Origin of the sequence: Candidatus Lernaella stagnicola, assembly GCA_030765525.1 — a bacterium.
In the GTDB taxonomy this organism is placed as follows: domain Bacteria; phylum Lernaellota; class Lernaellaia; order Lernaellales; family Lernaellaceae; genus Lernaella; species Lernaella stagnicola.
In genome coordinates this window covers 57,672-288,357 of record JAVCCK010000038.1, presented here as the reverse complement: position 1 = coordinate 288,357, position 230,686 = coordinate 57,672, and the positions used below count along the sequence as shown (strand labels likewise).

Below are 230,686 nucleotides of genomic sequence, written 5' to 3'. Positions count from 1 at the left end.
AGATTCTCGCATAAGGCTTTGCAGTTGGCCGGCTTGGTGGGCACGATCCACTCCAGGCCGTCACCGCGAATTTTATTGCACGTGCTGCCGTCGAGCATGGTGTCGAACATGAAGGGTTGCAGCGAGAAGGGGCAATCCTGCATACACGTTTCGGGTGTCGTCCATGCCTCTTCGAACAAGTTGCATTCGGCCAAGCGGTCGCAGGCGTCGCGGCAATCCTCGCGCGACGGCTCGAAAATATACACGCCGGCCAGCAGGTCGATCACGCCGTCGATATTGGCGAAGACCCGGTGATCCAGCGATAGGATGAGGCCGTACAAGCCCTCCAAGTTGTCCGGATCGCGCTCGACAACCTGATGAAAGAGATTGTAGGCCTTGGACCCGTCGTGATTCTCCAGCAGAGTCTTACCCTCGCGCAGCAACCATTCGATGGAGTGTTCATCCGCCGGCTCGCCCATGCAGGACGGAATCAGCGTAATCGCCAGCGCAAACGTGAAGGCAATGATTGTGGCCGTGGCTATTTTTTTCATGATGCCCTCCATTACTCTTTCAACCGGTATTTCTCGGGCGGTGCCAAGGGAATGAGGAAGCCCACGCCGATCTGGTAGATGTCACGGAACACCATCGCGTTGCGACCGTCGGTGACGTATTCAAACCGAATTTGCGCCAACGCCGGAATGTACAGAGGCGTTAGCGGCAACCCGGTGGACACGATGATCTTGCCGTCGTCGCCCGTTCCCACCAGGCCGATCTCGTCGATCACCTGCTTGAAACCCGGGCTGTTGGTTTCGTACTTACCCTCGAAACCCCAGCCATGGCGGTAGGAAATACCGAAAATGCCGAGGCCGATGCCCCCGCTGACGGCAATCCACGGCGGCGGCGTGTAGTAATAGTGACTATCGATATCAGACAAATTCGGGAAGAAGTCCAACTCGACGCCCTGGGATTTCATGTAGTCCCAAACGTCGCGGTTGGGTGCCAGAAACTCCGGGCTGCGCCGCTTGGATTGGAAAAACACCGCACCGTCCACCGTGAAGGTGAAGGTCACCACGTCGGCAGGCGCCGGGGGCCGGAAGTCGAATACCTTGCCCAGCCCGATGCCCCACGCCGCGTTGCCGGTGTCCAGATCCGGGCCCAGCGCGAAGATCAAGGCCTTGTCCGGCTCGGCCTGGTGAGCCGTCGGCGCGAACACGTGCAGCGTCGAGGCGGTCGAGAACCAATTCGTGCGGTACCAATTCCACGTCACGAACATGTCCAGGTCGCCCGCGTCGAAGGGATCGCTCTTATACACGTGCTTCGGCCGCGGTCGACCGAGTTTTTCCAGCAACTTGTAAAACTCATCCCGCGTCGCCACGCCCAGGCGCTCGGAGGATCCCGGCGTGAAAATGGGGTCCATCTTGATTTCGATATCGGCGAAAAAGATGCTCGCGCCGACCATAATGTTGTCGGTAACGCCGTAGGTTAGACCAGCCAAATACCCCTTCGTCGAGCCCTGCACGTTGAAGTCCAGCGAGAAGAAATCGCCGCCGACGTTGAAGGGGTCGTCGATATTGAAGATGGGGATGATGTCGGTCAACTTCCGGTGGTTGTCGAAACGTTGCGCCGCGCGCATCGTGCCGTAGCCGAATAGCGGGACGAGGAAGCCTTGCGGGACCGTCGTCGACGCGCCCCACAAGTCGAGTTCCTCCATGGCCATCCGCTCCATTTCCTTGATCCACCGGCCGTACTTGCCCGTGAATTTGAGCGGACGCCCCGTGAGGGGAACGTACTCGTCCTTCTGTTCAGCGTCTTGATCCGAGGTAGTGTCCGATTGATCCGGCGGGGGATCTTCGTCCGCCGCCGCGGAGACCGCAGCCAGTGCAAAGACACAAAGCACGGCGATCAATACGACTCGAAACAGCCTCGGGGAAGCTTGGCTTACAATCCAAGACGGGAGGAAAAACCTTGTAATCATTGATGCTCCGCAGCAATCCGGCATTCTGAATGGCCGTTCAATACAGTTCCGCCAGTAGAGCAAAATTGACATGACCGGTCAAGGCCTTAACCAACGAAAAACGATGCGATATTCAAGCGGTGCAAGCTTTTGTTATTTTGATAATAGCAGCCGGAAAAAAGGGCGCAAATACGACGCGTAAAACGTCTTCTCGGCTTGACCGCGAGGCGCGACCTGCTACGATGCGCGCCCATGTCCGACATCGCCGAACTCATACTACAAGATCTCAACCCGGCGCAGCGCGAAGCCGTGACGGCGCCCGACGGCCCGCTGTTGGTGTTTGCCGGCGCCGGCTCCGGGAAAACCCGCGTGCTCACCCGCCGTATCGCCTATTTGCTGGCGGTGCGCGACGTGCATCCCAGCGAAGTGCTTGCCGTCACTTTCACCAACAAAGCGGCCGGCGTAATGCGCGCCCGCGTTGAGCAACTCGTCGGCGGGCACGCATCGGGCATGTGGATCCACACCTTCCACGGCGCGTGCGCCCGCTTGTTGCGCAGCCACGCGGAACTCGTGGGGCGCAAGTCGAGTTTCTCCATTTTCGACGAAACCGACCAACGCTCGATTCTCAAAGACCTGCTGGAAAAAAACGATGTGGACGCCAAGCAGTGGCCGCCGCGCCAATTCGCCAATTGGTTCGACCGCGCGAAAAACGAAGCGCTGGACCCCGAGGATTACGCCTCCGAGGTGCCGCCGATTATCCGCGAGAAGTACCAGGCGATCGCCCGGCAGTATCGCGAGCGCGTGCGGGCCGCCAACGGTTTCGACTTCGGCGACCTGATCCTCGAAGCCATCCGCCTGCTGCGCGACAACCCCGAAGTGCGCGAGGGCTATCGAGGGCGTTTTCGCCACATTTTGGTCGACGAGTTCCAGGACACGAATCGCGCTCAGTTCGAACTTCTCGCCGCCTTGCTCGGGGAGCACCGCAACCTGACCGTGGTGGGCGACGACGACCAGTCGATCTATCGCTGGCGGGGCGCCCGCTTGGCGAACATTCTGGAGTTTGCCGATAGCTTTCCCGGCGCGCGCAAGATCGTGCTCGGCATCAACTACCGCAGCTCCCAACGCATCCTGCGGGCCGCCGACGCGGTGATTTCCCGCAACACGAATCGACAGCCCAAAGAGCTTTCCACGCCCAACGCGGAAGGCGCGCCGATCGTTCGCTACCAGGCCGACGACGAATACGACGAAGGCCGCTTTGTCGCGCGGGTCGCCGAGGACCTGCAAAACCGGCACGGACTTGCGGCGAACCAAATCGCCTGCTTCTACCGCATCAACGCCCAGAGCCGTATCTTGGAAGAGAAGCTGCTCGAACGCGGCATTCCCTACGTCGTGGTCGGCGGCACGCGGTTTTACGATCGCAAGGAAATTAAAGACGCGCTGGCGTATCTGCGCCTGATTGCCAACCCGGCCGACACCGTGGCCTTCGAGCGTTCCGTCAACACGCCGCCGCGGGGCATCGGGCAAAAAACGATCGAACGTGTCCGCGAGGTTGCCGCCGCCGAAGACCTCCATCCCGTGGCCGCCTGCCGGCGCGTGGGCGAAGGGGCGGGCGAGCGTGTCACCGGTGCGGCACGCAAGGCTTTGACCGGATTTGCGAACCTCATCCTGGACCAAAGCCGGGACCTGTTCGCCAACAAGCCCGCGCAAATCGCCGCGCGCGTATTGCAGGACAGCGGCTATCTCCGCGTGCTTGAAAACAGCACCAAGATCGAAGACAAGTCGCGCTTGGAGAACCTCGAGGAGCTGCTCAAGTCGATCGAAGAATTTGAGAAAGAGGCGGGCGATGAAGCCGACCTGCCGCTCTTTCTGGAAAAAGTCAGCCTACTTTCCGATCCGGACCTCTACGACGACCGCGCCGCCGCCGTCAGCTTAATGACCCTGCACGCCGCCAAGGGGCTCGAATTCCGCGCGGTGTTCATGGTGGGCATGGAAGACGGCCTGCTGCCCCACAAACGCAGTCAGGAAAGCACCGCCGAACTCGAAGAGGAACGGCGGCTGTGCTACGTCGGCTTCACCCGCGCCGAGCGCTTTTTGTACTTGACCGCCGCAGCGCGCCGCAGCGTCTTCGGCGGCATCCCGGTACCGACGGAAATCTCGCCCTATTGGCACGATGTCCCCGCCGAGTTGGCCGAGGACCAGGGCGGCCGTCCCTACGCGCCCAGCCGCATGCCGCGCGGCGATCGGTTTTCCCAGGCACCGGCCCCGACCTCGTTGCCGGGCGAACCCGTCTACGATTACTCCGACTCGCAGGATCCGGACGATCACGCCGGCGGCTTGCGACCGGGTACGCGCGTGCGGCATCCGCAATTCGGCCTCGGCACGGTGACGGCGATGCAGGGCGGGGGACGCATGATGCGCGCCACGGTGCGCTTCGACCGTCACGGCACCAAGACGTTGGTGCTGATGTACGCCCACCTACAGCCGGCTTAAAAAGAGGGATTCGCGCGTTAGATTCGCGGCTGGTCTACATGGGCGGGCGGGGCTGAAAAACCAAGCGGTCGATGCCCAGTTGCTCGAGATTTTCCGGTACGCCGTCGTTCTCCACGAAAATCGTATTACCCACCAGGTGCAGCGTCGCGGGCATGTTGTCATGCTCGAGTGTGAATTGGTGTTTTTGGCAGGCGAAGTCGGTTTGGAAAATCGCCCGCAGCGATTGCGTGCGGTTCTCGCAATGGTTGACCAAACACAGGCGCGTCGTCGACACGTACATCCACGGCGTATAGAGGCTGGCCGGCACCGCCGGTCGCCGTTCCATCCCCTGCAGGGGATTGTCCAACTCAAAGCGCTCGACGCGCATTTGGCCCGTCAGAAAATCGCGCAGGTGGGGTACATCGACATTGGAGCGCCGGTAGTGCGACAGCATGTCCGGCGGCGTCACGTCCAGAACGTTGAGGATCCGCGGGCCGCGCTTCTGCTTGGTCAGCAAACGGCCCAGCACGACCGTCAGTCGTTCATGCTCGGTCGCCACCCAATCAAGCACGCCCCAATCGTTGACGATCACCTCGTCGCCGTCGCGCAGTTCCGGCAGCAAGTCGGCCAGCGCGGCCAGGCCCTCGTCGGTCACGTAGGGGGTCATCAGCGAAAACGACCAGCCGTGTTGCGCTGCGGCTTCGCGAGCTTGGCGCAACAGTGCAGGGGACGGAATGCGAAACTGGCAAAACTCGGCCCCGAAGTACAGGCGATCGTAGTGCTCGGTTTCGGCGTTGATTTCGTTCAGTCGCGTGACGTACAGGGCTCGTTCCATCATTCCGCCTCGGGGTAGTAGCAAAGGCCTTCGCAGTCGCCGCCGTAATGCGCGCGATGCAATTCAAGAATTTCCTCGCGGGGCGGGTCGTCGTCGAATCGTTCGGTCAGATCCAACAGGGCGCGCAGGAAACGGACGTCCTTGCGTTTCTTGGACGTCGGGTGGTTGCGCCCGACGATCTTCAGCGCATCGACGCCCGCGCGCTTAAAGGCCGGGATCGCGCAGGCCGCGCAATGATCCATCGCCGAGAAGAAGTTGAAGCTTTTGCGCACGTTCTGCTCGGTGCGGTGGCGCAGCTCGTCGGTCATTTCGCGCGGCGACACGTTGGTGACCTTGTAGGGCAGAAAGCAGGCGCTAATCGATCCGAAAAGCGATAAGTCGCTGGCGGTCCGCGTCATCCATTCCGGCAGTTTGCGCATGGCCTCCAACAGGTAATGATCGGCGCCGGCGTTTTTGAACATGTCCCACAGCCGGCCGACCTGCACTTCGTTTTCGCCGTGATGGAAGGTGCAGAAGCCGTCGATGTTTTTGCAGCCGCTGTTGAGCACGAACACGTCGGTCGGCACCGGCGCCAAGTCGCGGGTTAGCGAGCAGAGTTCATCGACGGTGTTGTGGCGCGGCAGCGTGACGCGGGATGCGCCCAGCCGAATGAAAAGCTCCGCCGCGCGTCGGTTGAAAATCGTCGCCCCGGTCGAGACGTGCAGTTCCAGCTTCGTCCCGCCTTCGGCCAGATGCAGGAACATGCCCAGGTCCGCCACGATCAGCGCCTTGACGCCCGCATCCTCGGCGTGCGCGACGATCTCGTCGATCATCTCGTACTGGGCCTCGGTGTAGAGCGCGTTGAGCGCCATGAAGACCGGCACGCCGCGGTCGTCGGCCAAGCGGATGGCGCGACCGAAATCGTCGTAATCCAGAAAATTGGATGACTTCCATTCGCGGCGGTTCGGGCTGGCCATGTTCGAATAACGGTCACGCCAGCCCGGCGGCATCACCCCGGCGTAGAAGCAAGTCGCGCCGTCCTCGATCAGGGCCTCGACTTCTTCGATGCGATTCAAAGGCGACATGATGTTCAACTGCGGGCCCTCCTGTCCCTACAGGATAGGGCCGCGAGGGGCGCCATTCAAGCGTCGGCATTGCCGGGAACGAAACGCTGTCGCAGGGCCGTTCGTTGCAACTTGCCCAGCGCGTTGCGCGGCAGGGCTTCGACCAGGAAAACCTTGCGCGGCAGCTTGTAGGCCGTCAGGATCGGTGCCAGCAACCGCCGCACCTCAGTGACCGTCGGCGGTTGCCCCGCCGGGACGACGGCCAACGCGGGCACTTCCCCCAAACGCGGGTCCGGATAACCGAAGGCCGCCACCTCGGCCACGCCGGGCAGGTGTTTCGCCGCGCCCTCGATTTCCATCGGCGCCACCTTGAGGCCGCCGACGTTAATCATTTCCGCCTTGCGACCTTTCAGGTAAAGCCAGCCCGCTTCATCGAGCCAACCCAAATCGCCGGTGAACAACCGGCCGTCGCGCAGCGCCAGCGCGGTCTGCTCGGGGTTGTCCACGTACCCGTGCATGAGCTGTGCGCCGGCAATCGTCACTTCCCCGATCTTACCGTGGGGCAAAGGATGACCGTCATCGTCGACCACCCGGATGTCGCATACCGTCGGTCGCCCTACGGTAGTTTCCGGCTCGCGGTCCAGCGGTCCGAACGCCACCCAACTGCTCGCTTCGGACAGGCCGTAGTTATTGGCGATGGGGCATTGGATGCGGTCGAACCACACCGCGCGGGCTTCGGCCGAAAGCGGCGCGCTGGCGCAGAAACCGAAGCGCAGCGACGGCGGCGGCGGCGCGTCAAGGCGAAGGAAAAAGTCGGCCATCACACCCAAAATGCCGGGCACGCCGGAGAAGTGATTGACCTCGTAGCGCCGTATCAAATCCCAAAGTCGCGGCGCCAAAAAGGGGCCGAAAGCGGGCGCGACGACCGTCGTTCCCGCACAAAATTGCGGCAAAATGACGGTCATCATCAGCCCATGGAGGTGGAAATGCGGCAAAATCGACATCATTACGCAGCCGTCTTCGAGGGGAAATACGTCAAACGTCGCTGCTACGCAGGCAAACATGCCGGCGTGAGTGTGTTGCACGCCCTTGGGCCGACCGGTGGTTCCCGAGGTGAATACGATCACCGAAAAGTCCGCCGGGTCGGTGATAACCGCTTCCGGCGGACGGCCCTCGTCGCGAAACTCGAAAAAAGTTTGTTGCAAACCCAACTTCGCCACTGAGTCCGGATGACCCGCGGCTGCGACCGGTTCGGCCAGGGCCACCGCGCCGGCCAGATCGGCGGGCGCCAGGTCCGGATTGAGCAGGGCCACGTTCAACCGCGCCATCCACGCACCGTACATCGCGGCGAAAAACTCACGGCTACGGTCGGCGGGCAGGGCGAGGACCTGCCCAGGCTGCAATCCCGCTTCTTGGAAACGGGCGGCGTAGGAGCCCGCCCAGGCGGCCCATTCACCGTACGTCATGCAACCTTCACCCTCGACAAAGCGCACCGCGGCGCGATCCGGATGGTTCGCGGCGTTGGCTGCGAGTAGGTGAACAAAGGTCGATGCGTGCATAGACGACTCTTTTATGATTTACTGTATTCGCGTTTAGAATAACCCAAACGTCGTGTATCTTCACCTTAGTATTAGCCCATTGTTCCGCAAGGGAGGATGAAATGAAAACCGTACGTTGGACGGTCATTTTTCTACTTTTAGCAGTGTTTAGTTGCGCCTTGTTCGCCGTAGGCTGCGGCGACGACGACGATGACGACAACGGCGATGACGACGAGGATCAGGCCGAGCAAATCGTGGCCGAAATCACCGCCATCATGAACGAAATCATCGAAGGCGCGATGGCGCGCACCGTCGATGGTCTTGAAAACAAAGTGTTTCCGCACATGAGTGAGAACTACGATTACGCCGGTTTCGACAAGCAGGCGTATATGGATGACGAACTGGAAACGCTGGACGAAAGCGAAGATGTCAGCGTCACCGAGTACGAGGCCACCGTCGAGGTGGAACTCGGCGACGATATGGATACGGCCGTCGTGACGGTAGAGAACCTGATCGACATATTGGTTTTGGACACGAACAATATCGGCTTTGATCTCCACGGCGACGCCGAAAACCACGGCATCAGCCATTTCGTGCTGGAAAGCGACGGCCAGTGGCGCGTGATTGGCGGCGAAGCCGTGTTCAGCAGTTGGTACAGCCGCGGCGGCGACCCCGATTTGGCCGTCGGCGGCATGGATACCATCGCCGTGTCCCCACAAGAGGCCGGTCCGGGCGAGAGTGTGCGCTTCACCGGCACGCTGACCTTACCGGAGGTGACCGGCGACCAAACGCTGCGTCTGCAAGCTAATCTCAACTGGCAGGACGAGCGAGCCAACGCGCAAGTATGGTGGTGGTCGGAAGAGTGCGTGCTGGAAGAGGACTTGACCGAATTCGCAGGTCAGAGCTACGAACTGGACGTCGTGCTTCCCGCCGATGGCGAGCCGGACGGGTTGAGCATTCCGACCACGTTGCCCCTCGGAAAGGACGCCATCGAGGCGACGGTCACCCTGGCGGTCACGGATGAAACGGACGCGTACCGCTACGATGCGTATTCCGTTTCACTACCTTTCCAACCGTTGGACAATGGCGATCCGTGCCAGGAGGGGCCAACCGCGGGCCTCGACGGCTTATGGAAGGCGGAAGCCAGCACAGAGACCGAGGGTAAAGCAACCGTGTGGTTTTATCAGGCAATCGATTTTGCGTTGGTCGGCGACCAGGTGTACGGCACGTTGGTTTATTCCGTTTTTGATACCGTGACCGAAGCGTGGCTACCGATCGGCATTGAGATTACCGGCGTCTTGGACGGCGATTGGCTTCACGCCGGTTACGAGACGGAGGGCTTTAGCTACGAAATTGACGCCCGTTTCGACGGCATGCAACTGGTTGACGGGACGCTCACGATTACCGACGAAAGCAATACTGTTTTCTTCGATTTCACTGCTGAGAAAATGCATAACCGCTGCCAGGGCTTGCGCATCGAAAATCTCGACGGCGTGCAGCTTAGTGTGTCGGCCGGCGAAACGGTTCAAGTCTTCGATATTATCGACGTGGACGGCATCGAGATGAGCTTGGTTACCGACGGCTGGATGATGGACGGCTACGCCATGCGCAATATGATCATCGCCGTATCCGATATCGGTTGGATGACGCTGGCGTTCTACAACGACGCGGAAGGGTGGGTGCGCCTGTCAAATGGGGCCGACCCGGTAGAGGGCACGTTCGTCGTGCTGTAGGCGGCGCGGCGGCTACTCGCCTTTCCACTTCGGGTCGCGTTTTTCCATGCGGGCCATTACGCCCTCGCGGAAATCTTCCGTACCGAACAAGGTGGACTGAGCCAGACCCTCGATCTGTTGCGACGTGTGGATGTCCAGATCGTACGCGCGTTCAAGCACCAACTTGGACAGGCCCACCGCCAAGGGCGCGCCTTTCTCGAGTTCGGCGTGCCACTGCAGCGCCCGCGCGAGACCCTGGCCGGAATCGACCAGTTCGTTGACCAGCCCCCAAGCCAGCGCCGTGTCGGCGTCGATGTTCTTGCCGGTCATGATCAATTCTTTGGCGCGCGGCAAGCCGATGGTCCGCACCAGTCGCGTCGATCCGCCGACATCGGGAATCAACCCGACGCGCACTTCGCCGATGTGAATATCGGTTCCGACTTCCGCGATCCGAAAATCGCACGCCAACGCCATCTCCAGCGCCATGCCGAGACAATGGCCGTGCAGAACCGCCAGCACCGGCTTTTCCAGCCGCGCCAGCTTGTTGTGCAATTCCTGCAGGCGTTGCGCCAGGCGACGGAAATCGGCATGGCGGGCGTTCATTCCCGCCGCGGCCAGCGACATCAGGTCGATGCCGGCGCTGAACGAGGCTCCTTCGCCGGTAATAATGAGCGAACGGATTTCTTTGGTCGTGGCCGCGTGTTCGATGGCGGCATCCAACTCTTCGAGTAATTCCAAGCTGAGCGCGTTGCGCTTTTCCGGACGATTGAACGACAGAATGCGGGCCGAGCCTTCATCCCGCACCAGCAGCAAGCTATCCGACATTGGTTTCTCCTGAAAGGGAACTAATCGAGTACTTCCAAAGCCGATTTCGCGGCCTTTTTGATCTTCATTTTGCCGGTCATCGCCAACATTTTCAGTTGGGCGACAATGTTGCGCTTCTCGGTGTCTCCCATCGAATCGGCTTGCGCCGCCAACGCCTCGATGGCCGGGATGGCTACGGCGTTCTTTTTGGCGTCACTGAGCAACAGATGAATGTGCCAATCATCGGTGAGGCCGAATTCTTCAAGAAATGCGAGCGCCAGGTCGTCGAAGGCCGGTGACCCCTTGGCTTTGACCAATTTCTGCTCGGCCTTTTGTTGCTCGGCGCTCTTTTTTGGTTTGAACACTTCCTCGGCGGCGCGTTTTGCCATGCCGCGCGCCCAGGCCTGTTGCTTTTTCGTGCCGTGGAACTCGCTGGGTTCGTCGCGGTGATGACCGGGCTTTTCTCGTTTTTGATCGATTTCGCGCCATGAAGGACGGTCTTCGTCGTTCCAACTGCGTTCGTCGTCGGACATGTTCGACCTCCGTTTCGGGAACACTATCAGCATAACCGTTGCCGCCGGATTGGCAAGCGATCAGCGGGGAATCGTTTGGTTTTGCGCCGGCCTTGGTGTGGCCGCTGAGTCCACACCGTTTCGCTCCGGAATCAGGTCGCAGTCTCAACAGTCAAGATTAAATGAAACGCGCCGCCGTTGGAGCAAGTCGGGCCCAAAAAAAACCCCCAGGCTTTCGCCCAGGGGCTTTCTCTTACGATTCGCTTAATGAATTAGGCGAACAGGTCGGCTAGGCAGTCACCGATCGCATCGCAATCGCCAGTGCTTTCGTCGATGCAATTGAAAATATCGGAACCTTCGGCGTAGTCAGCAGCGCCTTCTTCACAAGCCGCGATGACACTGGCCAATTCGATTTCGACATCGTCTACATCGTAGAAGACGAATTCGCAGTCCACGTACAGTTCGGTGTACGCGGTGGCGCAAGCAGACGCGCCGCCGGTGTCGTCGTCGCCACCAGCCGTGTCGTCGTCGCCAGCCGTGTCGTCGTCGTCGTCGTCGTCGTCGCCGCAGGCAACTACGATGCCAAGGCTCAGCACCAAGCTAAACACGATGGCCAGCAAGAAGAGTTTATTGGTCATGATACATATCCTCCTTAACGTGTTCTCGGGAAACAATGAATTTGTGAACGAACAACCTCGCTGACTCCCACTCGGGGAGCCAATTGTTTCTGCAAATAGCACACAGCAAATCCAGCGGTCAAGTTAAAAATGAAAAACCTCGTAGTCGATGATATGCCTATTAACACTCGCCTTTTTTGGTCTCATCGGCGTAAGCTGTTGATAATAAGGCGTTTTCGGAGGGACAGGGTGGGTGGATGCGAAAAGTGTAAGGTTATCATGAAGTTAAGCGTTTTATCTTGAGAAATTTCATGAAATTTTTCGTACTTGTGAGGAAGCGGGTGATGGGCGGATTTATCAATCGTCTCAACAAGCGGAAGAGGCTCCCGCTTCGCCGAGACGAACGCTAGTTCAAATAACCTAAGGAACGAAGCCGTTCAAGCTCTTCAGCAGTTAACTCCCTGGAAATACCGAGCTTTTCTCCCAGTCCCCATTCGGATTCGATGCGTCCGAGTTGCTCGTTTAGTCGGTTGCGAAGCATCTCACGCATTTTCGGCCGGCTTTCTGCGAGGTTGTTCCGTTCGTTCGGATCGCTCGTCAGGTCATACGCCTCCTCCGCGTGGTCGACAACCAGGCCATGCCCGAAATCGAGATGCACCGGCGTAAGGAATTTGTGCTCGCCGGTCCGCAACGCGTAGCGCAAATTGCCGCTCATGGCTGTTTCGGCCAGCATCGGCACCGCGTCGACGCTGCCGGCGGCGGCGGCAAAAGTAAGATCGCGACCGCCCAGGCCGTAACGGGCGGGATCAATACCCGTCAGGCCCAACACCGTGGGGAAGATATCCAGCGTTTGCACCTGCCCTTTTACACGCACGCCGCTGGGCAGGAGATGGGGGAAGCGCATCAGCAGCGGCACCCGCAAGGCCTCGTCATAGAGGGTCAATCCGTGTCCGAACAATCCGTGCTCGAGGAATTCTTCGCCGTGGTCGGAAGTCACGACGATGATCGTGCGCATGTCCATGCCCCGTTCGACCAGATACAAAAAGAGGCGGCCGAGTTGGGTGTCGACATCGTGCACTTCGCCGTCGTACATCGCGCGGCAATATTGGTTGAAGTGCTCGGGACCGCGCACGACCTTGAGAGCAAAGCGGGCGTAATCCGTTGTGTCCAAAAGATCGCGCAACGCCGGATCCACTCGTTGCGGCCAAAGGCGTCTGGCGGTTCGATATTCCGGCTCGTAGGGCCAGTGGGCATCGTATAGGTGCAAAAACAAAAAGAATTTTTGCTGCTGCCGCTCGTCGATATAGGCAATGGCCTTATCCACGATGTCGGTGGCGGGCTGGTGATCTTCGTAGTCGAAATGCTCGAATCCCTGGCCGAAGCCGTAGACTTTATCCAGCAAGATGTAGCTGACGATCGCCCCGGTGTCGTAGCCGTGCTCACGCAGCACTTCGGCCAAGGTCAATGCTTTCGAACTGAGGCGGTCGGTGACCTTGAGCAAGCCCAGTGCGGTGGGTTGCACCCCGGCGAGCATGGCCCCGTGGCCGGGCAGGGTCCAACTTGTGTTGCTGACTGCCTCCTCAAACAACACGCCATTGGCCGCCAGCTTGTCCATCACCGGTGTGTTGTCGGGACCGCCGTAGCACCCCAATCCATCGGCGCGCACGGTATCGAGACTGACGAGAATCACGTTCGGCTGTGGCGCGCGATTGGTGGCTTTCGCCAGCAGATCGCCCATGTTGAGCGGTACGACCAGCGCCGCGACAATCGACATCGACGCCACAGCCCGCACAGGCCAGCGGGAGGCGGTGCTCTCGCTGCGTGGTTTCCGCCGCGCGAACCGTCGTCCCAATCCGGCCACGCTGCGGTCGAACCAAGTGGCGAATATCGCCGCGAGGAAAAACGACGGCCATAGCCAACCGGCTTTCTCCACGAGGTTTTGCGCCATCCACCGCAGGTCCAGCGAACTCAGGAAGCGATCCAGCAAAAAGCTTCCTAAGTCTTCATTCTGGCGGATGAACTCCGGCAACTTGTGCGTTTCCAAGTGGAAGGTCGAAACCGCGAGATCTGTCGCCAACCAGGCGATCAGCATGAATACGGGATAAAAAAGGTGAAAGCCGACCGCGGCGCGCAGCGAGGCCGCCAACGACCGCCCGCGAACGAGTTGCAGTCCGGAAAGAAGGATCATGAACACGGCCAGTGAAAACGCGCCGTACACAGCCAAATTCATCGTGTGAGTCGTCATGTGCAGCGCCGTACGCCACAAGCCGTGACCGAGGTCTCCGCTCTCCGTAACGCGCCAGATCGCGGCGATTACCCCCACCACAAAGCCCGCCACGAGCATGACGGGAATCACACCCAACAGGCGCTTGGCATTGTGCGTGAGGTTTCCGACTTCCAAGGAGTCTCCCCTGTGGTTCGCGACGCGTTAGTGTAGCGGCAAGGCGCCCCGGCGATCAATCGGCGAGCGGCAGAAGATCGCGCGCCGGACCAAACGAAAACTCGCGCAACAGGCGGTGGATTTTTCGTTCGAACCCGCGCAGTCCAAAGTAATGCTTGAAGCTTTCCATGGGACCGGCGGGGACGCGTTTTTGGTCTGGGACGATTTCCCACGGGTGAAAAAATAGGACAAAGGGCAGACCTTGACGCAAATGCCAGTCGCGGACGCCGGCGCGAATCAGGAACCACGGCGCCGCCCGAAACGGCCCACCGCCGGAGAAGGGCAACCGCTTTCCCAACACTTCCAGGCGCGCCAGGGGCAGTTCGACCAGGGACCCGGCGGGTCGTTGCAGGCGAATCGGGCGCCGGTCTACGCCTAGGAAGCCGATCGGCATCTTTTTGCGGCCGGGAAAGATACTCGAGTCGTAGGTGAAACCCTCTTCGATCAGCACATCGATTGCCCATTCCGTGGCCGCGTTGATCGTGAAGCTCGGCGCCCGGTAGCCATTCACGGCGACGCCCGCTTGATCTTCCAGCAACGCCTTGGCGCGGCGGATGTCATCCCGGAACTGCCGGGGCGACAGTGCGTGCAGGCACTCGTGGTTAAAACCGTGACAGGCCACTTCGTGACCGGCGGCGACCAGGCGCGGCACGAGGTCGGGATGATGCTGGGCCATCCAACCCAGGACGAAAAACGTGCCGGTGACTTTGTAGCGCGCGAGCGTGTCGATGATGCGCCGGACGGCATCGGGCGCGGTGGGCGACATGTTCGCCCATTGGTCGCGGGCGATCACGGCCTCGAAATTACTGACGTGGAAGTAATCCTCCACGTCGACGGTCAGGGCGTTGGGGATCGGTTTGCTCATCGGCTCAGTCGCACTCCATCGAGGTAACAGGTCACGCGGCGGTCGCTGTGTTTCAAGTAGAATAGTATACGGTCCATCGCCGAAAGGTCGAGACGCCGCCCGCCGTTTCCCCGCTCGATCCGTTCCAGGGGCACGCGCACGTGCTGCGGCTTGCCGGTCAGCGGCACGGTCAGCGTGAAGCGATCGGCGAAGCGCTCCGAATCGCCCTGATCGTCAATGCGAATGAACAACTCGCCGCCGGGCAGTTCGGGCAGGGATAGATCCACTTCGAAATAACGGTAGCCGCGCCAATCGGCCGGCACGTCGCGCAATTCCAGCGTTGGGTATTCGCCCGGCGGCATCTCGACTGCCAGCCCCTGCCCGCCGTGCGTGGCGAAGCTAGTCGTGCGTTCGATCCAGTAAGGGCAGCGCCAGGTGAGCGCGTCGAGGTCGGCGTCGGTTTCGAAGCTGTTGATCATCAGCGTATCGCCGCGGCAACCCGCGAGCAGCACCAGCAACAGCAGCGGCCACCATTTCCTCATCGCCGGCCCTCCATCACGACGACCTCCGGCGGACAGCCCAGGCGCAGCGGTAGAATACTTTCGCCGATCCCCCGCGACACAAACAGGGGCACACCGTCCACCTGGTAACGGCCGTAGGCATAGGGCATATCCCCATGGATGCCGAGTGCGGAAATCAACGCCGCCACTCCGATAATCTGTCCCCCATGGGTGTCGCCGGCGAGGATCATGTCCGGATGATACGGCGCCACAACCCGGGCGACTGCCGGATAGTGACCGAGCACCAAAGTGGGCAGGTCGGCGGCAATCGTTTCGCGGCAGATTTGCGACCAGCCGCTGTCGTCCTCGCCGTCCAAACCGACCAGCAGCACCTTGCCTTCGGCGATGGTCAGCGCTTCGTTGCGCAGGAAGGTGAGCGGCAGGTCGGTGCGTAGTTGGCGCGATTGCGGCAGGTGACAATACGCGCAATTACGCACCCGCCCCATGTAATCGCTGTCGCCCAGCACCGCGAAGGTCCCTGCCGTGGGCGGCAGTCTTTTCAGAAACGCGACGACCGGCTCGACGGGTCTCTCGTACCAAACCAGGTCGCCGCCGATCAGTAGATAGTCGGGCTTCAGCTTTTCAAGCAGGGCCAGCAATGACCGCTGTTTGCGCCAATCCTTCGTGATGTGCAGGTCCGAAATCAGCACGATGCGTTTGCCGGTGAAAGCTTCGGCCAGGCGTGGGGGCAGTTCGACGTGGGTCACGGTGAGTCGGCGCGGTTCGATCTGCCACGCGTAGAGCAGTAACGCCAACCCCAGGGCTGCCAGGATACCTAGTATCGGCGCGCGTTTTTTCACGGGACTAGTTCGGCTCCTGCCAGGCTGAGGTAGTCGCCGCCGGGCCGGATGAAAAACCCGCGCAGGCGGTTGGTGTGCACGACCACGTTATCCGCCCACCATAAGCTCACGTACACGCAGTCGGCGGCAAGCTGTTTTTGCACTCGCGAAAACTGTTCGCGGCGCTTGTCTCGATCAGGCTCGCGGCGCGTGTCCTCGAGCCATCGGTCGACTTGCGCGTTGACGTATCGGCCGCGGTTGGCGCCGCGCGGCGGCTGCATCGACGAATGAAAAATGTAATGCAGGATATCCGGGTCGGTCACGCCCACCCACGTGAGCGTGTAGGTCTGGAAATTGCCGCTTTTGATGTCTTGGAAAAACGTTCCCCACTCCAGGCTGCGCCGCTCGAAGCCGATCCCCACTTCACTCAGTTGCTGCGCCATGACCTCGGCGATGCGCATACGCAACTTGTTGGTGCTCGTCTTGTAGGACAAGGTGAAGCGCAACGCCGGGCCGTCGCCGTCGGGATCGGGAAAACCGGCTTCGTCGAGGAGCCGCTTGGCGCGGGCGGGATCGTAGGGATAAGTCGGCACGTCCGGCTCATACGCCCAGTTGCTCGGGGCGAGCAATCCGGTCGCGGGTCGGGCCATCCCGAACATCAGCGAGTCGATGATCTGATGTCGGTCGATGGCGTGCGCGACGGCCTGCCGCACCTTGATCTTGTCGACCAAACCGCGCTTGTCCTGCAGGTTGAAGCCCAGGTAGCTGTAGTTGACGCCGGTTTCGCGGATCACCCGGCGGCCCGGTAGCTCGGACAGAAATTTCACGGCAAAGGGCGGCACGGCGTTTTGCACCAGGTCGACATCGCCCTTGCGGATGCGCAGCAAGCGCGTGGTGTCGTTGCCGATCACGCGAAATTCGATTCTTGGAATGCGCGCTTTGCCTTTGCGGTAATTTTCGGAGGCTTCCAATACCACGAGTTCGCCGCGGCGAAATTCCGTCAGCTTGTAGGGCCCGGAACCCACCGGGTCGTCGGCCAACGAGTCAGGCGTGAGGCGATGGGCGGGCACCAGGGGCCGGGTCATCTTGTCCAGAAAGGGCGCGAAGACCTCGTCGAGATGCAGGATAACGGTTCGGTCGTCCGGCGTATCGATGCTCGTGATGCGGCGGAAGGTGTCCTGCACCGGGCACTTGTTTTCCGGATCGGCCAGAAACCGGAAATTGGTGGCCACGTCCCGACTGGTGATCGGTTGCCCGTCCTGCCACGCCAGACCCTCGCGCAACCGGAATCGATACGTGCGCTCGTCGAGGATTTCGTAGCTTTCGGCCAGCGCCGGCTCGACACTGCCGTCGGCCGCGGCGGCCAACAAGCCCTCGTACACGAGTGCCAGAATGCGCACGGAGTAGGCGTCGGTGGCGAAACGCGGGTCAAGATTGGTCGGGTTGCCTTCCAAAGCGATACGCAAGGTGTCGGCGGGCGGCGGGGGGCTGCCGGCGCAGGCGGAAAAAACGAATAAGAGAAGGAAAAGACAGCCCGCGAAAACGGCGGTTTTATAAGCCATGAGCCAGGTTTTGGTTTTCCAGTTCTTCGAGTTGGGCTTCCTTGGCTTCAATGCGGCGTTCGAACTTGTCGTGCAGGTCTTTCAAGTCGTCGTCGTCCGGTTCGCTTTTCCGCAACCTCCCGCAAATGATCGCGGCCTCGTCCAGAAGGCTGAGCTCCAATTCGATTTGCGCGACGAGCGCGGCCGCGGAAAGATCTTTGATGCTGCGGTCGATGATGTCCTGGCGCAACGCGCTTTTCTTTTTGCCGCGCTTTTTCTTCTTGCCTTTTTTGCGAGTTTCGGATTGCGCGTCGGCCACGAGTTGGTTGGCCGAGGCGTCGATGGCGCCTTCGATACTCTCCAGGCCGTCGAGTGCGGCGTCGGTGGCGCGCTGATGCGCCTCGCGATCGTATTCGATGTCGGATTCTTCGGAGATGATGCTTTCGATGTCGACCACTGCCTTGCGTTCGGCGAGTTCGAAGATATCGACGTCGTCGGGGTCTTCGCCGCGAGCGACGGCTTCTTCGCGCCGCGTTTCGCGCTCGAGTTCGCGCTGCAACTGCGTGCGGATATTGCGCATCTCGAAATCGAAAGGATCCTGCTTGATGATCCATTCGAGTAGTTCTTCGGTGCGCTCGCGTTCGCCGCGTCGGGCGTACAGACGCACCAGGGCTTTGCATAAGCCGAGGTTGTCGCCGATGACTTCGTGGACTTTTTCCAGTTGCTGCTTGGCTTCGTCGAGGCGGTTTTGGCGCAGGTAGATCCGCCCCAACACCTCGTTGCAGGCCAAGTACCGCGGGAAGAGCTCGAGGCCGACCAGGCAGATGTCGGTTCCATCTTCCAGCAAACCGACTTTGCGGTAGCCGTCGCCGAGCGGTGCGTACAACTTGGCATAGGGGTTTTTCTTGAGCTTTTTGGTGAACTTCAGAATGTTGCGCAATACCTGCTCGTTCATAACCCGACCTGTATCAGCGAAGGTGATCGATCTTGGCTTAGTTTAAGCTTTCGATCCGTTTCTTGAAAGCTTCAAGCAGTTTCGGCAGTTGTTGTTCCTGCAGCATCTTCACGACGCTGCCGGGCACCATCAGGCCGAATTCGATGTCGATATCGTACGTGCATTCGGTGCGGCCGTCGCCCAGGTCGCGGAGCGTCCACAGGCCGTCGTTTTTCTTGAAAAAGCCCTTCACGAGTTTCCAACTCATCGAAGCGCCGGGCGTGCCGTGCAAATCGATTGTGTATTTGATTTCCTTGACGATGCGAACGGTAAACTCAGCCCGCACGAAATCATCCCGGTGGTCCAGGATCTTCGCCCGCTGCAGTTCGGACAAAAACTCCGGATGCGATTCGCAGTCCCAAATTACGTCGTAACAGGCTTGCGGTGAAGCGTTAATCACGATGGATCGGCTTGTCTTAGGCATGCGCGCACCTCCCAGAATGCAAAACGACTCGTTACATCACAACGGTTATCGGCATGGGGATAAACGTCCCCACCAAAACCACCAAGGAAAGCAACCCCACGGCCCAGCGCCAAAGAGACAACGGCCGCCCCGGGTCGGCGATCGGCGGGTGGTCCAGCCCGAAGGCAAACACCAGCATTCCCCAGACCAGCCACATTGTGCTGGCCGAACCCGCGCCGGCGACCATCTGTACGAGCACATACAGCAGCACCGGGCCAATCAAGAGTGTTCTCGCCACTTTACGACGCATGGTCCACAAACTCAAGACGAATGCCCATACCGGCAATCCGAAGAGGAAGGGATAGGCCCACCAATCCTCGAGCAACGGGTCGCCCCATGCGCCCCAGGTGATCAGGCAGACGAACACCATGCGGGAAATCCAACGGTGCCGCCGGCCGAATAAAGCGTGCACGATGTGCCCGCCGTCGAGCTGACCGGCCATGAGCAAATTCAACGAGGTGACGAAAAGCCCCAGCCACCCCGCCAAGGCCATCGGATGCATCGTTATACCCGAGCCCTCGGGTATCGGACCGAGAATGGCCAGCCGCATCAGCCAGAAGAATAACGATTCGCCGAATTCCAGCGACCCTTCGGCGGCCGAGACGGGCTCCACCCGACTCAGCGCGATACCCACCGCCGACCAAAGCAACGCAAACACGACTCCGGCCAACGGACCCGCCGCGCCCACGTCCAACAACTTGGCGCGCTTGCGAATCGCCGAGCGGATGCGGATAAACGCCCCGAAGGTGCCGATGGCGATGGGAAAGGGCGGGGCAGGGATGAACATCGGCAACGTGGCGTCGAGGCCGTGGTGGCGGCACGCCAGGTAGTGGCCCATTTCGTGGGCAATCAACATCGAGAGCAGCGCCGCCGGGAACGTAAAGGCGTCCATGATAGTGGATACGGTGGCTTCACCGCCGTAGGTCAGGGCCAAGCCGGAGAGTAAGGTTGTGGCGAACGTGGCCACGAGCATGCCCAGATAGAACCGCGGATGGCGGTGCGGGGGATTGGCCTTTATTCGTGAAATAAGGGGTTGCGGCGGAGATTCGCCGGCTGCGGTCACAGGCGGGAAAGGATCGCGATGCTGGTCATTCAGTCGGCGTATCCTTTCTCGATTTTCTCACGTTCCTGCTTGCAACGAATACAATATTGAGCAACCGGGCGCGCTTTGAGGCGTTTGACGCTGATGTTCTCTCCGCATTCTTCACAGATGCCGAAAGTGTCTTCCTCGAATTTTAACAGCGTCCGCTCGATTTTACTCAGCAGCATTGATTCGCGGTCGCGCAGGCGCAAATTGATTGTCTGATCGGTCTCAGAACTGGCTACGTCGCCCTCGTCGTTGAGGTCGTCCATATTTGGATTCGTGATGCTCTCCATGGTGCGTTTGGCGTTGGCCAAGATACGGTCGCGATCCTGCAAGAGCTTGCGTTTGATCTCCTCAAGTTCCCGCTTTCTCATCATTCTTCCTTTCCTGCCCGTTCGGTTCGACCGGCTCGAGAAGCTCCCGGATTGCGGGAGGTAGAAACACGTCGTCGAATCGAAACGTCGATAATTCGCGCGCCAAGGCGGCGACTCGTTCCTTTATCGACAATCGGCGATCAACAATGATGGTGTCTACGCCGCGAATCCTGCAAACACCGCTTGTACTTTTTATATCGCCGGTTGCCAGCTTGTCATATCGTACTACCACGCCGACTGCTGCCGCCGCTTGCTCCAATGCGTCCAGCAAGATCTGCTCTTTGGACATTTCGCCGTTACCGGCGTTGTTTTTCAGTTTGGCAGAAGCTTGCGCCATTCAATCTGACCCTTCGATCCTTCAGAAAAGGCGTAGTTATATAAACCAGACGGAACACCATTGCAAGGGGTCTCTCGCACGAAAAAGCGTCGCTTGCGCCGACGAAGCCCGCTCTGGCATGATCCGCCCATGCAAAAGTGGAGCGTCGTTATTGCAATCGGCCTGCTGGCCGCGTGGGCTGCCGCAGCCGGACCGCCCTTCGATTTGGTTGCCGGACACGGCCTGAGCACCGATCCGCCCGCCCGTGGGGTCGGCTTCCGCGTGGTCCAGGCGGGGGAAACCAAACTCCATGTCGAGCCGTTGGACGGTTCCCGTGCCAGGCTCGTGTTTCCCGACGGCAACGAAGAAATCGTCACACTGCCCGCGGTCGGTCCGCTGCGCGAAGAACCAAGAAAACCGGTCGCGCCGCCGCCCCTGCGATTCGTGTCCGAGGATTTTACCACCTTCCTCGACGCGGTTTCCCTTCTTTTGGCGCCGGCCGCCGCCCGTCTCGAGAAACCCTGGAACTGGACCGTACGCGTGCGGGCTGCCACGGCCGTCGGGCGGGTCGGGCGCGCCCACGTTACCGGTTCGCTCGTGCATCATCATTTCCCCGATATGAAAATCGACAATCGTCTGCAGGCGTTGATCGATCACGACCCCTTCCCCCCGTTGGCCCACGGCGACGCGGTGTTCGACGTGTCCCTGTCGGTACTTCCGCGACCGTATCCCGTGTTGTCGGTTTGGATCAGCCGTCCTTACTACGAAGATGAGGGCTGCGGCGAAACGCCCCTCACCGCCGGTCGCCTGTTTCAACGGCCGCTGCAACTACCGCCACGGGTGGCTGACGCGGTCGCGGCGCGCGAGGTCGTCGATTCGTATCGCCGACAACAACTGGCTGCCCGCCGGGAACTGGTTGCCTGGCTCGACGCCGAGAATACGCCACCGCTCTACGGTCATTGGCGCGTTGACAGCGAACCCGCGTGGCAGTTGACCTGTCGCGCGCTTGCCGATGCGCCTGCGGGGCAAAGCGAAGCGCTGCTCTACCTCGGGGCGCTTACTCTGGCACACCAGCGCCGCCTCGATCAGGCCGGGCGTTGGCTTGAGCGGGCCATCGCAACCGGGGAGGACCCGCAAACCGTCGCCGCGGCGAAACTGCTGCTCGCGCAATGGCGGCACGAAGCGCTTTGGCCGAGCAACGACCCCGCCTCGACCGCCGCCGCCGACCATGACCGCGGCCGGCTGTGGCGCAAGGCGCAAATCCTGGCCGGGTCCGTCATCAACGCGCAGGGAGAACTTGACGTCGCGCTGTTGCGGGGCGAACCCTGGTCCCGCGATCCGGAAACGCCGCTGGTGCTGTTTGACGCCGCCATGCACTTGCTCAACCGCGACCGAAGTGGCGCCGCGGCCGCTTGTTTCGCCCTGCTGGTGAACGATTACGGCGATTCGCCGCTCGCTTTGGAGGCCCTGTGGGGGCAACTGAACGCCTTGCGTCGCGCCGGGCGGGACGATCACGCCGTGGCTCTTGCGATGCAATGGGCGAAAAAGCCGCTGTCACGAAGCGCGAAGCCCGTCGATTCGCCGCCGTGGCTGCGGCTGGTGGAACATCGACTTCGCGACGATTGGGGGCAGTCGCTGCGACTCTCTCGTTTCGCGCGGGATACGGCGTTGGACGCGTATCTGCGGGACGGCGGCGCGGAGCGTCTCGATCAGGCGAGGGCCAGTGCCGAGTTCGTGACCGGCCGCGACGGTGCGTTCGGCGCCAATGCCGCGGATTGGCTCGCGCTGGGCGATTTGCGGAAATTAGCCGACGACGTCGCCGGGACGCGGGCCGCCTATCGCCATGCCGCGCAGATCGCCGCGCGCGATGACTTGCGAACCCGCGCCCTGTGCCGCTTAGCCGATACCTTCGCCCCAAGCGCTCGTCGTGTTGCTTCGCGGTTGGCCGGTGATTCTAAATGGGGAGGATTATTAGCGCCGATTACCCCCGAACAATGCGAAAAAAACGAACCTTGAGTGAAAACGCCCCTTGTCAATAGTGATAGTGTGGTAAGATGAAATCGCGAGCTGGAAGGTAGCGACGCGTTCCTGCAACCTGGAATACGACAGCAGAATCCACAACACAGATACCAGGTGTCCCAACAGGTATGCGCAGCTAGGCATTGGGAGGTGCCATCGGCGTGTGCGTATCGGCGCGTCGGCTTCGGCAGCAACTAGGTCAAGTGGGACCAAGCGATTGGGGGAGGCGATCATGGAACACCTTGTTGTGGTTAAATATCTCAACGGGTACGTCGTGCGCGGGCGGACGTTGGACATCGGCAATCGGCTGGTTTTCCACGTTTTCACCACCGATAAAAAGAAGCTGGAAGTAAAAGTTTCCGACTTGAAGGCGGTGTTTTTCGTCAAATCTCCCGATGATGACGAGAAAAAGGACTACGATCTCCCCGACGGCAACCTGGCCGGAATTAAGCTCGTCGTGCAATTTTTCGACGGTGAGGAAATCGTCGGCACATCCTTCGACTACTCGCTAAAGAAAAGCCACTTTTTCCTCTTTCCTACCGACGCGGACGACAACAACCGCCGTATCCTCGTTAATCGCAAAGCGGCACGGTTCATTTCTCGGATTACGAGCGAGGACGCCGGTCGTTCCGGCGAGGACGATATCACTTTCCGGAAGCGTTTCGAGCGCGAGGTGTATCGGTACTTGTACAGTCTCGCACAGCAATTCGCGGACCTGCGCCTACCGATCGACAACACCTTGGTGATCAACAATCATCTGGCGTTCAAGAAGGAATTCGGCCATCAGGTTAAAGAGTATCGCGTCCGTTTCGGTGACGATGTCTGGCTTGAATTTCTCGCACGAAAAATGCAGGAAATCGAATTCGATATGGGTGACCGTGCGCTCATACCGTTGACGAAGATCGTCGGCTTGTCCCGCGAGCAGGCCGAGGAGTTGCTCGCCACTCCGCTGAGCCCGGCATAAACCCGCACCTTGCCCCCGCTGGGCCGCTCCGGTAAAGTTCGCACGTTCCACTCATGAACGGAGCGCTTTCAATGAGCGAACCCAAATACAAACGTATTGTCTTGAAATTGTCCGGCGAAGCCCTAATGGGCAAGGCCAAATACGGCATCGATGAAGACCATCTTCTTGATATCGCCAAGGAAATAGCCGAAGCCCACCGCACCGGCACACAGATCGGCATTGTGCTGGGCGCCGGCAATATCTTTCGCGGCGTCAAGGGCGCCAGCAAAGGCATGGACCGTGCGAGCGCCGATTATATGGGCATGCTCGCCACGGTGATGAACGCGCTGGCCATGCAGCATGCCTTGGAAAACGTCGGCTGCCCCACCCGCGTGATGAGCGCCTTGCCTATGCAGGCGATTGCCGAACCCTTCATCCGGCAGCGCGCGATCCATCACTTGGATCAACACTACGTCGTGATTTTCTCCGCCGGCACTGGACTACCCTTTTTCACCACCGACACCGCCGCCGCGTTGCGCGCCGCCGAAATCGGCGCCCAGGTTCTCATGAAAGCCACGAAAGTGGAGGGGGTTTACGACAAAGACCCCGCCGTGCACGACGACGCCAAGTTATATGAAGAATTGAGTTACGCCGATATGATGGCCAAGAATCTGCGCGTAATGGATTTGACGGCGGTCAGCCTCTGCCGCGACAATTCCATCCCGATTCTGGTATACAATATGCTGCGCCCGGGCAATATTCTCAAAGCCGTCAAGGGCGAGGCTGTGGGAACTATTATCAAGGAGTGAGCTGTGATTGACGACGTATTCGACGCCTGTCGGGAAGGCATGGAAAAAACCATCAAGAACCTCGGGCGTGAATTGGCCAAGATTCGTACCGGCCGCGCGAACCCGGCCATTATTGATGGCATCCGCGTGGACTACTACGGCACGCCGACGCCGCTGAGCCAAATGGCCACTATCAGCGTGCCGGAAAGTCGTTTGATCGTGATCGCTCCCTGGGAGCAACCCAAGTGCAACGAAATCGCCAAAGCGATTCAATCCGCCGATTTGGGACTCAACCCCCAAACCGACGGTAAGGTCGTGCGTATCGCCTTTCCACCGCTGACCGAAGACCGCCGCAAGGAGTTGGTGCGAGTCGTCAAGAAAATGGGTGAGGACCACAAAATCGCCGTCCGCAAGGAACGTCGCGATGCCAACGAAATGATCAAGGAAGCTCAAAAAGACGGCGATGTTTCTGAAGATGACGCCCATCGCGGCACTGACCGAGTGCATAAGCTCCACGAGGATTTCATCGAGAAGATCGATGAAATGGTCGCCAAGCGAGAAAAGGAAGTGATGGAGATCTAGACGAATGTCGGAGGGGTCGTCGGCGAGCGTGCTGGACCGCCTGGACTCGAGCAGCTTACCAAGGCATATCGCCGTCATCATGGACGGCAACGGGCGCTGGGCTAAGCGGCGCGGCTTCGTTCGCACCAAAGGCCACGCCCAGGGCGTCGAGACGGTGCGCATGATCATCAAAGCCTGCCGCCGCCTCGACATCCCTTATTTGACCTTGTACGCGTTTTCGCTTGAGAACTGGAACCGGCCGCGCCCGGAAGTTGAAGCTTTGATGGGCCTGCTGCGCGGCGTGCTGCGCACGGAAGTCGATAAGCTCATTAAAAACGACGTGCGGCTCAAGGCCATTGGCCGCCGGGATCAGTTGACGCCCGACCTGCGCGAAGGCATCGCCGACGCCGAGCAACGCTCCGGCTCGTGCCGCTCGTTGCAGGTAAACGTGGCGTTGTCGTATTCCGGTCGCGACGAAATCGTGCGCGCCGCCGCGGCGTTGGCCCGCCGGGTGCAAAACGGCGAACTCGACCCGGCTCAAATCGATGAAGCGTTGTTCGCGGCAAGCCTCGATACGGCCGGGATACCGGATCCGGACTTGCTGATTCGCACCAGCGGCGAGTTGCGCCTGTCGAATTACTTGTTGTGGCAACTGGCGTACGCCGAAATCTACGTGACCGACGTGATGTGGCCGGATTTCGACGAAGCGGAATTGACCCGCGCCCTGGAAACATTCGGACGCCGGCAACGACGTTTTGGCAAAACCGGCGAGCAAATCGGCGTCGGTGCCGATAAGGATAAGGCATGAAAGCGAAAAAAGTTCTCGTGGCGCTCGTTCTGCTTCCGGCCTTTGTATGGCTGATCGGTTGGGCGCCGTGGTGGGCGCTGATGGCGGTCTTGCTCGCGCTCGGAGCGGGCGTGGGCGGCTGGGAAAGCGCTCGGCTCGCGTTCGGCGAACAAGACCTCACGTTTCGCGTGTTGGCCACCGGACTTTCGGTCGGCTGCGCCTACGCGGCGGCTACCGGCAGCGACGAAATGGTTGGTATGGCCGTGGTGCTTACAACGCTGATCGCGCTGGGCGTCGCCGGCTTGGCCTCGACAAAACAGGAAAACGCCGTAAGCCGAGCCGCCAAACTCGTGTTCGTCGCCATCTATCCCGGCTTGCTGGTCGGCTACATCGCCGCGTTACGCGTTTACCAGGATATTTTCTACGGCGAGAAGCTCGTGATCATCCTATTCCTGATCCCCTGGATCAACGACGCCGGGGCCTTTTTCGTCGGCAGCGCCCTCGGCAAGCGCAAGATGGCGCCGCGCATCAGCCCCAACAAGACGTGGGAAGGCGCGATGGGCGGTTTTGCGGCCAGTTTGCTGGCGGGTTTGGGCGTGGGCATCTGGTCCTCGCACCTGAGTGTCGGCGCGGGTCTGCTGATCGGCGGGGTGCTCGGCGTGGTCGGCCCGCTGGGTGACTTAGTCGAATCGGCGATCAAGCGAGGTGCCGAGGTCAAAGACTCGGGGCAGTTTCTACCCGGCCACGGCGGCGTGCTCGACCGCATCGACAGCGTCATCGTCTGTGCGCCGGTGCTTTATTACTTCATCGTCGAATGGCACTTTTTTGAATTGATGAAAACGATTGGTCCATGAAGAAAACGATTTCCATTCTCGGAAGCACCGGCAGCATCGGCACTTCCACACTTGAGGTCGTCGCGGCGCATTCCGAGCGTTTCGACGTGGCGGCGCTGGCCGCCGGCGACAACGTGGAATTGCTCGCGCAGCAGGTCCGCCGTTTTCGACCCGAGCTGGTCAGTATGCGTACCGAGGCCGGCGCGGAAAAATTGCGCGCGCTATTGAACGAAAGCGACACCGAGATTGTCTTCGGTGAAGAGGGTATCGGTCGCGTTGCCGAACACCCGGCCGCCGAACTGGTCGTGGCCGCGGTCGTCGGTGCCGCCGGGTTGCTGCCGACGTGGCGCGCGATCCAAGCGGGCAAGGATATCGCCCTGGCCAACAAGGAAACCCTGGTGATGGCCGGCCCCTTGGTGTTGGCGGCAGTGAAGAAAAACGGCTGCCGCCTGCTGCCGGTGGATTCGGAGCACGCGGCGATTATGCAGTCGATCCTCGGGCACCGGCACGGCGATATTCGGCGGGTCGTGCTCACCGCGAGCGGCGGGCCTTTTCGGGACTGGCCCCGGCAGCGTATCGCCGCCGCGACCTCAGCCGACGCCCTGGCGCACCCGACGTGGCAAATGGGTCGCAAAATCACGATCGATTCGGCCACGCTGATGAACAAAGGGCTGGAAGTGATCGAAGCGTGCTTTTTATTCGACGTGCCGCCGGAAAAGGTGGACGTGGTCGTACATACCGAATCGATCGTGCACAGCATGGTCGAATTTCAAGACGGACAAGTCGTCGCGCAGCTCGGAGTGCCCGATATGAAAGGCCCCATCGCCTACGCGCTGAGCTACCCCGAGCGGCTCCCCGACGTCATGGAACATCTCGATTTGGTCAGCGCCGGCCCCTTGAATTTCTACGGTGTGGACCGCGAAAAGTTCCCTTGTCTGGACCTGGCGTTTCGGGCGCTGGCGCTCAGCGAATTGTCACCTGCGGCGCTCAACGCCGCCAACGAAGAGGCCGTTCACGCCTTTTTGGAGGGAAAAATCGGCTTCTATGACATCTCGCAAATTATCGCGGAAGTGCTTACACTAGTTCCAGAAGGGAAGGCGGAAAATTTGGATTGTGTTATCCGGACCGATCGCAGCGCCCGTCAGGCGGCGCGTGAAATGATCGCACGACTGGCTCAGGGGGATTAGCGCTGTGATTTCTTCCGTGTTGATTTCCGTTGGATCCTTTGTGGTCCTGCTTTCCATTGTCGTCATTTTCCACGAGTACGGACATTATAAGACCGGCCGCTTGCTCGGCATCGGTGTGGAGCGTTTCGCCATCGGTTTCGGACCGGCGTTGTTCAAGTGGACGCGCGACGGCATCGAATTCCGCGTCAACGCCATTCCGGTGGGCGGATACGTAAAATTCGTCGGCGACGAGCCCGATAAACCCGTTCCCGAGGAAATGCGCGATCGCGCTTTCAACACTGCGCCCATCTACAAGCGCATGCTGACGGTCATCGCGGGGCCGGCCATGAACCTGGTTCTCGCGTTTCTGATTTTCTGCGCGATTTTTGTCATCGGCTACCCCGCCGCCGCCTCGCTCATCGCCGACGTCGGGTTAGGCAGCGTGGCCGAGCAAGCCGGCTTGAAACCCGGCGACCACGTCACGGCCATTAACGGCGACGCGATCCGCACGTGGCAGGAATTGTCGGTGAAGATCTCCAAAAACCCCGACGTGCCGCTCACGGTGACCGTCGACCGCGAGGGCCAATCGCTCGACCTGACCGTCACCCCCGAGCGCGAAGTCGGGCCGCATCACTTGTTCCTGTTCGAGACCGAGCGCGGCGTGATCGGCATCTCCCCCTTGGGATTTCGACCCCTCGTGGGCGTTGCCGATGCCGAGTCGGCCGCGTATCAGGCGGGGCTGCGCACCGGCGATTATGTCTTGACCATCAATGGGCGCGAGGTGCGGTACCTCGTCGAGCTTAAGGAGTTGTTGGGCGGCGCCGGCAGCGGGTCGATTACTCTGGGCGTGTCGCGCGGCGAGGAAAACATCGTACAGGAAAAGCCGCCGCTAACCCACACGATCAACCTACCGGCGCCCGAAAGCGGGGCGTGGACCATGTCCAGCCTCGGCATCGATACCGGCGAGCTCTACATATATCAGGTGCAGGAAGACAGCCCCGCGGCCGCAGCCGACCTGCAAAGGGGCGACAAACTCGTGTCCGTTGACGGCGAGGCGATCGAATCCTGGGGCCAATTCACCCAGTTTGTGCGCGACAATCCCGGCCGTCCCATTCACGTCGGCGTCATGCGCGACGGCCGCGCTGTGAACGTGACCGCCACGCCTAAGCGTATCGAACAACTTGATATCCTGGGCCAGAAAGAGGTCTTCGGGCAGATCGGCGTACAGCGTCTGGTCAGCCTCACGCCCGTGGTCAAAGATGTCGAACGTTATTGGAACCCCCTGACGATCCTCAGCCGCGGCTTCGGCGAATCGTGGATCTGGACCGTGCGCATCGTGCAGGGCATCTACTACATCGTCGTGGGTAAAGTGCCCGCCACGAGCATCGGCGGCCCCATCGCCATCGCGCGCCTGGCGGGTGAATCGGCGCGCATGGGGCTGATTCAGTTTCTCTTTTTCATGGCGATCATCAGCGTCAATCTGGCGTTTATCAATCTGCTGCCGATCCCCATTTTCGACGGCGGGCACGTGCTGCTGTTCGGTATTGAGGGCATTCGCGGCAAGCCGCTGAGTGAACGGGCGATGGCTGTGGCGCTGCGCATCGGCATAGCCTTCCTGGCCGCCCTGTTTCTACTGGTGTTCTTCAATGATTTCCGGTGGCTGTTTTTCCAAATCAAGGAACACTTGATCCTATGAAAATTCTCGCCCTCGACACCAGCACTCGCGCCGGATCGGTGGCGTTGCTGGAAGGCGAACAACTCGTTTCGTCCTACGCGCTTGACGTCACCGCCACGCACTCCGAGCGTTTGCTGCCGGCCGTCGATCGCTGCCTGACCGACGCCGGCTGGCGTCTGGCCGATGTCGAACTAATCGCCTGCGCCAAGGGCCCCGGCAGCTTCACCGGCCTGCGGATCGGCCTGGCGACCGCCAAAGGTGTCGCCTTGGCCACCGGCACGCCGCTGGTGGGAGTCAACAGCCTGGAAGCCTCCGCATTGGGTTTCGCTTTCGGCACGACACCGATATGTCCGATGATCGACGCGCGCAAGCGCCAGGTGTTTGCCGCCTTGTTTGCACCCGACGGACACGGGCAGTGGAGTCGCCTCGCCGAGGATTGTTCGGTGAACGCCGCCGAGTACGCGGCGCAAATCGAGGGTCCGTGTCTGTTTGTCGGCGGGGGCGCCACGTTGTTTGAAGAATCGATTCGCGCCGCCAAACCCGATGCGGTAATTGTTCCTCCGACCTTGACCTATACCCGCGCGGCGGGCGTCGGCTGGTTGGGGGGCAAGGCGTACGCGCGCGGAGAAGAGGGCCTCGTTGCCCATTACGTGCGTCTTTCCGACGCCGAGATGAACCCGAAATTCGCCAAACAGGAGGCCTGACAACGGTATGGTGGATCTCGAAGTCAAAACAATGGCCATGAGCAATCCGGAACTGCGCCGCCAGCTGGAAGAACACGAAGAGTTGAATCGGCAGGTGGACGCCTTGAACCGGCGGCGTGTGCGCACTCCGCAAGAGGAAATGGAGCGCACGCGCTTGTCGAAACAAAAACTGGCGAGCAAAGACCGCATCGCCGGAATGGTTGCCCGACTTCGCAAGAACGTCGGGTAGCACTGCGTCAACGAAGCAACTAACGCGGAGCACAACGAAACAAATGCGCCGACAAGATCCTTATATTGTTCGCGAAGGATGGCCCTTCATCGCCGTGGCCGCCCTCATTCTTCTCGTTTTTATCGTCTTTCACCTGCCGTTATGGATCACCATTCCCTGGCTATTGGTGTTTGTGTGGGTGGTAGCATTTTTTCGGAACCCGCCCCGCACGCCGCCGGTCGAAAAGGATGCGATCATCTGTCCCGCCGACGGCGAAGTCGTGTCCGTGGCTGAAATCGACGACGAGCGCTACGACCACGGCCGCTGCCGGCGCGTTTGCATCTTCATGAGTCCGTTCAACGTGCACGTGAACCGTGCGCCGGTATCGGGTAAGGTGATCAAAAAAGAGACTCATCATGGCAAGTTTTTGATTGCGTCGGCCGAAAAGGCGTCGCTGGATAACGAGCAGTGCGCCCTGACGATCCAGATGCCCGGCGGCCGACTTGTCACCGTCGTGCAAATCGCCGGTATGGTGGCGCGACGCATCGTCACTTATCCGAACGTCGGCGACACCGTGGAACGCGCCGAACGCTTCGGACTGATTCGCTTCGGCAGTCGCGTGGACCTCTATTTGCCACTGGAGGCGGAAATCGACGTCGTGGTGGGCGACCATGTGAAGGGCGCGGCCACATGTATCGGGAGACTTAGCGATGGCGAGCAATAACGATCAGGAACAACACGGCATCCTGCCCGAGTTGGAAGTCGCCGACGATTGCGCCGAGGATGACGACGGCCAACCCTGCGACGACGATTCGGGCCGCGAAGGACCACGCCGCGGTTTCTACCTGCTGCCCAACACCATGACCGCCGCGAGCTTGATGCTCGGCTTTTACAGCATCAGCATGTCCTTCGGTGCGTTTATCTTCCCCCGGGAAGACACCAACTATTTCATCGCCGCGGCTTGGGCGATTTTCGTCGCGGGAATCTTCGACGGCCTCGATGGGCGGATTGCCCGACTCACGCGCACGACCAGCCCCTTCGGCATGCAGTTCGACTCGCTGTCCGACTTGATCAGCTTCGGCCTCGCGCCGGCGTTTCTCGTTTACAACTTCGCCCTGCGCTGGGGTTGGGGCGACCACCGCGGCACCGGCCTGGGCTGGGTGATCGCCTTTATCTACGTGGCTTGCGGTGCGATGCGCCTGGCGCGCTTCAACGTCACCACCGAAAAGCTGCCCAAGGGAGTATTCCAAGGGCTTTCGATTCCGGCCGCGGCCGGTACCTTGGCGTTTTCGGTTCTGATGTGCGTCGAAATGGAATGCACCACACTGGAAGGCAAGGCGTTGTGGTTTTTCCCCTTCATGATCCTCACCTTGGCGGTGTCGATGTTGATGGTCAGCACGTTTTATTTCCCGAATTTCAAATCGGTGGCGATCCACCGCCGACACCCCTTCGGCACCTTCTTGTTTGTCGTTGTTCTTCTGACCGTCACGTTCGCCAAGCCCGTGCAGACGCTCTTTATGGCGGCCGTCCTCTACGCGCTATCCGGCCCGTTCTTCTACTTGTTTTACTATCGCCGGCACGGTGTTTATCCTTATGCTAAGGCTCCGGACGCATCATAAGGTCGCCGATCAGAACGTGAACAAAACCCAGCGAAGGGAACATGAAAAATGAAAAAGGACCGGTATAACGTGGCAGTGGTCGGTGCGACCGGCCTGGTCGGCGGACAAATCCTCGAGATACTCGCCGAACGCAACTTTCCGGTTGGTGAAGTGCGACTGCTGGCCAGTGAGCGCAGCGCCGGTAAACGAGTGGATTTCGGCGGCGAAGAATTACCCGTCCAAATCCTCACCGAAGACAGCTTCGCCGATATCGACATCGCGCTCTTCTCCGCCGGCGCCGCCATCAGCCTGAAATTCGCTCCTGCGGCGGCGGCCGCCGGGGCGGTCGTGGTCGATAACACTTCCGCGTTCCGCTACGAGGACGACGTCCCGCTCGTCGTGCCGGAGGTTAACCCCGACGCGGTCGACGGCTATACGGCTCGGCGTATCGTCGCCAATCCGAATTGCAGCACGATTCAAATGCTCGTCGCACTCAAGCCCTTGCACGACAAAGCGAAAATCAAACGCGTGGTCGTGGCCACCTACCAGTCGGTTTCCGGCGCGGGCATGGACGCGATAGATGAACTGGCCAACCAATCGATCAGCCTATTCAATGCGAAGCCGATCACGGCGGAAGTATTCCCCCATCAAATCGCTTTCAATTGCCTGCCGCAAATCGACGTGTTCATGGAGGGCGGCTACAGCAAAGAAGAAATGAAGATGATCTGGGAGACGCACAAGATCCTCGATCCGACGATCCAGGTTTCCCCCACGGCTGTCCGCGTGCCGACCTTCGCCTGTCACGCCGAAGCGGTGAACGTTGAGTTCGAAAACCCGCTTTCGCCCGACGAGGCCCGCGCCTTGCTGGCCGATTTCCCCGGCGTCGTGGTGCTTGACGACCCGGCCAAGGGCGTCTACCCGCTCGGCAGCGAATGCGTCGGCCACGACGAAGTGTTTGTCGGCCGGATCCGCGTCGACCCGAGCCTACCCCACGGGCTGAACATGTGGATCGTTTCGGACAACCTGCGCAAAGGCGCGGCCACCAACACGGTGCAGATCGCCGAACTGTTGGTGGCGCGGCACCTGTAAGGCGGCGCGGTGAGCGGGCGCGGGCGCATGCGGCTTGGCAAGCGCCTGGCCTTTGCCTTGCTTACGATACTGCTCCTACTTCCCCTGACCGAACTTGGCCTGCGACTGTTTAACGTCACCGTCGACAGCGGCGGCCCGGTGTTCGTCGATCGAGTGCTTTATCAAAGCCTCGGCGGCAAGGACGCGGAGTGGGACGAGTACATCACGCTGGGCGCCAAGGTGTATCCGCTGACGCCGCAGAATTACAACATCGCGCGATCTCCGGGTTCGAAGCCGGCGGGTGTCACGCGCATCGTGGCGTTAGGCGATAGCTCGACGATCGGCGACCAGGTCCAGCCGCACCAGGCGTACCCGCAAGTGCTTGGACGCACGTTGCCGGGTTGTTTTCCGGACGCGAACATCGAAGTGTGGAATCTGGGTCGGCACGGCTATACCAGCTACCAAGGGCGCCTGCTGGTCGAGCAGTTGTGGGAAACCCTGCAGCCCGACGTGCTCATCTTTTACTTCGGTGCCAACGACGCCAGCCCGGCGCCGATTCGTTCGGACAAGGAGTGGTCGCAGGTACCTGCGTGGTCGCTGTCGCTCCACCGCAAACTGTACGTCAACAGCCGGCTCTATCGCTTGCTGCGCAACGTGAACGTTTCGTACATGCGCAGCCGCGTGCAGCACGTCTTCCGGGAAGGCCCGTTGCCGATGAACCCGCACTGCCGCGTGTCCGAAGCGGACTTCCGACAAAACCGCGACGCGCTGAAGGCCCGCGTCGAAGCAAGTGGCGGAAGCTTCATTCAGATATCCTCCGCCGGGCTGACCGGCGAGAAGATCGTCCCCGGCCCGTTCTTTTTGGAGTGGCAACCCGGCCCGCGCGACATCGATCTTCAAGCCTTGTTTAGCGCGGAGCGCCAAGCGGGCCGCAACCCCTTGGCGGATACCGTTCATCCCAACGCCCACGGCCACCGCTTGCTGGCCCGCGAGATCGCCGCGCGACTCGCCGCGATGTGGGGCGCCGAAAACTGCCCGGCCCGCGCGTTCATGGAAGACGGCGACGGCCGGTCCGGTTGACACGACGCTCGCGCTCCCGCTTACTATCCCGCTATGATGACCGCGCCGGAAACCACGACCAAAGCACCAGCCGCACGAGTGTGGAAAGCGTGGCACGTTTTTTTACTCGCACTCGTGTTGGTGTTGATATTCGGGCGATTTTACCGGGCGTCACGCGTGCCGGTCGACGACGCCTTCATCACCTTCCGCTTTGCCGAGAATTTCGTGAACGGCCATGGCTTGGGCTTCAACCCCGGCGAAAAGGTGGAGGGCTACACGAGCTTCGCCTGGCTGGTAGTGAACGCGCCGCTGACCTTGCTGGGCAAGGTGCCGGTACAAATCTGGGCGGTATTGCTGGGCATCTTGGCGTGGGCGGGCGTGGTGGCCCTAACGTGGCGGCAGGTGCGGCGCGTGCGCGGCGACCGGCCGCTTGGTTTTTCCGAATGGCTGCTGATTCTCTATCTGGCGCTGTGCACGCCCGGTGTGATGTGGGCCAACTCGGGTATGGAAACCGCCCCGTTCGCCTTGGCCTGGATCGCGGCGTGGACCCTGCACTTGCGCGAGCACGAACGAAACAGCCTGCCGTGGGCCTCGGCGTTGGTCACGTTCGCCGCGGGACTGCTGCACCCGGAAGGCGTGCTGATCGGCCTCGTGCTGGGCGTGAGTTGGTTGATCCCGTGGCGCAAAGACCGCGTCGTTCGCGCGTTGATGTACGGCGGTCTCGCGGGCGGATTGTTCGCGACCTATTGGCTGCTGCGCTGGTTGTATTTCGGTTACGCGATGCCCAACACGTATTACGCGAAAGTCGGCGGCGGCGGGGCGCTGATGGTTTCCGGCCTGACTTATCTCTGGCGTTCGTCGATTTCGATGCTCACGCCCCTGGCACTGGTTGGCTGCATCCTTTGGCGCGTCAAAACCTGGCGGCAATGGCCGCGCTGGCTGACGACCGCGCTGGGCCTGCTGGGCGTGCTGTTGATCTACATCGTGCGCGTCGGCGGTGATTATTTCGCATTCCAGCGCTTTCTGCTGCCGGGTTTTCCGTTCTTCGCGTTGGGTATTTGGTACTTCGCGGTCGGGCGGCGCGATCCGGAACAGCAACCGACCCCGCGCGGGCGGCCGGTACTTAAAGCCGCGGCGGTCGCGGTCGGGCTCGCCGTTTGGGCGAATATGATTCCGATGGGCCACATGCTGCAACATCGCCTCCTGCAGCAGGCGATGAGTGACTACATCGCCGCCGGTAAAGCGCTTCGCGGCAGTATCCCAGAAGATGCGACCGTGGCGACGATTCCCATAGGCGCGTTCGGATTTTACTCCGGTAAGCGGATTCTGGATCTGGTCGGGTTGACCGATGTTCACCTAGCGCACTTGGAAATTGCGACAGGTCGCCGCGTCGTCGGGCATGAAAAGTACGACTACGGCTACGTGTTCGAACAGCGCCCGGAAATCATCATGCAACTTCCGGCCTTGTTCGCGCGCGGCGAAGCCGGCGTGCGGGAGTGGCTGCGAAAGACGACGCTTAATGCGCAGCAATACACGATTTACAGCTACGTCGAGCTAAAGGAACAGTACGAACTGTGCTGGCACGCCGTACAAAAACCCGCGAAAATTCGACGCCGCGAGCAAACCGGCCGCCTCGGCGTTTACGCGTATGTGCGCAAGGATTTGTTGGGGCGAGCCGCATACCGCCACTGGAAACGATTGCCCGAGCCGCAAGCGAAGTTTCCTTTCAAGAATTGGCAGGAAACCGTGCGCGCGAACGTGGAATACTTTGGTGACCGGCGCATCGGCATGTGGAAATTCGCCCACGAACCGATCAGCGAGCCGCCGCCGGAGAAGCCCGTTCAGGTCTGGCCGCCGCCGGCCGACGCGGCCGCCACGCCGTAGAACGCCGTCGCACTCGCCTTGCATGCGCGACCGGCACTCATTAAGCTGGCTGCGGCTACATGCTCCGAAGGGGAGTTGACCGATGCACATTCCATCGTTCCATCCAAAACGCCGCGAGCGTTTGCTGCGCATTCTGCTTGCTGTTTTCCTGCTCCTAGCCGTGCTGGCCGCACCGGCCTGCGATGAGGAAGAGGAAGAGCCGACCGCCGACGAATGGGTCGAGCGCGGCAAAGAGAAACTCAGCGACGGCGACGGCGCCGGAGCCTACATCGCTTTTCAAGAAGCCTTGGACGTCGAAGAAGGCAACATGGAAGCCCGCTACGGTGTCATCCTGGCCGACGTGCTGCAGTTCGTCGACACCGTCGGCCTCCTGCAAGAGTTGATCAACACGCCGACCACCTCCGAGTTCCCGCCCGACGTCGCCGCGCAGGTATGCGAGCGCATCGACGAATGCGGATTGCTCGACGCGCTGCGCATTTCCTTCGCTGAATGCGTCGAAGGCGGCAGCGCCTTGGTCGGCGAAGATACCATCGCCTGCATTCTCGACGCTCCCGATTGCGACGTGATGACCGACCGTTGCCTCGGTCTGTTGCTGCCGCCCAGCCGGGAACAATGCTCCGCCGCGTGCGTGGAGTTCGCCTCCTGCGGTTACTACCTGGACACCACGTGGCAGGTCGCGGACTGCGTCGCCGAATGCGAGAACCTCTACCTGGGTTTGGAACTCGACTGCTTCGTCACCCTCGATGGTTGCGGCGAGGCGCGCGACACATGCTTCGCTTTCTTCGGCGAAACGCTCTCGCTGTTGGTGGAGGAGTTCTGGCTGCCGATCGGCGAGGAAATGGGCTTCAACGTTTCCGAAGTCCGTCAACATGAGGGTTTTCGCTTCGAGCACGATTCCTACACCGTGACGTTGATCGATCCCTTCCTGAAGCCGGTGTTTTCCGGCGTGCACGATGTGAGCGACGTGTATTTCTTCGCCTCGATCTACGCGGCGATGGACGGGCTTTTCTCGGCGGCGCTCGCCCTCGACCTGGACCTCAATCCGCTGATTCTCGCCGAGCTGGGTTTGGACGAACTGGGCACGCAACTCGGGCTCTTCTCGCTGGATAAGGAAGGCGATCAGGACGCCGCCGCCATCTTGGCGCAACTGGACAATCTGCTTAATCGCGTCTTGGGCGATCCGGTGTATTCACGCTTCCTGCGTCTGCGTGGGGCAGAAGGCGACGCATACATGCGGTGGGCCGGGGCCCAGCTCGGTTGGGTGTTCGGCTACCTGGCGCAGATGATCGAGTCCGTCGCCGCGGAAACCGACGATCAATCCGACGACGTCATTCGCTACGTCGACCAAAACGCCGACGGCGTGTGGAATGATCCGGAACCGTTGATTGTGCCGGGCGTGGCCGAACTGGACTACGAATTGGCCTGGATACTCCACGATCTCTTCCTGGCGCTGAAAGTTGATTTCACCGACGGTTACCCGTTCCGCTTCGAGCAACTCGTGCCCTTGTTCGACTACCTCGATTGGTCGGAACTCTCATTTATCATCAAGGTGTTGGACGCTTCCGGCGTCGACTCGATCGACCTGGGACAAGCGTTTCGCGAGCCCGACCCCGACGGCTTGCGCCCCTTGCTCGTCCAACTGCAAACCCTCCTGCAAACCTCGCAACAGGCCTTGAAGGAGAGGGAGAACATCGAACCTTGAAGCGCATCATTCTTTCGGCCGTTCTGATCGTCGTGCTCGTGGCGGCAAGCGCGTGTAGCCTGGAAAAGCCCGGCGTCGAAATGCAGGCCTACCAGCCGGTTTCCATCCCCAATACCTTTGACGTTGCCGCGGCGCAACGACTCGACGACGGTGTCACGCGCGCCGGCGTTAAGGTGGTGGACATCACGCCTTACGACCGCCGCGCCTGGATCGCCGGCTTCGAGCCAATGCGCAAAAGCCGCGGCGTGCTCGACCCGGTGACGGCCCGGATCCTCTACTTCCACGACGGCCGCAATGCCGTGGTCCTGATTTCCATCGACTGCGTCGGCATGATGAACGCCGATGTGCGCCGGTTACGCGCTTTGATCACGAAGAACTTCCCCCATCGCGTGCATGTGATCGCCACCCACAACCATGAAGGACCCGACACCATGGGGTTCTGGGGGCCGGGCCTGCTCACCCCCGTGCGGAGCGGCGTGGATACCGATTGGCTGGATAAGACGTTTCAAGATATCGCGCTGGGCGTTGACGAAGCGATTCGCGGCGCCGTACCGGTTCGCATCGCGACGGGCACGACCGAGATCGACCCTCAATGGTCCAGCAACATCTGGTTCCCGCACCCCACGGGGCCGATCGACCGCCGCATGAGCGTGTTGCGTGTGGAAAAAATCGACGGTACGCCGCTGGCCACCGTGGCCAATTTCGCCTGCCACGCCGAAACGCTGCTGTCGAACAAGAAAATAAGCGCCGATTTCCCCGGACGCTTCTACAAGTACTGCGAACAAAACGGCGGCGGCGTGGGCATTTTCTATAACGGCGCCTTGGGCGGGATGATCTCGCCGCGCATCGCCCGTTTCGACGACCGTAAAAAATTCCCTAAACCCGAACAGAAAATCGCCTGGATGGACGACATGGGCCGCGCCTTGGCTGACGCCGCGCTGCGCGCCGTGGTCGACCGCCCGCGTCACGCCGGGGTTCCGATCGACGTGCGAACCGTCGATGTCCCCCTGCGCATTCGGAACGCGCGTTTTGTCGGCATGTTCCGCTGCCGGATTATTTCTTCCGACCCCGAGCGTGTCCAAGGGCAAAACTACATCACCGAAGTGACGGCCGTGCGCATCGGCGGCGCCCATTTCGCTCTGATTCCCGGCGAACCCTTCCCGGAGCTGGGCCGCAAATTCAAAGCGGCCATGCCCTATGCGGAAGTGCCCTTTGTCGTCGGCCTGGCGAACGACGAACTCGGGTATATCATGATGCCCCATCAGTGGACGGACCCCACGTACAGCTACGAAACCACGATGAGCACCGGTCGGTATACGGGCCGGATTATCTTTGACGCGTTCACGGAGTTGCTGGAAAATTAGCGCATGACGGTTTACTCCCGGCGACAATGGTTGTGGGTACTGCTGGCCGCGTTTTTCGTGGGCGGAAGCCCGGTGCACGCCCAGGACGAACCGCCCGCGCCACCGTCGCTGAGCTACTACCAGCGCATGATGCAAACCACCGAAGCGATTGAGGATCAAGGCGACATTCTGCTTTGGGGCCGCCTCAGCGAACGCGTACCCGAGCGGGTACTGGGCTTGCGGCTCGATTACCGCAGTCGGCGGTACGACTCGGCCTACCGCGACGACAACCGCGTCGGCGACGTCATCCAATCGATGCGCCCGCAGGACCCCTTCGGCAGCGACGGGCGTTTCTTTCAGTTCATCACCGAGGTCGACGGCCGCCTGCAAATGCTCGATCTACGATTGAGCTACGGCATCTTGGACCACGTTACGTTTTACGCGCACTTCCCCCTGGTCAAGCAAGAAGCCGACCTGGACTTCCGTTTCACACCGGGAACCTCCGCGCGTATCGGCGTGCGCACCGTCGAAGACCTCTTCCGACTTTACGAGCAATACGGCCGCCCCGCGCCGGACGCCCGCTTCCGCAGTCTCGGTTGGGACCCCGGCGACCTGACGACGGGCTTCCTGTGGACCTACTACGAAGGTCGGTACTTCAGCGCCACCTCGCAGTTCTCGTTAATCGTGCCCAGCGGAATCCTGGCCGATCCCAACCAAGCGCAACGTTTCGGCATGGGGGCGCAGCTTGATGTCGGGCAGGGCAGCCTGGCGCCCGGCTTGACGCACATGATGCACGTTCGCCTTCCCGGGCGTCTCCAGTGGATCGGTTTGTGGCTCGAAGGCAGCTTCTTCTACTATCTGGAAGACGAGCGCGAGGGACCGAAATGGAGCGAACCCAACGCCGCGCTCGCCGGGCTTTCCGGTGATCTACAACTGGACGACAACCGCTTTCTGGATCTGTCGAAGGTCGACCGCAGCTACACCATCACCCCGGGCGCACAGGTCGACACGCTGGCGGCCGTCACTTTCTACCTGCGCTACTTCACGTTGGGCTTCGGGTACTTTTACGATTACCGGCAGGAGCCGATCATCAACGCCGACGCGGACCTCAAACGCTTTTTCGACGCCGGCGAATCGTATCTGGCCGGTGACGGGCACTCGCTGGCTCTGCAGGTGGGCGTGCCCTTGTCGTGGATTCGCGTGCCGGGCTTGTTCAACGTGGGTTACGCGTATCCGGTCGGCGGCCGCAACAGCCTGCGTTACGAAGATCGCTTCGACCTCCAAACCGTTTTCTTCCTGCCGTTGTTTTAGATTCGCGCCGACGTTTCCAGGGCGAGCAACCGCTCGCGCGCGCTTGTGAAGTCGTCTTCCAGCATCGCGTAATATTCGTGACTGACGAATCGATCGCCGACCCACAAATCGTCGCGCGCCGTGCCTTCGTGAACAAAGCCCAACTTGTGAATCACGGCCCGCGACGCGTGGTTGTCCAACCCGTGTCGAATGAACAAGCGGTGCAGGCCCAGCTCGTCGAAGGCGTACCGCGTGCTTCGCGCCGCTATGGCCGTGCAGATGCCGCGCCCGGTGTGGGCGGTGTGCACCCAAAAGCCGAGTTCGGCGCCGCGGTGTGGCGAGGCCAGTTGATGCAATCCCAGGGTCGCGACGGCTACGTCGCCGGCGAAGACAAGAAACACCTGCTCGCGCTCCTCGTCGCGGGCCCGCTCACTGTTCCTGATAAACGCCAACTGGCTCTCGCGGTCGGTCTGCGTGTGCGCCCAAAACATGTAGGGCAAAAGAGCGTCGCGCGAGTCGCGGAACATCGGCCACAAATCGTCCAGATGCCGTTCGCGCAGCGGTTCCATACGCAGCGAACCGGCGTGCAATACGGGCGCTTTGTCCACCATTTATGCTGTTTCCCCCGATAGCGCCGAACCTTGGCCGCCGCGTCGGCTCCATAGCCAACCGGCCATCGAGACCACCACGCCGATTAACCCCAACGGCCACAAGCCGAAATGGTCGACGCTGAAACCGATGATCGGCGCAAACACCATCGCAAACGCCGATTTCGCCTGTGCATCCACCGAAAGCACCGTCGCCTGCCGTTCGCTGGGTGTGTGCTCGTCGTAGCGCGATAACATGAGCGGACGCCAAATGTTGTGCAACAGGTGTGCGACCAGATAGACAACGATCGCCCATACGTACTGTTCGAAAACAAGCAAGACCAGCAACGCGCCGAAGGTGACGAGATTGCCCAACCACACGCGTCGCGCCCCTTGGACATCGCCGCCCGACCAGGTCTCGATGCGATGGGCGTTCCGGGCCGCGAAAAAGCCGATCAAGTAAATAAGCAAGTACGCCGCCGATACCAACACCGCCACGCGTTGCTCGCCCTCCAGCAATGCGAACAGGGGCAACGTCAGCGCCGCCTGCCGCACGATCGGCTGAATGTAATCCTTCGTCGTGGTGAACAAGCCGTCGAAGCCAAGGGACTCGGCGAACAAACCGCGCAACGGACGATGCCGTAGAATCAAGCGAATCGAACGCCACAGCTCGACGAAAAGTTTCTTTACCGACATGCCGCCGTCGGCGACCTCGCCGTCCAACTCCTTCGGATACGTGGCTAGGTTGAACATGTTCGCCACGTACGGCGCAAGGCAAAGCCACCAGATGTATCGGTAGCCGCCGGTCACGAACACGAGGACGCCGGCGATGATCACCGAAAGGGCCGATCCGGCTTTGGCCCAGGAGCGCGTCAGGCCGTATACCTTCGTGCGTTCCGAGGTGCGGCCCTCCAGGCGCAGCCACGTAAAGATCATCGCCTTGTGGGTACCGGTGCGAAACGCTTCGCCGCCGGCAAAGAAGGTGATGGCCGCGAACAACACGACCAACCCAACCGATCCGCGGGGGGCCAGCGCAAAGAGCACGAAGCTGATGATGTACGAAAACCAACCGGTTACCATCGAGCGCCGCCGGCCCCACAAATCGGCTACGACGCCGCTGGGCACTTCGAATAAATTGACCAGCACTTCACGATAGCCGATCAGCACGCCGATCATCGTAAACGACAGGCCCAAGTCGCGCAGGTACAGAATGAGGAAGGGCTCGAAGTATTGCTGATTTTTCAGAAAACCGTATAGCGAAAAACGTCGGATCACCGGTCGCTACCCTTCAATCTCATGAGTCGCATTTATAATACGAGTACACGTGAGCGACCAGGGGGGAAGAAAGAACCGGGAATGCAGCCTTTTCCTTACGCACACCGAAATGAAACGAGGGCGATCAGCCCGTCCCGCCGGTGGAACTTGTCCAGAAGTCGATTTGCACCATCGCTTGGATGCCTCGGTAACTACCGACCACGACCCCGTATCCTTCCAAATCCGGCGCGGTGAGCGTCGTTACCGCGAAACCATCCATATCAGTGGTCAACTCGGTTTCGGTCAACGTGCCCATCGTGGCGCTGAGGACAACCACCGCCGATTCCACGCCTTCACCGGCCGGATCGGTCACCGAAATCATGACCGAAATCGCGCCGCCGGTTTGGATGTTCAAATTATCCGGCGCGGCGGAAACCACCAGCGTAAAGCCGTCATCATTGGCAACGGCCGTCATGTCGGTGGTCATGAATTCCTCGCCGCCGCAGCCCAGGGCTAGAACGACAACGGCCAACATTGCCAACCAACATGCGTATCGCATCGGAATCCTCCGCTTTCTGTTTCACGCTATGGCTTCAGCAAAGGGAATGCCAATTTCGAACCACAGCGGGAGTGTGCCTATAACCCATTGATATTATTACGTAGTCGCTGTTACCGCCGCCGCCGTCCAACCTTCCGGAGGGCCGGCAAGCGGCAGATCCTGCCGGGCGGGACGGAAAAAGCGACGCCCTTAGGGCGCGTTCAATCTAATTGACAGGCGTGGACAAGCGAGTCTATGATCGATTTCCTTTTTGTCGCATCTACGGAGGAAGCATGAAGAAGCAACGGACCATCCAACCATGGATCTGGCTCGCCGGCCTTTTAGTGATTGCCGTTTTCACCATGGTTTCATGTACTTGCGGTCCCAGACAGCAAAAAAAGCAACCGGTCCGCCCAAACCCGAATGCCAAGCAGGTCGCCCGGCCTGGCGGCGGTAACGGCTTGTTGCCCAAAGATATGACGGCCGAGCAACGTGAAACATGCCGGAAAGTGTGCAAAAGCATGTGCCACCGCGGCAAAGAGTGCAAAATCAAGGGGTTCACGAAGGCCGCCCGGTGCAACAAAGGGTGTTTTCTGCTATGCGCCCACAATGTGATCGACGAATCCATCACATCCTGCATGAAGCCCGACACGGAATGTTCGGAAGTCGAAAAATGCCTCGGTGATTTGAAGCAACGCCTTCAAAAAATCCGCGACAACCGCAAAAAGACCGGCACGGGCAAAGACGGCGGCGCCTTCATCGGTAAAAAGAAACCCGCTGCGGCCGAAACCGATTAGGGTTTGGCGGGCAACCGGCTAATGACCCCGACGGCAGCCGATCCCGCGAATAAAAACATTAAAACCGTATTGCGGTGGCCGGTGGTCGGCGTGGCGCTTGTCGTCGGGCTGGTCGGCATCCTGGCTTTGGCCGGTGTTCTATTTCGTTTGGCCACCGGCGTCGTGCCTTCGGCTCAGGACGTGGACCTTCCCGACCCCCAAAACAGGCTTCGGTTGCCGCAAGATTTCGGCGACCATCCGGAATTCCTGATCGAATGGCGTCGCGTTGCCGGTTGGTTGCGGGATGAGGTCGGTCGCAAATTCGCTTTCGTTATCGATTTTTATCGCAACGATATGCCGCCGCGGGCGAGCCTGTTTCGCCGGCAGTTACATAAAGCAAATAACCGCTATTGCGCCGAACTGCTGCTCATCGACGCCCACGCCGGTCACGCGCAACACGTCACGAAATTCGGGACGCTACAAAGTGACAAACCCGACGACAGGGGCGTGATCGCGTTTCGCCTGGACGATTGGTCGATGACGGTCGGCGGTTTGCAAATGGAATTGGACGCGGCGGGCGACGGCAATTTGTTGAAACTCGGGCTGCGGCCGGAAAAGAAACCCGTTCTTCGCGGAACCGGCGGCTATCATTGGCGGGGCGAAGACGGCGTGCCGACCTATTTCCTCGGCTACTCCCGGCTGTCGGCCGAGGGCAATTTCGTCGCCGACGGCAAAGGAGGCACAGTCCGGGGCAGCGCGTTTTTGGAGCACGAGTTCACCAGCTACCGCGCGGGCCGGGAGACCTCCGGGTTCGACCGGTTGACGATCGTGCTGGACAATTTTCACGAAATGACCCTGATTCGCGTTCGCCGCGCCGACGGCGGCACGAGCCCGGATTCACCGCTGTCGCTTGTGTTGCCCGATGGGGATGTGCGGGAGTTGACGCAGGACGAATACCAACTCCAAGAACAAGGGCACTGGAAAAGTCCGGACGGCAAAGCCACGTACCCGATTGCCTGGAAGCTCGTCATACCGCAATATCAGGCGGAGTTGGAACTCGCGGCGCCGGTCGCGGAACTCGAATTCGTCCGGCGCGGCGGTGTGGAGCGCACGTGGACGGGCCCGCTGGATGTCGAAGGACATTGGGGCGACTGGCGCGTGCGCGGCGAGGCGATGGCAGAGTTGTCGGGCTACGCGAAGCCGGGCATCTTTTAATACTGGGGAGGCGATCGTTTGCGGCATTTCGACCTGGATGACATCGCGTTGATGGACCCCATGGCGGACGACCTTGGTTCGGCCATGGGCCGCGGTTTGGCCGATAGCTTGAATATCTCCGAAGCTCCGCAACCGGAGGTGACGGAACATTCCGCCCTGCAACGAGCGAAGCAGACCATCCTCCATCGCGAAATTTCCTGGTCGGTTTCGCGCGACGAATCGAGCCTGACGGTACGCGCCGATTTCTACCGCTTCATCCATCCGGTGTCCGGCACCATCAACAACACTGTCGAATTGTTTGTCCTGCCGCAAAGCGCCAAAGCCGGCGTGGCCCGCCTGCTGTTGCTTATCGGCGTTCCGGTGATCGGTGCGCTGTTCGGTTTGCTCGCCTGGCGTCTGCTGCAGTGGGACACGAACATGGCGTCCGGACCGTGGATCGTGCTGGGCGCGTTGTGCGGCGCGACATTGGGGATTTGGCTGGCGCGACGCGCGACGCAACATCTCGGCGTGCTGCTGGAACGCGGCAAATCACTCGCATCAGCCGCCCACCGCCGTAGCGCCGAAGCCGCCGCCGCCGACGTAATGGACGCCGTGATACAAACGCACCGGCAACGCACCAAGGAACTCGGCGAGTCTGCTCCCGCGGCACAAACCCCGCCGGTTGAACCCGAAGCGCTGGCCGAATTCACGCGTCACATCACGACCGATCCCGACGCCGCCGTTCGCCACTACGGCCTCTACGATGCGCGAAACCGCTCCGCCGTCGCCGAAGCTTTTCAAGCCCTCGAAAAAGACGTGGAATTGTACGGCGCGTACCAGGAAATGATGCGGCCGAGCGAAGCGGTGCCGTCCGACCCCGAATCCCCCTAATGCGTTTACTCCGCCCGTGTTTTGCGCTGTTCGGTTTGCTGGCCGTCCTGTTCGTGACGTTGTCGTCGGCTCGTCCGGCCGAGGCTCACTGGAAGCATGGACCCGAACGACACGAGGTTCGCTTGACCGTCGCCGGCGACCGTCTGGTGATCGATTACACGATAAAGGCTCTGGACGAAAACGCGCCGCCGTACAGCCACGATCCGGGCATGGCGCTCCAGCAGCGCGCCGGACAATTAATCGCCCTGCAACGAGTCAAATTCGACGGCGAACTCGTCCCCTTGGGTCTGCGCGATTTGGCGGTCCAGCGAGACCACGTCATGTACCAACTCGACACCGGGGCGGGCAGTTTGTCCGCGGGACGACACGAGTTGGTCTTCACGGCGCTCTCGGCAAACACCGCGGCGGAATTCGAATTGACCTGGCAAGCCGCCACGGAAGCCCGCTTCATCGGCGAAGCGCGCCGCAAGGGCGCAGCGAGTTGGTCGGCGACGGTGGCAGTCGGCGGATCGGCAGCGGGCGCTGCACCGGGAAGCGCCACGAAAATCGCCGGCGTGTGGACGCGCCTGACCGAGGCGTTGCGCAGCGGCGGCGGGGCCAAATTCTGGGCCCTCATCGTCGGCATCGCGTTTTTTCTCGGTATGATTCACGCCGTGACGCCCGGCCACGGCAAAAGCCTCGCCGCCGCTTATTTGATGGACCGCCGCGGCGGCGTGGGCGACGCGGCGGTGTTTGCCGGTTCGGTGACGCTCACCCATACGATCCTGGTTTTTCTCTTGGCGCTGATCGCTTATGTGGCGGGCGAATTCGTCGACCGAGCGCGATTGGCTCCATACCTGCAGGTGTTTGGCGGAAGCGTGATGGTCCTGATCGGCGTGTGGCTACTGTGGATTCGCATTCGCGGCGATGACGGCCATCACCACGATCACGATCATGATCACGATCATCCCCGTCGTGCAGAAGGGCCGTGGGGCGGGGCGTTGTTGGGCATGGCGGCGGGCGCCGCGCCTTGTCCCGAAGCGTTGGCGTTGTTATTTGTGGCGATCGGCGCCGGTCGACCGGGAGCGGCGCTGGTAATGCTCGTGTCGTTTTCGCTGGCCTTGGCGACGGTGCTTTTTCTGATCGGTTTGGCCGTAATCAACGCCGGGCCGCTGCTGGCGCGGCTTTTCAAGCGCGATCCGGCCCGCGTCGCCCGCGTGTTGTCGATCGTCTCGGCCGTGTTGATCGTCGGCATTGGCATTTTGTTTGTCGCTGCGGCCGTCACGTCGCTGTAACGCAGAAAAAAATCGGATACGGTTCCCGATGGAAGTGAATTATCAAGAAACGACGAAACGCGTTCCCCAATCTTGGGGAGAGGAATGGCTGCACGTCACGGCGATGGCCGCTAAGAGGCTATTTGGCGAACAAGAAGAACTGCGAGTATACAGATTTCCAAGTCAAAAAAGATCATTTTGGTTCTAAACGTTGAAGTTCGTGACTTGAGACGCCGCTTGAAAACTGGTATCAGTAAAAAAGGACCGGTTTTCCGACTTTAAATTTGACGTATTCGAAAGTTTGTATAAGAACGAATTCGCGGAGGGCACTATGTCTAGAAAGCCAAGAATGAATTCGCACCTAATTAACTTGACATCTCCTCATTTCAATAGGCACAGAATCGGCCTACCCGAGTGGTTGAAAAACTCAAGGGAAGCCTACTTGCGAAGGGGCGTTTCCAAAAGAAATGAGCGCGTGATCATTATTCATCATCGAGACGCAGGTACGCCAAAAGACTCCCTATTGGAGGTAATCGACTTCGCCGGAATATCTGGTATCGATATCGATGAGAAGCTCTTCGAATGGGGTAAACCCGATGCTTCTTTGGGCGGCGCGCTTTCGGAGGATTCTAGGGAAGGCGGGCAAGGAAACGGAGGTAAGTCGTACCTTCGAGAGTTGTTCGAAAAAGGGTACTTTGTGAGCATCTGTGATGGGAGACTATCTGTCGCGCGGTTCATCGACCCGAGTAAACATATTCTTGATTTTGTTCCGGATTGCGACAAAGGGAAGGATTATTCGGGAATAAATCCTGAATTGCCGACGATTCGTACGGATGCCTCTCTCTGGTGTGAGTCTTTCGATTATCCACCAGATCACAACGTAACAATTGTTAGAGGAATCTCGCCTAAGAAACCAGTAAATCTGGACAGATTATTGAACGATATTCAAGCAGAAGCGCAAGCACGCGAAACGATCAAGTCATGCCGAGTATTAGTTTTTAGAAATCATAAAATTCGGCGTGAACTGGCAATACGTCCACCAACTCTGCATCCTAGTATGCCGGAGCCAATAGAAATCGAAATTCCCGATGTTCTCGAGGATGACAACGGCGAAGATGTTGTCACATGTGTGGGCGAAAGATTCCCCAGGGGTAAACTCGTTTTATGTTTCACGCGAGAGCCGTTGAGCACAAGCGAAAGGCGTTCTTGGAACTTCATCGATTTCTACGGATCTGGTATTACGTCAATTGGAAGAAAAAGGGCACGCGATCTAGGGCTGCAATTCGGACATTTTTGTGAACACGTATACGGTGAGTGCCATTTGAGCATTCTGACGGCCCCGGATGATAACTATGAACTTCAAGCTAGAAAGGAATTGAAAGATGGCCCTCTCTCTGAGGCCCTATTTACGTTCATTGCCTCCGAGGCGGATAAACGGTTAGAGTCAATCGCAAAAATCGACTACGACAAAACGCGGAAAAAAAAGTCAAAGGGACTCGATCAACTAAACGAATATTTGGCTACTTGGTTTGAGTCAAAAATGACCACTGCTGGAGGATTGACGGAACATGGTACATTCAACGGTGGAATTGGCAAGAAACGTCGAGACTTAAAAACGGCAAGGCCGCATTCCCCGGCAGTCGAAGTGAAGATCAATAAACAATCCTTGGTCATTTGTGAGGGGGTCACACATCCGTTGCGTGCAATCGGCCGAGATGAAAACGGAATACCTGTTCCATGTGGAAAAATATTGTGGCGTTCTACAAACGCGGCTGTCGTAAAAGTTCACCCGGACAAAGGGGAGATTGAAGCAATCGCCGAGGGTTTAGCGGCGATCACGGTTGAGATTATTGACAGCGGGTTGATGAGTAAGCCGTTGAACGTACAAGTGATCATTCCAGAAAAAATCGAATTAAGGGACAAGGGTCCAATTGAAGTCGGTTCAAATCGTCGTTTTCCGCTTGACGTCAAAGTAAAAACGAAGCGCCGTGTTTTTGATTCGGTGGCGTTGAACTGGTCTGCGGAAGAACCCGGAATTGCTACGGTTGGGCCGGACGGAATCCTTGTTGGCGGGGAAGTCGGAAAGACGAAGGTATGGGCCCACGCCGGCCTTGTTGAATCCGACAGAATCGAAGTTGTGGTTGAACGCGGATCAGCTGGAAAACCGTTGGGCGGCGGCGTTGGAAAACCTAGAATCCTACTGTCAGGCCACCATTTGTGTCCCTTCACAAATAGCGACGTAATACTAAGTTCAACAAACCCCGCTGTATACCAAAGGCCAGGTTACTATGACGCACAACACAATGTTTTCTGGATCAATTTACAGCATCCTCTCGCCAAAGCGTTGCACAACCTTGGCGAGGCAAGCGTACAGTGGCGCATGTACCATTTTCAGCGCATGTTGGATGTTTACACGATAATTGAACTTCGACGAACATACGCGGATAGTGAAGAATTGGATGTGGACAAGGTCTTGGATGAGATAAATGCACAAATGGCCGTGATATTCATGATGGCGGCCAACGAAAAGATTTTCGACGTGTTAGTGCGGGAAAAGATTGACCTTAGCAAGTTATGAGGAGAAGAGGATGACGAAACCCGAACGAATACTCGTGGCGGCCATTAAACTGACGTCGGCAGCGAAGGCGGATTTTTCAATCGAAGATCTCGTGGTCAGTTGTTACATGGCTTTCCCCTCGCATTTCGGTTTGAAAGGGTACGAGTCGCAATATCCAGATTCGAACGCTGTTTACGTTAGTATGATGGGCCGAAAAGCTGTTCCCATTGTCCGCGGTTGGATCGAAAAAATCGGAACAAAAAGGTTCCGCGTGACCGCGAAGGGCTTTTCTGAAGGGGGACTGCTGATCTCCGATTCAGAAAGACAAACAACGAAAACAAACCTAAGTCGTGATTTGGATCAAGGTATTGGAAATCTTGTTACAACACATGCTTACGAGGAATTCTCTGAGCAGGGAAACCTTGAAAACGTGACGTTCTATCATTTCTGCCGGTTCGTTAGTCTAACGGCACGTGACAAATGGCAAAAGGTGCAAGGCAAGATCAGCAAAGTCGAGCATATCATCGATGAGGCCGTGGAGTTAGGCGAAAATGGCCATGAAATCCGTTTTCAGTTCAGGAAGAGAAACATAATCCTATCTCCGAATGATCTTGTGCGACTTGGAGTGTTATGGAAACAAATGCTATCTAAGTTCTCGACAGACCTAGAAAAATGGAAATCAATGCCGTAGACGATCTTTCTGTAATATTGCCCGGTCTATTGACTACGAAGTTCCCGTCGTTTGAGATGTCGTATTACGGGTTCTTGAGATCCTCCAAATTAGAGAAAAAGCGCAAGGCCGAGGTCTTAACATAAGAGACACCTGATTCGAACGAAATCCAAAAACGGTTGTTATCTTCAGCAACCCTTCCTGTAACGTTGCTACCGGCGAAAGGGTCGAGAACGATGTTTCCGGGTGTCGTAAGTAAACGAGTGAAGAACGTTGGTAAAGCAGGATGAAAACGGGCCGGGTGCGGTTTGAAGCCGAACTCTCTGCATCGTCTTAGATAATTATCGCTACTACTTGTATTCGCCGCAGCGATAATATTTGGCGAAATCGAACCGCCATTATCCGTCCCCCATTTCTTTGAGATGACGTGTTCGGAAGGCCGAGGCCCGTCATTATAACCGTTTTCGAGGAGCCTTTGCATATGTTGTCCATACGGGTACAAGACGCGTCTATTGTCCGCTTTCGGGTTCGGCTTTTTCGAAAACCACCAAACAGGCGTTACAGCATCTTTTAACCGACACCGACGAACACTTACCCACTCAACGGGAGTTGGAAGTTTAGCGGTGTTGTAAAAATAGAAGTCTTGCGCGAAACAAAAAATGTCTGCCAATTTCAACAGGAGTTCGTATTGATAAAGTGATCGAATCGGTTTTCCTCGTTGCCAAGATCCTCCAAGCTCAATTACAAGGCTTCCAGTTGGTCGGAGAACCCGCTTGAATTGCTTCGCGAAATCCAAGAACCATTCGATGTAATCTTGAGCGGATTCGTTTCCATATTGTTTCTTTCGCAGAAGTGCGAACGGGGGCGAGGTAATAATCGCATCAATCGAGCCACTTGGAATCGCTAAAATCAAATCCTTGCTGTCGCCGCAATATGCTTTTCCATATCTCGTGGAGTACGAGGGAGTCGGGAGAGATTCCGTAATCTTGCTGAAACGCTTGAATTGGTTTTGGCGCGGGGCGCGGATATTCCGTTCCGGAATCAATTTACCATCCGGCCATTGTCGGTTTTTGGGTCGGGGGGGCACACGCACCTCATGTGTTTCTAACCTATTGTTAATATTATCAAAAAATAAGGATCATGTAAAGGGGGGGGCCGTGGGAAAGAGCAAAGCAGGCATCGGATCGACGGCTTGGCCGTAATCAACGCCGGGCCGCTGCTGGCACGGCTTTTCAAGCGCGATCCGGCCCGCGTTGCCCGCGTGCTGTCGATCGTCTCGGCAGTGTTGATCGTCGGCATTGGCATTTTGTTTGTCGCGTCGGCAGTTTCAGCGCTTTAATGCAGAAAAAAGCCTGAAATAACAGACTTTGCAGCGGAAATGGTTGCGCGTCCCGCCGCGGTATCGTAACTTATGGCAGTTTAAGTCGGGCCGCTTATGTGCATCTAATGGGGTTAGGTTGATGAGTGTGAAGTGTCCCCATTGTGGAATGGTGAATTTCAAAGCGGCCAAGGTGTGTCGTCGCTGCAAAAAGCCATTCGGCGAAAAATGTCCGGAATGCGATCGACCGCTGAGCCCCGGCGCCACCTTCTGCTCGGCGTGCGGCGCGATCCTCGGCGAAAACACCGTGTCGGTCGAGGACTATAAAACCAAGAGCCTGCGCTCCCGAACCTTCGACGAGGAACGCGAATCGACCTCTGGAGGAACAGGCGCGGATAAAAGCGGAGAGGCTTTCAAGTACCAGGCGAAGGTCCATCATTTTACCCGGTGTCCTGAATGCTGGGCCAAGATCGACCGCGATGCCACGTTCTGTACCTTCTGCGGATCGCACTTCGAAAAGGGCGCCCAACCGAACCAAGATGTGTCGGAATCAGCAAAAACAGACGTCGAATCTGCGAAAACAGACGCCAAATCTGTGACCGAAAACGATAAGAAGGCTGCAAACAATGTCGCCGGAGACATAAAGACGCCGAGCGACACGGCGGCATCTCAGGCAAAATCAGCTACCGAAGCCGGCGAAGAAAAGCCGCAAGACGGGGCGGACGAGAAGCCGGCGACGGAAACCGAAGAGGCAAAACCCCCGGAACCGGAAAAGCCCAAGCGCCCCGTTATCCCGTTTATGAAAATGGGGCTGCGTTTGATGATGAAGCCGATCAAGGCCGGTCGCTATCCTTCGCCCGCCGGCGGCAACGAACTCGTCTCGGTCGGAGGCTTCAACCTGGGAGCGCGCCTGGTCACTTGCGCCGAGTACAAAGTTTTCGTCGACGCCACCGGGCACCCGGCGCCGCAGGATTGGATGGACGACCAACCGCTGATCGGCAAAGACATGCACCCGGTCGTCAATGTTTCCCTGCTCGACGCGTTGGCGTTTTGTCGATGGGCCTGCGTTCGCCTGCCGACGCCGACGGAATGGATGGTCGCGCTGCGCGGTCTCGACGGCCGGCGCTACCCCTGGGGCAACGAAGAGATCGATTTCGATACGCGTGGCACGACGTGGCCGGTCGGCCAACTTGCCGAGCGCGTGGGGCCCTTCGGTCACCACGATCTGATCGGCAACGTGCGCCAGTGGTATTTCACGGCCGACCCGAAACAGAACAACGAGGCACTCGCCGCGGCAGGTATGCCGCAGGGTGTGTTCGGCCTCGCCGGCACCAGCTTCCACGATCCCCTCTTCGTAGCCGCCGGCGACGTCGTATTCCCGATGAGTAACCCGGATATTCACGATTTTGCCATTGGTTTCCGGTACGCTGTCGACCGCTGATCCATCGACGCGGCGGTCGGAGAAACGGGGGAATTTCATGCACGAACCGATCATGTTGATGTTGGTTTTGTTCTTGGTGTGCGGATTTGCCGCCGCGGCCGGCGCGCAGGATGCCCAGGCGCGCACGGCGCTTAACGTGGAGGACATCAACAAGGCAACGCTCGCCAAGCTTTTGAAAGAGGGGCAGCTACTCAAGGTTAAGGAAGATGCGGGTGGTCGCCTGGAATTGATCACCGGCGGGATTCTCATCGATCGGCCGGTGGAAGAAGTGTTTCGGGTCGTGACGGATTTCCCTCGTTTTCCCGAGTACATGCCCAGTGTTGAGGATTGTAAGGTTTTATCCACCGAGGGCGACATCAAGGACGTTGCGTTCAAAGTAAAGTTCAAATTCGTGATTAGCTTCAACGTCGAGTACGTGTTGCGGAATCGCCTGAACCCGCCGCACGAAATGACGTGGAATTTGGTCAGCTCCAAAGGCAACAAAATAAAACGGAGCTATGGATCGTGGAAATTGATCGCCCTGGACGGGGGCAAACGTACGGCCGCTTTTTATACCGTCTTCTCCGACTTCTCCGACATCATCTGGGGGCTGGAGCGGATGTTGAAAAAAGACCCCAGCATGGAAGTGGCGATCAATACGAGCACGGTCATCCTCGTGCTCAAGGCCGTGAAAAAACGCAGTGAAAACCCATCCTGGATTCAGAAATAAGATTAGGAGAGCAAAGCATGCGTCATGAACAGGTTGTTATCGTCGGCGCCGGTCCGGCGGGTTTGACCGCCGCGATCTATACCGCGCGCTCGGGCCTCGAGACACTTGTTATCGAGAAGCTTCAGCCCGGCGGCATGATGGCTTCGACCGACATCATCGAAAACTACCCGGGCTACGAGGAAGGAATCAACGGCCCGGAGCTGTCGATGAAAATGCAGCAGCAGGCCGAGCGTTTCGGCGCCCGCTTCGAATTCGGTGAAGTGCACGGTCTGACGACCAACGGCGACAAAAAGATCCTCCAAACCGACCTGGGAGAAATCGAAGCCGACGTGGTCATCGGCGCCACCGGAACCGAACACCGCATGCTCGGCGTGCCGGGCGAACGCGAACTGTTCGGCAAAGGCGTTTCAATCTGCGGCACGTGCGACGGCCCGTTCTACAAGGGCAAGGAAGTCGCCGTCGTCGGCGGCGGAAACAGCGCCCTTCAGGAAGCCATGTTCATCGCGCGCTTTGCCGAGAAGGTGCACATCGTTCATCGTCGCGACGAACTGCGCGCCGATAAAATTTTGGCCGACCGCGCCATGAACACGCCGAACATTCGCCTCGTGTGGGACTCCATAGTGACCGAAGTCGTCGGCGAAAACGGCGTGGATGGCGTGCGCCTCAAGAACAAGAAAACCGGCGAAGAGTCACTGCTGGCGGTCGACGGATTCTTCATTTTCATCGGCTTGATTCCCAATAACGCATGGCTTGGCGGCGCCTTGCCGGTCGACGAACAGGGATTCATCGTCACCGATATTTACGGGCGCACCGACCTCCCGGGCGTGTTCATGGCCGGCGATCTGCGCAGCAAGGATATGCGGCAAATTGCCACCGCCGTCGGCGACGGCGCGATGGTTGCGCGGGTCGTGGAAGATTACTTGGACGAGTTAGCCGAAACGAAGCCGAGCGCCTAAGCGTACGCGATCATCAACCACGACCGGGAATCAGCCCCCGGTCGTTTTTTATGCCGGCTACGCGATTTCGAAAGTGTCGATGGGCGTATCAACGCGACATACGGCCGCTTCACGGAAGCCGACGGCCAACGCCTTGCGGTTGATTTCCTCCGTGCCGGGCGGCACGCGTCCCATCACGGCGCGTTCGATGGCGGCGCGCGTCACGCAGTCGGTTAACCCGGCGATGGCTCCCAGCGCGATGATGTTCGCGACGAATGATTTGCCGATTTCTTCCTGGGCTAAGACCGCGAAAGGAATCCGGAACAGTATGTATTCGCCCTTGGTCGGAACTTCGCACATGTCTTTGTCGACAATCAGCACGCCGTTTTTCTTCAGGTCGCCAAGATATTTATCGAGGCTTTTTTGGTTGAGGCTCAACAGGATATCCACCTGCTCGCACTTCGGGTAGTCGATCGCATCTTCGCTGATGATCACTTCGCTTTTCGACGCGCCGCCGCGTGCTTCGGGACCGTAGCTTTGGGTCTGCACGGCGTTCTTGGCGTCGTATAAAATCGCCGCTTCGGCCATGATGATGCCCGCGAGTATCAGGCCTTGGCCGCCGCTGCCGGCTAGGCGAATTTCCAATTGCTTGCCGTTGGCCATGCCCTCAATCCTCCATCGCCATCTCGGCGGTCTTATGCATTTCCTCGACGAATTCGTGACGTTGCGCGTCGGTAAAGATGCCGATCGGGATCTTGTCCTTGACGTCCTCGAGGCTGAGCCCGTCGACCGCGTCGATAAAGTAGCAGTTCTCTTTCCAGAACCTCATCATCGGCACCGGGCCGCGCATTTTGTTGCGGCGGCCGTACGCCGTGGGGCAATCTTCGAGCACTTCGATCACCGAAAAGCCTTCGTGTTGGATCCCCAGCTTGATCGCCTTTTCCAACAACTTCACGTGATAGGTCGTGGCGCGGGCCACGAAGGTCGCGCCGGCGCCTTCGGCGAGTTTCACGAAGTCGAAGTTGTGCGACAAGTTGCCGTAGGGGGCGGTGGACGCGAATTTGGCGTGCGGCGTCGTCGGGCTGACTTGCCCGCCGGTCATGCCGTAAATCGAATTGTTGAAAATGATGAGTGTCATATCGATGTTGCGGCGACAGGTGTGAATGAAATGGTTGCCGCCGATGGCCACCGCGTCGCCGTCGCCCGATGTGACGATGACGTTTAGGTGCGGCTTGATCACCTTGATGCCGGTGGCGAAGGGCAGGGCGCGGCCGTGGGTCGTGTGCAAGGTGTTGAAATCGGCGTACCCCGGCAACCGACTGGCGCAGCCGATGCCGGAGACGACCATGACGTCGTCTTTTTCGATTTGCAGGGAGTGAATGGCCCGCAGCATGGCTTTGAAAATGATGCCGTGTCCGCACCCGGGGCACCAAATGTGCGGCAGCTTGTCGACGCGCAGGTAATATTCGTAATCGAAAGCCATATCAACTCTCCCGCAACGCCCGCATGATCTGGCGCGGCGTAATAATTTGGGTGTCGAGCCGTTGCAGGCCCAGTACTTCGCAACGCTGGCCCGCCGCGCGCTCGACTTCGGCGACGATTTGCCCGGCGTTCATCTCCGGAACGAGCATCTTCTTCACGTGCTTGCGCTGCGCGATTTTCGCCAGTGCGCGGGTCGGGAACGGCCACAAGGTCTTGATACGAAACAATCCAACCTTATGATCGCGCTTGCGCAGCCGTTTAGCAGCCGCCAAGGCGCTGCGTGATACGCATCCGAAACAGACGATCACTTCTTCGGCGTCGTCCAAGAAAACTTCTTCCCATTTGACGATGTCGTTGTACGCGCGGTGAATTTTGCGCAACAGGCGCCTGGTTTCCGTTTCGATCACCGCGGGGTCGTTAGTGGGAAAGCCGCTGCGATCGTGGAACAGGCCGGTGACGTGGAAGCGATAGCCTTCGCCAAAAGGCGCCATGGTCGGCACGTCGGTGGCGCCGGACTGATACGCAAAGTAGCGATCGGGCATACGCCGCGGCTTGCGGCGATTGTAGACGCTGACCGTGCCCGGGCTGGGCAGGAACATCCGCTCGCGCATATGACCGATCACTTCGTCGGACATCAGCAAGACGGGCGTGCGATAACGCTCGGCGAGGTTGAAGGCGCGAATCGTCTCCCAAAACAGGTCTTCCACACCGTTGGGGTACAGGGCGATGATGGGGTGGTCGCCGTGAGTTCCCCAGCGCGCCTGCATGAGATCACCCTGCGAAGGCCCGGTGGGTACGCCGGTACTGGGGCCGCCGCGCTGCACGTTGACGACCACGCAGGGGATTTCCGCCAGGCATCCGTAGCCGATGTTTTCCTGCTTGAGAGAGAAGCCGGGGCCGGAGGTTGCGGTCATCGTTTTGGCGCCGGCCAGGCTGCCGCCCAAAATGGCGGCCATGGCGGCGATTTCGTCTTCCATTTGCAGGAAGAAGCCGCCGACCTGCGGCAAGCGGCAGGAGAGTATCTCGGCGATTTCGGTGGACGGCGTAATGGGGTAGCCGGCAAACATGCGGCAGCCGGCATACAACGCTGCTTCGGCGATGGCTTCGTTGCCGCTCATAAGGCGCAGACCGGTTTTGAATTTGGGTCCAGCCATGGTCAACTCCCTTCCGTCGGGTAGACGGCGATTGCGAAATCCGGGCAACGCAGTTCGCAAAACAAGCACCCGATGCACTTGTCGGGTTCGACGACCTTCACTTTTCCGTTTTCCATGGCCAACACTTGCGTCGGACAAAACGCGACGCAAATACCGCATCCCTTGCAAAAATCGAGTTTGACCTCGATACGCGGCGGCGTTTTCTTCTTCTTTTTGGCAGACGCTTTTCCGGCAGTCGCGGCCGTACTCATGCTTATATCCTTTGAGTTGATGGCAACTTGGGCGCCGTTGACGTAGTCGCCATGCGCGCGACAACGACGACGAGACGTGTTAACACCATGTGAACAAACCTTGTCGAAACACTTGTGGATATCGGTTTGGGCGGGCTCGAGGGGAGGAAGGGGCTCGCGTGGGACATTCGGTGCATATCGTAACCGGGATTGTCACCCGAATCATTTCCCCCTCAACATCAACGTTTGTACCGGGGCCGATTTGCGCGTCATTGTACGCGGCCGGTTTTTGAATGCAAGCCCCCAAACCTGAACGTTGACACGCTGCGCGCGCGCGGTGTAGTTTGCGCAGACTGAAAAAGGAGGCGCGGTGCGTAACTCAATCTGGTTCATTTTGGCGGCTCTCACCTTGGCGTTGGCCCTCGTGATAGTTGTCGCCTGTAGCGGCGAAGAGGAAGATGACGACGAAGAGCCCGACTGCCGGGCGGCTCTCACGGTGTGGTTTAATCAATGCGATTATTCCGTATCCATGAACGGCATCGATGAGATGGACTACGCCACCGCGCTGGAATCCTGCCGCAACTACGGCAAGGTGTGGGAATATTTCATTCGTTGCTACGAGGATCAATGGAAAGAAGGGGCCCGCACCTGCGAAGCTTTCGCCGACTGCGTACCCGATCACGGCTTCCTGGGCCCCGAAACCGACGACGACACCGACCTCGTCGACGATGACACCGACCTCGTCGACGACGACGATGATAACGACGACGATGACGACGATGATAACGACGACGATGACGACGACGATAACGATGACAACGACGACGATGACGACGATGACGACGACGATGACGATGACAACGACGACGATGACGACGATGACGACGATGACGACGACGATGACGATGACAACGACGACGATGATGATGATGACAACGACACCAAAGGTTGATCCCGTTTCCCGAACTTGCCAACGCCACCTGATCTAAGCCACACTACGGCCTACTCATGAACCAGGAAACCAACACCTCCGGCCTTGGTGCGTGGCCCCTGTCGCGGCGACTGTGGGCCGCGGCGCTTGTCGTGTGGCTGGTGGCCGCCGTGGTGTACCTGCCCAAAATCGGCAACTCGTTCGCCTTCGACGACCGCATCTTCATCCAGACGGATCCGCACCTGCGCAGCTTCTCGGGCGCCCTGGCCGAATTCGGCCGCGACCAGGCGCGTCTGTATCGCCCGCTGCGGTCGGTGGTGTTGGCCGTTTTCGTAAAGCTGTTCGGCGTGGAGCGATCCCTGCCGTATCATTTCGCCGGCATTTTCTTTCACGCCACGCTTGCGGCGCTCGTGTTTCTCATCGTTTGGTTGCTTCGCCGACGCGCGACGACGGCACTTGTGGCCGGGCTTGTGTTCGCGCTGCACCCGGTTCACGCCGACCGGGTAGCGAACATCACCGGCAGCTTCGATCTGGTGGGTTTGATGCTCGGCTATGGCGCGCTGGCCGCGGCTCTGTGGTACGACCGGCGCGGCTCGGCGGGCCGGATGTGGTTGGCGGCCGTGCTGTTCGCGCTGGCGTGTTTGGCCAGTGAGGAAGCCTTGATGGTGTGGCCGATGCTGGCCGGCGCATTTTTCGTGATCGAAGGCGAGCGTCGGCGGCGCATCGGTTTGTTGGCGGTATGGGCGGCGACGGGGTTGGCGTACCTGGGCACGCGGGCGCTGGTGCTCGGCGGCGTGGGGCGTACGGTCGAGTACGCGGCGGGCGGCCTTTTCGCGTCGATCTGCACGATGGCGGTGATCTTCTGGCGCTACGTGGGGCTGCTCTTGTGGCCGGTCGGCTTGAGCCCCGCGTACGGGCCGCACATTTACGAGGGCTTCGCTTGGCCGGTGATACTCGGCTTGGCGGGCATTGTCGGTTTGGCCGTTTTACTGATCGCGCTGCGTCGACGGCAACCCGCGGTGACCCTCGCGATCGGCTGGCTGTTTCTTGGATTGGCTCCCTTCAGCAACCTGCTGCCCGGCGACACCTTGATGGCCGAGCGTTACCTCTACGCCGCGCTGGGCGGGTTCGCGTTGTCGGTGGGGTGGCTGACCGAGCGTCTGGCGCGAAGGCCGAAGATCGTCGCGGCGGCATTGGCGGTTTTGTTTGTTGTGTACGGCGCGGCGACGGTGCAGCGTGACCGCGTGTGGGGGGATCCGTTGACTCTCTGGACGCAGGCCGCCCAGCGGGAGTCGAGTAGCTTTCTAGCCAACCTCAACGCGGGGTATCACACTCTGCGAGCAAATCACTTCGCGGAGGCCGAGCAATACGCATTGCGGGCCCACACGTTGAGGCGCGATCGCGCCGAGCCCCTGATGCAATTGGGTGAGGCGGCCATGCGGCAGGACGCGCGTTCGCGCGGCGTTGATTTTCTGCAGCGGGCGGTGGCAGCCGACGATACTTTCTGTCCCGCCTACAGCGCGTTGGCGCAGGGTTATGTCATGGTGGGCGATTTTAGTAAAGCCGGTCAGACGGCCGAGCAGGCCATAGCGTGCGATGCGGGCGAAACGCAGGCGCATTACGTGCTTGCGTATTTGTACGTCGTAGCCGGTCAATGTGAGCCGGCGCGGCCGCACTTAGAGACGATCCTCAACATTTTACCACGACCGGCCGAATATCCGGGCGCCATGCAACTTCGCGAGCGTTGCGCCGGGAATCGTTAAATGAAAAAAGGGCGGACCGAAGCCCACCCTTTCGATAACGATATTTGCTTAGCTAGGTTTTAGCAACCACAGCCACCGTCGTCATCATCATCGTCTTCGTCGTCATCGACATCAGCGGTATCATCGTCGTCAGCGGCATCGTCGTCGACTGCATCGTCGTCGCCGGTTTCACCGAAGAACCAAATACCTTCCACGACGGTTTTAGCGGCATCACCATACAATTTGTACGTGAAGCCATCCGTCGCGTCAGCATCCGTCGTAGCGTAGAACGAGAAGGTCAGCATGTCGCCTTCACCGATATCACCGGTGGTAGCGCTGCTGGTGGCACCCGTGGCCAGCCAGTACATCGTCGAGGTTTCCTCGTCGAAATTGGCTTGCCAGACGTACTCCGGCGTATTGACACCCGGAATTTCATCCAGGTATTCGCCAATCGCGTAGGCCATGCTCGGGAGCGTGATCGCGACCTCTTTGATCGCCTCATCACCGCCGCCACTGTTGAAAACATCAAAGGCGAACGAGTATTCGGTATCCGGAGCCAGGGTGGCTGGAAATTCACCGTTGGCCGTACCGGTCAGACCAAATACGTCGTCCTCCTGTGCCCACGCAAACGAAGCGCTAAGCACAAATACAAACGCAACCAAAATAAGCACCAATTTGCGACTCATTAAGTCACCTCCCTTTACCGAGTTGTTCAGGTGCGAAAACCCAATGTTTATTCCAGCGGATACACTTCGCTGGCTACACGTACATACCATGGAATATCTTAGTTGGCAATCAAAAATGAAAACCCGCAGGCAAAACGCCTGCGGGTCTAAAAAGCCAATATTTACGACAGATTAGCAGCCACACCCATCGTCATCGTCGTCGTCATCGTCATCGTCGTCGTCAATTTCACCGTCTTCGCCGCTGAAAAAGAACACGCCCGCGGACTGCGTCGCGCCGTTGTCGTCGCCGGCTAACACCCAACTGAAACCGTCGGAGCCGGATTCGTCGGTCGTGGCGTAGAAGCTGAAGGTCAGCATGTCGCCTTCAGCAATGTCGCCCATCTCCGCCGAGGATGCCGGACCGAAAGCTTCCCACATCATCGTGCCGGTATCTTCGTCGAAATCCGCTTCCCACTCAAAGCTGTCGTTGACGCCGGGGAAGGTCTCCGTGTACTCACCAATTACATAGGCCGTCGTCGGCAGCGTAATCGACACGGACTTGATTGCTACGTCGCCGCCGCCATCATTGAAGACGTCGAACGCAAATTCGTATTCCGTCTGCGGCGCCAGCGTAACCGGAAACTGCCCGTTCGCCGCGCCTTCCAAATGAAACGCATCTTGCGCCACGGCCGTGCCGGCAAACGCCAGAACCATGATCACACAAGCCATCGCAAATCGCTTAGACATCGAAACCTCCTCCAAATTCTCGAAGCGAAGATCCTTCGTATAATCCACTCATAAAAGATCCGAAGATCCAGCGCAGTGTAGGACAAATGTAAGCGGAAGAAAAGCAGGAAATGGCACCTGTTGAAAATGAGATGAGATGTCAATACGAGGCGCGTCGAAAATAGAAAAACGCCCCGCAACCACCGGCCGCGAGGCGCTTGTTTTCGACTTTCGTCGAGACTGGGAATCAGCAGCCGCAGCCGCCGTCGTCACCTTCCTCAACACCGCGGATGCCCTCATCGTCATCGTCCGTCGGGGGCAGCGGAACGTCGTCATCGTCGCCGCCCGCGGTATCGTCGTCGCCGGCCGTATCGTCGTCGCCGGCCGTATCGTCGTCGTCATTGCCGCCGCCGAAGAACCAGACGCCGGCCACGAAGGTCAAACCGTTGTCGTCACCGCCGAGCATCCAGCTAAAGCCGTCGGTCGCCTCGTTGTCGGTCACGGCGAAAAAGGAGAACGTCAGCATGTCTCCCTCGGCGATATCCCCCGTCTCCACCGAAGAGGTCGGGCCGAAGGATTGCCAGGAAATCGTCGCGGTACTCTCGTTGTATTCGGTTTCCCAGTAGAAGTTGGGGTGAACGCCTTCCATGTAATCGTTGTACCCGACCATTTCGTAATCCATGGTGGGTAGGGAGATCGCCACGCCTTTGATCGCCACGCCGCCGCCGGATTCGTTGAACACGTCGAAGGCGAATTCATATTGCGTCGAGGGCGCCAGGGCGATCGGATAATCGTCGTTGGCGGTGCCGGTCAAGTCGAAGGGGTCTGATTGCGCCCAGGCCGTTGCTGCGAGGCACACCAGCAGCAATGTCATCGCGGTAATCGTTACGTTTCGCATCTTATCCTCCCGCCGTTGATTTTCCGTTGCACGCGGTTTCTGTAAAACTACACCACACCCCAGTGGGTGAAACGAGGTGCAGAGTATAGCATTCCTTTGACGTGACGCAAAAGTGCCGTGTCAGCAGCCGCAGCCGCCGTCGGAATCGTCATCGTCACCCTCGTCATCGCCGGACGTGTCGTCGTCGTCATCGGTTGGCAGCGGCGGCATGGTGTCGGGGTCCGAGTCGTCGTCGCCGAAAGTGTCGTCGTCGTCGTCGTCGTCGATGACCCCGCCGAAGACAAAGACGCCGGCCGTTTGCGTAGCGCCGTTGTCGTCTCCCAGCAGCAGCCAGGAGAATCCGTCGGTTCCGGCTTCATCGGTGACGGCGTAGAAGGAGAACGTGAACACGTCGCCTTCCTGCAAGTCACCCATTTCGGCCGAGGAAACCGCGTTGAACGAGTGCCACGACATCGTTGCCGTGTCCGCGTCGTACCAAGCTTCCCAGTAGAAATTGTTGTGCAAGCCGCTGGTGATGTCGTTGTACGCGCCGACCTCATAGGAGGTCGTGGGCAATGTGATCATCACGTCGATGATCGACACCGAATCGCCGCTTTCGTTGAACACATCGAAGGCGAACTCGTATTCCGTGCCGGGCTGCAAAGCCACCGGAAACTGGCCGTTGGCGCTGCCGCCCACGACGTTGAAAACGTCCGCCGGCAAGGGGTTGGCAAATGCGGGAAGTACTACGACGAGCGAAGCCGCGAAAAACAGAACAAACACGGCGAGGAAAAACCGGTTGTCCATGGTCCGTCCCTCCATTGACGTTAACTAACTATTAAAACCACCAAAAACGCGAAATCCATGTTGCAGTAAGCGCTAGCTTATCACGAGTGTCGGGGTGCGGCCAAGCGAAAAAACCCCGCGGACTTTCGCCCGCGGGGTTTTTAATTTTTGGCTTGTTAGCTAGCAGTAACTAGCAGCCGCAGCCACCGGAATCGTCGTCGTCATCGTCGTCGCCGTCATCTGTGTCGTCGTCGCCCGGTTCAGGACCGGTGTCGTCGTCGTCGGCGACTTCGCCGAAGAACCAAATGCCGTTGACAACTGTGGCGCCGGCGTCATCACCGGTCAACACCCAGCTAAAGCCGTCGTTGGGCTCCGTATCGGTCGTAGCGAAGAACGAGAAGGTGAGCATGTCGCCTTCTTGGATATCGCCCATTTCAACCGAGGAAGTCGCACCGAAAGCTTCCCACGAAATCGTCGCGGTGTCTTCATCGAAGGCTGCTTGCCAGAAGTAGCCGTCGTGCACACCGTCGAACGTCTCTTCGTAGGCGCCGATAGCATAGCTGGTGGTCGGCAGCGTGATTGCCACGTTTTTAATCGCGACTTCGCCGCCGCCTTCGTTGAACACTTCAAAAGCGAATTCGTATTCAGTTTCCGAAGCCAGCACTACGGGATATTCCCCGTTGGCCGTACCGGTCAATGAAAACGGATCGCCCTCTGTAGTGTCGTCATCGCCTGCCGTGTCGTCGTCTTGCGCAAAGGCAAAACCTGACAGAGCAAAAACAAGCGCCATGGTCAGAGCCATAAAAAGGAATTTCTTGGACACGTTATCCCTCCTTTCCTCCGCACCGCTTATTCTTTCTAAACTTCCTCAGAAATAAATTGCATAAAACGGTGCGTCGAATTTTCGAATCGAGGCTAGAAACATCACCTCCCTTTTCAAATACTTCTTTCAGCCTGCGAAACTATTCACATACGACCTACGCGCATTTGGCATAAGTCGGATACCGCTTAAACGTATTAAAGCCAATTAATCTCGGAATTGCAACAGGAAATTTTATCAAGCAAAATTGAGCGGTTCTGGCCGATAAGGGCTTTTTTGAGATTGGTTATCTTGAGAGGGGCTCACTCTTCATCGGCCGTCACGTCACCCGTTTTGTCTTCCGAACCAGTCGCCGGCAGGGCAGCCAGTTCGCGTAAACGCATTTGCGCCTCGGGATGACCGGGATTGAGTTCCAGGGTCTTCTTGAACCAGTGGATCGCTTCTTCCCGCTTGCCTTCCAGCTCGTAGCTACGACCGATGGCATAGGTCGATTCCACGTGGCCGGGCACGTCCTGCAAAATCGCATGGAGAATGCCGCGTGTTTTGTCCGGGAATTTTTCCAGGTTAAGTGTGGCGAGGGTCAAGCGGGCTTGAACGTGTTTGGGATTGATCGCGAGCGCTTCTTTGATGTGCGGGCCCGCCTCGCGCAGCCGACCCATGCGCGAGAGGATCGTGCCGAGCATCGCGTGGGCGTCGGCGTCGCGGGGTTTTTTCTCCAAGTGTTGCTGCAACACATCGACGGCTTCGGCGGTTTTCTCTTGTTCGAAACGCAGCAACGCGTAGTTGACGACCGCGCGGCGATGGTTGCTTTTTTGCTGAAGCGCGTCGGCCAGGTAGTATTCGGCTTTGGGTAGATTGCGCATGCGCAGGTAATTGTAGCCGACCTGGTTAAGAAGGTTCGCGCTGTTCGGTGTCAGTTCGAGGGCCGCCAGGTACGATTTGTTGGACAGCTCCCATCGCTGTTGCTGTTGGAAACACAGGCCCATCTTAATGAAGGCGGGCCGGTTGTCGCGATGAATCACCAGGCTGCGCTGGTAGTATTCGATGGCTGTGCGGCAGTCGCCCATGGCGCGGTAGATTTCGCCGTAGTTGTAGAGCACAGCGCTATTGTGCATGCGGGTGCGGCTGGCGAATTTCATCAACTGCAGCGCTTCGTCGAAACGATGCTGCTCGGCGTAGATGCCGGCCAGGTCGTTGTAGATCCAGGTCGGCTCTTCGCGATCTCGCGGCGCAATGTATTCCAGCGCCTTGTTGAGTACCGCTTCGGCCCTGTCGTACTTTTTCGCCATCCGGTAGATGTTGCCCAACACGACGTAGAGCAACGTGGCGTTGGGCGCGTCCTCGATCATCTTCGTAAAGAGCGTCTCGTTGTCGTACCAATCCATGTTGCGCCGCACGGTCAGCGCCGTGAGCGAGGCGAGCATCATCACCACCAAAAGCGCCGCGACGAGACGATGCCGCAGCCCCACGCCCCCCCATTGCCGGTCGGCCAGCCAACCGCTCAGGCGCTGCAAAAGGCGCCCGGCGACGACGGCGATCAGCAGTAGGAAGGGTGCGCTGGGGATGTAAAGAAAGCGCTCGGCGGTCATGAATCCCATGTCTTTGGGGCCGCTAATGCGAATGAAATTAGAGAGCGGCAGCAGCGAAGCAAGATAAAAGAGAATCGAAAACGAGATGATTTTATCGCGCCGCCACGTAAAGACGGTGAGCGCTACGAGGGCCGCGACGAAAACAAAGCCCGCCAGGAACGGCCCTTCCAGCACGGATTCGACCAGCGGATTCTGGATATAGGCCGACAGGTGTACCGGTACGAAAATCTTCGCCGAATAGTAGCCGATGGTCTTGATGAAACTGAGAATGGTCGTGATCGTGTCAAAGGGATCTTTAGCTTGTTGGCTGTAACCGACCTTGATGTAGCGGTATAGGAAGTAGCCGCCCACGGCCATTGCCTGCGCGGCCAGCGCCGGAATAAACCACACCAAGCGTTTGAGGTCTTTGAGTCCCGTCACAAAGATGAGCAGAAACACCGTCGTAACGATCGGTAACGACAAAGCCATTTCTTTCGACAGAACCGCCGCCATGAACAACAAAATGGAAAGCGCGAGCATCAGCCACGGGTCGCGCTCCGCGGCGCCCGCCGTCGTGCCCGGTGGCGGGTTGAGCTTCCGCCGGGCGGCGATCCGCTCGGCGTGAATCATAAAACAGAGCAAGCCCGCAAAATAGAATAGCGCGCACACTACGTCCGTGCGTCCGGAAATCCACGTGACCGACTCGGTGTGTATCGGGTGTACCGCAAACGCCAAGCCCGCCAGCAGGGGTACCACGAAGGTGCGGCCCGCCAATCGGAAAAACACTAAGAAAACCAGCACCGTAGCGACGAAATGGAGTAGTAGGTTGGTCCAGTGATAGCCGGCCGGATTGTTCCGCCACAGCTTCCAGTCCAGCGCGTAGGTAATCGTCACCAGTGGTCGATAGTAACCATACTTGCGGTTATCGTCGGAAAAACCAAAGAAGTCGCGGGTGAAGATCCGCGACATGAAGTTCCAGCTTTTGATTTGATAGTCGAAGACGATGAGGTTGATGTCGTCCCAGATGAAATCGCCCTGCGGCGCATTCCAATAGCCGGCCAGCACGGCTCCGGCCAGCAACACAAGGATGATTACGAACGCGACACCTTTTCTCATACAGTCCTCTCAATTCCGACCCGGAAAAGATTGACCGAAGGTACAAAAGGGACTTGCCAGTGTCAATCGACCGCTAATGCGACCCGCTCTGGAAAACAATCGCCCGCCGTCTAGCCCGCGCCGCGTCGATTCGCTACCATAGCGGCGCAAGGACGGGAGAATGACACAATGCGCCTCACGATCATAGGTCTAATCAGTATGGTTCTACTGCCGGTCATGATCGGCTGCGGCGACGCCGAGCAGCCCCAAGTGGCCTCGCTGGGCGGCGGCAACCCCAACGACCCGGTCGACGGTGACGGGGACGGCAACATCGACGAAGTGCCCGACGGCGTCAACGACCTGTTTACGCCCGAACAGCTCGAGGCTTTCCGCAGTGCGGGCCTGCCGCTGTATTTCGGCGACGAGCCGCCCACGGTCGATGGCGGTTTCGGGGCCGACTCGCTGCAGATTGTCTACGACGACCTCGATCTGAGCCTGGTGATCGTGGCCTACCTTTTTGAATTCAGCGAGCAGACGGCCGCCGGGCGGATCGGCATCGCCTACCAAGGCGGGGCCGACAGCTCCAGCGACAACAACGCCTTCATCGCCGGCAGCGAAGGATGCTTCTCCGTGTACGCCGATATTTCCGGGTACTCCGCCGTCGACGATTGCGAGTACCGCCGCCCGACGATCTACTCGGCCTGTCTGGAAGGCGGCCACCTGCACCCCTTCGTCTTCGGCTTCGTGATCACCGACACCGACGGCGATTGCAGCCAGACGCTACCGGTCGGCCACAGCCGCATCATCAACGAATCCGACGGCTACGCGATGCGACAATGAGGGAGCCCGAGCCCACGATGACCGAAACCTTCACCCCATCGCCGTTGCTGCAACAGGCCCTGACCGGCGACGGTGCGGCGCGTTTTCTGGCCACGCGCGGAGCCGACGACCAGCCCTCACTCGTGCCCGCGCTATCGGCCCGGCGAGACGGCGACGAACTGCGCTTGGCCGCCGTGCTGCCCGACCGTGTCCTACACGATCTCGGCCACGATCCGCGCAGCGCCCTGCTGGTCATCGACCAGCGGATGAACTGGTGGAATCTGCAAACCGAATTCGTCGCCTTCGAAGACGGCGCGCCCGGCGATCCCATTGGCCGCTGGGGCCGCTTGCGACCGGTTGCGGTGACCGCCGCGGGCCGGATTTCCTCGCTGCGGCTCACGATTGAATACGCCGTCGTACGCATGTTCGGCATCGCCCGCGGCGACGACTACCCGCACGAACTGCCGCAAGAAGTGGCGCAGCGATTTTCGATGCTCAAGGCCGTCAAATCCGTCGCCTACCTCGACGAGGACGGAAAACCGCTCGCACTGCCCTGCTTCTCGATGGTACCGGCCGGCTCTGGGGCGCTTGTCTGCGGCACCGGGACCGTGGCGCCGCTGCGCGACATTCCGGCCGGAGCCCCGGTGGCAATTTGCCTGTTGACCTTCCAGCCCCAAGCGTACCAAATTCACGGCTGGTTCGAGGGCGTCGGCGGCGGATTGCTGCCGCATGCGGCGAGCATTAAAGTCGGCCGCTTGGTCCCCGCCCTAGCTTGAGGGAACCGGAGATGAGGATGAACACATGAGCCCTTACGCGATCGGCAAAGCCGCGGCGCTGGTGGAATGGGATCGCCTGTTGACGCTACTGGCGAAGCGGGCGACATCCGAGTTGGGCGGTGCGGCCTGCCTCGAAGTGGAACTCGCCGCTGACGTGGATGCGGCCCGCGCGATGATGAGCGACGTCTCCGAGGCGCGCGAACTGCTGCTCCGCAGTGTGGAGTTGTCGTTTGCCGACGTGCGCGACATCGGCCCCATCGGTAAGCGGGCCCGGGTCGGCAGCGCTCTGGAGGGGACGGACCTGCTGGCGGTAGCTGCGTTGCTGCGTCTTAGCCGCAAAACGCGGGCGCTGCTCGAGGAAGAAAGCGAACGCTTGCCGCGCCTGGCCCAGCGGGCCAACCTTCTGCCTGCCGAATCACTGTTGGAAAAGGAAATTTTCGCCCGCATCGAACGCGACGGGCGCGTGGCCGACAACGCCAGCCCGGAACTGCGCCAACTGCGTGACCGCTACCGCGTCGTTCACGACCAGATTCACGCCACGTTGGAGCGCATGATCGCCGGCCCGGATTACGAAGATATCCTGCAAGAACGGATATTTACGCTGCGCAACGGGCGCTTTGTCGTGCCGGTGAAAGTCGAACGCAAAGGCACGCTGGACGGCATCGTGCACGACATCAGCCAAACCGGGCAATCGGTGTACATCGAGCCGCGGCAGATCACGCATCTGAACAACCGCCTGCGTACCGCCGAGTTGGAAATCGACCGCGAGATCCATCGCATCCTGCTCGAACTGACCTACAAAGTCGCCGAAGTGATCGACGAACTCGAAGAGGCGATTGACGTCATGACAGCCCTGGACGTGATCTTCGCCAAGGCCCGCCTCGCCGACGACCTCAAGGCGCACCCGGTGGAAGCGACCAAGTCCGGGACGATTTTCCTGCCCGCGATGCGCCACCCCCTGCTGGCGCTGCAGATGGACAACGTGATCCCCAACGACGTGGTCGCCGAGGACGTGCGCACGCTGGTGCTTTCCGGACCCAACACCGGCGGCAAAACCGTGCTGCTCAAAAGCATCGGCCTGTGCGCGCTGATGCTCCGCGCCGGGCTGCATCTACCTTGCGGCCCCGACGGGCGCATGCCGGTGTTCCGCCGCGTCTTTGCGGTCATCGGCGACGAGCAGTCGATCGAAGCCAACCTGTCGAGCTTTTCCAGCCACTTGCTGAACCTCAAGTACATCGTCGACGAACTGGTGCCCAACAGCCTCGTGCTGATCGACGAAATCGGCGAGGGCACCGATCCCGCCCAGGGCGTGGCGTTGGCCAAGGCCATTCTCGAAAAATTGCACGCCGGGCGGGCGCGCACCTTTGTGACCACGCATTTTTCCGACCTGATGGCCTTTGCGCAAATCCGAGATGGATGGAGCAACGCGGCCATGGCCTTCGACGAAGAATCGATGACCCCCACCTTCCAATTGCTGCCCGGTACGCCGGGGCGGTCGAGCGCCTTTGCTATCGCCGCGCGTCTGGGCTTGTCGGCCGAGCTGGTCGAAGCGGCGCGCGATTTCGCCGGCGGCACCGATACCCAGCTCGAGGCGGTGATCGGTCGCTTGGAAGAAGAGCGGCAAAAATGGGTGTCGGCCTCGCGTAAGGCGGAAACGGCGTTGGCCGAGGCAGAGGCCGAGCGAGAGCGCCAGCAGGAAATATTGGCCGAACTGCGAGAGAAGAAGCGGTGCATCGCCGAAGCCGAGCGCGAAAGCCTCAAACAGGAACTCGATTTGGCCAAGAAAGAGATCAAAGCCGTCATTGCCGAACTGCAGGCGGCGCCGTCGTTTGAAGCGGCTGAAAAAGCGCGCACGCAGTTGCGCCGGGTGGCGGAACAAGCCGAGGCCGTGCTGCCGGCCGTGGAAAGTGAGCCCCTGCCCGAAGGCCTGCTGCCCATCGATGACTGGGATGCCGTACCCGACGGCGCGGAAATCTTCGTGCGGGCGCTGGACGAAAGCGGCATGTTGCTCGAGCGCCCCGACAATCGCGGCAACGTGCGCCTGCTCATGCGCGAGAAGAAGGTGACGGTGCCCGCCGAGGGGTGCTTCCTGCGTCGCGACGCCAAGCCCGCGCCGGCTCCGTTGCGGCCCCGGGTTGCCGTGGTCACGCACGAAAACGATGGGAACTTCACGCGGTTGGATCTACGCGGCCAAACCGGCGACGACGCCGTGATCGAAACCGAACGCTTCCTCGACCAAGCCCTTCGCATGCGCCTGGGCGAAGTGACGATCATCCACGGCCACGGCACCGGCGTACTCAAGCGGCTGGTGCGTGACTATTTGCGCAGTTGTCCGTACGCGCGCAGCTTCCGGCCTGGGCGTCGCGGCGAGGGCAGCGACGGCGTCACGGTAGTCGAACTGGATTTGTAGTCAGTCGTCCGGCATGTCGGCCAGCGCCGCCTCGAGGCTCTTGATCTTGTTCAGCACGTGCCGCCCGGCTCTTGCCAGACCGTTGTACATCGTGGCGGTTTGTTTGAGGTTCAGGCGCACCGCGTCCTGACGGGAAAGTCCTTCGTAGTCAAACGCCGTGGTCGCGACGAGAATCTCACGGCCGCCCACGGCGGTCAGCAGATCCGAAAGTTCCGAAGCCAGCTTCAGTAAGGTCTTTTCGTCGTGGTCTATTTTTGCGATCAGTTGGTTGACATGATCGACCGGCACGTCGGGGCGATCCATGAGTTTCTGCGCTTTGATCGCCCGTCCGCGCCCTTTTTCGGCCCGCCGTACGATTTCCTGCAAACCTTTTTTCGTGCTTGCTAACTCCTGCAATATCAAGGGTTTCGGCAGGGGATCGGGCTGGAACGCCTCGTCGATGGAGGACTGAATCGACACTTCGTCGCCCAGCAAACGGTCGGTCACCTCGGCGAAAGGCAGTTGTTCGGCCCCACGAATTTTCGCGCCGCCCTCGGTCGCGTTAATCACCCGCACGCCCAAAGCGGCGATCTGCGGGATGTGCTGTTCGAACCAGATGAGGTAGTTGCGCAGGTTCGTACGCGTCACGACGCTCCCGCCTTCGTAGCCATCGACAAGCACGAGGTCGTCCTGCATTTCGGCCGCGTGGTCGAGAAGCTCTTTCTTCACGCTGAAATCGCCGCCCTTTCCGATACCCTCCGCGTGGCTTTCCCCGCCGGCCGCGAAGGCTAAATCCTGGCCGATCAACACGAGCGGGTTACAGCCCATGAACGCGGCCAGCGAGAAGGCGGCGGTGGATACCGACCCGCTGAAGGACAACACCGCGTTGCGGTTGCCCAGCAGATTCAACATCCAAATGCTGTCGGAGGCGTGATTGGCGAAATAGAAAGTTCCTTTGGATTGCAGATCCCACAGTTTGGGGTGGCATTTGACCATCAGGGCCAGGTAGGCGTTGGCCAGGAGGGGTGTGTCGGTAAACTGCCCGGAGATGTCGTTGGCTTCCAGGGCGACGCACAGGTCCGGCGCCACGCCGGTCATTTGGCATTTTTGCAGCGAAGTGCCGACCGCGATGATGACCCCGCGTCCTTTCCAACGTTCGAGCAGGTGGACGTTTTTATCGAGGCTCGGGCCCGCCGAAACAATAACCGCCGGCAGTCCCTTCAACTTGTTGCGCAGCGCAACCACGGAAGGCAACCCGGCGTAGCGCGGAAAATTATCGAAGAGGTTGTCGAACCACTCCACCTGGCGGTGCAACGCGGTGAATGAGAGCACCTGCGAATCCCGCACCAGGGCCTCGATTCGTTTTTCGAAAAGCCGGACGTGTTCACCATATTGCTGCGAGACCGCCGGCAGAACGAACACGGCCACGTTCATTTCCAACCGCACGCCGAAGTTTATGCGAAAGAAAAGACGATCGATTTCGTCATATAGAAAAAGGCGGTCGTTGGAAAGAAGCTTTGTCAGGTCTCGTGCGCCGAACGCCGCGCGCCATACTTCGCGGCGCGGTTCAGCCAGGTACACCACGCCGTGCGTCCGGCGCAGCAACTCCTCGGCCACATAACCGAGCTCGAAGCCGAGCACGACCAAAACGCGTTTGGTGCTGTCGTTTTCCCCCTCGTCCCGCACCAGGCGTTCGACATCGCGCAGCGGAGCGTAGCGAGACAGCAGCGGTCGACCGTCGAGCACCATCGTGAGGTCACCGTCTTTGGCCGCTTCCACGACGATTTCCGGCCCCGGCGGCGTCTCGCGGATGCGCCGTGCGAGGCTCTCGTCGCGTTTGGCTAACAGGCTAATATTTTTTTCAAATAGCGACTGATCAAATGACGTATCACTCATGGGAGTTCCTTATTGCCGCAAGCCGACGTGCTTTCTACAATAGTAATAAGCTTCCCTAAGGTTTTCGACAATTGCCGGGTGGAACTCAAGCTCGCAGGGAGGATCGCGTGGAAAAAGATTATCGGCCCGTTGTCGGCGCCATCATTCAAGCGCGGGTGGGATCGACCCGCTTGCCGGGCAAGGTGCTGCGACCGTTGGCCGGCAAACCGATGCTCGCGCACGTGATCGAACGTCTGCGTCAGTGCCGCCGGGTGGACAAAATCGTGCTGGCCACAACGACCGACCCGGCCGACGCCGAGCTTTTGGATCTGGCCCGGCAGTTAGGTGTCGAGGCCGTGACCGGCAGCGAGCACGACGTACTCGATCGCTTTTTGCACGCGGCCGACGTGGCGGGTTTGGATATCATCGTGCGCATCTGCAGCGACTCGCCGCTGATCGACTGGGAGTACATCGACCGGATGATCGACACGCTGATCGCCGAGCGGGCCGATCACGTGATTTACGACGAGCACGCGCCGCACGCCTGCGAGGGCTTCGAAGTGGTGACCGTCGACGCCCTACGGCGCGTGGCGGAACTCAGCGACGATGCCACCGACCGCGAGCACGTCACGATTCATATTCGACAGCACCGCGAACAATTCCGTGCGCTGCAAATGCAAATACTGCCCGAGTTGCAGGGCGAATTTCGCATGAGCATCGACGTCCCCGCCGATTACGAATTCATGTCCCGTATCTACGACGCCCTTTATCAACCCGGGCGGCCGATCGATCTGCGCGAGGCGGTGGGCTGGCTGCGCGAGCACCCCGAGGTGTTGGAACTCAACCGACACGTGCGGCAGAAGGACGTCTCGGCGGCTACCCGTCGGATCCACATGATTCTCGGTCCCGAAGCCTTTGCGGGCCCGGCCGGTGAGCGGTTGTATCGATTGGCGACTGAGATGGCCGAGGAGCACCACGCCGCGTTCAGCGTCACGTTGGTCGGCGATACGCCGGCGGCTGATTGGCTGCGCGAGCGCGGCTACCCGCTGGAGGGATTGGCTCCCGACGCGCCGGACGGGCGCTTGGCAAAAGCCACCGCGTTTCATGTCGCGGAACAAAGCCGCGCCAAGTTGGTGTTGGTGGACGAAGAGGTCGTCACGCCGGCCGGTGTGGCGGAAATCGAAGAGAAGTCGAACGCCGCCGTACTGCCCTTAACCACGCGCAGCGACGTGATCGCCCAAACCCTCGAGCGCGTCTATCACATGTGAAAGCCGGTGACGGCGTAGTAGTACATAGTCACCGCCGTGCCCAGCGGGATGGTCCAGCGCTGCCACGGGCGCGGCGTGTAGAGATAGGCGACCGTCGCCACGCCGGTCGTCAGCGCGGCGCCGAAAAACGCCCACGCCCAGAGCCAGAAACGCGGCACATGCCAGGTGGGAATGCGCGCGCATTCGTGGACAGTCACCAGCAAGGCCAGGAAGGTTACCGCGGCCATTATCGCAGCGGCTTCGAAGGTCAGGCCGCGGGCGCCGCGAAAGCGAAAACGATGCTTGCCGAACAGGCGTCCGCCGACAATCGCCGCGCTTTCGCCCCAGGCGACGGCGAACACGCCGCTCATCGCGACAAATTGCAGGCCCGGTTTCCACCACAGCCACACGAGGGCGAACACCGCCCACATGTTGCCCAACGGCGGTTCGGGTTCATGCTCGTCAAGCAGCGACCGCGCGAACTTCATTTTGCGGGCCGCCACGTTGAGCAGAAGGAAAAAAATCACCACGACCCAAGACGCGAACCACGCCGTGTTGCCGTAGGCGATCCAGCGGAAGGCGATAATGACCCACCCGGCGTGAACGATGCGCAGCCCCGCGAGTACGGCCCATCGCGGCGGGTCGAAGCGGCGTTTCACCCACACGGCGACCAGCAGGGCGATCAGGCCCCACGCGCATACCAAGCCCACGCCGGCGGTATTTTTCGCGAGGCCGGTTTCCCAATACGGGCGGAGCAGTTCCCACACCCGAGTCGTATCCCACACACCGAGGGTGACAAAAAGTGAATTCATGGATCGTATGTATACCAGAAATCAGCCCGAATTCCCCCGAACGATTCGATGATCGAGGAAAACCGAAACAGGGCTGCGGCGCGGAGTCGATCAGATCGTAAAGTCACTCTCGAATCCGTACCCACCGATCTGAAATTTCAGTGTGTAATCGCCCGCCGCGAGTTCCGACCCGGCCGGGATGTTGAACCGCGCCGTGGTGAAGGAGTACCAATCGACGTCCACCTGCGTGCAGCAATCGGGGAATTCGACCGCGTCCGGCGTACCGTAAGAAGTAAGAACCAAACTTCCTTCCTGGTACACCTCGAAACGCGTGTTCAGGCTGTCGACCCCCGACCACATGGAAAACAAAGCCGGATCGAATGAGACCTCGATCGAATCGCTCGCCGCCAACGGAGGATCGAAGGCGATGTCCGGCAGCGGATTGTATTCCCCGTGAATGTTGACGTACGCGAATAGGCCGTAGTCCTCGAAGCAGATCTGATCGATCAACCACTGCAGGTAGGGGAAGGCCTCAATCAAACCGGCGCAATCGGTCGAGCCCACCGAGACGTACCCGTCGACGATCTCCAGTTCCTCATCCTCGTTTTCGCCGAGAAGGCCCGTGACGGTAAAATGATCGACTGTGATCAGAGTGTCGCGAATCTCCACGTCAAACGAGCCGGCAAAGGAGAAATATTGCCCGTTAAGTTCTCCGTCCCATTGGTAGCCGGTCGCCCCATGATTGATTTCCAGGAAGGTGTCCCCGTCGAAATCCGTCGCCTCGCCGCCGCCGGCGGAAAGCGTCGCAATCTGTGTTTCCACGTCGAGAAAAATGGGCGCGACGAGGAAGTCGAGCGTCCCGAGCATCACCCGGATGGCCTCGGTGAAGGCCGAGGGAACGAGCACCTCGTCGACGATGATTTTCCAACCGAAGGCTTCTCCCGGCGCGGCGTCGGCGTTTCCGGTGAGCGACGCGACACCCGGGTCGCTGAGAGTGGTGAAATCCGTCTGATACGAAGCGTCGTCAAGCGTAAAGTTCATAACATACGACGCGGCCGGGTCGAGCAGGCGGTCGGGAAAGTAGTAAAACGATCTTTCATCCAGGCTGAACTTTTCGGTTCCGGGAACGATGTTAACCCCGTCCGTGAAGCTGAACGCCAGCGTCGCCGGGTCCAGCGGTAGGTCGGAAGTGATACTCAGCGCCCCGATCAAAGGTACATCCGCAGCCCCGTCTTCGGGTTCGACATCGACGCCTTCGGGCAGGGGTGTGTCATCGTCGTCGTCTGCCGTGTCGTCGTCTACCGTGTCGTCGTCTACCGTGTCGTCGTCTACCGTGTCGTCGTCCGCCGTGTCGTCGTCCGCCGTGTCGTCGTCGCCGCCACCGCCGCCACCGCCGCCGTTGTCGTCATCGTCGCAGCTACCGCACCCGGAGGCGCCGACCAGCAAACCCAATGCCAGGATGAGGATGAGGAGGCGCATCGCGAATTTCCATGTGTTCATTTCGCTGCTCCCTTAACAACCTCGACGAAATCGGTAGTACCGGTTTCCACGAGCTTGTTACGTAGGTTTGCGAGATCCACGGCGTTGATGCCCCCGGCATATTCGCCATAGAAAAAAGATCGAAAAGCCTTGTCTTCCGCCGGGCGAAATGAATTGTGGAGATGACCGCCGTCAAAGCCGACCGCTGGTCTTTCACCTACCGGGTGAGACACGTTCGATGCCTTTCAGAACGTAATTGGATATCAATTATTGCATGTTAGGCGATATTCTACAAAGAAATTTCGCGCATCGCGTGGGAAAGGCGGGCTTAGAGGAAATTCCCGTGCGGTTTTTCCTCATCGGCCAAGTACTCGAACAGGTTGTTGTAGTGATCGTAACGCATGTATGAAGTGTGCCCGACGCAAATGCGCCGGCATTTTTTATCGTTGATGCGTTTGAGGATTTCCCGCCGGCGTTCGCCGTGCCAAATCTCCGCGAAGGATTGCTCGTAAACGTTGCCGAAACAGAAGGGTTTCATGCCGCGGGTCGAACAGCAGGCATACACGCCGCCGTCGGCACAGAGAATACCCACGAGGTGATGGCCCAGGCACAGGTTGTATTCGCGGCCACGTGGTCCCTGTGAGTAATTGTAGATACGAAAGCCCATGACGTGAAAGTCTGCGTCTTCGTAATGGCGCTTGGCGAACAGGTAGTTCGTGTCGATACTCATGTACATTTCGGCGTCGAAAATTTCCTCATCGGCCACGACGCGCTTGAAGCCGATGTACTGGCAGCCGCTCTCCTTGGCGCGCCGCGCCGCTACGGCCATTTCGTGAAAAGTCAGCGGGTGAATGATGTAAATCACGCCGCAATACACATCGCCCGCGAGTAAATCGATGCCCTTCCAGACGCGTTCGTAGGCGTCGGGGTTGGTCGGGCGGTGGGCCTGCCGATGGGTTTCGGCGCTGCCCGCGTCCAAGGAAATCCGCAGCCACGAGCAGGTTTTGCGCAGCACATCGGCATGGTCGACGATGCGTTCGCCGTTGGTAATCACGCCCAACTCAAAGCCGATGCCCTTGGCAAAACGCATCAACTCCGCGATGTGCGGATACACCAGGGGTTCGCCGCCGCCTTTGATCACCAGACTCAGCGCGCCCATTTCGCGAGCTTCGGCCACCGCTCGTTTGGCGACCTCAAGGGGCAGCGAGGCAGCGCCGTTCTTTTCCCGGTGCTGACGGTCGATGCACCACACGCAGGAATGATTGCACGCGTTGGTCGGATCGATTTCCAGGGTGATGGGCGGTGGAAATTCGCCGCGCAACACAGCCCGCACCCGGCCTAGATGATTGATGACTTTAAATTCAGAAAATTCGCGCACGGATGCCCCCCGCTGTTTTTTCCCTTTGTCGGCAAATCACGATCGGCCACGACTCGTTCACGTCCCCTGGTTCGATAGGGACTCTGAAGCCACTGAATTCCACGCAAGCAAGATATTTTCTGCAAAATGGCGACGCACCGCTACGGTTGCGGGGCTGCATTTGGAATTTGCATTCATCCAAATAGGCTTGAAAGTGCACAATAAATCTCGCGGCATCGTCGTCGCGTCAATCCAGCTATCAATCCCCTTGGTGTGGCATGCTTAGTCGAGCCGTTTGACGATGCGTCCGTTCTCTAATTCGTTGTCGTAGGGCGAGAAAGCCACTTCGACGCGATCCCCTAAGTAAATACGCAGCCGCGGGCGACGCAATTTGCCGGCCGTATGAACGATAGCCTCTTTATCAGGATCGTTCAGCTTCACGCGGAACATCGCGTTAGGTAACGCTTCGATGATCTCCGCTTCCAGGGTGTATGTATCGTCCGACATATTTCGGCCTCCTGCGCGCAAGCGCGCTTCATCTGCTTTTTGTGAGCCTAAGCTACCGCCGCCTTCCAGCGGGCGTCAACCGGCATATAGCAATTGAAATCAGGAAAATAACTGGAATTAACTAAGTTTGTTCGTACATCCGAATCAACGCCGTCGCACGCTCGAACATCATGAGTAAATTGTCTTCCACCGCCGCCACGGTTGCGGATCCCTCGGGGCTGCCCGAATCGCTGAGTTGCCGCAGGTCGCAAAGCATGCGCCAATTGGCGAGCAGCGCTTTCCGAAGCGATCTAAGTTCTTGAATTTCCGTCGTTACTGACGATACAAAGGCACTTTGAATGTGGTCGATAACGGCAATGACATAATGCACGCGAGTGCGCATATCGCCGCGTTGGACAAGCCACTCGCGGAATGTGTCATTTTTGCAACACTCGGGATCGTGCAACTGCGCTTGATACCAAACTTGATCCACAACATGTTGTAATTCAAGGGCTTTTTCCGCTTCCTGGGAGTCGTCGGCCAGCAGGACGTCCAGCGCACGGCCCAATGGATCGAAGTCTTGCCGGGCGGATTCCGAAACGCTGGCGGCAAAACTCAAGAGCCAATCACGCAAATAAGGCGCAACCGCCCAAAGACCGTGTTCGTGCTTCAATAATGCCGTCAGATCCAAGGCTTCCTCTCCCCCGTGTTTCGGTCACGGACGGAAGTATCACAAACCCGGCGAGGCCGCAAACGAACGGCGATCACGCCAGGTCGCCACACGCCCCCTGAACGACGGCCAACGCGGCGACGGCGGCGGTCTCCGTGCGCAGGATTCGGGTTCCAAAGCGCACGATTTGCCAACCGGCGTCACATATTTGCACTTGTTCAGTCGTCGACAGGCCACCTTCCGGTCCAATAATGAGCCAAATCGGTCGCCGAATGTGACCGGTTAGTGTCGCGTTTAGCGTCGAAGACGCCGTGGGATCCAGCGCTAAGCGGGTGGCGTCGGGCCCGGCGCGGTCCAGCACAGCGGCCAGACTGTCGAGATATTCGATCGGCGGCACCACGTTGCGACCGCACTGCGCGCACGCTCCCTGCGCCGTGATGGCGAGTCGTTCCAGCTTGCGTTCCACCTGCGCGGGCGACCAACGAACCACGCTGTGCTCGGCGGCAAAAACGACGATCGCCGCCGCGCCCAGTTCGACGACCTTCTGGCAAATCCACTCCGGCTTCTCGCCTTTGGAAAGCGCCAGGGCCATCGTCACGGCCAGCGGCGATTCGCGGTCGACGACGACGAGGTCTTCGCATTCCAACCACACTCGATCACGCTGCACTTCGCGGATCACGGCGGGCGCTTCACGACCCTGGCCGTCGAACAACACAACGCGTTGCCCCGGCCGGGCACGCAAGACGTGCGCGAGGTGGTGGGCGGCCTCACCGGTAAGCTCCATCGGCCCGGCGACCGCGTACGGGGCGTAGTGCCGGCTTAGCGGCGCGTGAGTTCCAGCAGCGTCCATTCGTCTTGTTCTTCCTCCCCGACTAGGTCGAAGCCGCGATCCAAAAAGGGTAGCAGCGCGTCGGATTTGCCGGCGGCCAAAATGCCGGTTAGGGCCAATCGCCCGCCGGGCGCGGTGAGGCGTTCGAGTTCGTCGAGCATCTCCACAATCGTGGGGGTGGTGATGTTGGCCACCACGAACGCATACGGCCCAACGATTTTTTCGATGCCCTCGCGGGCGAACGAACAGCGGTCTTCCAGCTTGTTGAGCACGGCGTTATCGCGGGCGCAGTCGATGGCAACCTGGTCGATGTCGATGCCCAGCGTCGAGTGGGCGCCGACAGTGACGGCCACTAACGAAAGCAGCCCGGTGCCGGTACCTACATCCAGCATGTCGATGCCGGGGTGCTCGCGCACGTATCGCTCGACGCTGCGGGCGGCCAGTTGGGTGGTGGCGTGGGTGCCGAAGCCGAAGGCCATCTTGGGTTCGATAATCAGGCGCCGTTTACCGGGCGGGGCGGGCAGATCTTCCCACGAAGGCTGCACGACCAGGGTGGGCGTGAGCGGCGTCTGCTTGAAATGCTTCATCCAAGCGGTGGCCCAATCGGCGTTTTGTTGTTCGTCGATGGTGATGGTTGTCGTGCGGATCGCCGGTTCGAATTCTGCCATCTCGTTTACGATGCGTTCGGTTTGCGCGGCGTAGACATCGATTTGTCGGCGTTCATCGCCGTAGACAATCAACCGCTTGCCCGTGGCGGTGTCCTGCTCTTCCAGACCGCGCAGGCCGACTTCAAACAGTTCGGCGGCCACCCAGTCGGAAAACTCCGCCGGTACGTCGATGATCAAGCGGTATAAAACGGCCTCAGTTTTTTGGTTCATGGTCGCCCCCTTTGGCGGGGGGCAGGTCGAAGCCCGGCTTGCCGACCGGGTCGCCGCCCCACCAGGCATCGCAGCGGTCGGCCATTTCGTTCATGACGGCGGTCACGTGTCGCCGCAGGTCTTCCATTTGTTGCTCGTCGGCGTCCGGCGGCACGAAAACGGGCTCCCCGTGCAGCACAACGATTTTGGTAAAGGGCACGGGAAGGAAATAGCGATCCCACGATTTGAACACGATGCGTCGCTTGGCGCCGCACATCATGGGGATGATCGGCAGGCCGGTCTCGCGGGCGATTTTGATGGTGCCCATTTTGAGTTCCCGCGCGGGGCCTTTGGATCCGTCGGCCATCATGCCGGCTTTGTGGCCTTCGCGGCGATTGAGCAGGTCGATCAATTCGCGCATGGCGGCGCTACCGTCGCGGGTGCCGCTGCCGCGCACGGAATAGAAGCCGAGCTTGAGGCCCAAGGCGTTGGCGTACTCGCCCGCTTTGCTGCGGCTGACCATCATCGTGACGTGTCGCGCGCCGAAGTCTTGAAAGAACCACCACATGCGCTGATGCCACGTGGGGTAGATGCAACCGCCGTACTGTTTCAACGCCGCGAGTTCGCGCTCTTCGTGTTCGCGATGCACAACGTGGCAACTGGCATTCCATAAGCGCAGGAGGAAAGCCACGACCGGCGGCGCGACGGTCAGCACTACCTTATCCAGCCACGTGAGCCGGTATTTGTTTTTCGGAGACATGGCAGCAGGATAGAAGTGCGCCGTAACTTGCGTCAAGCGACGCCATCAGGCACATTGATTCATCGAGATGCTCAAGGGGGGTGAACGTGGGTTTACTAAGCGGCTTTTTCGGTAGTTTGCGGCGTGCCTGGTCGGCCACGACGTGGGGATTGGCCGAGTTCACGTGGCGGCGCGCTCGTTATGACACGGTGGAAATTGAGTTGAGCGGCGCTTTTCCCGAGCGTTGGGCGGCGCAATCGCCGCTCCAATTGATGCGCCCGCGCTCCATGTCGCATCGCGATTTATTGGATTTGCTCAATCATCTCGCGGGCGACGACCGCGTTCGCCGCGTCATCCTCTCGTTCGGTCCCATGGCGACCGGCCTGGCGCGCATCCAGGAATTGGGGCGGGCTCTGGATCGCCTGCGAGCCGCGGGCAAGGAAATCGTAGCCAATATCGAAAGCATGATCGGCACACGCGAATACCTGTTGGCGGCGCGTTGTTCGCGGCGCGTGATGGCGCCCTCGGCAATGCTCGCCCTGACGGGCTTCAACATGGAACTAACCTACTTGCGCGGTTTGCTGGACAAGGCCGACGTCGAACCGGAACTCCTCGTGGCCGGCAAGTACAAGAACATGGCCGAAACCTTCATGCGCAAAAGCGCGAGCCGCGCGGCGTCGGAAATGACCGAAGGATTGCTCGACGAACTCTACGGGCAGTTGCTCGATGACCTGGGCGAAGCGCTCGGCAAGAAAAAAGCCGCGGTGGCCAAGCTCGTGGATGGCGGCCCCTATTCGGCGGAGCGGGCGCGGCAGGCGGGTTTGGTGGACGAGTTGCTCTACCGCGACGAATTGCTGGACTCGATGGATGCCGGCCACGAGAAAAAAATCGTGCAGGGCCGACGCTACGGACGTTTCGTGCAGCGCCACCAACGTCGTCGCGCCCGGATGATCGGCGCGCCGGTCGTGGCGCTCGTGCACGTGACCGGCGCCATTCGCGACGGCCGGGGAGACGCGGGGCGCGGCATGCCCGGCGCGGGCGGTTATGTGCGGCTGTTCCGCAAGATACGGCGCAACAGCGCGGTTAAAGCGGTCGTGCTGCGGGTGTCGAGTCCCGGCGGCGTGGCAGGCGGTTCGGATTTAATGCGCCGCGAATTGCAGCTTTTGGCGGCGGCCAAGCCACTGGTGGTCAGCATGGGCGACGTGGCCGCGTCCGGTGGATACATGATCGCCGTGCCGGGCAAAATGATTCTGGCCGAGCGCGGCACGCTGACCGGGTCCATCGGCGTAGTGGCGGGGAAGTTCGCGATTTCGGGGTTGCTGGCGAAGCTCGGGATCAACGTGGAGTCGCACCGTCGCGGCGACGCGGCCGGCGTGTTTTCCGGCATGAGCCGTTTTTCGGAGATTGAAAGAAAGCGCATGACCGAGATCATCAAATCCAGCTACGAATCGTTCAAGGGTACCGTGGCCGAAGGCCGGGGCATGTCCAAGCGTAAGATCAACGCCGTGGCCGAGGGCCGGGTGTGGACCGGCAGCGAAGCCTTGGCCGGCGGCCTGATCGACGATCTGGGCGGGCTGGGCGACGCGCTGCAAAAGGCAAAAGACCTGGCGGGCGGCGTCGAGGGCGAGCCGGTTCGGTTGTGGGAATTGCCGGTGGTGCCGGGACCGTGGCGTATGCTGCTTTCGATGGGCGAGGCGCGCGTGGAACTGCCGTCGCCGCTTAACCGTATCGAAATCTGGCGGGAAATGGCCGCGGGTCCGTACGCCGGTTTACCTTTCGAACTCGACCTGCGGTAACGCCGGATTAATGTATGAAGGGAAATTCCTCACCTGATCCTTTGGCATGCACGGTCGTGAACGTGTAACCTTCAGAATTGCACGAACCGAATTCGAATGTCACGTCTGGGTCGTCGAGTAACGTCGAATCGAAAACAAGTAGTGAATCGAGGCTATCGGTATATGTCGACGGCTTCGCCGAGAGGTAGTAGATCTCTTCAGCTGACTTGGCGTTGCGGCCGGCGCTTTGCGCCGAGGCGTCGTAGGCTTTGGAGCGCAGGTGTATGAAGTTCGGGATGGCGATCAACGCCAGAATGCCGACGACAAAAATTACCGCAAAGACGATCGCAACAATGATGCCGACCGTGCTCGCGGAACTGAGCCCTTGCGGCCTGGGTTGTTGGACCATGTGAGGGGGCACGCCGCCCGGGGGCGGTTGCAAACCTCCGGCCTGCGGCGGGGGTCGAAACGTGGCCGCGGGCTCCGCCGCCGCCGGTTCCAGCGGCACGGTAAAGAGCCCTTTGCAATGCGGGCATTGCACGGTCAATCCCGGCTTCAGCCCTTTCAAGTCGATATGGCCCGCGCAATGCGGGCACGAAGCCAGTTTCACGATTCGCTCCTACTCTCGTCACGCATTTGGCGCGCGGGTCGCTTCTACATAGGCTACGCCTCTTCGGCCGGGTCTTGGAAACGACGCATGGCCATCTCTGAAAAGTTGATGGCAAACATGTTGTCGTAATCGGCGATGATTTCGGCGACGGCGCCTTTGCGACTGGCGGCCAATTGTTCCAGCAATGTGGTGTTGAACTCGTCGACTCCGGCCAGCACGAGGCACTCTTCGGCTCCCGCGGCGCGCGCGGCATCGGTGTCGACTTTTTTTCCCGTTACGACCACCACCGTGGGTTCTCCGAGCTTTCCCAAATCGTCGGCCAAATCGGCGAAGTCTTCCGGTTTCACTTCGTCATCGGCCAACACAAACACCAACGGTGTGCCGTCGAAGGTCGCGGCGATCACGGCCGTTCCGGCGGGCCCTTCGATATCGATGATGTTGTGCCGGGGCACGCCCATTTTTCGCAGGAGGTCGACGAGGATGACGCGGCTGACCCAGCTTTTGCGAATGAACTCGCGTTTTTCCTTGGGTAGTATCAGCATGCGGCGCACGTTTTCCAGGTCGAGTTCGTCGCCGTTGACATCGCGGACGCCGGCGGATTTCAGCGCTTCCAAGCCGGCGCGATCCTTGGCGCGAATCAGGGGTTTGCCGGTCAGCATGCTGTAGACGATCACATCTTCGTCGAAGAAGTCGGCTTCAAAAAGCTTGTCGATGAAGTACTCGACTTCATCGGCGTCGTCGCGGTCGGCGAGCCATTCATCGAGGATGATTTCGCCTTTATCCGTTTTAAGGGCATCGAGGAAGGGCGCGATTTTCGCTTCGCGCAAAATCGCGGCCAATTCGAGGTGTGTATCTTCGATGACGGCGGGTTGACCAATTTCCCCGAGTCCTTCGGCGCCGATGCCGGGTTCAGTCCAGGCGACTTCTTCGGCGTTGAATTCGACTTCGAGAATGGTCGAGATGCTCGAGCACAAGCGCTCGAGTTCATCGGAATCCGAGCCGACGGGGGCGATCATGCCGGCTTCGAAATTCACCTCGGGGTCCAGGGCGCCGGGGTCGTCGAAGGGATCGTCGGTTTTCTTTTGGCCGGGTTGTCGCCGGCACTTGAGGTAGAGCAGTTTGTCGTCGTCTAGGAAAAACAGGTCGCCGGTGAGGCTTCCCTTTTGCGGCGCTACCGCCGACAACGGCACACCGAAGGCGGCCGCGGCTTTTTCGCGCAGGGCAGCCAACGCGCCGGCGAACCCGTCCTTGGCCAGATCTTCAGTGATTTTGTAGAATTCGAAATTCTCGATGACGATGCTGGTAGCGCGGCGATACAACTGCAGAAGCATAGCGTCCTCCCGCCTTCTTGAAATCAAAATGAGTTAACCCTTCTCGCGACTATAGTATTCTCGATTTTCCTTTGTCAACAAAACGGTGTTGCTTGACAAGAACCAGCCGCTCCAGCAATATGCCATTCGGTTACACAAAGTCGCATTAACGGTCTGGGGCGGTCACTTTCAGTGCATCTTTGCGAGGGCAGAGAAGGCTCGTCGCATCGCTTCAGCGCCCTCGTAAGTGCGTTTAGGATGTTGACGAGGCTTGGAAGCAATGCTCTACCTGATTTTCTCCATCCTTTGCTCTGCGTTAGCCGTCAGCGTCGCGCGCGTCACTTTCCAAACAAAAACAGCACCCTTGGGCACCGGAGCGGTCGCCATGGCGTTCGCCGCGGCGGCGGCGGTCGTGTTTTCGGCGGTGACGGGGCAGTTCAGCGAATTTGGCGGACTGGTTGCCGTGTTTGGAGTTATTACCGGCATCACCTTCGCGATGGCATGCTACTTTTTGTCCCGCGGCCTGGAAGAGAAAACCTTCGCACTTTCGCCGCCTCTAATACGGGTGAGCATGGCGGCGCCGATTCTGCTGGCGCTGTTTTTTATCGATGGGCTGGACTCGGTCACGCAAATGGCGGCGATCGGGATCGTTGTGGTGGGTGTAGCGGCGGCGGTGTTGGTGTGGGAGGGGCGATCACCCGATGCGGAGAAGAGCGGCGGGCTGCAAAGCCGCCCACTGAATACTATCTTCGTGCTGGCGGTTTTCGCGTTTGTCTTTCTGGGCATGCAAGCCTTCAACGCGGTGGTACTCAATCAGCACGAAAGCGGTCTGTTCCTGATTTTCATGTTTGCGTCGGCGGCGGTCGTGTTGCTGGCCTTGGGAATGGCGCGCAAGCAGAATATCAGCGGCGTACCCCAAGCAGCCGCTGTGGGCTTGCTGCTTTTCGGCGGGTATTTATTTCTGCTGTTGTCGCTGGCGCGGCTGCCGAATTGGCAAGTGTTCGGATTCGTGACCGGCGGGCATCTGGCGTTGGGTCTGGCCGTGGGCGTGCTGCTCGGGCGCGATAAGCTCAAGCCGTTGGGATACGTCGGATTGGCGGCGGCGGCGGCCGGCGCCGTGTTGATTCTGCTGAGCTAACCCGCGGCGTAAAACGCGGCGATCGCCGCGGCAACTTCCCCTTGCATGGCCCTGGTCAATTCCGGATATACCGGCAACGAGAGCACTTCGCGTGACGCCTTTTCGGCCTCCGGGAAATCACCTTCCGCGTAACCCAAATCGGCGAAGCAGGGCTGCACGTGCAGGCCATGCGGATAGTAGACGGCGCAGCCGATACCACGCTCGCGCAGGTAGGCCAGCAGGTCGTCGCGCCGCGCGGCCCGCACCGTGTACTGGTTGAAAATGTGCCGCCCGTGACCGGTTGCGGGCAAGCGAACCGCATTTGCCGGTACTCCGGCGGCCTCGAAAACCTCCACGTAACGCTCGGCGTTGGCCTGGCGGGCGGTGTGCCAGCCGTCGAGATACGGCAGCTTCACCAACAACACCGCCGCTTGCATCGCGTCCAACCGGAAATTGCCGCCGACCACGTGGTGCACGTAGGGCGGGTCCATGCCGTGGTTGCGCAGCAGAGCCACGCGGCGGGCGGTCTCGGCGTCGCGCACGGTAAGCAGGCCGCCGTCGCCGAAAGCGCCGAGGTTTTTGCTGGGGAAGAAGCTGAAGCAGCCGTAATGCCCGACACTGCCGGCGCGGCGACCGCGTGCGTCTTCACAGCCGATGGCCTGGGCGGCGTCTTCGATCAGGGCGATGCCCCGCTTTTCACACTCGGCGAGCAGGCGGTCGCACTCGCACCAGCGGCCGAAAAGATGGACGAGGACGACGGCCTTGGTTTTGTCGGTTATCGCCGCGAGCGCTTTTTCTTCGTCGAGGTTGAAACTTGCCGGGTCGATGTCGGCGAACACGGGTGTGGCGCCCACGCGCACAATCGCGCCGACGGTGGCGAAGAAGGAAAAGGGCGTGGTGACGACTTCGTCGCCCGGTCCGACACCGGCGTTCATGAGCGCCATGATGAGCGCGTCGCTGCCCGAGGAGACGCCGAGCGCCGCATCGACTCCGCAATACGCGGCGGTTTCTCGCTCGAACTGTTCCACGAGAGGGCCGAGGATGAAGCGTCCGGAGCGGCAGACTTCGAGCACGCGGGCTTCGATTTCCTCGCCGATTTGGGCGTATTGGGCTTGCAGGTCAAGTAGTGGTACTGCCATGCCGAAAACTCCTTAAAGGGCTCCGCGTCCGGTCCCCTTTCCGAAGGCGGCGGGGGGCGTTGCGGAAGCCGCTGGAAACGGCGCGCAGTGTAGCAAAGAGCTAACCGGCGTGCCACTTTATTTTCACGGAGCGTGACGTTAGACTTCCATGATGAAACAGAAACTCGCGATATTAGGCACTTTATTGTTGGCATTGAGCCTCGCAGCCTGTTCGGGCATGCGCCGGATTCCCGAAAAGACCGGTAGTGTCGGGCGCTGCAACGACGGCTACCTGGTCGGCGGCGTGCAATTGCCCTCGAGCGGCGAGATTATTGTACTTGAACCGCAATTCGCGTACGGCACGCCGACGCTGGTGCACAGCATCGAAGCCGCCGCGGCCGATATGCGGGCCAATTATCCGGACACGGTGTCGATGGTCGTCGGGCATTTATCGCGGCCCGAGGGCGGTCCCTTACGACCGCATAAAAGCCACCAAAGCGGACGCGATTTCGACGTCGCCTATTACGCCAAGGACAACCAGCTCATCCGCGGTTTCGTCGATATGCGCCGCGGCAAACTCGACGTGGCCAAGACCTGGGAATTCATCGAGTTGATGCTCGAGCACGCCGACGTCCAGTACATTTTGATGGATTGGGATGTTCAGAAAATCATGTATGAGGAACTGAGACTATTCGAGTCGGAGTGGAAGCTCCGGAAGCTGTTTCAGTATCCCCGGAAGCCCGGTAACCGCACGGGCGTCATCCGCCACGCGCCCAGCCACCACAACCACATGCACATCCGCATTCACTGTCCCGACGACGACTGGTTCTGCCTCGACTGAGCCAATTCGTCCGCGAGGCAGGCCGCGATTTTCGCGTTGCCCTGCGCCGTCCAATGAATGCCGTTCTTCTGGTAGAGGGTCGCAAATTGCGAACCGAGGCATCGTTGTGCCACGACCACGGGCACATTGAGCTGCCGGGAGCGCTTGATCATTTCGCCGCTGAGAGAATCAATGAAGGATTGCTCGATGAAGTCATGCCGGTTCATGCGCTCGGGAACGATCGCCTCGGTAACGAACACCACGGCGACGCCGCGTTCACGCAAGCGACGTGTCATGCTCTCCAGATTGGCGCCGTATTCCTCACGCGTGACGCGCATCACGGGGCGCGGAAACAGCACGTACCGGAAGGCGGCCGCCTCGCCGACGCGATAAAGATGAAACGAGCGCAACAACATCAACAGCCGCGAGGTCGGGCGGTACGTCGATTCGCGGAAGTGTACTTTGAACGAGTCGTTCAACCCGCCGTAGGCGATGACCACGGTGTCGGGATCGAGGTCGAGGGCGTCGGGGATGCCGCGCGCCAGTCCGTAGAAAGTGGACGATCCCGGCACGCCCAGGTTGTATACACGGGCGTCTTTTCTTTTCCGGCGAAGTAGCTGTTCGAGGCTCGCCGGGAAGGTTTCCTCATCGTTGACACTGCCTCCCCAGGTGGTCGAGCCGCCCAGGCAAACCACGACGGGATCGGCCGTTGGCGCGGGGGGCGGCGAGTCATCGCCGTTACCGCGAATGAAAAACGAGCCGTGGCTTTTCATCGTGCAATAGGTGCCGGGGGCATACTCGACGCGGTCTTGAACCGAGTAGACAAAGCGATAGAAGAGCATGCGATCGTACGCGGGGAACTCGGGTATCCAAGTGATGCGATACGGAACGTGATACACGCGCAGCGTAAACTCCATCGAGAACAACAACAGGCACAACACGAGCAACCAATGGTGGCGGAGGGCGCGGGTCAAGCGCGGCAGGTGTTTCAAAGCGAAGCGAAACAACGCGGTGACCATGACTCAACCCACGCGGCGTATGCCGCGAAGAAATGGGCGCGCGGGCACCCGGTTGACGTGAAGGAGCGCTGCCATCTTCACTCTGCAGGACAGGCGGGGCAAGCCCGGCGAGGCGGCGCGTGGAGAAACGCGTTCCTTGACAAGGCCGCCGGTACGCGGCGACGATGCCGCGAAACTTCCATGAGGTGTTGATGACGCGGGCGCTGCCGTGGGTGCTGCTGGTAACGTTGTTGGTGGGGATCGTGTGTCCGGCCGCGGCTGCCGAGCCCGAAGAAGACGACGTCGAACTGCCGCCCGTGACGGTCGCGGCCCGCCGGCTCAACGAATCGACCGAAGACCCGCCCGCCTTCGTGGAAGTGATCGAGATGAAAGACTACGCCGGGCGTTTCGTTTCGACCGAAGAGGTGTTGCGCCAGGCGGCAGGCGTGAACGTCAAGCAGTTCGGCGGGTTGGGGTCCACGGCGACGATTTCCATTCGCGGCGCGAACGCCAACCAGGTCGTGGTGCTGGTGGACGGCGTGCGCATGAACTCCTCGGCGGGCGGCGCGGTGGACGTGAGCACGATCTCCCCCGAGCAGATCGAGCGCATTGAGGTCATACGCGGCGGCGGCGGCGCGCTGTACGGTGAGGGCGCGGTCGGCGGCGTCGTGAACATCGTGACCAAGAAGGGTTCGGGAGCCGGTCAGTCCCAGATCGCGGCGACCTACGGTTCGTTCAACACCTTTCGCGGCGCGGCGTCCCACGCGGGGGCGAGCGATCACTGGAATTATCTCGCGGGGGCTTCCTACCTGCACAGCGACGGCAATTTTCCCTTCGACAACGACAACGGCACGACGCTGGATTCACGCGACGATTTCGAAGACACCCGCGCCAACAACGAATTGGACCAGCGCGACCTGCTGCTGCGGGTGGGCTACGCGCCCAGCGCTCAAGTCGACGTGACGCTGCAAAACGATTTCTTTTCCGCCGATTCCGGCGTGCCGGGCATCGTGACCTTTCCCTCGCGGTATGCACACCGCCGTTTGTGGCGGGACACGTCGACGCTAACCGCGGCGCTGACCGGTCTTGGCTTGCCGCAATTGGCGTTCAAGACGCGCTTGGCGCATCGCATCGAAAGCTTGGTGTTCCACGATCCGCGGGGCGAACAAACCGGCGTACCGCTTGCCTCGCGGCGTACCGAAACCGAACCCGGAGCGCAACAATCCATCAGTTACGCCTGGGGCGATCACCAATGGTGGACGCTGACCGGCGAATATCGCTATTCGCGATTGAGCGACCGTGATTTCGACGCGCCCGACCGCCATACGAGTTCGGGTTCGCTGTCGGACCAAGTGGTTTTGTGGCGGGAGATTGTCACGGTGGTCGGCGCGATTCGATACGACGATATCTCCGATACGGGCTCTCAGTGGAGCCCCAAAGGCGGGCTGGTGCTGAGGCCGTGGGAGCCGTTGGCGATCAAGGGCAACGTGGGGCGCAGTTACCGCGCGCCGAATTTTTCCGAGTTGTATTTCAGCCAGGGCTTGATGGTCGGTAATCCGGATTTGAAGCCGGAGGAAGCATTCCATTACGACGCGGGCCTGCGTCTGGACTTTTCGCCGTGGGTGTTTGTCGAAGGCGCGTTTTTCCGTAGTGAAGTGCGGCACTTGATCGAGTACCTGCTCATCAGTGGTTTTCGCTACGTGCCGTACAATTTCGGTCGCGCGACGATCACCGGCATAGAGTTGTCGTGGCGGATGCAGCCGGTGGATTGGTTTTCGCTCGCCGGGGCTTATACCTTCACCGACGCCATCGACGAAACCGATGATCCCAACCGCAAAGGGAAGCGGATTCCGGGCCGACCGCCGCACGTGGGGTTCGCCCGGGCCGAAGGGCACGCGGGGCTGGTTCGGCCTTTTGTTGAATACAACTATGTGGGCGAGAACTACATCACGCAGGCGAACACCAAGGTGTTGGCGGCGCGGGAAATTTGGAACGCGGGCGTGGTGTTCGTGGTCGCGCCGGGGCGACGCATCGGTTGGGAAGTGAAAAACCTGAGCGACCAACGCGCGGTGGACGTACGTGGTTTCCCGTTGCCGGGGCGGGCGTTCTATTTGTCGCTGGAATACGGGTTCTAAGGGACGCGAATCGCGGTCAGCAAAAAGTGCGTGAAGCGTTTGGCCTGATCCAGCACGTGAGCGCGCGTCATGCTGGGAATCATAGCCCAATCAACCCAACATTTATCGATCCAACTGTGAACGACCATGGCGACGGTCTCGCAGTCGAGATCCGAATGAAATTGATCGCGCGTGACGCCTTCACGCAGAACGCGAACGATGAGGCCTCTCAGGCGGTCGCGCATTTCGGTGTGCAGATCGGTAACCTTTGTGCCGAAAACCGGATCGCGTAGCGAAAGGCTGACAAGTTCGAAGATAATGGCATAGGCGCCGGGCGCTTCGCGAGAAGGCGGCAATAGCAGCTTGATGAATCGCCGCAGCAGTTTTTCCGGGTCGCTGATCTTCGCCGAAATGCGTTCGAGATTGTCCAGGTCACTGTCGAATTGCCGGCGGCAAACTTGATAGAAAAGGTCCTGCTTATCTTCGGCGACTTCGTACAAACTGCCCTTGCTGACGCGCGCCGTTCGCGCGACGTCTTCCAGCAACGTCCCGTTCACGCCGCGTTCGGAAAATAGGCGATGGGCGGTTTCCAGAATGGCTTCATGCCGGTCTTCGGGGCTGCGGGTTTTTGGGCTCACGCGCATTTCTCCAAAGGCAGGGGCAGGTGCGAATGCGGAGGGTCGCTATTTGCCGGCCTTTGCGCCCCCGGCGGGGCCGAACAAATTCAAGTCCAACGCGAATCTGGGGTCATGCAGCAAGACCACGGCACGTTGTATCACTTTTTCCATGTTTTTCAAATATAGGTCGGTGCGGGTGACTTGGCGGGCTAGGCGGTACTCGGCGAGAATGGCCAGAAATCGTTCGGCGTCACCTTCGGCGCGTTTGACGCGCTCGTCGGCCGTGGAACGCGATTCTTGTATGACTTTTTCCGCCTCGCCGCGGGACTGGGACATCGCCTGGTTGCGCTTGGATTGCGCCTCGTTGATGCGCTTGGCCTTCTCGCTTTTAGCGTCGGCGACCTTGCGAAAGCTCGCGGCGGCTTCCGCTGGCGGAATGATGGAAACCAGGCGCGTGGATATGACCGTAAGGCCGGCGCCGTATTTTTCGAGGGTTTGCTGCATGGCGCCGCGCAGGGCGACTTGAATGCGGCTTTTACCGGTGGTGAGGATTTCGTCGACCGGCATTTCGGCCAGTTGGTTTCCGAGCACGGCAGCGATGGACTGCGCGATGACCTTGTCCCAATCTTCGGCGCCGGTGAGATAGCGGCGAAAGTCGCTGATTTGGTACTGCACGGCGACATCGACCTCGATCAGGTTCTCGTCACCCGAGACCATCGATACCGTGCGCAGGGTTTGGCTCTTGAGCGTCATGCGACGCACTTCGGACGTGTTGACCATGGCGACGCGATGGATGGGCGCCGGGAGCCGGAGGTGAATGCCCGAGGCGATGTCGTCGCTAACCAGCTTGCCGAATCGGTACAGCGCGGCGGTTTGATTGGTGGGCACGGTGTAAATTCCCGATGCCAGGTACAACACAAGCACGACGACGGCCGCCGCGGCCAGCACGACAGCGCGGCGCGTGCGCCAGAAGCGGACGGCGTTCTGAATCAGGCGGACATCCAAGCCGGCGGGCGGTTTGTTCACGGCGCTCCCTTGTCGATCATTTTCCAGAGTTCGGAATCGCTGCGCAGAATGATCGTCGTGTCTTTGTCGATCATCTTGTCGTACGCTTCCAAGGTTCGCAGGAAGCGATAAAACTCCGGATCTTTGGTGTAGGCCTCGCCGTAAATACGAATGGCCTCGGCTTCTCCTTTGCCGCGAATACGCTGGGCGTCGCGGGCGGCTTCGGCAAGAATCTTGCGACTCTCGAGATTGGTTTCGGCCTCGATTTTCAACGCCGCTTCTTCGCCTTCGCTGCGGTATTTGGTAGCAATACGGTCGCGTTCGGCCCGCATGCGTTTGATCACGCTGGCACGGTTTTGCACCGGGAAATTGAAGGAATTGATCCGCACGTCCTCGACGGATATCCCGTAGGCGTTTTCCGTCGGCCCGCGGCAGATATCGGCGATTGCGCCATTAATTTCTTTGAGCTGCACTTTCTCGGGATCGACGTTGATGAAGCTGCCAAGCGCGTAGTTGCCGACAACCTCGTTGATGGCGGCGGTCATGATTTCCAAGAGTAAAATTTCGGCGTTCATGCGGCTGCGCACCTTGGCCAGAAAAGTGTGCTCGTCGGCGACACGCCAAACGGCAAAGGAATCAATCAGAATGTTCTTTTTGTCCTTGGTCAAAAACTCCGTGGGCACGTGGTCGAAAACCAGCAGCCGACTGTCGAATCGATAGACGGTGTCGATCGGCCACGGCGCCTTCAAATGCAGGCCGGGCTCGTACACGGCGTCCAGCGGGCCCATGAAGCGGGCGATGATGGCGGTTTCGGTCGCGTTGACCACGAAAAATATGGTGCGCAACCACCATGCGGCCAGTAAAACAAGAACCAGCAGCAACCCTTTTTTCCAACGCTTCATTAGTCAGCTCCCGTTTGCAGCAGCCCCGTCATGCCGCGGGTATCGCCGGACCATACGCGCAGCTTGGTGCGCGTGGCGGTGTCGGAGGGGATGAGGATTTTTTGACGCCGGGCCAAGCTGGTTTCCATCGCCTCGATGAACAAGCGCCACCGCGTTGCCGCCCGGTAGCGGGCGTATTGCGTGGCGCGGGCGCGAAAAGAGTCGGCGCGACCGGTGCTGTCAGCGACAACTTCGATGGCAAACGCGCTGGCGGTCGCCAAACGTTTGGCGGCGTCACCGCGGGCCTTGGGCAAGGCCTTTTCACGTGCGCCGTATGCTTGGTGGATAAGCGTTTCGCGATCTTCCATGGCGCTGGCCACGTCACGAAACGCCGCGACAGCGGCCACCGGCGGATGCAGGTCGACCGGGTACACGCCCAGCACTTCGATGCCGATGCCGTAGCGATCGAGCAGTTGCTGAATCGCCAGCGCCGCGTCGTCGGCCACGGATTTAATGCGCCCGGCCAGCACGCCGTCGATTTGCTCGGACGCGAGGCGTTCGCGCAGCACACTCTCGGCGCCCAGGGCGATCAAGTCGCGGTTTTTGGCGTAGTCGAAAAAGAACGCCGTCGGGTTGGCAATGCGGAAATGAATCGTGAACTTGGCCTCGAGGTTGTTTTCGTCGCCGATCAGATACATTCCCTCTTCCGGCTTGGCGTTCATCGTCGTGAAAAAGCTGTGCCAACCCGTATCGCTCACCACGGGCGGCGAATCACGCCAGCGGAGGATCTGCGCCGCGTCGGTGCGGAAACCCAAATCGGTTTTGCGGGTTTCGTGCACCCGGTAGATTTCCACGCGCTCGAAAGGCCAGGGTAGCCGGTAGTGAAGCCCGGCATCAATATCCGCCGCCACGAGTTTGCCCAGGCGCAGTTTGTAGCCGGCGTCGCCGGGACCGACGGTGTAAAATCCCGAGAGCCCGTAGGCGGCCACCAGCGCAACGATCACCGCCCAACGGTTGCGACGGCGACGGGGTGCGATGACGCCCGCCGGGGAGCGTATCGGCAAGAAGAGGTTGATCACTTCGATGATGCGCGTGCCCGTGCTTTTGAAGCTCACCCACTTGGTCGGCCAATCGAGGCGGTAGAAGCTCAGGCCCAGTAGCACCAGGAGCAGCAAGGCCGACAGCGCGGAAATCACCGTCCACAAACTGAAGGCGCCGGTTTCGGCCACGCGGCTGGTGATTTGCCAACCCGTCCAACTCAGCAAGGTGTTGAGCGCCATCCCGGAGAGGATGGCGACCAGGGAGATGGCCGTCAGGTAAATGCGCAGAAAGCGCCGGCCGTAGGCTTGGTTGATAATGAGCAGTGTCGCGGCGTTGGTCGCCGGCCCGGCCAGCAGAAACACGAGCGCCGCGCCCGGTGACAGCCCCTTGAGGATAAGCATCGCGGCGATGGGTGTGGACTCCACCGCGCAAACGTACATCGGCACTGAGAGAACCAGCACGAACAGCATGCTGCCCAACTGGCCGCCCGGGATGTTGGCGATCCAGGAATTGGGTACGACCGCCGCGATGACGCCGGCGAGAATAATGCCGAGCACGAACCACACGGAGATGTCGTCCATCATCTCGCGGAAGGCGTAGCGGTTGGCGTCCCTCACCAAAACCCGCAGGGGCACGGGGTCATGGTGATGGTTGTGTTCGGGGTCGAAATCGGGTGCGGCTTCGTCCACCGGCTCGACGTCCGGCCCTTCGGCGTTCGAACGTCGGTACAATCCAACGAAGGCCGCTGCCAACGATTTCCACAGGCCGCGGAAGCCAACGACGTGATAGCCCCCTTCATGCACGTGGGCGTCCTCGTCGATCTCGCAGGCCTCGGCATCGGGTAACACGACTTCGCCGTCATGATCGTCTGGGCGGTCGGTGCGCCCGGCGATGGATAGCACGGCAGCGAACATCGCGGTCAGAAGTGCCGCGATGGGGCGAACGATCGTCATCAGCGGACCGAGCAGCCCCCAGGTGATCACCAACGTGTCGACGCTGGTTTCCGGCGTGCTGATCAGGAACGACAGGTTGGCTTCGCGACTGGCCCCCTTGTCGCGGACACTCAACGAAACCGGCACCACGCCGCAGGAACAAATCGGCAGCGGCAATCCGAAGACGGCGGCGTAGAAGGCGCTGCGCAGATTGCCCCCGCCAAGGTAGCGGTGCACGCCCTTGGTGCGGATGGCGATTTTCGACCACCCGGCGAGGAACAGGCCGAGCAGCAGGAAGGGCGCCGTCTGCACGAAGACGACGTACACCATGCGCAGGGTTTCAATGATATATATCCAAGTGCCGCTCATGAAAATCTTACGCCTGACCGTAGGAGTTTGCTTTTTTTCCGCGAATTCAACCGGGCAAGTGTAATCGGTTTTGCTAGTGATGTGAAGGTTCTACGTGCGGCGTGCGCCACGTAGATTCCCTACTAAATCTATAAAAATAATAGGTAATGTTGACAGGTCGAGCATCGTACGCAGCCGCCGCCATTTACCGGGGCGGAAGTAGAAGCGCGCGTAGGAAAACAGGCGCAGCCAGGTGAGCCGCCATGCCGGATAATCTTGCAACTCGGCCGGCAGCGAATACTGCTGCTCGTAGTTTTCGTAGTCGCGATGCAGCACGCGAAGGTTGGCCTCGCCCACCGCCGCCAAATCTCCCGCCGGTGTGCCCGGGTAGGGAATGAAGGTGAAGTAGGCGACGAAATCCGGGTTCAACTCGCGGGAAAAACGCGCGGTGTCCAGCACGCTGCGGCGGTCGTCGTACGGCATGCCGAAGATGAACGAAACGTCGGACTCAATGCCCGCCTCACGGCACCAGGCGACAGCGTCGCGGGCTTGGGCAAGTGTCGTGTTTTTACGATTGGCGCGCAGCACGTGTTCGCTGCCGGATTCAGCACCGAACTGCAGCACGCGGCAGTTGGCGCGGCGCATCAGGTGGATCAATTCCCGGTCGACACAATCAAAGCGTGTGGCGGCGTTCCAGCGCAAGCGCGCGGGCAAGCCGGCGGCGATGATCGCCTCGCACAAGTCGACGATATGGCGGCGGTCGAGCGTGAAGGTCTCGTCGAAAAACTGAATGCCGTCGGCGCCCCACCGCTCCACGGCTTCGATCATTTCGGCCACGACGTCCTCGACGTTGCGGAAGCGCACGGTGCGGTAGTTGTCCTTTTTGCAAAAGAGGCAATTGAAAGGACAACCGCGTTTGGCCATGAGCGGGTAGTCCAGCGCGCCCGGCTCGTCGCGGTACATCGGCCGGGACAAATTCAGGTCGAACAGGTCCCAGGCCGGACGGGGCAAGGCGTCCAAATCCGGCGGCGTGATCGGTTCCCGCGGCGCCACCACGGCGCCGTCTTGGCGATGATACGCCCCGCCGATCCCGTGCGGATCCTCCCCACCCACCAACGCGACGATTGCCGCTTCGGCCTCCCCGTCGATGCCGAAATCGAAGACGGGGTAGTCGGCCATCGTTTGCTCAGGCGCGGCGCTCATGTGCCAGCCGCCGATGACCGTTTGCACCTCGGGATTGTTTTCCTTGGCGATGCCGGCCAGCCGCGCGGCCTGGACGATCTTGCAGGTGGGCGCCGAAAGCCCCAGCCAGTCGGGCCGCCAACGCGCCAAGTGCTCGGCAAAAGCGGCGTAGGGATCGCGGTGCAGCGAGGCGGAAAACGCTTCGACTTCGTGCCCGGCGTCGCGCAGCACGGCCGCCAAATACGCCAGCCCCAGGTTGGGGATGATGTACTTTTTGTAGCTCACCCGGTAGGGCGGATCGGCCAGCAACACGCGCACGCAAACTCCTTTGTCGAATTTACGTTAGCGGCCGACGGCGGCTTGTCAAACCGACGCGGGCTAGATGAACGAAACGTAATTCGTTGTTTTCAGGGCCGGGCTTTTCACGTGCAGGAAGTAACGGAAGCCCGCCGGCCAGGAAAGATTGAATATCGTTTTTTCGTTGCGCAGGGCCATGAGTAGCGACAACGGCGCGAGCCATCGGGCCAGGCGCGAACGAAGCAAACGCCGTATGGCGCGCTTGCCCAGCGGCAGGCGCAGCAACAGGTGCCAGAGGCGGAACAGGCGCATGGTTTGTTCGACATCGCGCCGCTTGAACAGCGATTCGGCGGGCCAGTGTGGCAGGTCGTCCACTTCGTAGATGCGCTCGTCGAAATCGGCGCACAGGTGGCCGCCGTCGATCAGCTTTTCGGTCAGGACGCTTTTGGGGAAGGGCACGAGCACCGAAACCCGGTTGTGGTCGCTTCGCATGCGCCGGTTGAGCAGCAGGGTGTCGATATCCTGCTCCACCGAACCCCACGGGACCCCCAGAATGTTGAAGGTGACCAGCTTGATGCCGGCGCGCTTGACGAGCTCGGCGGCGGCGAGGATTTGCGCGGCGGTGACCGGCTTGTTCATCACGTCGCGGCGCAGCTTGTCGTCGGCGACCTCGACACCCATGGCGATCACGCGGCAACCGGCGTCGTGAAGTTGGGCGACGGTGGTTTCGTTGATCGTCGTGGCGAAGACGTTGCACGAAAAGGGCACGCCGCAGCGAACGCGGTAGACTTCGATGAATTTCTCCAACCACCCCACGCCGCTGGAAAACAGGTCGTCGGAGAAATGCGCGATGCCCAGTCCATACTGCCAGCGCACGGCGTTGATCTCGCGGCAGATACGTTCGGGTGCCTTGCGGCGGAAGAACCCTCGGTGTCCGCCCGTCATGGCGCGGTAGGCCGGGTTGAAACAGTAGCCGCACGAGTTAAGACAGCCGCGGCCGGTGGAAAATTTCTTCCACGGGAAGCGGGCGATGAAGTCGTAGCGGTAGTAAATCTCACGGTCGGGCATCGCAAAATCGGCCAGATCGGCTACCAGCGGGCGCAGCGGGTTGACCCGGTGACCGCCCTGGGTGCGGTGGATCAAATTGGGAATGCCGCTTGGATCTTCGCGCCGCCGCACGGCCTGCAGCAGGTCGGCGACCACGCCCTCGGCTTCCCCGGCAAACGCGTAATCGACACCGTCGCGCTCGACGATGTTGGGAAAGAACGTCGGATGCGTGCCGCCCAACACGACCGGCGCGGCCACGGACTCCCCGGCCAGGCGCGCCAGGCGCAAGCCGGTATTGTGACCCAGCAGGTCGCAGGGAATCACGACCAGATCCGGCGAGAAGCGGTGCAGGTTGTCGGCGAGGTGTTTTTCCTCGGTTTCCAAAAACAGGCGCGTGGAAACGCCGAGGTTTTTCAGGTGGCCCGCCAGGTCGGTCAGGCCGAGGGATTCGTTGATAGCGTTGCCCTGCAAGAAGGCAACCCGGGCGTCGGTGAACTCACTCATTGTTGTCTCCCGCCTTGCGAAATACGAGGTAGTAACGCCATCCCCACCGCGGGTGGCGGGGTAACACGCGTTGTTCGAGCCAATTTTCCACCGGCCGCCACCACGCCATGGGTGTCTTCAACCAGAAGGCGAGGCGAGGTGAAAGCGGCGTCACGAGTTCGGTTAGTTGGAAGTAGATTTCCAGCGTCGGGTTGAGGCTGCGGGTTTCGACCAGATCGAAACCGCGACCGCGAAAGGCGTCGATCACTTCTTGGGCGCATCGCGCTTTTTCGTCCGGGCTCAGTAATCCCGACGCCCGGCCTACCGCGTTGGCGAGGCGGCGCAGCGGATGGTCGCCCACCGGATCGGAAATGAGCACGTGTCCGCCCGGACGCAGCACGCGCTCGCAGGCGGCAACGAAACCTTCCAGGTGGATGTGGTGCAACGATTGGAAGCACGCCACGGTGTCGAAGGTGAGGTCTTGAACGGCCGACCCGGTGAAGTCGCCGTAGATGATTTCGGTGTCGGCGGGCGCGGGGAAAACGGCGTCGAAGGCGTAGTTGTGACTGCGCCGCAGGCCGCGAGCCGCGAAGGCCTGGCTCAGGTCATTGCCGACGGCGTGCGCGGCGCCCAGGTGGCGGAAATACTGAGTCACCCGCGGGTTGCCGCAGCCGACTTCGAGTACACGGCGGCCGCGAATCCAGGCGGGATTCAAGAACGCAAGTTGGCGGTCCCAGGTCGCCAACGTGGCGCGAATCAACCACCGGCCGCACTCGGTCCGGTCGCGCTCAAGGAAGTGCAACAGGTAGCGCTTGTGCTCCTGGTAGTGTGCAAATTCCCGGGCGATGAGTTCGTTTGACATCGCCGCGGATAGTAGCACACGGCTTTCGGGGTGTCAGTTCAGCGCTACCCGATTTCCTCCGCGCTACGGGCTTCGACGTGCTTGAGGTAGTCCTGGCTAAAGTCGATTTGCAGTTCGATCCACATCGGAAGGTGGTCCGACATCTGCCACGTGCGCCATTTCCGCCAGTAGTAGTCACGCCGACCGGCGGCGGTGCGCTTTTTGCCCTTGTCGTCGAAGTCGCGTAATTCGGGCGTCATGAAATCGAAGTAGGCCTTGAAATCGGCGTCGTTGTTGCGGAAGACCGCGTCGTAGATCGGCAGGGCGCCGGAGCTTTTTTTCTCACCGACGAATTGAAGCTGCTCCGGTTTGACCTTGAAGCTGATCTGGTCGTAGTGGTTGGTCTGGAACATGTTGGTCGGCTTCTTTTTCAATTCCGGCGGAATGAAAAAGCCGTGGTGCTCCAAGGCCGCCATCGTCTTGTGGGTCGGATCGACAATATTGAAGTCGCCGAGGATCACGAAATTCTCGTCGGCGGCCTTGGCGCGATCGGCCAGGAACTCGGCGATGGCGTCGATTTCGTCGATGCGGCGTTTCATTTTGGCGCCGGATTTCGCGCCGTAATAAATGTGCACCGTGCAAAGGTTGTATTTGAGCCAACCTGCCTGGAACGCGACCAGGAAGGGCGTGCGGGCAAACTGAATGTCGCCGCGAATGCGCTTGGTCTTGGGCAGTACGATTTCGCCGGCGATGTTGCAGAAGCGCACCTTGCGTTTGTCGTACACGAAGGTCATGCGCTCGCCGTTGCCGCCGTGACCCGCGGTGACGTCGGTGGCGATGAAGTCCCAATCGGGCCCGAGGATTTTCATGAGGCGCTCGAAGGATTTCATGTCTTCGTTGATTTCCTGGACGGCCACGATGTCGAAGGCGGAGATCACTTCGGCGATGTAGAACAGGGATTCGGGCAAACGGTAGCCGTGGCCGTACTGGTTGTTGTCGAAATCGCGCAGATTCCACGTGGCGATCAGCAGGCGGTCCTGCAGACGCTTGGCTGCCACGTTCTTTCTAATCAAGGCGCGCAGTGCCCGCAGGCGAGCGGCCGCCCGCTTGCGGTCGACCGGATTCTTAATTTCCCAAAACAGGCGGTTGTAGAACGGCATTCCGTTTTCCTTTCGGCCTCCCGGCCACGGTGATTCTGGATGCAATCCCCACGAAGCAATTGGTTGTCAGTGGCGGACGCTTCGATGCACGAACGCCCCCGCGGCGTGCTGAATCGATCTGCGTGATGTGAAACCCCTTGATCAGAAAACAACGGGTATCCGGAGAAGTCAAGAGTGGGGAGGCGGGCAAGGCGTTTATTACGAGAACATTTCACGCCCTCCGAGGGGTGCGTTTGCAATCGCAGCGGAATCGCCTATCTTTTTGCAGTTAGGAAAAACCAGGGACGAAAGGACAATGGTGCCGCTTGTTACGCTAGTCAATCCGCCGCGCCTGCGGCAGGTCACCAAACGCCCCAGCTACACGGCCGAGCCGCACCTGGGATTGGCGTATATCGCCGCGTTTTTGCGTCGCGCCGGTTTCGACGTGCGTTTCATCGACGGCGACGTAGAAGAGTTGTCGGCGGTGGAAACGGCTACGCGGGCGCTGGTCGGCGATCCTTTGTACATCGGCTTCACCGCGCCGACGGCCTTGGTCAAGAGCGCGGCGAAGGTGGCCGAAGAGGTCAAGCGCCGCTCGCCGCACACGCCGCTGGTGTTGGGCGGGTACCACGCCACGGTGTTGCCGGAAGATTCGCTACGCGAGTTTTCGGCTTTCGACGCGGTGGCGATCGGCGAGGGTGAATTCACCGCGGTGGAACTGGCCGAGCAATTGCGCGACGGCGGCGGCCTGGCGGGCGTCGACGGGATGGCGTGGCGGGAGGACGGCGAAATCCGGCGCGGTGAGCCGCGGGCTGTCTGTATGGACTTGGATTCCTTTCCCTTGCCGGCGTGGGATTTGTTTCCGCTGCAAGCTTACCAGGCGCATTACAGCACCGATCGGTCGATTATCGAGCTGCCGGTCAACACCGGGCGGGGTTGCCCCGGTAGGTGCAAGTTCTGCGCGCGGGTTTCGGGGCGTCGTGTCCGGCGGCGGTCGGCGGCGAGCATCCTGGCGGAGGTTCACGAGAACGTCCGGCGCTACGGTGCGCGGGCGATCGTGTTCATGGACGAGTCCTTCGCGCACGAACGCCTGTTGGTGCACGAGGTGTGCCGCGGGTTGATCGACACCGGGCTGCACCGACGCATCTACTGGCTGTGCCAAACGCGCATCGATTCGGTGGACCGGGAAACCTTACGGCTGATGGCTAAGTCCGGCTGCCGGCACATTTCCTTCGGCGTGGAGTCAGGCAGCGAAGAGATTCTTACTTCGGTACACAAGGGCATCGGCAAGGACATCATTCGACGGGCGGTGAGCGAGGCGCAGGCGGCGCACATTCTGGTCGACAACTTTTTCATCATCGGCCTGCCGGGCGAAACCCGCGAGACGATTCGCGAGACCATTCGCTTCGCCGTGGAACTGAATTCCGATTTCGCGAATTTTTTCCTGCTCGTACCCTATCCCGGCACCGAGGTCTACACGATGGCCGAACGCGGCGAGGGCGGCCTGCGCTTGCTGACCAAGGACTGGGACCTCTACGGCATCCAGATGGGGCGGGCGCTGGAACTTGCCGACATACCACGCTCGAAACTGGAGCAGTTGCAGTTTTGGGCTTACCTGCGCTTCTATTTGCGGCCGAGCCGTTTGCCGAATATGTTGCGAATGGTCAACTTGAAAGTGCTGCCCGTCTACCTGTGGAACCTGTTCGGCGGTTGGCTGAGAGGATCGAAAAACAACGATGAACTCGCGCCCTGACATCCTGCTGATTCAGCCGCCGCTGCACCTGGTGCGCACCGACCTGGGCGCCAGCCAGGTCAGCCCCAACATCGGCCTGGCCTACATCGCCGCTTGCCAGCGACAACTCGGACGCCGCGTGATGGTCATCGACGCGCACGCCCTTAATTGGGGCCTCGCGCGTATCATCAGCGAAGTGCGCGTACTGCAGCCGCGGCTGATCGGTTTGTCGGCCATGACCTACCAGATACTGCAAGCGGCGGCCGTCGCCGAGGCTCTCAAGCGCGAGTTTCCCGACGTGCCGGTGCTGCTGGGCGGCGCTCACTCGACTTCGGTGCCCGAACGGACGCTGGAGGAGTTTCCGGCCTTCGACGCGGTGCTAGCCGGCGAGGGCGAGATCACCACCGGGCAGGTGTTGGAAGACAGCGAGGCGGGACGGCTGCGCGCTCGGCCCGGCGTGTACGTGCACGGTGGAGACGTGACGTTGTCTTGTCAGGAAGCGCCGCCGCTACCGCCGCTGGACGAGTTGCCGCATCCGGCGTTTGACTTGTTTCCGCTGCACGCCTATTGGCCTTTCTACTCTCGCCGCTGGATCATGGAATTGCCGCTTTCGTCCTCCCGCGGTTGTCCGTGGCATTGCACGTTTTGCACGAAGGTCATGGGCGACCGCGTGCGCTTCCGGTCGCCGGAAAGTCTGCTGGAAGAGACCGCGCGTTACATCACCGATTACGGCTTGCGGCAGGTCATTTTCACCGATGAGAACTTCACGCATAAGGAGTCGCTGGTACACGGGTATTGCGAGGGGTTGCTGCGCCGAGGCATTGCGGGGCGCGTGCGCCTGATCTGCCAAAGCCGGGTGACGCTCGCCGAGGAAACCATCGCGCTGATGGCGAGGGCCGGTTTCACGCACATCACCTTCGGCGTGGAGTCGGGCGACCAGGAGATACTCGACCGCGCGTCGAAGGGTATCAAGCTGGCGCAAAGCCGGCGGGCGGTTGAGCAGGCCAAGAAACATGGGATGATCGTCGACGGCAATTTCATCCTGGGCCTGCCGTACGAGACCGAGGCGACGGTGCGCAAGACGATCGACTTCGCGTGTTCCTTGCCCTTGGACTACGCCAGTTTCTTTTTGCTCGTGCCCTATCCGGGCAGCGAGGTGATGGCGATGGCGCGGCGGGGCGAAGGCTATCTACGGTTGATGTCGGACGACTGGAAGGATTTCGGCAAGCAAACCGGCGGCGCGCTCGAACTCACCAGCATCGGCCGCAAGCGTTTGGAAAAACTTCAGTTCATGGGGTACCTACGCTTCTATGGGCATCCGAAACGTTGGCTGCCGGTCTTTCGCAAGGTGTCGCTGGGGACGGTCCTGGCCTTCTTGGGGATGCGTGTCCGGGCTTTGGTGCGCGCCGACTAGTGGTAGGCGTAGCCGGAGTCGCTATTATGCGGCGCTTCGTGCAACCGCTCCCAAAAACGAATCAATTCCCGCTGGTCTGAAGCCAGCCATTCCAACCTACCCATAGCGCGGCGAAAGGCGTTGTAATCGTACGCGAGCCCGACGTCGTCGATGTAGTGGCGCGTGATGTTAACCGCCAGTTGGTGCCGGTAGATTTCCTGAATCGTACTGCGGCCGGCGAATACGTGGTCCCGCACGCTTTGGTCGTGACCGGTTGCCTCGGAGGCATGGCGGCAGTGGAAAGGTTTGGCGTTTTCGATCCGGCAACGGTCGTTTTCTTCCAGGAAGACGCAGTGTCCGTTGCCGCCGAGACGAAAAAGACCGGCCGTACCACGGGAGTCGTCAAGAAATTCGGCAAAGAAGTCGTCTATGCCGATCTCTAATGCTTCGGCGATTCGTTCGATGTCATCCAAGGTGAGCGTTGTTTCGGAATAGGAGTCCGCACCGTACGGGCAGGACGTGCCACCGGCGGCGGCGACATAGGCGTACGGCGGGTTTCGTCCGGCGTTGGGATCATTGCCGGCGTTGCGCTCAATGGCGGCGAGGCCTGCGACGTAGTCGCCTTGATGGAAGGTCGTACCGTGTTTGTATACATAGGTTTTGGTGATTTCCATCGCCACGCGGTGCTGCCACGCGGCTTCCGGATCGGGCAGGGAAGTCGGCGTCACAGACCACGGAACGACAAATTGCTGGTCATCTTGGCGGCAATGGAAAAAGGAGCAGGAACGGGGTTGGGCCGCGTACACGGCGCAGGTGTTGTCGCTTTGGAGGAAGATGCACCGCATATCCTCGTGCTTGCGCATCTGGAGTTGGCCGGAGGGAGGAAGAACCGCCGCATGCACGACGCGCCGCCAGGTTTCCAAAGGCGGTTTTTCGAAGTGTTCGGCAAGGACCGCTAGGTCGTGCAAGGTAAGCGGGGTCACGGAGAAACAGCATTTGCCGCACCGTTGACAAGGAATTTGGGCAGTCATGATCATCACCCTGAGTTCGCCGGACAACAAAATCGCGGTTGGAAAAATCCGTGGGCAGGTGCCCAAACAGGCGGGTCGGACGACTAATATCTATATGTTAATCATTTTGATGCGCGGTGACACGTTGACGTATTTTTTTTAACGACATATCACTAACAAAAGACAACCCGAAAAAAAGGATGCGGTCATGCGGCTTACGGCGGTACTCGGCGTTTGTTTGTTTCTAGTCTTGGGGTTCTTCGGCGCGGCGGCGGCCGATCAGGAAACGCTGCTGCTGCGATACCCCGACATCCACGACGGCAGCATCGTGTTTTCCTATGGCGGCGACTTGTGGCTGGTGCCCGAAGCGGGCGGTACCGCGCGCCGGGTTACCGGCTATACCCGCGGTATGGAACTCTACGCCAAGTTCTCGCCGGATGGTTCGCAGATCGCCTTCACCGGCGATTATGACGGCAACGGCAACGTGTATGTCGTGCCGTCCCTGGGCGGCGAGCCGGTTTGTTTGACCTTCCATCCGACCGGGGACCGCGTGGTCAATTGGTCGCCCGACGGCCGTGTGCTGTTTGCGTCCCGGCGCGGCGAACCGCTGCCGAAAATACAACGGCTGTTTACCGTACCCGTCACCGGCGGATTACCCACGCCGCTGCCGATGAACCACGGCGCGGCGGCTTCGTATTCCCCCGACGGCAAACGTATCGCCTTCAATCGCATCGACCGCGACCATCGCACCTGGAAGCAATATCGGGGCGGCACAGCGCAGGACATTTGGACCTTCGACTTCGCGGCGCAAAAGACGACCCGACTCACCGATTTCGCCGGCACCGACGCCTTTCCCATGTGGCAGGGCGACCACATCTATTTCGTTTCCGACCGCAACGGACGAGCCAACCTCTTCGCCCACGATCTGGCGACCGGGAAGGTCGAGCAACTTACCCAGCACACCGAATACGACGTGAAATGGCCCAGCGCGGGCCCCGGCCGAATCGTCTACGAACTGGGCGGCGCGCTGTGGGTGTATGACCTGAATATGAAACAATCGCGGCGCGTGAATGTCTATGTGCCTAGTGACCGCCTCGCGGCGCGAATGAAGTGGGAATCTGTCGGCAACCAAATGCGAGGCGTGTCGGTATCCCCCTCGGGCAGTCGTGTGGCGTTGGAGGCGCGGGGCGATTTGTTCACCGTGCCCAAGAAAAAGGGTCCGACCCGCAACATCACCCGCAGCCAGGGCGTGCGCGAAAACAACCCGATCTGGTCGCCGGACGGCAAGTCGATCGCCTATTTCTCGGATCGCACCGGCGAGATGGAAATCTACGTGCGGAAGCAGGACGGCGCGGGCGAGGAGCAGCAGGTCACCCGCGACGGGAAGGTGTATCGCTATGCTCTGCTGTGGTCGCCGGATTCGGAGAAGCTGATCTTCGCCGACAAAGATACCAACCTGTATTGGGTGGACGTGGACAAAGGCCGCCCGCATTTGATCGCCCATTCCGGATTTGGCGATTTTCGCGGCTTTGCCTGGTCGCCCGACTCACGGTGGATCGCCTACGAGAAGATCGGCCCCAACCGCTTCGGCTCGATGTATCTCTACTCGCTGGGGGCGGACAAGTCGTATCGCATCACCGACGAAACAACCGACGACGGCGACCCGACCTGGGATCCGGAGGGCCGCTACGTGTATTTCTTTTCCAATCGCGAGATGCAGCCCTTCCTCGGGCTGTTCGACGCCAACTACATCTTGATGCGGGCGACCAAGGCTTACGCCGTCGTGTTGCGGAAGGATATGCCGTCGCCCTTCGCGCCGGAAAGCGATGAAGAAGGAGACGAAAAGAAAAAAGAGAAGGAGAAAGACGAAGACAAAGACAAAGACAAAGATGCCAAAGCTAAGGTGAAACGGATCAAGGTGGATGTCGACGGCCTCGGCGAGCGGATCGTCGCGTTTCCCATCGCTGCGGGCAACTACAACAACCTGATCGCCGCCGGCGATAACGTGTACTTCGTCTCGCGGTCCGACCAACCCCTCGGCAGTTGGGGGAGCAAGGACTCTCGACTCGTCGCCTTCGACATGAAGAAGCGCAAAGAGCATACGGTGATTTCGCCGGTGTCGTGGTACGAGGTATCCGCCGACGGCAAACACATCCTGTACGGCGCCAAAGGCAAAATCGGCGTCATTGGCGCCGGCGACAAAAAGAAGAAAGCCGGCGAAGGCAATATCAAATTCGACGGCGTGCGCATGCATATCAATCCGAAAGCCGAATGGCGGCAGATGTTCATGCAGGCGTGGCGGCTCGAACGCGACTTCTTCTACAAACCTTCGATGGGCGACGTCGATTGGGTGAAGGTGCGCGACCAGTACGCCAAGCTGCTGCCGTATATCTCGACACGCGACGACCTCAACTACGTACTCGGCGAGATGATCGGCGAGTTGAGTACGTCACACACTTACGTGCACGGCGGCCGCCGAGAGACCGCGCCGGATGTCAACGTCGGCCAACTCGGCGCGGACCTGGCGCTCGACGAGCAATCGGGTCGTTACTACTTCAAGCGCGTGCTGTCGCCCGACCCGTGGGATCTGGAGAACTGTGCGCCGCTCAAGCAGCCGGGGCTCGACATTGCCGAAGGCGATTTCTTGCTGGCGATCAACGGCCATGAACTCCGGGCTCCCACGAATCCTTATGCGTTGCTGGAAGACACGGTATGGGAGCAAATCACCTTGCGCGTGGCGAAAAGCCCGACCGGGCGCGGCGAGCGCGTCGTGACGGTCATGCCGATCGGCAGCGAGTACATGCTGCGGTATCGAGCGTGGGTCGAAAAAAACCGCCGCCAAGTGGCCGAGGCGAGCGACGGGCGTTTGGGATACGTACACATTCCGGATATGTCGACCAACGGCCTGCGGGAATTTTCGAAAGCGTTCGCGGCGCAGATCGATAAGCAGGGGCTGGTGGTGGACATTCGTTACAACGGCGGCGGCTTCGTCTCAGAGATGATCCTCGAGCGGTTGCGGCGCGAGTTGGCCGGCATGTTCGCGTCGCGCAATTTCGGCGACGAAACCTACCCCTGGCAGGTGATCCACGGTCCCATGGTGTGCATCATCAACGAGTACGCCGGTTCCGACGGCGATATCTTCCCGTATTTCTTCCGCCAATACGGGCTGGGCAAAATCGTCGGCCGCCGCACCTGGGGCGGCGTGGTGGGCATGCGTTATCACGATTCGCTGACCGACGGCGGCAGGGTCACGGCGCCGGAGTTCGGCACCTACGGACTGGAACGGAAATGGATCATGGAGAACCACGGCGTTGATCCCGATATCGAAGTCGATTTGCTACCCGAGGACTTTCTCGCCGGGCGCGATCCGCAATTGGAGATGGCGATTCGCGTGGCGCTCGACGAATTGAAGAAGGGTGACTACACAAAACCGGCGCGGCCGGAATAAGTCGCGGCGTAACAGCCGAACATCAAGGAGCATGGAATGAAAAAACTATCGCTGTGTATGTTGATACCGGTACTCGCACTTGCCGTATTCATCCTTTTCGCGCCGGCCGCGGCCGAAAAAACGCCGGAAGCCGAACAGCCAAACGAGATGACGCAGTACCTCGACGATCTGCGCGAGCGCATTGCGGCGGCGAACGAAGGCGACACCATCCTTGTCAAAGAGGGGGTGTACGTGTGGCCGAAGACGGACGAGCCGATGCTCGTGAAAGGGAAGAAGAATCTGACGATTCGCGGCGAAGGCGACGTGTACATCTTCTGCACGAATTTGTACGTCGCGCCGCTCTATATCACAGACAGCGACAACATCACCGTGGAGAACATGAATTTCGGGCACATGGTGCGTAACCTTCCCTGCCAGGGACCGGTTGTCTATTCGCAAGACAGCACCAACGTGACGATACGCAACTGCGTTCTGCACGGCTCCGGTTTTTGGGCGTGGCACGCGCTGGAGTGCAAGAATTTGTTGCTGGAGAACACGGCGGCGTGCCGCTGCAGCCACTCCCAATTCCGTTTCGTCAAATCCGAAAACGTCACGATCCGCCGTTGTTTTTTAGCAAAGAATGACGACCTGGCTTTTCGCGGTTCTTTCAAAGACCCCCGCGGCGAGGTCGTGTTCGTCTGGGACACGAAAGACGTCGTGTTCGAGGAGAACCTGTTTTTCGCCAACGTCAACAAGTGGATACTCCTGAAAGACGCGAAATCGCCGGAATTCCGGGGCAACACCTTCGCCGAAAACAGCTTCCGCGTGCCGGCGATCTTCCTCAAGGACCGCCTCAACCTGCTGGCGCGCCTACCGGAAAAGGGCGCTGACACAACCGTAGCCGAACTGCTGTCCGCGCGGAAAATTTGGCCGAACAGTGACGTGCGTAAAGCGGCGAAGCGCTACCTGGCGTTTATGAAAGTGTTCGAAAAAACGCAACGCGAACTGGATTTGCCTGCCGAGGAAAAGCCCTAACCGTTAGTGGTCGTACCAAACCGGCTTGATCATGCCGACATATTCGGAGAGCTGCGCTTTGCGGCTGGTTGACCGCGAAGGCAGGATGCGGTCCAAAATGAAGTCGATGCCGACATTGATGCTCACCTTGAGCCACCAGATGTACATGCGCCGCCGGTAGGTGTGGCGGCAGAAGAGGCCGCGCATCACCCGGAACGGATTCATGTACTTTTTGTTCATCTCCCAGATTTTCCATTCGAGGTCGTCGCGGCTCATGTGATCAGTACCCATGACGGGTGTCATCCAGTCGTAGCGCGCGAAATCGGTGATTTCCAGCCAGCCGTTTTGCTTGGCGTCTTCCCAGGTTTTGGTGCCCGGCACCGGAGTCATCGGGTGGAAGGCCGGGTAGTCGGGGTCGAGGTCCTCGACGTAGTCCAACAGGTGGTTGAGGCTCGCCTCGCTATCGTTGCGGGTGCCGACGATGAATGTCGTCTGCAGGAACAATTCCGGGAAACGGCGTCGCAGCGCCTTGACGGTGGCCGTGTTGCGTTCCACGTGCATGTTGTGCTTTTGCATGTCGGCGAGTTCTTGGTCGTCGGCCCGCTCCATGCCCACGCAGATATGCGTCAGGCCGCTGCGAATCAGCTTGCCGAAGAGGCCGGATTCCAAATCGCGGTGCAGAAAATCGGCGCGCATGAAACCGAACCACGCCGAGTCGAGCCCGCGCCGCATCTTTTCCTCGGCGAAGGTGTCCATCCATTTCGGGTTGACGTTGAAGGTATCGTCGACAAACACGACGCAGGACTTGTTGTACTTGTAGCGCAGCAGTTCCATTTCGTCCAAGACCGGTTCCACCGAGCGCTGCCGGTAGTGCGGCTGCAGGATTTCATTGGGCAGGTCGCCCGAGCGCCGGGCCATTTGCAGCCAGCACGCGCAGTACGCGCAGCCGTCGATGCAGCCGCGGCTGTGGTGCATCGTGACGCCGCCGGGGGAAAAGAGGTAACGGGCCGTGCCGTACTTATCCATGGGCATCAGGTCGTAGGCGGGCAGGGCCAGGTCGTCGAGGTTTGCGATCAGCGGCCGATGCCCCGTGAAACGCGGCGTGCCGTCGTCGTTGGGCAGCGCCAACCCCAACACCTTTTCGATGTCGCCGCCGCCTTCCAGGGTGTCGACCAGTTCGCCGAAGGTGTCTTCGCCTTCGCCGCGCACGATGGCGTCGATGGGGTATTTCCCGAATGAGTACTGCGGCAAATGGGAAAAGTGCGTGCCGCCCGCCACGGTGAAAATACTCGGATCCACATGCTTGGCGGTTTGAAAGACGCGGCCGGTTTCGTGCTGGTAGAGCGTTTCACTGTCCCCGGCGGCGACGATCTGCGGCTTGAGGTCGCGGATGGTGCGCTCGAGGCTTTTCCAGCCCATCTTGAGTGGCATGGCGTCCAGCAGCACGACGTCGTGGCCGCGGCGCCGCAATTCGGCCCCAAGGCACACCAGGGCTTGAGGCAGCAGGAAGTTGTCCTGCTCGTTCATGTAGGGCCACAGGTATTTCGGCGGGCGGACGATCAGAACGCGCATCTTAGAGCCGGCCTCTGAAGAACTGCTTCAACAAAATGTTCGCGCCGTTCCACAACTGCCGCAGCCCGATCGAGCGAATTTGGAACAGGTGCTTCCAAATCATCTTCGGCCGCATGTAAAAGCGCCAGGTCGCCCAGCGGTGCAGTCGTTGCAGTTCGGCGCCCGTCATGCCTTCGGGAACGTAGGGCAAGGTGTCGGGCTCCGGGTTGAAGGTGGAATAGTGACGCCAATCGTCTTCGGCGATTTTCCCGCCGCCGACCAACTCGTCGTAGAGTTCGGAGCCGGGCAGGGGGATCGTGACGCCGAACTTGGCGAAGTCGATATCAAGCTCGCGGGCAAATTCAATCGTTTGGCGCGTCATGGCCGCCGTCTCGCCGGGCAAGGCGAGCATGAAGAAGGCGGAAATCTCCAGGCCGGCGGCGCGGGCTGCTCGAACGGCGGCGCGGGCATCGTCGGTAGTGAAGTTTTTCCCCACGTTTTTCAGCAGCGAATCGACGCCGCTTTCCACGCCGAAGAGAATCCGCTTGCAGCGCGCGGCCTTCATCTCGCGGCAGATTTCCTCGTCGATCACGTCCACGCGCGTTTCGGTGGTCCACCACCAATCGCCGGGGATGCGGCGGTCGGCGATGGCCCGGGCGGTGGCGATGCCGTGCTCTTTGCTCAGCGGAAAAATCGGATCGACGAAGCCGACGTGCCGAATGCCGTACACACGCACCAGCCAATCGACTTCCGCCGCGATGCTTTCCGGGGCGCGTTTGCGAACCTGATTGCCCTGGTAGCCCAGCGCGCAAAACTTGCAGTGAAAGGGACAGCCGCGCGTACCCAGAATCGACAGGCAGGGCTTGGCCACCGTGACGAAGGGCAAAAACGTGTACTCACGCCAGGGGAACAGGTCCCACGCGGGCCACGGCAGGGCATCGAGATCTTCGACGATTTCTCCCGGCGAGGTTTGCGTGACGCCCTTGCCGTTGCGGTAGCTGATGCCCGGCACCTCGTTCAAGTCGCCGCCGTCCAGCCAAGCCGCGATCAACAAGGGGAAACTCTCTTCGCCCTCGCCATGCACGACGGCGTCGCCGGCGTCGTTTTGCAGGAGGTCTTCGGAAAAGAGCGAAGCGTGCAGGTTGCCGAGCACCACGCGGGCGTCGGTGCCTTCACGGATGGCGCGTCCGAGCGCGGCGGTCGATTGGGCCGTGGGTGTGAGCATGGACAAGCCGGCGACGTCGGTCTGCCAGTCCCGGACCAGCTTGACGACTTTCTCGGGCGCGAAGTTGCAGATGAAATTATCGAGCACCCGCACTTCGTGGCCCGCGGCGCGGGCGGTGCCCGCTAGATAGGCCATGCCGATGCTCGGCATCGGTTCCATGAGCTTTTGGTACTCGCCGAAACCGGCGGCGACATCCATGCCTGGATTGATTAGAAAAATACGCGCCAACGATTATGCCTTCCTTGCCACCACGCCGGTGGTTCGCGCCAGGTTTCGCATGCGGTCATCACCCCGACAAGCGCGCTCGGCCGCTCGCACGTCGCGGCGGTACTCCGCGTCGCTCAAGCGCGCATCGTCCAACGCCTGCCACAACGGTCCTTCCCCGAAGTAGTGCGCGTCGAACGCCTCGATGACGACGAAGCCCGCCTCGGTGACCAGTTCAGTCAACCAGTCGCGATGGAAGTAGCGCACGTAGCGGTCTTCCGGGATCAAGACGGGCTGACCCGCCAAGGCCGCCGAAACCGCCTCCGGCTCCGGTAGCGGCGCGCCGAAAAGGGCGCCGGGCAGCGCTTCGACGGAAAGAAAAAGCCGCGCATTGGGCCGGGCCACTCGCGCCAGCAAACCCAACGTGCGGGCTGGATCAGCCGTGTAGCAGATCCATTCCATCGCCCATAGTACGTCAAAGGACGCAGGCGGTAAATCGGCCGGCCGGGAGGCGTCGGCCCACTGTAAGTCGACGTTATTGCGACTGCTTTCTTCGATGTGACGCTTCGCGCAAAGCACGGCGGAGCGGCACGCGTCAAAGGCTGTGACTTCGGCGAAACGTTCGGCCAACGGCAGGGTGAATCGTCCGATGCCGCACCCGGCATCCAGTACCGTCGCCGTGGCGGGCAAAGGGTCCAGGTGGGGTGCGAAGATGTCCATGTAGATCTCGGTGGCCAGTTGTTTCAAGAAGTAAAAGGACGACTCGGGGCGCAGATAATCCATCGCGACCGAATCGGCGGCGAAGGCCTTTTCATAGCCGAGGACGTTATGCAAACCAAAATCGCCCGCCAGAGCGCGGCGGCAATCATGATCACTGCCGTACAACCGGCCGATGTTCCCTTGGGCCGTCAGTTCTGTAGGATTCAATCTCAACCCATCGCCGGACAACAAAACATTACGCCTGTACCGATACCGCGGTACGGCGAAAAATCCAAACCCTGGTTATCGGTAACCTCTTTTTTTCGAAGGTTGCCGTTTACCGCGTGGGGGGATTCGGTCTGGGCTTCGGAGCAGGACGCCAATGCATGGATTTCTCCTTGTTGGTTGCAACATTTTTATTCACGATACTTGAATCGCTTCCCCAGTGTCAAGAAAGGAATGGATTTCGATTGACAGAAATCGGCGCGGCGCCTAGGGTGAATATTCAATCTTGAAGTAACTTCACAGATGCGGGGTTGGGTGCCGGAATCACTTGAATTACCGGCGTTTATCTCAAACATCGGTGACGGGAACGGCGCGGTCTCGGCGGCGTAAACCGGCACGGGAGGTTACCGTGAGAACAAACCGTTTTTTTCTGCTGACGTCAATCTTGGTTTTTGTCCTCGCCATTGTCCTTTTCGCGTGTGGCGGCGGCGATGACGACGATGATGACAACGATGATGCCGCCGCCCCGACATGGGAAAATTTCGCGCAAGGCTTTTTCGCGGATTACTGCACCCGATGCCACAGTTCGGAACTCGCAGGCGTCGACCGGGTTGGGGCGCCGCCGGGCGTCGATTTCGACACCTATGACGGCGCGGTAGCCGACGCCGCCGATGCGCGAGAGCGGGCGGGCGTGGGTGAATCCATGCCGCCGGATGCGACCAAACCGACTCAAGCGGAACGCGATCGGCTCACGGCATGGGTTGATGCCGATACGCCGGAAAATTGAACACAAAGGGAGAGCAAGCGATGAAACAACGCGTGCAATGGTGGCTGGTATGGGGGCTGGCGCTTTGCCTGGCCGTGGTCGTGCAGACCGCGTTTGCCAAGAAGAAGTGCGAAACCAATTACGACAACTTCGGCAAAGCGTTTATGGAACAGTGGTGCAGTGCCTGTCACACGTCGGCCAAAAAAGGCCCGTTGGCGCGGCAAGGCGCGCCCAAAGGGTACGACTTCGATCAGGTCGAGGTGATCAAGAAGGATAAAGGCGAGATCCTGGAATGGGTCATCGATAAAAGTAAAATGCCGCCGGGACTGACGAAACCGACCGACGAGGAGAAGGCGAAACTCAAGACCTGGCTCGATTGCGAATACTAGGCCGGATCGCCTCTGCGTCGGAACGCGGGAAACCTATCAAGCGGGAGATGCGACACGCCTCGTGACGTTCGTCGTTTACCGCGACCACCTGCAACAACCCGTGATGTGTCTGGATTTGCGGAGTTGAAGTTTCGGGCGGGGCACATCATCGCCAGGTTGGACTTAAACGAAACCCTCTCCCTTAGCGGGAGAGGGCCGAAGAGTCGTACTGTCGTCAAATTGGTTTCGTGAACGTCAGGTCCCGCAGGACGAGCCGTGCACGTCTTCGAGTGATTCGCCTCTAGCTTCTTCGAGCGACTCGCCCAGGTTTTCGTCGGTGTCGTCGTCGGTGGTCGTCGTGTCGTCGTCAGTGGTGGTGTCGTCGTCCACGTCGGCGTTGGGATCGACGCAAAGCTGCAGGCAGTTATCCATTTCGTCGCAGTCGTCGGTGTTGCCGTAGGCGCAATTGCGGTAGCAGTTGTGACGCTGGCCGCCGACGTCGCCGCATTCGGTGATGGCTTCGCTTTTGGTCAGCGGCTCATCGGCGTCGCTGCTTAGCAACTCGTCGTCGCAACCATCGTAAACTAGGTCGGCCACGAAGCCGCAGGTTTGCGAACTGTCAAAACAGCTATCGACGCACGACGCGATATCGCCGCAGTTGTTGGTGCCGGTGGTGCAACCAATCCAGCACGCGTTGAGCAACGACCCGGTCTGCTCCCGACAGAACCCAACCGCCTCGTTTTCGGTCAGTGCGTTCTCGTTGACGCGGAAGTTCAAGTTACAGCGATCGTAAAGCTGGCTGACGGCGGTGGTGCACAGATCTTTACTCGCCTCCACCGGCGCGGGGTCGGCCAACACCATCAAACTTATCGCCAGGGCTAACACGAGCGCGCACGCGGCGATTGGGGACAAACGCATATTCATTTTTTCCTCCGAAAAGCGGGAAAAATAACTTTTGTATCTTAGAGCGTGCGACGGCCCGGGGTCAAGCTGCCGACTGTCTTATCCGGAGAAGACCAACCAATACACAAGATAGCCGAAAAGGCCCAGCGCTGCGGCGACCAATAATAGCGGAACCGGGGCGCAGCCGTAGGCTTCGGGTTGCACCGGCGGCGCGCTTAGATGGAAATCGTCGGCCACCGTGTGTTCGTCGATTTGCGGCCCCCGCCATGGCTCGGATCGATCGGCTCTCGAGGATGCGGCCACTGGCGCATGGGCGATCGGCGGGCGGGCGGTCGGCAAGGTCATCCAATCAGAATCACCATGGCAAAACGCGGCGACGATACGCTCGAGCAGCGGAAAGGTCAGGCGGTCGGCCAGGGGCTGGGCCTCGTCCTTTTCGGGGGCGATGTACGCGAGGGAGTATTGGTCATCCTCCTCGTCATGGAAAATTTCCAGGTACTCGGTGTCGCGCCGGCCGATCGTGAAATAGTCGAGTTCGAGCTCGAAGGGATAACGCCGCAGGAGGGCGATCACCTCGGCGGTGGTTGAGAGCGGAATTTCGGTCTCGGGAACGTACACGATAAACATTGCCATTATTATAACGCGCGCGGGCCGGTTTTGCCCAAACTCCGACACGAATTTGCCATCACGGAGCAATCGTGGCTTAATGCGCGCCCATGCGTTGGTGGATGTTTGCGATATTGATTGTGGCGATGGCGATGGCGCTGGCGGCCTGCGACGTGTTCAGCAAGAAGCGTGAGGCGCAGCGTGATCTAATGGTGCGCGCGCAGATGGCCGTCGCCGCGCAACAGATGTTTTTCGAGCACGCTGCGGGCGGCCAACCGCGCTTCGCCAAGCGTCTGGAAAATCTCGTGGCGTTCAAACCCGCGCTGATTTCCGATTCGACGGTGACCTTCAAATTCGAACGCACGGCGTTCAATTATTACGATATCACGCTCACGCGCGCCGGCCAGGATTGGTCGATTCGCTGCCGCGCCGATGTCGACTGCGAACTCGTTGAGCACACCAAGTAACGGGACTTAATCCACCTTCGGAGCAGGCGGCAGGTTGGCGGTCAGTTCACGAGCACGCTCGGTGAGCGCCGCCACGGAGAGATCCGGCGAGTCCAGCAAATCCCGCACAAAGGCCAATTGCAAATCGCTTTCGTCGCTGAAGGGCTCGGCATCGCGCTTGACCCGCCCCTTCTTTTCATAGGCGTACCACAAGCGATCCACCGCCACCGAAACGTCCGGATCGGGCGCTTTGTCGCCGGTGATGTTTTTCAAGTGGCCGGCCAATTTCGACTCGGAGAAAAAGGCCGTCTCGGTTTCGGGCAATTCGAAGCGGACGTGCGGCGTGATCCCGTGCGCCTGAATCGACGCGCCCGACGGCGTGTAGTGCATGGCCGTCGTCAGCCGCAAACCCGTGCGGTTGGGCAATTCGAAAATCGATTGCACCGAACCCTTGCCGAAGGTTTGGTAGCCCACGACCAGGGCGCGGCCGTGATCCTTGAGCGCACCGACGACGATTTCCGAGGCGCTGGCGCTACCCGAATTCACCATGGCCACCAGCGGGATATTGGTTCGCGTGCCTTGCCGGCCGGCAAAATGCTCGCGGTCTTCCATGAAGCCGCGGCCGATCGTGTTGACGATCAATCCCGAATTCAAGAAGAGGTCGGCCACGGCTACCGATTGCTCCAACAAGCCGCCCGGATTGTTGCGGAAGTCCAGGATCAGGCAGCGCACTTTCTCAGGTTGTGATTCGAAATCACGGATAGCTTCCAACAGGTCGCGCTGGGTGCGGGCGCTGAACTGGATGACGCGAATGTGCCCGATGCCGCCGGGCAGGAGGCGGGTTTTGGTGGCCACGGCCTTGATCTTGCCGCGCACTACGGAGATATCCAACGGGGTTTTTTTGCCGGCGCGCCGCACGCTCAACACTACCGGCTCGCCGACCTTTCCGCGAATACGCTTGACCGCCCAATTCAGTGTCTGCCCATACGATTCAACCCCATCGATGGCGACGATGCGATCCTTGGCCAGCAGACCGGCGAGGTGTGCGGGGGTGCCCTCGATCGGCGCGATGACGGTCAGGATGCCGTCGCTCATGCCGATTTCGATTCCCACACCGCCGAAAGCGCCTTCGGTGTCCTGCTTGAGTTGGCTGTAGTCGGTCAGGTTTAGGAAGCCCGAATGCGGGTCGAGCTTGTTGAGCATGGCGTCCAGCGCGGTTTGCAGCAAATCGGCCGGTTCTTTTTTGGTGTCGATGTGTTGGCGTATAAATTCGACGCCGTCGAGCAGGACCTGCGCGACGTCCCGCTTGTCGGAAGTCAACTCGCGCTCAAACGCCGCCGCGCCGACGTTCATCGTGATTTTCACGGGGGAGGTTTCAATTTGGATGTCGTCAAACGGAGTCGGAATCGGCGTGGGCGATTCGTCTTCTTCTTTCCGGACCGGCGGCGTGGGGTCCTCGCCGTTTTCCCGCGCCAGCAGGTAGTCGTGGATTTCCTTGGTTCGCACTTCGGCGCGAACTTCGTATTTCAGGCGGTCGAGCAAGCCGGCCAGGGCGTCGCCGGCCATTTCCCGCCGGTCGACTTTGAAAACGTAAAAACGGTCGACCAAGTCGAAAACGTCGAGGATCAGAGTCTGCTGGGGATCGGAGTGACAACCGCCGGCCAGCCAGACGCTTGCCAGAAGAACGACGAGTCCAATGATGGTGAAGCGGCGGGTGTTTCGGACGGTCATATTCGGCGTTCCCCTTTTTCCTCGCGCTGCTCGCGCGGTTCATTTGTTTTAGGGACCCGTTTGCGGCTTGTCAACAACTGGCGCGACGGTTGACACTGAGAAGGCGGTCTTTATGCTTCGAAAATACCTTTAGGAGACGAATCTTTTGCGAATCGACACGGTGGAAAGCGGGTTTTTCAAGACCAACACCTATTTGGTGACCGACGACTTGTCCGGCGAGGCGTTGCTGGTGGATCCGGCGGGCAATTGGCGACGCATCGAGGAACTCATTCGCGCCGGCGGTTCTCGCGTGGTGGCGATCGTCAACACGCACGCCCACTACGACCACGCCAGTCGCAACGTCGAAGCCAAGCGCCTGACCGGTGCGCCGCTGATGATTCACGAGGCCGAAGCCGAGCGGCTGTCGTCCTTTTCGTGGCCGTCGTTGTTTTTTCGGGGCCGGCCCCGCCTCAGCCCGCCGGCGGACCGCCTGCTGCGCGAAGGCGACGAGGTGGAAGTCGGCGGTTTGCGTTTCGAGGTGTTGCACACGCCGGGGCATTCGCCGGGCGGCATTTGTTTGCGTTACAAGAAAACGATTTTTACCGGCGACGCGCTCTTCGCCGGGGCCATCGGCCGTACCGACTTGAAGGGCGGCGATTACGACACGCTGATTACGGCGATCAAGGACAAGCTGTTCGTGCTGTCCGACGACATCTTTTTGTATCCCGGGCACGGCCCGCGCACCACGATCGAAGTCGAGCGGAAACACAACATTTTCGTGAAACTACGGCCGGAACAAATCGACGAAATCCTCTTCGGGCCTCCGCGCAAGAAGCGGCCCGCGGCGGACGAAGCCGAAGCGCCGCAATGAGCGAATACGACGGACCGCTCCTGTTGCCGTTCGGCGAAAAAACACCGCACATTCACCCCACGGCGTTCGTGGCGCCCAACGCTACGATCACCGGCGAGGTAAGCGTCGGCGAAGATTCCAGCATCTGGTTCGGCGCCGTCGTACGCGGCGACGAGCACGAGGTGATCATCGGCAGGCGAACGAACATCCAGGACATGTGCATGTGCCACGAGACAAGTTGGATCGGCCCGCTGGTGGTCGGCGACGAGGTTACCGTCGGTCACCGCGCCATCCTGCATGGCTGCACGATCGGCGACCGCTGCTTGATCGGCATGGGCGCGATTATCCTGGACGGGGCGACGATCGGCGAGTTGTCGGTGGTGGCGGCCGGGGCCGTGGTGCGGGAGGGAATGGAAGTTCCGCCGCGCTCCCTGGTCGTTGGCGTTCCGGCGCGTGTCGTTCGGGAAGTGGACCCGGAACTGCTCGGGCGCATCACGCACGCAGCCGGGCACTACGTCGAAGTGGCGCGGCAGTACAAAAAAGCCACCGCGCTCTGAGAACGCGGCGGCTTTGATCCAACATCTACCTTATTACATTCATCCCACAACGAGTCGGGCGATCGGATCGTCTATGACTCGATTTGCTGAATGGTCTCGGCCGGGTTGGCGTCGCCGTAGACGACCTTATTGATACCCGGCAGGTATTTGTCCGTTGTGACCAAGTTGATGTACAGCAGGTCTTTGATAATCTCCTGCGTGATTTCGGCTGCGTTGATGCTGATGCCCGTCTTGCAACGCACTTCGCCGTCCTCGAAATCCATCTCGAAATTCCCGACGCGCATGCCGTAGTTCGCACGCGTAAGATATTCCGCAATCGCCTGGCGATTTGGTTCCGGAATATTGTTGGGAAGAATCGAGTAGATCAGTACGAACCCTTCTTTCTCTTTACAGCGAATCAAGCAAGTCCAACTCCCGTTGTCGCCTTGGAAGCCCATACGGATAAGCGAATTGTCATCCATGACGGTGAACTTCCAGTCATTTGCTTTCAAGAATTCTTCCACTTGCTGAATCAGTGTTCCAGAGCCACTTCCAAACAATCCCATTTGGACCCCCCTTCGTTGATGGGACACAATGCTTAATGATTAGTCGCAGGTGAACAAAAAACCGGTCGCCATGTTATCGACGCTCAGCGGCCGATGTCAATCACCCTTACCGACAAAACACGCTTTTTTTGTCGCCGAGCCGCGACTCTTCAGAAAAAAGGGGCCAAACTTCTTCAGCCCGCCCGCCGCGTGGCCAACGACGCCAACACCTGGTGACTAATCGCCTTGAGCGTTTCGATTACGCCCGCGCCTTTGACCGCGTCGGCTGCAAATTGAGCGTGCCCCTCCGGGTTGAGGACCTCCGCCAACTGTTCGACGGGCAAGGCGCCTTTGGCGTCGGCATAGTTGTACTGAATGACCAGCGGCACCGTTTCGGGATCGTAACCGTAATCCTGCAAGGCGAAGCGGAAAGACGCCAAGCTTTCGAGGTTGTCGTCCAGCCGGTCGCGCCGGGCGTCGGCGACAAACACGACGCCGTCCACACCCTTCATGATCAGCAGCCGGTTGGTGTCGAAATTGACGTTTCCCGGCAGCGCATATAGATGCAGCCGCGTGTCGAAATCGCGAATCCGCCCCAGAAAGAGCGGCAGGAAGTCGAAGTAGGTCGTGCGATCGGCGTTGTCGGCCAGCAAAATCATCCCGCCCTGCTTCTCCACCGGCGTGCGGCGGCTGACGCATTGCAGGTTGCTGGTCTTTCCCGATTGGGAGGGGCCGAAGTAGATGATCTTAAAGTTGATCTTTTTGGATTCGTAATTGATCAGCGTCATGACCGCGAAATCCTTTTTTCTGATGCCTCTATTGTGCGCCGTGGCGAGCTTTGCGGCAAGGGCTAGGATGTTCGCGAGATCTTTTTCCTGCCCTCCAGGCTCAATTTCAACGTGACGCTGTCCGCGTATTCCAGATCCGACCCCACCGGCACGCCGTGCGCGATACGCGATACTTCGACCGGCCGGCTCTCGAGCAGCTCGACCAGATACGAAGCCGTCGCCTCGCCTTCTCGATTCGGGTTGGTCGCCAATATCACTTCTTCGACGCCGCCCGCGTCGATTCGCGCCAGAAGCTCAGCAATGCGAATCTCCTCGGGGCCGACATTGTCCAACGGCGACAGCGCCCCGTGCAGCACGTGGTACTTGCCCGTGAACGCCCCGGATTTCTCGATGGCGATCACATCTTGCGGTTGCTCCACCACACAAATCGTGGCGCCGCTGCGGTTTTCATCGGCGCAGAGCGAGCAGGGCTGAATGTCGGTCAAGTTGAAGCAAATTTCGCACAACTGGATGCGGTCTTTAACCTCGAGCATCGCCGCGGCAAGGGCGTGTACTTCCTCGCCGGGCGCGCGCAGCATGTGCATCGCCAGGCGTTCGGCAGTTTTGCGGCCTACGCCGGGCAGCTTGGCGAGCTGAGTGACCAGTTCGTGCAGCGGTCCGCGATCAAACAGCATGCCTAGAACAAACCGGGCAGGTCGATACCCATGCCGCCGGTGACTTTCTGCATCTCGGCGGTGATCAATTCCTGCGCCTGACGCATCGCTTCGTTGACTGCGGCGACGATGAGATCCTGCAGCATTTCGGGGTCTTCCGGGTCGATGGCTTCGGGTTGGATGTTGATCGAAAGCAGTTCGTGCTTGCCGTTGACCACGACGGTCACCATGCCGCCGCCGGAACTGGCTTCAATGCGTTTGTCAGCCAACTCCTCCTGGACCTTCATCATTTGTTTTTGGGCTTGTTGGGCCATTTTCATAATGTTTCCGAGACCCTTGGCCATATCGTTTCGCCTCCTCTATTCTTTGGGACGTTTTTCAATCGGTGTCACGGTGACTTCGGCCGCCGGGAACACTTCCAGAATCATCTTGACTGTCGGGTGTTCCAGAGACTCCTGCTCCACTTGCCGCCGGGCGCGGTCGGCCTCTTGCCGGGCCTTCATTTGTTGCTCCAGGCGAGCGGCCGGCGAGTTCGACTTATCGGTCTCGTGCAAAATGATCGTTGCCTGCTCGCCGAAAAGGCTTTGCGCCACAGCGGTTAACGGTCCGCTTTCCCGTTCCATCGAATTGTACACAAAACCGGACGGCAGATGGATTTCCACATGACCGTTGACCCATTCGATCCGGTGTTGCCGCAATTGCGCGGCCACCGCCGGACGCTGCTGCTTGACGGCTTGCAGGAAGGCTTCGGCTGGGTCTTTTTCCGGGTCGATTGCCGGCTTCGACGCAGCAGGCTTAGCCGGTGGCGCAACGCGGGCCGCCGGCGCCGTGCGAGTGGCTCCGGCCGGCTGGTTCGGTTGGCGATGCGATGCCGTTCGCTTGCCGTCACCGCCTCCACCGCTTACCGGCGGCGATTGCTTCCACTCGATGAGTTGGTCGATCAGGTTGTTCAGCGAAGTAACCTTCGCGCCCTGCGCCAAGCGCACCAGGGTCATCTCCAGCACCAGCCGCGGTTGGCCGCTGCGCAGAATCAATTCCTCGGCCTCGGCAAGCAAGTTGAACAGGTGTTCCAGGGTTTCGATGGCCGCATCTTTCACCTGCTCCCGCAGCGCGGTGATTTCCGCCTCGCCGGCGTCGATCAATCCCTCGGGATGGCGGGCCAACTTCGCCGCGACCAAATTGCGGAAATGTTCCAGCAGGTCGGAGAGGAAGTCTTTGACATCCCAGTTGGACGTGCCGAGCCGCTCCAGCACGTCGAGCACCGCCACCGGATCGACGGCCAGCACCGCGGCGGAAATATCCAGCAGCGCCTGCCGATCGACCACGCCGAGCACGTTGGCGATTTCGGTCAGCGGTCGGTCGGGGCCGTAGGACAACACCTGGTCCATGTACGAAAGGCCGTCACGCACACTGCCGGCGGCCTTGCGGGCCACGAGCATCAATACGTCGTCGCTGACCTTTGCTTTTTCGGCCTTCATCAACCGCTTAAGATAGGCGGCGATTTCGGCCAGCGAGATCATCTTGAACTCGTACTGCTGCGTGCGCGAAAGCACCGTGTCGGGAATCTTGTGCACTTCGGTCGTTGCGAAGATGAACACCACGTGCGGCGGCGGCTCTTCCAAGGTCTTGAGCAGCGCGTTGAAGGCGCTTTTGGAAAGCATGTGTACTTCGTCGATGATGTACACCTTGTAGCGGCCCCGCGACGGCAGGTACTTCACGTTTTCGCGCAGTTCGCGCACGTCGTCGACGCCCGTGTTGGAGGCGGCGTCGATTTCAAACACATCCGGGCTGGTGGAAGCCGCGATTTCCTTGCACGAGGGGCATGTCCCGCACGGTTCGGGCGTCGGGCCTTCGGCGCTTTCGCAGTTGAGCGATTTGGCGAAGATGCGCGCCACGGTCGTCTTGCCGACGCCGCGCGTGCCGGTAAACAAGTAACCGTGCGCAATGCGGCCCAGCTTGATTGCGTTGGTCAGCGTGCGGGTGACGTGCTCCTGGCCCACCAGGTCGGCAAAGGTTTGCGGACGGTATTTGCGGGCCAGAACAAGGTACGACATGTCAAACACAACCTCGAGCCGGCGGCGGCCGGCGAGAGAAAGAACATTCGATTTGGCGCGTTTACAGGCCGCACACCCTTCGTCGACCCGCACCCGAGCCGGCGTTTTTCCCTGGGAGCAATGTCAGGAAACCCACGGCACCCAAGCTGTTCTCCTTAGTGCTGCTTCCTTCCGGACCTGACACGGTTCGGAGACGCTTGCCGCGCAGGGCCCAACCTGCCGATCCAGGGCAACTGCCCGGTCCACGCGCTAAGGCCTCGGTCGGGAACTCAGCCCCTCTATAGCGGATTGAGGGTACAGGGCACCGCTGGCTCCCCGCCTAGTGCGGCCTGTAAGCGCGCCAAAACAAATTCGCCTGACTTTCAAGACCAAAGAACCTAACCCATCGGAAGTCGAAATGCTAGCCAGACCTACTGCTACAGTCAAGATGGATCAAAACCGGCCGTTCCCGGTTTTGCGCCCTCGGCCGGTCGAAAAAGTAGGTCTCTTGATTAACCTGTGGCTCCCCAAGTAAAATCAGCAAAATCCGAAACATATCAAGAAAACCGAGCAGGGTCCGCGATCGAGGATTATCGGAGTACGAGGCAACCATCGTTTTGTGTGCGTTTTTCGGATTTTCGATGCCAAGCGCGTTGGTTGGCCGGCTTTAGGACGGGGCGTTATGAAAAAGGGTAGATCTACATCCATCGCGATCGTTTCGATTCTGATATCAGTATTTGTCGTTTTCGGCGTGGCGCTGGCTCAAAACTTGGGCTTCGTGCTCAAAATCGTCGAAAGCAAAATCGTCCCCTTGCAGAATCCTTATGAAGCGGCGGCAATCATCGAGACAAAAGTCCTTGTGCCCGAATACATCGGCTCAAAGGGCTTATCGTTTCGCGCTGCATCTCGTACCAACCGCGTTGCCGAAAATCGATACCAGTTATTTTTCGATTTGCGGGCCGGGAACATGATCAATCCGCGCGGTTTCATGAAACCGGGTTGCGAGAAAAACGGCACGTGCAACCAAACGGTGACAATTCGAGTCGCGGCGGTGAATCGGGAACTTGACCTCGATGTCCCCACTGAAAACCCGGAAATCACCGTAAACGCCATGACGAAAAAAGCGTGGGAAACGTTCGTCAAGGAGAACTTTTACTATGCGTTGTGTGCTCCGATTACGATTGAGTTTGTCGACAATCGCACGCGGATGAATGTCAGCGCCTATTTCAGCTACAGCTTTTCGCCGGACTGGGCACGGATTTGGCGCGCGCAGGAAGCGAAAAGCGGAATCAAACTAAACGAGGCCGGCAGAAGCGAAGTGCGCCGGCAAGCATATGGGGAATTTTACGGCAGCCTGGCAAGTGGGGAGACGTGGGGCGGTGGATTCTCGGTTGTCTTGCCTTCCTACGGCTCACTGCGTTTCAGCGCGCGGCAACACGGATACAACTTCAAAGAGACGACGGTGCGGTTACAGGGAACCGGTGTCCGCTACCTCGCGCAATTGGATAAAACGGCGATGAAAATCATGATTGTGAGGCAGTGATGAGACGTGTCGGTAAACTTACCTTGATTGCGGCTTTCATGTTACTGGCTGTCGCGACATTGCTCGTCAGGGCCGACGCACGCTCGAGCCGTTGCGTTTCGCACGTTGGGCGTGCGGAAAGCGAAGCCTTCGCCTGGGCTTCGGCAGGTATGCCGGTGTGGGTGCTTTCTTTACAAAAAGAAATGAAATTCGCTGAGGTTGCCGGCCAGCGGCGGCGTATGGTTGCGCAAGCGAAGGATCTCAAAAACCGCACGCAGACAAAACTAAACCAGATGAAGGCGCGGCAACTCCAGCGTTCGGCCTTCGAAACCGACGAAGAATACGCCGCTCGGAGGCGTGCAGCCAAACGGCCCAAAGCACCGGAACTGCCCATCGACAAAAGGCACTACGTGATCATGGATTTGCCGGTCAGCATTAAATATCAAAACTGCAAAGGCACCCAATACAATATCATGATCTGGGGAGGCAAAGATTACGCGGTGCCCGGAACGTGGTGCCGATATAAGTATTGGACCTTCGGCATCCCCGCGTTCCAAGCCGGCTCCAAGCCCAGAGAGCTATCGCCGCTATTCAAAAGAGCCTGCTATACCGGCACGAATCTGTACGGGAGACACAATGTCGGCGGCGGAACGAAGAAGTGGCACGGCGAATTCCATTGCATCTACAATGGCCCCGTATTGAATTACATGCATCCGGGGTTGGCCTCAAACAGCGCCGACCCGAGTCCGAGATGTCGGGAGCGAAGGGCTTTCTACCGACTCATGTTCCGTCCCTATAGCACCGGCGGTTACAACATGGAACGAAAACACGTCGTGCCTTTCAGACAGGTTCTCATCAGTAATATCTTTGAGAACATGAACTTCCTGCAGGACGAGCAGGAAGCCAAGAAATACAGTGACGTACTCTCGCGATTGAAATGCACGACGATCGTCGATATTGCCGACGGTTCACGGACGATCGTGGAATACTGGTCGCTCTACGACCCGCAAGACGGACAGGAATACTTCGTGTTGGGCGACCGCGCGCGTTGGGGCGGGCACGTGAACAAATACCATTGGCGGCAATAAACCCGGCGAGCCTCTTTTCCCGCCGGCCGCGCCGGTTTTAATCACCAGGATTGCGCCACGAAACCGGTTCGCTCGGCCCACCGTGACGCCGCTCGTACACCTCGTGCACAATCGGATTACCCGCCCGGTCCACGCGCTAAGGCCTCGGTCGGGAACTCAGCCCCTCGAGGGTACAGGGCACCGCTGGCTCCCCGCCTAGTGCGGCCTGTAAGCGCGCCAAAACAAATTCGCCTGACTTTTACCACAAAAGGAAACGCGGCCGGGTTTTGAACGCCCTCCGGCGCGCTTCGAACGCGCCACACCAAGCCAGAGCGCCGCCAAAGCGATTCACACACGGTTAATACGCAATAGTTTTTTGTATGGCTAAAGCATTGACATTGTTAGGTATATAGTATAATAATAAAAAGTATTCTTCCCATAACCTTTCTTTCAGGAGGATCACAATGAGACGATTGGCTTTGTTTGCTGTGTTCTTAACGGTGTTTTTTTGTGTGGGCTGCAAGCATGTAACCGACATCGACCCCGAACATGGTTTGCCCGGTAGCTATGTAGTTGTGACGGCCAGCGACGACGCGTTTAAAAATTGCGACAGTAATACGGAAGTGTCTTTCTACAACACGATCTCCGGAGGTTGCGTACCCGCCGAAGTGCACGATTGCATGGCCGGCGACTATACCCATGCGGAGTTTATCGTTCCCGATAATTTGCCGGACACCGATCAGAGTAAAAAGTACATCGTCGCATTGTCCTGTTCGCCGAGAAGCGACGAGACCCAAGTCTTCATGGCCGATATTTGCGCGCCCTTTTCCACGGCCGGCATGACGCAAAAGGAAATCGACGGCAAGGATTATTTCGACACCAACTTCGTCAATAGGGACGGTGCCGTACTCGTGAGAGTCCCGGACGTCTGCGGCCCCGGAGGCGAGTGCTTCAGTTCGGAACGGCAAGGTTTGGCGATGATGTACTACGCCTTGGCCGGCGATTGCGAACAATACGTCAAAACGCGCGACTTCATGGAAGAATACATGATGTCGGAATACGATCTGCTGCACTGGGCGTTGGATTCCCATTACCAGACGGAGCACGACTCGTCGGCCTCCATCGACGACTTGAAAGCGCTGGAAGCCGTGCGACTTGCCATCCAAAAATTCGGTAATCCACACGACACCGAAATTGCCACGCGGCTGAACAACGCGTTGATCGATTACGAGATATTGGATGTGGGCGGCGACCCCTACTTCACCGAAGGCGCTTCGTGGGATGCCTACGGCGTGATAACCGACGACTCCCTGCCCCTGTGTTATGCGAACCTACCGGCGATGTCAGATACGATGTCGCCAAGCGCCATTTGGATGGAAACGTTGCTCGACACCGGCGCAGTGATCGTCAACGGTGAGTTCAGCTCCAACATCGGCCTCTATAAATTCGGGTATGATTACCTAACGTCTACCTACTACGACTACCACCCCTTAGAAACAGACCTGAACGGAATCTACCAAGCGCTCACGGGCATGAATCTCACGGCGTACAATACGACGCTGGCCCAGGAGAACCTCGATTTCTGGATCAGTCAGTGGGATACGTACGGGATCATCGCCGGTCACTTCCTGCAGGACGGCACGCCGAATTGCATCTACTGTTCCGACATCTCCATTTACGCGCTCGTTGCGCAATTGGCCGACGTTCTCGACGACGCGGCGTTCTGCAACACGATGATCGGCGCGATTCCGCAAGCGCCTTGCGGCGCGTTCAGCATCGATCCGGCCTACACGGAATTCGGATCCTACGGCAACACGCTGGCGCTGATTGCCCTCGTGATGGAGCGGCAACCCTAACGCGCGACGAAATCATCCTTAAAAGCAAAGGGCGGGCTCTCGGGCCCGCCCTCATGCCGAAATCCTCCGCACAAGCGACCCAAGAAAAAAACCGACTAGCCGGCAGCATTGTGATGCGAACCCGAAGGGCGAACAAACGTCAGGATTGGTAAAGGTCGTGATCGCGGATGTAGTGGATGACTGCCGGGGGCGTGAGAAAGGCGATCGATCCCGCACGGGCGCGGCGGTCGCGGATGTCGGAGCTGGAGATGTCCAATTCCGTCACCGGCACGAAAACGATCTCCATGCCCGATTCATGACGAAACACGCCCGCGTCATCGGTGGTCGTGTAGCGGGCGGCCCAATCGGCGGGCAGGGCGTCGCCGGGGCGCTCCAGCGACGAACCGGGCCGGGCCATCACCGCGAAATGGCAGGACGTCAACACGTCACGCCACTTGTGCCAGGTCGTGATTTCGGCGAATGCGTCGGTGCCGATCACGAAGTAGATCGACGCAAACTCGCCCAGGATGCGGCGATAGTGGCGGATCGTATAAAGGGAATAGCTCGTTTCGGCCCGCATGGCCTCGAAATCGCAAACCGCGAACTCCGGATGGCGGCGCACGGCCAGGCGGGCCATCTCCAACCGGTGACTGACCGGGATGATGTGGCTGCCTTCCTTGTGCGGCGGATCGGCGGCCGGAATGAACCAAATGCGATGCAACGCCAGCGCCTCGCGCACTTCCTCCGCCGTGCGTAAATGCCCGTAATGAATGGGATTGAACGTCCCCCCGAAAAGCCCGATGCGATGCATGAAAGAACCATACACCAACCCACTCCGGTTGACAAAGCAACGCCCGCCAAGCAGTGCCTGGGGCTCGCCGAGCGACCAGCGGGAGCGGTCGCGGTGACAATGATGTCGTCAGACGCACTTGGTCCTAGCGCCGGACCTTGTCCGGGGGGAAAACCGGGGCGGCTTGCCGAAACTGTTGGCCTTTAGATCTTACCTAATCAATCCGTGAGGCATTTTGCGGATCATAGGAATATACGAAAGACCCCTGCCGAATTTGGAAAGGAATTGCAATCAATGTTTTCCATGTTCCAAAAAGAGCTTGATGATGTCTTGTTTTTTCATTTCCTGAGCAAGTTCCATGGGGCTTTTGCCGTCGTTATTTTTCACGTTGATCTCCGCCCCATTCTCGATCAGCAAGGTAATCATTTTTACTTCATCGATGGTGATCGTCAGCTCATCAAAGGAGAATAGCTCATCAAAGGTCTTGTCACGCTGCATACCGTGCCGCCTGACAGCCACGTGCAGTGCGGTGTCGCCGCGGTTGTCTCGGCTGTTGATGTTGATGCCCGCCTTCAACAAAGCCTTTGCCTTCCATAGGGCGTTGGAATCGGCCTGATGATGCAAGGCGGTTTGCCCATCCTTATCGGTGGCGTTCAGATCGGCGCCGGCCTCGACCAAGTGGGGCAAATCATAGGAATCGGCCATGAACAACGGCGTGCGCCCGTCTTGGTTGCGGGCGTTGACGTCGGCCCCCGCCTTGATCAGCATTCGCGTGATTGTCCAGCAACAGCCGGCACTTTGGTGCAGCGGTGTGTTGCCCCGGTTGGTACGAATATTGACGTCAGCGCCGTTTTGAATCAGGGCCTTGGGCAAGTTGTCTCTGCAACCAGAGCTATTGATGCCAAACCAATTTCCGTTACACACGGCAACGTGTAAAGGAGTGAGGCCGTCATGATCGCGAGCGTTGATGTCGCCGCCATGGTCCACCAGCAGTTTCACCGCATCGTCAAAGCAGCAGTCTCGCATTTTGTGCAACGGTGTTCTGCCGTGGTGATCGGCGAGCCGCGGGTCGGCGCCATGTTTCAACAGCAACGCGATCATCTCCCGATCGCCGTCTTGGGCGAATTCGCCCAAAGCCGTATCACCTGTTGAATCTATCGCGTTGACGTCGGCGCCCATAGTGATAAGCCATCTGATCGCGTCGTCATTGCTTTGAATGGCCGCGCGATGGAGCAAGGTGCTGTCGTGTTCATCTCGTTCGTTGATGCTTGCGCCATACCTGACCATCAATTCGATCATCGGCCGGTTTTCGAAATAGATCGCCTGTTGCATGGGCGTCATCTCGCCCCAGTCGGCAACCTCGATAAACGCCGGCGCCGGCGCATCCTTATCGTTCAGCAAATCCGCCAACTCGGGATCGCCGCGAATGTCCGTAACGAAAAGCGGCACGCCGTCTGGCCCGCTGTGCAATTTCAGATTCACGCCGATCGTCATCAGGATTTCGTTTAGTTCACGTGTGCCCCGTGTGGCCTCGTTGGAATGCCAGACACGATCAAGGCTGCCGGTCATCCGGGTATCGACCTTTACACCATGCTTCAGCAGTAGTTCGGCTGCGGCCAGGTGGTTGTTCGCAGCGGCAATCATCAACGGTGTGACACCGCCTCGGCCTGGGGCATCCGGTGACGCGCCCCGTTTCAGCAACACCCGCACGGTATCCGCCTTGTTGCCGTTTACCGCAAAATGCAAAGGTTCCCACCCGCGTTTGGATTTTTGTCGGACGTTCGTCTTGGTGATCAGCAAGCCGACCGCTTCGGCGTGACCGTAAATCGCGCCATAGTGGAGGGAAGTGCGCCCCAGTTGATCCGGCAAATTGGGATCGGCGCCGCTTTCCAGCAGCAGGGAAATGATTTTCCCGTTGCCGGTTTTTGCCGCCAGGTGCAGTGGAGCTGCGCCCTTTGACTGCAAAGAGGTTTCGGACTTTGTGATATCCTTTTGAAACGTTTTCCCCCTTCTGAGTTTCCGCCGTTCCAAATCGACGTGGATCAAGGTGACGGGCATGGCGTTAACATCGGCACCCTGATCGATGAGCTTTTTCACCTCTGCCAAATCGCCGTCTTCGACAGCCCGGTGCAACGGCGTCATCCACGACCCTTCAGTGGTGATGGCGGGCCGGCTTTTTGGCTCTTCAGCATCCGATAAGTGAAAGAACGCGTAAAACAGTATAAACAGGGAAGCCAAGATTCCCGCAATCAGCCCTTTTCGAACAAATTTCATCTGCCCTTCCCCTGGTGCGATGGCACCCGATGGACCTTCGATGACGAATGTCCGCTCATGCACCCAGACGCCCCGGTCGCCTTGACCACATGTAAACCGACATTCCCCATATCAACCTGTAAATCCGGCTCTCTGGGCCCCGCCCGCTGGAAAAGCCACTTTCGACCTTCTGATCTCGCCAAATTCCTTGTGCAATGATAATTATTACTTCCCTCTCGCCTTGAATTCAATCGTAGACCTGACGACCAGGCAGTGCCTGGACCCAAAACCGACTGCGCCCGGCGACGTCGTTGTCACAGCGACCGCTCCCGTTGGTCGCTCGGCAAGCCCGGACAAGGTCCGGTGCTAAAACCGCGTGCATCCTGCGACGTCGTTGTCACCGCGACCGGCGTCTTCGCCGCCTTTGCGAGCTTCACAACTTGTGGCGCAGCCGCCCCCGGCTGCGATATGACATCATGCAAAACCGTAGGAGCGACTTTAGTCGCGACCGGACAAGGTCCGGGGCTAGGACCGAGAGCATCTATCGACGATGTTGTTGCAACGACCGGCGTCTTCGCCCCCTTTACGAGCCTCGCACAAAACCGTAGGAGCGACTTTAGTCGCGATCATGCTCAACCGGACCCAGGGCTCACGCCCTGGGCTATTTGATGTCGCCCCTGCGGGGCTTTGTTTTCCCAGGGTGGCATAGTCTCCCCGCCAATGGCGGGGAGGCTGTGCGGCGGGGAAAAGCGGGGACATGTACTTGTTACGTGTCCCGGTTCTTACCCACATGGAGAGGGGAGGCAGATCGCCGGCATGTTTCGGGCCCTCTCCTTGTGGGAGAGGGACGGCCGTAGGCCAGGGTGAGGGCCGGGCAAGGCCCGGTGCTGAAATCGCCCGGGTGCCATAGCCTCACCGCCGTCGGCGGCGAGGCTGTGCGGCCCAGCCTTGTGTTCACGCGACCAGAGGCGCAAAATTCGTATACTCGGCCCGCCACAACGTAGATTTCCCACCATCGATGTCATTAGCCTGGGAACGAGCCCCTCGACGGAGTGAAAGATGCGTCGGATAATTAAGTATTGAGTCCCGGAAATTCCCCAAATAATTTCATGATCGTGTCGGATATTTGGTACTGTTGGTAATGTCCTTTTGTACGTTATGGTAAAATTGTTATAACTGGGAGCTACTTATGAAAATTCAAAAGATCGAGATCAAACATTTTCGCAGCATACGCAAACTGGAGTTTCAATGCGGACCCGTTGTCGTATTGCTGGGCCCAAACAACCACGGCAAATCAAATATCCTTTCCGCGTTGGAATTCGCCCTAACGCCATCTGTAAAGCCCGCTCAGGAGGATTTCTTTCAATTTCGCGGTGACGATGACAGCCTCTGGGTGGAGTTGACATTCTGTGATCTGACGGAGCAGGAAAAGCGGACGTTCCAAATATATATCCTCGAGGATGGCACCCTTCGCTTCCGAAAAACGGCAACGTTATCGGATGACGGCGCGGTTGAGACCCGTTACAACGGTTACCGTAGCGAGCCCACCGAGCCTTGTCTTCAGGCAGCGAACGCGAAAGACTTTGCTAGCCGTGAGGAAATTAAAGGGACTCCGCTGGCCGACTTCCGTTTCGGGAGCGGACGTATTACCAAAAATATGGTCATAGAAGCTCAAACGGACTATATCAAAAGCCACAAGGCAGAATTATCCATCGAAACGCGGCTTGAATCGGGGCCTTTCCTCGGTGCAAAAAACGTCGCTGGCGGCTTACTCCCGGAATTCTACTTCATTCCGGCAGTGAGGGATCTCACTGCCGAAACCAAGGTAAAAAACACGACCATGTTTGGAAGGCTCGTCAACTACACAATCCGGCAGATGGCCGAGAGAGATGATCGTTTCCAGAACCTAAAAAAAGAGCTAGGCGATCTGATAGGGTCCTTTAATCAATCTGACGACTCGACGGAACGCCCGACTCAACTGATTGAAATGGAAAAACTGCTCAAGCGAGAACTCGGGCACTGGGGTGTCTCGATAGAAATCGAGGTGATGCCGCCCGAACTTGAAAAGATCTTTGAGTTGGGAACGAATTTGCACCTTAATGATGGAGTAAAAACCCTAGCGGAGCAGAAAGGTCACGGTCTTCAAAGGGCGGTAATCTTCGCTCTCTTCCGGGCGTGGGCTTCAGTTGTTGGAGACATGGCACGTGCTGACACCCAAACGAAGCCCCGCGCCTCATCTTCTTCGGTTATCTTCGCGATGGAGGAGCCAGAACTTTTCCTGCATCCACACGCCCAACGCCGGCTGGCGAAAACACTGAATGAGATAGGCGAGGCAGCCCATCACCAGGTCTTCATTTGTAGCCATTCTTCCCACTTCGTCGATCTCGAAAAATATAAATCGCTCTGTATTGTGAAGAAGCCGACCGTCGAAGAGGGAACGACCGTAACACAGTGTGTTACCGATTTGTTTGAGGCGGAAACACTCAGGGAGCGCAAGAAGAGATTTCACATGGCTCATTGGGTGAACCCAGATCGTGGCGAGATGTTTTTCGCAAGGAAAGTAGCGTTCGTCGAGGGGGAAACCGAGAGAACCGTGCTCCCATATCTCGCTGAGAAGAAGATGGGCTGCTTCGATAGTGAGGTGTCAGTAATCGATTGTGGATCGAAGCACAACCTAGAGCTGTACGTGACCATCGCAAACGCATTCCGCATACCTTATGTTGTCGTCCATGATGAAGACCCTTTGCGGGAGACCATACCCGACGATTGGTCGAACGACAAAAGAGACGCTAAGAAACGCACGTTTGAGCTTAACGCGAAAATCGCGAGATTGATTGACCAGGAAATCGGAAACGTGGTGGTTATGAAAGACGACTTCGAACACGCAGCCGGCGTGTCAGAATCGCAAGGGGATAAAAAGGGAAAAGCGCTGGCTGCATTAGACTACTTCGAGTCATTGGAGAAGGCTGATATTAAGGATGTGATACAGGATTTAGTACGCACCATCTACTGTGACGATTGAACGAGGGGATTGCGGAACGAGCCCGGCAAGTTCTCCGTCTCCACGCCCTGGGAGGCGAGGACCCGGCGGCCGCGATCGCGCCGGAGAGAGCGTATTTCCCGGAGGGATTTGTCAATTTGAGAAGGGTCGAGGGAAGGGTCGAGGGCCACCAACCTTAATCAATCGGGGTGATGCGTAAAGTGGCAGCGCAGCGAGTCGGCGTCGTCAGAACGTCGACCGTAGGCGCGGAACCAACTTTGCTGATGCGCGGTGTTCGCAAATGTGTTAATTTCCCTCTATGCCTAAAGCAGCTATTGGTATCGGCAGCAGCCTGGGAGAGAGGCACGCGTCGGTTTTGGCCGCCATGCGAGCCCTGGACGAACTGCCGCGCACGCGGGTCATTGCGCGCAGCACGCTGCACGAAACCGATCCCGTGGGTGGGGTGGCCAAGAACCGGTTCGTCAACGCCTGCGTGATTGTCGAAACCGCGCTGCCGCCGATGATTTTGCTCACCGCGCTGTTCGCCATCGAAGCCGAACAAGGCCGCTTGCGTATCGAACAAGGCGCCGACCGCAGCCTCGACCTCGACCTGCTGCTCTTCGATAGCCTGGTGATCGACGATCCCAATTGCATGGTCCCTCATCCCGACATGCACAACCGCGCTTTCGTTCTGGTGCCGCTGGCCGAAATCGCGCCGGATTGGCGGCACCCCACACTCGAAAAAACCGTCGCCGAACTCGCCGCCGCGCTGGGCTGAAACCGTGCCCGCTTTGCTCACGGTTCATCTGCGACGACACGGCCGCCACTGGCTCGTCTTGCTGGGCCTGCTCATCGTGCTCGAACTGGTGCTGCACGTGGCGATGCCCGAGCCGGTTCACACCTATTTCTACGGCCTCGGCGGGGAGGATTGGGCCGAAGACCCCGAGCTGTTCTGGGTGCCGGTCTTCGGCTTCGCGGATCCCCTGGCCAAAGCGGAGCGCGCCGCGTCCGAACGCTTGATCTATGCCTTCGGCGGCTCGATTCTCACCAATCACAAGGCGAGCACGAATTTCCCCGACGAACTCGCCCCGCGCCTGCCCGGGTGGACCGTCGCCAATTTCGCCACCGGCGGCTACACCTCGCATCAGTCGTTGGTGTTGTTTCGACGCGTGAGCGCGCAGCGGATTCCGGCGGTCGTGATCGCCTCGCACGCCTTCAACGACCGCGGGCCGGGCTTTGCGCCGGATCGCGAGATGGCGGCCCGCAACCATCGCCCGGAGGTCAAGGCGTTGTATTGGCTCTCGCGCAGCAAAATCGTGCAGGCGTGGCGCCGGGTGATGTGGCGCTTGATGGGCTACAGCCCCTACGCGGTCAACCCGCAGCACCCCAACGTCAAGCGACGCGTGCCGCTGCCGGAGTTCACCGAAAACCTGCAAGCGTTTGTGGCGGAGACGGCGCGGATCGGCGCGCGGCTGGTGTTTTGCTCGCAAGCGAGCCTCGACCCTGCGGTCGGCGAGCAGACTCGCCCGTATTTCGCCGTGATGCAGACCTTGGCCGACGCCAACCAACACGTCTTCTATTTCGACGTTCAGCCCGTGGTGTTCGAGGCGTACCGGCGACGGCTTGGATTTGTACCGGTTTTCCCGACCGATCAAGCCGAGCTCCTGCTGCTGCACAAAGACGTTTGCCACTACAACGACGCCGGTCACCTCTTGATTGCCGATCATCTTACTGCTTTCCTGAAGGCGGAGGGAATCGCCGATGCGAACTAGATGGATCATCGCACTGCCGCTGCTCGTTTTGTTGATGCTGCTGCCGGCCTGTAAGAAAGAAGCGCCGCCGTCGCCGACGGGCTCCATGCCTGAATTGCACCGCGCGGTGCGGGCCGGGGACCTGGCCGAAGTGAAGCGCTTGCTGGCCGCGGGAAGCGACCCCGACGTGGTCGCCGAACTGAACGAGACGCCGCTGATCTACGCGATCAAAGGCAGGCATGCCGAAATTGCGCGCGCCCTCGTGGCGGGTGGCGCCGACGTCAACCACGCCAGCACTTTCGGCCGCACGCCGCTTTTTTACGTGCCGCATTTTCAAAAGGAAATGGCTGTGTGGCTGCTCGAAGCGGGCGCGAAGGTCGACGTGCGCACCAGCAACGGCAGCGGCATTCTGCACGAACTGGCCCGCGAAACCGGCGATGCCGACCTGATGCGGCTGATGATCCGCCATGGCGCCGACCCCAACCTCACCACGCCCAACGGGTGGACGCCGCTGCACACCGCCGTGAACCATGCGGTTTCGCGCGTACCGACCGCGATTTTCACCAACGAGGGCATGCGGATCGGCTCGGTGCCCGATGACGCCGTCGGCCTGAATCTCACCCGCATCACCGATGAAAAAGTGCGTGTGCTGCTTGAGGCGGGCGCGCGGGTCAACGCCGCCAACGATGCGGGCGACACGCCGTTGCACCTGGCCGCGAAGAAGGACCTGGCGAATACGGCGCGCATCTTGATCGAAGCCGGGGCCGATAAAAACGCGAAGAACAAAAAGGGCCTGACGCCCGCCGACGTGGCCGCGAAGTTCGACCATCGGGACACGCTGAACGTCCTGCGTGAAAAAAGTGGCGGTGACTAGCGGGGTCGTTTAGACATTGAACCGCACGTGCATGATCTCGCCGTCGCTCAGCACGTAATTCTTGCCTTCGAGTCGCAGCTTACCTACGTCCCGGCACGCCTTGAGCGAGCCAAGTTCGAGCAGCGTTTCGTGCGGCACCACTTCGCCCCGAATGAAGCCGCGCTCCATGTCGGAGTGAATGCGCCCGGCGGCTTTGACGGCAATCATGCCCGCCGGAATCGGCCAGGCGTGCACTTCGGTTTCGCCGACCGTGAAAAAGCAGATGAGGTTCAGTTGGGCGAAGGCTTCTCGAGCGATCAAGTGCGCCGCCGGTTCCCCCAACCCCATCTCTTCGGCGAAGGCCTGCTGTTCGGCTTCCGGCAGCGTCGCCACTTCGGCCGCGACTTCAAGACACACCGGCACGACGTGTCGGCCGAAGCGTTTGGCTTCGGGAATCTCGGGCACGGAGGCGTTGCCTTCGGCGGTGTTGATCACCAGCATTTGCGGGATCAAGGTCACGAAATTCAGGCCGCCGAGCGCGAGCAGTTCGTTCTCGTCCCAGTCGCCGTCCCACAGCGGGCGCTCGGCTTCGAGGAGTTCCTTGGCGTGGTGCACGGCCTGACGGCGGGCGTTATCCATCGGTTGCACGTTGTCGCGCTCGATAAGCCGCTCGCAGATGAGCAGGTCGGCGAAGATCATCTCGGTGTCGATTTTTTCCAGGTCGCGTAGCGCGTCCGCCGGTTCGACCTCCGTAGGGGTTTGGCAGGCCCGTAGGACATGGATGAAGAGGCTGGCCCCCTTGATTTGATCGACGTAGCGCTCGAATTCGTTTCGGCGCTTGCTTCCCTCGGCGCCGGGCCAGGCCGCTTCGCGGGCGCGGATTTCGGCGTACGTGATTTTTTTCGGTTTATACAATTCGACCAAGCGTTCGACGCGCTGGTCGGGCACTTTGATGGTCACGACTTGCACGCCGGCGGGATCCTGTCCCGAGAGCGCCGCCAGCAGCGACGACTTGCCGCAACCGGCCAGACCGATAACCGTAACGTCCATGAAATCCTCCGCGTTTTGCGCTTGCGAAGCTTAGCGGCCCGCACGGTGGTGTCAAGAATGGATTCGCGGCGCGGCGTTTATTCGGTTAAATACGAGCCGATGCAACTCAAGTCGAAGGATGTCGCCGGTGCGCTGACGATCTTGATGCGGTCGTAATCCGCCGCCGCTTCAAACCACTGGCACCAATGCTCTTCGCCGGTATCCGGCCGGGCGCGCGACCGAATGAACAACTCGGGATCGTGGTCGCGATCCACGTCCCAATCCCCGATGGCGTACAACTGGCGGTTGCCGAGCAGGCCCGTGTTGAAAACTTCGGCGAAACCATCGTTACCATCGCGCACGAGGACGCGTCCCTCGTAGGCCAGACGCGCCTTGTCGTTCTGGGTGAAATTGAATTGCTCGACCAGTTCGTAGGTGTCGTCACGATCCAGATCACTTAACAGAAAATAGGCCGTGCCGTTGGTGAGGTTGTACGTGTCCTCCCACAACGCCGCACCGCCGTTCTTGTCGTATATGGCGACGTTGTAGGTGACGACGTTGGTTGCCGTGTAACGCCAAGTGACCAGTCCGTATTCGAGGCCGTCGTCGCCGTCGATATCGACCGGCACCGCGAGTCCACCGCGACCGCGCGTGAGCAGGTACCCGGAATAGTCGGTGTTCAGTTCAATGTTTTTGATCCGGTTATAGCCGTCGGCCGCTTCGTAAAAACGCAAAAAGCCGCCCGCGCCCGATTCCGGGTAGCCGATCAGCAATATTTCCGGCGATCCGTTCGCGTCGATGTCGTAGTTACCGTATCCGTAGAGGTGGGCGTCCTGCACCAATTGCGTGTTGAACACGACGGCGAAATCTTCGTCACCGTCATACACGACGGCCTTGCCGGAATACTCCTGGTAAGTCGCGTCGTAGAAGTTTTTCGTTTCGAGAATCTCCCAGGTGCCGTCGAGTTCCACGTCGGCCAGGGCGAAATACATGAATCCGCGCACCGGGCCGTGATCCTTGCTCCACACCACGGCGTCGTTCTCCGCCCGGCGCACGCGCAGTTCGTAATACCAATCCGATCCGTCCAGAGAGCGTTCGACGGTCATGTAGTGACGGCTGCGGTCGCCGGCGATATTCACCGGGACGTTGAGGCGATTTTCGCTCGCGCCGTACACGTCGATAAAGTGATCGACCGCGGCGTTAACCTGCTTGATCAGCGCGTAGTCTTCCGCGGCTTCGTACCATTCAAGCCGCCCGCGACCGCCCGCGCCGAATTGCGGGCTGGCCTTAACGCACAACTCGGGGTTGCCGTCGTAGTCGATATCCCAAACGCCCGCCGAATAGAGGCTGACGTTGGCGCGCTCGCCGCTGTCGAAGGCGACCATGAAACTGTGGTTGCCGTCGCGCACGGTGATGCGCCCCACATAGGCCGGATTCGTCACGTTGGTCGTTTCAATCAGCTCGAAAGTGCCGTCCGCGTCCAGATCCGCCAAGTGGAAGGTCATCGTACCGCCCTGGATCTCGTAGACGTGCCACCACTCGGCTTTCTTCGTTGACGTGTTGCGTACTTCCACGCGGTAGGTGTTGGTGATGTCCGGGTAGGTTCCCACCGTATCGGTGCGCACGTAGAGATATTCCAAATCCGCGTCGCCGTCGATATCGACCGGGCCGATCAGCGGGTCGCCGTCGTCGTCGTCATCATCGTCGTCATCGCCGGTGTCGTCGTCGTCATCATCGTCGTCGTCGGGGGAATCGTCATCTTGGGAGTCATCATCGCCGGCGGTATCGTTGTCGTTATCGTCGTCGTCGCCGGACGCGTTATCGTCGTCGTCATCGTCGTCGCAGGCGGTGAGCGAAACGACGGCGGCCAACACCACCAAGACGATCAGTAACCACGGAGCCACACGCATCAGATCGACTCCTTTGCGGAGCGTGAAATCACCCCGCGAGCATCAAAGCCCGCGCCCCGCTCCCCGCCGAATTCGGCGGGTTTAGTCTACGAACCACTCCGGTGGGGTGAGACAATCGGCACAGGTTTCGCAGCGTTCCTCCAGCACGTATTCAACCAAGGTGCAGCCCTCGGTCTCGCACTGCTCTTCCGCATATTTGCGGCACTCTTCCGGATCGAGTTCCGGCGAAAAACAAACCGAGGCTCGCGGGCACCCTTCCGAACACAGGGCGTAACAAGCGAAGCCGTCGTCCTCGTCGTCGTTGTCATCGTCATCGTCATCGTCGTCCGCGTCGTCGCAGCCGAGCCAAAGCAGGGTGGTCGCTGCAAACAGCAGCGCGAGCAATATTGTGAGAAAAGCGATTCGCCTCATGAAAGCCTCCGGTTGTTTCCGCCGCCATTAGAGCCGAAAAGCGACCGCCGCGCAATCAGCGGCGCTTGCCCGCGGCGTCGGTTGACACCCCTTTGACCCGATGCGACGCTGATAACTTACCACCCAGAAAGGGAGCGTCCATGTCGCGGTCTACTAAAGAACTACGCCGTCTCGACCGTCGCCACGTATGGCATCCTTTCACGCAGATGAGCGGCTGGCAGGACGAAGATTTCCCCGTCATCGTCGGCGGGCAGGGTGTGCATTTAATCGACAGCGAGGGCCGCCATTACCTGGACGGCGTCTCGAGTTTGTGGACCAACGTGCACGGTCATCGCGTGCCGCAGATTGACGAGGCGCTGCGCGAGCAACTCGATCGAATCGCGCATTCCACTTTGTTGGGCCTGGGCAGCGAGGCGTCGATCGACTTCGCGGCCGCGCTCGCCCCGCATCTGCCCGGCGACCTGGAACGCATTTTCTACTCCGACAACGGCGCGACCGCGATGGAAGTGGCGGTGAAAATCGCCTTCGCTTATTGGCGGCATATCGAGCGGCCCGAAAAGAACATCTTCTATTGTTTCGAGGAAGCGTACCACGGCGACACCATCGGCTCGGTGAGCGTGGGCGGCATCGATCTGTTCCATTCGCTCTACCAGCCGCTGCTGTTCGACGCGCCGCAATTGCCCTATCCTTTCGCGCCGTTGCAGCCCAAGGATCGAGACCGTGACGCCTTCGCCGAGCAATGCTGGGCGCAAATCGAAACCACCCTTCGCGACCAGGCCGCCTCCGCCGCCGCCGTCGTGATCGAACCGCTGATGCAGGGCGCCGGGGGCATGCGACCGGCCCCGGCCGGGTTCCTGCGCCGCCTGCGCGAGCTTTGCGACGAACTGGATATCCTGCTCATCGTCGACGAAGTCGCCACAGGTTTCGGGCGCACCGGCAAGCTGTTCGCCTGCGACCACGAAGGTGTCGTCCCCGACCTGATGGGCATGGCCAAGGGCATCTCCGGCGGCTACCTGCCGCTGGCGGCGACCGCTGTGAGCGAGAAGGTTTACGAAGCCTTTCTCGGGCCGCTTTCCGCGCAGAAGACTTTTTTCCACGGCCACACCTACACCGGCAATCCGCTGGCTTGCGCCGCGGCGAAGGCGAATCTGGAAATCCTCGTCGAACAGGCGCTGCCCATCGTGCCGGAACGGGTCGAGGCGCTGGCGGATTGTCTGCGCACCTGTGAGGAGTTGCCGCACGTGGCGCAGACCCGGCAGGTGGGGTTGATGGCCGGGATCGAACTGGTGGCCGATCCGGAGACCTTCGAACCCTATCCCGCCGACCGGCGCATGGGCCACCAAGTGACGTTGGCGGCGCGGCGTCGCGGGGCGATCATCCGGCCCTTGGGCGATGTGATCGTGCTGATGCCGCCGCTGGCGATGACGCCGGCGCAGATCAACGAATTAAATCGTGTTGTGGTGGATTCCATCGTCGAGGTGACCGGCTGAAAACCGGTATAACGAGACAGTACGCTCTGGATACAACAAGAAATTTCACCGGCAATATCATCTAATTAGCCTCAATTATGACGCGGTGTGTAAAAAATTTGTTGACAGCTATGACGCACCGTGTTATTTATTTCTCAAGTTTGATGGGTTGAACATCTCTCTGACATCAAGCGTAAGTTATTTATATTTCCCGAAGGAGGACCGTTATGGTCGACAAAGCGAAAGAACTGATCCCGAGTTTCATTATGGATGGCATCAAAAACATCTCTGAGCCGCTCAACCGGGCCGAAAAAGCCATCGAACGTGCGCGTGAAACCTTGATGAAGCGTGCCGGCGATCTGGATACCAAAGACGTCAAGAAAGTTTTCGACGACGTGCGCAAGCAGATCGAAAGAGCGCGCGGCGAGTTGGAATCCCTTTTTGCCGATGGTATGGGCCGCACGATGCAGGCGTTGAACCTGCCGAGTCGTGAAGAGCTCGAGGCGGTCAAGGCCGACATCGCGCAGCTTTCGAAGGATCTCAAGGCGCTGAAGAAACCGGCGAAAAAGGCTGCCAAGAAACCGGCCGCTCCGAAGAAGGCCGCTCCGAAGAAGGCCGCCAAGAAAGCAGCCCCGAAGAAAGCCGCTCCGAAGAAAGCCGCCCCGAAGAAAGCCGCCCCGAAGAAAGCCGCCAAAAAAGCCGGCCGGAAGAAATAACTCATGAACGCACCGAACAAACAGGATAGCGGGTCCGGTCACATCGTCCCTGAATTGCTTACGCACCTTTGGGATGAAGCCCAAAAAGCGATGAACCGGACCGAAGCCCAAATCTCGACCTTCACCAACACGTTGGTCGACAAGGGCACCGTGACCCGCGAGGAGGCGACGCGAGCGTTCGCCGATATCCTCAAGCGGATGAACACGAACCGAAAAGAGATGGCGGTGTTCATGGACGGCAGTCTCGACCACGTTTGTCGAGCCTTGCACATCCCGACCCGCACCGAGATGGATACGATTCGGCAGCGAATCGACTCCCTGCGAAAACGGATCGACGCTGTGCAGGGAAAGATCAGCTAGACCCCAATCACGATTCATTCGTGACCCTTGCTTATTTTCAGCCCGGCGTTGTTGCGCCGGGTATTTTTTTATTACATTAGGGTACCTCAACCACGGAGTGAGCGATGAGTTACGAAGCTCAGTTGCGGGAAACATTCGGCGAACTGGACCTGGGTGTTGAAGACCTCTTCCTGCTCGACGATTTCCAGATCGGCTACCTTCCGGAGCGAGCGCCGCGGCGAGAATTGGCTGTCACCCTGCACGCAAATCCTGCCTTGCGACGCTATTTCGTCTCCAAATGGCCGCCGATTGCAACCTATCTGGCAACGATTTTACGACTATTTCAGCCGGTTGATGACCGAAAGACACTAATTTCCTGTGCCGATCGCCTCGTCTGGGAGATCGCCGAGATGATCGTCTACAACAAGCATCCGGACTTTTTCGCGCGCTCGACCGGCCGCGTCGATCTCGCCGAAATCACGAAAATCACCCCGCTGGCCGGGAAGGTTGTCATCGACGCAGGGGCCGGACCCGGCACGCTTGCCTTTCCCGCAGCCGCCGAGGCGAAGCTGGTTATGGCCGTTGAACCCGCCTCGGGCATGCGGCGTTATCTCCGCGAACAAATTTGCGAGCGTAACGTGTTGAATATACAGGCTATCGACGGATTCCTGCACGCGATTCCCCTGCCTGCCGACTTTGCCGACGTCCTGCTGACCTGCCGCGCCATCGGCTGGAACCTGGAGGCCGAACTGGTTGAAATTGAACGCGTTTTGCGGCCCGGCGGTTTCGCGGTGCACCTCAGCGGCTACCAGCAAGACGAAGCGAATCCGGTGCACGAAACGCTCGTCGCCGCCCCGTGGAACTACCATGTCGAAACCTACGTCGAAAACGGTATCACCAAGCGTAAGTATTGGAAACAACTGAGTTAAGAGAATAGTGCCGCGCCGGCAATGTCAGGTCACGGCAAAGGATTCACCGACGTAACCTGCCATTCCCAAACGCCGCCGCCGTCGAAGGAAACGCCGTCGAAATCGAGGCTGCCCTGCGCAAAGGTGTGCGCCTTGCGGGAAAAGGTCGGCGCGAAGCGGCTCCAGGCACCGGGAAAGGGATCGCGGTACTCCTTCGCCGCGCTCACTTCGTAGCTAAAAGTTCGCCCGCCCGCCAGGTGCAGCGTGGTCGTGTGGCGGCGCAGATAGCCGTCGGCAGCGGCGTTCTCGGCGAAGTCGTAATTCACCTCGCCGGAGACGATTTCCCACTGATTTTCCCCTTCAGAAACGGCACCTTCCACCGTAAACTCGTACGTCCCGTGTTCGCCCAGGCGTTCCTTGAACCACACGATCGAGGCCACTTTGCGCCCTTCGGGGCCGGTCCAAAAGAAGGGCTCGTACAGCCAATACCCTTCCACCAACTCGCCGGCGGGATCGTTCGGATCGTACGGCCCGAAGTCCCACCAGCGCTCGAGCGTGGCGCGACCGGTCACCTCGTAGCTGCTTCCGGCGTGGTCGATATTACCGCCGGTTACATAGGCGTCGTAATCGGAGAAAAACGTTTCGTTCCACCAGCGGCGATGGGCCACGACGATATCGAATTCCGCCTGGAATTCCGGATGGTTGACCGTGATGTGAAACAGCCGTTCGTCCGCCGGATCGCGCCGCACCCGCAGCAGCGGAAACACCGCCACGTCGTAGTAGGGCACCGCGCCGTAATCCACCGGCGTGGAGGTGACATGCGCCCCGTCAAACAGGTTGTCGAACATCCCGCCGTCCTTGGTATAAAGACCGCCGTAGGTGCTGTGGTAGTAGCAGCCGTCGACGAGGTAGCGGTCGATCCAAAAATAGATGTACAAGCCTAGAAAAGGGCTGTCGTTTTCGTCGAACCGGGCGACCAGCCAGCGCGCCTCCGACTGCCCGTAGCCGGCCGGCGGCGTTTGCGGCGCTCCGCAGGCCGGGAGCGCCAATTCCTTCAAAACGATTGGTTCCAAACGCGAACCCGCCGCTGCCGACAACGCCGATTCGCGGTCGGGCATGGGTTTATCCGCACCGCACGCGGCGAAAAGGGCGAGGCAGAGTAGCGCGACGATGGTCGGCCGGAATCTCATGGCGGCGCCTCCAAAGGCGTCAAACGGATCTTCGCGGAACGTTTTCGGTCCCAGGCAATAGTGGGCGGGTTGGCCGCCGCCGTCAACGCGGGAGTTCCCTGCACCACACCGGCTTTCAATTTATTCATCATGAAAAAGCCGTGTGCATACGGTTATGTTGACAAACGGCCTCTGTTGCTATCTTCTTATGTAAATTCTAGACAGCCAACAAATTAATCGAATTATCGTTAGCGAGCGGATCGATGAAAAAAGTGCCCTCAACCACCGGCAACTTGCCTCAACGCAAACCCAAATATCTCGGTGCGATGTTGACCTTTGTAAAAGAATTGAGCGCAGAGCAGCTCAAAGAGTTCCCGATACTGCGTGGGTTCGTAAACGCCGTGCAGAAGCTCTCCGACGATGAAGCCGGGAGAAGGCAAGAGGAACTGCTTAATCGGCTGGTAGGGATCGGCGAACAGACTCAGGAGGACCTGGATTTCCTCACCGAAATCAACCTGCTTCAAACCATGCTGCTCGTTAAACTCCTGAGCAAACACGATGCCGCCGACATTTCTACTGAACAGCGCCGCCTTGCAGTTTTCTCCTTGGAGACCGCCCTTGGGGATTACGCTGAGGATCTCCGCGCCGACCTAAGCACAGCGCTGGGCAACACACCGGAGCATCCGGAACTCTTCCACTTTGTTGAGCAGCCGGTCAGCCGGTACGCCCCGCCGGCGCGGAATGAAATGGAAGCTGGTCGTGAACAATTCATCAGTTCAAACCTGGATGAGGTGAAGGAGGCGATTCGTAGCGGCCGGTCGGTTCTGCTCGTGGCGGAAGCGGGAGTCGGAAAAAGTGTGGTGCTGTGGCACTTGGCACTATCGCTCTGCGAGTCCGGTCAGGACGCCATGGAACACCTGCCCGTCATCTGCAAATGCAGCGCCCTGAATCCGGTGCCCTACGGTCGAAAACTTGCGGAGTGGCGAGGGCTAATCCCGAAGGCAATGCCCGCCTCGGTCGACCTGAGATCGCAGATCGCCACCGACCTGGTTGACAACCGGCGGGTGGTTTTCCTGTTCGACGGCCTGGACCAGGTCGGCGATCCCGCGCAGCAGAAGACCATCACCGACGAAGTGCTTGACCCAAAACGTGAGCGCTTTTCCGGCTGCCCCGTGGTGCTGACCTCCAGGTTCGAGAAGGTGAATGTACCCCAATTTCACCAAGACGGATTTGCGGTGTTCAAGTTAGAGCCCTTCGACGATGAGGGCGTGAACGCGTTTTACGGCGAGGAGATGCTCGAGAACCCTCAAGTGCGGAATCTGCTAACAGATGAGGAATTGCGCTGCGTCGGCTTCTTCGCCCGAATGGTGAAATGGATGCACCATACCGGCGGCCTCGCCAAAATCACGACGAAGGGTGAATTATTCAGGCAATACCTCGGACGCTTCCTGCAACGGGCGGCTGACGCGGGGTACGTGAAGTCCGTTGAACTTCAGGGGATCGAGGCGTGCTTGCGGGATATCTCCTTGGCCGCTTATCAGCAGGATGAACCGGCAATTTTAGAGGTTCCGTCTGAAATCGTGGAATGCTTCAAGCATCATCAAAGATACCTGGATGCACTCGACCGCGCCTCGTTAGCCTACCTGCGCCCCATTGTTGACCTGGAACCTCACGACCCGCTGGCCGCAGTCACCTCTCGCCCACTGGTTTTCCAGCACCAAATTGTTCAGGACTACTATGCGGCGCAAGCGCTGCTGCGGAAATGGGACGAAGGTGTCGAAGCCTTCAACGCCGCGCTCGGCCAAGTGGGAACGTTCATTCTGCGTATGGCCGAGTTCATCCTGGAAGGGCTAGTTGAGCGGAATGCGCCCTTGAGACCGATTCACGACCAACTCTACAAAAATCAACTTCAGGTAGGTGAACGCCTCTGGAGAATGACCTACCTGCTATACCTGCGGGACAACCTAGTCGAGCGGTTGGGGTTGGAAGGAGAATTGGCGGCTATCCGTGACGACGAAGCCGAGCAGGCGCGAGAAAAACAAATCACTGAATTTGGTCCCGAGCCCTGGGAGTGGTTGGAAATCCCGGGCACGGACATCCGGTACAAGATGATCAAGATTCCATCGGGGCTGTTCCTCATGGGTGGGTGGAGAAACAACGACGAGAAGCCGGTTCGTTGGATCGAGATCACCAAGCCATTCCTGATGGGTGAGGTGCCGGTGACGCAGGGATTGTACGAAGCTGTGGCCGAGGAGGAAAAGAAGCCAAGCCGTTTCAAGGGGGAAAACCGGCCCGTGGAGCAGGTCAGTTGGCCGGACGCGGTTCGTTTCTGCAACGCGCTCTCGAAAAAGCTCGGCTACGCCTCGGCGTATGAGATCGAGGGGGACGATGTCCGGCTCGTGGAAGGCGCGACCGGCTTCCGGTTGCCTTCCGAGGCGGAGTGGGAGTGCGGTTGCCGGGCGGGCACCACGACCGAACGCTACGGCGAGATCGATAAGATCGCATGGTACACGGACAACTCCGGAAGAGAAACGAAACCGGTCAAAGATGAAAAAAAGTTAGCCAACAAGTTCGGCTTGCACGACATGCTCGGAAATGTCTGGGAGTGGTGCCAAGATTGGTATGACGATAAAGGGTACTTGAAGATGCCAGGGGAAACCCAACTAACTCAAGATAACTCAGCGTACCGTGTTGTCCGCGGCGGTGGCTGGGGCGATACTGCGGGGGGTGTGCGCGCGTCGTTTCGGGACAGGTACTTTCCGGTCGACCGTATCAACGACGTTGGGTTTCGTATTTCCCGGGACTGTTAAGAGTTACCCTTTGGCTCTTTTTCCCTTTTACCCTTGCCCCGCCGCAGGCGCGGGCGGAAATATTTTCCCACCGACGGATTGGAGAAGATATGGGTGACGAAAAAAAATACAGGGTTTTCATCTCCAGCACCTTCATCGACAACGCCGAACGTCGGAAGACGGTCGACGATGCGATTGTCTCCGCTGGTATGCTGCCGGTGGGCATGGAGTGGTTCACGGCCAGCACCCGCCCTACAGTCGAATTCTGCACCCAGATGGCGGCGGAGTGCGACCTGCTCGTAGGGATCATCGCCTGGCGGTACGGCTGGATTCCAAAGGGAAGCAAAGTCTCCATCACGGAAATGGAATACGACGCTGCCAAAGAAGCCGGGAAAGACCGCCTGATGTTCGTGCTCGATCCTTCACTGCCGTTCACCCAAAAAGAGTTCGATCAGGACAAGGATAAATGGGTTAAGCAACAAAAGCTGGAGACATTCAAGGCTAGGTTTTCTGAGGACCAGATGCCCGCTCACTTTAATGAGACGACCCTTGGAACGCGGGTCTTGGCCGCCCTCACGGATTGGCGTCTCCAAGAAGAGGCCGGTGATTCGGGCCCCGCGAAGCTGAAGAAACCAGAGTCTGCGTGTAAGACCAACCCTGCCGTCGATGATGACATCCGGCTTTACTGTGCCAAAGTCGAATCCCTGCACAGCCATCTCCCCGTTGCGGGGTTCGTGACCCACCTCAAGGTGCCCATCGACATCGATGACATCTACGTTCCCCTGACCGCCACGGTGGACCTCCGAGGCTTCGGCGAGGGTGCTTTCTACAGCGCCAAGCACGCCGAGGAGTGCCTGCGAGGTTGCGAGGATCGCCAGCTTGAAATCGCACTACCTGAAGCGTTCCGGCAATCGGAGCGGCGGAAGCGAAAGGGCGTTGTGATCCTCGGCGACCCCGGCTCCGGCAAGACCACCCATCTCAAGCGGCTGCTCCTCTGGTGTTTGCGAAAGGGCACCGCCGACCTGGGGTTGCCCGCGGATATGCTGCCCGTCTTTCTGCCCTTACGCGAACTCAGAGATTTGAACCACGGGTTGGACGCCTTCATCCAAAGCCAGTTCGAGGGCAAGCACCTTGGAGTGCCAGCCGGTTTTGGGGAACGGATGATCCGGCGCGGCAATCTCCTGTTGCTTTTTGACGGTTTGGACGAGGTAGCTGATCTCGCCCAGCGCGAACAGGTCTCCAAATGGATCGTCGACGCTGTCAGAGAGCTCCCCACTTGCCGCTTTGTAGTGACGAGTCGCTACGCTGGGTACAGCGAAACGGTTCGCCTCTCCGAAGATTTCCTGGAGATGCACATCCGCCCCCTAAACGCCGACCAGGCGGCGCGGTTCGTACATAACTGGTACCGCGCAGTAGAAGTCCAACAGGCCAAGGACCCTGTTCAAGGCGAGTCCATCGCCAGAACTAAGGCCGAAGATCTTATCGACAGGCTGAGCCAACCGGACTTTCGCGCTCGGCGTGTATTTGAGCTGACCCGTAATCCGCTGCTTTTGACCAACCTGTGCCTCGTGCATCGGCAGCGGGGTGCGATGCCGAAAAAGCGGTCACGTTTGTATGAAGAGTGCGTGGATGTACTGCTGGAATATTGGCGGGCGGCAAAGGGGCTGAAAATCGGTGTGGACGCCCGGGAAGGGCGAAGAGTTCTGCAACCGGCAGCCCTATGGCTTCACGAGAAGGAGGGGCGAACTTACGCCACAGCAGAAGAACTCGAACCGGTTCTTTATCCCGCGTTGAAGAAGGTGGGGTGGGAAGGCGGCACAGCAAATGATTTCCTATCGACCATCCGCGACCAAAGCGGCCTGCTTGTCGGCTGGGACACGGAGCACTATGGCTTCATGCACCTGGGGTTCCAGGAATACCTAGCAGCACGGGAAATCCGCAGTCAGGCGTTCTCCAACCCCGAGGTAATCAAGGAGCTGGCCTCGCACTTCGGGGAAAGCTGGTGGGAGGAGGTTGCCCTGCTGCTGCTGGCGCTGGAAGACCCTTCTCTGTTCGAGCCCTTCATGCGCGAGGTCGTGAAGCTGCCGGCTTTCAGTGACAACATCAACATGGTGGAGATGTGCCTGGACGATGCGGCGGAGATCTCGACCGCGCCGTTTCGCGAACTGCTGGTAAAAGCCGCCGGTAAAGACCGTGGTCTTTGGGAAAGGCAATTTACCGCCTTGCGCATCCTATACCGACTCGATCCACAGGCGGTCGAAACGCTCGCAGGGAAATTGAGAGGCCACCCCGACGACAGGATAAGGAACTGGTTCAAGTTGAAGAAGGAGGAGGCCGCAAAACGGGCGACGCAGAAGGTCATCCACACCGAACCTGGGGGTGTCGAGTTGGTTCACATTCCCGGCGGGTCATTCATGATGGGACGCTCTGAGGATGATGAAGTCCGTCGTTGGTCGGACGAATTGCCTCGCCATTCAGTGACGCTCAACGAATTTTATTTGGGGCGTTACCCGGTCACTAACGAGGAGTACGGCCGGTTTTTAACAGATAATCCAAAATCCAAAGAGCCAGAATTTTGGGCTGATCGAAAGTGGAATCAGCCGACACAACCCGTAGTCGGCGTGACCTGGGATGACGCCAAGGCGTTTGCCGAATGGGCGGGTGGGCGTTTGCCCAGTGAGGCAGAATGGGAGTTCGCCTGCCGAACGGGCACCACAGGCTCACGTTACGGAACGTTGGATGAGATCGCTTGGTACAAAGGGAACTCCAACGGCCAACTTCAACCAGTTGGGTTGAAAAAGCCCAACGCCTTTGGGTTGTACGATACTCTCGGTAACGTCTGGGAATGGTGCGAGGACGACTGGCACGAAAACTACGACGGAGCGCCAGATAACGGAAGCACCTGGGTGAAGCAGAAACGCGGCGAGAGTGCCCGTGTTGTCCGCGGCGGTAGCTGGGGCGATCTTGCTGTCTATGTGCGCGCGTCGATTCGGGGCGGGGGCAATCCAGACTACCGTGGCAGCAACGTAGGGTTTCGTATTTCCCGGGACTGTTAAGAGTTACCCTTGGGCTCTTTTACCCTTTTACCCTAGCCCCGCCGTCGGCGGGGGCGATTTTTTTGCTGTCGACATGCAAGGTCAGCCGCACACGCCGTTTGCGACCACTTGTCGGCGTTCGGTTGGATTTTCTACTGTGACGATGTATCCTTTTCCCTCAAATTTATCTCGGTAACCTCAGCATTTGTTCAAGGTCCCCCCGTGGAGGGTTTCGATGAGACATGTGAAGTTTTTTGCGGCGGTGGCCGTCGCGCTGGCGCTCGCGGTGGTGATTTTTGTCGTGGTCGCGCAGCAAAACAAGGGCGACGATGCGCCCGATGGCATTGTTCAGATTCCCGGCGGGTGGTTCACGATGGGGTGTTCGCCCCGAGATGGGAAGTGTTACGACAGCGAAAGACCTAGCAAGCGGGTGCACGTGGATGCCTTTTTCATCGACACCCACGAGGTGACGCAGGCCGAGTACCAGCACGTGATGGGCGATAACCCCAGTCATTCCAAGAACTGCGCCAACTGCCCGGTGGAAACGGTGAATTGGACCGAAGCGCGCCGCTACTGCGCGAAAGTGGGCAAACGTCTGCCGACCGAGGTGGAATGGGAATACGCGGCCCGCGGCGGGACGACGGGGGTGCGGTACGCCGACCTCGACTCCGTGGCGTGGTACGACGGCAACTCCGGCAGAAAGACTCATCCCGTGGGCCAGAAGCAGCCGAACGCCTATGGTTTGTACGACATGCTGGGCAACGTGTGGGAGTGGTGTGAGGATTGGTTCGACGAAAATTGGTACTCGCGGATGCCGGAGCGCAACCCGATCAACACTCAAAATAACTCGACCCGCGTGCTTCGGGGTGGTGGCTGGGTCAATATTCCCCGGGGCGTACGCGCGTCGGCTCGGAACAGGTACTATCCGGACGTCCGTAACCCCTACGTAGGGTTTCGATGTTCCCGGGACTTAGAATAACCCTTGGGCTCTTTTACTCTTTTACCCTTGCCCCGCCGAAGGCGGGGCGCGGATTTTTTTGCTGTCGACATGCTAGGTCGGCCGCACTGTAGCGCGAGCAAGTCGAAACGTACCGGGATAAGGGCGCACACAAACGCAAAGTCGGGATGCGGATTCAATAAAAAAACCCCACCCGCGAGGGGTGGGGCGAGGTGAGCCATCGCCCGGGATCGAACCGGGGACCCCCTCCTTACCAAGGAGGTGCTCCACCACTGAGCTACGATGGCCCAGAATATCTGGGGTTCCATTGTCAACACTCGGCCAGTTGGCCGGATCCCCCCGATTTAGGGAAATCAGGGCGAAAAGTTTAGCGAATTGGGATCGGAATGCAAGCCCGAAATGCGTGTCGGCGGTCAAAAAAGGGTTCTACGGCGCAGTCCGGCAGGTTTCGAAAGCCGCCTCGCTTAGCCGCCGTCGCGGCGGATGTGCTACCATGCGCGAACCATGAAACGCAGAAGAAAAATGCTGTACGCGCTGGCGGCGGTCGTCGCGGGCCTGCTGGTTCTGGAAGGCGCGGCGAAGCTCGTGGAATCGCTGGGGACATCCCGCGAAGACGAGATCGTCGACCGCTTTGCCGTCGACAGCGTTTTGCCTTTTCAGAATATCGACCGTCAATTTCTGGTGGAAACCGAACTGGGCGGGCGGGCCGGTTGGATCTTCAGCGGTGTCGATCAGGCGAACCAATGGGTCGTGCGCGACAAGCCGCCCGGGCAGGTGCGCGTGGTGATTCTCGGCGGTTCGCAGGCCGGCGGCATGGGGTTGGCGGCGGAAGTCAGCTACGCGCGGCGTCTGCAAAAATGGCTGCGCGAACGACACGCCGAGCGCGACATCCAGGTCATCAACCTAGCGGTCACCGGCTACGCCGCCGCGCAACACGCTTACCTCGTGCGCCATGTGCTCCCCCAGTTGCAGCCGGATTTGGTGCTGGCCCTTTTCGGGCACAACGAACGGCTGGACGTCAAAGCCATGGTCGCCGAAGGCATGGCGCCGCCGCGGATGATCGAAACGACGGACTCGTTGCAGCGGCATTCGGCACTGGCGCGCCTGCTTTCCCCCAACCGGCGCGAGACGGACGAAACGCCGCAGGCGGGCCGGCCGATCCCGGCGACGCATTTGGATCCGCAGTGGCAGGCTTTTTGGAGCAACCGGTTGACGCGCTCGCTGCAGACGATCGCCGACACGGTCCGCGGGCTCGGTGCCGAATTGATCGTCTGCCATCCGCCTTCCAACCTGGCGTTCTTTGAAGTGCGGGACTGGTGGTGGTTCGATCACCTTCAGCTAGACCCCCGCTTGGTTCGGGCGCGCCATTGGCTGCTTTATGACCGGCCCGAGAAGGCCGTCGACCTGATCCGGGAGGTCTTTCGCGAGCGCCGTGACGCGGCGTTGGAACTGCTGTTGGGCCTGGCTCTTACGCAGGCGGGCCGCCCTGAAGAAGCGGGCAGCCACCTCCGGGCGGCCGTCCGCCTACTCGAACAGGACCCGAAGGTGCCGCCGGAGAAGTTTCTGTGGATGATGGTGCAGGCACGGACGGCCCTGGGCGAGCGGGAGCGGGCGGCGTCGATGGTGCACGAGTGGATCCGCGAGACGGGCGAGCTGTCCGGCCGCCAGGGAGTCGTGGGGTTGTCGCTTCGGGCGATCGGCGAAAGCGAACGCGCCGCGAAGGTGCTGGCTGCGTCGCGCGATCACCACGACATGGCGTTTCGGGCCGACCGGAACGTGCGGCTTATTTTGCAGCGCGCCGCCGAGCGCAACGGTCTGTTATTTGTGGACCTGGACCGCGCCTTTGCCACCGCCTGCCGCGAGGGCATCTGCGGTTTCGACATGTTTATCGATTACTGCCATCTGACGCCTGTCGGCCACGTGCGGATGGCCGGTCTGCTGCTACGGTTGGTGGAAGAGCGTCTTGGTTTGTCTTCCCCCGCGCCTGATCCCGCGCCCGCCGCTGAGAAAGAGCTTTGGGCTGCGCTGCGTAACCGGGAGCGCGATTTCCCGGAAATCGAGCAGTGGCTCGGGGTTTGCGACGAGATTTGGCAGATATCCGATGAACGACTCAACGACGAAAGGTGCCGCTTGCCCGAGGACGCCGAAGATCCGATCTCGTTGGTTTATCGGGGGAATATGGAACTGCAGAATCTGGCTGGAAGCGAAAATATCACGCGGGCCGTTGAATATTATCGGCAGGCGCTTGCCGTTGATCCCGACTTCGCACCGGCCCTCGGTAACATCGAGTGGATTGAGAATTATGTTAATATCTCCGTGGCCCCTTGAGCCGAATGGAGTGGCCGGACTCGGATTGGGGGTGTGTCAACACTGGTTGACACCCGAAAACCCGTGCGTATACTGCCGTTTTCACCGCCTGGGGAGGTGTGGATGAAAATCCTCATTCACCGCATTAGTGAGCCGGGCGATGCCGTCGAATTTTCAGTGCCGGGCTCCTTGCTGCGGCAATGGTTGGGCGGACAAGGTAGTATCATTCGTTGCTCGGACTGCGTGGCCCGACTCCGATTGGAACGATTGGACCAATTGGTTTCGATACGCGGGACGGCGGCGTTCGGCATGCGCTTTGTGTGCGGGCGTTGCGGCGGCGAATTCGATGCCGATTTGAGCGTGCCCGTAGAGATGGTGCTCTCGCCGCGACCGGGCGACGGTTTGGAGGCGGTCGAGGACATCGGAACCGGCTACCATAACGGTCGGCAGATCGATTTGGGACGCACCGTATTGGAACAAGTCGCCCTGGCGATGCCGGAAGTGCTATTGTGTGATTCGGATTGCAAGGGCGTTGCAACGGATTATGAAACGTAATTAAATGGGCGGACCCATAAGGGTTCGATTCCAACGGAGACAGAGACATGGCCGTACCGAAACGAAAAATCAGCCACGCCCGCGGCGCCAAGCGCAAAGCGGGTCAACGCAAGGCCAAACCGGCAACACTGATTCCGTGCCCGAACTGCCAGGAAAAGATGATACCGCATCGCGTGTGTCCGTCCTGCGGTTTCTATAAGGGCCGCGAAATCATCGAGCAAGCCGAAGAGTAAAGGATTCCCATGACCACGTCGGTCGCGCTGCTATTCCCCGGTCAGGGAGCGCAATTCGTCGGCATGGGTACGGAGCTGGCGGAGAGGTTCCCGGTCGTCGCCGAATGGTACGAGAGGGCCGAAGAGGCTTGTGGACTGCCCCTGCGTGAATTGTTCGCTTCCGGTCCGCCGGAACAACTGTGCCTCACCGAAATTCTGCAACCCGCACTGCTGACCGTCGAGATCGGCGCCTGGCTGGCGCTGCAGGAACTGGCTCAACCAAAGATCGTGGCCGCCTTGGGTCATTCGTTGGGAGAATACGCGGCGCTGGTCGCCGCCGGCGTTCTGGATCCGGCCGACGCGGTGGCCCTGGTGCGCAAACGCGGGCATTACATGCAATCGGCAGTGCCGGCCGGGGTGGGCGGCATGATGGCCGTTATCGGCTTGCGCACCGAGTACGTATATCGCGCTTGCGAAGAGTTCGGCGGCGAAGAAGGCATCGGTGTTTGGGTCGCCAACGACAACTGCCCCGGGCAGATCGTCGTTTCGGGGCACATCGAGGGGCTGAAGCAGATCGCGGGCATGTTCAAGGACATGGGGGCTAGGCGGCTGATCGCGTTGGACGTCAGCGCTCCTTTCCATTGCCCGTTGATGGAACCGGCAGCCGAAGCGTTTGTGGACGACCTGTACGAGGCGAAGGCGAACGAGCCGCGTTTTCCGGTGATCGCCAACGCGACCGCCGCGCCATACAAAGATGCAGACGCGGTTGCTCTGCTGCTCGAAGCGCAGATTCACTCTCCGGTTCTTTTCCGCGAGTCGCTGGCTCTATTGCCGCATTTCAAGCCCGATGTGCTGCTCGACCTGGGTCCGAAACCGGTGATTTCCGGCTTGGCGAAACGAACGATACCTGATATTCGAATTCTAGCGGCCGATACCCCGGACAAATTAGAACAAGCAGCCAAGGAGTTGGAATGACCGAAAGGCGAATCGCCTTAGTAACAGGTGCATCCGGCAGCATTGGCGGTGCGTGCGCGCGGGAACTGGCCCGGCGCGGGTATGGGGTCGGCGTACATTATCGGCAAAAAGCGGAACACGCGGAAGCGGTCATTGCTGAAATCCAGGCAGCCGGGGGTGAAGCCTGGCCTCTAAAGTTCGATGTGGTCGACCCGGAAGCCATCGACAGCAGCGTGCGCCAGTTCATCAAGGAGCGCGGGCGGTTGGACGCCTTGGTGGCGGCGGCGGGCATCGTGCGCAGCCAAATGATCGCCTTGACGGGGCCGGCCGAACTCGACGAATTGTTGGCGGTCAACCTGCGCGGAGCGTATCTGACAGCCAAACTGGCCTCCAAAGCGATGTTACGCAATTACTTCGGGCGCATCGTGCTGTTTGGGAGCATCGTGGGCCGGCGGGGCAACGCCGGGCAGAGCGCCTATGCGATGAGCAAAGCGGGATTGGAAGGCTTGGCCAAAAGTCTGGCTCGGGAACTGGGGGCGCGGCAGATCACGGTCAATTTGGTCGCGCCGGGGATGATCGAATCGTCGATGACGAAAGACTTGACGAACGAACAACGAGAGTTCATCTTGCAACACGTGCCGCTGCAACGAATGGGTGTTGCAGAGGATGTAGCCGCGCTGGTCGGCTTCCTTTGCAGTGAAGAGGCAGGATACATTTCCGGGACGATCGTGCCGGTAGATGGCGGGTTAGGTATCTAACGAATAAGGTTCAACTTTCAAGGGAGTTCGCGAAACAATGAGCGACGAAATCTACAGCAAATTGATTGCCTTAATTGCCGAGAAACTGAACGTGAAAAGTGACCAACTGCAGCGAGACACTGAGTTCATCAAAGAGCTCGGGGCCGACAGTCTGGACTTGGTGGAACTGATCGCGGACATCGAATTAGAGTTCGATCTGGACACCATTCCCGATGATATGGCTCAGTCTATTAAAACCGTCGGCGACGCGTACGATCGCTTGATGGAGGTCATCAACCAGTAGTATCTCGCGGGAGAGGGTGCACATGGATCTGGAAACAAAGGTGCGTGAAATCATCTGTGATGTACTCTCGTGCCAGGTTGAGGATCTGAGCGACGATGCCTTCCTTTCAGATGATTTGGGTATGACTCCTGACGACCTCGAGGAATTTGTCGCCATGGCTCAGGAGGAATACGAAATCGAAATTCCGGACGTCGACGCCGAGGAGTGGGAAACCGTCGCAAATGTCGTGAGTTACATTCACGATAAACTTGAAAATGCCTAAAAGTCGTCGGAAGGCGTTACAGCGCCTGAAGAACGACGCCATCTACCTTACCGCGCGCGCTGTGTTCGCCATGGCCCGGCGGCATTTTTATCACCGGCCATCTCAGCAATTGGGAATTGATGGCGGCGACCTTCGCGCACCTCGGTTATCCGGGGTACGAAGTCGTGCGCTCGCTGTACGACCTCCGGATCGACCGGCTGCTTAACGAACACCGGCGCAAATACAACTACATCCCACTCACCCGCGGCGGCGGCGAACTGATCAAGGAAATCATCGAGATCTTCTCGCGCAACGAATTCCTCGGCCTGTTGGTCGATCAGGACACCAAAGTGCGCGGTGTATTCGCCGATTGGTTCGGGCACCCGGCGTGGACGCCGTCCGGACCGGCGTATCTGTGCTACCAAGCCGGTATCGACGCCATGCTTCTGTTAAGCCACCGAGAAGTGGACGGCACGCGTACACAGTGGAGGTCACGCCGACGTTGCCGCGGCCGCAAACCGGCGACAGAAAAGCGGACATCCAAGCCTACACCCAGATACTCAACGACCGCCTGTGCGACCATATCCGCCGGTATCCGGAGCAATGGGTGTGGATGCACCGACGCTGGAAGACCCGCCCGGCGGGTGAAGCGCCGGAGAAGCACCCTGCGCCGAAGCCGGAAGAGCCCTACCATGCGCAGCGACTCGTCGACCGATGGCTAAGCCGTTGGGCCGGGTCGCTATCGTGGGAGCGGATCGACCGTTGGGCCGCGCGGCTCGCGAGGTGGCGCGGCTTGCTGAGTTGGAAACGGCGCCGCAGAGGGTGGCCGCCGCGTTGGAACGCATGCTTCGCGAGCATCCCGGTCCATGGCATTGGGATCATAAAAGCCGATGATGCGAAGCTGCGGTTAGTCGTCGAAGAGCGAGGTTTTCAACTCCGCCGGAGCGCTTGACGGCTCGGGGTTCTCTTCGACCTTTTCATCCACTTCGTTTTTTTCGGCGGATTCGCGCAGTTCGGGCCGGATTTCCAGAACGCGTTCTCGCAACTCATCGAACCACGGCTTGGCCAATTCCCGGCGACTGATGCCTTCGGGGGCGACGCGGATGTCGTACTTGGCCATTTGCATGTCGAAACCGCTTCGCGAAATGGTTTCGCGATCCAAGCCGTATTCCGCCATCTTTTCGTCAAGCTGGTAGGCATTGATGCCAAAGCGCTCAGCGACCTCGGCGGGCCGTTGCATGCGAAAGCGGTCGTCGGGCGTGATGCCGAGATACAAAGCGCAAAACAACTCAAAGGCGTTGAGTTCCGTGGAGCCGACGGCAATCCGCCGCCGGTCCGAACCATTACCACCCTTGGACGCACCGCCGCGTCCGCGACGTCGCTGGCCGTTGGAGCGTTTTCGACGATTGCCGGGTCGGCGCTTCTTGCCGCCCTGCCGTTGGCGGTCGCCATAGTCGGGACGATTATTCAAGCGAACTCCTGGAAAAATAGCGTGACTACTTCTCTCACGCGAGCAATTGTTACTGCCTGTTTTTGGTGTCGGTCCGCTGTCCTCGGCGGTCAAGTAGTTTTTTTTGCCGAGCGACGATAGCTAACGACCATTCATTCGGTAAGACACAGAGCAAATTTCCGCTGTATGCATCATTCCAGGATACTTACCGTATCGGAGCGGAAATTGCTTACTATTAGTTTGCGGCCTGAATGCGTCGTCGTCAAGTCGCAAGGATCAAGGCCCACGCGAATGCGATCGAGCACCGCAACGCTCTCCACATCCACGATGGCAATTTCGCCCGCGCGCCCGTCGCGGCGACTCAACGCGGCCATCAATTGCGTGCCGTCGGGCGAAAGGATCATGTCTTGCGGATCGCCCGGTAACACAACCTGTCCGGCTGCCTGCTTGCGCCGCAGGTCGATACGGGTGATCGACGCGCCGCCGGCGTCCAGCGAGAACGCCCACCGGCCGTTGGGCGTCGTGGTCAGCATTTCGGGCGCGCCGCCAACTTGAATCGTGCGGATCAAACGGCGGTTTTGCACATCGTAAGCAGCCACGGTATCCGAGCTTCGTTCAGGCACGAGCAACGTCTGCCCGTCTTCCAGGAAGATCGGTCGCCGGGCTTGCGAACCGCCCAGGCCGATATCCATCACCGGCCCGGCGGGGCCGCGCGGATCGAAAAGATACACCGGCTCTTTCACGACCTTCGTTTGGCGAACCAGACGCTGCCACACACCGCTGCCGGCGCAGGCGAGTGAACCGTCGGCGCGTATTGCCAGGGAACCGGGCGGCGTGGGGAAACGAATACGGCCGACCTCGTGCAAGTCTTTCAGGTCGATCAGCACGGCCTGCGGCGGCTGAGTCACCGTGACCACCAGGCGGTCGTAGCCGGGCACCAGGGCCAAGTCGGCGATCGCTCCGCCCATGGCCAGCGATTTCAGGCGTGCGCCGGATTCGGTTTCGATGACATGCACGCGACTGCCGTTCATGCCCACGGCAAACAGCCGCGGTCGCTGGGGATCGACGACGATTTTATAGATGCGTTCGTAAAGCGGCACTGTCGTCCACCGGCGGTCGAAAAACTCGGTGTCCAATGCGGTCACCTGCCCGCTGCCGGCACAGGCCACAAAAATCGTTTTCTCGTCCGTGGCTGCCGCCAGGCCATAGGGTCGGCGGCACACGGGCACTTGTTCCCGTTCGACGAAAAGCTGCAGGCGGCTGGGCAGATGCTTGGGCGTGGGCACCTCGGTGACTTCGGGGTTGGTCCGCGCGACGGGGTCGTCCCTCGTGTTGAGGTCGTCGCAGGCCGACGCGAAGATGAGCAGCAGCAACAACGCGATGGCGACTTGTCGTTTCATTCGGGCCAATCCTCCCCTTCGCCGCCCCAGGGGCTGCAACGCCAGATTCGTTTCGCGGCGAGCCAGGAGCCACGGTAAGCGCCGTAGCGATGCACGACGAGCTCGCCGTAGACCGAGCACGTAGGCGTGTACCGACAGCCGCCCGGCCGGGCGTGCCGGGTGAGGGCCTGCCAACTGTCGATGATGCCGAGCATGACGACAACGCCCGCTTGGCGGCTCGGCTCACGCTGTGCGTCGATCGCGGCCGCGGCCACGAGCAGGCAACACAGCGTGATGGAGATTTTCGTTTTTGCCGCCAACGCAATCCTTTCGGCAACGGCCGCCAAAACCGCAAGCCACCGTTGGCCCGCGGATGTTCTATGCTATAGTCAGGCGGATTGATGGAGCAAGTCACATGGCCGGATCACTTAAAGACCTAAAACACGCCGCGTCGATTGGTTCGGTGGGCTTGGAAATGGGGGCTGCGGTCGCCATCGGCTATGTGGTGGGTTACTATTTGGACAAGTGGCTCGGCACCGATCCGTGGATGAAAATCATCTGGATTGTTTTCGGGCTCGGGGCAGCGGCTAAAGCTATATTTGTTGCTTATAAGGCCGGCAAACGCATCGGCGAGGAGGACGAGCCTGAAAGTTCCGATCATCAATGAACGCAACACGCTCGATTTCGTCTCCAAGGTCGGGGTGCTGATCTACGTTGCGTTTATCATCGTGTCGATTGCGGTGTGGTTGTCGGGTTTCGATATCACGGTCGTGACCGGTACGTTGTTCGGCGGCGGCTTGTCGATGGTAAATTTCAACATTTTGAAATGGGTCGGACGCAAGATCGTCGAGGATCCGAAGCGGCTTAAGATACAGTATTTCGCGCTGGTGTGGTTTAAGTTCGTCATGTTGGTCGGGTTTTGTTTTTTCACGATCGTGTACTGGTCGGCCTACTTCAACATCATCGCCTTTTTCGTCAGCCTGGGGGTGATTATCGTGGCGGTCGTCACCGCCACGGTGGTCGCGATTTACCAGGGATTCACCGACCTGATCGACGAGGACTGGCAGAAAACGGAAGAAAAATACATTGGTTGGGACGATGTGGACAATCCCGACGAAAAGGATTATAAAACGGGGTCCAAAAAAGGTGTCTTTGATCGGTTGTAGATTTCAGGAGCAAACTGGTATGCGGCATTTCCGGGCAGTTATTTTCACCCTCGTCATTCTTCTTACTTTGTGCACCGCGGCAACCGCGACGACGTCCGACTTAGCGCCCGCCGCCGCACCTTCGTCCGAACACGCGGACGCCGCCGTCTCCGGCGGTCACGAAGCCAAAAAGGCCGATGTGCACTGGACTCTCTTCAATTACATTCCGATGGAATGGATGTACCCGGTCGCGGTGGCGATTGGCGGCATGCTGGGCGTCCCCAAGGCGGATATCGACCCGCATGGCTTTACGGCGCACGCCTTGTTGCACGTCCTGGTCATGTTCTTCGTGCTCATGCTGATTCTGTTCATTTCGTTGAGAGTCGGCGGCCGCTACAAGAAAATGCTGAAGACCGGAAACTACGATCCCGATTCCGGCGTGACGCTTACCAACTTCGTCGAGACGATCATCAAAATAGTGCTGGGCATGATGAAAGACATCATCGGGCACGATGAAGAGAAATACCTGCCCCTGGTGGGCTCGCTGGCCTTCGTGATCTTGCTAAGCAATCTGCTGGGCTTGATCCCCGGCTTCTACACCGCCTCGGACAACCTGAATACGACACTCGCCTTGGCGCTGATCGTCTTTTGCCTCTATCACTACTACGGCATCCGCGCCCAGGGCATCGGCAAATACCTCGCCCACTTCCTGGGACCCATGGAAGGCGTGATCAAATACGTGATGGCCCCGATCATGGTGCCGATCGAATTGATCAGCCACCTCGCGCGGCCCATGAGCCTGAGCTTACGTCTGTTCGGCAACATGTTCGGCGACCATAAGGTCTTCGCCGTATTCATGGGGCTGCTCGCCGTACCGTTGATTTACCCGCTGCCGTTTTTGGCCCTGGGTACGCTGGTGGCCATCGTGCAGACCCTGGTCTTCTCACTGCTGACCATGGTGTACATCGGCTTGGCGACAGCGAAGGAACATTAGTTATTTTTCGCGGCTGGAATGGACCGGCCGCGTTTCCATTCCCGAAAGGGAGGTAGGTCCGATGAAAAAGACCGTCATTCTTATGGGCATCGTAGCTTTCTCCATCGTACTGTTCGCGGGTGTGGCGTTGGCGCAGGACGGAGAGAAGCTGGACACCGGTGTGAAAAGCATGATCGCCCTAAGCTGTGGTCTGGGTATCGCGATTGCCGCGTTTGGTGGCGCCCTTGCACAGGGCCGTGCCGCCGCCGCCGCGATCGAAGGTATCGCCCGGAATCCCGGCGCCTACAACAAGGTCTTCACCCCGATGATCCTCGGCCTCGCATTGATCGAGTCCTTGGTCATTTACAGCTTGCTGATCAGTCTGATTTTGGTCTTCAAGCTCTAGTCCGGGAAAAGACTCTGGTAGAAAGGTCGCCCACGTGGGCGACCTTTTTTTATGGCCTAATCCTCGCTTCCGACATAGCTGACATCGCGTAGGCTGCGGCCGTATTCGGCCCCATTGGGCAGCGTGATCCTTTGCCACGTTTGACCTTCGGTGCGCAGGGCAATAGCCAAACCGCTGGGGGCGACCGGTGAGCCTTCGTGGCCGACGGCAAAGCCGAGACCGGCGGCGGGGAAATCGATGCCGTAAAGTTCGGAAGCCAACGGCGGGGAGGGCGATGCCATCCTTTCCCACTCGTTGCCGGTTTTTCGGAAAATCGCGTTGCCGGTGCCCGAAGCGTACCAGGTTCCGTCCGGCGCCACGGTCAAGTCCTGCAAGCAACCCTCAAACCGCGGGAACCAAACGTGCCGCCAGTCACCCTCGTCGTAGGTAATCATCTCGACGGGCGAATAGCCGGCGCGCCACGTGCAGCGGGCGGCGTATCCACGCCCCGCGTCGTCGAAATCGACGGAGGCCAGCGAGTCGAAATATCCGCCGGTCCACGGGCGCGACCAGAAACCCTGTCGAACCTCACGAAGCACCGCCAAGCCGCTGGCGGCGTATGAAATGCCGGCGAAAAAGGCGTGGTTCGCCGAGCGCAATCCAACATCGTAATACACCATGTCGAGCGAAGCATCGCGCCCCGGATTGTTGACCGGCGTCCAGATGCCGCTTTGGTAGCGAAATCCGATCGCCTGGCCCGGGTAGCGGCAAACCGCCCAGCCGTTTTCGTCGTCCAGGAAATCGAAAGCGGAAATGCCCACGCAAAGCGAACTGGATAACGCGACCTGCCAGCCGCATTCGTCCCGCGCGAGCAGGATGGCCTGCGGCTCGGCAAACGGGCCTTCCCATCCGCCGGCCCAGGCGTGCTCGGAGTCCAGAGCATGAACCGTCAGAAGACCGGCAGGCCCCTGCAGCGCAGGCACTTCTTCTTCCACAATGACGCCGTTGTCATCGAAATAGATCAGCGCCGCGAGTTCGCTTTCCAAGGTTTTGAAGCCGACCATCCAACCGCGATAGGCAACCGATGCCGACGGCATTTCGCCGCCGCGATCATCGGACAAAGCATAGTGGGTTTCATTGATTTCGGCTTCGGATTCGTCATAGCTGCAACTACCCAGGAGCGTCAGGCAGAAAAACAAGGCAAGCGCACCACATCCATAAATACGATATCGTTCCATGATTCTTCTCTTAAAACATATTACGTACATTTCATATCACGAAGCCAAGCGGAAACCAATCATCAAATAACATCCACGGAGGGGGGCATCCGGTCGACGGGACGGAGCTTGTCGATCCGGCATTGCGCTAAAAAGGCTGCGGTCAACTTGCCGTGGCGGCAACGCTCCGGTATAACCCGCCACATGAATCCGCATCGCGAACTCAGCCCCTTGCAGAAACGTGTCGTGCAGGTCTGCCTGGCGCTCATCGTGCTCTACGCGGCCGCTGTGTATATGTACGCGGCGTCGCTGCATGCGCCGATCGTCGACGAAGCCGTGTTCGGGCGGGCGTCGCTCGAAATTCTCGGCGGCGATACGTTTCTGACAGGCTGGCGTGTGATGAAGCCGCCGGTGGTGTACTACGCGCAAGCGGCGGCGCGGGCGATGCTCGGCCCGACCGCTTTTGCCGGGCGCTTACCGGGCCTGCTGGCGACGATCGGCTGCCTGCTGCTCCTCTATCGCCTGGGGCGGCGGTGGTTCGGCGAAGTCGCCGGCTTGTTGAGTGTCGCGCTGATGGCGGCGTCGCCCTATCTGGTCGAGCATTTTCCCACCGGACGCACCGACGCCGTGGCGTTGTTTTTCATCCTGCTGGCCGTCGATTTGGCGTGGTCACGACGTTTGGGCTGGGCGGGATTCGCGTACGCGATTTCCTTCAGTACGCGGCAGTTGGCGGCGCTGTCCTTTCCGATCGTCATGGCTTTTGCGATGCTGGCCGAACACCTGCACGCCGACGAAAAGCGCCCGCCGCTGAAGCTCGCCTGGTATGTGACGTGGACCTTCTTCAAGGGCACGTTGCCGGTGTTGGCGGTGCTGGCGGTCTGGTCGACGTTCGAGCGCATACCCTTCGCGTGGTTGGTAAACGAACTGCAACTCGAGAAGTACCACGAGGGCGAGCACGTTTCGCTCGGCGCGTGGGATAAGTTGCGCCACTGGCTGAGTGGCTCGCGGCGATTTTTCGTATTTTGGCCGCTGCTTCTGGCGGCGTTGGCCGGGTGGGGCGCCGGCTTGGTGTTCCTGGCGACGCGGGCGGCGAAAAAGTGGCGGGCGGTTGACGACCCAGCGCGGGCCGTCGTGGCGGTGTTGGCCGCTTTCGTCCTCTTTTTCTACGCGGCGCACACGATGAAATGGCTGACGACCTACTGGCGCTTTCTGGTGCCGGTGACGCCGTGGGTGTTTCTGCTCGGCGGTTGGGCGCTGGCGCTGCTGTTGCGTTATGTCGACCGGGGTTGGGCGTGGTCGGGCGTGCTGCTGGCGCCGGTGCTGGCGCTGTCGTTTCTGGTACCGATGACGATCGCCTTCGGGACCGGTCTCTCGCCGTTGCAGCAGCCGGTGCCGGAAGACGACGTGCCGCGCGTTGTGCGTTGGTTGGAAGACAACGCCGCGCCGGACGCGATCGTATTCAACCGCAAGTTCGGGCCGGAGTTCGATTACGCAACCTACGGCACGCGCTTGAAGCACAAACAACTCGTGCAACAACCGGAAAAGCTCAAGCCGTATGCTTTGAGTAAGTTGGACCGCGAACTCTTTTTGTTTCTCAGTCACAAGCATAGGAACGAGTGGTTGGCCTTCCTGAACCGGGACCTCGCGCCGGTGTTTCACCTCGAAGTTGTGGACCTACCGCTGCAACGCAGTGATCTCTATCGGGTCAAAGTGGTCGACGCGGGCGGTGTCACGGCCGGTGAAATCGCCTATCTCGACGGTGCCGCCATGGTGCGCGAGCCGCTGACGTGCAATGTGCTACGCCGGTTGTTCGAACAAGCGCTGAGCGACAGCAAGCCCGTCGCATTTGCGTGGCAGGTGTGCGATCCCAACGCGACGCCGGGGATTCTGGCGTGGCAGGTCGGGCATTTTCCGGTCGGCGGCATGCGCGTGGCCAAGGCCGGATTTTATTACGATGCGCCGCGCATCGATTGGTCGGCGTTGACTGTGGCGCACCGTTTGGTGATCCATCAATCGAAGCGCGCCCACGCCGAATTCATGCTGACGGCCGAGCACTTGGCGGAGTACGCGGCGCGGAAAAACAAGAACCTCGACAACCTGAAGTTCATCGTTGAGTCCGACGGCGTGCTGCTTCGCGCGCAGGTCAAGCTGCCGGGGTGGCAGCCGCAACTCGAGGCGCGCGGCTCGTTGGAACTTCGGGGCGACCACGTCTACTTTCGCCTGCGGGAAGCCAGTCTGGACGGCGTGCGACCGCCGAAATTCGTCCTCGAGTATGCTGAAAAAGTGATGAACCCCGCGTTCAAGCTCGATCTGCGGCGTTGGGGTTTGCAGGCGGCGTCGGTGCGTTACGCGGCGTTTCCGGCCAATGCCGTCGTCGTCACGGCCCAAGCGCGCGACTGACCGAACGTTTCAGCAGCCGCAGCATCCTTCTTCATCGTCATCATCGTCATCGCCGCCAAGATCGTCCGGCGTCGAGTCGTCGTCGTCATCCCCGGTGCCGAAGTCGCGGTCGCCGGGCACGATTTCATCGGCGCAATCCAGGTCAAGCGTCTCGGCGCTGTCGGTCGGTATGAACAGCGCTTCCATGCCGCCGGCCACGACGATGCGCCCGTCGAGCAGGTCGGCTTCGAGGTAATAGCGACCGGCTTGCAGACGGCTGATGGACGTCCAAGCGTCGGTTGCCGGGTCGTATTCCACGACGACGTTGGAGGCTCGATCGGCTTGCTGGCCGCCGATGGCGTAGAAACGGTCGTTGCACGTGCAGTCGGCGCTGCCGACCAAATCGCGCGGCGGCGGTGAAATCTCCGTCCACGTATTGCTTTGCGGATCGTACATCTCGGCGGTGCGCAGCGGCAGACTGTTGGAGCCGCCGGCCACGATGATCTTGCCCTGCACCACACCCGCCAGCGGCCGTTGACGCGGCTCGAGCAGCGACGCCGCCCGCCGCCACGTGGCGTTCACCGGGTTGAAGACCCACACGGTGTCTTTTGTTTTCTGGCCGTCAAAACCGCCCAGGACGTAAAGCTCCTGGTCGAGCACGACGGTCGCGGCCCAGGTGGTGGGCGCGGGCAAGCGGTATTGTTCGATCCATTCGCCCGCGGCGATATCCCACACGTTCATCGCGTCGGTGACGTCGCCGTATTCGTCGATGCCGCCCAGGAAAACGAGCTTGTTCCACAAGTAGACGCCGTCGCTAACATGCACCGCGGGCTCCAGCGGCGTGAGGACTTCGAAGTCACCGGCGAGGTTGAAGCGCACGAAGTCACCCGACACACCCGGCGCGAGGTAGTTGGAGAGCACGTAGATCCATTCGCCGTCGGACACCACAGCGTGGTCTTGAAACGCGACGGGCAGCACGCCTTCGAGCAATTGCCAATCGGGTCCGGCGTAGGTCGTGAGGGTCAGCGCGGTTTCGGTAAGAGGATCATCGGTCGCGACGGCCGCGAAAGTGACGGCGTCGACATCCCACAAATCGACGTCACCCGGCACGTCGACCTGCACCGTAATCAGGCCGGTGTCGCCGGGATCCAGATCAACGGCGGGCGGCGTGATGGAGATCGGCCACATGCTGCCGGCGAGGTCGAAGGTGATCGTCGCCGGTCCGTCGGTGGCGTTACGCACGCTGAGTTCGAAACTGGACGAATCGCCCGGCGCAGCGGCGACGAAGCTATCGGTCGCGCGCAGGTCGAGAAAGGCAGGGTGACGGATCAAATACGAAGAAGCGGGCACCAGTCCGGCTTGCCGGCAGGAGATGGACAGGCCCAATTCCTCCACCGGGCTCATCAGGCCGATGGTCGCTCCCGCGCCGGCTTCGGTGGACGGATCTTGGTACTGCAAGAGGATGTAGCTGGTTTCTTCGGAAAGGATGACCTGTGCGGTGACGGTGTCATCCTCGGTGTTCCAGTGGCGGAAGGCGCGAAATTCGACGATCAGAAAACGCTGGGGTTCTTCACCCAATACCAAAAAGTAGGCTTCGCCTTCCACGGTGGGATCGAAGTCATCCCAGTACGCGGCAATGTAAGCCAGATACGGGCTTTCGCTGGGAATGCACGGGATTTTGAAGGTCTCCTGCTGGTTCACAAACACCAAGCGCCCGTTGCTGCTGATGTAGAACTGCTCGAATTTCTCGCCGTAGAAGTCGAACGCGAAGCCGATAGGAAAGGGTCCGACGAGCGAATCCTCACTGGGGAAGGTCACCAACTCACCGGCGCCCGCGTCGATCCATTGGTAGGGCGCGGCGTCCGTCCATACGTAACCAAAGTCGTCCGGACCGCCCTCGGCCGCCACGACAGGAAAAGCCGTTACGATCAAGATCATCGCGACCGTTGCCAGGACACGCATTCGCCTCCACCTTTCTTGCCGGGCTCCGACAGTCAGGAAAAGTCTAACATCCCCCTGTACGGCCTGCAATTTCTTGTTATCCTTTCTCAGGTAGCAGGTTTCCAACAATTTGGATTCCCTCGTTTTCCGATGACGGAAGGAGCTTTTTCCATGCGGATTTGGCGCTTGGTGGCCGCGTTATTCTTGCTGATGCTGGCGGTCGGATGCATTGACGTTGACACTCGGATTAAGGTGTTTCAAGACGGGTCGGGCACGTACTTCGATTATATTGAGGTCGAAAGTAAATTACTCGATCTGGCGATGGGCCAGGAAAACATCAATTCCTACGATGACATGCTCGCGCTCGCGTACGACGAACTCGAGAAGTCCGTCGCGGAATTCGAAGGCATTCGCTTGCTGGATATGAAGGCGAATTGGGACGGCAAGGAAGCCATGCGTATCGAGACCCTGATTTGGTTCGATTCGATTGCCACCTGGAATAAATTCGCCCTGGCAACAAAAAAACCCAGCCTCAAGTTTGACGCCAAGCCGATAAAAAAGGGCGCGCACCGAGGTCAGACTATGTGGACGCTGAAGGTAAAGCCTACCGGCACCGGGCTGCCGGGAACCGGCGCCGATGCGGGGATGAGCGAGGCTGACTTGAAGCGCATCGAGGGCATGGAAAGCATGATGGGCACGTTCAACATTCTTCTAACCGGTCCGGGCGACGTGGTCGAGGTGCCGCAACCGCCGGAGCCGGAAATGCAATCCGCCCTGGCGGCTCGCGACAGCGTCACGTTTTCCGGCGGGATCGCGCAGATTCTCAAGGACCTGGAATTCGAGATTTCGTTCCGCGGCGCCCCCCTGGATGAGGATGCCCTAGCGGCGGCCAAACAAAGCGTGCAGGTCGAGCCGTCAAAAGAATTCGGCGAACTCCAGGAGATCGTCGCCGCCTACCGCGAACGTTTGGCCGTGCAGGAAGCGGCAACGCTGGCCGTAGGCCTCTCGGGGTTTCGCCTCGCGTTGACGATTGACGAAGACCAGATGGTGGGAATCACGACCACGCGGTTATATGCGGCGCCGATCGCACCGGTTTTCGTGGCGCGGGAAGCGCTTCTGCACAGTATGGTGCCGGAACTAAACGCTAATTACGACTTTCGCGTGGACATGGTCGAGAGCGAAAACGGCAAGCAGTGCAGTATCGTACGCACGCGCAAAAAGCCCCTACCGCTTAGCGAACTCGGCGGCCTCATACAGAGGCGGGAGGATGCCGGAGACATTGTGTACACGATCGACATACCCGCTTTGTTGGAAGTCGTACCCGAGGGGACGAGAATGCGCGTCTTGGGCGAAATCGTTGTGAACACACCCACGATGGTGATCGGGACGACGGGTTACAAGAAAAGCGACCGCCAAGTCGAGCTTATGTTGCCGGCATTTAAGGTCGTGGAAACGAACCGTTTGGTTGTGCGCGTTGCGGGAGGGGAGTAGGAGACGATGATGAAACGCAAACAAATGATTCCCGTGTTGTTGTTGATCGTGCTCGTCGCGTTGCTGACCGGTTGTTACGAGGTGAAGGTCGACGTTCAGGTGTACCCCACCGGCGAGGCGCTGCTCACTCACGTGGTGACGATTCCGACGATGGCTGTGAATATGCGGCTGAAATCGATGTCCATTTCCGCCGTGGACATGCGCAAGATGATCGAGCAACAGGCCGAGCAGGACGCCGTGCTGATCGGCGAGACTCAATTGGTCGACGCCACGATTCGGCAGGGTCCGGACAGCACGACGATTACGCGACGTTTTCTTTTTGCCGAGGCCGAGCATCTTTCGGCTTATTTCGAATTGCTTGGACTTGAGGCTAAGTACAAACGCGGCTGCTTCCGGCACAAGTTTGCGGTGGAAGCGCCTGCCGTCGACGAAGGCAAGGTCGTGCGTTTGGGCAAATTCTACGAACCGCCCCCCAAAAAAGAACAAGTGATAACTGAAAGCTTTGCCACCGAACGGTCTTTCACCCTGCGCGTCACGATGCCCGGTTCGGATAAGAAGGTGGAACCCGAGTCGGAAAAATTCGGCAACGCCTGGGAATGGAAAATCGCCGAGGAACGGTACCCGGAACCATTGGCCGTCGATTACCAAACCCGCCGCAAAAAAGCCAAACTGCCGCCCCTGGGAAAACCGGCGACGTCCGATTTCGCAGTGATCGACCGCGTGCTCACGGGTCTGCCCGGCGACGGCGCGGCTGAGTTCGCCCGCCGCTTCGGAGCCCGACTCACGCCGGTGTTGCACTTGCGGTTGGACAAGCGCGACCGGGTCGACCTTTCCCTGCTGTGGCGAGCCGACGAGACCGCCGCCCAGGCCGCCGATTACCACCGGCAAGTCGATACCCTGACGGCACCGGATTTTGCCGCCGCGTACTTTCCTTACGTGGAGGCGCTCGAATTGGACGGCGGGCGCATTGTTGCCGAAGGTTTTCGCCGCCGCGCGCCCTGCAAGGCCAAAGAGTTAACCGGCGCGCTGCGGGTTGAGCGAGACGGCAAGAGGCAAGTCGTCGTTTTGCAGACGCCGCGCATGTACCGGGGAGCGGGCGCCAAAGCCGGCCCCCCCGAGCGCGTTGTGGCAGTATTGGTGGTGACTTTCCCCGACGGCGCGCAGCAGTATCGCGTGATTACCGTCGCTGATTTGCGGGCCGGAAAAGCGATACGCATCAGCGGTCATTGACCCGCCCGGCATCACATGACAGGCATTCGCCGAGGGAGTGTTTTTTCGACGCCGAGGGAGCGTTGCGACCAACCTCCGAGGCTGGACGCTTGGTGTTGCTGTGATATGCTTTGGGCTTGAATTCGACGAAAGGCACACGAGTGAAATTTCATAAAACCGTTGGCTTGGGCGCCCTGCTTCTGGTTGTTGTCATCGCGGTTGCAGCCTGCACACCACCGCGGCCCGATGTGGACGCCGATCAGCCCGAAAAAGCCGCGCCGGAGCCCTTCAATGCCCCCTTCGTTGAGTACCTGCTTTTCGGGTATTGGGAGGGGGAGCCCTTTCTTTCCGATTGGGTGGAAACGCGACAGCTTCCGCGCGAGGAAGGGCTGCGCTTCGGGTGGCGCATCAAACTCAAGGAACCGCACACCCGTTACGTAACGATCGTCGAACGCATGACCGCGCCCACGCCGCTGAGCGATTGGGGGCGGCTCGACCAGCGGCATCTGGTCGACCAGGATCGTCGCGTTGCGACCATACCCAACACGCTCAAAGTGCGCGACGGCTGGATCCATCGCGCGAATTGGGTCGTCAGCCCCGATGATCCGCTGGGGCTCTATCGCGTGGAAATTCAGGTGAACGGGCGCATGGCGGCCCGGGTCTATTTTGACCTGATGGCGCCGGACCAGATCGCACCCGGCGTGGAAGACGACGAAGAAGTTGATGAGGAAATCCCTGACGAACCCGATGATCTATAGCGTCGTGAAACGCCGGCGTCGCAGGCCGGTGAAGCGAGCAAGATGGTAGACAACGTTATGAAAAACGGTCCGATACCGCGCGTCGCGCCGGAGGTTATCCAGCGGAAACTCGCGCAGCACCCGCCGCGGAAGTTGCAGATCGACGGGTATGCGCCCGCCGCCGTGTTGGTGCCGCTATTGCGCGACGGCGACGGCGACCGTCTTCTGTTCACCAGGCGCACCGATAAGGTCGAGCACCACAAGGGGCAGATCAGCTTTCCCGGCGGGCGCCAGGATCCCGGCGAGAACCTGCTGGAATGCGCGCTGCGTGAAACCGAGGAAGAGGTGGGCGTGGATCGGGCAGACGTCGAGATTCTCGGGCGGCTGGACGATACCTGGACGCCGTCGCGCTACGTCATTTCGCCCTATGTGGGACTCGTGCGGCATCCCTATGAATTCGTCATCAGCGAAGACGAAATCGACGACCTGCTGATCGTGGAACTCGAGCGATTGCTGAACCCGGCGCACTACACCGAACAGGAAATGCACCACGAGGGACGCAGCGCACTGGTTCCCTTTTTTCACGTCGACGAGATCATCATTTGGGGTGCCACCGCCCGAATTCTGAAGCAATTTCTTTTTCGAACCTACGAATGGGAGGAACCGTGATGCGACGCCTGTTGATTCTGACCCTAGTGCTTGTCGTGGGTTGGGCCGTCGCTTGCGACAAAAAGAATGAAGTGGTCAGCGATGAGCCGCTTGAACCCAAAGTCCTTGATGAGCAAACGCCGAGCGCCGAGGACGCCGAAGATTTCGCCGGCCTGATCGTGCCTCATGGGGGAGCGGTGGAACTCGAACTCACCGTTTATCATTCGCCGACGATCTACCTGACGGGTAAGGAGCCGGTGACGGTTTTGGCCCCGGCCGACCCTTGTTTCGAATTCGAAGAAAAGCAGTTCAAGCTCGACCGGCCCTTTTTCCCGCTGAAAATCCCGTTTACGGTCAGCCGCAACTGCGATACCGGCGCGCACACGCTGAGCATGGGCATGCGAATCCATTACGCGCTCAAAGCCAACGAAGTGGAAAAAGAACGCAACGTGCTCTTGGAGGTGCCGCTCGACATTGAAAAGCGCCGGCCGCAGCGGCGTGCGAAACGTGTGCCCTTTGAGTACTTCCTCGATATCAACGCGGAAATTGTGGAACAAGAGGTTAAATGAGAACGTTGGATGTCCGAGGCTTAGCGTGCCCCGAACCGATTGTCCGGGCGAAGAAAGCCATGGTGGACGACGGCGAGCCGGCGTTACTGCTGCTGGTGGACTCGGCGGTCACGCGCGACAACCTCGAAAAATTTGCCGCCTCCAAAGGGTTTACGTTCGCCGCCACGGAAGTGGACGCCGAGTGGGAAATCAGCATTACCGGCGGCACGATGCCGACAGAGCCGGTGGCCGGCGAGGCCGTCGCGACGAGGAATCTACCGGTCATCCTGTGCAAAACGCCGTTTTTCGGAAACCAAAGTGGCGAGCTGGGCAGGATCCTGATTCGCGCGTTTTTCAAAACACTGCTGGATATCGACCAGCAGCCCGCACGCGTGATTTTCGTCAACGAGGGAGTGAATTTGCCCTGCGACGATGAGCAGGTCATCGAGTACTGCCGCGAATTGGAACGCCGGGGCTGCGAGATCGTCAGTTGCGGCACCTGCCTCGACTATTTTGGCCTGCTCGATGAACTCCAAGTCGGCCGCGTTGGTAACATGTACGACATCGCCGGCGCATTATTGGAGGCCGGGCACGTCGTGGAGCCCTAAATGAACGACGCCGCGCGCCTCTACTTCGATAACGCCGCGACCAGCTACCCCAAACCCGAATCGGTGTACGAGGCGATGGATCGCTACGCGCGCCAAAGCGGCGGCAGCGCCGGGCGCAGCGCTCACCGTCACGCGTTGGACGGCAGCCGACTACTCTTTCATCTGCGGACGGAGTTGGCCGAGCTTCTCGGCGGTGACGAAGACCGCGTCGTGCTCACCATGCACGCCACCGAGGCGATCAACCTCGCCCTTTTCTCGCTGTTGGAACCCGGCGCGACGTGCTTGCATGGCGCTCTGGAACACAACGCCGTGATGCGGCCGCTCGCGCACCTGGCGGCCACGCGAAAGGCCCACCTCGTGGAGGTCCCGGGTGACGACCAGGGCCGCATGACGCCCGCGGCCCTCGACCGCGCCCTGCACGAAACCGGCGCGAAACTCGTCGTGACTCTACACGCCTCCAACGTCAACGGCGCGGCGCAGGATGTGGCGGCCCTGAGTGAGGTCGCGGCCCGGCACGACGCCCGTTTTGTCGTGGACGCCGCGCAATCGGCGGGCGTGCTCGACCTGGACCAAAAAGCCATGGGCATCGACGCGCTTTGCGTGACCGGCCACAAGGCGCTGTTCGGCCCCACCGGCACCGGCGCGTTGTTGCTTTCGGAGACCGTGAGCGATCGCATTCAAGCCAGAATGCACGGCGGTACGGGTTCGCAATCCGAAAGCGAACACACGCCCGATTTCCTGCCCGACCGCCTTGAGGCGGGCACGCCCAATACCTTCGGCGCGGCGGGCCTGCTGGCTGGAATCCGCTTTGTGCGGGAACGGGGCGTGGCTGATATCGCCCGTCACGAACGCGAATTGCGCAGTCGTATGATCGACCGCCTGCGCGCCATCGACGACCTCACCGTGTACGGCGATATGTCGGGACCGGCCACCAGCGTCGTGAGTTTCACCTGCAGCCTGGCGCCCTCCGACGTGGCGTTTTTGCTGGCCGAACGGTACGGCATCGCGGTGCGGCCGGGCTTGCATTGTGCGCCGCGCGCCCACCGAACCCTCGGCACGATGCCCGCCGGTACCCTGCGCCTAGCCCCGAGTGTGTTGACGCCGGTCGATGCCGTGGACGAGGTCGCCGCCGCGATCGCCGAGATAGTGAAGTTGGCGTCATGAGTCGCGTGTGCGCGCTGACCTTTCTGTCGGTGCATGACGTACTCAAAGCGGAGAAGCTCCTGCAAGCCGAAGGCCGGCGGGTGCGTTTGATCCCGGTGCCCAAGCAAATCAGCCCGGATTGCGGCGTGGCGCTGCAAATTGCCTGCGACCGGCTCGATGAGGTAAAACAAACACTGCACGAATTAGCGCATCGATTCAAAGGTTGTTACTACGTCGAAGACGCGGTGTTTACGCCGCTGGAGGACGATTCATGAACCGCCGCCTGGTGATGGGTACCGCCGGTCACATCGACCACGGCAAAACCAGCCTCATTAAGCTGTTGACCGGCACCGATTGCGACCGCTTGCCGGAAGAAAAGGCGCGCGGCATCACCATCGAACTGGGCTTCACCCACCTCGCGCTACCCTCGGGCGGCGACCTGGGCGTGGTCGACGTGCCGGGCCACGAGCGCTTCGTGCGCAACATGGTGGCCGGGGCGGGCGGCATTGATTTCGTAGTACTCGTGGTCGCGGCGGACGAAGCGGTCATGCCACAAACCCGCGAGCACCTGGCGATCTGCCGTCTGCTGGGCATCCGTTACGGCTTAATCGCCATGACCAAACTCGATCTGGTCGACCAGGACATGTTGGAATTGGCCGAGCAGGACGTGAGGGATTTCGTCGCCGGCTCGTTTCTGGAAGACGCACCGATCGTACCGGTCAGCACCGTCACCGGGCAGGGGCGCGACGACCTTTTGCGTGTCATCGAACAGACGGCGGCACAGGTCACCGGCCGCAGCGAAAGCGGCATCTTTCGGCTACCGATCGACCGCGTGTTCACGATGAAAGGCTTCGGCACCGTGGTCACGGGCACCACCATCGGCGGGCGCGTCGGCGTAGGCGACGAGGTGGAGATCCTGCCTTCGGGCCGCCGCACCCGGGTGCGCGGGCTGCAGGTTCACGGCCACGCGGTGGAACAAACGCTGGCCGGCCGCCGCACGGCGGTCAATCTGCAGGGGATCGACGTGAGCGAAGCGCCCCGCGGCGACGTGCTTGCGCCGCCCGACTTGCTATCCCCCTCGTGGATGCTCGATGTCGAGATCGAAATGCTCGACGACGCGCCGCGACCGCTCAAGCGACGCAGCCTCGTGCGCGTGCATTGTTTCACTCGCGAGGTCATGGCCCGGGTCGTGCCGATGTCGGCTGACGAGATCCTCCCCGGGCAGAGCGGCTTGGCGCAACTGCGGTTGACCGAGCCCCTGCTGGCGTTGCCGGGCGACCGCTTCGTGATGCGTTCCTACTCGCCGATCACCACCATCGGCGGCGGTGTTATCCTCAGTTCGCAGCCACGCAAACACCGCGCTCCCTTCACCAAGGCTCTTGCGGATTTGCAGGCCTTGTCCAGTGAGGACATCGCCGAGAAAATGCGCGTGCATTACCGCCTGACCGGCCGCGCGGGCATCGAACTGCGGCGGCTCGCGCCCATGCTTGGCGTGGGGGAGAAGCTTCTGCGGCCGCATTACCAGAAAATGCTGAGCCAACAACACTTGGTGCGCATCGATCCGGACACGGAGCGCGCCGTCGACGCCGAAGCCTTCGCCGAAATCCAGGGCGATCTGCTCACGATGCTGAAACGTTTTCACAAGGAGCGACCCACGGAGCCGGGCATCAGCCGCGCGCAATGGCTTTCGGCCAAACCGAAAGGCGCGGTGCCGAAGGTGATGGAAAAAGTGGCGAGCGTTTTGTTGGCCGCCGAGAAAGTTGTGCAGGAAGACGGCATCGTGCGACTGCTGGATCATTCCGTCACCGCCGACGAGCAGTTGCAGGCAATTCTCGACGATCTGTTCGCCTATGCGACCGGGTGCGGGTTAAGCGCGCCGACCCACAAGGAAATGCTCGAGCGCGCCGGAGACAAAAAACTGGGCGAGGAAGCGATCGGCATGCTGCTGCGCGACGGCCGCCTCGAACGTCTCGGTGGGGAGCTGTTCTTTGCTTCCGACGCCCTGCGCGAAGCCGAGGAAAAGCTCGTCGCGTATCTCGAGGAGAACGAGGAAATCAACGCCCAGGGCTACAAAACGCTGTTCGACCTGACACGCAAGTGGGTTATCCCCCTGGCCGAGTACTTCGACGCCCGGCGCGTTACGCTGCGGGTGGGTGACCGGCGTGTGTTGCGGAAACGGAGATAGCGGATGCGTCGCATTCTTTGCTGGCTGTTGATCTTGATGCTGGCGCTGGCCGCGGCGGCGTGCGAGCGACCGCCCAAAGAGCGGAGCGTTGCATGGCAGGCACCGGCCGGACAGTGGCGGGTCGACGCGGCAGACGGCAAGCGCGACGTGTCTTTCACTATTACTAACGAGGGGCCGGCCGACGCCCAATTAACGCGCTTATACGCGGCCGGCGAGCCGGATTTTTCCAGTGTGCAACATTTTCGCGACTCGCTGGGTGTCGCCGAAAAGCGGCCGGATGAAATCGCCGCGCTGCTGGTCGACTTGGTCTTCCGTCACATGAAAAGCGGCCGCCGCACCGCGGCGCTTAAGGAAGTCGAGGACGATCCGCTTAAGGCGATGGCCATGATCGGCGAGGGCGAGCCGGAAGACTTGGCGCGGACGCTGGCGCTGCTGGCACAGGTCTGCGGCATCAAATCGCGGCTGCTCAATCTCGACCGCCATTTCGCCACGGTGTTGCAGTGGGACGAGGTCTGGCATTTGGCCGACCCCACGTTCGGATTCATCTTCTACGACAAGGAAACGCGCCAGTATCCGTCGCTGTCGGAGTTGGCGCTGCGCATGCCGCTGGTCAAACGCAACATGAGCGAAGCGCCGCGCTGGAAAGGCAAGGGCGACGTGACCGAACTCTACCAGTGGTACCTGCAGCAGAGCCTACAAAACCGGCTGGTCGACCTCTCGGGCGCCAACGACTCCATCGCCCCGTGGCCGCTGCCGGCGGGCGCGGAACTCACTTTCGAACTCGGCGGGCAGGGCACGCGCGAAGGCGTGTGGCGCTTCACGAAACAGGACGACTGGAGCGGTCGCATTCCGGATTTCATCAGCGTTGAGGGCCTTACGCCGCGGCTGTACGGCTTCGGACCCGAGAAAGCGGGGATGCCGGGCACCTTGCGCCTGGAAATAAACCTTCCCTTCCCGGTACGGCGGGTGTCTTTTACGATGAACGGCAAGTTGCCGGAGGGGGCGGGACCGCGCATCGAGGTGTTCATCATGGCCCCGGGCCAAGGCCCCGGCGATCCGAAACGCGTCTTTGACGACGATACAGATTATACGAAACCGCTGCGGGTTGAGTACGAGTTCGACCGCGGCATGTACGGCCCGGTACGGGTCGAGGTGCGCCTGCTGCCGGCGGCGATGTTCATCACGGGCATCGAATGGGAGTTGGGTTTCCTGCACGGTTCGGCCGCCGCGCCGCTGGTGGCGGGCCGCGTCGCACCGGTCGCCGCCGAGGCGCAAAGCGAAGGCGAGGCGAAACTCGTGGCCGTGCATCGGTGGCGCTGAGGTCTATTTCCCGAACAGGTTCTTCCAGAAATCGGAGAAGCGGCCCCGGACTCCCGCGCGGTGGCGATAGGTAAGCCGTGCGCCGGGCACGTCGATCACGTCGTTGTCGCGAAGGATGTGCTCGGTGATCGGTTGGTCGTTGACCTTCGTACCGTTCGCGCTGCCCAGATCCACAAGGACGTTTTGCCCTGCACCCATGCGGATTTCCGCGTGGCTTCCGCTGTGTTGCGGATCGGCGATGCGCAAGTGGTTGCTCGCGGCGCGCCCGATGCGAAACACCGGCATGGCCAGCAGATAGCGCCGCTCGCCGACGTTTTCAATCACCGCCTCCAAGCGGGAGAAACGCGCCACCTGCACTTTCTTTTCAAAAGCGCCTTCCAACAGGTCGAATTTGCTGCGGGCGACCGTCTTGTCGAACGAACCGGCACCGCCGATCGGTTCGGCGGTTTCCGGCCCGGCATCCATCTCATCGGCGACGTCTTCGGCGGAGATCGCGATCGTGTGGTCTTGGTCGGCGGCGGCCCATTCGTCTTCGCTCACCGCAAAGAGGTTGGAGCCGAGAATCACAATATCGCCCACCGCCAGGGATGTTTCCTCGTGGATACGAACGTTGTTGACAAAAAGTCCGTTGGTCGAATTCATATCGCGCACCGAGAGCTTGCGGTCGCCGACACTAAACACGGCGTGCCAACGCGACACGTCCTCATCGGTCAGCACGACGTCGTTGGACGGGTCGCGACCGGCGGTGATACGCGGCTTGTTGAGCGGAAACACGAGGATCTGGCCGTCGCCATCCGTGCTTTTTAGTTGCAGCATCGAAGTCTCCCTCTTGGTGCCGGGCCTTGGTCTACGAATGGGATATAAACTTACGAGGCGCAACCGTCTTGTCAATCGGTTGGCCGAAGATCCGATGGCGCGGCCGGGCGATCCGGCCACGCCGCCGGGGGTTTGGTTCAGGCGCCGAGCGCGGCTTGTAGGTCGTCGGCTGCGTTCGTTGTGGGCGCAATGGCGAAATTGTCTACCAACACCTGTAACACCGCCGGGGTAATGAAGGCGGGCAGCGTCGGTCCAAGGCGAATTTTGCGAATGCCCAGGTGCAGGAGGGTCAGCAAGATGCATACGGCCTTTTGCTCGTACCAGGAAAGAATCATCGACAACGGCAAGCCGTTGACGTCGGTACCGAACGCTTCGGCCAGCGCGCCCGCGATACGGACGGCGGAGTAAGCGTCGTTACACTGGCCGACGTCGAGCAGGCGCGGAATGCCACCGATGTCGCCGAATTCCAGCTTGTTGAACCGGTACTTGCCGCACGCCAGCGTCAAAATGACCGCGTCGTTCGGTACCGCCTCGGCGAACTCGGTGTAATAGTTACGACCCGATTTCGCGCCGTCGCATCCACCGATGAGGAAGAAGTGTTTGATCGCGCCGTCTTTGACAGCCTGCACGATTTTGTCGGCCACGCCGAGCACCGCGTGATGGCCGAAGCCGACGAGGATGGTCTTGTCCTCTCCGTCGTCCGAAAAACCAGGGGCTGCCAACGCCGCCTCGATAACCGGCGAAAAGTCGCGGTCGTCGATGTGCGCGACCCCCGGCCAGGCCACCAAGCCGCAAGTGAAAATGCGGTCCATGTAGGTGCCCTTGGGCTTCTGGATGCAATTGGTGGTCATCAAAATCGCGCCGGGGAACTCGTCGAACTCGGTTTGTTGATCCTGCCACGCGCCGCCGTAGTTGCCGGCCAGGTGCGGGTGTTTTTTCAGTTCCGGATATCCATGCGCCGGAAGCATCTCGCCGTGGGTGTAGACGTTGATGCCGGTGCCTGCGGTTTGCTCGAGCAGGATTTGCAGGTCCAGCAGGTCGTGGCCGCTGATGAGAATCGCCTTGCCGCGTAGCGGCGTGATCCGCACGGGCGTGGGTTGTGGGTGGCCGAAAGCGCCGGTGTGCGCGCCGTCGAGCATTTCCATGACGCGCAAATTGACCTCGCCGCAGCGCAAGCAAATTTTCACCAAAGCGGCGATGTCGGCCAAGTTTTCCGCCAGCAGATTCAAGGCCTCATGAAAGAACGCGTACACCTCGTCGTCTTGTACTCCCAGCAACACCGCGTGGTGGGCGTACGAGGCCGTGCCTTTCAACCCGTACGTCAACAGTTCCTGCAATCCGGTTACGTCTTCCCCCAAGCCGTCCCGGCGCAGCGGAATGCCGACCTGCACGCCATGGGCCGTCAATTCATCAAGGTCGCCGGTGATTTGCGTCGCGGCCGGACCGGCAAGCGTTGCGGCCTCGTCGCCTAAACGCGCCTTGTCGGCGGCCAGGACATCGGCGCCCCGGCGCAGCATGCCGGCGAGTCGTTCAGGGTCGAAATTGACGTTGGTCACGGTTGTAAACAATGCCTCGGTGACAAAGAGATCGGCTTCGCCCGTGGCCTGGCCATGGAGCCGCAAGCGATGGGCGACCTGGGCGATGCCTTTGGCGAGGTAAACGAGCAGATCCTGCAGCGCGGCGGTCTGCGGGTCCTTGCCGCAAACGCCGAAGGTCGTACAGCCTTCACCCTTGGCGGTCTGTTCACATTGGTAACAAAACATGAGAGTTTCCTTTCACGGTAATCGGTTAGAGAAAGTAGCGAATCAACCAATCCAGGCGGCCCCGCTTGACGAAGTGCATGCCGGAAAAGCGCATGATCTCCCGAATGCGCCGGCGATATTCCGGCTCGTAACAATGCACGGGGCAATCCTTGCATTTGGGTTTCGGTTCCAGTGGACAGAGGCGGCGGCGCTCCTGGGCGTACGCGAGCAAGTCGGCGCAATCCGGGCAAAGCCCGTTTTCACCCCCGTGATGGGCGCGGCAGAAAACGCCCACGAAAACGTTCAAGACTTGGTTATCGCGATCGCCGTCAATCACGCCTTATCCCGTTTGTGCTTCGCGCCCCGCGATGGTTTCCACGCGTGCGACGCCGCCGGAGATGGCCACGGTGTGAACTTCCAACGACGCCGTACTACCCGCCGCGCGATGAGCGGCGAAGGCGGCCTCGGCAATGCCGCCGCAACACGGCACTTCCATACGCAGCACGGTGATGCTGCGGGGTTGGGCGGCCGCGAACACTTGCGCGAGTCGGTGGCGGTAGAAGGCCAAGTCATCCAGTTTTGGGCAGCCGACGAGCACGACGCGCCCGGCCAGGAAGCGTTCGTGCAGATCGGGCAGGGCGAAGGGCGCGCAATCGGCGCACAGCAGTAAGTCGGCATGGCGCAAAAACGGGGCAAGCGGCGAAACAAGGCGGATTTGGAGCGGCCAATGCGACAAGGCCGACGCGCGATGGTCCGTCGGCGTGTCGACGTTCTTCTCCGGCGCGGACTGCCACATCAAGGTGCCGGGGCAACCGTCCACGTGCGGGGCGGGGGTCTCGGCTGAGAGTTCTTCGGACTGCTCCGCTAGGTTTTCGGCGACCGCCGCGGCGTCAAACGCTTCAGCCGGTCGCTCTTCCACCGTCAGCGCGCCTCGGGGACACTCACCGAGGCATTCGCCCAGGCCGTCGCAATAGGTTTCTTTGACTAGGCGGGCTTTGCCGTCGACTACTGCCAGCGCGCCTTCTTCGCAGGCGGGCACACACAAGCCGCAGCCGTCGCATTTTTCTTCATCGATGTGGATGATCAGCCTTGTTGTTTTCATGATGATGCTCCCCAAAGACGGTGGCCACGTCGGCCAGCTTTGTTTTCTGAAAGTGCTCGCGTACTTCTTTAAAAATGCGGATATTCAGGCCGCCGAGAATGCATTTCTCTTCCGGACAGCGCGGCTCGATACTCAGCAGGCAACGTCGCGGCTCTGCTTTGCCTTCGACGGCTTCGAAGACGTCAAGCAACGTGATCTGCGTGGCGTCCTTGGCCAGACGGAAGCCGCCGTGCGGACCGCGCACTGACTCCACGAGTTCCGCCTTGGCGAGCCGCTGCATGACCTTGGCGAGGTGGTGCTCAGAAACATCGAGAACCGTAGCGATCGACGCGGTGGTTCGATGGCCGCCGTTTTGGCTCGCGAGATAAGTCATTGCATGTAAACCTAATGATGCTGCTTCCGAAATATTGACAAAATCCGCCATAACGTGCCTCGTGTTCAAGTAATCAAGTACTTTAATACCAGAACTGTGACGGCTGTCAACTTCTTTTTTCCTTTTTTATACGTCGAAACTTACCTCGATGGCGGTGCCACGACATGAAATGCGATTCCCACGAAAGTTATCATCATCGTCCCCGGAATATACAAATCGTTGGTGCCTGGCCCCAAAAACAAATACAAAAACGACGATAATAGGAAAGAACAATATTGTACGAAAAAGCAAAAAGGGTATACAAATCAGCGTGAAGCAAGTTAGATGTTGGAAAACGACGAAGTTATTATATGTTGGTGCCTGTCCCCAGGAATTGAGGGACGGAGGTTAGGAGTCTGCTAGTTAAATGTGCCCGCGTGGGCCAGGTTGATCAGCCGGATGACGATGCTCTCGACAGCATCGTGGTTGACCTGGTTTTCGGGATTATTAACGGTGACGCTGATCGACAGCCAAGGCGACTGCTCATCCTTGCGCAGCAGTTGCGTCAGGTTCAAGACCCCGGATTCCGAGCCGCCCTTGAAACCGGCCGCCAGCCAATCCTTCTTCGTCGCGGTGCCCGCGTTGATATAGATCGACGGGTTGTCGCGCAGTCGATAAATCGTAGCCCCCAACTCGCGGGTCGTGATCAGCCATTCGAAGGTGTCGATGAACAACGGCTCGGATTTGAACTTCAAATTCTCCCGCGGGATCTTCGAAAAATCGGCCAGCATTTTCCGCTTGGCGGTCAAGTCAGCGGCGAGAGACCGCTCGCGCGCCTCGGGCTCCACACCGAATTTCAGCCGAAACATTTCCGCCGTGGAATAAAAGGGCCGCACGCGCTCCGGCGCGGTCGCTTCGACCGCATCACGACCGACATAGAACAGAAGATGATCCGCGGCCGTGTTGTCGCTGATCGAAATCATCAGATTCGCCAAAGTCCGCAGCGTTACGGGCGTACCGGCCGGCCAGTTCTGGAGAAAACCGCTGGGCAACGAGAAATGGTCTTCGTTCAAGTGCACAACAGTGTCCCAGCCCAGACCTTCCTTCCGCATCTTTTTTTCGAGCGCCTCCAGGACGTACAACTTGAAGCTGGAACCGACGGCCAGCGGTCGGTCGGAATTGACGGCCACCACTTCTTCGCTTCCATTTCGCAGGACCGAGAGCGAGACCTCGTACTCGAGCGCCTTGAGGTCGGCCAGTACTTTTTCGACCGTATCCCCGGCCAGCGTCATCGGTCCGATCCAGAAGCCGATAATCTTGCCCTCGGCGTCCAGCGTGATGCTGCAGACCGTTTTTCCCTTCGCGAAAACCAGGCCGTATTTCTTTTTTTGCGGCACGATTTCACGCAAATCACCCAAAGCCGTCAGGTACTCGAGGCGCACTTCCTCCATCTTGCGAATCGGAATGGCGTTCAAGAAACGAGTCGCGAAAAGGGCCTCGTAATCGGGCTTATCGTCGGTAAAGAAGGCGCGGATGGCGGCTTCGTCCCCCTCACCGCCGAAAAGCGCGGAAACACCGACGAACAGGAAAACCAGCCCGAACAACGCCCACAGCAGTCTTCGATTCATCACCCCTCCTTTTCGACACCGGCGAAGATATAGGTGCTCGACACGATCTGAATCTAAACAAATCAGGAGGCACATGACCACCGCAAAAACAGCCGGCCGAAAAAAAACCGCGGCCGAAAAACCGCGGTTTTGTATAAACGGAGCGTCGCTCTATTTCTTCTTTTTCGCGACTTTCTTCTTCACGGGCGTGGCTTTCTTCTTCGCCGGCGCGGCTTTTTTCTTCACGGGTACGGCCGTCTTCTTCACCGGGGCCGCTTTTTTCTTCGGAGTCGCTTTCTTCGGGGCGGCCTTTTTCTTCACCGGCGCAGCTTTCTTCTTCGGGGCTTTCTCTTTCTGTGCGCGGGTGGCAATCACTTTGACTTGGTCCTTTTCGTACTCCTCGCGCCGCGATTCGAAGGTTGACTGCATGGCTTCGGCCTGTTCGTTAGCAGGCGGAATGGCGCCGATCAGAAAATCGAGGCCAAGGGCCCGCAGCGTTCCGGCGGTGGGAATTCCACGGGCATCCCAGCCGCGTCCTTTGTAGAATTTCGGCAGCATTGCATCCAGCGGCACTACCGTATCCGGGTTGGTCGGCGACTGCGGCACTTTCGTCATGCGGTCGGGCAGACGGTTGGCGACCAAGCCCTCGCGGACGTTGAACATATGCTCGATGTTGAACACGCGATTGCCCATTGCCAAAAATTCGCCCGCGCCGTGTTTCATTCCCGTGAGCGTCTCGACGGCCTTCGAGTGCGGAATCATCGGCAGATGGAAGGGCACGGCTCCCGGCGGCAGTTTGAACAGCAGCGACATCGCATCGCCGGTGCCGCGCAAGACGAGGTCAAGGACTTTGGCCAGCGCGCCGTACGGTTTCACCTTCTCGGCGATACCCGGTACGATGGCATAACTCGTGAAGATGCACGTGCCGCAGGCGCTAATCGCCGCCAGGGCGTTTTGCTGGAAGATCGTCAGGCCGATTTTGCCCAGCAGCGAAAGCGGCTTGATGTTCACCGGCCCGAGGTTCTCGAAATACACCATGTACCCGGCTTCGAGGTGGCAGGCGCCGCGGCTGGCGGTGGCGTAGCCCAGGCCCTGTCCGACCGAGCGGCGCGGTTCGTAGGCCGCCATCTCCAGGCCTTTGCTGTGCATCGCGGCGTCGGGCGCGCCGTATTTGGTGGCCAGACGCATGGCGCCTTCGGCCAAGTCGTCGCCAATTCCCTCACGATAGGCGATTTGGCGCAGCAACTCGTCGACACCCTCGGTTTTTCCCCAGGCGAGATCGGTCTTCATCAGGCCGCGCTCGGTTAACTCGACGGCACAGTCGATGGTGCTGCCGCAGGAGATGGTATCGACGCCCAATTTGTCGGCGATGTAGTTCCATTCGCAGATCTTCCACAGATCGCGGTTGCCGAAATTGGAGCCGAACATGCCGATGGTTTCGTATTCCGGCCCCTTTACTTCCTTGCCGTTAATTTCCACGTTGCGCTGGCAGCGGATCGGACACGCCTGACAGCCCGTGTTGCGGGTCAGGTATTTGTCGGCCAGGGCTTCGCCGTCGATCTCGTGCGTAAATTCGAACGAGCCCTTTTGGAAGTTCTTCGTGGGCAAAATCGACAACACGTTCCCTTTGCCCATCATGCCGGCCGTACCGTACGCCGGTAGAGCCTGACCCGTGGCCGGGTGGGCTTTGAGCATTTTGATCCACGCTTTGATCACGGTCTTGTACTCTTCCGGATGCGAGACCGACGCTTTCTGTTTGCCGGTTGCCACGACGGCCTTGACCATCTTGCTGCCCATCACCGCGCCCACGCCGCCGCGTCCGTTGGCGCGCTCGCCGCTGATGATGCACGCGAAGCGCACGAGGTTCTCGCCGGCGGGGCCGATCACCAGGAGGCCGGCCGCTTTGCCGTGGCGCTTGCGCAACTCTTCCTGCACTTCTTCGGTGTCCATGCCCCAGATATCAGCCGCGTCGTGGATCGTCGATTCGCCGTCGTTGATTTCGACGTAGACGGGCTTGTCGGCTTGCCCGGCCAAGACCAGCGCGTCGAAGCCGGCCCGTTTCAGTTGAATGCCGAAGCCGCCACCGGAGTTGGACGAGACGATGCCGCCGGTCATCGGGCTTTTGGTCGAGACGTTGAAGCGAGCCGAACACGGCGCTCCGGTGCCGGTAAGCGGCGAGGTCGTGACGACCAGCAGGTTTTCCGGGCCGAGCGGATCGATGCCCGGTTCGAGATGATCCCAAAGGATTTTTGCCGCCAAACCTTTGTTGCCGATAAACAGTTCGCGGTCCCGTTCGCTCACGTCGTACGGACGCGTTTCGCTTGCGGTCAAATCGACCCACAGCGCTTCGCCCATGTAACCGCCGTACTTGCTAGCCATCGAATGCTCCTTTTTTCCCGGCCTCATCCGCCGCCCAGGGGCGGGAAGTAGGAAAGTTCATCACCGTCTTTAAGTGCCGTGCGCGGTCCTTTCAGGAACAGAACGTTGTCGCCGTTGAGGATCACGTTGGAGATCTGCAGTAGTCGCAGAAACTCACTGTTATTTGCGTAACGTTCGCGCAAAACGCGGTCGGCCGTACGCACCGTGTCGGCCGCGATGTCGATGCTTGCGACACCGGCCGCCGCGCGCAGCGACGAAAAAAACCGCGCTTCTACCGGCATGGCAACCCCACAGATGAAATCAAATCACCATAGGAAAACAAGACGCAGTGTGTCAATAGGACGCTTTTTCGACCGGTGAAATTACGCTGAAATTATGCTGGTTTGGGAATAATGGTGCGTCAGTACGTGAGCGGCTTGAGCATCCACACGCCGCCGATCTTCTTCCAGGTTTGCACTTCATGGATGCGATGATTCCAGATGAAGTAGATCTTGCCCCAGATATTGACCTCGACGCGGGCCAGCACGCCGTTGGGTTCGATAATGATTTCGCCGATTTCGAAATCACGCACGTATTCCCGCGCGAAATGCTCCTGCCGAAACAGGCTGGCGTAGATGGCGATGAAATCGCTGAGATCCTGGTCGCTTTCGAAGTAGTCCCGAATGCGGTCTTTGGTCAGATGGGTGCTGAGCTTGCGGGCTTCCAAACTGCTCCACAAACCCTCGGCCCGGCTGCGCAGCGCCGTGATGTCGGCGGCGACGTCGGCCTCGGGCAGACCCTCCATGTCGAGCATATCGAGGCGCAGCTTGGTTTTGGTCACCGTGCATGCCGAAAACACGAGCAGCATCACCAGAAAAACCGGCACGAGGCGTTTCATTTTCGTTTTTTGCCTTTCTTCTTCTGGCCACCGGGCGACTTAGCAGGCGCGGCGGCAGGTACGGGACCGACCGGGACGCCCAATCGCTTATCACGCCGGGCCTTCCAAATCCAGAGCGGAATGATCGCCAGCACAAAAAAGACGCTGACCAGTTGGCTTTCCGAGAGCCAAATACCGGCCGCACCCACCGGCGGAACGCCTGAAGAAACGGCGAAACTCGTGATGTCGAGGAAGCCGCGTGGATCGTCGCGCCAGTATTCCAGCATAAAGCGTAGGAGGGAGTAGAGAATCAGGAACGAGAAAAGCACCTGTCCTTGAAAGCGTCGACGATGCCGCAACCACAACCACAAAAACAGAAAAATCGTCAGGCTACCCAACGCCTCGGCGGGCTGGGTCGGGTAGAGCGGAATACCCGAAACGCCGATCGTCTGCGGCGGGAAGGTAATACCAAGCGGAAAATCAACCGGACAGGGCTTGCCGTAACAGCAACCCACGAGCGTGCAGCCGATGCGTCCGAACATCAGCCCCAACGCCACCGACGGTGCGATGATGTCGCCGAGTTGAAAGATGCTGTGCTTGCCGCCCGTGCGGGCGATGAACAATAGCGTCCCGGCGACCGCGCCGAGAAAGCCGCCGTAGTAGACCAGGCCGCCTTCCCAGATTTTCAACGCCGACCACAAGCGCGGCGGCACCAACTCATCCCAGAAAACGACGACGTGAAACAACCGCGCGCCGAGCACTGCGGCAACAAGGATCCACATCGCGACGCTCGAAACCGTCTCAGGGTCTTCACCCACGCGGCGCGCCTCTCGCTGGGCCACGAACAGCCCGACCAGAAACGCGATCGCCAACATGAAACCGTAGGAATGAATTTTGAGCGGCCCGATTTCGAAAAGGATTGGATGCAACGGCTCAGGCCTCCGCGTGTCCGGGCGTGTTCTCGCGGCGCATCTGCATCTCAGTGCGCAGCATGTCGACCGCGAAGGCGAGCACCCCCAGCACGATGGCGATGTCGGCCACGTTGAAGGTCGGCCACGATCGTTCGCCAAGGTAGAAGCGCAGGAAGTCCACGACAAAACCGTGACGGACGCGGTCGAGCATATTGCCCAGCGCGCCGCCGAGGATCAACGCCAGCGAACCGGCCATCAACAGGTGGTGACGCTCGAGGCGGATGAAGTAGTAGAAGATGAAGCCCACCGCCAGCGTGCTGACGATAAGGAAGAAGAGCACCGGGTTGCCCTTGAACAGGCCGAACGCCGCGCCTTCGTTGTGGGCGTGGTAGATGTCGAAGAAGCCGGGGATGATCTTCAAGAACCCGTCTTTGGGAAAGTGCGCGATGATCACGGCTTTGGTAATCTGGTCGAGCAGCAGGCTCAAGCACACGCCGAATACCATCACGCCGTATTTGTCTTTCAGCAATTTCATGCGGTCGATTTCCTGTCGTCCGAGGGCCGTCGTTGCTTGTTTGCTTTGCCGACACGGCCTGCGCCCTCGCGGTTCAATGCCGCCGACTCTTAAACGAAGCATCAAAACATAGCAAAAACGCGCCGGCAGTCAAGTTGCGGGGGAAAAGGAGGAAGTCGGTCGGCGAGAGCCATGCCGCCGGGCTTGCTAGTGCCGCACCGATCTTCGTACCCTGAGCGGATGCGACGAGGGGCAATCATACTGCTGGCGCTGTTGGGTGCGGTCTGGATGGCGGCACAGGCGGGCGAGCAAGACTTACGGGCGATGTATCAGGACGCCCTGAAGGTCTTCTACGCGGGTGACTACGACCGCGCCGAAAGCCTCTTCGCCACCGTCTACCGCAACGCGCCGCGCGCCCGCTTCGCTTCCGACGCCGTCTTCAAGGCCGGGGAGTGCGCCTTCCGCACCGAGCGTTACGACGCCGCCGCGCTGCATTTCGAACATTACTTGCGCGAGTATCCGGTAGCCGGAGGCGGTTCCGAAGCCAAGGAGCGCCTGAGGCAGGCCCGCGAAAAGCGCCCGGCCGATCACGCTCTGCTGCCGCTGCCGGACGTCAAACGCGAGTGGCCGCGCCTGGCGGCAGCGTGGCCGGCAAACCTGCCGGTGGACGACGCGGCGGCGGTGAATCGCGCGCTGCGCGGGCTGCAGGCGAGCGGCTACAACACGGTGGTCGTATCCGCGTACAAGCAACTCGACGACCCTCCGCTCCTCCCGGGCGGAAAGCCCTGCGTCACCGGGGCCTATTTTACAACCGAGGCCGCGCCGGTGTGTGCGGAGATAATCGAGAAGCTCGTGGTCGCCGCTCATCGGGTCAACATGCGGCTGATCGCCGTGCTGCCGGTGCGCGGCGCGGTGCGGCCCGACGAGCCCCACGCCGACCGCCGCTGGGATACCTTCACGCAGGCCGTGGTGGCCGACGCGCACCACGTCGATCTGTGGCGTGACCCGGTGGCAAAGCGGCTGGTTCAACTGGCCAAGGACCTAGCCCTCCGCGGGCCGGACGGCATTTGGCTGGACCTGGATTCCGGCTTTCGACCCGATGAGGGCTTGAGCGACGGCGCGCTGGCGGCGACGGCGGCGCAACTGGGCCGCGATTTCGATCCGGCGGCTGTCTTTCAAAAGGCTCCGTTGGGACCGGGTGGGCGCATTCGCGGGGGGATCGTCGACGAAGCCTTCGGTGCGTTTTGCGAAGCGCGGGCGGCGCGTCTGGCCGAAACGACAAACGCCATGTTGCAGGCCGTGGGCGAAATGCATCCGTCGTGTCGTCGCGGCTTGATGGCGCCGCTTGCCGCGGCGAGTGAACCGGTCGCCGGGATGCGCGATGCCGCGCTGGATTTCGATGCGCTGCCCGGCGGCAAGACCGCCGATTTGGTCGCCCGCTTCAACTACCGGGGCTGGAAATTGCGGGCCGGATTCGGCAAACGCCGGGCGCACGTCGCACTCGACGAACTGGCTAAGGGCTTCGACCGCGCGGTGAAGAAGTCGGAACACGGCGTGGTGGTGCTGGACGTTTCGAGCCCGGCAGGCAAAACCATGCCCGCGTGGGAGATCCGCGAGGTGCTGGCCCGGCTGACGGCTGCCGAAGCATACGGCGTCGTCCTGGCTCCCCCGGCGCGCGACGAAACCATCGACAAAATATTGGAGCCGAGTCGGTGAAGCGAGTCGCCGTTGGGGCGCTGGCGGTGTTGCTGTTGGCGGTTGCCTGCCACAACGGCAAGCCGCAACCCGCCCACCTCCAAGTTTTGTTTTTGGCGGGCGAGGCCGCGTCTTCCCTACCCGAGACCGTTTCCCGCAACAACCTCATCCTTGTGCGAATCGGGACTGTTTCCGAAGCGCTCGATCAACGCGTCGATGTTGTGGCCGACAACGAGGCGCCGACGCCGGTGATCACCAAGCGTCAGGGCTGGCGGGTCGCCTGGTTGACGCATCTCGATCCCGGCGATCCCGTCGCGGCGGCACGGGAGGCCGTGGCGAAGTTGCGCGGCAAGGCGGACCTCATCATCCTGATCTCCAGCCTGGCGCCGCAAAGCCTCGCGGCCCTCACGCGGGCCGTGCCGGAAATCAGGTTGGTCGTCGCGCCGCGGCCCGACGGCCTCACTGATACGGCCACGACGTCGATGGTCGGCACGCCGGTGGTCAAGATCGGCTACGGCGAGGCGGCGACCCGTTTGGACCTGCACCTGGCCGCGCCGGGTGAGTCTCTGGTAAACGAAGCGCACGTGCGCGCGTTGGAAGGCGAAATCGACAAGCACGCGGATTTCGTATCGCATCTGGATCAGCAGGCGGGCGGCGCGGAGCGAGTTCCGGATTATTTGGCCGCGCGACCGGGCGTTTTGGCGCGTTATCAACGCAGCGCGGAATTGGCCGAGGAATGGCGGGAAGCGATTTTCCGGTTGCGACAAAGCCGCAATCGCTTTACTTATGGCTTCATTCCGGGAAGCAAGGACGCGGCGCCGCCGCAGTGAGGAAGCCGATTGGATTTCTGGACAACCGTGGTTCGTCAACCTAAGCGGGCGTGGCTGCTGGCCGCAGTGATCGTGCTGCTCGGCCTGCCGCTGCACTGCGCGGTGAAAGACCTCGGGCGTTCGACGCTGCCGCCCACCGGTTCGCTGTCGCCGGTGTTGCAGGGGCCGACGCTGGCCGGACCGGCCTGCGAATACGATTCGGTTCGCGATCACGGCCGCGTGATCGTGGTGGCGTTCCTCGACCCGACACAAGTTTCGTCGGTCCGCCAAGGGGAAATCCTCCGCGCCTGGCGGGAACACTACACCGAGGAAGAGCAGCGCGTCGTCTTCGTGCTTGTTTTCACCGACGGCGTCTACGCCCAGCAGTCGAGCTTTGCCGCCGCCTGCGGCATTCCCCTGGAAGACGTGGTGATCGATCGCGGCGGTTACCGGCAGAAACCGTTCGGCTTTCGTCGGACGCCCGCGATCTTCGTGATTGATACGACCGGAAATTTGCGCTTCGCCGCCGAGGGCGTCGTGGATTTACGCCACAAGAAATTCCACCGCGCGGTTTCCGAATACCGGCCGACCGGCCGGCTGACGCCGAGGAAAACATGTCCGAAGTCCTGATCGAACTAGAAGGCGTGTCGAAGATTTTCCGCTCTCGCGGGCGGATCGTGCGCGCCATGGATGCGATCAGCTTTCGGGTTCGCGCGGGCGACGTATTCGGCTTGCTGGGCCCCAACGGCGCGGGCAAGTCAACGACCCTCCGGGCGATTTTGATGTTGACGCGTCTGGACGCCGGCCGCCTGCGTGTCTTCGGGCGCGAGCGCCCCGACCGCCGCACGCTGTTCGGCCAAGCCGCCTATCTGCCGGAGGAGCCCCAGCTATTTCAGGGGGCCACGGGCAGCGAACACCTGCGATACTTCGGTCGCCTATGCGGCATGAAGAATCCGGACCTGTCCTCGCGCATCGGGCAGGTGCTGGAGATGGTCGGCCTCAGCGATGCTGGCGACCGGCCGATAGCCACTTACAGCAAAGGCATGAAGCAGCGCATCGGCATCGCCGCGGCGATTCTCGACCGACCCCGCATTATTTTTCTCGACGAGCCCACGCGCGGCCTCGATCCCATCGGCGGGCGGCAGGTGCGCGACGTGCTCAAGCGCCTGGCGGACGAGGGCGTCACGTTGTTTCTCAACAGCCACATGCTCGGGGAAGTGGAGCGGCTGTGTAATCGCGTCGTCATCCTTGAACGCGGCCGGGTGCGTGCCGACGGCTTGCTCAGCGATTTGCTGACGGTGGACGAAACCATGGAAGTTCGCTTCACCTTGCCGCCGGGAAGCGACGCCGCAACTTTCGGCGACGCGATGGTGACTGAAGGCGCGTTGTACAAGCTCACCGTGGCCGACACCGCCGCGCTCGGCGAACTGGCCGGGCGCGTTGCTGCGGCGGGCGGGCGAATCGTCTCGACACGGGCAACGCGCGTGGAATTGGAAGATTTCTTCCTGCAAGTCGTGAGGGAGGCGGAGTCGTCATGAAGCTGTGGACCGTCGCCCGCTTTACGCTGCTTCGCCTGCGCCGGACGCGCTACCTATCGGCCGGGGTGCTGCTGACGCTGCTTGTTTTCTGGATGGTGCCCGACGGCGAGAAGATCCGCGGCCTGCGCGATCTGGATTGGGCCTACACGCTGGCAACGTACCTCGCTTGGTTCTTTGCGATCTGGTTGGGCAACTCGATGATTGCCGCCGACCGCGCCGACGGAAATTTGCGCAGCACGCTAACGCGGCCGATCAGTGGCATCGAGTATATCGGCGGCAAAGTGCTCGGCGGCTGCGTGGCGGTTACGATACTCGTGGCGGCCTTCACGGCGGCGTTGATTGTCGGCGTTTTGGTCGAGGGCATCGAGTTTCGCGGCGCGATGCTTTGGTACCCGCTGTCGCTTCTGCCGATCCATTACATGGTCGTCGCGTTAGCCGTGGCGCTGTCGCAATGGTTGCCCCGCTTTTGGGCGTTAGCGTTGACACTCATCGCTCGCGACGGACTATTCAGCGAACAGGCGTTGGCCCGTCTCGGCGATTTTCTCGGTGACACGACGCTTTCCGTGTTGGAGCCGCTGGCCCGCGTGCTGTACTGGTTGGCTCCGGCGACTTCGCGAGTCACGATCGGTTTTTACGATTTTTTCTACACGGACAAAGATATCTCTTTGTATCTGATTTTCTTACCCTATTCGCTGCATTACGTGGTTGTGGCCTGCCTACTTGCTGCCTGGCACTTGAACCGCGAGGAACTCTAGGCGGTCTATTCAATTGACATGGCCGTTCGGCCCGATCTATGTTTTTTGAGGATTGCCCACCACGCGGGACATAAGGAGTCTTTCTTTGGAGACCAAGAAAATAGGGAATCAAGCAACATGTGCGCCTGAGCGAGACGAGCGACGCGATTTCATGAAAAACGCCGTGGCCGCGTTCGCCGGGCTGTGGCTATTCGGCGATGCGCGGATGGCCCAGGCGATGCAAATCGATCTGCGGCGGGTGACGGATAACGAAGCCGCAGACCCCAAGAAGCTCGGTGCGCCGGATCGCTCGGGATTCAAGCAAAAGGAATGGGAAGATCCCGATATCGTCAAACCCTTCCTCAACGAGCGTTTTGAGTACCGCATTTCGTTTTTGTCGATCAAGACGGCGACCGGCGTGATCACCTTCAAGCGCACCGGACGCAACCAGTATACCGCGTCCATGGAAGGCACGATTTCGGGCTTGGTCGGCGCCGTGACCGACTACCGCAAAGTCGTGATGACCTCGGTCATGCAAATCCGCCAAATCGACGGCAAGCGACGCTTCGTAGCCGTGTCGTTTTATCGCAAGACGATCAAGACGGATGGCGAGCGCGTCAGCCGGCACGACTTCAACTACATCCGCCGGCGCTGGTTTATCACCCGCACGAGTAACGGCAAGATGACCAGTCGCAAAAAACGCCGCATTCCACGCAACGTCTATTACGATGATTTTGTGTGTCTGATGTACAATTTCCGCGCGCAGGTCTACGGGCCGGTCAAGCCCGGCTTGGACGTGACGATCAAAACCCTGCCGCTGTCACGCAGGGTAACGGTCAACGGCAAGAAGGTTCGCAAGCACACCGATTGGGCGCGGATTTACGTTTTGCCGGCCGACAAGATCAGCGGCAAAGATCAAAGTTTCATGAAGGATATCGGCGCCGATTTCATGGTCGAAGTGCATGTGGACAAAGGCGTGTACGGCATGAAAACCGGTATCGCCAAGTTCTACGGCAAATTGAAAACCATGGAGCCGATGGGCGTACGCTCAGAGGATGTGTTGCTCTTCGGCGACGTCTCCGCGGCGCGCACGAAATAGACCCGCCTCAGCCGCCGGTTATTAGACTTCCGAGGTCGACGCCGAAAATCAGCTTCAGTAAGACGACGAAAAGCAAAACGAGTCCGAACGTGGCCGCTAGGCCGATTGACAGCTTGATGATGTTACTTCGTCGCACCTGATCTGCTTCCAGGGTGAAGCGCGGGATCGTGGCCAACACGGTGTTTTCCGTAAATTGCGCCAAGTCATCGTCATCGCGGAAACTGTGGTCCATGTGTTCGGTGATGAAAATGGCTCCCAAGCCGAGCATCAACCCCACGAGAAACGCCCCGCCGACCAGCATTTGTCGATTCGGCTTATACGGCCGCTCCGGATAACGCGCTTCGTCCACGACCTTGAACTGCCGACCCTTCTGCTGGCTCTCGAGGGCTTCGGATTGTTTGGCTTCCATGTGCTTTTTTTGCAGGTCTTGGTACTGCTCCCGCAGTTTTTTCAGGTCGCGTTGCAGCACCGAGAGTTCCTGCTCCACCGCTGGGGCGCGGCCGACGCGGTTGGTCAGTGAGCCGATCTGCCCGAGCACACTGTTGCGCTGGCCGCGCAGGGAGCGGATCTCCAAGCTGGTTTGTTGCAGTCGGTCAAACAGGGGGCGGTTAACCGCGGTGACCCGATACTGGCGACCGTCGAGCGTTTTGTCCGTGCCGATTTCCGACTTCAATTGAGCGATTTTCGCTTTGATCGCTTTGATGTCCGGATGCTCTTCGGTCAAATTCTGTCGCATCTGCTCGAGCTGCGCCTTGAGCGTTTCGAGCTGCTCGTGTTTGGTCACCAGTTCACCGGTTCCCTTGGCCATCAACACGCCCTGCAACTGCGCCAACTGCGTTTCCAACAACACCTTGCGGTTCTCCGCGCCGGCGACTTGTTCGCCCAAGCTCTGCAATTGGTTTTGCAGGCGGTCGAGCGTGCGTTGGTTCGCTTCCATTTGCTCCGGCAGCATGCCGACGTGTTCGCGCTTGAATTCGGCGACAACCTGCTCCTGTGCGTCGAGCTGTTCCTTTACCACCTTCATTTGTTCGGCCAGGAACTCGGTGGTGGCCCGCGCCGACTTCTGCCGATCGCCGTAGGTTTCGTTGATGAACATTTGCGCCAGCCGGTTGGTGACGTTTTGCACCGTGATCGGATCGCGGCCGGTAAAGCTGATGCGGAAAAGATCCTTGCCCTGCAAATCGACTTTGATACTCGAGCGCATGCGCTTGACGCGGTCCTCGACGGGACCGCTGGCCATGCCCGGATACAATTCGTAGGTCTCGATGACGTTGAGCAATAGCGTCTCGGACAGGATTTGCTCGCGAACGGTTTTGACACGGTCTTCGATCGCGGTGGTCACCGTGGAGGGAATGATGTCCTCAGCCACGTCGCCGCGACTGACCAGAATTGTCGTCTGGGCGCGGTAGATGTTGTCCATGAACTGGCTGCCGATCGCCGTGACCAGCGTCATCGTGATCATCGGGATGATCAACAACCATTTGCGGTAACGCAGAATCCCGAGATAATCGTCGATCGCAAAAGTCTTGACCGTGGCGTTACTGGTCCGCTGTCCGATCGTTGGCGTCACGATGGTTGCTCCTTGATTACGGGTTTCTTCCGGGCTTGAGGCCGGCGCGCTTTCTCGCGGCGATGCGGCGGCTTGTACGGCACGAACTGCAGGTCTGTCAGTGGAACTTCCCGCCCATCCTGTAAGACGGCCACCGCCTCCACGATGCGCAATGCGTCCGGGCCAATCTCCTGCCGGCTACCGACGCGGCGAAAACCGAGGCGCGCCAACCGCCCCTGGCCGTCGATGAGCGGCATTTTCCCTTGCTTGGCCAAGCGCCGCGTGGCTCGCGGCATCGGCCGGAAACTGATTGTCATTTCCCCGTTTTCGATTCGGGCGCGGGGCCGCACCTGGCGCGATAGCGGCGCATGCCAAACCCGTGGTGCTTTGATCTGTTCTTTGTCCCACGCGATTTTCACGACCAACTCGGCGGCGGTCAGTGGTTGAGTCGCTTCCAGGCGCACGAAGTAATCGCGGGCCTTACCGGCGGAGCGGGACATCTGGCTTGGCCGTTTCGGCTGAAACGTGATGGGTGGCTCGATCGACCAGATGATCGCCAACGAAACGATGCTGGCCAGCACGGCCACGATATGGGGCCAATAGCGTCGCACGGTTACACATCTCCTTTTAACCCCGCCGAATGGCAGGGCTCATCTTTGGCAAAAATACTTCATTTGCTCCGGCCGCCGCAAGGCGTGTTGGGTTGAAAAATATCCTCCGGCACGCTTCGCCGTTGTGACTCGAACAGTTCCGAGCATTGGCCATATTTCATTTTTAGCAGTCATTTTCGAATCTTGTCGTGACGCAAGGCGTCGAAAAAAAGGTTATTTTGCCGTAATTGAGATAATAGTAATGCTGACCAATACCGTTCTCAATGCAAAAAGAGAAGCCAAATGAGTGCGAAACTTTCGAAATCAGCGATGATTTGCAGTGTCAAAGGCTCTAAAGTGAAATATTTAAAACAAAATGATTGCAAAGGCAGTTTTTTGTGTTACATTCAAATGGTCAATTTGCTTCTCCGCCAATTTAACGAGTAAGGGATCGTCACATGTCACAGGTGTTACGTTCGACCGATAAATTCGCCGCCGCGGTGTTTACGCGCGAAAAGATGGCTCAGTACATGAGCAAGTCCGCGTTCAACCAAATGGTGGAAGTCATCGACAACGGCGCCAAGCTCACGCCCGAACTGGCTAATCAGGTCGCTCACGCCATGAAAGAGTGGGCGTTGGACAACAACGCCTCCCACTTCACGCACTGGTTTCAACCCGTGCGCGGTGTAACGGCGGAAAAGCATGACTCCTTCTTGACCTACGAAAACGGCGTAGCCTTGGATCGTTTCTCCGGCGCGCAACTGGTCCAAAGCGAACCCGATGCCTCGTCGTTCCCATCCGGCGGCATTCGGGCCACCTTCGAAGCCCGTGGTTACACGGCGTGGGACCCGACTTCGCCGGTGTTTTTGGCCTTCGGCACAAAAAAAGCGACGCTGGTAATCCCCTCGGTCTATTTGTCCTACACCGGCGAAGTGCTGGACATGAAAACGCAGGTTCTGCGTTCCACCGCCGTGGTCGAGCAACTGGCGTTCAAGCTGTTGAAAAAATTCGGCAACCGCACCGCTCGGTCGGTGCGCGTGACCTGTGGCACGGAGCAGGAGTACTTTCTGGTGCGCAAGGAATACGAAACACAGCGGCCGGATCTCTTGTTGGCTGGAAGGTCCTTGCAGGGCGCTTCTTCCCCGAAAGACCAGCAATTCGAGGATCACTACTTCGGTTCGATCGACCCGAAGGTGTTGGCGTTTATGGAAGACCTCGACGATGCGCTCGCCGCGCGGGGTATCGGTTACAAGACTCGGCACAACGAAGTGGCGCCGCATCAGTACGAACTCGCGCCGACTTTTGTCGAGGCCAATTTGTCGGTCGATCACAATATGCAGGTCATGGCGATCATGCATGAAATCGCCGATCAGCACGGTTTCGCGGTGCTGCTGCACGAAAAACCCTTTGCGGGTATCAACGGCAGCGGCAAGCACTTGAACTGGTCCATGGCCGACAGCGACGGCCGTAACCTCTTCGAACCGGGCGAGTCGCCCAAGCGCAATATTCAGTTTCTGACGTTCGTGGCCGCAATGATGATCGGTGTCGACCGCTTCGGCGGTCTGCTTCGCGCGGCCGTTGCCGACGCAGGCAACGACCACCGGCTAGGGGCCAACGAAGCGCCCCCGGCGATCATGTCGGTATTCATCGGCGGTTACCTCAGTGACGTGCTCGACGCCATCGCCGCCGGCAAGGATGTGAAGGAAATGGAAGCCGCGACGATGGAAATTCGCGCCAAGCACGTGCCGGAGATTGCCATCGACACGACCGACCGCAACCGTACCTCGCCGGTTGCCTTTACCGGCAACAAGTTTGAGTTCCGTGCGGTGGGCAGTTCGCAGAACATCGCCGAACCATTGACCGTGCTGAACCTGATCATGGCGTACGGTTTGGAAAAGATTTTGGGGAAGATCGATACGTACGCCAAAAAATACCCGAAGGTGAAGGACGCGGCGCTGGCCGCGGTACGCGAGGCGCTCAACGAGACGGCGCGGGTGCGCTTCAACGGCGACAACTACACGGCCGAATGGCACGCCGAGGCGGCCCGGCTTGGACTGCCTGCCGCGAAGAACACGCCGGAGGCGCTTTATACCTACCTGCAGGAAGAAGTACTGGCGTTGTACGAACATTTCGGCGTGCTGACCCGTCGTGAAATCACTGCGAAGGTGGAGATTCGCCGCGAATTCTACGAACGCGTGAAGATCCTCGAACTCGGCGTGTTGAGCAAAATCGCCAAGACCTACGTCATGCCGGCGCTGGTAGCACAGATCACGCAGTTCGGCAGTGCCGCCGCGAACCTCCGCAACGAGAAGGGCAAGGCGGTGCTTGAAGCGAAGTTGGATTTCCTTTCCGACCTATTGCATCAGATCGAGGACGGCATCCACCGGCTTCACCACGTGATGAATACGACGCACGGCTTCGACGATTTGGTCGACGCGGTCAACTACTTGGGCGAAGAGGGCCAAAGCGCGCTCGAAACGGTTCGCGCCGTGTGCGACACCGTGGAGCAAGAGGTGTCGGTCGAGTTCTGGTCGCTACCGAAATACACCCAGATGCTGCACATACTCTAGTTCCCATAACGCACATTCCGATGCTATTTTTGTTCCGGGCGGCACCATTTTGGCGCCGCCCGTTGTAAAAAAATAATCAACTTGTTTTCTGGGCGCAGACTTCGACGATTCCGGAATAACAAAACCGAAAACATCATTCTTTGGGAGATTCCGGCGCTCAACATAGGAAAAGATGTTCGCGATTATTAATCCGGTTCCGAACGATTATGTTTTTTAACCGTAACCGATTTCGGGCCGGGCTTTGGAGATTTTTTCTTTGGCGAAGACGGTGTTGATCTTTTGTGCTTCCTGACGGGCACAGTTTTTTTCGACATGTTCATTTTCCTTGCAGGTAAGTGGTTGCTACGAAATCAAGTAAAGTCAACGTATCACTTCACGACTCTATCCAAAGTAATGAAAGCGTGGCGTTTAAATATGGTATCGCGAAAGTGTTTTCAATTATTTCGAATCCGGATCGGTCACACCAAGCATTTGCCGGTACGCCAGTCGGCTCAGGCCATATTTTTTGATAAGTGAAATAATCGTAAGCGAGGGTTCTTTGATCTAAACGTACACCGGTCTCAATGAAAGGGTGGAAATCTTGGCTTTTGAAAAGCCATTTCGTGACGCCGCGCTCAGAATAAACAACTGCGCAGCTTTCGCTTTGAAAACGAACAAAACGAATCGTCGCGGCTACCCTCGACACCTGAAATGTATCGCAAATAACGTCAACTTTATCGAAGTTTACTGGCGAGATTTCACAAAATTCCGGCATTAGCCGGCGAGGCATAAGCAATTCTGCTGCAAAAACATTGGCTTGCACTTCATGTTGCGCGTTTCCGCTCCAATTCGTCATGTCAGAAGCAGAACATTGTTTAATAGACTCCTCGTAATGATTCAAGCACAGATGGCCTAATTCATGGGCTATACTAAACCGGATTCGACCACGATTCGTTATTGCGTCTGAAACTCGAATTGTAGCGTTTTCCCCAAAGCGCGTCAGCCGGGCTTCTGCTCCAGAAAGCGGCCCAATGATGACGTTAGCACCTAAAACGTCGGCGATGCTTTCTAAATCGATATGTTCCGGAGCACGGATACCAAACGCATTCGAGACGTTCTCCGCTTCAGATTCCGCGGCTCGAAGCGAATATGGCAAGTCCACCGCCAAGTTTTACTCTGTTTCCTTTTGTGTAAGTAGAAGGTCTACGAGAAGTGATCTAAGATCATCGTGTGTCAATTTCTCAAAGTCTCGATAGAGAGGAATGACTTGTCCAAATTGTCTCAATTCTCGTTTCACGGCGTCAATTGGCATCGATCTTACTCGCGCGGCGTATTCTTTTTTCTCCCATATGTTGCGACGTTTTCGCTGTCGCGCGGCCGTGAGTCGAGTCCTTCTTGCTTCTGCAAACACATGTTCAAGTTTCATTAGACAGTCTTTTCTTTCTGTTTCCGGATCTATTCCAAACGAGACCAATTTTTTTGTGACTTCGTCGAGCGCCGTATCATCATTGACGTTAATGCTATGAATTATTTTAACGATTTTATCCCAGTTGTGATTTGTCATTTTCGGTCCCTTTCGCTGTTCGGAAAAGTCATGAGGCTTTTTAGGTCGTCAATTTTTCTTCTAAGTCTTTTTTTTGCTTTATATATCTCGTCAACGCTTCTTCCAGATTGTTGTGCAATATCGTTTGGCTCAATTAACCCATCCTCGGCGCATATTAACAAATCTTGAACAACTTCGTCGTCGTCGAAGCTGTCATAAAGCCATTTGAGGATTTTTCCGGCTTCGTTTTGACACAGGACGATTTCTTCTGGTGACATCTCTCGAGATCTTGTTGATGCCCACTCTGGAATACTATCAATATTCAAATGTTCGATTTTTGAATCGGCGTCGTCCACGACGAGGTTTCGATTAGAGTCGACGAAACCAGATGCAATGCTTTTCATCACGCCAAAAAGAAAATCCGTTATTGTCGTAGATGCCGCGCGCTTCAATCGTCGTCGACCCTCAAGAACTCTCGCAAGCGTCTCGTTTACCAGGTCATTGGCGCCAACGTGTGTACATCCTACGTTTCGAAGCTGGAATTCGTAACGCTTCGCGGCATTCATGAGTCGTTGGTGAAGCTCGGTGAACTCCGCCATGATTGTTTCTTCTAGTTCAAAGCGTTCAAAGTATTCATCCAAGATAGCAGCCTCCCATAGTTCCGCCGCAAAATCGAACAATCCGCGCGCGTCGATCTACATATATTTATGCGGGGGAGAAAAAAATTTTTCCGCACGGCATGGCAAAAAATTCATTTTGCTCGGCATATATAGATGTTGCATGACTAATATGGGCATACGGACTATAACGGTCAAGCGATAATAAACGAATATAGAAGGGAGGTGAGGTGTCGATGTCGTACAAACCTGGCGAAACCGTTCCGGAATCCGGTATCTACCGGGAAAAGACGTGCGGAAACGAAGTTACTTGCGTAAAAGGCGAACCGTTCCCGCCTTGCGCAAACGGCTGTAAACATCCGAGTTACGTCCTCGTCCGCCGTACGCGTTAGTCATCGGGAAAGGCAGGTCTGAAAATCTGCCTTTCCCATTCGCTCACCCGTCGCTCGAAGACGAGAAATCGTTTTTTCGCGTCTCTCTTCATATACATATTTCTTAGGAATATAAAAGCGAGCTTTTTCTTGACCCGAAGCCGCAATCGCGGTAGAAGTTAGTCCCAGCCATAACTGACTACCAATGACAAGTATTGACGAGGCTTCCGAAATGAAAGATCCAGAGCAATTCCTTACACTTGAGGATGTGGCGGAACGTCTGAAGGTTTCGATCAGCACTGTACGCCGCTGGGTAAAGTCGGGCGATCTAAAAGCGCTCAAAGTGGGCAATCGTGGCCAATACCGTATCAGCGAGGAGGATCTAGACGATTTTCTCGCCGAAACCGAGGTCGAACCGGAAACCACGCTTAGTCACGGCATGCCCAGGCGCGGCAGAGAATGGGATCGGGCCGTGGAGTACGGGCGCAAGCACGTCAAGTACATCATCACGATCGGCGGCGTGCTGTCCGGCCTCGGCAAGGGCATCGCGGCGGCGTCGATGGGTAAATTGTTGGCATCACGGCTGAAAATCGTCCCCGTAAAGGCCGACGGCTACCTGAATACCGACCCGGGCACGATGAATCCCATCGAGCACGGCGAGGTGTTTGTGCTCGACGACGGCGGCGAAGTCGACATGGATTTCGGCCATTACGAGCGGTTCTTGGGCGTGACGTGCAAGTTTTCGTGGAACCTGACGATGGGCAAGGTCTACAAGCAGATCCTCGAGCGCGAGCGCGCCGGGGACTACTTGGGCCAGACCGTGCAGCTCATCCCCCACGTAACCGACAGCATCAAGGAGTGGTTTTACGGCACGGTGGGCCTGGAAGAGGCCGACATCGGTCTGATCGAGATCGGCGGCACCATCGGCGATATGGAAAACGAGCTATACATCGAGGCTTGCCGGCAGCTTCGGCAGGAAGTCGGGCGCGAGAACATTATGGTCGTACTGCTGACCTATGTGCCGATTCCCTACGGCGTCGGCGAGCACAAATCCAAACCGACGCAACAGGCGGCCAAGCTGCTCAACGAACGCGGCTTGTCGCCGGATGTCATTATCGGGCGCAGTCCGGAGATTTTGCCGGACAAAATCAAGACGAAGATTGCGCTGTTCTGCAATATTGACCAGGAAGCGGTGATTTCCGGCGTGGACGTGGATACGGTATACCGCATACCGCTGTGTTTTGAGGAGGAGGGCCTCACGGAAATTCTGCACAAGCGGTTGGGCATTTATTCGCCGCCGGAGTTAAGCGAATGGCGGCGCCTGGTGGACCGCCTGCGGCGGGACGACGGCTTGCTGGTGCGCGTGGCGATATGCGGTAAGTACACCGATCTGCACGATAGCTACGCCAGCGTCATCGAAGCGAGTCGCCACAGCGGAGCCCACATCGACGGGCGGGTGGAAATCGCGTGGCTGGACACGACCGACGTCGAACGCGGCGCCAAAACTTGCGAGGACGCGCTCAAAGACGTGGACGCGGTGATTGTGCCGGGCGGCTTCGGCACTCGGGGCATCGAGGGCAAGATCGCGGTGATCGAATATTGCCGCGAGGCGAACGTGCCGTTTTTGGGTATCTGCTACGGGATGCAACTCGCCGTTGTGGAATATGCCCGCAACGTTTTGGGATTGACGGAAGCGAACACCATGGAAGTGGCCGACGAGGGCGCGGAGATCGGTCACCCCGTGGTTTGCATTCTGCCCGAGCAGATCAATATTTTGCTGAAGGGCGGCACGATGCGCCTGGGCGGTCACGACATCGTGTTACAGGCCGGTAGCCGGGCGTCGGAAACTTACGGCGGAGAGACCTTGATCCGCGAGCGTTTTCGGCACCGGTACGAGGTCAACCCGGAATACGTGGCGCAACTCGAGGAGGCCGGGCTGGTGTTTTCGGGCCACAACGATACGGGGCAGATCAAGCAGGTCATGGAATTGCCGGATCACGCGTATTTTATGGGTTGCCAGTTCCACCCCGAGTTGAGGTCGAAATTGGAAAAACCGGCGCCGCTGTTTCGCGATTTGATTCGCGCGGCGTACCAGCGTAAAAATCCGCCTCAACATGAACATGGTCGTTGAGAGGAAAACTATGACCCAACGCAACCGTGCCTTACTGGTATTGGCCGATGGTCGCGCCTTTCCCGGTTATGCCGTCGGCCGAATCGGCGAGGCGATCGGCGAGGTGGTCTTCAATACTTCCATGATGGGCTACCAGGAGATCCTCACCGATCCATCCTATGCCGGGCAGATCGTTACCATGACCTACCCGCTGATCGGCAACTACGGAATCAACGCCGAGGACATCGAGGCCCGGCGGATTCATCTGCGGGGTTTTGTGGTTCGCGAGGCCAGCGGCACGCCCAGCAACTGGCGCGGCGGTATGACCTTGGACGCCTATCTGCGCGACGCCGGCGTCGTGGGTATCGAAGGCATCGACACGCGCGCCCTGACCAAGCATATCCGCGAAGCGGGCGCGCAGATGGGCGTGATTTCCACCGAGGATCTCGACGCCGCGTCCCTGGCGCGCAAAGCCGCCGCGGCGCCGCCGTTGGAAGGCCGCGACCTGGTGCGTGAGGTGACGACAGACGCGCCTTACACCTGGAACGAGGAAACCTGGACGCGAGAGGGCGGTTACGGAAAGGGGAACCGGCGCGGTCGGTACCGCGTCGTTGCGTACGACTACGGCATCAAGCTCAACATTTTGCGCAACTTGATTTCGGCAGGCTGTCGGGTCGAGGTTGTCCCGGCCGGGACGCCCGCCGCCGACGTGCTGGCCAAGAAGCCCGACGGCGTGTTTTTGTCCAACGGACCCGGCGATCCGGCCGCGGTCGACTACGCCATCGACATTGCGCGGGAACTGCTGGGTAAAGTACCGATATTCGGCATCTGCCTCGGGCACCAGATTCTCTGTCTGGCGCTGGGCGGTACGACCTACAAACTCAAGTACGGTCACCACGGCGGCAACCAGCCGGTGATGGACTTGACGACCGAGAAAGTGGAAATCACCGCGCAGAACCACGGTTTCGCGGTGGATCTGAAGTCGATGGGCGGCGATATGGAATGCACGCATTTGAATTTGAACGACCGCACCGTCGAGGGTATGGCGCACAAGAAGCTGCCGGTGTTTTCGGTGCAGTACCACCCGGAGGCATCGCCCGGTCCGCATGACGCGCAATATCTGTTCGCCCGTTTCGTCGAAATGATGAAGGCCAATAAGAGCAAGAAATAACCTGTCGCGCAGGAGACGCTTTTGCCGCAACGAACCGACATTGAAAGCATCCTCATTCTGGGCAGCGGGCCGATCGTCATCGGCCAGGCTTGCGAATTCGACTACTCCGGTACCCAGGCGTGCCGCGTGCTCAAGAAGCTGGGTTACAAGATTGTTTTGGTCAATTCGAACCCGGCCACGATCATGACCGACCCTGAAATCGCCGACCGCACGTACGTCGAGCCGTTAACTCCGGACGTCGTGGCTAAGATTATCGAGCGCGAGAAGCCCGATGTGCTGCTGCCGACCTTGGGCGGTCAGACCGGCCTGAACTTGGCATACAACCTGGCATTGCAAGGCGTGTTGGATGAGCACGGCGTCGAGTTAATCGGCGCGCGATTCGAGTCGATTCAGAAGGCCGAAAGCCGTGAGCTGTTCGCCGCGGCGATGCGGCGCATCGGTCTGGACCTGCCGCGCGGGGGCATTGTCCGCTCCGAAGAAGATGCGATGACGTTGATACGGGAGATCGATTACCCGGTCATCCTGCGCCCGGCCTTTACGCTGGGCGGCACCGGCGGCGGCACGGCGTACAACCAGCGCGAATTCCGGCCGATGATTCGCCACGCCCTGACGCTCAGCCCGGTGAGCGAGGTGCTGGTGGAGGAATCGGTCATCGGATGGAAGGAATACGAACTGGAGGTGATGCGCGATTTCAAGGACAACTTCGTGGTCATCTGCTCCATCGAAAACCTCGATCCGATGGGCGTGCATACCGGCGATTCGATTACGGTAGCGCCGGCGCAAACGCTGACGGACAAGGAATACCAAATCATGCGCGATGCGTCGCGCCAGGTGATGAACGAGATCGGCGTGGAGACCGGCGGGTCCAACGTGCAGTTCGCCGTCAATCCGGCGGACGGCCGCATGGTGATCATCGAGATGAATCCGCGCGTGTCGCGTAGTTCGGCGTTGGCTTCGAAGGCGACCGGTTTTCCGATCGCGAAGATCGCGGCGATGCTGGCGGTCGGTTTCACGCTGGATGAGATTCCCAACGACATCACGCGTAAGACGCCGGCCTGCTTCGAGCCGTCAATCGATTACATCGTCACGAAGATTCCACGGTGGGATTTCGAAAAGTTCCCCGGCGCACGCGATACGCTGGGCGTACAAATGAAATCGGTCGGCGAGGCGATGGCCATCGGCCGCACCTTCCCCGAGTCACTTCAGAAGGCGATTCGTAGTCTGGAAATCGGGCGTTTCGGTCTCGGCGGCGACGGCAAGGACGTGCTGGACGTATTCGACCCGAAGGCCGACCGCACCGCGTTGCGCAAGCTCGTGCGGCAACGGCTCAAGAAACCACACCCCGACTTGCTGCATTACGTTAAGTACGCCCTGCAGCTCGGCATCACCGTCGAGCAGATCAGCAAAGTGTCCAACATCGACCCGTGGTTCATTCACGGGATCGCCAAAATCGCCGCTAAGGAAACGGAAATCCGCGGCCGCGACCTGGATGACTTCACGCGCGAGGAAATGCTGGAGATCAAGCGCCTCGGTTTTTCGGATCGGCAAATTGCGCACTTGACCGGGTCGGACGCGTTGGAAGTGCGCCGCCGGCGGCAGCAGTGGAAGCTCGAGGCGGTGTTCAAGACCGTCGACACCTGCGCCGCCGAGTTCGCCGCCGAAACGCCCTACTACTATTCGACCTACGAAACCGAAAACGAAGCGGTGCCGTCGAAGAAAAAGAAGATCATCATTCTAGGTGGCGGCCCCAACCGCATCGGACAGGGCATCGAGTTCGACTACTGTTGCGTGCACGGCGTGTTCGCCCTCAAGGAAGAGGGCTACGAAGTGCAGATGATCAACTGCAACCCCGAAACCGTCAGCACCGACTACGACATTACCGACCGCCTCTTTTTTGAACCGCTGACCTTCGAAGATGTGATGCGGATCATCGACAACGAAAAGCCCTACGGCGTGATCGTGCAGTTCGGCGGGCAGACACCACTCAAACTGGCGATTCCACTGGAGCGCGCGGGCGTGCGCATTTTGGGCACGTCGCCCGACAGCATCGACCTGGCCGAGGACCGCAAGCGCTTCGGTGCGCTGCTGCGCCAACACGACATACCGCACCCGGCCTACGGCACGGCGTTTTCGGTGCGGGAAGCGCGCGACGTGGCGCGGTCGATCGGCTATCCGGTGCTGGTGCGGCCCTCATACGTATTGGGCGGCCGGGCGATGAAGATCGTCTACGACAACAAGGGCCTGGCCGAGTACATGCGCGCCGCCGTGGACGTTTCCCCGGAACACCCGGTGCTGATCGACAAGTTTCTCGAAGACGCCTACGAGTTCGACGTCGATGCGATCTACGACGGGCGCACGTTGTTCATCGGCGGCGTGATGCAGCACATCGAGGAAGCCGGCGTGCATTCCGGCGACAGCGCCTGCGTGCTGCCGCCATACATGATTACTCCCGACGCCCTCGAGTGCCTGCATCACTACACGCGGGTCCTGGCAAAAGAATTAAAGGTGCGGGGCTTGATCAACATCCAGTTCGCCATGAAAGACGGCGTGATGTACGTGCTGGAGGTCAACCCGCGGGCCAGCCGCACGGTGCCCTTCGTGTCCAAGGCGACCGGCGTGCCGTTGGCCAAGGCGGCGGCGCGGGTGATGGTCGGCATCACGTTGCGGGATCAGGGGCTTATCGAGCAGCGCATGCCGACGCACATCAGCGTGAAGGAGGCCGTGCTGCCCTTCAGCAAGTTCGACAACAGCGTCGTGTTTCTGGGGCCCGAAATGCGTTCGACCGGCGAGGTGATGGGCATCAGCCACAGTTTCGGCAACGCCTTTGCCAAGTCGCAGCTTGCCGTGGGCTACGACATGGAGCGCGGCGGCAAGGTGTTTATCAGCGTCAACGATTTCGACAAGCAGCGCGTCATTCCCATCGCCCACGACTTGCGCGAACTGGGTTTCGGCATCGTGGCCACGGCGGGCACCCGGCGGGCGCTGCGCGCGTGCGGCATCCCGGCGGACCTCATCTACAAGGTCGGCGAGGGCGAGCCGAATTCGGTCAGTTTGATTCAACGAGGCGAGTTGGCGCTGATCATCAACACGCCGTGGGGCGCGGCTTCGCGCGAGCACGAATATGAGATCGGCCGCTCCGCAATCACCCATGACGTGCCGTATATCACCACTCTCTCGGGAGCGACGGCGGCCGTACGCGGCATCGTGGCGGTGCGCCAGGGCGCGCTGAAGGTTCGCAGTCTGCAGGAATACCACGCCGACATGGAGTAGGGCCGCGCTACTCTGAACGCCTTTTTTTTCGACTGCTGTTGTGTCCGACTCCTTTGCGCTTGAGCGCCGAGGGGCGCTAGAATCCACGCTACGTTCATATCTCGAAAGTCGGCGGGCGCATGAAAGCCAAGTGGCGCATCTTAATGATTCTTGGATTGACGGCGGCGCTGGTCGCGGCGGCTTGGTTCGCCCTCACCAAGTGGGAGCGGGATGCCGGCCCGGTGCGTTGGTGCGATTGGGGCGCGGGCGATGCGATGCCCGACGGGGCGGAACGGGAGTTAGATACCGTTCTGCAGGCGCATGGTTCGGCGCGGAACCGGTGCGCGCGGGGGTATGAGGTTTTGTTGGGGATGGCGGCGCATCCGTCGCGTCGCGACGAAGGGATAAGGAGCGCGCATCTGCGTGACAAGGCGATGAAGATGGCGGCGCTTTGCCGGTCGGCCGGTGGCGACCGCGGCCGAGCGCGGGCGAGGCTTTTGGAGTGGGGATACGCGAAGTTCCCGAGTGAAACCGATCCGAACGGCGGTGCGACTCGTGCGTTGATTGTGGAGTTTGCGAAGCAGCTATCGGGCGAATTGGCGGGGGATGCGTTTTTCTTCGCGGCCAATACCCCGCCGCGTGATGTCCCAGACGAAATGCTGACGAAACGCTCGCTGCAAACGTACGAAGGGGCGATGCCTGACGGGCATTGGAAGATTGCCCGATCCCATTTCGAATTGGCCCGCATTTACATGTGTTGCGACGCCCCGCAAGCGGCGGCGGCCGTGGGTCGTGCCTTGGACGAAAGCGTAGGCGTAGGATTGCGGCTCATCGATCAGGCGTGCCTGCACGTGGCGGCAGCGGGCGCGGCGGATCGGCTGCGGCAGCAAGGTCACAAGCCGGGAGAGGGCGAACCACCGATCGCGAACCGGGTCAAGGACCATTGCGACACGGCGCGGTCGATCCTGAATAGGCCGGAACTCTCTTCGGATCCGGCGGGTTTCGAATTGGCGCGCGCGTGTGTCGCGCCGCTGTTGGGTGCCGGCCGCAGGGATGCGGGGGTCGCGTTGTTGGCCGGGTTGGTGGAGCAGGCCAGCGTCACCTCGAAGATCAGTACGCCGTTGCGGCAGCGTTTGCTCGAGCAGTACGCCGTTGCGTTGTACACGCAGGGCGAGGGGGCGGCGGCGGTCGAAGCGTACCGGGAGTTGATCGCTTCGTTGAGTGAAACGTTGCCCGCCGATCACCCCCACCTAGTGCAGCAAATGGTAGATTTGGGTAATGCCTATCTCATGATGGGACGCATCGACGAGGCGCAACAGTCTCACGATGAGGCAATCGAGCGAATGAAGAACGCGGCGGGCGACGGCAAGCCCATGTTGGTGGGGCGCCGGCTGCAAGACATCGCGCGGGAGTATCAGCGTCGCGGGCATCCGGCCCTGGCGAAGCAGTACGCTCGGCGGGCGCAAAAATCGTGGGCGGCGGTTGTTCCCCCGGGACACCCCGACCTACAGCTTATCGAGGATTTCATCGCTCATCTGGAGAAATGAAATGTCGAAATAGCGGGTCTTCTTGAGCGTCACATCTTCCCGCGGTCTCTCGCTCAAGCCTTCGCCGCGATGGACCGCCCGTTTGTCGAAGCCGGTTTGAACGTGCTGCGGCACGAGCGATTGAGGCTGGGCAACCCGCACTATCACGTCGAGTTCCAAAAATAACGACGCGCGCGACTTTAACCGCCGTGGTGGTAGTGCGAATACACCGCGCCGAGTGGATTGTGTGCCAGCACGCGGTCTTTGGCGGCCAGGGTCGTTACCGGGGCCGCGGCGTGTTTGGACAACAACGCATCGTGGCCGACACACAGGCCGCAGATTACGACGAGGTCGACTTTTTCGCGGTTGAAGACCAACGCCTGCCCGACGGGATTGCACGCGGTCTCGCGCTGGCCGGGACGGATGTGCGGCATGTCATGGTCGTCCTTGTCGATCCCACATAGCTTGCAGCATACGGAGACGACCTCGAATTCCGCGGCGAAAAAACGATGGATGATTTCCGCCTCGCGGGACAGGCCGATGCAAAATGCCAAGCCCAGCTTGCCGTAACCCATGCGCTTTGCGAACTCAACGATTTCTTCCAGGCGGGTCTTTTTCTTGTAAAAGGTTGCTTCGACTTCGCCTGCCACCCGCCAGATGCGGCGATCGTTCTCATCCATGGCGGCCACGGCGTCGACGTCGCCGGCGAGGCAGTCTTTGCCGTCGGTGTAGCATTCCTTGTTTTTGCACAGCGCGCATTTCATGTGTGTTTTCCTTTCGAACGCCAGTATGGGCGGAAGCTCCGGCGTGAGCAATCGGCATAACGTCTTGGCGACGCGCCGCACTTGCGGTATAAGCGTGGCAGATCTTTCCGTTTCATCGACCGGGTGCCCGTCAGGGGTAAAAGGGAAGCCGGTGAAAATCCGGCGCGGTCCCGCCACTGTGAGTTGGGGAGCCTACGGCCACGATGCCACTATTTCGCGCCTGCGAAATGGGAAGGCGGCCGGCAGCGCTTGACCCACGAGCCAGGAAACCTGCCCGGTTGCGACCGGACCGTATGAGGTCCGCACCCGAGGAGGTGTACCGTGCGTCTTTCTTCCCTATTTGCAGTGTTGATTTTGTGTTGCGCGACCACGGCCGCGGCAGGGCCCTTCGACGAGCCCGGCGTGCCGACCGACGCGGCGAGCCTGATCGGCTGGGCGACCGGCTATTTGGATTACGCGCCGGGTGACAGCGTCGATCCGCAATGGCAGGCGCCGGAAAACGCGCTGGGTCCGGCCGCGGGTGACGCCTTCGACATCGTGTCGTTGGGCGAGCGGGAATTCGGTTCGTCGGAGCCGCCGGGCCGAATCACACTAACCTTCGACACACCGATAAGTAATCGCCCGGGGTGTGATTTGGTCGTCTTCGAGAACGGATTGGCCACCGGTGATTTCGTGTTTGCAGAGTTGGCCTACATCGAAGTCAGCAGTGACGGCGAAACCTTCGCGCGTTTTCCGAGCGTGTCGTTGACGGCCGATCCCGTGGGCGAGTACGGAGTCGTGGACCCGACGGACGTACACAATCTGGCCGGCAAACACGCCAACGCTTACGGCACCGGCACCGGTACGCCCTTCGACTTGGAGGACCTGGTCGAGGACGTTTCGGTGACGAGTGGCGGGGTTGATCTGGACGACATCCAATTCGTGCGCATCGTCGACGTGCCCGGCGGCGGCGATTACTTCGACACCGCGACCTTGCTGGAATACGAAGCCGATCACGTCATCTACGATGTTTATCCCACCGTGGGCTCGGGCGGTTTCGATCTGGACGCCGTTGCCGTGTGCGACGAGTCGGTGACCGACGACGATTCGCCTTCCTTTGGCGACGACGATACCACCGACGACGACGACGATGACGATTCCGACGATGGCATGCCGCAGGGAAGCGCGGACGGTGACGACGGGGACGACGGATGCGGTGGATGAGCCGATTCGCGAGGCTTTTGCCGATCTTGGTCGTGCTGCTCGGCTGCGTTTGTCTGCCGTCCTGCGTCGATTTGGAGGGAAACGACGGCGGCGACGACTTCCGGACCGATGACGACACGGATGACGACTCGCCGTATCCGCAATATCTGGTCATCGGCGGCGGACTTTCCGAGACGCTGAGCGTGCTGCGCATCGAGGAAGGGCCGGTCTTCACTCTTTTCAACAATACCGCCCCAACGGGAAACTCAATCAACGACACGGTTGTTGTGGGTGACTTGTTGTTTGCGGTGTGCAGCCTGTCCAACTCGGTGGTCGTATACGACCAAGACCTGGACGTGCGACGGGAGGTCTCGGTCGGTGCGGGTGCCAACCCCATGAACATCGCGTTCGTCGACGATCATCACGCCTGGGTGACGGCCCTGCAAACCAACGACCTGCGACTGCTCGACTTGGCCGCCGGTACGCCGAACGCGGAACGTTTGCAGCGCGTGGTCGCCCTGCCCAGTGGCGACGAACTGCCCAAGGACCCGGGCGTCGACGCATCGTGGGCGCGACCCAACGACGTGGCGGCGATAAACGACCGGCTATACGTGGCGGTGACGAATTTGGACGCCGGTCACACGGCCGCCGGTCCCTCTTTGGTGGCAGTGCTCGACGCGGCGAGCGGCGAGTGGCGGCGGACGATTACGTTGACCGGCCGCAACGCCGTGGGTTTGGCATGGGATGAGGCGCGCGGGTGGCTGTGGGCGCTTTCGGCCGGCAGCTACGAAGGCGGCGGCTACGATTACGCCGGCAAAATGGAAGCCATCGACCCGGCAGTGGACGAAGTCGTGAAGGTCATCGATGTCGACGGCGCGCCGATTGAAGGATTGATCGTCGGCGACCTGGCGTATCTGACCAACGCGGCGGATGGGCGGCTGACGGTCGTGGATGTGGCTGCGGAGGAGCAACTTGATTTCATCGACCTGCGGTTTCATACCGACGCGGGCGGGCTGTCGTTTGTTTCGGCGCTGGCGATGGGCGCGGGCGGCCTGCTATACGCCACCGACTTCAACAGCGACTACTTGTACGTAATCGATCCGGCGCAAGACCACACCGTCATTTACGAAACGCTGGTCAACGACGGTCCCGACACGTTGGTGTTTCTGCCCTAAGCAGCGCGGGCTAGAACGATAGCGTCCAGCCGATTTCCGGATGCCACTGCGCCGGGTCGTCGGATGTTTCCACCACGACGAAAGAGACCGTGGCGATATCGCCGTCCACATCCACCGTTTCGTCCATGATCTCGAAACCGGCGGGCGTGTCGAATTCGAGGTTGTCGATTTCGTACCCGGCGGGCAGGTGGAAGGTCAGGTGATGAGTGAACGGCGCGTAGACCGTACCCATGGACCCTTCCATCGTGGCCGATAGCGTTTGCGCCGTGTCGTTCCATGCCAGCGAGTGGATGACGTCGACGCCGCCGAGCACGTGCCGGTTGGTGCCCAGGAACTGGGGTCGATCGAGCACTTCATGTAAAGCGACCACACGCGGCGTGCGGGCCGGAACTGTCACGGCCAGTTCGCCGGTAACCTCGCCGAGGTACTCCTGCGTCCAAAACTCAAAGGCGTGATACGTCGCCGTCGGGCTCAGCCCGGCGTCGGCAAGTTGCGCGGAAATTTCGCGCGCGGTGTCCGGAATCCGCGAGAAGGGCGAGGTCGTCAAGTCGCTGTTGAGGCCCCAATTGAGCAAGCCGATCACATGATACGGCTGGTCAAAATCGGCAAGGGGCACGGACCAGACTTCCGGGTACTTCCGTTTCATCAAGTCCAGCGGTCGAGAAAAGCCTTTGTGGACCGGCATGATTTTGCGCAGCGAGTCGACCCACTCGGGGCGCAGATCAACGATGCGGTCACCGATTTTTATGAGGCCGCCCAGCAGCGCAACGCTGGAGTTGAACGTTTCCGATTCGTTGAGCGTGAGCGGCGGGAAGTTCGTATCCTGGTGTGCCCGGAAGAAGGTCAGGTCGGGGTGGTTGACGAACACGCGGTTGTGAAAATAGTACTTGCGCGTCGCGTCGCGGTACATGGGCTTTAGGCCCTGGTTGGTGATCGGGTCGGCTGGTTTCTCGCCTTCCCAGACGGGCATCGTGTCCAGCGTCAGGCGGACCGAATCCACCAAGTCGATATTCCAGCCGACGACCGCCACGTTGAGGAAGAAGACGTCGTCGCCCAAGGTTTCGCGCATGATGCGGCAACCGGTGCGGTAGAATTCACCGCGGGTGAGCGTCGAATCGTACCAGTGAGTCGTGCTGACGGCGAAGTAGGCGAAGTCGAGCTTGACCCACTGCACGCCCCAATCGAGCAGCATTTCCATCAAGCCGGCAAGATGTTCCTGAGCGACCGGCTTGGACAAGTCGAGGTAACGCTCGCCCCACTCGATGAGCCCGCCGCCGAGCGGGTCGCCCCACAGTTCCGGATGGTTCGCCACGATCTGCGAATGGTGGGCGGCATTGAACGCGGCCATCCAGATACCGGTTTGGAAGCCCATTTGGTTGGCGCGGGCCAACAACCATTCGATACCGTTTTGGTCGCCGTGGTCGGGAAACCTGGCCGTGTTGACTTCCCAGTCGCCGACCGCAGGTTCCCAGCCGTCGTCGAGTTGGAAGTAGTTCATGCCCCAGCGGCGCAGTTCGCGGTCGGCGAAATCCATGTTGTCGACGATGATTTGCTCGTCGATGCCGGTGCCGTAACCCCCGGACGAGCCGCTGCCCGACCACGAATTCCAGCCGATCGGTATGCCGATATCCGGATGCCGATCCAGCCACGTTTCAATGTTCAACCAAGCCTTGATGCGGTCGGCGTAGTTTTCCAGCGCGTCTTGCGGCGTGGGCTGCGCGAAATCGAGCATCGTGGTTTCGGTGTCGAGGACATCGCCTGCGGCAATGGCTTTAGGCGGATCGTATTCGCAGTCGACGTGTAATACTTGTTGTCCTTTGCTACGTCCGGGGCCGTAGTAGAAAACAGGTTGCGCCACGTCGAAAGATAGAGCGCCCAGGGCGAGGCTGGCGCCGGTTTCCTGATTATGGACGAGTATATTCCAGTTCGAGAGCGCCGGCGTCGTGCCGATCACAATCGGCGCGATGAATTCCAAGTAGTTCAAAATGCCGTTGGTGAGCACGCGGATATCGCGCTCCTTGCCGAAGTGCAGCGCGCCTGCGTCCTCGGCCAGCAGCGGATAAATCGCTCCGACCTTGATCGAACCGCCGGTGCCGTTTTCAACCTGCACATTCATCAGCAGCGGGGTTTCGCCCTCCAGCAATGTGAAAATCTGGTGCACGATCGGAGCGTCGCCGCCGCCGCGTGTAACCAGAATGCTGCGACCGGCGCCCAACGGGTTTTCGGCGGCTTCGTCGGACCACTCCACGAAGGGGAGTTCACTGGTATGCCAACGATGGCGAGGCAAAACGACGCTGGACCAAACGGCGGCTTCGGCGTTTTCGATCACGACGAAAGCGGAGGAGTCGCTGATCGAGAAACGGCCCGGCGTGAGGTGGTAACGCAGCGTGACCACGGCGTTGCGCAGCACTAGGTCGTCGCCGTCTTGAAAGACTTCGACCGTATCGGTTGTGTCATCGTCGTTGTCGTCGTCGTCGCTTGTGTCGTCGTCGTCATTGTTGTCGTCGTTATTATCGTCGTCGTCGTCATCGTCGATGTCGTCGTTGTCATTGTTGTCGTCGTTATCGTCGTCGCCGCAGGATGCGCAGGCTAACACCAAGAACAGCGCGACGATCAAAACCATGAACAGGAACACGTGGTTTTTCATGACTATGTCTCCGAAAACAAGGTGCCGGGCAATTTCGCATAACAAATTTCGAAGAATTGTTTCATAGGTTTTCCAAGCGTGAAAGCCCTACTCAAAGAAAGGGTGAGCGAATCGCGACACGCGCGCTAGGGAAAACAGGGATTACCATCGCGGTCAGTGGCGACCGGAGCCGGACCCGGGCCGCCGCCAACCATAGGACGCGAATGGATTTTCTACCATTCGTACACGTGGCGTCCGTACGGCTCAAAGCTGTCGACGATGGCTTTTCGGTCGTTCGAAGTCAGGGAGCGGTCTTCAAAGCGAACCTTAACCTCACGGCCGGGCATCAAACCGCTGATAACGATCTTAACCTTATCTTTCGGCACGTTACGCGTGTTGATCGCCACAAGCAGATTCTTGCCGTCGGCCTTGCGCTTGTAGATAAAGTGCACCGCGTCCGTGCTGACGGTTGTGAGGTTGCCCGTCGATCGAACGCCGGTGCGGGCGATGGTTTGCGAGCCGGGCAGGAAGAAATCGGCCATGCCGCCGGGACCGTTAACCTCGGCGAAGAACTGCCGCATGCCCGCGGCGGGGCCGGGCATGTTGTCGAAATCGATATAGGTTGCTTCGTTGCCGATGTAGTAGAAAACGCCCTGAATGTCGTGCGTGAGGCAAAGGTAGCCCTGCACCAGGGTTTCGGCCGCAGTGAGTTGACGGCCGAGTTTTTTGACGTGTTCCCCTTCGTGGGCCTCGATGACGGCCCATAAAGCTTTGCCGGGCCCGACTTCGTCACGCATGCGCTCGATGCGGTCGGCGATCTCGGTGACGCGGCGGCCCGCGCCGACGGGGTAGACATCAAACGCGGCCACGTCGAAGGAGTCGTCGAACATTTTAAAGGCGCCGGGCTTCCAGCCTTGGAATAGGGCGATGACGGGCCGGTCGGGGTCGGCCTTTTTGGCTAGGTTGTGCATCTGCAGGAGAAATTCGGGGGGCGAGCCCCAGGATTCGTCGTTGTGGTCGGCTTCATCCTTGATATACCAACCCAGGTTTCCCTTGGCCTTACGATTGAATTTCATCACTTCGTACAAGGTGTCGAGAACGGCTTCCTCGCTGCCGTACTGGCGATCGATCCAATACGAGCGCGTGTCGGTGAAAAACTGGCTGGTACACAGCAGTTGGTTTTCGGCGCAGGCCTCGACGAAGTCCGGGAAACCGTAGCGGATACGATCTTGGTAGTTGCCGCTTGCGTAGCGCGCCCAATGGCGTTTCCAGATCGTCTCCCACCCCTGAAAGATCACCGCGTTGATGTGGTCCTTGTGGTACTGCTTCCAACTGCCTTCACGCATGCCCTTGACCAAAACGCCGGCCAGAAAGCGCGGGCCTTCGCCCGGAACGTACTCCTGGGTCTGGCGCAGGCGCGAGAAGCGGCTGGGGGTTTTGTCGGGCCAGAAACCGGGCGCCGGACCCGGCACCGCCACCGATTGCGTAGCCAAACCGACCCAATCGATGGGCAGGTCGGCGCGCAGGTCGCCGTAATCGCCGCGGCCGATACGCACTTCGTAACCCTGGCCGTCGTTCATCGCTTTTTGCGTGTTGAAAGGGAAGGTGGCGACTTTCCATTTGTGGTCGAACGCGCCGCCCAAAGTGCCGAGCTTCGCCCAGCCTTTGTTGGTCGTCACTTCCACCGTCGTGGGTTCGGGCAGGTTGTCTTTGAAACGAATGGCGAGCATGCCCTGCGTGGCCGGTTCGTCCAGGGCGCGGATGCGCACCTTGGCCGAGTACCAGCTTTTGAGAACCCGGGCGGTGGTAAACTGTTCGGGGTTTGCCGGTTTGGTCACCCAGTAGAAACGATCCTCGTTTTCGTAGCGGATGAATTTCTTGGCGTCGCGCATGCCCCACAGCCAGTAATTGGAGGGCGGCTTGGGGAAGTAGATGTCCTGCTCCGCGCTAAAGTCTTCGGCGCTGCCGAAATCGGCGAAGCGCGCGAAGGCGGTGCGATTCACGCCCCCATCGGGCAAAGCTGCGGCGAGGACAACGGCCGACAGCAAAAGCGCGAAGACCAAGGCGATGCGGCGCATAGGGTTTTCTCCTTGTGAACGTTTCGTGGGGCGATTCTACCATAAAGGCGGCCGCGCCGTTGACGCCCCAGGCCGCGGCTTCTATTCTTTCGATTCCATAGCCGGGAGGAAGAGTTCATGCAAGCCGTGGACATCCTGCGCAAGAAACGCGACGGTTTGGCGCTGCGTTCGGAAGAAATTAAATGGTTCGTCGAGACGAATCTGACCGGTGAGGTCACCGACTACCAATTGACGGCCATGCTGATGGCGATTTTCCTGCAAGGCATGAGCGAGCGGGAAGTCGCGGCGTTGACGCGCGCGTTCATGGAATCCGGGCGCATCGTCGATTTATCCCATATCGTGGGCCCGAAAGTAGACAAACATTCGACCGGCGGCGTGGGCGATAAGGTAAGCCTGATCCTCGCGCCGATGGCGGCCTGTATGGGCTTGAAAGTGCCGATGGTCTCGGGCCGCGGGCTCGGCCACACCGGCGGCACACTCGACAAGCTGGAATCGATACCCGGCTACGACCCTTTCCTCTCGATGGACCGTTTCGAGCAGTTGGTGGACGAAATCGGCTGCGCCATCATCGGCCAAACCGACGATATGTGCCCCGCCGACCGCAAGTGGTACGCCATGCGCGACGTGACCGGCACGGTGGAGAGCATCGATCTGATCACGGCCAGCATTATGTCCAAGAAGCTCGCCGAGGGCATCGACGCGCTGGTGCTGGACGTGAAGGTGGGTTCCGGGGCGTTTATGCAGACGATGGACGATGCGGTGGTGCTGGCCGAGTCGATGGTGCGTCTGGGCCGCGAAATGGACCGCCCCGTGCGCGCTGTGATCACCGACATGAATCAACCGCTCGGGCGGCAAATCGGCAACGCGAACGAGGTCGTCGAGTCGGTGGAAATCTTGCGCGGCCAAGGCGATGCTAGGCTGACGGATTTATGTTGTATCCTCTGCGCGCATATGATGGCGGCCGGCGGCGTGGCCGACGATTTGGATGCGGCGACGACGGCGGCTCGGGAAACGCTCACCAACGGCCGGGCGTTGGACACGTTCAAAAAGATGGTGGCGGCGCAAGGCGGCGACGTGGCGTACGTGGAGCATCCCGAGCGGTTGCCGCAAGCGCCGCGGCAAACGGTGTTTACGGCGCCGAACGAGGGCGTCATTTCGGCAATCGACACCGCCGAGTTGGGTCGCGCGGCCGGGGATCTGGGCGCGGGTCGGCGGCGGGCGGAAGACGAGATCGATTTCGGCGCCGGCATCACGATACACAAAACCCTCGGGGATGAAGTGGCCGCGGGGGAAGTGATATGCGAACTTCACGCCGGTGACCAGGCGCGACTTGCCGCGGGCTTGGCGCGACTGGAATCGGTATTTTCGATCGGGGCCGAACCGGTAAGCCCGGCCCCCTTGGTCCAGCAGGTGGTACTGAGCGAATGAAACAATTCAACGAAGATCTTACCGGCTTCGCCGAACTGGGCGAGACGGTAATCACCATCGGCAATTTCGACGGCGTCCACCGCGGGCATCAATTCGTGATTTCGCGCCTCAACGCGGTTGCCAAGCAGTTGAATGCGCCGAGCGTGGCGGTCACCTTCGAACCGCATCCGGTCAAGGTGCTCAACCCGGACAAAGACTTTCAACTCGTCTTGCCCTACAAGGAACGCCGGCGGATGATCGCTCGTTACGGCGTCGATGCCGTGGTGACGCTTCCGTTCACTGCGGAGACGGCGAAAATGCCCGCCGAACAGTGGGTGCGCGAAGTGCTGATCGAGCGTATGTCGCTGCGTCATTTGTTGATCGGCTACGATTTCAGCTTCGGCCGCGGTCGCGACGGCGACGCGGCGCACCTTAGCCGGTTGGGCGAAAAATACGGCTTCGAAGTTGCGCAAATTGCGGCCATCGAGGAAGACGAGCGGCCGATCAGTTCCAGCCGCGTCCGCCGTCTGGTCGCAGCGGGCGAGATACAAAAGACGACGATGTTGCTCGGGCGGCCGTATCACTTAAGTGGCACAATCGTGCACGGCGACGGCCGCGGCCGTAGCTTGGGGTATCCAACGGCCAACCTCCAAACCGAGTGGGAGTTGATTCCGCATATCGGCGTCTACGCCGCTGTGGCGGAATTGGATGGCGAACCGCGGGCGGCCGCCGTGAGCGTGGGCCACAACCCGACTTTTGATTTGCGGGAACTGCGCATTGAGGCGTATCTGCTTGATTTCGATGACGATTTGAGCGGCCGCGAGTTGACGCTGCATTTCGTGCGCCGCTTGCGCGACGAGAAGAAATTCCACGATGTCAATCATTTGATTGCGGCAATGAGCGACGATGTCGAGCGCACGCGGGCGTTGTTTGCCGCCAAACCACCGGAATTATGGCTGACGTAAAAACCACTCCGTGGCACCGCGATCCCAAAACGTGGATCGGGTTGCTTGTCTTGGCCATCGTTGTGTTCGCCGGCTTCTGCGTTGCCGGGCCGGACCGTATTTGGCAATGGCTGCTCGCCTACAAGTACTGGCTGTTGTTCTTGATCCTCGTCGAGTTGGCGATGGCCGGGCTGGCGCGTTCGCGCGATCCGAAAGTGTACGTCGGCTTGGCGATTTCGGTGCTTTTTATCTGGCTGGCGTTTCGCGATCTCGATCCGCGTTTGATGGGCCGCTCGATCCTCGAGGCCAATCCGTGGCTGCTGCTGTTCGTGTCGGCGCAGGTACTTTTCATGCTTTTCGTGCGCGGCCATCGGTGGACGCTCTTTTTGAAACCGGTGAAGCCCGGAATCTCCTGGATCAAGCTGGGCTGGTCGACGTGCGTCGGATTTGCGGTCAACAACATGCTGCCGGCGCGCCTGGGTGAGGTGGCGCGATCGATCAGCGCCAGCCGGAAGACGGGGCTGCCTTTCACGACGGTATTCGGATCAGTCGTCGTCGAGAGGCTGTACGATACGCTCAGCGTGCTCGTGTTGTTTGTCCTTAGCTTGTTCGTATTCGATTTTGCCGAGCCGATGCAACGCCTCACCGCCGCGGTCTACCAAGAGTTCGGCTACGAAATCACGCAGCGCAGTATTGCGATCAATTTCGGCGCGTTGGTCGCGCTCATTCTGGCGGCGATCATCACGCTCAAGTGGAAGACCGAGTGGAGCCTGCGCGTGGCGCGAATTTTCCTCAGGCCGCTGCCCGTCCGCTGGCGGGATAAAATCATCGATGCCATGCGCACCTTCATCGGCGGTCTGACGCAGACGACCAATCCATGGGAAATCGCCTGGATCCTCTTTTTGTCGGCGGGGCTGTGGGTGATCAGTTGGTTCTCGGTGATGGTCGGCCTGTGGGCCTGCGGCATCGACGTCGGCGGCACCGAGGCCGTGCTCGTGATCATGGCGATGGTCATCGCCGTTTCCATACCGGCCAGCCCGGGCTACGTCGGCCCCTATCACTTCCTGACCGCCAAGGCGATCACGATGGTCGCCAACGTCCCGTGGGAACAAGCTTTCGCCGCCGCCACGGCGATCCACCTGGCCAATTACATCCCGCAGACGCTTTCGGGCCTGTACGCACTCTCCCGCGAGGGCATTTCCCTCAAGCAAATCACGGACGAAGCTTCGCACACCCCGGATCGAGATCCCGCAACTTCCTAGAATCGCACTGTCGCGGCCGTGTTGATGGAGATCGTCGGCGCCGCCATCTTTCTCTCAGGGGCGTTTTCGCATCGCCTTCGTCCACGCCCAGATCACCGCGGGGTCGAGCGCGAACAAGTGGTTGTATTCCACGTAGCAACTGGCGTTGCATGCCTCGCAGTTGTGGCGTTGCAGCCCGTCGAAAGCGCGCCGGAAACCCAGTTCGAAGGCGTTGGGCGCTTCTTGCAGTCCAATTAACAGTGAGCAGGGATACACCGAGCCGTCGACGTCGACGTTGCAGTACAACTCGCCGGCCAGGCAAGCCAAATCGCCCACCGGGTCAGGCGATTGCGGGTGATGGAAATCGGGCCAGGCCCGTAGGTATTCCAGGTACGCGACGCTGTTGGCCACCGGGGCGCCCGCTTCCTTGCGAGCAATGATCTGCCCGAGTACGTCGCGCAGTTCCTTGGTGTCGGGCAGGAAATCGCTTATCGGCGCGCCCAAAACGCTGTTGTGATGGACGACTTGGAACGTGCAGGCGAAACCGACGCGCTCGGCCAGGTCGAGAATATGGTCGACTTCGCCGAGGTTGTATTTGGTCAGCACGGTGATCGTCCACAAATCAACCCGGCCCGCCAGGGTTTCCAGAGCATGGACGGCGGCCTCGTGGCTGCCGACGCAGCGGTTGTTTTGGTGGGCCTGGCGGCGGCCGTCGTAGGCCACGACGACGTGATCGCAGTTTTGCAAGGTATCGAGATGGCGGTCGACGAACGCGCCGTTGGTGTCGATGGTGACGTACATGCCCAGGCTCTTCGCCGTGGCGACGATTTCGCCGATATCGTTGCGTATCAGCGGTTCGCCGCCCCAGATGCCCAGGCGCCAGGTGCCGGCGCGCCGCATTTGGCGAATGAGGTCCTGCAGTTTCTCCAGCGGCGGGTCGGGGCGGGCGAGTTCCGGGATACGGCAATACGCGCAGCGGTTATTGCAGTGATCGGTGACGGCCAGCATCACGTTTAGGGGCGCGCACGCGCCGAACAGGCGGTGACGTAACGCGCCCACGCCCATACCGATTTTTGCTCGCAGCGGAATCGCCATCGGCCTCCTCGCGATCGTTTCAGGTTTGCATCATACCGGGCCGAAGGAGCAGCGCAAAGCGGGCGGGCGCTTATTTGCCGTTGCTTTGTTGCGCGGCCAGCAGAACCGGGAAGAGCGGCCAGCGAGCCGGGGCCGCGCCGCGTTCATGAAGTTCGAGTTCGAAGGGAAAATCCCACTCACTGTCGCCTTTGACGAAAAAGAGCGAAGCGCGCATCACGTCTTGCGGCTTTAGGGTCGTGGAACGATAGATATTGTCCCCTCGATTGCGGGGCACGACCGCTTCGGCATAGGCGCCGCCGGCTAGGTCGAGCACGAAGGACGTGGCCCGCGGAGTCCGCACCGGGCGCTCACCACGGTTGGTCAGGCGCACGCCGACGACAAACACCTTTCCTTTGGTTTTGATATCCGGATGCGTTTCATACTCGGCCACGTTGGTGACGTCGAACTCCAAATCGTGCGGCAACATCGTCCGCACCGGAAAACTGGGCGTTGCCGGAGAGTCGTTCTTGGCCTTTTGCGGTTCGCTCGTGAAACGAAGCTGATCGTGCCGCAGCCAAAGCAACCTCTTCTCCTCGTCAATCACCTTGAACGCCGTGCCGCGCTGGTAGAGCACGGCCACGCTCCGGCCTTCGGTAACCGGGCACCGGCGTAGCAGGGGAGCGCAGACCGCGTCGCCGTCACCGGTGATGAAGGCTTCGCCCTCGGCAGCCATGCCTAGGACCGGATCCCAACTGATCGACATTTTTTCGACCTCGCCGCGAAAGCGATAGGTCAAGGGGTCGTGGGCGGTCAGCGTGAGGGCGGCGCGAATTTTTTCGGGTACCAATTCCAGGTAGATCGGGTCGAGGGGGCGGGTCAGGCACGTGAAGGAGCGTTCCGTGTCGGGGCGCCATGGATCCAGACTCGTCACGCGTGGCGAGAACCCGAGGCCGCCGCTGTGGCGTTCGATCTCGGTGCGTTCGGAAAACGTGGCCATCACGGTGGCGTAGATCTTGGCACGGTGCAGGAGGCGCCCGGTTTCATTGCGAATGCGGCCGGTGACCAGCAAATGTACGCCGACATCGCTGGAGAGCTTGGCGTTGATCGGCCCCATGCGCGGATCGAACAACAGCGCCTTGTCGATCGTGACGCGAAAGCCTTCCTGACTATCGTCGGCGATTGATTGAGGATTAGCCGGGGCGGCGATAAGTTGGGGAGTTTTCGCTTCTTCGGCGTTTTGGGGTGTCGGCGTTTTGGGGGCGGTTTCTTGTTGTTTGCCGCCGCATTGGCACAAGGCCATGCCGGCAATTAATACACACACCGCTATGAAAATACGCGTACGCAGAATCCGCTCCTGCTTGAGTTCACTCCAAGAACCGGGTACTCCGGCGCGACGCGGTCCGATCCGACGGACCATCTCTTCGCCTCAGGACGGCGATTCTATGCGAATTTTCGCCGACTTGTCCAGCGAGAGAAAATCTCGCAAGGCCTTGACAACGCTCGGTGGGAAGTCTTTTATTTTCCTAACGTATTTATCAACGGATTCTGTGCAGTTACTAACTGTTTTTCATTTCGGGCGGGGGAAAACACCGTTTTCCCGAACCGTGTGGGGTGACACCCTTCACAAAGGAGGAAAGTGGCAATGAAGTGGATGAAAGTAATCATGCCGATTTTGGCACTGGCTTTTTTGGTCGTCGCGTGCGGCGGCGGTGCGGCCAGTATGGATTTGAACAAAAAAGCGGTGAAGCTCGAGGACAAGGGCGCCACCGCGCAACTGTCGGCCGTATTTAAAGACAAAGACGGAAACGTGGTCGACTCCAAGAACGCCGTGAAGTGGCAGACCAGCGACGCCACTGTGGCGACGGTCGCCAACGGCACCGTGGCGGCGGTCGGCACCGGCAAAGCCACGGTTAGCGCCATGTCCGGTGATTTCACCGCGACGGCAGCCGTGACGGTCCAGATTCCTGCGAAAGTGACGATCGCCCCAGGCGTGTTGGCTCTCAAAGAGGGCGCAGGCGGCGCTTTCAGCGCGAAAGTGTTGGACCAAAAAGGCAAGCTGATTGCCGGCAAGAGCCCGAAATTCTCCATTGCCAATTCCAGCGTCGCCTCGATTAGCGGTGGCGGCAAAGTCAAGGCCAAGGGCATCGGCGTCACCGGCGTGACCGCGACCTATGGTGGCTTGCAGGCAACGGCGAAAGTCAAAGTGACCTCGGGTAAAGACGAGGCGGCTCCGCCCCCGGCGAAGTTCGGCAAGAAGAAAGTGAAAAAGGCCAAGAAACCCAAGAAATTCGGAAAGAAGAAGAAGAAGAAATAGATACGATTTTGGTACGTATCGAGATACGGACTCTGGGACTTCCAGAGTCCGTTTTTTTTGGCACAATAGCCACACCATGACCGCGGGCGGGCCGAGTCGGCCCAACACGGGAAGGCGACATGATTCGATTTCATCGCGTCAGCAAAAAATACGGCCGCGGCGTCGTGGCGCTCGATGACGTATCGGTAAACATCGGCAAAGCCGAGATGGTCTTTCTCACCGGGCCGTCCGGAGCGGGTAAGACGACCTTCCTGCGCATGATCTACGTTGCCGAAACGCCGACCGAAGGACAGGTGCTGGTCGCGGGGCGGAATATCGCCAAGCTGCGCGAATCGTCGATTCCCTATCTGCGGCGCAATATCGGCGTTGTCTTTCAGGAATTCCGCTTGCTCGAGGACCGCACCGTGTTCGAAAACGTGGCGATGGCATTGGAGGTGCTGGGCACGCCTCGTGATTTACTTCGCAAAAAGGTGATGGAGATCCTCGTGCACGTGGGTATGCAGACCAAGATGGACGAGTGGCCCGCGGGCCTCTCCGGCGGCGAGCAGCAGCGGGTCGCCATTGCGCGCGCCTTGGTCAACGAGCCGGCGATCGTGCTGGCCGACGAACCCACCGGCAACCTCGACGCGAGCATGAGCCGGCAGATCATCGAACTGCTTTCGCAAATCAAACTGCGCGGCGCCACGGTCATCGTCGCCTCCCACGACGAGGAGTTGGTGGAACGCCACGCGGAGCGCGTCCTGCGGCTGGACCGCGGCAAATTGGTCAACGCTCTCACCGAGGGAGGTCGCCGGCTATGAAAAGCGCGATCGAGCAGTTCGTATCCCGTAGCGCGCGCAATATCCGAGCCGACCTCGGCGCGAATATCACCACGATCCTGGCGGTCGGGCTGGCGGTGTCGATACCGCTTGTATTCAGCTTGCTGGCCGTCAACCTCGGCGCGCTGGTCGACGCTTTCGTGGGCGAGGTCGAGGTCGTGGCGTACATCTCCATCGATGCGTCTCAGGGTCAGATCGACGGAGCGGTGGCGCGCATTGGCCAAATGCCCGAAGTGAAATCGGTGACGCTGGTGACCAGCGAAATGGCGCTGAAACGTTTCGCCGAGGAGTTGCCGGAAGTCGCCGACGTCGTGCGCGAGTTGGGCGAAAACCCGCTGCCGCCGAGTCTGGAAATCATCCTGCATCGCGGTTTTGACAATCGGGTGGCCATGGACGATTTCGCGGGCCGCGTGGCGCAGCTTCCCGGCGTGGTGGAGGTCGATGACGGCCGCCGCTGGATCGATCGACTCAGCCGTTTTATTCGCTATACCTGGGCCTTGGCCCTCGTGATGGGTCTGTTTTTGTCGCTGGCGGCAGGTCTGCTGGTGGCCAATACGATTCGTTTGGCGATCTACCGGCGGCGCGATGAAATCGGCATTTACCGCTTGGTGGGCGCCACAAAAGGCTTCATTCGCGGGCCTTTGCTCGCCGAGGGCGTGTTCCAGGGCGTTGTCGGTTCGCTTTTGGCGTTGGGGCTTTGCTATGGCCTGTATCGCTATATTCTGCACCGCGTGAGCCGGGGTGATTCCATACGCGACTGGTTGCTCGGCGGCGTCAACTTGATTTGGCCGGGGTGGACGGTAGTGGTGGCGGTTCTAGCGCTGGGCGGGGCGATCGGCCTAGTGGCTTCGTATCTTTCCACGAGGCGGTTTTTACGGGTATGAGACGGTTTTTTCGACTTGCCGTGATCCTTTTGGTCGCGCTGATGGCGGCGGCGGAGGCGTTCGCCGCGGATCCGGAAGTGGAACGGCGCCTGGCCGCGGAAACGGCCAAAATGCGGGCCGCGATGAGTGCCGAACGCAGTCTCCTGCGGCAGCTTTACGCCATCGACCATCTTCGTTACCAGCACGAGAAAAATCTGGCGAAAATCGGCTCCGGCCTGGAGGAAGTTCGCCGTCAGATGGCCGGCGACGCCGCGCAGATCGAGCGCTTGCAGACGCAAATGCCGATTCGCGCCGCCCGCTTGGGACGGCGATTGGCCGCTTTGTATCGAATGGGACGCGGCGGTTTCTGGAAGGTGTTGTTGACCAGCGATTCTTTTCGCACGTTTCTGCGGCGGTACCGCGCCTTGCAGCAGATCGTGGAGATGGATGCCGAAGCGCTGGCGACTCACCGGACGCAGCTTCTGGCGATACGCCGGAAGCGCCGCGACTTGGAGCGCCGGCGCGCCCATTTGATGGTGTTGCGGGAACAAGAGAATCAGGCTGCGGTCAACATCGAGGTGGAAAAACGCAAGAAAATGTACCTATTGACCGAAATTCGCCGCGATAAAGCGCTGGCCGCACGTTTGTCGCGCGATTTGGTTCGGCAAGACGCCGCACTGGGCCAGACCGTCGCGGCAATCCCCGATCAAACTCCCGTCCCCCGGGCGGATCGACCCTTGCGCCTTGACTTCGCCCAACACAGAGGGTATCTACCAAGTCCGGTTCACGGGCCGATCGTTGGGTACTTCGGGCGCCGCATGCATGAGCAGTTCGGCACCGAGACACGATCCAACGGCATTGATATCGCCGCCCCGACCGGAACGCCGGTGCGAGCCGTGGCCGACGGTATGGTCCGCTACATCGGTGAGTTCTTGGGTTATGGGCGCGTGCTGATCGTCGACCACGGTCAGCGTTTTCACAGCCTTTATGCCCACCTGGGAAGTTTCGCCCGCGCTCGGGGCGACACGGTATACCAGGGCGAAGTGGTCGGCACCATTGGATCGTCCAGCCTGTTGGGACGATCGGTGTTACATTTCGAGATACGCCGGAAAGGGGTGGCCGTCGACCCCTTGCTCTGGCTGCGAGCGACACCCTAATCGATTCGCTTTGCGGAGGAATCCATGCCCCGAAAAATGAAAATGATCATTGCCGTTGCCACCATGTTGATGTTGATCGGCGGTGCCGTCGCGGCTCAAACAGCCAGCAGTTTCGCGGCCCAAATGAGCGGCCCGCTGCGCATCTTCACCGACGCGTTGGTGATTGTGCACAGCAAGTACGTCGAAGAATTGTCTCCCTCGGAGATCGTGTATTCCGCCCTGGAGGGAATGCTTTCCCGACTGGACCCGCACAGCGCTTTTTTGCGCCCGGAAGCCATGCGCGAATTGGATATCGACACCCGCGGCAAGTTTGAAGGCCTGGGCATCGAAATCACGATCCGCGACAGCTATATCATGATCATCAGCCCCATCGACGGCACGCCGGCGGCCAACGCCGGTTTGGCGCCGGGCGACTACATCGTCAAGATCGACGGCGAGTCGACGCGCAACATCACGATTTTTGAAGCTGTGAAAAAACTGCGCGGCCCGGCGGGCAGTTCGGTGAAAATCAACATCTGGCGCAAGGGTTGGGCCGATTCGAAGGAAGTCGAAATCACCCGGGCGCCGATTACCGTCAAGGTCGTCAAGTACCGCGAGCTCGAACCCGGGTACGGATACGTCAAACTCTCGCAGTTTACCCGCAACGCCACCCAGGAACTCAAAAAAGCCGTGCTGGAACTGGATAAGACCGAAGGCGGGTTGAAGGGACTCGTCCTGGATTTGCGAAACAACCCCGGCGGTCTGCTCGATCAGGCGGCGGGAGTGTCGGACCTGTTTGTCGACGACGGCCTCATCGTTTACACGCGAGGGCGCGACGAGGATATGCAAAACGTGATCAAAGCGACCCGCGCCGGTACCGTCACGTCCGTACCGCTGACCATGCTGATCAACGCGGGAAGCGCTAGTGCGTCGGAAATCGTCGCGGGGTGTCTGCAAGACCAGCACCGGGCGATTTTGATCGGGGAGCGCAGCTTCGGCAAAGGCTCCGTGCAGACGATCGTCCCGATGCCCGACGGCAGCGGCCTGAAGTTGACGACTGCCAAATACTTCACGCCCAACGGCCGGGAAATTCAGGCCAAGGGAATTGAACCCGACCTCGCCGTACCGGGGGACGAAACGGCCGGCGTCGGAAAAGACAAACCGCGGATGCTGCGCGAAGCCGATCTGGACGGACACCTCGAAGGCGCCGACGAAGAAGTCAATGACACGCCGGACGCGCCGGGCGTTCCGCCCTCGGTGACGTTGGACGAGGATAAAAAATCGGACGACCCGCAGTTGGATATGGCGCTCAAGGTGCTCAAAGCCTGGCCGGTCTTCATGAAAGCCGCCAGTAACAAGAACTGATTCGCATGCTGGACCGCCACCGGTCATCGTGGCTCGATCGTTGGGGGCGCCTGCTCGCCGGGCAGCCGGACCATCTGCGCCTCGGGATCGCGCTGGCGGGCTTCGTGCTTTTCATCGGGCTTTCCTCACTGGTATTCGCCGCCGCAAACGGTTGGCTGGGGCAGATCCTCCCGGCGGCGGCTCAGACGAACGGCGTCGGCGGCGCGGCGGAATACGATGACGATTTTGTGGCGCGACTCGAACGCGTCACGGACATTGCCAAGGGTTGTTTCCTCGACGTGGGCCTATCCAAGGACCATTTTCTCACCCGGCATACGCAAGACACGGAAGTCGGATCGCACCGCTTTCGGTTTCGCTACTGGGATGTTTGGATTCCGGGCGACTTCAGTATCAGCGAACTGCTGGCGACCATGCGCTCCCACCGCGGCATGAAGCAGGAAAACGTCAAACTCGAATTCAACGAAGGCAGTTCGGACGAAAAGACCTACACGATCGAAGTCTATGTCGACGGCATCAACACGCATCGCATGTGGTTTACCAAAGCCACGCAGGAGTTGCCGGAAGGCGCCAAAGTGTTGTTGGCGTATCTACCGGACGATCCCGGCAAGATCGACTTTGACTCGCTGCCGACCGTCAAATACAAAGGCCCGCCGCGGGTGGCGGTGATTATCGACGACATCGGCTTTCGCGCGGTCATCGATCATCTCTTCTTGACGCTGCCGGCGCAGATCAACCTCAGTGTGCTGCCTTTTGGGCCGACCTCGACCGAGACCGCGAAACTGGCTCATGAAAAGGGTTTCGAAATCATGCTTCACCAACCGATGGAACCCATCAACTCGACTGACCACGACCCCGGTCGCGGCAAGCTGACGCTGAACATGAGCGAGGAAGACGTGTTGCGAACCGTGGAGCAGAACCTCGCGATCGTGCCCTACGTCAAAGGCATGAACAACCATATGGGCAGCGCCTTCACGCGCAACGCCGCGAAGATGCGAACCGCGCTCGAGCCGCTGAAAAAGCGAAACTTGTTTTTTATTGATTCGGTGACCATCGGCGATTCCAAGGCGTATCGCGTGGCGCAGCAGTTCGGAATACGTAGCGCGGCGCGCAATGTGTTTCTCGATGTGCGGCCGGACCTGCCCTCGGTGCGGCGGCAGGTGGAACTATTGGGGCGCATCGCTCAGGCGCAGGGCCAGGCGATCGGCATCGGCCACCCTTTCCAGAATACGTTCATTGCGTTGAAGGAAGTCATGCCCAAGCTCATGGCGCAGGGCGTTCAGATCGTTCCCGTCAGCCATTTGGTGCGCTAGACGCTACTCGCACACCGCATCAATAAAGGGTGTGAGCACGTGCGGCAGGTCGGTTTGAATAATATCGATGCCGTTGGTCAGCATGTCGAGCCAACCTTCCAGCGAACCCAGCAGGAAAATCAAATCACCAAAACCCAACGCGTCCTGAAACGCGATCACGCCCGCCGCGTGCACTGCGGCGATGGCATCGGGTGAAGCTGACGCCGCCGTGAATTCAAGGTAGGACAAGTCGTAATTGGCCAAGTAGAAATACACTTCGTCCGGCGTATCCGCCCCGGGCATCACGGGGAAATCCGGATCTTCGGCCAGGTACGCGTCGACTTCGCCCTGACCGCCGCAATAGGCAACAACGCGATCGGTCATGGCCGCGTCGTCCACGGCCTGCACGACCAAATCGATGCGGTCGGTCTTGGCGTCGATATCTACCATGACGCCGCCGTCGTCGATGGCCGCCAGCGCTTCGGCGAAGGTCGGTATGCGCAATTCGGGGTAGGCGTCGTCGTAGTTGCTGTCATCGATGGTGAGGGCTTGGATCTCGGCCAGCGTCATGTCTTCCACTCGTCCTGTTCCGTCGGTAGTGCGGTCGACGGTGTCGTCATGCATGCAGACCAAGTACCCGTCGAGGGTGTGGCGCACGTCGACTTCGACCATCGACGCGCCTTGCTCGATGGCCATTTCGAAGGCCGGAATGGTGTTTTCGGGTGCGTACAGCGTGGCCCCGCGGTGTCCGCAGGTGCGCGCGTCGGGGTAGGCGGGCACGCAATCATCGGGCACGGGTCCGGAGTGGAACAAGCACAGGGGCACGCAGAGCATGTTGTCGATCCAATCGCTGCAGTCGCCGGCAAGCTGGTCCGCGCAATCCAAGATGCAGCCCCACGTGGCGTAATCGTAGACGACGTTGTCTTGGCAATCGCTTAGTGCTTCGGAGGCGGTAAACGCGCTGCCATCACCCGGAACGGCGATTTCGCACTCGTAGAGATGGTCGAGGCCGCCCGCGCAATCCAACGGCGGCGTGGTGTCGTTGTCGTCATCGTCGTCGTCATTATCATCGTCGTTGTCATCGTCGTCGTTGTCGTCATCGTCGTCGTCATCGTCATCGTCGTCGGTCGCCACGGAGTCATCGTCGTCGTCATCGTCATCGTCGTCGGTCGCCACGGAGTCATCGTCGTCGTCATCATCGCCGCAAGCGACAAGGGCGAAGGCGACGAGCAGGGAAAGCAAGATAAAAAGGACATACTTCATTTCGGTTCTCCGAGCCAATGGGCATTCAACCTAGCAGAAGATGCGACAAAATACCAAACGCGGTTGGGCGGAATTGTCCTATTTCCCTGCCCTATTGAGCAGTTTGACACGGCATGGCAGAGATTGCATCTTACTGAAAATCAAAAACACGCGACGCAAGGCCGCGTGTTGAATCGACTCGAGTGACGGGAGGGTCTTTTCATGCGGCAAGCGCGAAACGTTTTCCTTATTGTGGTGTGGGTTTGTGTCACGGCGGCGGTAGTGTCGGCCGATGATCTGCAAGGCGCGATTTACTTCGACGCCGACGCCAATTCGATTTCCTTGTACGAGCAAGATTTCAGCGGTCCCGACCAAGGGGTCGACGGCGTGGACGTCATCTTGTTCGGTCATACGAATTACGCCGAGTCGGTCACGGCGGGCGGCGGCGGGTTCGAGTTCAGCGATGTGGGGCCGGGCCGCTATTTGTTGCATTTGGACGTAGGCGGTACCCACGAATGCGTGACCAACA

Annotated in this window: 208 protein-coding genes, 1 tRNA gene, 1 other RNA gene and 1 riboswitch (2 of these 211 only partly in view); of the genes, 109 read left to right on the top strand and 101 right to left on the bottom strand. The window is 59.8% G+C overall.

Going from position 1 to position 230,686, the window contains the following annotated elements; translation table 11 throughout:
- Both P9L99_18305 and P9L99_18300 read right to left on the bottom strand, forming a co-directional pair.
- On the bottom strand, positions 1–530 hold the beginning of the coding sequence (locus tag P9L99_18305) for a hypothetical protein (protein ID MDP8225320.1). Its footprint begins 1,039 nt before the window's first position; the window shows 530 of its 1,569 coding nt (coding positions 1–530); it begins with the start codon at positions 528–530; its stop codon lies off the left edge, out of view.
- A gap of 11 nt (positions 531–541) precedes the next feature.
- A complete protein-coding gene (locus P9L99_18300) occupies positions 542–1,885 on the bottom strand; it encodes a hypothetical protein (GenBank protein ID MDP8225319.1) in 1,344 nt (447 codons plus the stop codon).
- A gap of 300 nt (positions 1,886–2,185) precedes the next feature.
- On the opposite strand from P9L99_18300, the gene P9L99_18295 reads away from it, so the two are divergent.
- Positions 2,186–4,423 carry a UvrD-helicase domain-containing protein gene (locus P9L99_18295; GenBank protein MDP8225318.1) on the top strand — a complete coding sequence of 746 codons (2,238 nt, stop codon included), beginning with the start codon at positions 2,186–2,188 and terminating at the stop codon, positions 4,421–4,423.
- 34 nt (positions 4,424–4,457) lie between these two features.
- Here P9L99_18295 and P9L99_18290 read toward each other — a convergent pair whose 3' ends face one another.
- From P9L99_18290 to P9L99_18280, 3 genes are read right to left on the bottom strand one after another with little or no spacing between them, the layout of a single operon-like run.
- Positions 4,458–5,237 carry a hypothetical protein gene (locus P9L99_18290; protein MDP8225317.1) on the bottom strand — a complete coding sequence of 260 codons (780 nt, stop codon included), beginning with the start codon at positions 5,235–5,237 and terminating at the stop codon, positions 4,458–4,460.
- A complete protein-coding gene (locus P9L99_18285; protein MDP8225316.1) occupies positions 5,237–6,301 on the bottom strand; it encodes a U32 family peptidase in 1,065 nt (354 codons plus the stop codon). The genes P9L99_18290 and P9L99_18285 overlap by 1 nt, the downstream gene beginning before the upstream one ends.
- A gap of 56 nt (positions 6,302–6,357) precedes the next feature.
- The gene (locus P9L99_18280; GenBank protein ID MDP8225315.1) at positions 6,358–7,839 is read right to left on the bottom strand and encodes a class I adenylate-forming enzyme family protein; all 1,482 of its coding nucleotides are present in this window, start codon (positions 7,837–7,839) and stop codon (positions 6,358–6,360) included.
- 101 nt (positions 7,840–7,940) lie between these two features.
- Here P9L99_18280 and P9L99_18275 point away from each other — a divergent pair, with 101 nt between their 5' ends.
- On the top strand, positions 7,941–9,551 hold the full coding sequence (locus tag P9L99_18275) for a hypothetical protein (GenBank protein MDP8225314.1): 1,611 nt from the start codon (positions 7,941–7,943) through the stop codon (positions 9,549–9,551).
- A 12-nt stretch (positions 9,552–9,563) separates the two neighbouring features.
- Here the strand turns inward: P9L99_18275 and P9L99_18270 are convergent, their stop codons facing one another.
- The 13 genes from P9L99_18270 to P9L99_18210 all read right to left on the bottom strand — a co-directional run bounded on the left by P9L99_18270 (position 9,564) and on the right by P9L99_18210 (position 20,879).
- Positions 9,564–10,355 (bottom strand): enoyl-CoA hydratase/isomerase family protein, encoded by a 792-nt coding sequence (locus P9L99_18270; protein MDP8225313.1) that lies wholly within the window; start codon positions 10,353–10,355, stop codon positions 9,564–9,566.
- A 20-nt stretch (positions 10,356–10,375) separates the two neighbouring features.
- On the bottom strand, positions 10,376–10,867 hold the full coding sequence (locus P9L99_18265) for a hypothetical protein (GenBank protein MDP8225312.1): 492 nt from the start codon (positions 10,865–10,867) through the stop codon (positions 10,376–10,378).
- Between the two features lie 251 nt (positions 10,868–11,118).
- Positions 11,119–11,484 (bottom strand): hypothetical protein, encoded by a 366-nt coding sequence (locus P9L99_18260; protein MDP8225311.1) that lies wholly within the window; start codon positions 11,482–11,484, stop codon positions 11,119–11,121.
- Positions 11,485–11,869: 385 nt separating this feature from the next.
- Positions 11,870–13,864, bottom strand: coding sequence for a sulfatase-like hydrolase/transferase (locus P9L99_18255; protein MDP8225310.1), 1,995 nt, complete (start codon positions 13,862–13,864; stop codon positions 11,870–11,872).
- 55 nt (positions 13,865–13,919) lie between these two features.
- Complete coding sequence (locus P9L99_18250) at positions 13,920–14,768, bottom strand: DUF3473 domain-containing protein (GenBank protein MDP8225309.1); 849 nt, start codon at positions 14,766–14,768, stop codon at positions 13,920–13,922.
- The gene (locus P9L99_18245) at positions 14,765–15,289 is read right to left on the bottom strand and encodes a hypothetical protein (GenBank protein MDP8225308.1); all 525 of its coding nucleotides are present in this window, start codon (positions 15,287–15,289) and stop codon (positions 14,765–14,767) included. The genes P9L99_18250 and P9L99_18245 overlap by 4 nt, the downstream gene beginning before the upstream one ends.
- The gene (locus P9L99_18240) at positions 15,286–16,107 is read right to left on the bottom strand and encodes a metallophosphoesterase (GenBank protein MDP8225307.1); all 822 of its coding nucleotides are present in this window, start codon (positions 16,105–16,107) and stop codon (positions 15,286–15,288) included. Before P9L99_18240 ends, P9L99_18245 begins: the two co-directional genes overlap by 4 nt.
- Positions 16,104–17,648 carry an ABC transporter substrate-binding protein gene (locus tag P9L99_18235; GenBank protein ID MDP8225306.1) on the bottom strand — a complete coding sequence of 515 codons (1,545 nt, stop codon included), beginning with the start codon at positions 17,646–17,648 and terminating at the stop codon, positions 16,104–16,106. Before P9L99_18235 ends, P9L99_18240 begins: the two co-directional genes overlap by 4 nt.
- Positions 17,638–18,582 carry a hypothetical protein gene (locus P9L99_18230; protein MDP8225305.1) on the bottom strand — a complete coding sequence of 315 codons (945 nt, stop codon included), beginning with the start codon at positions 18,580–18,582 and terminating at the stop codon, positions 17,638–17,640. The genes P9L99_18235 and P9L99_18230 overlap by 11 nt, the downstream gene beginning before the upstream one ends.
- A gap of 37 nt (positions 18,583–18,619) precedes the next feature.
- Positions 18,620–19,045 (bottom strand): SRPBCC family protein, encoded by a 426-nt coding sequence (locus P9L99_18225; GenBank protein MDP8225304.1) that lies wholly within the window; start codon positions 19,043–19,045, stop codon positions 18,620–18,622.
- Between the two features lie 31 nt (positions 19,046–19,076).
- Positions 19,077–20,057 (bottom strand): site-2 protease family protein, encoded by a 981-nt coding sequence (locus tag P9L99_18220; GenBank protein ID MDP8225303.1) that lies wholly within the window; start codon positions 20,055–20,057, stop codon positions 19,077–19,079.
- A 119-nt stretch (positions 20,058–20,176) separates the two neighbouring features.
- Positions 20,177–20,542, bottom strand: a complete 366-nt coding sequence (locus P9L99_18215) for a TraR/DksA family transcriptional regulator (GenBank protein ID MDP8225302.1) — start codon at positions 20,540–20,542, stop codon at positions 20,177–20,179.
- Positions 20,523–20,879, bottom strand: coding sequence for a hypothetical protein (locus P9L99_18210; protein ID MDP8225301.1), 357 nt, complete (start codon positions 20,877–20,879; stop codon positions 20,523–20,525). The genes P9L99_18215 and P9L99_18210 overlap by 20 nt, the downstream gene beginning before the upstream one ends.
- Positions 20,880–21,008: 129 nt before the next feature.
- On the opposite strand from P9L99_18210, the gene P9L99_18205 reads away from it, so the two are divergent.
- The 18 genes from P9L99_18205 (at position 21,009) to P9L99_18120 (ending at position 40,507) form a co-directional block, all read left to right on the top strand.
- A complete protein-coding gene (locus tag P9L99_18205) occupies positions 21,009–22,874 on the top strand; it encodes a hypothetical protein (GenBank protein MDP8225300.1) in 1,866 nt (621 codons plus the stop codon).
- Between the two features lie 235 nt (positions 22,875–23,109).
- The gene (locus tag P9L99_18200; protein MDP8225299.1) at positions 23,110–23,841 is read left to right on the top strand and encodes a hypothetical protein; all 732 of its coding nucleotides are present in this window, start codon (positions 23,110–23,112) and stop codon (positions 23,839–23,841) included.
- Between the two features lie 71 nt (positions 23,842–23,912).
- The gene (pyrH, locus tag P9L99_18195; protein MDP8225298.1) at positions 23,913–24,629 is read left to right on the top strand and encodes a UMP kinase; all 717 of its coding nucleotides are present in this window, start codon (positions 23,913–23,915) and stop codon (positions 24,627–24,629) included.
- A gap of 3 nt (positions 24,630–24,632) precedes the next feature.
- Positions 24,633–25,190 carry a ribosome recycling factor gene (frr, locus tag P9L99_18190; GenBank protein ID MDP8225297.1) on the top strand — a complete coding sequence of 186 codons (558 nt, stop codon included), beginning with the start codon at positions 24,633–24,635 and terminating at the stop codon, positions 25,188–25,190.
- Between the two features lie 4 nt (positions 25,191–25,194).
- On the top strand, positions 25,195–25,977 hold the full coding sequence (locus P9L99_18185; GenBank protein MDP8225296.1) for an isoprenyl transferase: 783 nt from the start codon (positions 25,195–25,197) through the stop codon (positions 25,975–25,977).
- Positions 25,974–26,810 (top strand): phosphatidate cytidylyltransferase, encoded by an 837-nt coding sequence (locus P9L99_18180; GenBank protein ID MDP8225295.1) that lies wholly within the window; start codon positions 25,974–25,976, stop codon positions 26,808–26,810. The genes P9L99_18185 and P9L99_18180 overlap by 4 nt, the downstream gene beginning before the upstream one ends.
- Complete coding sequence (locus tag P9L99_18175; protein MDP8225294.1) at positions 26,807–27,976, top strand: 1-deoxy-D-xylulose-5-phosphate reductoisomerase; 1,170 nt, start codon at positions 26,807–26,809, stop codon at positions 27,974–27,976. The genes P9L99_18180 and P9L99_18175 overlap by 4 nt, the downstream gene beginning before the upstream one ends.
- A 4-nt stretch (positions 27,977–27,980) precedes the next feature.
- Complete coding sequence (gene rseP, locus P9L99_18170; GenBank protein ID MDP8225293.1) at positions 27,981–29,651, top strand: RIP metalloprotease RseP; 1,671 nt, start codon at positions 27,981–27,983, stop codon at positions 29,649–29,651.
- Positions 29,648–30,334 (top strand): tRNA (adenosine(37)-N6)-threonylcarbamoyltransferase complex dimerization subunit type 1 TsaB, encoded by a 687-nt coding sequence (tsaB, locus tag P9L99_18165; GenBank protein MDP8225292.1) that lies wholly within the window; start codon positions 29,648–29,650, stop codon positions 30,332–30,334. Before rseP ends, tsaB begins: the two co-directional genes overlap by 4 nt.
- A 7-nt stretch (positions 30,335–30,341) precedes the next feature.
- The gene (locus P9L99_18160) at positions 30,342–30,563 is read left to right on the top strand and encodes a YdcH family protein (protein ID MDP8225291.1); all 222 of its coding nucleotides are present in this window, start codon (positions 30,342–30,344) and stop codon (positions 30,561–30,563) included.
- 43 nt (positions 30,564–30,606) lie between these two features.
- Positions 30,607–31,266 carry a phosphatidylserine decarboxylase family protein gene (locus P9L99_18155; protein ID MDP8225290.1) on the top strand — a complete coding sequence of 220 codons (660 nt, stop codon included), beginning with the start codon at positions 30,607–30,609 and terminating at the stop codon, positions 31,264–31,266.
- Positions 31,253–32,161: a CDP-diacylglycerol--serine O-phosphatidyltransferase gene (pssA, locus tag P9L99_18150; GenBank protein ID MDP8225289.1), complete on the top strand. Its 909-nt coding sequence runs from the start codon at positions 31,253–31,255 to the stop codon at positions 32,159–32,161. Before P9L99_18155 ends, pssA begins: the two co-directional genes overlap by 14 nt.
- Positions 32,162–32,209: 48 nt before the next feature.
- A complete protein-coding gene (locus P9L99_18145; protein ID MDP8225288.1) occupies positions 32,210–33,229 on the top strand; it encodes an aspartate-semialdehyde dehydrogenase in 1,020 nt (339 codons plus the stop codon).
- A gap of 9 nt (positions 33,230–33,238) precedes the next feature.
- The gene (locus P9L99_18140) at positions 33,239–34,288 is read left to right on the top strand and encodes an SGNH/GDSL hydrolase family protein (GenBank protein ID MDP8225287.1); all 1,050 of its coding nucleotides are present in this window, start codon (positions 33,239–33,241) and stop codon (positions 34,286–34,288) included.
- Positions 34,289–34,444: 156 nt separating this feature from the next.
- Positions 34,445–36,151 carry a hypothetical protein gene (locus tag P9L99_18135; GenBank protein MDP8225286.1) on the top strand — a complete coding sequence of 569 codons (1,707 nt, stop codon included), beginning with the start codon at positions 34,445–34,447 and terminating at the stop codon, positions 36,149–36,151.
- Between the two features lie 82 nt (positions 36,152–36,233).
- A complete protein-coding gene (locus tag P9L99_18130; protein MDP8225285.1) occupies positions 36,234–37,853 on the top strand; it encodes a hypothetical protein in 1,620 nt (539 codons plus the stop codon).
- Positions 37,850–39,217: a hypothetical protein gene (locus tag P9L99_18125; GenBank protein MDP8225284.1), complete on the top strand. Its 1,368-nt coding sequence runs from the start codon at positions 37,850–37,852 to the stop codon at positions 39,215–39,217. The genes P9L99_18130 and P9L99_18125 overlap by 4 nt, the downstream gene beginning before the upstream one ends.
- A gap of 3 nt (positions 39,218–39,220) precedes the next feature.
- Positions 39,221–40,507, top strand: coding sequence for a hypothetical protein (locus P9L99_18120; GenBank protein MDP8225283.1), 1,287 nt, complete (start codon positions 39,221–39,223; stop codon positions 40,505–40,507).
- Here P9L99_18120 and P9L99_18115 read toward each other — a convergent pair.
- From P9L99_18115 to P9L99_18105, 3 genes are all read right to left on the bottom strand, one after another.
- A complete protein-coding gene (locus P9L99_18115) occupies positions 40,504–41,097 on the bottom strand; it encodes a GNAT family protein (GenBank protein MDP8225282.1) in 594 nt (197 codons plus the stop codon). The two genes, P9L99_18120 and P9L99_18115, sit on opposite strands and share 4 nt — an antisense overlap.
- Entirely contained in the window at positions 41,098–42,348 is a 1,251-nt protein-coding gene (locus P9L99_18110; GenBank protein MDP8225281.1) for an MFS transporter, read from the bottom strand.
- A gap of 124 nt (positions 42,349–42,472) precedes the next feature.
- The gene (locus P9L99_18105; protein ID MDP8225280.1) at positions 42,473–42,886 is read right to left on the bottom strand and encodes a hypothetical protein; all 414 of its coding nucleotides are present in this window, start codon (positions 42,884–42,886) and stop codon (positions 42,473–42,475) included.
- A 272-nt stretch (positions 42,887–43,158) separates the two neighbouring features.
- Here P9L99_18105 and P9L99_18100 point away from each other — a divergent pair, with 272 nt between their 5' ends.
- From P9L99_18100 to P9L99_18075, 6 genes are all read left to right on the top strand, one after another.
- On the top strand, positions 43,159–43,662 hold the full coding sequence (locus P9L99_18100) for a hypothetical protein (protein ID MDP8225279.1): 504 nt from the start codon (positions 43,159–43,161) through the stop codon (positions 43,660–43,662).
- A gap of 21 nt (positions 43,663–43,683) precedes the next feature.
- Entirely contained in the window at positions 43,684–44,856 is a 1,173-nt protein-coding gene (locus P9L99_18095; protein ID MDP8225278.1) for a lipocalin family protein, read from the top strand.
- Positions 44,857–44,874: 18 nt separating this feature from the next.
- Positions 44,875–45,726 (top strand): hypothetical protein, encoded by an 852-nt coding sequence (locus P9L99_18090; protein ID MDP8225277.1) that lies wholly within the window; start codon positions 44,875–44,877, stop codon positions 45,724–45,726.
- A complete protein-coding gene (locus tag P9L99_18085; protein MDP8225276.1) occupies positions 45,726–47,000 on the top strand; it encodes a sulfite exporter TauE/SafE family protein in 1,275 nt (424 codons plus the stop codon). Before P9L99_18090 ends, P9L99_18085 begins: the two co-directional genes overlap by 1 nt.
- A gap of 454 nt (positions 47,001–47,454) precedes the next feature.
- The gene (locus tag P9L99_18080; GenBank protein ID MDP8225275.1) at positions 47,455–49,557 is read left to right on the top strand and encodes a hypothetical protein; all 2,103 of its coding nucleotides are present in this window, start codon (positions 47,455–47,457) and stop codon (positions 49,555–49,557) included.
- Positions 49,558–49,567: 10 nt separating this feature from the next.
- Complete coding sequence (locus P9L99_18075; protein ID MDP8225274.1) at positions 49,568–50,227, top strand: hypothetical protein; 660 nt, start codon at positions 49,568–49,570, stop codon at positions 50,225–50,227.
- 64 nt (positions 50,228–50,291) lie between these two features.
- Here the strand turns inward: P9L99_18075 and P9L99_18070 are convergent, their stop codons facing one another.
- Positions 50,292–51,251: a site-specific DNA-methyltransferase gene (locus tag P9L99_18070; GenBank protein MDP8225273.1), complete on the bottom strand. Its 960-nt coding sequence runs from the start codon at positions 51,249–51,251 to the stop codon at positions 50,292–50,294.
- Between the two features lie 147 nt (positions 51,252–51,398).
- On the opposite strand from P9L99_18070, the gene P9L99_18065 reads away from it, so the two are divergent.
- From P9L99_18065 to trxB, 4 genes are all read left to right on the top strand, one after another.
- Positions 51,399–51,545 carry a hypothetical protein gene (locus P9L99_18065; protein ID MDP8225272.1) on the top strand — a complete coding sequence of 49 codons (147 nt, stop codon included), beginning with the start codon at positions 51,399–51,401 and terminating at the stop codon, positions 51,543–51,545.
- Between the two features lie 121 nt (positions 51,546–51,666).
- On the top strand, positions 51,667–52,965 hold the full coding sequence (locus P9L99_18060) for an SUMF1/EgtB/PvdO family nonheme iron enzyme (GenBank protein ID MDP8225271.1): 1,299 nt from the start codon (positions 51,667–51,669) through the stop codon (positions 52,963–52,965).
- Positions 52,966–53,002: 37 nt separating this feature from the next.
- A complete protein-coding gene (locus P9L99_18055) occupies positions 53,003–53,674 on the top strand; it encodes an SRPBCC family protein (GenBank protein ID MDP8225270.1) in 672 nt (223 codons plus the stop codon).
- Positions 53,675–53,691: 17 nt separating this feature from the next.
- Entirely contained in the window at positions 53,692–54,630 is a 939-nt protein-coding gene (gene trxB / locus P9L99_18050) for a thioredoxin-disulfide reductase (protein ID MDP8225269.1), read from the top strand.
- A gap of 57 nt (positions 54,631–54,687) precedes the next feature.
- Here trxB and P9L99_18045 read toward each other — a convergent pair whose 3' ends face one another.
- Genes P9L99_18045 through P9L99_18030 form a run of 4 tightly spaced genes read right to left on the bottom strand, consistent with a single transcriptional unit; the run spans position 54,688 to position 57,496 of the window.
- The gene (locus P9L99_18045) at positions 54,688–55,272 is read right to left on the bottom strand and encodes a 2-oxoacid:acceptor oxidoreductase family protein (protein ID MDP8225268.1); all 585 of its coding nucleotides are present in this window, start codon (positions 55,270–55,272) and stop codon (positions 54,688–54,690) included.
- A 4-nt stretch (positions 55,273–55,276) separates the two neighbouring features.
- Complete coding sequence (locus tag P9L99_18040) at positions 55,277–56,092, bottom strand: 2-oxoacid:ferredoxin oxidoreductase subunit beta (protein ID MDP8225267.1); 816 nt, start codon at positions 56,090–56,092, stop codon at positions 55,277–55,279.
- Position 56,093: 1 nt separating this feature from the next.
- Complete coding sequence (locus tag P9L99_18035; protein ID MDP8225266.1) at positions 56,094–57,245, bottom strand: 2-oxoacid:acceptor oxidoreductase subunit alpha; 1,152 nt, start codon at positions 57,243–57,245, stop codon at positions 56,094–56,096.
- A gap of 2 nt (positions 57,246–57,247) precedes the next feature.
- Positions 57,248–57,496, bottom strand: coding sequence for a 4Fe-4S binding protein (locus P9L99_18030; GenBank protein MDP8225265.1), 249 nt, complete (start codon positions 57,494–57,496; stop codon positions 57,248–57,250).
- A gap of 349 nt (positions 57,497–57,845) precedes the next feature.
- Between P9L99_18030 and P9L99_18025 the strand changes: the two genes are divergently transcribed.
- Both P9L99_18025 and P9L99_18020 read left to right on the top strand, forming a co-directional pair.
- Entirely contained in the window at positions 57,846–58,427 is a 582-nt protein-coding gene (locus P9L99_18025) for a hypothetical protein (GenBank protein ID MDP8225264.1), read from the top strand.
- A 56-nt stretch (positions 58,428–58,483) separates the two neighbouring features.
- The gene (locus P9L99_18020) at positions 58,484–60,169 is read left to right on the top strand and encodes a hypothetical protein (GenBank protein ID MDP8225263.1); all 1,686 of its coding nucleotides are present in this window, start codon (positions 58,484–58,486) and stop codon (positions 60,167–60,169) included.
- A 59-nt stretch (positions 60,170–60,228) separates the two neighbouring features.
- Here the strand turns inward: P9L99_18020 and P9L99_18015 are convergent, their stop codons facing one another.
- The 6 genes from P9L99_18015 to P9L99_17990 form a co-directional block, all read right to left on the bottom strand.
- Positions 60,229–60,834: a hypothetical protein gene (locus P9L99_18015; protein ID MDP8225262.1), complete on the bottom strand. Its 606-nt coding sequence runs from the start codon at positions 60,832–60,834 to the stop codon at positions 60,229–60,231.
- 171 nt (positions 60,835–61,005) lie between these two features.
- Positions 61,006–61,560: a hypothetical protein gene (locus P9L99_18010; protein ID MDP8225261.1), complete on the bottom strand. Its 555-nt coding sequence runs from the start codon at positions 61,558–61,560 to the stop codon at positions 61,006–61,008.
- Between the two features lie 226 nt (positions 61,561–61,786).
- Complete coding sequence (locus P9L99_18005; protein ID MDP8225260.1) at positions 61,787–62,437, bottom strand: hypothetical protein; 651 nt, start codon at positions 62,435–62,437, stop codon at positions 61,787–61,789.
- Positions 62,438–62,557: 120 nt separating this feature from the next.
- On the bottom strand, positions 62,558–63,223 hold the full coding sequence (locus P9L99_18000; GenBank protein ID MDP8225259.1) for a hypothetical protein: 666 nt from the start codon (positions 63,221–63,223) through the stop codon (positions 62,558–62,560).
- 169 nt (positions 63,224–63,392) lie between these two features.
- Positions 63,393–64,025: a hypothetical protein gene (locus P9L99_17995; protein MDP8225258.1), complete on the bottom strand. Its 633-nt coding sequence runs from the start codon at positions 64,023–64,025 to the stop codon at positions 63,393–63,395.
- A gap of 299 nt (positions 64,026–64,324) precedes the next feature.
- On the bottom strand, positions 64,325–66,706 hold the full coding sequence (locus P9L99_17990) for a tetratricopeptide repeat protein (protein MDP8225257.1): 2,382 nt from the start codon (positions 66,704–66,706) through the stop codon (positions 64,325–64,327).
- A gap of 168 nt (positions 66,707–66,874) precedes the next feature.
- On the opposite strand from P9L99_17990, the gene P9L99_17985 reads away from it, so the two are divergent.
- The 3 genes from P9L99_17985 to P9L99_17975 are packed head-to-tail and all read left to right on the top strand — an operon-like array spanning position 66,875 to position 70,690.
- The gene (locus P9L99_17985; protein MDP8225256.1) at positions 66,875–67,525 is read left to right on the top strand and encodes a hypothetical protein; all 651 of its coding nucleotides are present in this window, start codon (positions 66,875–66,877) and stop codon (positions 67,523–67,525) included.
- Between the two features lie 17 nt (positions 67,526–67,542).
- Positions 67,543–68,280, top strand: a complete 738-nt coding sequence (locus P9L99_17980) for a hypothetical protein (protein ID MDP8225255.1) — start codon at positions 67,543–67,545, stop codon at positions 68,278–68,280.
- A gap of 25 nt (positions 68,281–68,305) precedes the next feature.
- A complete protein-coding gene (locus P9L99_17975) occupies positions 68,306–70,690 on the top strand; it encodes an endonuclease MutS2 (protein MDP8225254.1) in 2,385 nt (794 codons plus the stop codon).
- Here the strand turns inward: P9L99_17975 and P9L99_17970 are convergent, their stop codons facing one another.
- Entirely contained in the window at positions 70,691–72,565 is a 1,875-nt protein-coding gene (locus tag P9L99_17970) for a DUF115 domain-containing protein (GenBank protein MDP8225253.1), read from the bottom strand.
- Positions 72,566–72,672: 107 nt separating this feature from the next.
- Between P9L99_17970 and P9L99_17965 the strand changes: the two genes are divergently transcribed.
- Entirely contained in the window at positions 72,673–73,812 is a 1,140-nt protein-coding gene (locus P9L99_17965) for an NTP transferase domain-containing protein (protein MDP8225252.1), read from the top strand.
- On the opposite strand, the gene P9L99_17960 is transcribed toward P9L99_17965, so the two are convergent.
- The 8 genes from P9L99_17960 to P9L99_17925 all read right to left on the bottom strand — a co-directional run bounded on the left by P9L99_17960 (position 73,803) and on the right by P9L99_17925 (position 81,056).
- Positions 73,803–74,603, bottom strand: a complete 801-nt coding sequence (locus P9L99_17960; GenBank protein MDP8225251.1) for a hypothetical protein — start codon at positions 74,601–74,603, stop codon at positions 73,803–73,805. The two genes, P9L99_17965 and P9L99_17960, sit on opposite strands and share 10 nt — an antisense overlap.
- A gap of 90 nt (positions 74,604–74,693) precedes the next feature.
- Positions 74,694–76,082: an Ig-like domain-containing protein gene (locus P9L99_17955; protein ID MDP8225250.1), complete on the bottom strand. Its 1,389-nt coding sequence runs from the start codon at positions 76,080–76,082 to the stop codon at positions 74,694–74,696.
- A gap of 307 nt (positions 76,083–76,389) precedes the next feature.
- Positions 76,390–77,439, bottom strand: a complete 1,050-nt coding sequence (locus P9L99_17950) for a radical SAM protein (GenBank protein ID MDP8225249.1) — start codon at positions 77,437–77,439, stop codon at positions 76,390–76,392.
- A 261-nt stretch (positions 77,440–77,700) separates the two neighbouring features.
- Positions 77,701–77,925 carry a translation initiation factor IF-1 gene (infA, locus tag P9L99_17945; protein ID MDP8225248.1) on the bottom strand — a complete coding sequence of 75 codons (225 nt, stop codon included), beginning with the start codon at positions 77,923–77,925 and terminating at the stop codon, positions 77,701–77,703.
- 121 nt (positions 77,926–78,046) lie between these two features.
- Positions 78,047–78,595, bottom strand: a complete 549-nt coding sequence (locus P9L99_17940; protein ID MDP8225247.1) for a hypothetical protein — start codon at positions 78,593–78,595, stop codon at positions 78,047–78,049.
- 73 nt (positions 78,596–78,668) lie between these two features.
- Positions 78,669–79,424: a 16S rRNA (uracil(1498)-N(3))-methyltransferase gene (locus tag P9L99_17935; protein MDP8225246.1), complete on the bottom strand. Its 756-nt coding sequence runs from the start codon at positions 79,422–79,424 to the stop codon at positions 78,669–78,671.
- Positions 79,394–80,281 carry a 50S ribosomal protein L11 methyltransferase gene (locus P9L99_17930; protein ID MDP8225245.1) on the bottom strand — a complete coding sequence of 296 codons (888 nt, stop codon included), beginning with the start codon at positions 80,279–80,281 and terminating at the stop codon, positions 79,394–79,396. The genes P9L99_17935 and P9L99_17930 overlap by 31 nt, the downstream gene beginning before the upstream one ends.
- Complete coding sequence (locus P9L99_17925; protein MDP8225244.1) at positions 80,265–81,056, bottom strand: lysophospholipid acyltransferase family protein; 792 nt, start codon at positions 81,054–81,056, stop codon at positions 80,265–80,267. The genes P9L99_17930 and P9L99_17925 overlap by 17 nt, the downstream gene beginning before the upstream one ends.
- Before the next feature lie 50 nt (positions 81,057–81,106).
- Between P9L99_17925 and sppA the strand changes: the two genes are divergently transcribed.
- Positions 81,107–82,795, top strand: a complete 1,689-nt coding sequence (sppA, locus tag P9L99_17920) for a signal peptide peptidase SppA (GenBank protein ID MDP8225243.1) — start codon at positions 81,107–81,109, stop codon at positions 82,793–82,795.
- A gap of 7 nt (positions 82,796–82,802) precedes the next feature.
- Here the strand turns inward: sppA and P9L99_17915 are convergent, their stop codons facing one another.
- Both P9L99_17915 and P9L99_17910 read right to left on the bottom strand, forming a co-directional pair.
- A complete protein-coding gene (locus tag P9L99_17915) occupies positions 82,803–83,384 on the bottom strand; it encodes a hypothetical protein (protein ID MDP8225242.1) in 582 nt (193 codons plus the stop codon).
- A gap of 53 nt (positions 83,385–83,437) precedes the next feature.
- On the bottom strand, positions 83,438–84,715 hold the full coding sequence (locus tag P9L99_17910) for a hypothetical protein (protein MDP8225241.1): 1,278 nt from the start codon (positions 84,713–84,715) through the stop codon (positions 83,438–83,440).
- A gap of 250 nt (positions 84,716–84,965) precedes the next feature.
- Between P9L99_17910 and P9L99_17905 the strand changes: the two genes are divergently transcribed.
- Complete coding sequence (locus P9L99_17905) at positions 84,966–85,832, top strand: hypothetical protein (GenBank protein ID MDP8225240.1); 867 nt, start codon at positions 84,966–84,968, stop codon at positions 85,830–85,832.
- Here the strand turns inward: P9L99_17905 and P9L99_17900 are convergent.
- Positions 85,829–86,950, bottom strand: coding sequence for a DegT/DnrJ/EryC1/StrS family aminotransferase (locus P9L99_17900; protein ID MDP8225239.1), 1,122 nt, complete (start codon positions 86,948–86,950; stop codon positions 85,829–85,831). The two genes, P9L99_17905 and P9L99_17900, sit on opposite strands and share 4 nt — an antisense overlap.
- A gap of 151 nt (positions 86,951–87,101) precedes the next feature.
- Between P9L99_17900 and P9L99_17895 the strand changes: the two genes are divergently transcribed.
- On the top strand, positions 87,102–87,770 hold the full coding sequence (locus P9L99_17895) for a penicillin-insensitive murein endopeptidase (GenBank protein MDP8225238.1): 669 nt from the start codon (positions 87,102–87,104) through the stop codon (positions 87,768–87,770).
- Here P9L99_17895 and P9L99_17890 read toward each other — a convergent pair.
- Positions 87,734–88,768, bottom strand: a complete 1,035-nt coding sequence (locus tag P9L99_17890) for an SGNH/GDSL hydrolase family protein (GenBank protein MDP8225237.1) — start codon at positions 88,766–88,768, stop codon at positions 87,734–87,736. The two genes, P9L99_17895 and P9L99_17890, sit on opposite strands and share 37 nt — an antisense overlap.
- Positions 88,769–88,932: 164 nt before the next feature.
- Here P9L99_17890 and P9L99_17885 point away from each other — a divergent pair, with 164 nt between their 5' ends.
- Complete coding sequence (locus tag P9L99_17885) at positions 88,933–90,882, top strand: TonB-dependent receptor (protein ID MDP8225236.1); 1,950 nt, start codon at positions 88,933–88,935, stop codon at positions 90,880–90,882.
- Here P9L99_17885 and P9L99_17880 read toward each other — a convergent pair.
- From P9L99_17880 to P9L99_17845, 8 genes are all read right to left on the bottom strand, one after another.
- Positions 90,879–91,499, bottom strand: a complete 621-nt coding sequence (locus P9L99_17880; GenBank protein ID MDP8225235.1) for a TetR/AcrR family transcriptional regulator — start codon at positions 91,497–91,499, stop codon at positions 90,879–90,881. The genes P9L99_17885 and P9L99_17880 overlap by 4 nt on opposite strands.
- A gap of 45 nt (positions 91,500–91,544) precedes the next feature.
- Positions 91,545–92,504 (bottom strand): FtsH protease activity modulator HflK, encoded by a 960-nt coding sequence (hflK, locus tag P9L99_17875; protein ID MDP8225234.1) that lies wholly within the window; start codon positions 92,502–92,504, stop codon positions 91,545–91,547.
- Positions 92,501–93,385, bottom strand: a complete 885-nt coding sequence (locus P9L99_17870) for a protease modulator HflC (protein ID MDP8225233.1) — start codon at positions 93,383–93,385, stop codon at positions 92,501–92,503. The genes hflK and P9L99_17870 overlap by 4 nt, the downstream gene beginning before the upstream one ends.
- Complete coding sequence (locus tag P9L99_17865) at positions 93,385–95,706, bottom strand: SO_0444 family Cu/Zn efflux transporter (GenBank protein ID MDP8225232.1); 2,322 nt, start codon at positions 95,704–95,706, stop codon at positions 93,385–93,387. The genes P9L99_17870 and P9L99_17865 overlap by 1 nt, the downstream gene beginning before the upstream one ends.
- A 90-nt stretch (positions 95,707–95,796) precedes the next feature.
- A complete protein-coding gene (locus P9L99_17860; protein ID MDP8225231.1) occupies positions 95,797–97,185 on the bottom strand; it encodes a radical SAM protein in 1,389 nt (462 codons plus the stop codon).
- 60 nt (positions 97,186–97,245) lie between these two features.
- Positions 97,246–98,715 (bottom strand): radical SAM protein, encoded by a 1,470-nt coding sequence (locus tag P9L99_17855; GenBank protein MDP8225230.1) that lies wholly within the window; start codon positions 98,713–98,715, stop codon positions 97,246–97,248.
- Positions 98,708–99,556 (bottom strand): class I SAM-dependent methyltransferase, encoded by an 849-nt coding sequence (locus P9L99_17850; protein ID MDP8225229.1) that lies wholly within the window; start codon positions 99,554–99,556, stop codon positions 98,708–98,710. Before P9L99_17850 ends, P9L99_17855 begins: the two co-directional genes overlap by 8 nt.
- A 44-nt stretch (positions 99,557–99,600) precedes the next feature.
- Positions 99,601–100,695 carry an endonuclease/exonuclease/phosphatase family protein gene (locus P9L99_17845; protein ID MDP8225228.1) on the bottom strand — a complete coding sequence of 365 codons (1,095 nt, stop codon included), beginning with the start codon at positions 100,693–100,695 and terminating at the stop codon, positions 99,601–99,603.
- 295 nt (positions 100,696–100,990) lie between these two features.
- On the opposite strand from P9L99_17845, the gene P9L99_17840 reads away from it, so the two are divergent.
- Positions 100,991–102,427 (top strand): radical SAM protein, encoded by a 1,437-nt coding sequence (locus P9L99_17840; GenBank protein MDP8225227.1) that lies wholly within the window; start codon positions 100,991–100,993, stop codon positions 102,425–102,427.
- Entirely contained in the window at positions 102,411–103,820 is a 1,410-nt protein-coding gene (locus P9L99_17835) for a radical SAM protein (GenBank protein ID MDP8225226.1), read from the top strand. The genes P9L99_17840 and P9L99_17835 overlap by 17 nt, the downstream gene beginning before the upstream one ends.
- On the opposite strand, the gene P9L99_17830 is transcribed toward P9L99_17835, so the two are convergent.
- Entirely contained in the window at positions 103,817–104,830 is a 1,014-nt protein-coding gene (locus P9L99_17830; GenBank protein MDP8225225.1) for a YkgJ family cysteine cluster protein, read from the bottom strand. The genes P9L99_17835 and P9L99_17830 overlap by 4 nt on opposite strands.
- A gap of 187 nt (positions 104,831–105,017) precedes the next feature.
- Here P9L99_17830 and P9L99_17825 point away from each other — a divergent pair, with 187 nt between their 5' ends.
- Both P9L99_17825 and P9L99_17820 read left to right on the top strand, forming a co-directional pair.
- Complete coding sequence (locus P9L99_17825) at positions 105,018–108,257, top strand: S41 family peptidase (protein MDP8225224.1); 3,240 nt, start codon at positions 105,018–105,020, stop codon at positions 108,255–108,257.
- A 36-nt stretch (positions 108,258–108,293) separates the two neighbouring features.
- On the top strand, positions 108,294–109,271 hold the full coding sequence (locus P9L99_17820; protein ID MDP8225223.1) for a right-handed parallel beta-helix repeat-containing protein: 978 nt from the start codon (positions 108,294–108,296) through the stop codon (positions 109,269–109,271).
- A gap of 3 nt (positions 109,272–109,274) precedes the next feature.
- Here the strand turns inward: P9L99_17820 and P9L99_17815 are convergent, their stop codons facing one another.
- Genes P9L99_17815 through P9L99_17805 form a run of 3 tightly spaced genes read right to left on the bottom strand, consistent with a single transcriptional unit; the run spans position 109,275 to position 113,157 of the window.
- Positions 109,275–110,822, bottom strand: a complete 1,548-nt coding sequence (locus P9L99_17815) for a radical SAM protein (protein ID MDP8225222.1) — start codon at positions 110,820–110,822, stop codon at positions 109,275–109,277.
- A gap of 1 nt (position 110,823) precedes the next feature.
- Complete coding sequence (locus tag P9L99_17810) at positions 110,824–112,254, bottom strand: radical SAM protein (protein MDP8225221.1); 1,431 nt, start codon at positions 112,252–112,254, stop codon at positions 110,824–110,826.
- 3 nt (positions 112,255–112,257) lie between these two features.
- Positions 112,258–113,157, bottom strand: a complete 900-nt coding sequence (locus P9L99_17805; GenBank protein MDP8225220.1) for a class I SAM-dependent methyltransferase — start codon at positions 113,155–113,157, stop codon at positions 112,258–112,260.
- Positions 113,158–113,563: 406 nt separating this feature from the next.
- Between P9L99_17805 and P9L99_17800 the strand changes: the two genes are divergently transcribed.
- Positions 113,564–113,941, top strand: coding sequence for a hypothetical protein (locus P9L99_17800; protein MDP8225219.1), 378 nt, complete (start codon positions 113,564–113,566; stop codon positions 113,939–113,941).
- Positions 113,942–113,961: 20 nt separating this feature from the next.
- Entirely contained in the window at positions 113,962–114,309 is a 348-nt protein-coding gene (locus P9L99_17795; protein MDP8225218.1) for a cytochrome c, read from the top strand.
- Positions 114,310–114,543: 234 nt separating this feature from the next.
- Here P9L99_17795 and P9L99_17790 read toward each other — a convergent pair whose 3' ends face one another.
- A complete protein-coding gene (locus P9L99_17790; protein ID MDP8225217.1) occupies positions 114,544–115,212 on the bottom strand; it encodes a hypothetical protein in 669 nt (222 codons plus the stop codon).
- A gap of 78 nt (positions 115,213–115,290) precedes the next feature.
- Complete coding sequence (locus P9L99_17785; protein ID MDP8225216.1) at positions 115,291–115,824, bottom strand: hypothetical protein; 534 nt, start codon at positions 115,822–115,824, stop codon at positions 115,291–115,293.
- A gap of 83 nt (positions 115,825–115,907) precedes the next feature.
- Between P9L99_17785 and P9L99_17780 the strand changes: the two genes are divergently transcribed.
- On the top strand, positions 115,908–116,264 hold the full coding sequence (locus P9L99_17780; GenBank protein ID MDP8225215.1) for a hypothetical protein: 357 nt from the start codon (positions 115,908–115,910) through the stop codon (positions 116,262–116,264).
- A gap of 6 nt (positions 116,265–116,270) precedes the next feature.
- Here P9L99_17780 and P9L99_17775 read toward each other — a convergent pair whose 3' ends face one another.
- The gene (locus P9L99_17775) at positions 116,271–117,974 is read right to left on the bottom strand and encodes a S41 family peptidase (GenBank protein ID MDP8225214.1); all 1,704 of its coding nucleotides are present in this window, start codon (positions 117,972–117,974) and stop codon (positions 116,271–116,273) included.
- A gap of 145 nt (positions 117,975–118,119) precedes the next feature.
- Between P9L99_17775 and P9L99_17770 the strand changes: the two genes are divergently transcribed.
- Positions 118,120–118,824 (top strand): MBL fold metallo-hydrolase, encoded by a 705-nt coding sequence (locus tag P9L99_17770; protein MDP8225213.1) that lies wholly within the window; start codon positions 118,120–118,122, stop codon positions 118,822–118,824.
- Positions 118,821–119,360 (top strand): gamma carbonic anhydrase family protein, encoded by a 540-nt coding sequence (locus P9L99_17765; GenBank protein ID MDP8225212.1) that lies wholly within the window; start codon positions 118,821–118,823, stop codon positions 119,358–119,360. The genes P9L99_17770 and P9L99_17765 overlap by 4 nt, the downstream gene beginning before the upstream one ends.
- Positions 119,361–119,431: 71 nt before the next feature.
- Here P9L99_17765 and P9L99_17760 read toward each other — a convergent pair whose 3' ends face one another.
- The 6 genes from P9L99_17760 to ffs form a co-directional block, all read right to left on the bottom strand.
- Positions 119,432–119,905, bottom strand: coding sequence for a YbjN domain-containing protein (locus P9L99_17760; protein MDP8225211.1), 474 nt, complete (start codon positions 119,903–119,905; stop codon positions 119,432–119,434).
- A gap of 173 nt (positions 119,906–120,078) precedes the next feature.
- A complete protein-coding gene (locus P9L99_17755; GenBank protein ID MDP8225210.1) occupies positions 120,079–120,672 on the bottom strand; it encodes a gliding-motility protein MglA in 594 nt (197 codons plus the stop codon).
- Positions 120,673–120,734: 62 nt separating this feature from the next.
- A complete protein-coding gene (gene recR, locus P9L99_17750) occupies positions 120,735–121,346 on the bottom strand; it encodes a recombination mediator RecR (GenBank protein ID MDP8225209.1) in 612 nt (203 codons plus the stop codon).
- 2 nt (positions 121,347–121,348) lie between these two features.
- Positions 121,349–121,669 carry a YbaB/EbfC family nucleoid-associated protein gene (locus P9L99_17745; protein ID MDP8225208.1) on the bottom strand — a complete coding sequence of 107 codons (321 nt, stop codon included), beginning with the start codon at positions 121,667–121,669 and terminating at the stop codon, positions 121,349–121,351.
- A gap of 15 nt (positions 121,670–121,684) precedes the next feature.
- Positions 121,685–123,379, bottom strand: coding sequence for a DNA polymerase III subunit gamma/tau (dnaX, locus tag P9L99_17740; GenBank protein ID MDP8225207.1), 1,695 nt, complete (start codon positions 123,377–123,379; stop codon positions 121,685–121,687).
- Between the two features lie 68 nt (positions 123,380–123,447).
- Positions 123,448–123,707: signal recognition particle sRNA large type (gene ffs / locus P9L99_17735), an RNA gene on the bottom strand.
- Between the two features lie 333 nt (positions 123,708–124,040).
- On the opposite strand from ffs, the gene P9L99_17730 reads away from it, so the two are divergent.
- The 3 genes from P9L99_17730 (at position 124,041) to P9L99_17720 (ending at position 127,803) form a co-directional block, all read left to right on the top strand.
- Complete coding sequence (locus P9L99_17730) at positions 124,041–124,901, top strand: hypothetical protein (protein ID MDP8225206.1); 861 nt, start codon at positions 124,041–124,043, stop codon at positions 124,899–124,901.
- Positions 124,901–125,968, top strand: coding sequence for a hypothetical protein (locus tag P9L99_17725; GenBank protein MDP8225205.1), 1,068 nt, complete (start codon positions 124,901–124,903; stop codon positions 125,966–125,968). The genes P9L99_17730 and P9L99_17725 overlap by 1 nt, the downstream gene beginning before the upstream one ends.
- 443 nt (positions 125,969–126,411) lie before the next feature.
- Positions 126,412–127,803 carry a hypothetical protein gene (locus P9L99_17720; GenBank protein ID MDP8225204.1) on the top strand — a complete coding sequence of 464 codons (1,392 nt, stop codon included), beginning with the start codon at positions 126,412–126,414 and terminating at the stop codon, positions 127,801–127,803.
- A 139-nt stretch (positions 127,804–127,942) separates the two neighbouring features.
- Here the strand turns inward: P9L99_17720 and nadD are convergent, their stop codons facing one another.
- Positions 127,943–128,608, bottom strand: coding sequence for a nicotinate-nucleotide adenylyltransferase (gene nadD, locus P9L99_17715; protein MDP8225203.1), 666 nt, complete (start codon positions 128,606–128,608; stop codon positions 127,943–127,945).
- A gap of 255 nt (positions 128,609–128,863) precedes the next feature.
- Positions 128,864–130,846 (bottom strand): ankyrin repeat domain-containing protein, encoded by a 1,983-nt coding sequence (locus tag P9L99_17710; GenBank protein MDP8225202.1) that lies wholly within the window; start codon positions 130,844–130,846, stop codon positions 128,864–128,866.
- Between the two features lie 1,168 nt (positions 130,847–132,014).
- On the opposite strand from P9L99_17710, the gene P9L99_17705 reads away from it, so the two are divergent.
- From P9L99_17705 to P9L99_17690, 4 genes are all read left to right on the top strand, one after another.
- On the top strand, positions 132,015–133,847 hold the full coding sequence (locus P9L99_17705; GenBank protein ID MDP8225201.1) for an ATP-dependent endonuclease: 1,833 nt from the start codon (positions 132,015–132,017) through the stop codon (positions 133,845–133,847).
- 277 nt (positions 133,848–134,124) lie between these two features.
- On the top strand, positions 134,125–134,583 hold the full coding sequence (gene folK, locus P9L99_17700) for a 2-amino-4-hydroxy-6-hydroxymethyldihydropteridine diphosphokinase (protein MDP8225200.1): 459 nt from the start codon (positions 134,125–134,127) through the stop codon (positions 134,581–134,583).
- A gap of 4 nt (positions 134,584–134,587) precedes the next feature.
- Positions 134,588–135,577, top strand: a complete 990-nt coding sequence (locus P9L99_17695; protein MDP8225199.1) for a GDSL-type esterase/lipase family protein — start codon at positions 134,588–134,590, stop codon at positions 135,575–135,577.
- Positions 135,567–136,430: an ankyrin repeat domain-containing protein gene (locus P9L99_17690; protein MDP8225198.1), complete on the top strand. Its 864-nt coding sequence runs from the start codon at positions 135,567–135,569 to the stop codon at positions 136,428–136,430. Before P9L99_17695 ends, P9L99_17690 begins: the two co-directional genes overlap by 11 nt.
- A gap of 9 nt (positions 136,431–136,439) precedes the next feature.
- Here P9L99_17690 and P9L99_17685 read toward each other — a convergent pair whose 3' ends face one another.
- The 3 genes from P9L99_17685 to P9L99_17675 all read right to left on the bottom strand — a co-directional run bounded on the left by P9L99_17685 (position 136,440) and on the right by P9L99_17675 (position 139,759).
- On the bottom strand, positions 136,440–137,459 hold the full coding sequence (locus P9L99_17685) for a DUF933 domain-containing protein (protein ID MDP8225197.1): 1,020 nt from the start codon (positions 137,457–137,459) through the stop codon (positions 136,440–136,442).
- Between the two features lie 77 nt (positions 137,460–137,536).
- Positions 137,537–139,348, bottom strand: coding sequence for a hypothetical protein (locus tag P9L99_17680; protein MDP8225196.1), 1,812 nt, complete (start codon positions 139,346–139,348; stop codon positions 137,537–137,539).
- A gap of 81 nt (positions 139,349–139,429) precedes the next feature.
- Positions 139,430–139,759 (bottom strand): hypothetical protein, encoded by a 330-nt coding sequence (locus P9L99_17675; GenBank protein MDP8225195.1) that lies wholly within the window; start codon positions 139,757–139,759, stop codon positions 139,430–139,432.
- A gap of 140 nt (positions 139,760–139,899) precedes the next feature.
- Here P9L99_17675 and bioA point away from each other — a divergent pair, with 140 nt between their 5' ends.
- The 4 genes from bioA (at position 139,900) to P9L99_17655 (ending at position 143,212) form a co-directional block, all read left to right on the top strand.
- Positions 139,900–141,249, top strand: a complete 1,350-nt coding sequence (gene bioA / locus P9L99_17670; GenBank protein MDP8225194.1) for an adenosylmethionine--8-amino-7-oxononanoate transaminase — start codon at positions 139,900–139,902, stop codon at positions 141,247–141,249.
- 206 nt (positions 141,250–141,455) lie between these two features.
- Positions 141,456–141,944 carry a phasin family protein gene (locus tag P9L99_17665; GenBank protein MDP8225193.1) on the top strand — a complete coding sequence of 163 codons (489 nt, stop codon included), beginning with the start codon at positions 141,456–141,458 and terminating at the stop codon, positions 141,942–141,944.
- A 3-nt stretch (positions 141,945–141,947) separates the two neighbouring features.
- A complete protein-coding gene (locus P9L99_17660) occupies positions 141,948–142,304 on the top strand; it encodes a phasin family protein (protein ID MDP8225192.1) in 357 nt (118 codons plus the stop codon).
- Positions 142,305–142,408: 104 nt separating this feature from the next.
- Positions 142,409–143,212: a class I SAM-dependent methyltransferase gene (locus P9L99_17655; GenBank protein ID MDP8225191.1), complete on the top strand. Its 804-nt coding sequence runs from the start codon at positions 142,409–142,411 to the stop codon at positions 143,210–143,212.
- A gap of 29 nt (positions 143,213–143,241) precedes the next feature.
- Here the strand turns inward: P9L99_17655 and P9L99_17650 are convergent, their stop codons facing one another.
- Positions 143,242–144,381 (bottom strand): hypothetical protein, encoded by a 1,140-nt coding sequence (locus P9L99_17650; GenBank protein MDP8225190.1) that lies wholly within the window; start codon positions 144,379–144,381, stop codon positions 143,242–143,244.
- Between the two features lie 242 nt (positions 144,382–144,623).
- Here P9L99_17650 and P9L99_17645 point away from each other — a divergent pair, with 242 nt between their 5' ends.
- From P9L99_17645 to P9L99_17635, 3 genes are all read left to right on the top strand, one after another.
- Positions 144,624–147,170 carry an SUMF1/EgtB/PvdO family nonheme iron enzyme gene (locus tag P9L99_17645; protein ID MDP8225189.1) on the top strand — a complete coding sequence of 849 codons (2,547 nt, stop codon included), beginning with the start codon at positions 144,624–144,626 and terminating at the stop codon, positions 147,168–147,170.
- Positions 147,171–147,259: 89 nt separating this feature from the next.
- Positions 147,260–150,205: an SUMF1/EgtB/PvdO family nonheme iron enzyme gene (locus P9L99_17640; protein MDP8225188.1), complete on the top strand. Its 2,946-nt coding sequence runs from the start codon at positions 147,260–147,262 to the stop codon at positions 150,203–150,205.
- 214 nt (positions 150,206–150,419) lie between these two features.
- Positions 150,420–151,163, top strand: a complete 744-nt coding sequence (locus P9L99_17635; GenBank protein MDP8225187.1) for a formylglycine-generating enzyme family protein — start codon at positions 150,420–150,422, stop codon at positions 151,161–151,163.
- Between the two features lie 194 nt (positions 151,164–151,357).
- Here P9L99_17635 and P9L99_17630 read toward each other — a convergent pair.
- Positions 151,358–151,429 (bottom strand) — tRNA-Thr (locus P9L99_17630).
- 217 nt (positions 151,430–151,646) lie between these two features.
- On the opposite strand from P9L99_17630, the gene P9L99_17625 reads away from it, so the two are divergent.
- The 7 genes from P9L99_17625 to P9L99_17595 all read left to right on the top strand — a co-directional run bounded on the left by P9L99_17625 (position 151,647) and on the right by P9L99_17595 (position 156,473).
- Entirely contained in the window at positions 151,647–153,470 is a 1,824-nt protein-coding gene (locus P9L99_17625) for a hypothetical protein (protein MDP8225186.1), read from the top strand.
- A 102-nt stretch (positions 153,471–153,572) separates the two neighbouring features.
- Entirely contained in the window at positions 153,573–154,004 is a 432-nt protein-coding gene (locus tag P9L99_17620; GenBank protein ID MDP8225185.1) for a YceD family protein, read from the top strand.
- Positions 154,005–154,051: 47 nt separating this feature from the next.
- Positions 154,052–154,237 (top strand): 50S ribosomal protein L32, encoded by a 186-nt coding sequence (rpmF, locus tag P9L99_17615; GenBank protein MDP8225184.1) that lies wholly within the window; start codon positions 154,052–154,054, stop codon positions 154,235–154,237.
- Positions 154,238–154,246: 9 nt separating this feature from the next.
- Complete coding sequence (fabD, locus tag P9L99_17610) at positions 154,247–155,191, top strand: ACP S-malonyltransferase (GenBank protein MDP8225183.1); 945 nt, start codon at positions 154,247–154,249, stop codon at positions 155,189–155,191.
- A complete protein-coding gene (locus tag P9L99_17605) occupies positions 155,188–155,928 on the top strand; it encodes a 3-oxoacyl-ACP reductase family protein (GenBank protein MDP8225182.1) in 741 nt (246 codons plus the stop codon). The genes fabD and P9L99_17605 overlap by 4 nt, the downstream gene beginning before the upstream one ends.
- 37 nt (positions 155,929–155,965) lie before the next feature.
- Positions 155,966–156,211: an acyl carrier protein gene (acpP, locus tag P9L99_17600; protein MDP8225181.1), complete on the top strand. Its 246-nt coding sequence runs from the start codon at positions 155,966–155,968 to the stop codon at positions 156,209–156,211.
- A 22-nt stretch (positions 156,212–156,233) separates the two neighbouring features.
- Positions 156,234–156,473 (top strand): phosphopantetheine-binding protein, encoded by a 240-nt coding sequence (locus P9L99_17595; protein MDP8225180.1) that lies wholly within the window; start codon positions 156,234–156,236, stop codon positions 156,471–156,473.
- Between the two features lie 47 nt (positions 156,474–156,520).
- Here the strand turns inward: P9L99_17595 and P9L99_17590 are convergent, their stop codons facing one another.
- Positions 156,521–156,835 carry a hypothetical protein gene (locus tag P9L99_17590; protein ID MDP8225179.1) on the bottom strand — a complete coding sequence of 105 codons (315 nt, stop codon included), beginning with the start codon at positions 156,833–156,835 and terminating at the stop codon, positions 156,521–156,523.
- Positions 156,836–156,840: 5 nt separating this feature from the next.
- On the opposite strand from P9L99_17590, the gene P9L99_17585 reads away from it, so the two are divergent.
- A complete protein-coding gene (locus P9L99_17585; GenBank protein MDP8225178.1) occupies positions 156,841–157,404 on the top strand; it encodes a hypothetical protein in 564 nt (187 codons plus the stop codon).
- Here P9L99_17585 and P9L99_17580 read toward each other — a convergent pair.
- The 3 genes from P9L99_17580 to yidD form a co-directional block, all read right to left on the bottom strand.
- Positions 157,360–157,923, bottom strand: coding sequence for a hypothetical protein (locus tag P9L99_17580; protein ID MDP8225177.1), 564 nt, complete (start codon positions 157,921–157,923; stop codon positions 157,360–157,362). The two genes, P9L99_17585 and P9L99_17580, sit on opposite strands and share 45 nt — an antisense overlap.
- A gap of 170 nt (positions 157,924–158,093) precedes the next feature.
- The gene (locus P9L99_17575; protein MDP8225176.1) at positions 158,094–159,302 is read right to left on the bottom strand and encodes a hypothetical protein; all 1,209 of its coding nucleotides are present in this window, start codon (positions 159,300–159,302) and stop codon (positions 158,094–158,096) included.
- Positions 159,299–159,628 (bottom strand): membrane protein insertion efficiency factor YidD, encoded by a 330-nt coding sequence (yidD, locus tag P9L99_17570; protein ID MDP8225175.1) that lies wholly within the window; start codon positions 159,626–159,628, stop codon positions 159,299–159,301. Before yidD ends, P9L99_17575 begins: the two co-directional genes overlap by 4 nt.
- 68 nt (positions 159,629–159,696) lie before the next feature.
- Between yidD and P9L99_17565 the strand changes: the two genes are divergently transcribed.
- The 4 genes from P9L99_17565 (at position 159,697) to P9L99_17550 (ending at position 161,805) form a co-directional block, all read left to right on the top strand.
- On the top strand, positions 159,697–159,948 hold the full coding sequence (locus tag P9L99_17565) for an AtpZ/AtpI family protein (protein MDP8225174.1): 252 nt from the start codon (positions 159,697–159,699) through the stop codon (positions 159,946–159,948).
- A gap of 34 nt (positions 159,949–159,982) precedes the next feature.
- Positions 159,983–160,447, top strand: a complete 465-nt coding sequence (locus P9L99_17560; protein MDP8225173.1) for a hypothetical protein — start codon at positions 159,983–159,985, stop codon at positions 160,445–160,447.
- Between the two features lie 19 nt (positions 160,448–160,466).
- Positions 160,467–161,420 carry a F0F1 ATP synthase subunit A gene (atpB, locus tag P9L99_17555; protein ID MDP8225172.1) on the top strand — a complete coding sequence of 318 codons (954 nt, stop codon included), beginning with the start codon at positions 160,467–160,469 and terminating at the stop codon, positions 161,418–161,420.
- 61 nt (positions 161,421–161,481) lie between these two features.
- Positions 161,482–161,805 (top strand): ATP synthase F0 subunit C, encoded by a 324-nt coding sequence (locus tag P9L99_17550; protein ID MDP8225171.1) that lies wholly within the window; start codon positions 161,482–161,484, stop codon positions 161,803–161,805.
- 56 nt (positions 161,806–161,861) lie between these two features.
- On the opposite strand, the gene P9L99_17545 is transcribed toward P9L99_17550, so the two are convergent.
- Entirely contained in the window at positions 161,862–163,022 is a 1,161-nt protein-coding gene (locus tag P9L99_17545) for a hypothetical protein (protein ID MDP8225170.1), read from the bottom strand.
- A 183-nt stretch (positions 163,023–163,205) separates the two neighbouring features.
- On the opposite strand from P9L99_17545, the gene P9L99_17540 reads away from it, so the two are divergent.
- Positions 163,206–165,401, top strand: a complete 2,196-nt coding sequence (locus P9L99_17540) for a glycosyltransferase family 39 protein (GenBank protein MDP8225169.1) — start codon at positions 163,206–163,208, stop codon at positions 165,399–165,401.
- 9 nt (positions 165,402–165,410) lie between these two features.
- On the opposite strand, the gene P9L99_17535 is transcribed toward P9L99_17540, so the two are convergent.
- Entirely contained in the window at positions 165,411–167,342 is a 1,932-nt protein-coding gene (locus tag P9L99_17535; protein MDP8225168.1) for a kelch repeat-containing protein, read from the bottom strand.
- A 150-nt stretch (positions 167,343–167,492) separates the two neighbouring features.
- On the opposite strand from P9L99_17535, the gene P9L99_17530 reads away from it, so the two are divergent.
- The 10 genes from P9L99_17530 to P9L99_17485 all read left to right on the top strand — a co-directional run bounded on the left by P9L99_17530 (position 167,493) and on the right by P9L99_17485 (position 177,210).
- Positions 167,493–168,812, top strand: coding sequence for a hypothetical protein (locus P9L99_17530; protein ID MDP8225167.1), 1,320 nt, complete (start codon positions 167,493–167,495; stop codon positions 168,810–168,812).
- Between the two features lie 9 nt (positions 168,813–168,821).
- A complete protein-coding gene (locus tag P9L99_17525) occupies positions 168,822–170,042 on the top strand; it encodes a hypothetical protein (GenBank protein ID MDP8225166.1) in 1,221 nt (406 codons plus the stop codon).
- Between the two features lie 140 nt (positions 170,043–170,182).
- The gene (locus tag P9L99_17520; protein ID MDP8225165.1) at positions 170,183–170,779 is read left to right on the top strand and encodes a hypothetical protein; all 597 of its coding nucleotides are present in this window, start codon (positions 170,183–170,185) and stop codon (positions 170,777–170,779) included.
- Positions 170,780–170,821: 42 nt separating this feature from the next.
- Positions 170,822–171,427: a CoA pyrophosphatase gene (locus tag P9L99_17515; GenBank protein ID MDP8225164.1), complete on the top strand. Its 606-nt coding sequence runs from the start codon at positions 170,822–170,824 to the stop codon at positions 171,425–171,427.
- The gene (locus P9L99_17510; GenBank protein MDP8225163.1) at positions 171,427–171,975 is read left to right on the top strand and encodes a hypothetical protein; all 549 of its coding nucleotides are present in this window, start codon (positions 171,427–171,429) and stop codon (positions 171,973–171,975) included. Before P9L99_17515 ends, P9L99_17510 begins: the two co-directional genes overlap by 1 nt.
- Complete coding sequence (gene yedF, locus P9L99_17505; GenBank protein MDP8225162.1) at positions 171,972–172,562, top strand: sulfurtransferase-like selenium metabolism protein YedF; 591 nt, start codon at positions 171,972–171,974, stop codon at positions 172,560–172,562. Before P9L99_17510 ends, yedF begins: the two co-directional genes overlap by 4 nt.
- On the top strand, positions 172,563–173,726 hold the full coding sequence (locus P9L99_17500) for an aminotransferase class V-fold PLP-dependent enzyme (protein ID MDP8225161.1): 1,164 nt from the start codon (positions 172,563–172,565) through the stop codon (positions 173,724–173,726).
- Positions 173,723–173,980, top strand: a complete 258-nt coding sequence (locus P9L99_17495) for a DUF3343 domain-containing protein (protein MDP8225160.1) — start codon at positions 173,723–173,725, stop codon at positions 173,978–173,980. Before P9L99_17500 ends, P9L99_17495 begins: the two co-directional genes overlap by 4 nt.
- A complete protein-coding gene (gene selB, locus P9L99_17490) occupies positions 173,977–175,890 on the top strand; it encodes a selenocysteine-specific translation elongation factor (GenBank protein ID MDP8225159.1) in 1,914 nt (637 codons plus the stop codon). The genes P9L99_17495 and selB overlap by 4 nt, the downstream gene beginning before the upstream one ends.
- A gap of 3 nt (positions 175,891–175,893) precedes the next feature.
- Positions 175,894–177,210 (top strand): hypothetical protein, encoded by a 1,317-nt coding sequence (locus tag P9L99_17485; protein ID MDP8225158.1) that lies wholly within the window; start codon positions 175,894–175,896, stop codon positions 177,208–177,210.
- 3 nt (positions 177,211–177,213) lie between these two features.
- On the opposite strand, the gene P9L99_17480 is transcribed toward P9L99_17485, so the two are convergent.
- From P9L99_17480 to lspA, 11 genes are all read right to left on the bottom strand, one after another.
- Positions 177,214–178,026, bottom strand: coding sequence for an FHA domain-containing protein (locus P9L99_17480; GenBank protein ID MDP8225157.1), 813 nt, complete (start codon positions 178,024–178,026; stop codon positions 177,214–177,216).
- Between the two features lie 137 nt (positions 178,027–178,163).
- Positions 178,164–179,789: a hydroxylamine reductase gene (gene hcp, locus P9L99_17475; protein MDP8225156.1), complete on the bottom strand. Its 1,626-nt coding sequence runs from the start codon at positions 179,787–179,789 to the stop codon at positions 178,164–178,166.
- 25 nt (positions 179,790–179,814) lie between these two features.
- Positions 179,815–180,105: a nitrous oxide-stimulated promoter family protein gene (locus P9L99_17470; GenBank protein MDP8225155.1), complete on the bottom strand. Its 291-nt coding sequence runs from the start codon at positions 180,103–180,105 to the stop codon at positions 179,815–179,817.
- A 3-nt stretch (positions 180,106–180,108) separates the two neighbouring features.
- Entirely contained in the window at positions 180,109–180,870 is a 762-nt protein-coding gene (locus P9L99_17465; GenBank protein ID MDP8225154.1) for a 4Fe-4S binding protein, read from the bottom strand.
- Positions 180,836–181,294, bottom strand: a complete 459-nt coding sequence (locus P9L99_17460; protein ID MDP8225153.1) for an Rrf2 family transcriptional regulator — start codon at positions 181,292–181,294, stop codon at positions 180,836–180,838. Before P9L99_17460 ends, P9L99_17465 begins: the two co-directional genes overlap by 35 nt.
- Positions 181,295–181,641: 347 nt before the next feature.
- Positions 181,642–182,850, bottom strand: coding sequence for a serine hydrolase (locus tag P9L99_17455; protein MDP8225152.1), 1,209 nt, complete (start codon positions 182,848–182,850; stop codon positions 181,642–181,644).
- Between the two features lie 150 nt (positions 182,851–183,000).
- The gene (locus P9L99_17450) at positions 183,001–185,208 is read right to left on the bottom strand and encodes an aldehyde ferredoxin oxidoreductase family protein (GenBank protein MDP8225151.1); all 2,208 of its coding nucleotides are present in this window, start codon (positions 185,206–185,208) and stop codon (positions 183,001–183,003) included.
- Between the two features lie 23 nt (positions 185,209–185,231).
- Entirely contained in the window at positions 185,232–185,489 is a 258-nt protein-coding gene (locus tag P9L99_17445) for a MoaD/ThiS family protein (protein ID MDP8225150.1), read from the bottom strand.
- Positions 185,490–185,608: 119 nt separating this feature from the next.
- Complete coding sequence (locus P9L99_17440; GenBank protein ID MDP8225149.1) at positions 185,609–186,085, bottom strand: hypothetical protein; 477 nt, start codon at positions 186,083–186,085, stop codon at positions 185,609–185,611.
- Positions 186,082–186,993, bottom strand: a complete 912-nt coding sequence (lgt, locus tag P9L99_17435; protein MDP8225148.1) for a prolipoprotein diacylglyceryl transferase — start codon at positions 186,991–186,993, stop codon at positions 186,082–186,084. Before lgt ends, P9L99_17440 begins: the two co-directional genes overlap by 4 nt.
- A gap of 4 nt (positions 186,994–186,997) precedes the next feature.
- The gene (gene lspA, locus P9L99_17430; GenBank protein ID MDP8225147.1) at positions 186,998–187,510 is read right to left on the bottom strand and encodes a signal peptidase II; all 513 of its coding nucleotides are present in this window, start codon (positions 187,508–187,510) and stop codon (positions 186,998–187,000) included.
- A gap of 219 nt (positions 187,511–187,729) precedes the next feature.
- Between lspA and P9L99_17425 the strand changes: the two genes are divergently transcribed.
- From P9L99_17425 to P9L99_17400, 6 genes are all read left to right on the top strand, one after another.
- Positions 187,730–189,205, top strand: a complete 1,476-nt coding sequence (locus tag P9L99_17425; protein ID MDP8225146.1) for a hypothetical protein — start codon at positions 187,730–187,732, stop codon at positions 189,203–189,205.
- Positions 189,202–190,014 carry a hypothetical protein gene (locus tag P9L99_17420; protein ID MDP8225145.1) on the top strand — a complete coding sequence of 271 codons (813 nt, stop codon included), beginning with the start codon at positions 189,202–189,204 and terminating at the stop codon, positions 190,012–190,014. The genes P9L99_17425 and P9L99_17420 overlap by 4 nt, the downstream gene beginning before the upstream one ends.
- Positions 190,015–190,023: 9 nt before the next feature.
- The gene (locus P9L99_17415; protein ID MDP8225144.1) at positions 190,024–190,623 is read left to right on the top strand and encodes a hypothetical protein; all 600 of its coding nucleotides are present in this window, start codon (positions 190,024–190,026) and stop codon (positions 190,621–190,623) included.
- Positions 190,608–191,531, top strand: a complete 924-nt coding sequence (locus P9L99_17410; protein MDP8225143.1) for an ABC transporter ATP-binding protein — start codon at positions 190,608–190,610, stop codon at positions 191,529–191,531. Before P9L99_17415 ends, P9L99_17410 begins: the two co-directional genes overlap by 16 nt.
- Entirely contained in the window at positions 191,528–192,286 is a 759-nt protein-coding gene (locus P9L99_17405; GenBank protein ID MDP8225142.1) for an ABC transporter permease subunit, read from the top strand. The genes P9L99_17410 and P9L99_17405 overlap by 4 nt, the downstream gene beginning before the upstream one ends.
- Positions 192,287–192,437: 151 nt before the next feature.
- Complete coding sequence (locus P9L99_17400) at positions 192,438–193,364, top strand: DUF3108 domain-containing protein (GenBank protein ID MDP8225141.1); 927 nt, start codon at positions 192,438–192,440, stop codon at positions 193,362–193,364.
- Positions 193,365–193,371: 7 nt separating this feature from the next.
- Here P9L99_17400 and P9L99_17395 read toward each other — a convergent pair whose 3' ends face one another.
- Positions 193,372–194,934 carry a GNVR domain-containing protein gene (locus P9L99_17395; GenBank protein ID MDP8225140.1) on the bottom strand — a complete coding sequence of 521 codons (1,563 nt, stop codon included), beginning with the start codon at positions 194,932–194,934 and terminating at the stop codon, positions 193,372–193,374.
- Positions 194,931–195,524: a hypothetical protein gene (locus tag P9L99_17390; GenBank protein ID MDP8225139.1), complete on the bottom strand. Its 594-nt coding sequence runs from the start codon at positions 195,522–195,524 to the stop codon at positions 194,931–194,933. Before P9L99_17390 ends, P9L99_17395 begins: the two co-directional genes overlap by 4 nt.
- A 437-nt stretch (positions 195,525–195,961) precedes the next feature.
- Between P9L99_17390 and P9L99_17385 the strand changes: the two genes are divergently transcribed.
- The gene (locus P9L99_17385; protein MDP8225138.1) at positions 195,962–198,073 is read left to right on the top strand and encodes a glutamine synthetase III; all 2,112 of its coding nucleotides are present in this window, start codon (positions 195,962–195,964) and stop codon (positions 198,071–198,073) included.
- 373 nt (positions 198,074–198,446) lie between these two features.
- Here P9L99_17385 and P9L99_17380 read toward each other — a convergent pair whose 3' ends face one another.
- Positions 198,447–199,214: an ImmA/IrrE family metallo-endopeptidase gene (locus P9L99_17380; GenBank protein MDP8225137.1), complete on the bottom strand. Its 768-nt coding sequence runs from the start codon at positions 199,212–199,214 to the stop codon at positions 198,447–198,449.
- A 398-nt stretch (positions 199,215–199,612) separates the two neighbouring features.
- Complete coding sequence (locus P9L99_17375; GenBank protein MDP8225136.1) at positions 199,613–200,236, bottom strand: hypothetical protein; 624 nt, start codon at positions 200,234–200,236, stop codon at positions 199,613–199,615.
- A 579-nt stretch (positions 200,237–200,815) separates the two neighbouring features.
- Between P9L99_17375 and pyrG the strand changes: the two genes are divergently transcribed.
- The 4 genes from pyrG (at position 200,816) to P9L99_17355 (ending at position 208,660) form a co-directional block, all read left to right on the top strand.
- Complete coding sequence (pyrG, locus tag P9L99_17370) at positions 200,816–202,714, top strand: CTP synthase (glutamine hydrolyzing) (protein MDP8225135.1); 1,899 nt, start codon at positions 200,816–200,818, stop codon at positions 202,712–202,714.
- Between the two features lie 10 nt (positions 202,715–202,724).
- A complete protein-coding gene (carA, locus tag P9L99_17365) occupies positions 202,725–203,864 on the top strand; it encodes a glutamine-hydrolyzing carbamoyl-phosphate synthase small subunit (GenBank protein MDP8225134.1) in 1,140 nt (379 codons plus the stop codon).
- A gap of 21 nt (positions 203,865–203,885) precedes the next feature.
- Positions 203,886–207,134 carry a carbamoyl-phosphate synthase large subunit gene (gene carB, locus P9L99_17360; protein ID MDP8225133.1) on the top strand — a complete coding sequence of 1,083 codons (3,249 nt, stop codon included), beginning with the start codon at positions 203,886–203,888 and terminating at the stop codon, positions 207,132–207,134.
- A 119-nt stretch (positions 207,135–207,253) separates the two neighbouring features.
- Positions 207,254–208,660: a tetratricopeptide repeat protein gene (locus P9L99_17355; protein MDP8225132.1), complete on the top strand. Its 1,407-nt coding sequence runs from the start codon at positions 207,254–207,256 to the stop codon at positions 208,658–208,660.
- Here the strand turns inward: P9L99_17355 and P9L99_17350 are convergent.
- Both P9L99_17350 and P9L99_17345 read right to left on the bottom strand, forming a co-directional pair.
- Positions 208,619–208,807, bottom strand: a complete 189-nt coding sequence (locus P9L99_17350; protein MDP8225131.1) for a hypothetical protein — start codon at positions 208,805–208,807, stop codon at positions 208,619–208,621. The genes P9L99_17355 and P9L99_17350 overlap by 42 nt on opposite strands.
- Before the next feature lie 32 nt (positions 208,808–208,839).
- The gene (locus P9L99_17345) at positions 208,840–209,403 is read right to left on the bottom strand and encodes a DUF1847 domain-containing protein (protein ID MDP8225130.1); all 564 of its coding nucleotides are present in this window, start codon (positions 209,401–209,403) and stop codon (positions 208,840–208,842) included.
- A 104-nt stretch (positions 209,404–209,507) separates the two neighbouring features.
- Positions 209,508–209,696: riboswitch (cobalamin riboswitch) on the top strand.
- 28 nt (positions 209,697–209,724) lie between these two features.
- Here P9L99_17345 and P9L99_17340 point away from each other — a divergent pair.
- Positions 209,725–210,606 (top strand): hypothetical protein, encoded by an 882-nt coding sequence (locus P9L99_17340; protein MDP8225129.1) that lies wholly within the window; start codon positions 209,725–209,727, stop codon positions 210,604–210,606.
- A complete protein-coding gene (locus P9L99_17335) occupies positions 210,603–211,760 on the top strand; it encodes a hypothetical protein (protein MDP8225128.1) in 1,158 nt (385 codons plus the stop codon). The genes P9L99_17340 and P9L99_17335 overlap by 4 nt, the downstream gene beginning before the upstream one ends.
- Positions 211,761–211,770: 10 nt before the next feature.
- Here P9L99_17335 and P9L99_17330 read toward each other — a convergent pair whose 3' ends face one another.
- Together P9L99_17330 and P9L99_17325 are read right to left on the bottom strand one after the other, a co-directional pair.
- Positions 211,771–214,407 carry an alpha-galactosidase gene (locus tag P9L99_17330; GenBank protein MDP8225127.1) on the bottom strand — a complete coding sequence of 879 codons (2,637 nt, stop codon included), beginning with the start codon at positions 214,405–214,407 and terminating at the stop codon, positions 211,771–211,773.
- Between the two features lie 212 nt (positions 214,408–214,619).
- Positions 214,620–216,464, bottom strand: coding sequence for a hypothetical protein (locus P9L99_17325; GenBank protein MDP8225126.1), 1,845 nt, complete (start codon positions 216,462–216,464; stop codon positions 214,620–214,622).
- Between the two features lie 117 nt (positions 216,465–216,581).
- Here P9L99_17325 and P9L99_17320 point away from each other — a divergent pair, with 117 nt between their 5' ends.
- The 3 genes from P9L99_17320 to P9L99_17310 are packed head-to-tail and all read left to right on the top strand — an operon-like array spanning position 216,582 to position 220,077.
- Positions 216,582–217,892 (top strand): thymidine phosphorylase, encoded by a 1,311-nt coding sequence (locus P9L99_17320; protein ID MDP8225125.1) that lies wholly within the window; start codon positions 216,582–216,584, stop codon positions 217,890–217,892.
- Complete coding sequence (locus P9L99_17315) at positions 217,889–218,836, top strand: bifunctional riboflavin kinase/FAD synthetase (GenBank protein MDP8225124.1); 948 nt, start codon at positions 217,889–217,891, stop codon at positions 218,834–218,836. The genes P9L99_17320 and P9L99_17315 overlap by 4 nt, the downstream gene beginning before the upstream one ends.
- Positions 218,824–220,077, top strand: coding sequence for a lysylphosphatidylglycerol synthase transmembrane domain-containing protein (locus P9L99_17310; GenBank protein MDP8225123.1), 1,254 nt, complete (start codon positions 218,824–218,826; stop codon positions 220,075–220,077). The genes P9L99_17315 and P9L99_17310 overlap by 13 nt, the downstream gene beginning before the upstream one ends.
- A gap of 54 nt (positions 220,078–220,131) precedes the next feature.
- On the opposite strand, the gene P9L99_17305 is transcribed toward P9L99_17310, so the two are convergent.
- Together P9L99_17305 and P9L99_17300 are read right to left on the bottom strand one after the other, a co-directional pair.
- Positions 220,132–221,151 (bottom strand): radical SAM protein, encoded by a 1,020-nt coding sequence (locus P9L99_17305; GenBank protein MDP8225122.1) that lies wholly within the window; start codon positions 221,149–221,151, stop codon positions 220,132–220,134.
- 70 nt (positions 221,152–221,221) lie between these two features.
- On the bottom strand, positions 221,222–222,547 hold the full coding sequence (locus P9L99_17300) for a hypothetical protein (GenBank protein ID MDP8225121.1): 1,326 nt from the start codon (positions 222,545–222,547) through the stop codon (positions 221,222–221,224).
- 225 nt (positions 222,548–222,772) lie between these two features.
- Here P9L99_17300 and P9L99_17295 point away from each other — a divergent pair, with 225 nt between their 5' ends.
- From P9L99_17295 to P9L99_17270, 6 genes are all read left to right on the top strand, one after another.
- Positions 222,773–223,444, top strand: coding sequence for an Ig-like domain-containing protein (locus P9L99_17295; protein MDP8225120.1), 672 nt, complete (start codon positions 222,773–222,775; stop codon positions 223,442–223,444).
- A 119-nt stretch (positions 223,445–223,563) separates the two neighbouring features.
- A complete protein-coding gene (ftsE, locus tag P9L99_17290) occupies positions 223,564–224,244 on the top strand; it encodes a cell division ATP-binding protein FtsE (protein MDP8225119.1) in 681 nt (226 codons plus the stop codon).
- The gene (locus tag P9L99_17285) at positions 224,241–225,146 is read left to right on the top strand and encodes a permease-like cell division protein FtsX (GenBank protein MDP8225118.1); all 906 of its coding nucleotides are present in this window, start codon (positions 224,241–224,243) and stop codon (positions 225,144–225,146) included. Before ftsE ends, P9L99_17285 begins: the two co-directional genes overlap by 4 nt.
- On the top strand, positions 225,143–226,282 hold the full coding sequence (locus P9L99_17280; GenBank protein ID MDP8225117.1) for a peptidoglycan DD-metalloendopeptidase family protein: 1,140 nt from the start codon (positions 225,143–225,145) through the stop codon (positions 226,280–226,282). The genes P9L99_17285 and P9L99_17280 overlap by 4 nt, the downstream gene beginning before the upstream one ends.
- 24 nt (positions 226,283–226,306) lie before the next feature.
- Positions 226,307–227,626 carry a S41 family peptidase gene (locus P9L99_17275; GenBank protein ID MDP8225116.1) on the top strand — a complete coding sequence of 440 codons (1,320 nt, stop codon included), beginning with the start codon at positions 226,307–226,309 and terminating at the stop codon, positions 227,624–227,626.
- Between the two features lie 5 nt (positions 227,627–227,631).
- On the top strand, positions 227,632–228,936 hold the full coding sequence (locus P9L99_17270; GenBank protein ID MDP8225115.1) for a divergent polysaccharide deacetylase family protein: 1,305 nt from the start codon (positions 227,632–227,634) through the stop codon (positions 228,934–228,936).
- A gap of 3 nt (positions 228,937–228,939) precedes the next feature.
- Here the strand turns inward: P9L99_17270 and P9L99_17265 are convergent, their stop codons facing one another.
- The gene (locus P9L99_17265) at positions 228,940–230,178 is read right to left on the bottom strand and encodes a glycerophosphodiester phosphodiesterase family protein (protein ID MDP8225114.1); all 1,239 of its coding nucleotides are present in this window, start codon (positions 230,176–230,178) and stop codon (positions 228,940–228,942) included.
- Between the two features lie 201 nt (positions 230,179–230,379).
- On the opposite strand from P9L99_17265, the gene P9L99_17260 reads away from it, so the two are divergent.
- Positions 230,380–230,686, top strand: partial view of an SGNH/GDSL hydrolase family protein gene (locus P9L99_17260; protein MDP8225113.1) — the start only. Its footprint extends 944 nt past the window's final position; only the first 307 of its 1,251 coding nucleotides appear in the window; the start codon lies at positions 230,380–230,382; the stop codon falls past the right edge of the window.

Excerpts from the sequence above, each read along its gene's own strand:
- P9L99_18295 (MDP8225318.1), top strand. The coding sequence starts at position 2,186 with ATGTCCGACATCGCCGAACTCATACTACAAGATCTCAACCCGGCGCAG.
- P9L99_18290 (MDP8225317.1), bottom strand. The coding sequence starts at position 5,237 with ATGGAACGAGCCCTGTACGTCACGCGACTGAACGAAATCAACGCCGAA.
- P9L99_18285 (MDP8225316.1), bottom strand. The coding sequence starts at position 6,301 with ATGTCGCCTTTGAATCGCATCGAAGAAGTCGAGGCCCTGATCGAGGAC.
- P9L99_18280 (MDP8225315.1), bottom strand. The coding sequence starts at position 7,839 with ATGCACGCATCGACCTTTGTTCACCTACTCGCAGCCAACGCCGCGAAC.
- P9L99_18275 (MDP8225314.1), top strand. The coding sequence starts at position 7,941 with ATGAAAACCGTACGTTGGACGGTCATTTTTCTACTTTTAGCAGTGTTT.
- P9L99_18270 (MDP8225313.1), bottom strand. The coding sequence starts at position 10,355 with ATGTCGGATAGCTTGCTGCTGGTGCGGGATGAAGGCTCGGCCCGCATT.
- P9L99_18265 (MDP8225312.1), bottom strand. The coding sequence starts at position 10,867 with ATGTCCGACGACGAACGCAGTTGGAACGACGAAGACCGTCCTTCATGG.
- P9L99_18260 (MDP8225311.1), bottom strand. The coding sequence starts at position 11,484 with ATGACCAATAAACTCTTCTTGCTGGCCATCGTGTTTAGCTTGGTGCTG.
- P9L99_18250 (MDP8225309.1), bottom strand. The coding sequence starts at position 14,768 with ATGAGCAAACCGATCCCCAACGCCCTGACCGTCGACGTGGAGGATTAC.
- P9L99_18245 (MDP8225308.1), bottom strand. The coding sequence starts at position 15,289 with ATGAGGAAATGGTGGCCGCTGCTGTTGCTGGTGCTGCTCGCGGGTTGC.
- P9L99_18235 (MDP8225306.1), bottom strand. The coding sequence starts at position 17,648 with ATGGCTTATAAAACCGCCGTTTTCGCGGGCTGTCTTTTCCTTCTCTTA.
- P9L99_18230 (MDP8225305.1), bottom strand. The coding sequence starts at position 18,582 with ATGAACGAGCAGGTATTGCGCAACATTCTGAAGTTCACCAAAAAGCTC.
- P9L99_18225 (MDP8225304.1), bottom strand. The coding sequence starts at position 19,045 with ATGCCTAAGACAAGCCGATCCATCGTGATTAACGCTTCACCGCAAGCC.
- P9L99_18220 (MDP8225303.1), bottom strand. The coding sequence starts at position 20,057 with ATGCTCGTGGCCACGTTCGCCACAACCTTACTCTCCGGCTTGGCCCTG.
- P9L99_18215 (MDP8225302.1), bottom strand. The coding sequence starts at position 20,542 with ATGAGAAAGCGGGAACTTGAGGAGATCAAACGCAAGCTCTTGCAGGAT.
- P9L99_18210 (MDP8225301.1), bottom strand. The coding sequence starts at position 20,879 with ATGGCGCAAGCTTCTGCCAAACTGAAAAACAACGCCGGTAACGGCGAA.
- P9L99_18205 (MDP8225300.1), top strand. The coding sequence starts at position 21,009 with ATGCAAAAGTGGAGCGTCGTTATTGCAATCGGCCTGCTGGCCGCGTGG.
- P9L99_18200 (MDP8225299.1), top strand. The coding sequence starts at position 23,110 with ATGGAACACCTTGTTGTGGTTAAATATCTCAACGGGTACGTCGTGCGC.
- pyrH (MDP8225298.1), top strand. The coding sequence starts at position 23,913 with ATGAGCGAACCCAAATACAAACGTATTGTCTTGAAATTGTCCGGCGAA.
- P9L99_18185 (MDP8225296.1), top strand. The coding sequence starts at position 25,195 with ATGTCGGAGGGGTCGTCGGCGAGCGTGCTGGACCGCCTGGACTCGAGC.
- P9L99_18180 (MDP8225295.1), top strand. The coding sequence starts at position 25,974 with ATGAAAGCGAAAAAAGTTCTCGTGGCGCTCGTTCTGCTTCCGGCCTTT.
- P9L99_18175 (MDP8225294.1), top strand. The coding sequence starts at position 26,807 with ATGAAGAAAACGATTTCCATTCTCGGAAGCACCGGCAGCATCGGCACT.
- tsaB (MDP8225292.1), top strand. The coding sequence starts at position 29,648 with ATGAAAATTCTCGCCCTCGACACCAGCACTCGCGCCGGATCGGTGGCG.
- P9L99_18160 (MDP8225291.1), top strand. The coding sequence starts at position 30,342 with ATGGTGGATCTCGAAGTCAAAACAATGGCCATGAGCAATCCGGAACTG.
- P9L99_18155 (MDP8225290.1), top strand. The coding sequence starts at position 30,607 with ATGCGCCGACAAGATCCTTATATTGTTCGCGAAGGATGGCCCTTCATC.
- pssA (MDP8225289.1), top strand. The coding sequence starts at position 31,253 with ATGGCGAGCAATAACGATCAGGAACAACACGGCATCCTGCCCGAGTTG.
- P9L99_18145 (MDP8225288.1), top strand. The coding sequence starts at position 32,210 with ATGAAAAAGGACCGGTATAACGTGGCAGTGGTCGGTGCGACCGGCCTG.
- P9L99_18130 (MDP8225285.1), top strand. The coding sequence starts at position 36,234 with ATGCACATTCCATCGTTCCATCCAAAACGCCGCGAGCGTTTGCTGCGC.
- P9L99_18120 (MDP8225283.1), top strand. The coding sequence starts at position 39,221 with ATGACGGTTTACTCCCGGCGACAATGGTTGTGGGTACTGCTGGCCGCG.
- P9L99_18115 (MDP8225282.1), bottom strand. The coding sequence starts at position 41,097 with ATGGTGGACAAAGCGCCCGTATTGCACGCCGGTTCGCTGCGTATGGAA.
- P9L99_18105 (MDP8225280.1), bottom strand. The coding sequence starts at position 42,886 with ATGCGATACGCATGTTGGTTGGCAATGTTGGCCGTTGTCGTTCTAGCC.
- P9L99_18100 (MDP8225279.1), top strand. The coding sequence starts at position 43,159 with ATGAAGAAGCAACGGACCATCCAACCATGGATCTGGCTCGCCGGCCTT.
- P9L99_18095 (MDP8225278.1), top strand. The coding sequence starts at position 43,684 with ATGACCCCGACGGCAGCCGATCCCGCGAATAAAAACATTAAAACCGTA.
- P9L99_18085 (MDP8225276.1), top strand. The coding sequence starts at position 45,726 with ATGCGTTTACTCCGCCCGTGTTTTGCGCTGTTCGGTTTGCTGGCCGTC.
- P9L99_18075 (MDP8225274.1), top strand. The coding sequence starts at position 49,568 with ATGACGAAACCCGAACGAATACTCGTGGCGGCCATTAAACTGACGTCG.
- P9L99_18060 (MDP8225271.1), top strand. The coding sequence starts at position 51,667 with ATGAGTGTGAAGTGTCCCCATTGTGGAATGGTGAATTTCAAAGCGGCC.
- P9L99_18055 (MDP8225270.1), top strand. The coding sequence starts at position 53,003 with ATGCACGAACCGATCATGTTGATGTTGGTTTTGTTCTTGGTGTGCGGA.
- trxB (MDP8225269.1), top strand. The coding sequence starts at position 53,692 with ATGCGTCATGAACAGGTTGTTATCGTCGGCGCCGGTCCGGCGGGTTTG.
- P9L99_18045 (MDP8225268.1), bottom strand. The coding sequence starts at position 55,272 with ATGGCCAACGGCAAGCAATTGGAAATTCGCCTAGCCGGCAGCGGCGGC.
- P9L99_18040 (MDP8225267.1), bottom strand. The coding sequence starts at position 56,092 with ATGGCTTTCGATTACGAATATTACCTGCGCGTCGACAAGCTGCCGCAC.
- P9L99_18035 (MDP8225266.1), bottom strand. The coding sequence starts at position 57,245 with ATGGCTGGACCCAAATTCAAAACCGGTCTGCGCCTTATGAGCGGCAAC.
- P9L99_18030 (MDP8225265.1), bottom strand. The coding sequence starts at position 57,496 with ATGAGTACGGCCGCGACTGCCGGAAAAGCGTCTGCCAAAAAGAAGAAG.
- P9L99_18020 (MDP8225263.1), top strand. The coding sequence starts at position 58,484 with ATGAACCAGGAAACCAACACCTCCGGCCTTGGTGCGTGGCCCCTGTCG.
- P9L99_18015 (MDP8225262.1), bottom strand. The coding sequence starts at position 60,834 with ATGAGTCGCAAATTGGTGCTTATTTTGGTTGCGTTTGTATTTGTGCTT.
- P9L99_18010 (MDP8225261.1), bottom strand. The coding sequence starts at position 61,560 with ATGTCTAAGCGATTTGCGATGGCTTGTGTGATCATGGTTCTGGCGTTT.
- P9L99_18005 (MDP8225260.1), bottom strand. The coding sequence starts at position 62,437 with ATGCGAAACGTAACGATTACCGCGATGACATTGCTGCTGGTGTGCCTC.
- P9L99_18000 (MDP8225259.1), bottom strand. The coding sequence starts at position 63,223 with ATGGACAACCGGTTTTTCCTCGCCGTGTTTGTTCTGTTTTTCGCGGCT.
- P9L99_17990 (MDP8225257.1), bottom strand. The coding sequence starts at position 66,706 with ATGAGAAAAGGTGTCGCGTTCGTAATCATCCTTGTGTTGCTGGCCGGA.
- P9L99_17985 (MDP8225256.1), top strand. The coding sequence starts at position 66,875 with ATGCGCCTCACGATCATAGGTCTAATCAGTATGGTTCTACTGCCGGTC.
- P9L99_17980 (MDP8225255.1), top strand. The coding sequence starts at position 67,543 with ATGACCGAAACCTTCACCCCATCGCCGTTGCTGCAACAGGCCCTGACC.
- P9L99_17975 (MDP8225254.1), top strand. The coding sequence starts at position 68,306 with ATGAGCCCTTACGCGATCGGCAAAGCCGCGGCGCTGGTGGAATGGGAT.
- P9L99_17970 (MDP8225253.1), bottom strand. The coding sequence starts at position 72,565 with ATGAGTGATACGTCATTTGATCAGTCGCTATTTGAAAAAAATATTAGC.
- P9L99_17960 (MDP8225251.1), bottom strand. The coding sequence starts at position 74,603 with ATGAATTCACTTTTTGTCACCCTCGGTGTGTGGGATACGACTCGGGTG.
- P9L99_17955 (MDP8225250.1), bottom strand. The coding sequence starts at position 76,082 with ATGAACACATGGAAATTCGCGATGCGCCTCCTCATCCTCATCCTGGCA.
- infA (MDP8225248.1), bottom strand. The coding sequence starts at position 77,925 with ATGTCGGACGATACATACACCCTGGAAGCGGAGATCATCGAAGCGTTA.
- P9L99_17935 (MDP8225246.1), bottom strand. The coding sequence starts at position 79,424 with ATGGACGCTGCTGGAACTCACGCGCCGCTAAGCCGGCACTACGCCCCG.
- P9L99_17930 (MDP8225245.1), bottom strand. The coding sequence starts at position 80,281 with ATGAACCAAAAAACTGAGGCCGTTTTATACCGCTTGATCATCGACGTA.
- P9L99_17910 (MDP8225241.1), bottom strand. The coding sequence starts at position 84,715 with ATGCTTCTGCAGTTGTATCGCCGCGCTACCAGCATCGTCATCGAGAAT.
- P9L99_17900 (MDP8225239.1), bottom strand. The coding sequence starts at position 86,950 with ATGGCAGTACCACTACTTGACCTGCAAGCCCAATACGCCCAAATCGGC.
- P9L99_17895 (MDP8225238.1), top strand. The coding sequence starts at position 87,102 with ATGAAACAGAAACTCGCGATATTAGGCACTTTATTGTTGGCATTGAGC.
- P9L99_17890 (MDP8225237.1), bottom strand. The coding sequence starts at position 88,768 with ATGGTCACCGCGTTGTTTCGCTTCGCTTTGAAACACCTGCCGCGCTTG.
- P9L99_17885 (MDP8225236.1), top strand. The coding sequence starts at position 88,933 with ATGCCGCGAAACTTCCATGAGGTGTTGATGACGCGGGCGCTGCCGTGG.
- P9L99_17870 (MDP8225233.1), bottom strand. The coding sequence starts at position 93,385 with ATGAAGCGTTGGAAAAAAGGGTTGCTGCTGGTTCTTGTTTTACTGGCC.
- P9L99_17865 (MDP8225232.1), bottom strand. The coding sequence starts at position 95,706 with ATGAGCGGCACTTGGATATATATCATTGAAACCCTGCGCATGGTGTAC.
- P9L99_17855 (MDP8225230.1), bottom strand. The coding sequence starts at position 98,715 with ATGAGTGAGTTCACCGACGCCCGGGTTGCCTTCTTGCAGGGCAACGCT.
- P9L99_17850 (MDP8225229.1), bottom strand. The coding sequence starts at position 99,556 with ATGTCAAACGAACTCATCGCCCGGGAATTTGCACACTACCAGGAGCAC.
- P9L99_17845 (MDP8225228.1), bottom strand. The coding sequence starts at position 100,695 with ATGCCGTTCTACAACCGCCTGTTTTGGGAAATTAAGAATCCGGTCGAC.
- P9L99_17840 (MDP8225227.1), top strand. The coding sequence starts at position 100,991 with ATGGTGCCGCTTGTTACGCTAGTCAATCCGCCGCGCCTGCGGCAGGTC.
- P9L99_17835 (MDP8225226.1), top strand. The coding sequence starts at position 102,411 with ATGAACTCGCGCCCTGACATCCTGCTGATTCAGCCGCCGCTGCACCTG.
- P9L99_17830 (MDP8225225.1), bottom strand. The coding sequence starts at position 104,830 with ATGACTGCCCAAATTCCTTGTCAACGGTGCGGCAAATGCTGTTTCTCC.
- P9L99_17825 (MDP8225224.1), top strand. The coding sequence starts at position 105,018 with ATGCGGCTTACGGCGGTACTCGGCGTTTGTTTGTTTCTAGTCTTGGGG.
- P9L99_17820 (MDP8225223.1), top strand. The coding sequence starts at position 108,294 with ATGAAAAAACTATCGCTGTGTATGTTGATACCGGTACTCGCACTTGCC.
- P9L99_17815 (MDP8225222.1), bottom strand. The coding sequence starts at position 110,822 with ATGCGCGTTCTGATCGTCCGCCCGCCGAAATACCTGTGGCCCTACATG.
- P9L99_17795 (MDP8225218.1), top strand. The coding sequence starts at position 113,962 with ATGAAACAACGCGTGCAATGGTGGCTGGTATGGGGGCTGGCGCTTTGC.
- P9L99_17790 (MDP8225217.1), bottom strand. The coding sequence starts at position 115,212 with ATGAATATGCGTTTGTCCCCAATCGCCGCGTGCGCGCTCGTGTTAGCC.
- P9L99_17785 (MDP8225216.1), bottom strand. The coding sequence starts at position 115,824 with ATGGCAATGTTTATCGTGTACGTTCCCGAGACCGAAATTCCGCTCTCA.
- P9L99_17780 (MDP8225215.1), top strand. The coding sequence starts at position 115,908 with ATGCGTTGGTGGATGTTTGCGATATTGATTGTGGCGATGGCGATGGCG.
- P9L99_17775 (MDP8225214.1), bottom strand. The coding sequence starts at position 117,974 with ATGACCGTCCGAAACACCCGCCGCTTCACCATCATTGGACTCGTCGTT.
- P9L99_17765 (MDP8225212.1), top strand. The coding sequence starts at position 118,821 with ATGAGCGAATACGACGGACCGCTCCTGTTGCCGTTCGGCGAAAAAACA.
- P9L99_17760 (MDP8225211.1), bottom strand. The coding sequence starts at position 119,905 with ATGGGATTGTTTGGAAGTGGCTCTGGAACACTGATTCAGCAAGTGGAA.
- P9L99_17755 (MDP8225210.1), bottom strand. The coding sequence starts at position 120,672 with ATGACGCTGATCAATTACGAATCCAAAAAGATCAACTTTAAGATCATC.
- recR (MDP8225209.1), bottom strand. The coding sequence starts at position 121,346 with ATGCTGTTTGATCGCGGACCGCTGCACGAACTGGTCACTCAGCTCGCC.
- P9L99_17745 (MDP8225208.1), bottom strand. The coding sequence starts at position 121,669 with ATGGCCAAGGGTCTCGGAAACATTATGAAAATGGCCCAACAAGCCCAA.
- dnaX (MDP8225207.1), bottom strand. The coding sequence starts at position 123,379 with ATGTCGTACCTTGTTCTGGCCCGCAAATACCGTCCGCAAACCTTTGCC.
- P9L99_17730 (MDP8225206.1), top strand. The coding sequence starts at position 124,041 with ATGAAAAAGGGTAGATCTACATCCATCGCGATCGTTTCGATTCTGATA.
- P9L99_17725 (MDP8225205.1), top strand. The coding sequence starts at position 124,901 with ATGAGACGTGTCGGTAAACTTACCTTGATTGCGGCTTTCATGTTACTG.
- P9L99_17720 (MDP8225204.1), top strand. The coding sequence starts at position 126,412 with ATGAGACGATTGGCTTTGTTTGCTGTGTTCTTAACGGTGTTTTTTTGT.
- P9L99_17710 (MDP8225202.1), bottom strand. The coding sequence starts at position 130,846 with ATGAAATTTGTTCGAAAAGGGCTGATTGCGGGAATCTTGGCTTCCCTG.
- P9L99_17705 (MDP8225201.1), top strand. The coding sequence starts at position 132,015 with ATGAAAATTCAAAAGATCGAGATCAAACATTTTCGCAGCATACGCAAA.
- folK (MDP8225200.1), top strand. The coding sequence starts at position 134,125 with ATGCCTAAAGCAGCTATTGGTATCGGCAGCAGCCTGGGAGAGAGGCAC.
- P9L99_17690 (MDP8225198.1), top strand. The coding sequence starts at position 135,567 with ATGCGAACTAGATGGATCATCGCACTGCCGCTGCTCGTTTTGTTGATG.
- P9L99_17685 (MDP8225197.1), bottom strand. The coding sequence starts at position 137,459 with ATGGACGTTACGGTTATCGGTCTGGCCGGTTGCGGCAAGTCGTCGCTG.
- P9L99_17680 (MDP8225196.1), bottom strand. The coding sequence starts at position 139,348 with ATGCGTGTGGCTCCGTGGTTACTGATCGTCTTGGTGGTGTTGGCCGCC.
- P9L99_17675 (MDP8225195.1), bottom strand. The coding sequence starts at position 139,759 with ATGAGGCGAATCGCTTTTCTCACAATATTGCTCGCGCTGCTGTTTGCA.
- bioA (MDP8225194.1), top strand. The coding sequence starts at position 139,900 with ATGTCGCGGTCTACTAAAGAACTACGCCGTCTCGACCGTCGCCACGTA.
- P9L99_17665 (MDP8225193.1), top strand. The coding sequence starts at position 141,456 with ATGGTCGACAAAGCGAAAGAACTGATCCCGAGTTTCATTATGGATGGC.
- P9L99_17660 (MDP8225192.1), top strand. The coding sequence starts at position 141,948 with ATGAACGCACCGAACAAACAGGATAGCGGGTCCGGTCACATCGTCCCT.
- P9L99_17655 (MDP8225191.1), top strand. The coding sequence starts at position 142,409 with ATGAGTTACGAAGCTCAGTTGCGGGAAACATTCGGCGAACTGGACCTG.
- P9L99_17650 (MDP8225190.1), bottom strand. The coding sequence starts at position 144,381 with ATGAGATTCCGGCCGACCATCGTCGCGCTACTCTGCCTCGCCCTTTTC.
- P9L99_17645 (MDP8225189.1), top strand. The coding sequence starts at position 144,624 with ATGAAAAAAGTGCCCTCAACCACCGGCAACTTGCCTCAACGCAAACCC.
- P9L99_17640 (MDP8225188.1), top strand. The coding sequence starts at position 147,260 with ATGGGTGACGAAAAAAAATACAGGGTTTTCATCTCCAGCACCTTCATC.
- P9L99_17635 (MDP8225187.1), top strand. The coding sequence starts at position 150,420 with ATGAGACATGTGAAGTTTTTTGCGGCGGTGGCCGTCGCGCTGGCGCTC.
- P9L99_17625 (MDP8225186.1), top strand. The coding sequence starts at position 151,647 with ATGAAACGCAGAAGAAAAATGCTGTACGCGCTGGCGGCGGTCGTCGCG.
- P9L99_17620 (MDP8225185.1), top strand. The coding sequence starts at position 153,573 with ATGAAAATCCTCATTCACCGCATTAGTGAGCCGGGCGATGCCGTCGAA.
- rpmF (MDP8225184.1), top strand. The coding sequence starts at position 154,052 with ATGGCCGTACCGAAACGAAAAATCAGCCACGCCCGCGGCGCCAAGCGC.
- fabD (MDP8225183.1), top strand. The coding sequence starts at position 154,247 with ATGACCACGTCGGTCGCGCTGCTATTCCCCGGTCAGGGAGCGCAATTC.
- P9L99_17605 (MDP8225182.1), top strand. The coding sequence starts at position 155,188 with ATGACCGAAAGGCGAATCGCCTTAGTAACAGGTGCATCCGGCAGCATT.
- acpP (MDP8225181.1), top strand. The coding sequence starts at position 155,966 with ATGAGCGACGAAATCTACAGCAAATTGATTGCCTTAATTGCCGAGAAA.
- P9L99_17595 (MDP8225180.1), top strand. The coding sequence starts at position 156,234 with ATGGATCTGGAAACAAAGGTGCGTGAAATCATCTGTGATGTACTCTCG.
- P9L99_17575 (MDP8225176.1), bottom strand. The coding sequence starts at position 159,302 with ATGAAACGACAAGTCGCCATCGCGTTGTTGCTGCTGCTCATCTTCGCG.
- P9L99_17565 (MDP8225174.1), top strand. The coding sequence starts at position 159,697 with ATGGCCGGATCACTTAAAGACCTAAAACACGCCGCGTCGATTGGTTCG.
- atpB (MDP8225172.1), top strand. The coding sequence starts at position 160,467 with ATGCGGCATTTCCGGGCAGTTATTTTCACCCTCGTCATTCTTCTTACT.
- P9L99_17550 (MDP8225171.1), top strand. The coding sequence starts at position 161,482 with ATGAAAAAGACCGTCATTCTTATGGGCATCGTAGCTTTCTCCATCGTA.
- P9L99_17545 (MDP8225170.1), bottom strand. The coding sequence starts at position 163,022 with ATGGAACGATATCGTATTTATGGATGTGGTGCGCTTGCCTTGTTTTTC.
- P9L99_17540 (MDP8225169.1), top strand. The coding sequence starts at position 163,206 with ATGAATCCGCATCGCGAACTCAGCCCCTTGCAGAAACGTGTCGTGCAG.
- P9L99_17535 (MDP8225168.1), bottom strand. The coding sequence starts at position 167,342 with ATGCGTGTCCTGGCAACGGTCGCGATGATCTTGATCGTAACGGCTTTT.
- P9L99_17530 (MDP8225167.1), top strand. The coding sequence starts at position 167,493 with ATGCGGATTTGGCGCTTGGTGGCCGCGTTATTCTTGCTGATGCTGGCG.
- P9L99_17525 (MDP8225166.1), top strand. The coding sequence starts at position 168,822 with ATGAAACGCAAACAAATGATTCCCGTGTTGTTGTTGATCGTGCTCGTC.
- P9L99_17515 (MDP8225164.1), top strand. The coding sequence starts at position 170,822 with ATGGTAGACAACGTTATGAAAAACGGTCCGATACCGCGCGTCGCGCCG.
- P9L99_17510 (MDP8225163.1), top strand. The coding sequence starts at position 171,427 with ATGCGACGCCTGTTGATTCTGACCCTAGTGCTTGTCGTGGGTTGGGCC.
- yedF (MDP8225162.1), top strand. The coding sequence starts at position 171,972 with ATGAGAACGTTGGATGTCCGAGGCTTAGCGTGCCCCGAACCGATTGTC.
- P9L99_17500 (MDP8225161.1), top strand. The coding sequence starts at position 172,563 with ATGAACGACGCCGCGCGCCTCTACTTCGATAACGCCGCGACCAGCTAC.
- P9L99_17495 (MDP8225160.1), top strand. The coding sequence starts at position 173,723 with ATGAGTCGCGTGTGCGCGCTGACCTTTCTGTCGGTGCATGACGTACTC.
- selB (MDP8225159.1), top strand. The coding sequence starts at position 173,977 with ATGAACCGCCGCCTGGTGATGGGTACCGCCGGTCACATCGACCACGGC.
- P9L99_17485 (MDP8225158.1), top strand. The coding sequence starts at position 175,894 with ATGCGTCGCATTCTTTGCTGGCTGTTGATCTTGATGCTGGCGCTGGCC.
- P9L99_17480 (MDP8225157.1), bottom strand. The coding sequence starts at position 178,026 with ATGCTGCAACTAAAAAGCACGGATGGCGACGGCCAGATCCTCGTGTTT.
- hcp (MDP8225156.1), bottom strand. The coding sequence starts at position 179,789 with ATGTTTTGTTACCAATGTGAACAGACCGCCAAGGGTGAAGGCTGTACG.
- P9L99_17465 (MDP8225154.1), bottom strand. The coding sequence starts at position 180,870 with ATGAAAACAACAAGGCTGATCATCCACATCGATGAAGAAAAATGCGAC.
- P9L99_17460 (MDP8225153.1), bottom strand. The coding sequence starts at position 181,294 with ATGGCGGATTTTGTCAATATTTCGGAAGCAGCATCATTAGGTTTACAT.
- P9L99_17455 (MDP8225152.1), bottom strand. The coding sequence starts at position 182,850 with ATGAATCGAAGACTGCTGTGGGCGTTGTTCGGGCTGGTTTTCCTGTTC.
- P9L99_17450 (MDP8225151.1), bottom strand. The coding sequence starts at position 185,208 with ATGGCTAGCAAGTACGGCGGTTACATGGGCGAAGCGCTGTGGGTCGAT.
- P9L99_17445 (MDP8225150.1), bottom strand. The coding sequence starts at position 185,489 with ATGCCGGTAGAAGCGCGGTTTTTTTCGTCGCTGCGCGCGGCGGCCGGT.
- P9L99_17440 (MDP8225149.1), bottom strand. The coding sequence starts at position 186,085 with ATGAAACGCCTCGTGCCGGTTTTTCTGGTGATGCTGCTCGTGTTTTCG.
- lspA (MDP8225147.1), bottom strand. The coding sequence starts at position 187,510 with ATGAAATTGCTGAAAGACAAATACGGCGTGATGGTATTCGGCGTGTGC.
- P9L99_17425 (MDP8225146.1), top strand. The coding sequence starts at position 187,730 with ATGCGACGAGGGGCAATCATACTGCTGGCGCTGTTGGGTGCGGTCTGG.
- P9L99_17410 (MDP8225143.1), top strand. The coding sequence starts at position 190,608 with ATGTCCGAAGTCCTGATCGAACTAGAAGGCGTGTCGAAGATTTTCCGC.
- P9L99_17405 (MDP8225142.1), top strand. The coding sequence starts at position 191,528 with ATGAAGCTGTGGACCGTCGCCCGCTTTACGCTGCTTCGCCTGCGCCGG.
- P9L99_17400 (MDP8225141.1), top strand. The coding sequence starts at position 192,438 with ATGAAAAACGCCGTGGCCGCGTTCGCCGGGCTGTGGCTATTCGGCGAT.
- P9L99_17385 (MDP8225138.1), top strand. The coding sequence starts at position 195,962 with ATGTCACAGGTGTTACGTTCGACCGATAAATTCGCCGCCGCGGTGTTT.
- pyrG (MDP8225135.1), top strand. The coding sequence starts at position 200,816 with ATGAAAGATCCAGAGCAATTCCTTACACTTGAGGATGTGGCGGAACGT.
- carA (MDP8225134.1), top strand. The coding sequence starts at position 202,725 with ATGACCCAACGCAACCGTGCCTTACTGGTATTGGCCGATGGTCGCGCC.
- P9L99_17355 (MDP8225132.1), top strand. The coding sequence starts at position 207,254 with ATGAAAGCCAAGTGGCGCATCTTAATGATTCTTGGATTGACGGCGGCG.
- P9L99_17345 (MDP8225130.1), bottom strand. The coding sequence starts at position 209,403 with ATGAAATGCGCGCTGTGCAAAAACAAGGAATGCTACACCGACGGCAAA.
- P9L99_17335 (MDP8225128.1), top strand. The coding sequence starts at position 210,603 with ATGAGCCGATTCGCGAGGCTTTTGCCGATCTTGGTCGTGCTGCTCGGC.
- P9L99_17330 (MDP8225127.1), bottom strand. The coding sequence starts at position 214,407 with ATGAAAAACCACGTGTTCCTGTTCATGGTTTTGATCGTCGCGCTGTTC.
- P9L99_17325 (MDP8225126.1), bottom strand. The coding sequence starts at position 216,464 with ATGCGCCGCATCGCCTTGGTCTTCGCGCTTTTGCTGTCGGCCGTTGTC.
- P9L99_17320 (MDP8225125.1), top strand. The coding sequence starts at position 216,582 with ATGCAAGCCGTGGACATCCTGCGCAAGAAACGCGACGGTTTGGCGCTG.
- P9L99_17315 (MDP8225124.1), top strand. The coding sequence starts at position 217,889 with ATGAAACAATTCAACGAAGATCTTACCGGCTTCGCCGAACTGGGCGAG.
- P9L99_17310 (MDP8225123.1), top strand. The coding sequence starts at position 218,824 with ATGGCTGACGTAAAAACCACTCCGTGGCACCGCGATCCCAAAACGTGG.
- P9L99_17305 (MDP8225122.1), bottom strand. The coding sequence starts at position 221,151 with ATGGCGATTCCGCTGCGAGCAAAAATCGGTATGGGCGTGGGCGCGTTA.
- P9L99_17300 (MDP8225121.1), bottom strand. The coding sequence starts at position 222,547 with ATGGTCCGTCGGATCGGACCGCGTCGCGCCGGAGTACCCGGTTCTTGG.
- P9L99_17295 (MDP8225120.1), top strand. The coding sequence starts at position 222,773 with ATGAAGTGGATGAAAGTAATCATGCCGATTTTGGCACTGGCTTTTTTG.
- ftsE (MDP8225119.1), top strand. The coding sequence starts at position 223,564 with ATGATTCGATTTCATCGCGTCAGCAAAAAATACGGCCGCGGCGTCGTG.
- P9L99_17285 (MDP8225118.1), top strand. The coding sequence starts at position 224,241 with ATGAAAAGCGCGATCGAGCAGTTCGTATCCCGTAGCGCGCGCAATATC.
- P9L99_17280 (MDP8225117.1), top strand. The coding sequence starts at position 225,143 with ATGAGACGGTTTTTTCGACTTGCCGTGATCCTTTTGGTCGCGCTGATG.
- P9L99_17275 (MDP8225116.1), top strand. The coding sequence starts at position 226,307 with ATGCCCCGAAAAATGAAAATGATCATTGCCGTTGCCACCATGTTGATG.
- P9L99_17270 (MDP8225115.1), top strand. The coding sequence starts at position 227,632 with ATGCTGGACCGCCACCGGTCATCGTGGCTCGATCGTTGGGGGCGCCTG.
- P9L99_17265 (MDP8225114.1), bottom strand. The coding sequence starts at position 230,178 with ATGAAGTATGTCCTTTTTATCTTGCTTTCCCTGCTCGTCGCCTTCGCC.